The organism is Klebsiella pneumoniae complex sp. WS1778 (assembly GCF_049472055.1).
Classification (GTDB): Bacteria; Pseudomonadota; Gammaproteobacteria; order Enterobacterales; family Enterobacteriaceae; genus Klebsiella; species Klebsiella quasipneumoniae.
In genome coordinates this window covers 55482-286167 of sequence record NZ_JBKGTJ010000004.1, presented here as the reverse complement: position 1 = coordinate 286167, position 230686 = coordinate 55482, and the positions used below count along the sequence as shown (strand labels likewise).

Sequence of the window (230686 nt, the reverse complement as noted above, 5' to 3'; positions counted from 1 at the left end):
CCCTGGCGAACAGCGGGGAGATAACCCGCCTGTTTTTACTTACCCCGGGGGGCGGCCAGTGAAAAATCGGCAACGCGGCGTCGCGCTCCTGATGGTGCTGTTCATCCTCGCCCTGATGATGATCCTCGCCAGCGCCATGACCGAACGCACCTCGGTCATGTATCAACACACCGCCGTGACCCTCGATAATCTGCAGGCCAGATGGTACGCCCTGGCGGCGGAAAACATGGCCGCCGCGCTGCTGCAACGCGACGCGCTGGACTCGCCCAGTCAAACGAACCTGGCGCAAACCTGGGCGCAGGAGGGACGCCGCTTTACCCTCGACGATGGCGAAATCCTCGCCACGATCCGCGACGGGCACGCCTGCTTTAACCTCAATGCCATCAACCATCGCGCGGATGAGACCAGCGGCGAAACGCTCTACCCGACCGACGTCTTCGTCCGGCTGCTGGCGCTGCTCGGCGAATCACCGCTGCGCGCCAGCCAGATCGCCGCCGCCCTCGGCGACTGGACGGACAGCGACGGCCAGCCGCGACTGAACGGGGCGGAGGACGAGGTTTATATGGCACAAACCCCGGGCTATCTCGCCGCCAACCAGCCGATGCAGGACGTCAGCGAGCTGCGCCTGCTGGCCGGTATGGACGCCGCGCTCTATCAGCGCCTGCTCCCCTTCGTCTGCGTCCAGCCGGATGACGCGCTGCAGGTCAATGTCAACACCCTGCGGCCCTCACAGGCCGCCCTGCTGGTGGCCCTCTTTCCCGGCGATCTGACGCTGCAGGAGGCGCAACAGCTGTTGCACAACCGCCCGCGAACCGGATGGAGCAGCGTCGCCGCGTTTCTCGCGCAGCCTACGCTGCAGAAAACCGATACCACGCTCGCCCGCCCCTGGCTGACGGTGCGCAGCACACGCTTTATCGCCGCCTTCACCGTGGTGACCGGCAACCTTCGCTTTCAGCTGCACAGCGTCCTGCAACAGGAGGGGCGCGCCTTTACCGTCGTCCAGCGGCGATACGGACTTTCTATGGTGGTTGATGAATAAGTTTAACGCTTCCCCCCAGGCCATGCTGATCGTGCGCTTCGCCCCCGGGCAGGCGCCGCTGCACTGGCAACTCTTCGCCCCCGGCGATCCGCATCACGAAGCCCGCGGCCGGTGGCCGGCTGACGACGCCAGCCCTTTCCCGGCGCTGGCGGCGCATTACCCGGCCTGGGTGCTGATCCCGGCCAGCGACTGCGCGTTTCACCCCCTCAGCCTGCCGGCGGGCCTGCGTAAACCGCCGCTGCAGGTGGCCCCGTTCCTGTTGGAAGAGCAGCTGGCCGACGATGTGGAAGCCACCCATTTTGCCCTGCTCCACCGCCAGCAGGCCCAGTGCGAGATCGTCGCCGTGCAGCGGCAAAAAATGCGCGACTGGCTGGCGCGCTGCGAGTCGCTCTCCCTACGCCCCCTGGCGTTGACGCCCGATGTGCTGGCCCTGCCCTGGCAACCGCCGGCGTGGAGCGCGGTGCAGGTGGACGAGCAGTGGCTGATCCGCCACCAGCCATGGAGCGGCATGGCGGCGGAAAGCTCCTGGCTGGCGGAGCTGCTGCAGGGCGAGGCGGAAGAGCACGTCATCGACAGCTATTCGCCGCCGCCCGCGGCGCCGGGAGCGTGGCGCGCGCAGCCTGCGCAGACGCTGCTCTCCCTCGCCGCAAATCATCCGGCGGCGCAGAAGATCAGCCTGCTGCAGGGAGAGTTTGCCATCCGCCGTCGGCAGCCTGCGCAGGGGAGCTGGCGTCCGGCTCGGTATGCCGCGCTGGCCCTGGCGCTGCTGGCGGCGGTGAATAGCGTTCTGGATCATCGCGATCTGGCGCGCCAGGCCGAGGCGGCCCAGCAGGCCAGCCGGGCCTACTATCATCGCTGGTTTCCTACGGAGAAAAAGGTGATTAACCCGCGACTGCAGATGCAGCAGCATCTGCAACCCCTCGCCCGTCAGGCGCAGCATGCCCCCCTCGTCGACCGCCTCAGCGCGTTGCAGAACATCATCAGCGACACGCCGGGGATCCGCCTGCGGGCGCTGAGCTGGGATGCCGCGGCCAACCGTCTGCAACTGGATATCGCCGCGGCCTCTTCCCGGGCGCTGGAGCAGTTCACCCAGCGGGCGCAGCCGCGGTTTCGCGTCCGGCCAGGCGACATGACCACGAAACCGGATGGCATTGAAGGACAACTGACGCTGGAGGAAAACGATGGCTAATCTGTTTATCTGGTGGCGGCAGCGCACGCCGTCGGAGCAGCGCCTGCTGCTCGGACTCGCGGGGCTGCTGGTGGTGTGCGCCCTCTGGTACGGGCTGTGGCAGCCCTGGCGAGCCCGCGAGGCGCAGTGGCGGCAAATCCTGGTGAAAGAACAGGCCAGCCTGCGCTGGATGACGCAGCAGGGTCCGCGCCTGCAGCAGCTCAGCCAGCAGCCCGCGCCGGCGGCAAAAGAGGCGCTCACCGCGCTGGTGATGCGCGAGGCGGCGAGCCACGGGCTGGAAGTCGTTCGTCTGCAGCCACAGGGAAAACGTCTTCAGGTCACCCTTCAGCCCTGCGCCTTTCAGGCGCTGATGGACTGGCTGGACGCCCCGGCGATGCGCGGCGTCAACGCGGTCTCGCTATCCGTAACCGCACAGCCGTCGCGGCCGGGCTGGGTCACGGTCAACCATCTGCTGCTGGAGCGCGACGATGAAAGCTAACGGGTTCGCGGTTGGGCTACTGCTGGCGCTCTATCTGCTGTGGTTGACCGCCACCGCCCCGGCGCGCCTGTTAGTCCCGATGCTGCCGCCCGAGGTACAGGTGGCCAACCTCAGCGGCAGTATCTGGCGCGGCGCGGCGCAGTCAGTCTCCTGGCGCGGCGAACGGCTTGAGCGGCTGACGTGGTCGCTCACCCTGGCTGGCTGGCAGATCGCGCTCAGCGATCCCCGCGGCGTGGAGGGTCAGGCCCGGCTGTGGGGCATCCGCGATCTGCGCCTGCAGGAGGGACGGCTCACCGCCCCCGCCAGCCTGCTCGGTCGCTGGCTAACGCCGACCATGCCCGTCAGCGCCGAAGGAGAGGTCACTTTCAGCCTGGCCGAAGCGCACTTCAGCGAGGGGCGCTGTCAGCAAATCACCGCCGGACGCGCGCAGTGGCGTCAGGCCAGGCTGCACTCTCCGGTCGGTAGCCTGGAGTTAGCCCAGGTCAGTGGCACCTTAAGCTGTAAGACGACCGGCGCCGTGGCGCTGGCCATCCGCCAGGATTCTCATCAGCTGAGCCTCAGCGGCCAGGGAACCCTGTCGCCCGATGGCCGCTATCTGTTTCACGGTACGCTACAGCCCAGGCAGGGGATACCGCCCCTGCTGGCGCTGCTGGTCACCCGCCCGATGGCCAAAAACGACCCGGGCCCGACGCCGTGGCAGCTGCAGGGAAAATGGTGATTAAAGGAGCAAAAATGACGACATTAGCCGCATTATCGCTGCATTTCCCCCTTGTCTGGTATGGCTTTCTGCTGCTGTTCGGCCTGGCGCTGGGCAGCTTTTACAACGTGGTGATCTACCGTCTGCCGCGCATGCTGGCCCAGACCGCGGACGACGAGCCGCTAACCCTCAGCACGCCGGGCTCATCCTGTCCGCAGTGTCGCCAGCCGATCGCCTGGCGGGACAATATCCCGCTGCTCAGCTTCCTCTGGCTAGGCCGTCGCGCCCGCTGCTGTCAGGCGCGCATCTCGTGGAGCTATCCGCTGACCGAGCTGACCACCGGCCTGCTGTTTATCCTCGCGGGGGCGCTGCTCGCGCCGGGACTGGCACTGGCGGGCGGCCTGGTGCTGCTCTCCTTTCTACTGATACTGGCGCGGATTGATGCCCGGACCCAGCTGCTGCCCGATCGCCTGACCCTGCCCCTGCTGTGGGCCGGACTGCTGTTTAATCTTAACGAGGTGTACATTGCGCTGCCGGACGCGGTCGCCGGGACGATGGCTGGTTATCTGGCGCTGTGGTCGGTCTATTGGCTGTTCCGCCTGCTGACCGGCAAAGAGGCTCTGGGCTATGGCGATTTTAAGCTGCTGGCGGCGCTGGGCGCCTGGTGCGGCTGGCAGGCTCTGCCGCAGGTGCTGTTGTTCGCCTCGGCCAGCGGGCTGACGTGGACCCTGCTGCAGCGCCTGTGGACCCGGCAGTCGCTGCAGCAGCCGCTGGCCTTCGGCCCCTGGCTGGCGCTGGCGGGAGGGGGCGTTTTTCTCTGGCAGCAGATGGTCTAGCGTGAGTGGTTCGACTGGCCGGGCAGAATGCCGCCCGGCGCCTGGGGCTACGAATATTTTTTGCTGCGCCGGGTCGGGGCGGCGTTGGCCGGATCGTCCGGCCAGACGTGTTTCGGATAGCGTCCCTTCATCTCTTTCTGTACCTCACGGTAGCTCCCCTGCCAGAAGGCGCTGAGATCGCGCGTGATCTGCAACGGACGCTGAGCGGGCGACAGCAGCTCCAGCACCAGTGGCACTCGCCCCTCGGCGATAACCGGCGTCGTGGCCTCGCCGAACATCTCCTGCATACGCACCGCCAGCGCCGGCGGGTTCTCCGCATGGTAACGGATAGCCAGACGGCTGCCGGTCGGCACGGTATAGTGCGTCGGCAGCTCGCGATCCAGCTTCTGGCGCAGCGGCCACGGCAGCCAGTCCTGGAGCGCCTGCCGCAGATCCAGCGCCTTCAGCGCCCGCAGCGAGTGAACGCCGTTCATCTGCGGCAGCAGCCATGCCTCCAGCGAGGCCAGCAGCGAAGCGTCATCCACCGCGGGCCACGCCTCTTCCGGCAGCCATTGCGCCGCACACTGCAGCCGCAGCCGCAGCTGCTCGGCCTCTGGCGTCCAGTTGAGCACACCGAGGCCTTTCTCACGAATCCCGTTGAGCATCGCCTGATGCAGCTCCGCCTCAGAGGGCTTCGCCAGCGGCTGGGTCTTAATCACCAGCTGGCCCGTCACCGTCCGCCGCCAGGCTTTCAGCGTCCCCTGCGCTTCATCCCACTCCACCGTGTCGGAACGCTGCGCCAGCTCGGGACGGGCGGCGATCAGCTCGCCGATATCCACCGGCAGAGCCAGCAGCATGCGGGCATCCGGTGAGGCGCTGCCCTGCAGCAGCAGCGGAGCGATCAGCCACTCATGGCGGCCCAGCGCGTCGTCGGCGTCCAGCATCGCGCCCATACCGTTCGCCAGCTGATAGCGTCCCTCCTGACCGCGGCGGCGGGCGATGCGGTCGGCGAAGGCCGACGCCAGGAGCGCAGCCATTCGTCCCGCATCGGGCTGGCCGCTGCGGCAGGCCAGACGCTTCATCAGCTGCTGCGCGCGCTGCTGCCAGTTGGCCTGCTGACGGGAAAAGACGGCGCCCAAATCCACCAGCCCGCCGCGCGGCGGCTCCTCAAGGATCGCCGCCAGCCTGGCCGCCGTCGCCACTTCGTCATCGGTCTGCGCAGCGGCCAGCATCGCCGCCAGCCGGGGCTCGTTGCCGAGGGTGGCCATTTTGCGGCCAAACGCCGACAGCCGCTCGCCGTCCAGCGCCGAGAGCGCCTCCAGCAGGCGGCGCGCGGCAGCCAGGTTCACCGCCGGCGGCTGATCCAGCCAGGCCAGCGAGGCCGGATCGTGGCAACCCCACTGCAGCAGCTCCAGCAACAGCGCCGACAGATCGCTGTGCAGGATCTCCGGTTCGCTCTGCGCCGCCGCTCGTTCGGCCTGTTCTTTGCCGAGCAAATGCAGGCAGATCCCCGGGGAGAGACGACCGGCGCGTCCAGCGCGCTGGGTCATCGATGCCTGGCTGATGCGCTGCGTCACCAGCCGGGTCAGGCCGGTGCGCGGGTCAAAGCGGGCAACGCGCTCCTGGGCGGTGTCGACCACCAGGCGGATGCCCTCGATGGTTAAACTGGTCTCAGCAATGTTGGTGGCCAGCACCACTTTGCGCTTCCCGGCCGGCGCCGGGAGGATCGCTTTGCGCTGCTCGCTTAGGGGCAAAGCGCCATACAGCGGGCAGAGGATGACATCCTCCGCCACGCGCTCCGTCAGCTGTTCCTGAACGCGCTGGATCTCGCCGACGCCGGGCAGAAACAGCAGCATCGATCCCTGTTCATGCCGCAGGAGCTCCGCCGCCGCTATCGCCACCGCCTCATCAAAACGCTGGTGCGCGGAGAGCGGGCTGAAGCGACGCTCCACCGGATAAGCGCGCCCCTCCGAGACCACCACCGGCGCCTCAGGCAGCAGACGCTGCAGGCGATCGTTATCAAGGGTCGCCGACATGATGAGCAGTTTGAGATCGTCACGTAACCCCTGCTGGACATCAAGCAGCAGGGCCAGCGCCAGATCCGCCTGCAGGCTGCGCTCGTGAAACTCATCGAGGATCACCAGCCCCACGCCCGTCAGCTCGGGATCGCGCTGGATCATGCGCGTCAGGATCCCCTCCGTGACCACCTCCAGGCGGGTCTGTGGCCCGACGCAGGTTTCGGCACGCATGCGGTAACCCACGGTCTCCCCTGGCTTTTCGCCGAGCAGTTCAGCCAGCCGCTGCGCGACATTGCGCGCCGCCAGACGCCTAGGCTCCAGCAGGATAATGCGTCCCGCGATGTTACCCTCAGCGAGGATCTGCAGCGGCAGCCAGGTCGACTTCCCGGCGCCGGTCGGCGCGTTGAGCAAAACCTGCGGCGCATGCTGCAGGGCGGATAACAGTTCTGGGAGGACGGCGGCAACCGGCAATGAGGACACAAAAGGCTCCGGGGGTTAACATTCAGGGGCTCGCATTGTAGCATCCCCCTAATTCATTACCGAGTCTCTATCATGTCTGAGCCGAAAAGGCTGTTTTTTGCGATTGAACTGCCGCCTGCCGTCCGCAAACAGATTGTCCAGTGGCGGGCAACGCACTTCCCTGAGGATGCCGGCAGGCCCGTCGCGGCGGATAACCTTCATCTGACGCTGGCGTTTCTCGGCGAGGTGAGCGCGGAAAAACAGCGGGCGCTGTCTGCCCTCGCCGGCCGCCTCCAGCAGCCGGGCTTTACCCTGACGCTGGACGATGCCGGACAGTGGCTGCGTTCGCGGGTGGTCTGGCTCGGGACCCGTCAGCCACCGCGCGGCCTGCTGCAGCTTGCCAGTATGCTGCGCGCTCAGGCGGCGCGCAGCGGCTGCTATCAGAGTCCGCAGCCGTTTCATCCGCACATTACCCTGTGGCGCGATGCCCGTCAGGCGGTGCCGATCCCGCCGCCCGGCTTTCGCTGGACGTTTCCGGTGAACGAGTTCGTGCTCTATGAATCCAGCTTTAGCTACGGGCGCACGCGCTACACGGCGCTGGAACATTATCCGTTTGATAAGGAAAATTGATGCAGTTTGATCCGCCGTTGCAACCCGCCATTTTGCTTAAACGTTACAAACGTTTTCTTGCCGACGTGGTGACCCCCGATGGCCGCGAATTGACGCTCCACTGCCCAAATACCGGTGCCATGACCGGCTGCGCCGTCCCGGGCGACACCGTCTGGTATTCCACTTCTGACAATGCGAAGCGCAAATATGCCCATACCTGGGAATTAACTGAAACGCAGCAGGGCGCCGTTATTTGCGTCAACACGCTGCGCGCGAATACGCTGGCGAAAGAAGCAATTTCCGCCGGAATAATCCCTGAACTTTCAGGCTATAACCAGCTGAAAAGCGAAGTGAAATATGGCGCTGAGAATAGCCGTATCGATATTATGTTACAGGCAGATGATCGCCAAAACTGCTATATTGAAGTGAAATCGGTTACGTTGGCGGAGAAAGAATACGGTTATTTTCCTGATGCGGTGACTATGCGCGGACAGAAGCACCTGCGGGAGCTGATGGCCGTCGCGGCAAATGGCGACCGCGCGGTGATTTTATTTGCCGTCCTGCATTCGGCAATTGACCGTTTCTCTCCCGCGCATCATATTGATGCCAGATACGCACAGCTGTTAACAGAAGCCCGCGACAAGGGGGTGGAAATTCTCGCCTGGAAAGCGGAACTTTCTACGACGAGGATGACTCTGAATAAGCCGATCGCCGTGGTGTTAAACCCCGGTAAATAAGTGGCTAAATAGTGTTCGGGTCGCAAGCGCGAATACGCTTTTCTTCACAGGGTTGTCAAGTGTAACGTTTAGATAATTGCTATCCGGAAAAGCATCTGCTATTTATAGCGGCCTGATTTTCCCCCACATGGGGATCGATAGTGCGTGTTAAGGAGAAGCAACATGCAAGAAGGGCAAAACCGTAAAACATCGTCCCTGAGTATTCTCGCCATCGCTGGGGTGGAGCCGTACCAAGAGAAACCGGGCGAAGAGTATATGAACGAAGCCCAGCTGGCGCACTTCAAGCGTATTCTTGAAGCATGGCGTAATCAACTCAGGGATGAAGTGGATCGCACCGTATCGCACATGCAGGATGAAGCTGCTAACTTCCCGGACCCGGTAGACCGTGCCGCCCAGGAAGAAGAGTTCAGCCTGGAGCTGCGTAACCGCGACCGCGAACGTAAACTGATCAAAAAGATCGAGAAAACGCTGAAAAAAGTTGAAGACGAAGACTTCGGCTACTGCGAATCCTGCGGCGTGGAGATCGGCATTCGCCGTCTGGAAGCGCGTCCGACAGCGGATCTGTGCATTGACTGCAAAACCCTGGCGGAAATTCGCGAAAAACAGATGGCGGGCTAATCCCCTGCTGCCTCACTCTCTGGCGGGAGTCTCTCCCGCCTGGTTCTGTTGTCCGTACCATGACTGACTCACGCTATATAGGGCGCTTTGCTCCCTCCCCCTCCGGCGAACTCCACTTCGGCTCTCTGATCGCCGCGCTCGGCAGCTACCTGCAGGCCCGCGCGAACCAGGGTATCTGGCGCGTTCGTATTGAAGATATCGACCCGCCGCGCGAAGTCCCCGGGGCCGCCGACACCATCCTGCGCCAGCTCGACCACTACGGTCTGCACTGGGACGGCGAGGTGCTCTGGCAGTCGCAACGGCACGAAGCCTACCGCGAGGCGCTGGCCTGGCTGAGCGAGCAAGGGCTGAGCTACTACTGCACCTGCACCCGCGCGCGGATCCACGCCGTAGGCGGGATCTATGATGGTCACTGCCGCGACCTTGGGCTGGGGGCGGAAAACGCCGCGCTGCGTCTGCGCCAGACCCGTCCGGTTCTGCAGTTCACCGACCGCCTGCGCGGCACGCTGGTCGCCAACGAGCCGCTGGCGCGAGAAGATTTTATTATCCACCGTCGCGACGGACTGTTTGCCTACAACCTGGCGGTGGTGGTCGATGACCACTTTCAGGGGATCACCGAGATCGTCCGCGGCGCCGATCTGATTGAGCCGACGGTGCGGCAGATTTCGCTGTATCAGCATTTTGGCTGGCAGGCACCGGACTACCTCCATCTGCCGCTGGCCCTCAATGCCGACGGCAATAAGCTCTCTAAACAAAACCACGCGCCGGCGCTGCCGGAAGGCGATCCGCGCCCCGAAATCGTCCGGGCGCTCCGCTTTCTGAATCAGGAGATCGCCGGGGAGTGGCAGGCCCTGAGCATCGATGATTTACTCGCCCAGGCCGTCGCCAACTGGCAGCCGGCGAAAATCGAGCATTCTCAAATGGCTCCCGCTGAGCTATGATTAGCCGCTATTTTTACACTGTACAGTTGATCTGAAGTCCGTCTGACACTACGAGGTGCACCATTTTTACCCGAGTCGCTAATTTTTGCCGTAAGGTGCTAAGCCGTGAGGAGCGCGAGGCAGAAGCCGCCGTCGAACCAACGCCTATGACGGTGATCCCGCGTGAGCAGCATGCTATTTCCCGCAAAGATATCAGTGAAAACGCCCTCAAGGTCATGTACCGCCTCAACAAGGCGGGCTACGAGTCCTGGCTGGTCGGCGGCGGCGTCCGCGACCTGCTGCTTGGCAAAAAGCCAAAAGATTTTGACGTCACGACCAACGCCACGCCGGATCAGGTGCGTAAGCTGTTCCGCAACTGCCGTCTGGTCGGGCGCCGTTTCCGCCTCGCGCACGTCATGTTCGGGCCGGAAATTATTGAGGTCGCTACCTTCCGTGGCCATCACGAAGGGCACACTACCGATCGCGTCACCTCCCAGCGGGGCCAGAACGGCATGCTGCTGCGTGATAATATCTTCGGCTCGATCGAAGAGGACGCCCAGCGTCGCGACTTCACCATCAACAGCCTCTATTACAGCGTGGCGGACTTTACCGTTCGCGACTACGTCGGCGGCATGAAGGATCTGCAGGACGGCGTGATCCGCCTGATCGGCAATCCGGAAACCCGCTATCGCGAGGATCCGGTACGCATGCTGCGCGCGGTGCGCTTCGCCGCCAAGCTGGATATGACCATCAGTCCGGAAACGGCCGAACCGCTGCCGCGGCTGGCCGCCCTGCTCCACGACGTGCCGCCGGCGCGCCTGTTCGAAGAAGTGCTCAAGCTGCTGCAGGCCGGGCATGGCTATCAGACCTACCTGCTGCTGCGGGAATACAACCTGTTCCAGCCGCTGTTCCCGACCATCACCCGCTACTTTACCGAGCGCGGCGATAGCCCGATGGAGCGGATCATCAACCAGGTGCTGAAGAACACCGATACCCGCATTCGTAACGACATGCGCGTCAATCCGGCCTTCCTGTTCGCAGTGATGTTCTGGTATCCGCTGCTGGAGACGGCGCAGAAAATCGCCCAGGAGAGCGGTCTGGCATACTATGACGCCTTCGCCCTGGCGATGAACGACGTACTGGACGAAGCCTGCCGTACGCTGGCGATCCCTAAGCGCATCACCACCCTGATCCGCGATATCTGGCAGCTGCAGCTGCGCATGTCCCGTCGCCAGGGCAAACGCGCCTGGAAGCTGATGGAGCATCCGAAATTCCGCGCCGCCTACGATCTGCTGGAGCTACGCGCTGGCGCTGAAAACAACGGCGAACTGCAGCGTCTGACCAAATGGTGGGGCGAATTCCAGGTCGCCGCGCCGCCGGCGCAAAAAGATATGCTCAACGACCTCGGGGACGATCCGGCGCCGCGCCGTCGCCACCGCCGTCCGCGCAAGCGCGCGCCACGCCAGGGTAACGCATGACCCTGGCCTATATCGCCCTCGGCAGTAACCTCGCTTCGCCACTGGCGCAGGTGCAGGCGGCTATCCACGCCCTGGGCGAAATTCCGCACAGCCGCGTGGTGAACGTCTCTTCGTTCTACCGCACGCCGCCGCTGGGCCCGCAGGATCAGCCAGACTATCTCAACGCCGCCGTCGCGCTGGAAACCACGCTGTCCCCTGAGGCACTGCTCGATCACACCCAGCGCATTGAGCTGCAGCAGGGTCGGGTGCGCAAAGCCGAACGCTGGGGGCCGCGCACCCTCGATCTCGACATTATGCTGTTTGGCGATGCGGTCATTAACAGCGAGCGCCTGACCGTTCCGCACTACGATATGAGAAACCGCGGCTTTATGCTCTGGCCGCTGTTCGAGATCGCCCCGGACCTCCACTTTCCTGACGGCATGGCGCTGCGCGCCGTGCTGGATGATCTCGGCGCGGCAAAGCCCGCTATCTGGTAATTCCCTCTCCTTTTTTAGCATTTGCGGCGATCGTCGTAATCGGTTGCCCAAAATCATTGCCCCTCTGAATGCTGCTGTTAGAATGCCGGTTAATATGACTTTCATCATCAGGAAATGTTATGAAACCGACCACCATTGCCCTGCTGCAGAAATGCAAACAGGAAAAGAAGCGCTTTGCCACCATTACCGCCTACGACCATAGCTTCGCGAAGCTGTTCGCCGATGAAGGCATTAATGTGCTGCTGGTGGGCGACTCGCTGGGAATGACGGTGCAGGGTCACGACTCCACCCTGCCGGTCACCGTAGAAGATATCGCCTATCACACCCGCGCCGTCCGCCGCGGCGCGCCGAACAGCCTGCTGCTCGCCGACCTGCCGTTTATGGCCTACGCCACGCCGGAGCAGGCCTTCGAAAATGCCGCCGTCGTGATGCGCGCTGGCGCCAATATGGTCAAACTCGAAGGCGGCGCCTGGCTGGCCGAGACCGTGAAGATGCTGGCGGAACGCGCGGTGCCGGTTTGCGGCCATCTCGGCCTGACGCCGCAGTCGGTGAACGTCTTCGGTGGCTATAAAGTGCAGGGACGCGGCGATGCGGCGCAGACCCTGTTTGAAGACGCGTTAGCGCTGGAAGCGGCAGGCGCGCAACTGCTGGTGCTGGAGTGCGTCCCGGTCGCCCTGGCGAAACGCATCACCGAAGCCCTGACCATTCCGGTGATCGGCATCGGCGCGGGCAACGTCACCGATGGGCAGATCCTGGTGATGCATGACGCTTTCGGCATTACCGGCGGCCACATTCCGAAATTTGCCAAGAATTTCCTTGCCGAGGCGGGCGACATCCGCGCCGCGGTGCGGCAGTATATTGCCGAAGTTGAATCCGGGGTCTATCCGGGCGAAGAACACAGTTTCCATTAAGGAGTCTTGTTGTGCTGATTATAGAATCCGTGCTGCTGCTGCGTCAGCATATCCGCCGTCTGCGTCAGGAAGGCAAGCGTATCGCGCTGGTCCCGACGATGGGCAACCTGCATGATGGTCATATGAAGCTGGTTGATGAAGCCAAAGCCAGCGCGGACGTGGTGGTGGTCAGTATTTTCGTCAATCCGATGCAGTTTGACCGCGCCGATGACCTGGCGCGCTACCCGCGCACCCTACAGGATGATTGTGAAAAGCTGAACAAGCGTCATGTCGATTTTGTCTTCGCGCCGACGCCGGCGGAAGTCTACCCGCAGGGCACCGAAGGCCAGACCTACGTCGACGTCCCCGGCCTGTCCACCATGCTGGAAGGCGCCAGCCGCCCGGGCCATTTCCGCGGCGTATCGACCATCGTCAGTAAGCTGTTTAACCTGGTTCAGCCTGACGTCGCTTGCTTTGGCGAGAAAGACTTCCAGCAGCTGGCGCTGATCCGCAAGATGGTTGCCGACATGGGCTACGATATCGATATTATCGGCGTGCCGATCGTCCGCGCCAAGGATGGCCTGGCGCTAAGCTCGCGTAACGGCTACCTGACCGCCGACCAGCGCAAAATCGCTCCCGGCCTGTATAAAGTGCTGAGCGCGGTGGCGGAAAAACTGGCCGCCGGCGACCGTCAGCTCGACGAGATCATCGCTATCGCCGAACAGGAGCTGAACGAGAAAGGTTTCCGCGCCGACGACATTCAGATCCGCGATGCCGACACCCTGCTTGAACTGACCGACGCCAGCCAGCGCGCGGTCATCCTGATGGCCGCCTGGCTCGGTCAGGCCCGCCTGATCGACAACCAGATCGTCACGCTCGGTCAGTAGACAGCGGGTAAAAATCGGGCAATACTTGCCCGGGCTTTTCTCAGGGCGGACGTCGTGTCCGCTCTGCTACATTAAGGTTGAAGGGTAGAAGTTATGATGCGTAATATGCTGCAGGGCAAGCTCCACCGCGTAAAAGTGACGCAGGCTGACCTGCACTATGAAGGTTCCTGCGCCATTGACCAGGACTTCCTGGATGCGGCCGGTATTCTGGAGAATGAAACCATTCACCTCTGGAACGTCACCAACGGCAACCGTTTCTCCACCTACGCCATTGCCGCCGAGCGGGGCTCCAGAATCATCTCCGTTAACGGCGCCGCCGCGCACTGCGCCAGCGTCGGCGATATCCTGATCATCGCCAGCTTCGTCACCATGTCTGACGAAGAGGCGCGCCGCTGGCAGCCCAACATCGCCTACTTCGAAGGCGACAACGAAATGAAGCGCCAGGCAAAAGCGATTCCGGTGCAGGTCGCCTGATGACCACGGCGCTGCGCCGAAGTTTACCCCTGCGGCTGGTTACTGATCAGCCGCGACATCGTCTCCAGCGAATCCGTGCGTAAGATATATAACCGCTTTAGCAGAAACGGATTGTCCCCCGGCTTCACCTTCCCTCGCACCGTCGTCACCGCCATATGAAACCCGGCGTCATTCGCCGCCTGCACCGCCGTGGCGTTATACCCGCCGAAGGGATAGGAAAGGTAGAGCACATGTGGATTAAACTGGCTCAGCGCCCGGCGCGAGCGGGCAAAATCAAACAGAATATTATGGTAGTTGCGGCTGAATAAGATCGGCCGCCGGCTGGCGTCTACCCGGTGGAGAAAGTGGGTATGCGACTGAATGTCAAAGACATCCTGGATCTGCCGGAGCTCAGAAATGCTCATGAACTGCAGCGATTTCGGATCCCATTGCTGTGGATGACGCTTAATACGCGATGAAATAATAAAGGCGGTGGCGTGGAAGCCATACTGTTTCAGCACCGGATAGGCGTAGCGATTTACCGATTTCAAGCCGTCATCGAAGGTGATGGCGACTGCCCGCGCCGGAAGGTTGATTTTATTGCGCACGTAGCCTTCCAGCTGATAGAGGGTCAGCGTGGTATAACCCTGATCCCGCAGCCAGGTCATCTGGTTATTGAAGGCGCGTACCGAGGTGGTGGTCGAGGTATGGCGGAAACGGGTGTTCTCTTCGTCACGCAGAATATGGTGATAGGTCAGCACGGGGATCCCGTTATCCTCCTGCGCATCCAGACTGCTGACCCACGCCAGTCGGTCGCCAATGCGGATCTGAAACCAGGTCTGATTGAGCCGGTCCTTCAGCTTGCTGAGGATCGGATAGCGCAGATTATTGGCCAGCGTGCCGAACGGCGCGCTGCTCACTGAGGGAGCGTCATAGAGCGGCGTATCTTTCCAGGTGAGTAAATTCTGGTTACTCAGCGGCTTATTGAGATCCCCAAGACGGTCCTCCACCCGCTGCTTACCCTGCACTGGCTCCAGATGGCCCTTGTCAATAAACCCGGTGCCGAAGCCGAAGCGAAACTCATAGTAATCAGCCGCCGTCGGGACAACCGCGAGGATTTGCCCGGCACGCACATTGCCGACGCTGACCACATGGTTCCCCACCTGCGCCCAGATAACCGCGTCTTCGGTGGTTTGCATATAGCGCACAGGCTTGCCCTGCTGGCTAAGCAGACTGGCGGAGGCGCTGAGTGAGGTCAGTAAAAGAAGCAGAGTAAAAAATCGGGCAAGCATGCGCATCGAACCGGTAAACCATCAACGGCGGTTATTGTAACAAAAGCGGCATCTGTCCCGCTGCTTAATTTCCAAAGGTATCATGACGCAACCGGAACGGGGGGTTCTTCTGCTGCTGATGCCACAGGCTGCTTACCATCGGACCGCCCGCGCTGACGATAGCCTGGCGAAACGCCTCGCTGCTTAACGTATTCCGCAGCAGATACATTCGCTCAAGTAATGAATAGCTGACGCCGGAGATCACTTCGCAGTGGGTATGTTTGTGGCTCATCAGCGCCGCGGCCCGATAAGGCGACGCGCCGGTTCTGTCGGTAAGGAAAATGACCCCGTCCCCGGAGTCGGTGGCATGCAGCGCATCGCACATCATCCGGCTCAACATATTGCTGCTGAGATTGCGCCAGTAATTGACCGCCCGGCACTGGGCCAGTGGACCAAATTTTTGTTCAAGACGATCCAGCATCTCCTGCGCCAGCTCATCGTGGCAGGTAATGACCCAACCAAGCATGCTTCCCTCCTTAGCCAGCCAACAATGTAGCAAGGGGAAGATGGCGTATCGGTGATGGCGGTCAAAGATAAGCGGTTAGCGCTTCGCGTATTGGCGTCCGGAAGCGCTAACCGTGATGAGTATCAGCTACGCAGGCCGCGGCCGCGCTGGATTAACGACCAGCAGAGGAGATAGAAGGCGACGATGAAGACCACCAGCACCGCAAAGGTGGTCACCAGCGGCACATCGTTGATACCGAGGAAGCCGAAGCGGAAACCGCTGATCATGTAGACGATGGGGTTCAGATGCGACAGCCCCTGCCAGAACGGCGGCAGCAGGGTCAGCGAGTAGAACACCCCGCCGAGATAGGTCAGCGGCGTCAGCACAAAGGTCGGGATCAGGCTGATGTCATCGAAGGTCTTGGCAAACACCGCGTTCAGCAGCCCGGCCAGCGAGAACAGCACCGCGGTAAGGAGCAGCGTCAGGGCGACAAACAGCCAGGAGTGAACCTGGAACGGCACAAAGAACAGCGACACCGCGGTCACCAGGATGCCCACGCACAGCCCGCGCGCCACCCCGCCGCCCACATAGCCGGCGATAATCACGTGCGTCGGCACCGGTGCCACCAGCAGCTCCTCAATGTTGCGCTGAAACTTGGCGCTGAAGAACGACGAGGCGACGTTGGCGTAAGCGTTGGTGATCACCGCCATCATGATCAGGCCCGGCACGATAAACTGCATATAGGTAAAGCCATGCATCTCGCCGATGCGCGAGCCGATCAGGTTGCCGAAAATCACGAAGTACAGGGTCATGGTGATCACCGGCGGCACCAGCGTCTGCACCCAGATGCGCATAAAACGGTGGATCTCTTTGGTCCAGATGCTTTTCAGCGCGACCCAATAAAGCTGCATCATGCTGACTCTCCTTTTCGCTCATGCACCAGGGTGACAAACAGCTCTTCCAGACGGTTGGCTTTGTTACGCATACTCAGTACCTGCACCCCCTGGGCGCTCAGCTGCGCGAAGACGCTGTTAATCCCCTGCTCGCGCAGGACCTCCACTTCCAGCGTCGAGGTATCGACCAGCTGATACTGGTAGCCCTCGAGCTTCGGCACCGGGCTTTTTGGCGCGAGGTCGAGAATAAAGGTCTCTGACTTCAGCTTCGACAGCAGCGCTTTCATCGAGGTGTTTTCCACCAGCGTACCGTGCTGGATGATGCCGATGTTGCGGCACAGCATTTCGGCCTCTTCGAGATAGTGGGTGGTCAGAATAATGGTGGTTCCGCGATCGTTGAGATCCTTGAGGAAGCCCCACATCGAGCGGCGGAGTTCGATATCGACGCCGGCGGTCGGCTCGTCGAGGATCAGCAGCTTCGGCTCATGCATCAACGCGCGAGCGATCATCAGGCGGCGCTTCATCCCGCCGGAGAGCATCCGCGCGCGTTCGCTACGTTTTTCCCATAGATCGAGCTGTTTTAAGTACTTTTCGCTGCGGGCGATGGCTTCTTTACGCTCAACGCCGTAGTAGCCCGCCTGGTTAACGACGATCTGCTGCACGGTCTCGAACGGGTTAAAGTTAAACTCCTGCGGCACCAGGCCAAGCTGGCGCTTGGCGTTGACGACATCTTTCTCCAGATCGTAGCCAAAGACATTGACCTGACCGGAGGTTTTGTTCACCAGCGAGCTGATGATGCCGATCGTCGTGGATTTTCCCGCCCCGTTCGGGCCCAGCAGGGCATAGAAATCCCCCGCTTCAACCTGCAGGTCGATTCCCCGCAGTGCCTGAACCCCGCCGGGGTAGGTTTTTTTGAGCTGTTTTAATTCCAGAGCAATGGTCATTAAATATCTCTTCTCGTGTCATGACACGTCATTAACCCGCCTGACTGACGTTTGCGCTGTACTCGCGCGGCCAGCGCATCTGCAGCCTGAAGTATCACGGGTTAAGATGGTTTTAAAAAAGGTGAGCTTACCCTATATTAGCGCAACGCACTTACTTGGTTACAGGCCGATAACGTCCATGAATGATATAGATACACTCATCAGCAACAATGCACTATGGTCAAAAATGCTGGTGGAAGAGGACCCCGGCTTTTTTGAGAAACTGTCGCAAACGCAGAAACCGCGCTTCCTGTGGATTGGCTGTTCTGACAGCCGCGTTCCCGCTGAGCGACTCACCGGCCTGGAGCCAGGCGAACTGTTTGTGCATCGTAACGTGGCGAATCTGGTGATCCACACCGACCTCAACTGCCTGTCGGTGGTACAGTATGCCGTCGATGTCCTTGAAGTTGAGCACATCATTATCTGCGGCCACTACGGCTGCGGCGGCGTGCAGGCGGCGGTGGAGAACCCGGAGCTGGGGCTCATCGACAACTGGCTGCTGCATATCCGCGATATCTGGTTTAAACACAGCTCGCTGCTGGGGGAAATGCCGGAGGAGCGCCGTCTGGATACCCTTTGTGAACTGAACGTGATGGAGCAGGTATACAACCTGGGACATTCGACGATTATGCAATCGGCGTGGAAGCGCGGACAGAAAGTCACCATCCACGGCTGGGCATACGGTATTCACGACGGACTGCTGCGCGATCTGGATGTGACCGCCGTGAGCAGGGAAACCCTCGAACAGCGCTATCGCCACGGGATCTCCAACCTCAAGATCAAGCACATCAACCACAAATAGCCTTCAGACTTAGCCGCTCAGGCGCGAGCGGCGCGCGCCTGAGTGGAATATTCCCTTACTCGTCCAGCAGGGTGACTTTGCCGATATACGGCAGATGGCGGTAGCGCTGAGCGTAGTCGATACCGTAGCCCACCACGAACTCGTCCGGAATGGCGAAACCGACGAACTCAACCGGGACATTCACTTCACGGCGGCTTGGTTTATCCAGCAGCGTACAAATGGCCAGCGACTTCGGCTCGCGCAGGCTGAGGATCTCACGCACTTTAGACAGGGTATTGCCGGAGTCGATGATGTCTTCCACGATCAGTACGTCTTTACCACGGATGTCTTCGTCCAGATCTTTGAGGATTTTCACATCACGGGTGGTGGACATGCCGCTGCCGTAGCTCGAGGCGGTCATAAAATCGACTTCATGCGGCACCTGCACTTCACGGCACAGGTCGGCCATGAACATAAACGAGCCGCGCAGCAGCCCCACCAGCACCATTTCGCTGCCGCTGTCCTGATAATGTTCGTTGATTTGACGACCCAGTTCCGCGATGCGCGCTTTGATCTCGGATTCCGGGATCATCACTTCTACAGTATGTTTCATAAGACTAACCATTTGATTCTAAATATAAATCATCAAAGCCGCTGCTTTCGCCCCGACGATGACCGGCAAGCCATCCAGTATACCAGCAAAAAGAAATCTGCGGTGCAGGGATTAATAAAGCCATATTTGTGATTCCGATCACACTTGTTAAATCCTATAATTAATTGCAGTTAAAAAATTAACAAACACATGAGTAACTTTCTATGGCTGAAACAAAGTCTCAACAATCAAGGCTCCTGGTGACGCTGACTGCGCTATTTGCAGCGTTCTGCGGCCTCTATCTTTTAATCGGCGGAGCATGGCTGGTCGTGCTTGGCGGCTCCTGGTACTACCCCATCGCCGGTCTGGTGATGCTGGGCGTGACCGTGATGCTGCTGCGCGGCAAGCGCGCTGCGCTGTGGCTGTACGCCGCACTGCTGCTGGCGACCATGATCTGGGGCGTCTGGGAAGTCGGCTTCGACTTCTGGGCGCTGACGCCGCGTAGCGACATCCTCGTCTTCTTTGGTATCTGGCTGATCCTGCCTTTTGTCTGGCGTCGTCTGCCGGTGCCTTCCGCTGGCGCCGTAGGCGCGCTGGTCGTCGCCCTGCTGATCAGCGGCGGCATGCTGACCTGGGCTGGTTTTAACGACCCGCAGGAGATCAACGGCACCCTGAGCGCCGACGCCACCCCGGCCGCGCCGATCTCCAACGTTGCCGACGGCGACTGGCCGGCCTATGGCCGCAACCAGGAAGGTCAGCGCTTCTCCCCGCTGAAGCAGATTAACGCCGACAACGTGAAGAACCTGAAGGAAGCCTGGGTGTTCCGCACCGGCGACCTGAAACAGCCGAACGATCCGGGTGAAATCACTAACGAAGTGACACCGATTAAAGTCGGCGACACGCTCTTCCTGTGTACCGCCCATCAGCGCCTGTTCGCGCTTGACGCCGCCACCGGTAAAGAGAAATGGCATTTTGACCCGCAGCTGAACGCCGACCCGTCATTCCAGCACGTCACCTGCCGCGGTGTCTCGTATCACGAAGCGAAAGCGGATAACGCCCCTGCTGACGTCGTGGCCGACTGTCCGCGCCGCATTATCCTGCCGGTGAACGATGGTCGCCTGTTCGCAGTAAACGCCGACAACGGTAAGCTGTGCGAAACCTTTGCCAACAAAGGTATTCTCAACCTGCAGACCAACATGCCAGTGACCACGCCGGGCATGTATGAACCCACTTCCCCGCCGATTATCACCGATAAGACCATCGTAATTGCCGGCGCAGTCACCGATAACTTCTCTACCCGTGAGCCGTCAGGCGTGATCCGCGGTTTTGATGTGAATACCGGGAAACTGCTGTGGGCCTTCGATCCAGGCGCGAAAGATCCGAACGCCATCCCAAGCGATGAGCATCACTTCACGCTCAACTCACCGAACTCCTGGGCGCCTGCCGCCTACGACGCCAAACTGGATCTGGTCTATCTGCCGATGGGCGTGACCACTCCGGATATCTGGGGCGGCAACCGCACGCCGGAGCAAGAGCGCTATGCCAGCTCGATTGTCGCGCTGAACGCCACCACCGGTAAACTGGCCTGGAGCTACCAGACCGTCCACCACGACCTGTGGGATATGGACATGCCTTCTCAGCCGACGCTGGCTGACATTGAAGTCAATGGCAAAACCGTGCCGGTCATCTATGCTCCGGCGAAAACCGGCAACATCTTCGTGCTGGATCGTCGTAACGGCGAGCTGGTGGTCCCGGCCCCGGAAAAACCGGTCCCGCAGGGCGCCGCCAAAGGCGATTATGTGGCCAAAACCCAGCCCTTCTCCGATCTGAGCTTCCGTCCGAAGAAAGATCTGACCGGCGCGGACATGTGGGGCGCCACCATGTTCGACCAGCTGGTGTGCCGCGTGATTTTCCACCAGATGCGCTATGAAGGTATCTTTACCCCGCCGTCTGAGCAGGGCACCCTCGTCTTCCCGGGTAACCTGGGGATGTTTGAATGGGGCGGCATCTCCGTCGATCCGAACCGTCAGGTGGCTATCGCCAACCCAATGGCGCTGCCGTTCGTCTCTAAACTGATCCCACGCGGCCCGGGCAACCCAATGGAACCGCCGAAAGATGCGAAAGGCTCAGGCACCGAGTCCGGCGTGCAGCCGCAGTACGGAGTCCCTTACGGCGTCACCCTGAACCCGTTCCTGTCGCCGTTCGGCCTGCCGTGCAAACAGCCGGCATGGGGCTATATCTCCGCGCTGGATCTGAAAACCAACGAAGTGGTATGGAAAAAACGTATCGGTACTCCGCAGGATAGCCTGCCGTTCCCGATGCCGGTGAAACTGCCGTTCACCATGGGTATGCCGATGCTGGGTGGGCCGATCTCCACGGCGGGTAACGTCCTGTTCATCGGCGCGACCGCGGATAACTACCTGCGCGCGTACAATATGAGCAATGGTGAGAAACTGTGGGAAGCCCGTCTGCCAGCCGGCGGCCAGGCGACTCCGATGACTTACGAAGTGAATGGCAAACAGTATGTTGTCATCTCTGCCGGCGGTCACGGCTCGTTTGGTACAAAAATGGGCGATTATATCGTCGCCTATGCGCTCCCGGATGAGGCGAAATAAAACGCAAAACGGCAACGAAAGTTGCCGTTTTTTTTGTCTTTATCCCCTATTTCCACGCGCCAGGGCTATACCGCCCTAAACCGTGAATCCCAACATCATCCCGGTGTCTTCATGTTCCAGCAGGTGGCAGTGGGCCATATAGGCAAACTCCTTCGGCGCCGGATGATCAAACTTCACTAATACTTCACTCACGTCCCCTTCCACACGAACGGTGTCTTTCCAGCCGCTACGATGCGCCGCTGGCGGCTTGCCGTTTTCGCTAAGGATGCGGAACTGGGTGCCGTGAATGTGGAACGGATGTAGCATCATGTCGCCCTTGCCGGAGATGACCCAGCGTTCATACTCTCCTCTGGCGGCGGCAAACATCGGCACATTCATGTCGAAGGCTTTGCCGTTGATGCGGTTGGCGTTATGGAAATCAAACCCCTTAGCCGACGACATACCATGATTCATGCCGGACCCGTGGTTCATGTTGCTCATGTCGCCGTGGTGCATACTCCCCATGTCGCCCATCCCGCCGTGCCCCATCATGCCGTGATCCATTCCGGCCATCGCCTGATCGCCATATTTCTCCATCAGCGCCTGCATGCCCATCCTGTCAAGCATCGGATCCATCGACAGCTGGAGCTGACGCTGCGTCAGCCCCGTCAGGGACGGTAGCGCCGGCAGAGCGGCCAGGGTATCCAGCAGCTTACCGGAGGCAGGAATAACCAGCGGCTGGACGCGCAGTACCGGCTGTGGTTTATCGAAAGGCGCAATGGCCATGCCCATCTGGCTCACCGGCAGGGTCACCAGATCAAAAGGTTTACCGTCGCTGGTGTCCACCAGCACCTCAAAACGCTCCCCCATCAAGACCGGCAGTTCATTGACCTTCACCGGCTCCGCCAGCAGACCGCCGTCGCTGGCCACCACGTACAGCGGGCGCTTATCGCTGGTCGCAAAATTGAGGGAACGGGCATTACAGCCGTTCAGCAAGCGCAGACGTAGCCAGCCGCGCGGGGCGGCATGTTCAGGATAGAGAGCGCCATTGGTCAACAGCGTATCGCCAAACCAGCCGACGGCGGCGCTCATGATATCCAGCTGATAATCAATTTCGCCAGCGGCGGTAAACTTCTTGTCCTGTACGATAACCGGTACATCATCGATTCCCCACTGCTTCGGCAACAGCAGGCGTCCGCTCTCTTCATCCTCGATCAGCACCAGCCCCGCCAGCCCCATCGCCACCTGCCGACCGGTGGTCCCGTGCTGATGGGGGTGAAACCAGCAGGTGGCCGCCCGTTGCGTTGGCGTGAAGCTCACCGTCCGAGTGGAGCCCGGGGCGATAACCCCCTGCGGTCCCCCGTCGACCTCGCCCGGGACCTCCAGACCATGCCAGTGCAGCGTGGTCTCTTCTGCCAGCTGGTTAGTAATGTCCACCGTGATGGTCTTCCCCTGCGTCAGCTGCAGCGCGGGCCCCAGCAGCGAGCCGTTATACCCCCAGGTGGTGGCGTTCATCGCGCCAAACTGCGTTTTGCCCGCCTGGATGGTCAGCGCGATACGGTTGCGCGCATCGGCCGTCAACAGCGACGGTACCGGCAGGGCCGGGCGACTGGCTGCAAAGACCGCACGGCTCCAAAGCGGTAACGCGCTGGCCATGCTGACCGCGGCGGTCAGTTTGAGGAAGTCTCGACGTTGCATATTCACATCCTTTTATTCTGCGGGCGAATATTTGAGCTTAAACCCTACCGTAACGGGAAGGTCAAGCAGAAGAGTGAGAATAAAGATCGGCGCTGTGTAAAGAAGTATGCTAATTTGAAGCGTCGGTGATCTAACGGTAGAAAAAATGAAGACGCTTTTCAGAACAATGGTACTCGGCAGCCTGCTTACTCTCTCCGCCAACAGCTACGCGCTCAGCGAATCCGAAGCGGAAGACATGGCTGATTTAACCGCGGTTTTTGTGTTTCTGAAAAACGACTGTGGCTACCAGAACCTGCCCAACACGCAGATCCGGCGCGCCCTGGTGTTCTTTGCCCAACAGAACCAGTGGGACCTGAGCAACTACTACAGCTACAACATGAAAGCGCTTGGCGAAGACAGCTATCGCGATCTCAGCGGCATTAACCTTCCGACGGCGAAAAAATGTAAAGCGCTGGCCCGCGATTCACTTAGCCTGCTGGCTTACGTCAAATAATTTCCCGCGCGGGCGGCAACGCGCCGCGCTTTTCCCCTCCTCACCCGCCTCTAATATTTACCATTATTATTTTATATAAAATAAACCTTATATATATCGCAATACATAAATCCAATAAATAAATTAAACCCGCACTAACAGCCTTTCCAGAAAAAACAATAAAATATCCCTAATGATATATTGCAAAATAAAAAACAGCCTTTTAGAATCCGTTGAAAATATATCTACTTCATGGACTGAAATTGTGAATATCTCGCTGACTCTTCGTATTATTCCACTCGCCGCTATGTTATTAGCCGGCTGTAGCAATACCGCCTCTCGCCAGCAGGTAAAACCGCTCACCACTCCGCTAACGTCACAGCAGCAGGCAGAACAGGAGCGCGCGGCTAGCGAACAAGTGCGTATTGAATCCTGCCGACAGGCGCTGGACTCGCTAAAAGAGGTTAACCCACAGCAGGCAACCAAACTTAGCAATGACTTCAATGCCTTAGTGCGTGCGGCATCACAATACAACAGCGTGCGCGAGAAAGTGGCGGATCCCACCCGGCTTGGCATTGACTCCATGTATCAGTTTAAATCCATCAAACTATGCGCCGATATCCAGAAAACGCTGATCGATAGCCTGGTACAGCGGGGTGAAAGCAAACAGCCATGAACAGAGCCGCCACGCTGACCCTCAACGCGCCCCTGCTGATGCTCGTCGCGGCGCTGGCGCTTTCAACACCGTTCTTCGCCGGCGCCGCGCCGGCGTTTCTTGACTACGCCCAGCAGCAAACCCAGGCGCATGAAAAAAGCGATACTGCAACCGCAAAGCAAACGTCAGGCGGTCGTCAAAATGCGGATAATAAAAAAAAGACGCCTAATACCGCACAATTGCAAAAAAGAATCGCCAGCCAGCAGGCGACCATTGAGCAAAAAGATAAAACTATTCAGCAATTAAAAAAACAGCTTGCTAACACTCCGGCCACCGAAACCTCCATCGCGAATGAGCAAGCGGCATTAAATAACAAAATAAAAGAATTACAGGTCGCCTTAACCGCCGCCACCGCGAAAAATGAGGCGTTAATAAAAAAAGAAAGCACAGCCCAGAATTCTATTCTGCAGCAAAGTCAGGCCGCCGCGCTGCAGCAGATCCAACAATTAACGTCACAGCTTCAGCAAGCCGAAGCTGAAAATAAACGGCTCAGCGCCATCCTCACCGCTCTGAATACGGATAAACAGACGCTCGCTACCCGGTTGGCCGCGATGGAAAAAGCGCAGCAGGCCGCTCCTGACCACGCAAAAGCCCTCGCCGCCGACAAGCAGTCGTTAACCACCCGGCTGGCCGTGATGGAAAAAGAGAAGCAGACCGCTCTCGACCAGGTCAAAGCCCTTAACGCCGATAAACAGTCGCTGACAAACCGGCTCGCCGCGGCAGAGAAGACGCAGCAGACCGCCCTCGAGCAAGTCAAAGCCCTTAACGCCGATAAGCAGTCGCTGACAAACCGACTCGCCGCGGCAGAGAAGACGCAGCAGACCGCCCTCGACCAGGTCAAAGCCCTTAACGCCGATAAGCAGTCGCTGGCTAACCGGCTCGCCGCGGCAGAGAAGACGCAGCAGACCGCCCTCGACCAGGTTAAAGCCCTTAACGCCGATAAGCAGTCGCTGACAAACCGGCTCGCCGCGGCAGAGAAGACGCAGCAGACCACCCTCGACCAGGTTAAAACCCTTAACGCCGATAAGCAGTCGCTGGCTAACCGGCTCGCCGCGGCAGAGAAGACGCAGCAGACCGCTCTTGATCAGGTCAAAGCCCTTAATGCCGATAAGCAGTCGCTGGTTAACCGGCTCGCCGCGGCGGAAAAAGCGCCATCGAGCCGCGCCGATGCCGCCGTGGCGGCAAAAGATGAGCCCCCCGAGATGGCGGCCATAGTGGCGGCCTATCGCCTGCAGGCGGACAAAGATAACGCCCAGCTGCGGATGAAAGAGGATGAAATCCAGCTGCTGCGGACGCAGCTGACGGTCCCGCCGAGAAATACCACCGGCAAAACCGCCGCCAAACTCAGCGCGCCAGGTGAACAGCAGGCTTACGCCATCGGCGCCTCGATGGGTACAGAGGCGCTTAATGTCCTCACGACTCGTCGCACTCAGGGGGTTAACGTCGACGCCGACCTGGTGCTGCAGGGCATCGAGGATGCCTTCAGCGGCCAGCTTCGCCTCGGCGAACAGGAGCGTAACAAAGCGCTGTTTGACATTTCACAGCAGGTTTTCCAGAACCTGAATAAAATCGAGCAGAAAAACATCAGCGCCGGTCAGAAATACCAGCAGGCATTTGCGCGCAAAAAAGGTGTGGTCTTCAAAGAGGGCGTCTACAGCCGTATCGATTACCCGGGTAAAGGAAAAATTAGCGGCAACGATCTGGTGACCGTGGTGATCAAAGAGATGCTGACGGACGGAACGGTGATCAATGATATGGAGACGAAAGATCAGGCGCTTACCCAGAAACTGGATGCCTATCCCCCGGTATTTCGCGGGCCGCTGAAGCGCCTGCAGAACCACGGCTCCGTGACGCTGGTCGTCCCGCCCGACAAAGCCTATGGCAGTAAAGGGTTGCCACCGAAGATCCCCCCAGGCGCCACCATGGTCTATTCCGTGCGGATAGTGGATAGCCAACCCGCGCCGGCAAAATAGCCCTGTCTCCCCACCGCCCTCTCCGGGCGGTGCTGTTATTCCTGCCGCATTGCTGCAATAACCGCCGTGCATCCTCATCTATAGTTGTCTATGATGTTGCACTCGTTTTACGGGTGTAACAGATGTTAACGAAGGAGGAGCCTCACCGTGGCCGATAATCCACTGTGGCATGAAACGCTGCATGACCATTTTGGTCAGTACTTTAGCGTTGATAACGTGCTGTACCACGAAAAAACCGATCATCAGGATCTGATCATCTTTGACAACCGCGCCTTTGGCCGGGTAATGGCGCTGGATGGCGTCGTGCAGACCACCGAACGCGATGAGTTTATCTATCACGAAATGATGACCCACGTGCCGCTGTTGGCTCACGGCAACGCGAAGCATGTCCTGATCATCGGCGGCGGCGATGGCGCGATGCTGCGCGAAGTCTCTCGTCACCGCAGCATCGAAAGTATCACCATGGTGGAAATCGACGCCGGAGTGGTCTCATTCTGCCGCCAGTACCTGCCCAACCATAGCGCCGGCGCCTATGACGATCCGCGCTTTACGCTGGTGATTGATGATGGCGTCAATTTTGTTAACCAGACGACGCAAACGTTTGACGTGATCATTTCGGACTGTACCGATCCTATCGGCCCGGGGGAAAGCCTCTTCACCTCGGCTTTTTATGAAGGCTGCAAACGCTGCCTGAAGCCGGGAGGAATTTTCGTTGCACAGAACGGCGTCTGCTTCTTGCAGCAGGACGAAGCGGTGGGCAGTCATCGTAAGCTGAGCCACTATTTTCGCGACGTCAGCTTCTACCAGGCGGCGATTCCGACCTATTACGGCGGGATCATGACCTTTGCCTGGGCGAGCGACAACGAGGCGCTGCGCCATCTTTCCAGCGAAATCATTCAGGCGCGCTTTCACAAAGCCAACCTGACCTGCCGTTACTACAATCCGGCAATCCATACGGCGGCCTTCGCCTTACCACAATATCTGCATGATGCTCTGTCCGCACCGTGAAGCGAAATAAGGGGGTGAACTAAATTGAAAAAATTGAAGCTGCACGGCTTTAACAACCTGACCAAAAGCCTGAGTTTTTGTATCTACGATATCTGTTACGCCAAAACGGCAGAAGAGCGCGACGGCTACATCGCCTATATCGACGAACTCTATAACGCCAATCGCCTGACAGAGATCCTGACCGAAACCTGCTCTATTATTGGCGCTAATATCCTGAATATCGCCCGCCAGGATTATGAACCCCAGGGCGCCAGCGTGACCATTCTGGTTAGCGAAGAGCCCGTCGACCCGCGGCTTATCGACCAGACCGAACACCCCGGCCCGCTACCTGAAACCGTGGTCGCCCATCTCGATAAAAGCCATATCTGCGTGCATACCTATCCGGAGAGCCACCCGGAAGGCGGTCTGTGCACCTTCCGCGCCGATATCGAAGTCTCTACCTGCGGGGTTATTTCACCGCTCAAAGCGCTGAACTATCTGATCCACCAGCTGGAATCGGACATTGTAACCATTGACTACCGCGTGCGCGGCTTTACCCGCGACATCAATGGGATGAAGCATTTTATCGATCATGAAATCAACTCAATTCAGAACTTTATGTCTGACGATATGAAGTCGCTGTATGACATGGTCGACGTCAACGTTTATCAGGAAAATATCTTCCATACCAAAATGTTGCTTAAGGAGTTCGACCTTAAGCATTACATGTTCCATACCCGACCGGAAGAGTTGACCGCTGAAGAGCGCAAGGTCATTACCGACCTGCTGTGGAAAGAGATGCGCGAGATTTACTACGGCCGCAATATTCCTGCCGTGTAATGCCTCAAATGCCCGGCGGCGCTTGTGCTTGCCGGGCCTGGGTTCTGCGCCGGCTGGTAGCCGGGGCAAGGTACTCGTCGCGACCCGGGGATGTGCCCTGCGCACGCGACGCTTAGCAAGGCTACGCTTTTCCGCAGCCCGGCGCAAAATAAGTCATCAACGCTGCTGCATAAATTCACGATAGGCGGCAACTACCTGCAGGAAATCCTCAATGCCGCACAGAGAGAGGCTTTCTTCATCGTAGTAGCTCATCCCCTCCTCGATTTCGTCGCCGGAAAATTCCAGCTGATTGGCGCGGATCATCACCTCTTCGCCATCCAGCCACAGCGTATATTCATGTCCGGCACGCTGCCAGGAACGTTCACTGCCTTTCACGGTGCGCGCAGCCTGCTCCACTTCGTCAAGCAGAGCAAGATTGTCTTTCACCTCCTCGTTGAACCAGTGGCCAATCGCCTCGTGATCCATCGACATTCGCACCTTTACCACTCCGGTAATATCGCGCAGAAATTCGTAGTCCATCGTCTTTTCCTCTGCAAGGGCAATGCGTCACCGCTGCACTGTACCCATGGAGTAATTATCGCAGCAGACCGAAAGAAAAAAAGCGTAACAGGCAGGAGGTTTGGAAATAAAAATGCCCGGTGATGCAATGTTCACCGGGCATTGAGGAGTTTGTAGCCAAACGGTCAGCTGGGCTGACCGAATGGTTTTACACCGCGGTCTGGAAGATCACGCCGTCAGCTTTTTCAGTGTACTGATCCAGCTGGTTGAAGTTCAGATAGCGATAGGTATCTTCCGCTGTCTTATCCACCTGAGCCACGAAGGTCTGGTACTCTTCCGGCGTCGGCAGTTTACCGAGCAGAGAAGCTACCGCCGCCAGTTCGGCAGAGGCCAGATAGACGTTAGCGCCGGTACCTAAACGGTTCGGGAAGTTACGGGTAGAGGTGGAAACCACCGTCGCGCCGTCGGCCACGCGCGCCTGGTTACCCATACACAGGGAACAGCCAGGGATTTCGATACGCGCCCCGCTCTTACCAAATACGCTGTAGTAACCTTCTTCGGTCAGCTGCGCGGCGTCCATACGGGTTGGCGGCGCCACCCACAGGCGAGTCGGCAGTTGGCCTTTGTGGCTGTCCAGCAACTTACCGGCGGCACGGAAGTGGCCGATGTTGGTCATGCAGGAGCCGATGAACACTTCGTCGATCTTCTCGCCCTGCACATCAGACAGCAGGCGGGCATCGTCCGGATCGTTCGGCGCGCACAGGATCGGCTCTTTGATATCCGCCAAATCGATGTCGATTACTGCCGCGTATTCCGCGTCAGCATCGGCTTCCAGCAGCTGTGGATCCGCCAGCCATTTTTCCATACCCTGAATACGACGCTCCAGAGTGCGGCGATCGCCGTAGCCTTCGGCAATCATCCACTTCAGGAGGACGATGTTGGAGTTCAGATACTCAACGATCGGCTCTTTGTTCAGCTTGATGGTGCAACCTGCAGCAGAACGTTCAGCAGAGGCATCGGTCAACTCGAATGCCTGCTCCACTTTCAGATCCGGCAGGCCTTCAATCTCAAGGATGCGGCCAGAGAAGATGTTTTTCTTACCTTTCTTCTCAACGGTCAGCAGGCCCTGCTTGATGGCGTACAGCGGGATAGCGTGAACCAGGTCGCGCAGCGTGATCCCCGGCTGCATTTTACCTTTGAAACGCACCAGCACCGATTCCGGCATATCCAGCGGCATCACGCCGGTCGCGGCGGCGAAGGCCACCAGACCAGAGCCCGCCGGGAAGGAGATCCCGATGGGGAAACGGGTATGGGAGTCGCCGCCGGTACCCACGGTATCCGGCAGCAGCATGCGGTTCAGCCAGGAGTGGATAACGCCATCGCCCGGACGCAGTGAGACGCCGCCGCGGTTCATAATGAAGTCCGGCAGAGTATGGTGCGTGGTGACGTCAACCGGCTTCGGATAGGCTGCGGTGTGGCAGAAGGACTGCATCACCAGGTCAGCGGAGAAGCCCAGGCACGCCAGATCTTTCAGTTCATCACGGGTCATTGGACCGGTGGTGTCCTGAGAACCGACGGAGGTCATTTTCGGCTCGCAGTAGGCGCCCGGACGGATACCGGCAACGCCGCAGGCGCGGCCAACCATTTTCTGCGCCAGAGAGAAGCCGCGGGTGCTTTCCGCCACGTCTTTCGCCTGACGGAAGACATCGCTGTGCGGCAGACCCAGCGCTTCGCGCGCTTTGGTAGTCAAACCGCGACCAATGATCAGCGGGATACGGCCGCCGGCGCGCACTTCATCGATCAGCACATCGGTTTTCAGCTCGAAGCTGGCCAGCAGTTCGTTGGTTTCGTGGTTACGCACTTCGCCTTTGAACGGGTAAACGTCAATCACGTCGCCCATGTTCAGGTTTGACACATCCACTTCGATAGGCAGCGCGCCTGCATCTTCCATGGTGTTGAAGAAGATTGGCGCGATTTTGCCGCCCAGGCACAGGCCGCCGCCACGCTTGTTCGGCACGTTCGGGATATCGTCGCCCATAAACCACAGCACCGAGTTGGTGGCCGATTTACGTGAAGAGCCGGTCCCGACCACGTCGCCAACGTAGGCCAGCGGGTAGCCTTTCTGCTGCAGGGCTTCGATCTGTTTGATCGGGCCAACCACGCCCGGCTGATCCGGTTCAATGCCTTCGCGGGCGTTTTTCAGCATCGCCAGGGCGTGCAGCGGGATATCCGGACGCGACCAGGCATCCGGCGCCGGAGACAGGTCATCGGTGTTCGTTTCGCCAGTCACCTTGAAAACGGTAACGGTGATTTTTTCTGCCAGCTGCGGGCGGTTCAGGAACCACTCAGCGTCGGCCCAGGATTGCATGACCTGTTTTGCGTGCTCGTTACCTGCTTTCGCTTTCTCTTCCACGTCGTAGAAGTTATCGAACATCAGCAGAGTATGGGAGAGCGCTTTCGCGGCGATCGGCGCCAGTTTCGCGTCGTCCAGGGCATCGATCAGCGGGTGGATATTGTAACCGCCCTGCATGGTGCCCAGCAGTTCAACGGCTTTTTCAGGGGTAACCAGGGGGGAGGACGCTTCGCCTTTGGCGATCGCGGCAAGGAATCCAGCTTTAACATAGGCGGCTTCGTCAACGCCCGGCGGTACACGATTAATCAGCAGGTCTAACAGGAATTCTTCTTCGCCCGCAGGCGGGTTTTTCAGCAGTTCTACCAGCGCGGCCATTTGGGTTGCATCTAAGGGTTTGGCAACAATCCCCATGGCGGCACGCTCAGCTACGTGCTTACGGTATTCTTCTAGCACGACGGTTCTCCTCGCTTCTCATTGTCATAATGCGGCCTACACGTCTTCAATCAATCTGCTTCGGTATTGGCAGTTTGCCGCCTTGACGCATCTTGAAGGATTTAGTGGCTGGGCGATTTTCTTCACGCTCCTGTGAGACAGCAGTTTGTAGGGTAAATGCCCGATACCGCGTCGGCAGCATAGCAGGATTTTTGAAAGGTGTTAATCTGTTTACAAAAAAGCAACATTAAAATTTAGCTGAATCGTTAAGGGCAGGATATTGCAGGCTTTCTGTTCAAATCCCGCGACAAAAATTCCTTTCCACGTACAACGCCATGGGCCGATCCCAACAATCATCAATAAAAAGCCATACCGCTTACTTATACTCAGCAAACGCGCCGTTTTCGCCGATACTTTAGCGAGATGGGTAACTTTTTGGGTCAGGAGCTTCTATGTCACTGCCGTTCAAACCCCATATTATCGCCCTGCTCTGTAGCGCTGGTTTACTCGCGGCGGCGGGAACACTCTATGTGCAAAGCCGTACTCCAGAGACGGTCACTGAGCCGACGGCGCAGGCTGCGTCGGCCCCCACTCCAGCCACACAGCCAGTCGCCGCGCAGCCGGTAGCCACCACCTACACCCAGGCGCAGATTGATCAGTGGGTTGCCCCCATCGCGCTCTATCCGGACAGTCTGCTGTCGCAGGTGCTGATGGCCTCCACCTACCCGGACAACGTCATGCAGGCGGTGCAGTGGTCCCAGGATAATCCCTCCATGAAAGGGGATGCCGCCGTTCAGGCTGTTGCCAGCCAGCCGTGGGATCCCAGCGTTAAATCGCTTGTCGCTTTCCCGGCCCTGCTGGCGATGATGGGCGAGAATCCGCCCTGGGTGGAAAATCTGGGTAATGCGTTTTTGGCCCAGCCGCATGATGTGATGGACTCGGTGCAGCGTCTGCGTGCCATCGCCCAGCAGACAGGGACGCTGAAATCTACGCCGCAGCAAAAAGTGATTGTCGCCGCAGCGGCGCCTGCGCCGGCCTCCACCTCGAAAAGCAGCACGGTAACAACGTCAACGACCAGCGCGGCGGCGCCCGCACCGACGCAGGTCATAAAAATAGAACCGACCGATCCACAGGTGGTCTATGTTCCCAACTACAACCCCTCCACCGTCTATGGTACCTGGCCGAACAGCGCCTATCCTCCGGTCTATCTGCCGCCGCCTCCCGGGGAGCAGTTTACCGATAGCTTCGTCAAAGGCTTCGGTTACAGCCTGGGCGTGGCGACCACCTGGGCGCTGTTCAGCAGCATCGACTGGGATGATGATGATGACCACCACCATCACGATGACGACTACCACCGCGGCGATTACTCGCATAACGGCGATAACATCAATATCAATGTGAATAACTTTAACCGCATTACCGGACAAAACCTGCCGGGCGACCGCGTAAACTGGCAGCACAACCCCGCCTATCGCGGTCACGTGCCATACCCCGATAATACCGTCGCCCAGCGCTTTCATCAGGCCAACGTATCCGGCGGACTGAGCGCGACCCAGCATGCGCCGGTCGATCGTGAGGCGCAGCGCCAGGCGGCGATGACCCAGCTTCAGCAGCGCAGCGCGTCGACCGCCACGGCGGGCAACCTGGCGGCAAACACCGCCTCGCGCGATGCCCAGCGTCAGGCGGCCTCGGCGCAGTTGAAACAAGCCACCCAGCGCAGCAACTACCGCGGTTACGACAGCGAGCCGACATCGACCCAGCAGCGTCGAGACGCGGCGAAAGCGCAGTTGAAAAACCCGACGCCGCAGCAACAGCAGCGTAGGGAAACCATTAAGAGCCGCGAGCAGAATACTACACCGCAGCAGCAACAGCGCCGGCAGCAGCTCCAGTCTGCCACGCCAGCCCAGCGTCAGCAGACGGTCAGTCATCTGCGCGCCAGCGCCCTTAGCGGCAACGAAAGCCGCGCCCCCTCCTGGCAAGCGCAGCAAGAACGGGGACGGCAGAGTCGTCAGTTTTCCAGCGTAAACCGCGAGCAGCGCGACGGCGCCAGAGAGCGTCTTTCTGAACACCATGAACTACGCCGCCGCTGAGGATGAGCAGAATGAGAAACCCATTACCAATTGCCCTGTTCACGTTAATGCTGTCGCCGCTTGCCGCCTTCGCCCAGCAGCAGTATGCCACCCCCGAGCAGGCCGCAAACGCGCTGGCCGAGGCGATCGGCCAGCAAAATGATGCGGCGCTGAGTGAAGTGCTTGGCGATAACTGGCAGCATTTTTTACCCCCCGACGGGATCGACCCCACTGCCGTCGACCGCTTCCAGCGCGACTGGCAGGTGAAACATGTGATTGTGCAGCAGGGTGAAAAAGCCTGGCTCGACGTCGGTAGCGAAGCATGGCGGCTGCCAGTCCCCATCGTCAAAGCATCCCAGGGCTGGCGCTTTGATATGGCCGCTGGCGAAGAAGAGATCCTCACCCGCGCTATCGGCCGTAATGAACTATCGGCGATAGCCGCCATGCATGCCTACGTTGACGCCCAGCAGGATTACTATCAACTGAACCACCGCTGGGCGCAGAAAATCATCAGTAGCGAAGGCAAAAAAGATGGTCTGTACTGGCCCACCTCGCCGGGCGAAGCGCCAAGTCCGCTTGGGCCAGCCTTTAGCCCGACGGTTCCCGGCAGCGGCTACCATGGCTACCGCTTCCGCATTATCACCGGTAGAGATGAGCAGAGCGTCGCCTTGCTGGCGTGGCCTGTGGCGTGGGGGGAAACCGGCGTGATGAGCTTTATGATCGATCAGCACGATACGGTTTATCAGGCCAATCTCGGTGAAGAGAGCGCGGCAAAGGCCCAGGCGATAACGCGCTTTGCCCCCGACGCTGACGCCGGCTGGCAGGTGGTCAATCCATAAAAAAACGCCCGGTTACGTATACGCAACCGGGCGTTTTCATTCACTTAGCCCTGGTGGGGCATCAGCGACGGATCGCCGGCAAAGGCTGGTTTCGTACTGGACAATGCCGATTCGTCAGCGCTGATGCTGCCGGAATTCGCCGCCCATACTCCTTCACTGGTCTTGGTCACTTGCTGATGCTGAGCATTCAGATCCTGGCCCATCGCCGCAATATGGGTCGTTTCCGTACCACCGCTGTTATCCGCCCACGGAATCGTGGCGTCAGCCGCGCAGGCGACACCGGATAAGCACGCTGCTGCGACCAGCGCTGTGGTTAAAAAGCGTTTCATCACACACCTCATTGATATCGTTAACTACCTATAAGTTTACAGAGTGACTATTTACAAAGTATGTATGAGGTGTAGCGGTTTATGAATAGCGACATAGTTCTAAACATCAGGCATAAAAAAAGCGGCTCCGGGAGCCGCTTATGCTTTTTGCCTGAAAGAAAAAGTTACTTTTTCTTCGCTTTGGCGTTCGGCAGGTCGGTGATGCTGCCTTCGAATACTTCTGCCGCCAGGCCAACAGACTCGTGCAGAGTCGGGTGAGCGTGGATAGTCAGCGCGATGTCTTCAGCGTCACAGCCCATCTCGATAGCCAGGCCGATCTCACCCAGCAGCTCGCCGCCGTTGGTGCCGACAATCGCGCCGCCGATAACACGGTGGGTCTCTTTGTCGAAGATCAGTTTGGTCATGCCGTCTGCGCAGTCGGAAGCGATAGCACGGCCGGAAGCAGCCCACGGGAAGGTGGCGGTTTCGTAGCTGATGCCTTTCTCTTTCGCTTCTTTCTCGGTCAGACCCACCCATGCCACTTCTGGCTCGGTGTAGGCGATCGATGGGATCACTTTCGGATCGAAGTAGTGCTTCAGGCCGGAGATAACTTCTGCGGCAACGTGACCTTCGTGGACGCCTTTGTGCGCCAGCATCGGCTGACCGACGATATCGCCGATAGCAAAGATGTGCGGCACGTTGGTGCGCATTTGTTTGTCAACGCGGATGAAGCCACGATCGTCAACTTCCACGCCCGCTTTGCCTGCGTCGAGGTTTTTACCGTTCGGTACGCGGCCGATAGCCACCAGCACGGCGTCGTAACGCTGTGCTTCCGCCGGCGCTTTTTTGCCTTCCATGGAAACATAAATACCGTCTTCTTTTGCTTCAACGGCAGTCACTTTGGTTTCCAGCATCAGGTTGAATTTCTTGCTGATGCGTTTGGTGAAGACTTTCACCACATCTTTATCGGCAGCCGGGATGACCTGGTCGAACATTTCAACCACGTCGATCTCTGAACCCAGCGCATGGTATACGGTACCCATTTCCAGACCGATGATACCGCCGCCCATGACCAGCATGCGTTTCGGCACAGATTTCAGCTCCAGGGCGTCGGTGGAGTCCCATACGCGCGGATCTTCATGCGGAATAAATGGCAGTTGAATCGGACGGGAGCCCGCCGCGATGATGGCGTTGTCGAAGTTGATCACGGTTTTGCCGTTTTCGCCTTCCACTTCCAGGGTGTTAGCGCCGGTGAATTTACCCAGACCGTTAACCACCTTCACTTTACGCCCTTTGGCCATGCCAGCCAGACCACCGGTCAGCTGAGTGATGACTTTTTCTTTCCAGGTGCGGATCTTGTCAATGTCAGTTTTCGGTTCGCCGAAAACGATGCCGTGTTCGGCCAGCGCTTTCGCTTCTTCGATAACTTTTGCCACGTGCAGCAGCGCTTTAGAAGGGATACAACCCACGTTCAGGCACACCCCACCGAGGGTGCTGTAACGTTCTACGATGACGGTTTCCAGACCTAAATCAGCGCAACGGAAGGCTGCAGAGTAGCCTGCAGGACCTGCCCCAAGTACCACGACCTGAGTTTTGATTTCAGTACTCATCATGACCTCTGTAATTTATATCCGGCGGGTCTGACGCTATTATTTTTACGCCCAAGTCCACCGGGACGTTCTATCCGCGTGTATTTTACAAAATTGTTAACAATTTTTAAACAACAAACGGCAAACGATTTTGTCCTTTGTTGCTGATAATCCCAAACAGCCTGAGGTTATCAGAAAAAAGCCGGCCGTCAGGCCGGCTTTTTCAATTACATCACCAGGCGGCGAATGTCGCTCAGGGTGTTGTTGATGATGGTAATGAAGCGGGCACCATCAGCACCGTCGATGACGCGGTGGTCGAAGGACAGAGAGATCGGCAGCATCAGACGCGGCACGAACTCTTTACCATTCCATACCGGCTCCATCGCGGACTTAGACACGCCGAGGATGGCCACTTCCGGCGCATTAACAATCGGCGCGAAGTGGGTGGTACCCAGGCCGCCGATGCTGGAGATGGTGAAGCAACCGCCCTGCATTTCGCCCGCCGTCAGTTTGCCATCGCGCGCTTTCTTCGAGATGGTGGTCAGTTCACGAGACAGCTCGGTGATGCTCTTCTTGTTCACGTCTTTAAAGACCGGAACCACCAGACCGTTCGGGGTATCTACCGCCACACCGATGTTGATGTATTTCTTCAGCGTCAGACGCTGACCATCTTCGGAGAGCGAGCTGTTGAAGCGCGGCATCTGCTCAAGCGCAGCGGCCACGGCTTTCATGATGAAGACAACCGGGGTGAATTTCACGTCCAGTTTACGCTTCTCAGCTTCGGCGTTCTGCTGCTTACGGAACGCTTCCAGATCGGTGATATCGGTTTTATCGAAGTGCGTAACGTGCGGGATCATGACCCAGTTACGGCTCAGGTTGGCACCAGAAATTTTCTGGATACGGCCCAGCTCCACTTCTTCGATTTCGCCGAACTTGCTGAAGTCAACCTTCGGCCATGGCAGCATGCCCGGGATACCGCCGCCAGCGGCAGCCGCCGGTGCGGATTCAGCACGCTTAACAGCGTCTTTCACGTAAGCCTGAACGTCTTCGCGCAGGATACGACCTTTACGGCCGGTGCCTTTCACTTTCGCCAGGTTAACGCCGAACTCGCGCGCCAGGCGGCGAATCAGCGGAGTGGCGTGGACGTAAGCATCGTTTTCAGCGAATTCGGTTTTACCTTCCGCTTTCGCAGCCGGTGCCGCGGCAGGCTTAGCGGCCTGAGCCGGAGCTGCAGCCGGTGCCGGAGCAGCGGCCTGAGCCGGTGCGGCGGCAGGCGCAGCGCCTTCCACTTCGAAGACCATGATCAGGGAGCCGGTTTTGACTTTATCGCCGGTGCTGATTTTGATCTCTTTGACGGTGCCCGCGAACGGCGCCGGCACTTCCATAGACGCTTTGTCGCCTTCGACGGTGATAAGGGACTGCTCAGCAGCCACTTTATCGCCGACTTTTACCATCACTTCGGTCACTTCAACTTCGTCGCCGCCGATGTCCGGTACGTTAACGTCTTTCGCACCGCCAGCCGCAGCTGGAGCAGCCGCCGCCGGAGCAGCAGCCTGAGCAGGTGCGGCAGCAGGCGCAGCGCCCGCCACTTCGAAGATCATGATCAGGGAGCCGGTGGACACTTTATCGCCGGTGTTGATCTTGATCTCTTTCACGGTACCCGCGAACGGCGCCGGCACTTCCATCGAGGCTTTATCGCCTTCGACGGTGATCAGAGACTGCTCAGCCGCAACGGTATCGCCCACTTTCACCAGAATTTCAGTGACTTCAACTTCGTCACCGCCGATGTCCGGCACGTTCACTTCTTTCTCTGCCGCGGCAGCTGCTGGAGCAGCGGCGGCCGGAGCGGCTTCTTTCTTCTCTTCCTGCGCAGGTGCAGCGGCTGCTGCACCCTCGGCGGAATCGAAAATCATAATCAGTTTGCCAGTCTCGGTTTTATCGCCGACGGAGACTTTAATCTCTTTCACGACGCCAGCCTGCGGAGACGGGACTTCCATAGAGGCTTTATCGCCTTCTACGGTGATCAGCGACTGTTCAGCTTCAACTTTGTCGCCCACTTTGACCAGAATCTCGGTGATTTCAACTTCATCAGCCCCGATGTCCGGTACTTTGATTTCGATAGCCATTATTCTTTTACCTCTTACGCCAGACGCGGGTTAACTTTTTCTGCATCGATGTTGAATTTGGTAATTGCGTCCGCAACCACTTTCTTATCGATTTCACCACGTTTAGCCAGTTCGCCCAGCGCTGCAACGACCACATAGGAAGCATCGACTTCGAAGTGGTGACGCAGGTTTTCACGGCTGTCGGAACGACCGAAGCCATCGGTACCCAGTACGCGGTAATCGTCAGCCGGTACGTAGGTACGAACCTGCTCGGCGAACAGTTTCATATAGTCAGTGGATGCCACTGCCGGAGCGTCGTTCATCACCTGAGCGATGTACGGCACGCGCGGGGTTTCCAGCGGGTGCAGCATGTTCCAGCGTTCGCAATCCTGGCCATCACGCGCCAGTTCGGTGAAGGAGGTGACGCTGTACACGTCAGAGCCCACGCCGTAGTCTTTCGCCAGGATCTGCGCTGCTTCACGGACGTGACGCAGGATAGAACCGGAGCCCAGCAGCTGAACTTTACCTTTGCTACCTTCGATGGTTTCGAGTTTGTAGATACCTTTGCGGATACCTTCCTCGGCGCCTTCCGGCATGGCCGGCATGTGGTAGTTTTCGTTCAGGGTAGTGATGTAGTAGTAAACGTTCTCTTGTTTCTCACCGTACATACGCTCCAGGCCGTCATGCATGATGACCGCCACTTCGTAGGCGTAGGAGGGATCGTAAGAGATACAGTTCGGGATAGTCAGAGACTGAATATGGCTGTGGCCATCTTCGTGCTGCAGACCTTCGCCGTTCAGCGTCGTACGACCGGAAGTACCCCCGATCAGGAAGCCGCGAGCCTGCTGGTCGCCTGCCTGCCAGCACAGGTCGCCGATACGCTGGAACCCGAACATCGAGTAGTAGATGTAGAACGGGATCATCGGCAGGTTGTTGGTGCTGTAAGAGGTCGCCGCAGCCAGCCAGGATGCGCCTGCGCCCAGCTCGTTGATCCCTTCCTGCAGGATCTGACCTTTCTCGTCTTCTTTGTAGTATGCAACCTGCTCACGGTCCTGCGGGGTGTACTGCTGGCCGTTCGGGCTGTAGATACCGATCTGACGGAACAGACCTTCCATACCGAAAGTACGCGCTTCGTCGGCGATAATCGGCACGAGGCGGTCTTTGATGGATTTGTTCTTCAGCATCACGTTCAGGGCACGAACGAACGCGATAGTGGTAGAGATCTCTTTATTCTGCTCTTCCAGCAGCGGGCGGAAATCTTCCAGCGTCGGCAGCTCCAGCTTCTCAGTGAAGTTCGGCTGACGGCTCGGCAGATAGCCGTGCAGTTTCTGACGCTGAGCGTGCAGATAGGTGTGCTCTTCGGAACCTTCCGGGAAGGTGACGTACGGCAGTTTTTCCAGATCGGCATCGGCAACCGGCACGTTGAAACGATCGCGGACGTAGCGAACGCCGTCCATGTTCATTTTCTTAACCTGGTGAGCGATGTTCTTACCTTCAGCAGTGTCACCCATGCCGTAACCTTTGATGGTATGGGCGAGGATAACGGTCGCTTTGCCTTTGGTTTCCTGCGCTTTTTTCAGAGCAGCATAAACTTTCTTCGGATCGTGGCCACCGCGGTTCAGGGCCCAAATCTGCTCGTCAGTCCAGTCGGCAACCAGCGCAGCGGTCTCCGGATATTTACCGAAGAAGTGCTCGCGCACATAAGCGCCGTCTTTGGATTTGAAGGTCTGGTAATCGCCGTCAACGGTTTCTTCCATCAGCTGAATCAGCTTACCGCTGGTGTCTTTACGCAGCAGCTCATCCCAACGACCGCCCCAGATAACCTTGATAACGTTCCAGCCAGCGCCCGCGAAGATGCCTTCCAGTTCGTTAATGATTTTGCCGTTACCGGTGACCGGGCCGTCAAGACGCTGCAGGTTACAGTTGATAACGAACACCAGGTTGTCGAGCTTCTCACGGGTGGCGATGGTGATCGCGCCTTTAGATTCCGGCTCGTCCATCTCACCGTCGCCCAGGAACGCGTAAACGGTTTGTTTGGAGGTGTCTTTCAGACCACGGTGTTCCAGGTATTTCAGGAATTTAGCCTGATAAATCGCCCCGATTGGGCCCAGGCCCATAGAAACGGTCGGGAACTGCCAGAATTCCGGCATCAGTTTCGGGTGCGGATAAGAGGACAGACCTTTACCGTGAACTTCCTGACGGAAGTTGTTCATCTGCTCTTCAGTCAGACGACCTTCCAGGAACGCACGCGCATAAACGCCCGGAGAGATGTGACCCTGGAAGTACACCAGGTCGCCGCCATCCTGCTCATTGCGTGCGCGGAAGAAGTGGTTGAAGCACACTTCGTAGAAGGTTGCGGAAGACTGGAAAGAAGCCATGTGGCCGCCCAGTTCGAGATCTTTTTTCGATGCGCGCAGAACGGTCATGATGGCGTTCCAGCGGATCGCAGAACGGATACGACGTTCCAGATCCAGATTACCCGGATATTCCGGCTCATCTTCAACGGCAATAGTGTTGACGTAACCGCCGGTCGATGCGCCAGCAGCCACTTTCACCCCGCCTTTGCGGGCTTCAGAAAGGAGTTGGTCAATAAGATACTGAGCGCGCTCAACACCTTCTTCACGGATGACCGATTCGATCGCCTGTAGCCAGTCGCGAGTTTCGATCGGATCCACGTCATTTGGTAAACGTTCTGACATGGGGGGTATTCCTTATCTATCTAATCGTTGATTAATCTGGAACCTGTCCCATTGAACTCTTCGTTCTTCACCGTTGAACAACCAAAAATTCAATAAGACAGGTTCTGCGTTTAGTTGCCGCGCTCTAAAAATGGCGCTTAAGAACCGGAGTTCTCGTCCTTTCGTTGCTGTAAACGACGCAGCGAGCGTTCTCTACGACTCTGCTCACGGCTACGGTCCAGCAAAATTTCCTCAATGAACGCCAGGTGACGGTGCGACGCCTCACGCGCCTGCTCCGGCTCCCCGGCCATTATCGCCTCGAAAATGCGAGTGCGATGGTTGCTGACCAACGGGAGCATTTCCCGGCGGGCATACAGCAATTCAAAGTTCTGACGCACGTTTTGCGCCAGCATCGGCTCCATACACCTTAGCAGATGAAGCAAAACCACATTGTGTGCCGCCTCGGTGACGGCGATTTGGTACTGGACGACGGCGCCGGACTCAGCGTCCAGATCGCCCGACTGCTGAGCCCGCTCAATAGCCTGATGCAGCTCGCGGATACGGTCGCGATCTTCATCATTGCTGCGCAGCGCCGCGTAATAAGCCGCAATGCCTTCCAGCGCGTGACGGGTCTCAAGCAGATCGAATTGGGATTCAGGGTGATCGGACAGCAGCTCGACCAGCGGATCGCTGAAGCTCTGCCACAGGCGGCTCTGAACAAACGTTCCACCTCCCTGACGACGAAGCAACAGGCCCTTGGCTTCGAGGCGTTGAATCGCCTCACGCAGCGAGGGGCGGGAAACGTCGAACTGTTTAGCCAGTTCGCGTTCAGGCGGGAGTTTTTCACCGGGGCGCAAGGTCCCCTCAAGGATCAGAAACTCCAGCTGCTGCTCTATCACATCGGATAATTTTGGTTGGCGGATTTTGCTGTAGGCCATATTCCCTGTCTCTGCCATTAGCCCGGAGTCAATTGGTCTTACCAATTTAAAGTTCGTAGCGCTAAAGTAACAAAGTATTCACCTTCTGTCCATACAGGTTTTGATTGAAATCAGTAAACGACGGACATTTTAACAACCTTACAGAAATAACATTTCAGAAATGTAACCTTGCACAAATGTTACGTTTACTCATAAAGAGGTAGCATTAACTTAATGGAAACGAAAAATTACGCTATCTGAACCGATTCAACGACCCAATAAATGAATACAAAGACAATACAATTGAATAAATAATCACAAAGAAGCAATGCATCGGAATAATACAGAATGTGTCTATTGATGTCTTTTTAGACACATGGTCATCATCCCTTCATAAAGCAGGTGCATTCAAACGCGCTTACCACTATTCTCCCTGAGACGAAAGGCCTTTTTCTGAATTACCGCACCGCCTTCCGTAAACAAAACAATACAGAAACGGAAGTCGCTAAATACACAAACACAACAATATGTGCGCGCCATCACTCAGGTAAAAAGTGGGCCACTTCGCCCAAATTTTCGCTGGCTATGCTTTCTGGCAGGGACAGCAGTGAAGCAGCAACCTGACGGATGACGTACACAAAAAATAATCACACACGAGGTTTCATATGGAAGGTCAACAGCACGGCGATCGGCTGAAGCGCGGCCTGAAAAACCGCCACATCCAGCTCATCGCGCTGGGCGGGGCTATCGGCACCGGCCTGTTTCTGGGGAGCGCGTCCGTCATTCAGTCCGCCGGCCCGGGTATCATTCTTGGTTACGCGATTGCCGGTTTTATCGCCTTTCTGATCATGCGTCAGCTGGGCGAAATGGTGGTGGAAGAGCCGGTAGCCGGTTCGTTTAGCCACTTTGCTTATAAATACTGGGGCGGCTTTGCCGGCTTCGCCTCCGGCTGGAACTACTGGGTGCTGTATGTCCTGGTGGCCATGGCGGAACTCACTGCCGTCGGCAAATATATCCAGTTCTGGTGGCCGGAAATCCCAACCTGGGCCTCAGCGGCGGTCTTCTTCATCGCCATCAACGCCATTAACCTGACCAACGTGAAAGTGTTCGGGGAAATGGAGTTCTGGTTTGCCATTATCAAAGTGGTCGCCGTTGTGGCGATGATTTTGTTCGGCGGCTGGCTGCTGTTCAGCGGTAACGGCGGCCCGCAGGCGACAGTACGTAACCTCTGGGATCAAGGCGGGTTCCTGCCGCACGGCTTTACCGGACTGGTAATGATGATGGCGATCATCATGTTCTCCTTCGGCGGTCTGGAGCTGGTGGGTATCACCGCGGCGGAAGCGGATAACCCGGAGCAAAGCATCCCGAAAGCCACTAACCAGGTTATCTACCGTATCCTGATCTTCTATGTTGGCTCGCTGGCGGTCCTGCTCTCGCTGCTGCCGTGGACGCGTGTGACTGCGGACACCAGTCCGTTCGTCCTGATTTTCCATGAGCTTGGCGATACGCTGGTGGCAAACGCCCTCAACGTAGTGGTGCTGACGGCGGCCCTGTCGGTGTATAACAGCTGCGTCTACTGCAACAGCCGTATGCTGTTCGGTCTTGCCCAGCAGGGGAACGCACCGAAAGCGCTGCTCAGCGTCGACAAACGCGGCGTGCCGGTGAATACCATTCTCGTCTCCGCCGTGGTCACCGCCCTGTGTGTGCTGATCAACTACCTGGCGCCGGAATCCGCATTTGGCCTGCTGATGGCGCTGGTAGTCTCCGCCCTGGTGATCAACTGGGCGATGATCAGCCTCGCGCATATCAAATTCCGTCGCGCCAAACAGCAGCAGGGGGTCACCACTCGCTTCCCCGCCCTCTTCTACCCGCTGGGTAACTGGGTGTGCCTGCTGTTTATGGCCGCGGTGCTGGTAATTATGCTGATGACCCCGGGGATGGCGATTTCCGTTTGGCTGATCCCGGTATGGATCGCCGTGCTGGGCGTGGGCTATCTGTTTAAACAGAAAGCCGCCGCCACCATAAAAGCACAATAATACATCTCATCAATAATTCTCTTTGCTCTGCGCCCCCTCCCTGAATGACGGGCGCAGAGCATTGTTATCTGCTTCACACTTTCCCCTCCATAGCTTTTTTATCCATATCGTCAACGCGTTCCTGCAACGTAATTCTCTCGATAGCAGCCAATAATTCTCTCCATACTGCAACGGAGAGACCGCACATGGCAGACAATAGACTTTCAATAAAAGAAAAGATTGGTTATGGGATGGGGGATGCCGGATGCAATATCATCTTTGGCGCCATCATGCTGTTTGTTAACTATTTTTATACCGATATTTTCGGTCTGGCGCCGGCGCTGGTGGGCGTACTGCTGCTGTCGGTGCGCGTCATCGATGCGGTGACCGACCCGATCATGGGCGCCCTCGCCGACCGTACCCGCAGTAAATATGGCCGCTTTCGTCCATGGCTGCTGTGGATTGCTTTCCCCTACGCCCTGTTCAGCGTACTGATGTTCACCACTCCTGAGTGGACCTATAACAGCAAAGTCATCTATGCGTTTGTCACCTACTTTCTGCTGTCGATTACCTATACCGCGATTAACATCCCCTACTGCTCGCTGGGAACGGTGATGACTGCCGATCCGAAAGAGCGCGTTGCCTGCCAGTCTTATCGTTTCGTGATGGTGGGTATCGCCACGCTGTTGCTGTCATTGACGCTGCTGCCAATGGCCGACTGGTTCGGCGGCGCCGATAAAGCGAAGGGCTATCAGATGGCGATGACCGTGCTGGCCTTCATCGGCATGTGTATGTTCCTGTTCTGCTTCGCTACCGTGCGCGAACGCATCCACCCGGCGGTACAGACCAATGATGAACTGAAAAAAGATCTCAAAGACGTGTGGAAAAATGACCAGTGGGTACGCATCCTGCTGCTCACGCTGTGCAACGTCTGTCCGGGCTTTATCCGCATGGCCGCCACCATGTACTACGTCACCTGGGTAATGGGGCAAAGCACCCATTTTGCCACTCTGTTTATCAGCCTCGGCGTGGTCGGGATGATGATTGGCAGCATGCTGGCAAAAGTCCTCACCGACCGCTGGTGCAAACTGCAGGTCTTCTTCTGGACCAATATCGTGCTGGCGATCTTCTCCTGCGCCTTCTATTTCTTTAATCCGCACGCCACCACGCTGATTATGGTGCTCTACTTCCTGCTCAACATCCTGCATCAAATTCCCTCCCCGCTGCACTGGTCGCTGATGTCCGATGTTGACGACTACGGCGAGTGGAAAACCGGCAAGCGCATCACCGGCATTAGCTTCTCCGGCAATCTGTTCTTCCTCAAAGTCGGCCTGGCGGTCGCCGGGGCGATGGTCGGATTCCTGTTGTCATGGTACGGCTACGACGCTGGCGCCAAAGCGCAAAGCGCCTCCGCCCTCAACGGCATCGTGCTGTTGTTCTCGGTTATCCCCGGCGTCGGCTACCTGATCACCGCCGGCGTGGTGCGCCTGCTGAAAGTTGACCGCACCCTGATGCGCCAGATCCAGAGCGATTTAGAGAAGCGCCGCAGCAACTACAGCGAGCTGAATGAATACCAGGAACTGAAAACCAGTGAACACGTAAGGAAAGCCTGATGAATAACTGGCCCAACCCCTTTATTGAACAGCGCGCAGATCCCTTTATTCTGCGCCACCTTAATCACTACTACTTTATTGCCTCGGTGCCGGAATACGACCGGCTGGAGATCCGGCGCGCGGCGACCCTTGAAGGATTACGCGATGCGGAGCCGGTAGTGGTCTGGCGCGCACCGCAAAGCGGGCCGATGAGCCAGCTGATTTGGGCGCCGGAGCTACATGAGATAGACGGGAAGTGGTATATCTATTTTGCCGCCACCCATACCCACGATCTGGATGCGCAGGGCATGTTCCAGCATCGTATGTTCGTGATCGAGTGCGCCGACAACGATCCGCTGACCGGCCGCTGGCAGGAAAAAGGCCAGGTGATCACGCCTTTCGATACCTTCGCCCTCGATGCCACCACCTTTATCCATCAGGGCAAACGCTGGTACCTGTGGGCGCAAAAATCGCCGCATATCGAGGGCAACTCAAACCTGTATCTCGCTGAAATGGCCAACCCGTGGACGCTAAAAGGCGAGCCGGTCATGCTGAGCAAGCCGGAGTTCGACTGGGAGTGCCGGGGATTTAAGGTCAATGAAGGACCCGCGGTTCTGGTGCATGGCGATAAGCTGTTCATCAGCTATTCCGCCAGCGCCACCGACGAAAACTACTGCATGGGGTTGCTCTGGATTAACCGGCAGGCCGATCCGCTGCAGCCGGCAAACTGGCATAAAGCCCCGCAGCCGGTGTTCCGGACCAGCTATGAAAACCGCCAGTATGGCCCGGGCCATAATAGTTTTACCCAAACGCCGGCGGGGGAAGATGTGCTGGTCTACCACGCGCGGAATTACACCGAGATTGAAGGCGACCCGCTGTATGACCCCAATCGTCATACCCGGCTAAAACTCGTCAGCTGGAGAGAGGACGGCATGCCCGACTTCGGCATCCCGCCGGCGGATACGCTGTAGCGGTTCGGTATGCGGCCCGCTGGCGCGGGTTCTCCAGGCCGGGTCAGGCGAAACCGCCGCCCGGCAACATGCCAGGTACGGCGTCTGATATAGAACCCGGCGCCGCTGTTGCTTGCCGGGCCTGCGCAGTGTGGGTCTCCAGGCCGGATAAGCGCAACGCCATCCGGCAAATAACGCCCCAGATGTGAGAGTATCGTGGCAGATAGAGTACGAGCGCAGGCCGTTACACCAGGGTGCCGTAAATCGTCAGCAGCGCCATGATCACCACCACCACCAGCGAGGTTTTCTTGGCCATCGACACCGCGGCCTTCGGGGTCGCCACTTTATCCACGTGCGGTTCACGAGCCAGGGAATACTGCGCCAGGCGGGTCAATACCTGATACTGCGACGAATGGCGGTCGCCTAACGATGCAAACCACGCCGGGAGCGCTTTCTCTCCATGCCCCACCAGAGCATAGACAACCCCCACCAGACGCACCGGCAGCCAGTCCACAATATGCAGGATACCATCGATTCCGGACTGCAAACGATGATGCGGCGTCTGGTAGCGCGCCAGCCACGTCTGCCAGGCACGCAGGACGCTATAGGCGATAAGCGTCAGCGGCCCCCACGCCCCACCGACCACAAACCAGAAGAGTGGCGCCAGGTAGTAACGATAGTTAATCCATAGCAGCGCATTTTGCAGTTCGCTAAGGTACTCGCGCTCATCACAGCCCGGGGGGACGCCGTGTATCAACGTCAGCTCGCTGGCCATCGCATCGCAGGCGCGGCTGTCATTGCGCGACGCCGCTTTCAGATAGGCATGATAGTGCAGCCGAACCTTACCGGCGCCGATGCACAGCAGGCCTAGCAAAATCCAGAACACCAGCAGCGGTACGTTGAACAGCTGCCCCTGCAGCAAGCGCTGAATAATGTAGACCACCGCGACGGCGACCAGGGTCATCAGCAGCGTTCCCGGCAACGAGAAATGTTTTATCCGGCGGAACGCCACCTCCAGCCGATGATCAAGCTGCCAGTGTTCGCCCAGTTTAAACAGGCGTTCAGCGATAAGCACCAGCAGCGTAGTAAACAGCGTCATGAGGTCTCCTTTTCGGACGGCGCGCTGAGCAGCGCACGAAATTTTTTCCAGTCAAAGGCCGGTCCCGGGTCCGTCTTGCGAACGGGCGCGATATCGCTATGGCCCGTGATGTTTGCGGCGATGGCAGGATAAATCGTGATAAGCAGATCTGTCACCGCCGCCAGCTGCTGGTACTGCGCTTCGGTATACGCCAGGGTATCCGTGCCTTCCAGCTCTATGCCGATGGAAAAGTCATTGCAGCGTTCACGCCCCTGATAGCTGGAGACACCCGCATGCCATGCACGCTTATCGAAAGGCACATACTGCACGATTTCACCATCACGGCGAATCAGACAATGCGCCGAAACGCGCAGATGAGCGATCTCGGCAAAGAAAGGATGCGCGTGAGGATCCAGGGTGCCGGTGAACAGCGCGTCAATCCATGGACCACCAAATTCACCTGGCGGCAGGCTGATATTATGCACCACCAATAAGGAAGGGGCCTCTTCATCCGGACGGCAGTCATGGTGCGGCGAGGGAACCCGCCGCGCGCCGACCAGCCATCCCTCGTTCAACTGCATGCGGGATCTCCTTTCGCGAACTCATGCTTCCGGGCCACACGCCGGCCCAAAGGATGAAGTGTGTATGGTACTGAAACGTCGTTCAGGTTAGCATGTTTCCCACTTCTGAATCTTATCTATCTGGAGCTTTATCATGTCGCCTCGTCGTTACAACCCCGACCGCCGCCGTGACGTGCTGCTGGAACGTATTAATCTCGATATTACCGATGCTGTCGCACACTCCCTGCGGGAAGATTTGGGCGGCGAAGTCGACGCCAGCAACGATATTAGCGCACAATTATTGCCGCAGGATGCACGCTCCCATGCGGTGGTCATTACCCGCGAAGATGGCGTCTTCTGTGGTAAACGCTGGGTGGAAGAGGTCTTCATTCAGCTCGCCGGTGACGACGTGAATATCACCTGGCACGTCGCCGATGGCGATGCGGTCAAAGCCGATCAACCCCTGTTCGAGCTGGAAGGCCCATCGCGCATTCTGCTCACTGGCGAACGTACGGCGCTGAACTTTGTACAAACCCTCTCCGGCGTCGCCAGCGTTGTCCGCCGCTATGTCGACCTGCTGGCGGGCACCAAAACCCAACTCCTGGATACGCGCAAAACGCTGCCAGGGCTGCGTACCGCTTTGAAATACGCGGTTCTCTGCGGCGGCGGCGCCAACCACCGCCTGGGGCTGTTCGACGCTTTCCTGATTAAAGAAAACCACATCATCGCCTCCGGCTCGATCCGTCAGGCGGTGGAAAAGGCGTTCTGGCTGCATCCTGATGTGCCGGTGGAAGTGGAAGTGGAAACGCTGGATGAGCTGGAGCAGGCGTTAAAAGCCGGGGCCGATATCATTATGCTCGATAACTTCACCACCGACCTGATGCGCGAGGCGGTGAAAATCACCGCTGGCCAGGCGTCGCTCGAGGTCTCCGGCAACGTCACCTTTGACACCATCCGCGAATTTGCCGACACCGGGGTCGACTATATCTCCGTCGGGGCCCTGACCAAACATGTGCAGGCGCTCGACCTGTCGATGCGTTTTCGCTGAAGATTGGGCCTTCACGTTTCCGGCGTGAAGGCCTGAATTTGCGACCCGACTCGCAGCCGCTCTTGCTCACCATGCAATCCCGCTAAAAACCCTGGAACCCGGTTTCCCGGATCGTTTTCGTCTCCTCGCCTGTCCCCCTGAATCCCGTCACAGTGCTTCTGTCACAACAAGGAGCGACTTATGGATAAACAACGAGGTTTTACCCTGATTGAACTGATGGTGGTCATCGGCATCATCGCCATTCTCAGCGCCATCGGCATCCCGGCCTACCAGAACTACCTGCGTAAAGCCGCCCTCACCGATCTGCTGCAGACCTTTGTCCCCTACCGGACGGCAATTGAACTTTGCGCGCTCGATCATGGCGGCCTGACGACATGCGACGGCGGCAGCAATGGCATCCCCTCGCCAACCACCACGCGCTACCTCTCCGCCATGAGCGTGGCAAAAGGGGTCGTTACCCTCACCGGCCAGGAAAGTCTCAACGGACTGGGCGTCACCCTAACCCCGACCTGGGATAACGCCGAGGGCGTCACCGGCTGGCAGCGGGTCTGCACTATCACCGACAACAGCGCGCTTCAGCAGGCCTGCGAAGACGTCTTCCGCGTGAAGTGAGGGCGACAACATGAAAACAGAACAGCTGATCCCTCTCTGTCGTCGCCATCACGCCCTGCTGCTGCACAGCGATGAGCAGACGATATCCATTGCGGTGGTCGATACCCCGCCGACGGAGCTAATGGAGGCGCTACGTTTCGCGACGCAAAAACGGATCGATATTGAATGCTGGAGCCAGGAGCAGATGGATAAGCGCCTGCAAGTCCAGGAAAAGCAGGCGCTGCTGGCGCAAAATGCAGGGCCGGAAAACATCGCCGAACGGGTCAATCAGATCCTCGAGCAGGCCCTGCGTCAGCGGGCCTCCGATATTCATATCGAACCTACGGAAACACACTTACGGATCCGCCTGCGTGTCGATGGCGTGCTACACGCCCTGCCGCTGCTGGCGCCCGAGCTGGCCGCGCCGGTTATCGCACGACTCAAAGTGATGGCCAGTCTCGATATCGCCGAGCATCGTTTGCCGCAGGATGGTCAGTTCGCGCTGAACCTCGCCGGACGGCAGCTCTCCTTTCGCATCGCCACTCTGCCCTGCCGCTATGGCGAGAAAATTGTCCTGCGCCTTCTGCATCAGGTTGACCAGGCGCTGGATCTGGAGGCGCTCGGCCTCTCATCCTCTCAGCTGGCGGCCTTCCGCCAGGCGCTGAATCAGCCGCAGGGGCTGCTGCTGGTCACTGGCCCAACCGGAAGCGGGAAAACGGTAACCCTCTACAGCGCCCTGCAGGCGCGAAACCGGGAGCAAGTGAACATCTGTAGCGTCGAGGATCCTCTGGAGATCCCCATCGCCGGGATGAACCAGACGCAAATCAACCCGCGCGCCGGGCTGACCTTTCACAGCGTACTGCGCGCCCTGTTACGTCAGGACCCGGATATTGTGATGGTGGGTGAAATCCGCGATGCCGAAACCGCTGAAATCGCGCTGAAAGCCGCCCAAACGGGTCATCTGGTGCTCTCTACTCTGCACACCAATTCCACCAGCGAAACCCTTACCCGCCTGCAGCAAATGGGCATCGCCCGCTGGATGATCTCCTCTGCGCTCTCGCTGGTTATCGCCCAGCGTCTGGTCCGCAAGCTGTGCCCCCACTGCCGGCGCAATGCCGGCAGTGCCGCCGACCTGCCGCACAGTCTGTGGCCCCGCTCGCTGCCGCGCTGGCAGGCCGCGGGCTGCGAACACTGTTATCACGGGTATCACGGCAGGCTGGCGCTGTTCGAGGTCTTGCCTGTCACTCCGGGGCTACGTCAGGGGATAGTCCAGGGGCTCAACGCCATTGAGATCGAATCTCTGGCGCGAGCCGCGGGCATGATGACGCTCTTCGAAAGCGGATGTCAGGCTATCGAACAGGGCTTGACCAGCCTCGAAGAGGTGGTGCGGGTGCTGGGGATCCCCCATGGCGACTAAGCGTCTCTGGCGCTGGCGAGGCGTCGATGCGCAAGGCGCTCCTTGTCAGGGGATGCTATGGCAAGCCAGTCGTCCGGAGGTGCTGCATCACCTCCAGCAGCAGCGCATCCTGCCGCTGGCTATACGCCGCTGTACGGTGAAGCAAAGCCTGTGGCACCCGCGCTACAGCAGCGAAACAATCCGCCAGTTGGCAACCCTGCTACAGGCCGGGCTACCGTTGGCGGAAGGGTTATCGCTTCTGGCGCAGCAGCAACCGCATGGGCAGTGGCAGGCGCTGCTTGAGGCGCTGGGCCGCGAACTGGCCCAGGGCGTGACTTTCTCTGCCGCACTGGCGCAGTGGCCGCAGGCTTTTCCGCCACTGTATCTGGCGATGATTAGCACTGGCGAACTGACGGGCAAGCTCGATATTTGCTGCCAGCAGCTGGCCAACCAGCAGCAGGAGCAGCAGCGGCTCGCCGGCAAGGTCAAGAAGGCGCTGCGCTACCCGCTGATCGTGCTCACACTGGCGCTGCTGGTGGTGCTGGGGATGCTCTATTTTGTCCTTCCTGAATTCACTGCCATCTACCAGACGTTCAATACGCCGCTGCCGTTATTAACGCGAATGGTTATTGCGGCAGGGGACATGCTGAACCGCGGCTGGCCGTTACTGCTGGCCTTTCTGCTGAGCCCGCTGCTGCTCAACCAGCTGGTCCGGCAGCGCGCCGACTGGCTGCTGCGTCGCCAGCAACTGCTTAACGCGCTCCCTCTCATCGGCCCCCTGATCGGCGGCCAACAGCTGAGCCTGATATTCACCGTTCTGGCGTTAACCCAAAGTGCCGGTATCAGCTTTCTACAGGGGCTGCAAAGCGTTGAAGAGACCCTGTCGTGCCCGCTGTGGCGCCAGCGCCTGGCGCAGGCCCGCGCGCTGATCGTTCAGGGGGATCCGATCTGGCAGGCGTTAAGCCGCTGCGGCGGTTTTACACCGCTGTGTCTGCAGCTCATCCGCACGGGGGAAAGCGCGGGGGCACTGGATCAGATGCTGGAAAACCTGGCGCATCATCATCGTGAGCAGACCCATCAGCGAGCCGACAGTCTGGCTGCGCATCTGGAACCCCTGATGCTGGTGATAACCGGCTCGCTGGTCGGGCTCCTGGTGGTGGCGATGTATTTGCCCGTTTTTCATCTGGGCGATGCCATTGGCGGGGCGGGAGGATAAGCAACGCTGGCACCGCGCAGGCGCCAGCGCAGCCGGTTACAGACTATTGAATATCCGGTTCTCTTGTTCCTGAACGCGGATAAAGGTGGTGCGTTTGGTCAGCTCTTTCAGTCGCGAGGCGCCAACGTAAGTGCAGGCAGAGCGCAGGCCGCCGAGAATGTCGCGCGCGGTATTGTCCACCGGGCCACGCAGCGGCAGCTTAACGGTTTTCCCTTCCGCCGCGCGGTATTTCGCGACACCGCCCACATGGCGGGTCATCGCCGATTCGGAGCTCATACCGTAAAACAGCATGAATTTTTCACCGTTCTCTTCAACCACAGTACCGCCGCTCTCTTCGTGGCCCGCCAGCATACCGCCGAGCATCACGAAATCAGCGCCGCCGCCGAAGGCTTTCGCCACATCGCCCGGCATGGTGCAACCGCCATCGCTGATGATCTGGCCGCCAAGGCCATGTGCGGCATCAGCACACTCGATCACGGCGGAGAGCTGCGGGTAGCCGACCCCGGTTTTGACGCGGGTGGTGCAGACGGAGCCCGGGCCAATGCCAACTTTGACGATATCGGCGCCGGAGAGGATCAGCTCTTCACACATTTCACCGGTGACCACGTTCCCGGCAATAATGGTTTTTTGCGGCCAGGCTTCGCGCGCCTTCGCCACAAACTGGACGAAGTGTTCAGAGTAGCCATTGGCGACGTCAATGCACACAAAGTTCAATTGTGGGTTCTGAGAGAGGATCTGTTGCGTTTTATCAAAATCCGCATCGGAAGTACCGGTGGAAACCATCACATGCTTGAGAACGTCTGCGGATACGCTCTGGACAAACGCCTGCCATTCTTCCGCGGTGTAGTGCTTGTGTACTGCCGTCAGAATGCCAAAAGTGGCCAGCGCTTTCGCCATGCTGAAGGTGCCGACGGTGTCCATGTTAGCCGCAATAATCGGCACACCGGACCAGGTCAGGCCTGAATGTTTAAAGGTGAATTCACGTGCCAGCTCAACATCAGAACGGCTTTTGAGGGTAGAGCGTTTCGGGCGGATAAGAACGTCTTTGAAACCAAGCTTCAGATCTTCTTCAATACGCATGTGCGAATTCCTGGGGTTAATGGCATTAATGTGAGAGCACAACTCCAGTGACGTTATCATACGCACGAATCAGGCCCGCGCAAGACTGCGATTTTCACTTTTTTTACGCTACAATCGTATAAATTTACCTGGTGAATGGAGAAAAAAGCGCTTATATCTCCACCCGCCAGCGCATTATTTTTAACCATTTGATTTGCTTGATTAAAAGAAACAGAATAGCGGACGGCGCTCCCGGCTGGCACGGGGCCATCACGACAAGATCGCTCTCGCCTCTCCGGCATACTGCCCGTCCTCGCTGTCTGAATACCAAAAATACGAGCAATCCGTTTCAGGGTCAGAAGATATGGGGTACACAGTCGCGTTAACAGGCGGGATTGGCAGCGGTAAAAGTACGGTCGCCGACGCCTTCGCGCAGCTCGGGATTAAGGTTATCGATGCCGATGTTATCGCCCGCCAGGTGGTCGAACCCGGCACCCCGGCGCTCCAGGCCATTGCCGGCCACTTCGGGCCACAGATGATTGCCCCCGACGGCACGCTAAACCGCCGTCTGCTGCGGGAAAAAATTTTTGCTCAGGTGGAGGAAAAAGCCTGGCTCAACGCGCTGTTGCATCCGCTGATTCAGCAGGAAACGCGCCGCCAGATGCAGGCCGCCACCTCCCCTTATCTCCTCTGGGTCGTACCTTTGCTGGTCGAAAACCGCCTGTCCAGCCAGGCCGATCGCGTACTGGTCGTCGATGTGCCAAAAGAGACGCAAATCGAACGCACCATGCTGCGCGATAAGGTCAGCCGCGAACATGCTGAACATATTCTTGCCGCCCAGGCCACGCGCGAGCAGCGCCTGGCCGTCGCGGACGATGTTATTGAAAACACTGGCACTCCGGATGCAGTGGCATCGGATGTTGCCCGCCTGCACGAAAAGTACTTAACGCTGGCATTGCAGGCCGCCTCACAGGAAAACTCGTAATGCATACCCCCGTTCTGTTTGAACATCCTCTTAATGAGAAAATGCGCACCTGGCTGCGCATCGAATTTCTGATCCAGCAGATGGCTTTCCATCCGATGATTGCCAGCCATGCCGATGCGCTCCATTTTTTCCGTAACGCCGGCGATCTGCTGGATGTCCTGGAGCGCGGCGAGGTGCGTACCGATCTGGTCAAAGAGCTGGAGCGCCAGCAGCGTAAGCTCCAGTCCTGGGCAGAAGTGCCGGGAGTCGATCAGGAGCGCATTAACGCGCTGCGCCAGCAGCTCAAGCAGTCTTCCAGCACCCTGATGGCCGCGCCGCGCATTGGTCAGTTTCTGCGTGAAGATCGCCTGATTGCGCTAGTGCGCCAGCGCCTGAGTATCCCTGGCGGCTGCTGCAGCTTCGATTTACCGACCCTGCATATCTGGCTCCATATGCCGCAGGCGCATCGTGACGAGCAGGTGGCCAGCTGGCTTGCCAGCCTCGATCCATTGGTCCAGTCCCTGAGCCTGATCCTCGATCTGATTCGTAACTCCGGACAGTTTCGCAAACAGACCAGCCTCAATGGCTTTTATCAGGATAACGGCGAAGATGCCGATCTGCTGCGCCTGCGTCTCGATCTGGCCCACCAGCTTTATCCGCAGATCTCTGGCCATAAGAGCCGTTTCGCCATCCGCTTCCTGCCGCTGGACAGTGAGTATGGGATCGTGCCGGAGCGCTTTGATTTTGAACTGGCCTGCTGTTAAGGAGATAACATGTCAGAAGAGACTATCGTCAATTGTCCGACCTGCGGCAAAAACGTGGTATGGGGCGAACAAAGCCCCTATCGTCCATTTTGCAGCAAACGCTGCCAGCTGATCGATTTGGGAGAATGGGCAGCAGAGGAAAAGCGCATCCCCAGCGCGGGCGATCTCTCCGACAGCGATGACTGGAGCGAACAGGAGCCCTGATTTGACGGCACGCTAACCCAACGCCAGTTGGGTTAGCCTCCCAACCTGGGGTTCAGCCCTGGGCGATAAGTTTGCGGATAACCGGTTCATTCGCCGGGGGAAACGCTTCCGGATCCAGCGCCTGCCGCGTCATCCACTGTCCCGGCTGCCCCTCTTTACCCCAGGGCTCGCCTTCCCAGCTTTCCACGAGGAAAAACCACAGCGTAATGTGGCGATCGGGGAACTGATACTCCAGCTTATCAAATAGTGAAAAGGTAGTGGCCGTAATTCCCACCTCTTCCTGCAGCTCGCGGATCAACGCCTGCTCCGGCGTTTCATCAGATTCAATCTTCCCGCCCGGGAACTCCAGCTTATTCGCCATATGGGCATCCGCGGCGCGCTGGGTAATAAAGATGTCGCCTTCTGGATTGCGAATTATCCCTACGGCGATTTGCAGTTTTTTCATTGAATCAGCTCCATAAAAAAGGCGCAGAACTCTGCGCCTTTGTTTTTTTATCAGCCCTTAGCTCAGACGGCCATGGCACTGTTTGTATTTTTTACCGGAACCGCACGGGCACGGATCGTTACGCCCCACTTTACGTTCGCCGGTTTGTGCCGCCAGATCCTGTGCAGCGGCTTCATCATCGCTCTGATGGCTGAGCTGCTGCATCTGCGCCAGGCGCTCGGCCTCTTCACGACGTTGCTGCTCCATCGCCTCGACTTCTTCCGGCATCCGCACCTGCACTTTGCTCAGGGTGCTGATCACTTCATACTTCAGTGACTCCAGCATCGCGGCAAACATAGAGAACGATTCGCGCTTGTACTCCTGCTTCGGATCTTTCTGCGCATAGCCGCGCAGGTGGATACCCTGGCGCAGGTAGTCCATCGCCGCCAGATGTTCTTTCCACAGTGAATCCAGAGTCTGGAGCATCACGCCTTTCTCGAAGTGGCGCATCATTTCAGCGCCGACCACTTCTTCTTTACGCTGGTAGGTCTCTACCGCGCTCTGCAGAATACGTTCGCGCAGGGTCTCTTCATGCAGCTCCGGCTCTTTATCCAGCCACTCTTTGATTGGCAGGTCGAGGTCGAAGTCGTTTTTCAGACGCTCCTGCAGGCCTTCGATATCCCACATCTCCTCTAGCGACTGCGGCGGAATATGGGCATCGATAGTCGCCTTAAACACGTCTTCGCGGATGCTGTTGATGGTTTCGCTGACGTCAGACACGTCCAGCAGTTCGTTACGCTGGGTGTAAATTGCCCGGCGCTGGTCGTTGGCCACATCATCATATTCCAGCAACTGCTTACGAATATCGAAGTTACGGCTCTCGACTTTACGCTGCGCGTTGGCGATAGCCTTGGTGACCCACGGGTGCTCAATGGCTTCGCCGGGTTTCATCCCCAGTTTACGCATCATGCCGGAAACGCGATCGGAGGCGAAGATACGCATCAGGGCGTCTTCCATCGACAGGTAGAAGCGGGAAGAACCGGCATCCCCCTGACGACCGGCACGGCCGCGCAGCTGGTTATCGATACGGCGTGATTCATGACGCTCGGTACCGATAATGTGCAGGCCGCCTGCGGCCAGTACCGCATCGTGGCGCACCTGCCAGTCGGCTTTGATTTTTTCAATCTGCTCAGGCGTTGGATTTTCCAGCGCCGCGACTTCCGCCTGCCAGCTACCGCCGAGCATAATATCGGTACCACGACCCGCCATGTTGGTAGCGATGGTCACCGCGGAAGGATAGCCTGCCTGAGCGACGATATCCGCTTCGCTGGCATGGAACTTGGCGTTCAGAACGTTGTGCTTAATGCCGGCTTTGGTCAGCTCACGGGAAACCACTTCCGATTTTTCGATCGAGATTGTCCCCACCAACACCGGCTGACCGGCTGCGGTACGGGTTTTGATATCTTCGATAATCGCCTGAATTTTTTCCGCTTCGGTCATATAGACCAGATCCGCCATGTCTTTACGGATCATCGGACGGTTGGTCGGCACGACCACGGTATCCAGCTTATAGATAGAGCTGAATTCAAAGGCTTCAGTATCGGCGGTACCGGTCATCCCCGCCAGTTTCTCATACAGACGGAAATAGTTCTGGAAGGTGATAGAGGCCAGGGTCTGGTTCTCGTTCTGGATCTCCACGCCCTCTTTGGCCTCAACGGCCTGGTGCAGACCATCGGACCAGCGGCGGCCCTGCATTGTACGACCAGTGTGCTCATCGACGATGATAACTTCGCCATCTTTAACAATGTAGTCAACGTCGCGGGTGAACAGCGCATGGGCGCGCAGCGCGGCGGTGACGTGGTGCATCAGCATAATGTTGGTCGGGGAGTACAGGGACTCACCTTCATCCATAATGCCTTCCTGTACCAGCAGCTCTTCAATCAGCACCAGACCACGTTCGGTCAGGTTAACCTGACGCGCTTTTTCATCCACCGAGAAGTGGCCTTCGCCGGTGAAGGTGTCCGAATCTTCTTTTTCCTGACGGATCAGGTGCGGAATGATCTTGTTGACCTTACGGTACATTTCAGAGCTGTCTTCCGCCGGGCCGGAAATGATCAGCGGCGTACGCGCCTCATCGATCAGGATGGAGTCCACCTCATCCACCAGCGCATAGTGCAGTTTACGCTGAACGCGCTCTTCCGGGCTGAAGGCCATGTTGTCGCGCAGGTAGTCGAAGCCGTATTCGTTGTTGGTGCCATAGGTGATATCGGCAGCGTAGGCTTCACGCTTCGCCGGCGCCGGCAGGCCGGACATGTTGATGCCAACCGTCATGCCGAGGAATTCAAACAGCGGGCGGTTATTTTCGGCGTCACGCTGCGCCAGATAGTCGTTGACGGTCACCACGTGAACGCCTTTGCCGGTCAGCGCATTGAGGTAGGCCGGCAGGGTCGCGGTCAGGGTTTTACCTTCACCGGTACGCATCTCGGCGATGCAGCGATCGTTAAGCACCATACCGCCCAGCAGCTGGACGTCGAAGTGGCGCATGCCGAACACACGCTTACTGGCTTCGCGAACGACGGCGAACGCTTCAGGGATCAGGTTTTCCAGCACTTCGCCTTTTTCCAGGCGCGCGCGGAATTCAGCGGTTTTCGCTTTCAGCTCGTCATCAGAGAGTTTTTCCATCGCCGGTTCCATACCGTTGATGATATTGACGACTTTGCGCATACGACGCAGCGTACGGTCGTTACGGCTGCCGAAAACCTTAGTTAACATTTTAATAAGCATAATAAAATCTCAAACGCCCCGCGGTGCGGAGTCACAAAAAATAGGATGGTCCGTGGTTATTTTCAGCTGAGACGTTGAGGGCCTGCGCGGATCCCCGCTACCTGGCTTATCCAGGCGCTGACGCGGAAGGCAGAATATGAGGAAGGGATATACGCCGCCTGGCGGATCACTACCGGCGGCGTACTGTCCTGCGTCAGCAGCGCGCTGAGCGTGTCGAGCAGCGCCAGATGCTGCGCCTGCAGCGGAGACGCTTCTTCCGCCACCGGCAACGCCTGCGGCGCCATGGCGAAAGAGAGATGACGAATAACGGTGCGAATGGCATGCTGATGCCAGTAGTCGACGGTAAAGTTGGGCCGGCGATTCGTCTCCAGCAGCGCCAGCTGGGAGAAATTAACTTTACTCGGGTTGTGGTTGCTGGCGGTCGCCTTTGCTGGCGTCGCGGTCTCATGGCCGTTGCTAAGCGCAGGCAGGCCGAGGCTGGCCGCGACCATCCCCAACAGGAGATGCGGCCAAAAATACCGTCTGCCAAACTGTCGCCAGCGCGTCAGCAATCCACTCACGTTCATTACCTTTCTTTGGTATACCCGTCGTCGTTCAGGCTGTCTCTTTATTGACGTTTTTCGCAGGACAACCTGATGTCCACGGGGTAAAGCAACCCGGAGAAATAATTTTGCGCTCAAATACTAACATTAATAGCGCGCTGAGGCAGCATGAATGAAGGCCGTTGCCCGGGGAAAACGCTTAATAAAGCAGCGAACGCGCGCTAATTATTACCCAGCGATCGCAGTGAAAAATAACGGGAAGAGGCTATAAAAGAAAAACGACTGGTTCCCTGGTCGGAGAGAGTACCAGGTTACCAGTCGAATTTACTGAATGGTCAGGCTTACGCCAGAACCATCGACGGTGCGCGGAACGCCATTGGCAATTTTGCGTCGTCTTCGAAGGTCACATACTCCCAGGCTTCCTGTTTTGCCAGAACAGCCTGCAGCAGTTTGTTGTTCAACGCGTGACCCGATTTGTACGCCGTGAATGCGCCGATAATGTTGTGACCACACATAAACAGGTCACCGATCGCATCCAGCATTTTGTGGCGAACAAATTCGTCTTCAAAGCGCAGACCGTCTTCGTTCAGTACGCGATAATCGTCAACAACGATGGCACAATCGAAGCTGCCGCCCAGGCACAGGCCACGGGACTGCAGATATTCGATATCGCGCATGAAACCGAAGGTACGCGCACGGCTAATCTGACGCATGAACGCATCGGCCGAGAAGTTCAGCGTATAGCGCTGGGTGCTGGCATCAATCGCCGGATGGTTAAAATCGATGGTGAAGTCCAGCGAAAAACCATTGTACGGTTTGAATTCAGCCCATTTGTCGCCATCTTCGACGCGAACCGTCTCTTTGATACGTACAAATTTCTTGGCGCAGTTCAGTTCATCGATGCCGGCGTCCAGCAACAGATAAACGAACGGAGCCGCACTGCCGTCCATAATCGGGATTTCCGGTGCATCGACTTCAACAATAATGTTGTCGATACCCAGGCCAGCCAATGCGGCGTTCAGGTGTTCAACCGTAGAAATCCGCACGTCATGCTCATTAACCAGGCAAGTACAGAGCATGGTATCACGCACAGATTTGGCATCAGCCGGAAAATCTACCGGTGGATTCAAGTCGGTGCGACGATAGATGACCCCGGTATTTGCCGGCGCAGGGCGTAACGTCAGTGTGACTTTCTTGCCGGTATGCAAACCGACACCAGTCGCCTGAACGATACGTTTAAGAGTCCTTTGTTTGATCATCGTATAATCTCGCCAATTTACCTATCCAACCGAAGTGTACACCACTATCGGGAGGCCAGTTTAGCACAAAGAGCGCAGATACCCAACTTCCAGTCGATTCTTAATCGGCTTGCTTACGCAGGAAGGCTGGGATATCCAGATAATCCGGCTCTTTCGCGGTTTGCGGCGTATTGTCGTTCACCACTTTTGCCGCCGGCTTCTGCTCTTGCGTCAGCGGGGACATACCGTGCTGCTGGTAGCGATCCATCACCGGCTGCTGAACCTGTTTGTTGGTCACCAGGGTAATTTCCGGACGCTTGTCCATGCCGATACCGGTCGCCACTACGGTGACGCGCAGTTCGTCGTTCATATCCGGGTCCAGAGAGGTACCGATAACCACGGTGGCGTTATCCGAGGCAAATGCGCGGATGGTGTTACCCACGGTTTCGAACTCATCCAGACGCAGGTCGAAGCCCGCGGTGATGTTAACCAGCACGCCGCGCGCACCGGACAGGTCGATATCTTCCAGCAGCGGAGAAGAGATGGCCATTTCAGCCGCTTCTTCCGCACGGTCTTCACCGCTCGCCACGCCGGAGCCCATCATCGCGTAGCCCATTTCAGACATCACGGTACGGACGTCCGCGAAGTCAACGTTCATCAGACCCGGACGGGTGATCAGTTCAGCGATACCCTGCACCGCGCCTTTGAGGACGTCGTTTGCCGCGCCGAACGCGTCAAGCAGAGAAATACCGCGGCCAAGTACTTTCAGCAGCTTGTCGTTTGGGATGGTAATCAGTGAGTCAACGTGCTTGGACAGCTCGGTGATCCCCTGCTCAGCAAACGCCATGCGCTTCTTACCTTCAAAATTAAACGGCTTAGTGACCACCGCAACGGTGAGGATCCCCAGATCCTTAGCCACTTCGGCAACAACAGGCGCCGCGCCGGTACCGGTACCGCCGCCCATGCCTGCCGCGATGAACACCATGTCTGCGCCATCAAGGGCAGCACGCAGCGCTTCACGGTCTTCGTCCGCCGCATTACGGCCGACTTCCGGGTTCGCGCCAGCGCCCAGACCTTTGGTAATACCGCTACCGATCTGGATAGTCTGGCCAACAGCCGTTTTACGCAGCGCCTGCGCATCGGTGTTCACCGCGAAGAATTCAACACCCTCAATGCGCTCGCGCACCATGTGTTCAACGGCATTACCGCCGCCGCCACCGACGCCGATGACTTTAATCACCGCGTCGTTGGTCAGTTCCATAGGTTCAAACATAGTTTCTCTCCGTCTTGTGCCTGTCGCCTGAGAACGCTAATTGTCTGCGTTCTCTTAAAAAATTAAAACTCTTTTCGCAGCCAGCTGTTGAGTCGCTTAATCCACGAGCCCACCGACGCCGTCACGCGTTTTTCGACTTCCGCTTCACCACTCAGATGTGACTCTTTTCCGTAGTGCAGCAGCCCCACCGCCGTCGAATAATACGGCTCCTGGGCATAGTCCGTTAAACCGGTGATGTTCAGCGGCGCGCCAATGCGCACCTGGGTATGGAACACGCGCTGCGCACAGGCCGCCAGACCTTCAATTTGCGCCGCGCCGCCGGTTAACACAATCCCCGCCGCCAGATGGTGTTTCACCCCCTGCTGGCGGAGCTGTTCCTGCAGCTGCAGGATCTCTTCATTGACCAGATTAAGCAGTTCGGTATAGCGCGGTTCAATCACCTCAGCCAGCGTCTGACGTTGCAGGCTACGCGGCGGCCGTCCGCCTACGCTCGGTACTTCGACGTTTTCGTCTTTACCGACGATGGAACCCAATGCGCAACCGTGACGAACCTTGATGGCTTCGGCGTCGCTCGGCGGCGTCCCGAAGGCATAGGCGATATCGCTGGTCACCACGTTGCCCGCGTACGGGATTACTTTGGTGTGACGCAGCGCGCCGCCGGTATAGACGGCGATATCCATTGTACCACCGCCAATATCCACCACGCAGACGCCCAGCTCACGTTCGTCTTCTGTTAATACGGAATAACTGGCCGCTAAACCGGCGAAAATAAGTTGGTCAACTTTCAGACCACAACGTTCCACCGCTTTAACAATGTTTTTCGCCATATCGTTATGGCAGGTAATCAGATGCACCTTCGCCTGCATGCGCACGCCGGACAGCCCAACCGGGTTTTTAATCCCTTCCTGGTAGTCAATGGCGTATTCCTGCGGAATCACGTGCAGGACGCGATGCTCATCGCGGACGCGAACCGACTTCGCGGTATGGACCACGTTTTCGACGTCGTCCAGCGTCACTTCTTCTTCCGAAATCGGTACCATCCCGATTTCATTCTGACAGCTTATATGTTTACCCGAAAGAGCCAAATAAACTGATGAAATCTGGCAATCCGCCATCAGTTCGGCCTGGTCGATGGCGCGCTGTACGCATTTCACCACCGACTCGAGGTCGTTCACACCGCCTTTATCCATACCACGCGATGGGCAACTGCCCACGCCGATGATATTAATCATGCCGTCGGGCAGAACTTCCCCTACTAAAGCGGCCACCTTGGCGGTGCCAATCTCCAGTCCAACTACCAGTTTTCTGTCCGTCGCCTTGATCATTGTTGTTCTGCCTGTGCCTGATTCTGTTGTTGATTAGTTTCCTCTGCGGGAGCAGGTACCCAGCCCACTGCCGCACCCGAGTCATAACGCAAATCAACGTAGCTAATCCGTTTGCCGTCGGTCTGCGCCTGCTGCTGAAGAACCGGGTAGAGTTCCATAAAGCGCTGAAGCCGTTTCATGGTGTCGCCACGACCAAGGTTGAGCTTAATGTCATTATTAAGCGTCATCTGCCAGGAGCGACGGGCGGTCATCGCCGCCACTTTCAACGTGAATTTATCCTTTGCCAGCACCTGCCCCATGTCACGATACCCTTGCAGCACTTCGTTCTCGCTGCCTTCCGGGCCGTATAACATCGGTAAATTCTGTTTGCTGGTGCGATCCGCCGGCACGCTGAAGGCATTTCCCTCTGCATCCACCATATGTTGATCATTCCAGCGCGCAATCGGCACATATTCAACCAGATGAATCTTCAATTCATCGGGCCACTGCTTTCGGACGCTCGCCTGCTTAATCCACGGCAGACGTTCAATCTGACTCTGAATGATGTTCACGTCCTGAGTCATAAAGGTGCCCGGCGAACCCAACGCCAGGATCGCCTGGCGGATGTCATCATTGCGCGTATAGTGACGCTCGCCGGTCACCACCATCTTCGACAGCGGTAAACGCTGCGCGTCTTCCATCCAGCCAAGAACCATCCACCCGCTGACCAGCACGGTAAACAGCACCGCCAGCAGGAAAACGATCCCTGCCAGCCGCGTTCCATTACTCCGACGCGAAGAAGAAACGTCCTCTTCATGGTTCCGCGTATTCAGCGCAGCCTGCGACATATCACCCCGCCAGGTCCAGAATTCGTACAACAAGCTGGGAGAAGCTCATTCCTGCCTGACGCGCCGCCATCGGTACAAGGCTATGGCTGGTCATGCCCGGAGAAGTATTCGCTTCCAGCAGATAAAACTGGCCATCGCTGTCCAGCATGACGTCAATACGGCCCCAGCCTTTGCAACCCAGAACATTCCAGGCTTTAAGCACCAGGCTTTGAATGGCTGCCTCACGCGCTGGATCCTCCAATCCTGGGCAGAAATATTGCGTCTCATCAGAGAGATACTTCGCCTCATAATCATAGAAGGTTCCAGCCGTCTGGATACGTATTGACGGTAAAATTTCTTCACCGACGATGGCGACGGTAAATTCCGGCCCACTGAGCCATTTTTCGACTAAAACTTCATCATCATGCTGAAAAGCCAACGCCAGTGCACTTGCTAAATCACAGCTTTCGCTGACTTTCGACATCCCAACGCTGGAGCCTTCGCGGCTGGGCTTGATGATGAGCGGCAGACCCAGCGCCGCAATCTGCTGTTCGACATCAGCAGACAATCCGGCGCTAAACTGGGCGCGGGTCAGCGCCACCCACGGCGCGACCGGTAATCCGGCCCCCTGCCACAGCCATTTGCTGCGCAGTTTATCCATTGAAATCGCCGAAGCCATCACGCCGCTGCCGGTATAAGGCAGCTGGATCAGATCCAGCAGCCCCTGCAGCGTGCCATCTTCCCCGCCGCGGCCGTGGAGGGCAATAAACGCTTTCTTAAAGCCCAGCTTTTTCAACTGGGTAATATCGACATCGCGCGGGTCAACCGGATGGGCATCCACCCCGGCTTCACGCAGCCCGGCCAGCACCGCGGCGCCTGAATTCAGCGACACTTCACGTTCAGCGGAGGTTCCACCGAAAAGCACCGCGATTTTATCAGCCATGGCGCTCCTCCTCCGTTTTTTGCGGGATCAGTTTGATTTCAGCCAGGTGACGGGCGATTTTTCCAATGTTTCCGGCCCCCTGCACCAGCACTAAATCGTTGCCGGTCAGCACCGACGCCAGCATCGCCGCGGCCTGCGTCGGGTCGGACACCAGAATCGGGTCAACTTTACCGCGACCACGGATTGTACGGCACAGCGAGCGGCTGTCGGCACCCGGGATCGGCGCTTCGCCTGCCGGGTAGACATCGAGCATCAGCAGCGCATCGACCTGGGTCAGCACGTTGGCGAAATCATCGTACAGATCGCGAGTACGGGTATAACGGTGCGGCTGGAATACCATCACCAGATTTTTATCCGGCCAGCCGGCACGCGCCGCTTTGATAGTGGCGTCGACTTCCGTCGGGTGGTGGCCATAGTCATCGATCAGCATCGCGCTGCCCGCTTTGCCGTTGACTTCCGTCAGCGGATATTCGCCAAGGAAGTCGAAACGACGGCCGGTACCCTGGAAGCTTTCCAGCGCGCGCAGGATCGCCTGATCGTCAATCCCCTCTTCCGTCGCCACGGCGACCGCCGCCGCCGCGTTCAGCGCGTTATGGCGTCCCGGGGCATTGAGCGTCACCTGCAGCAGTTCTTTATCCTGACGCACCAGGCGGAAATGCCCCTGCGCTCCAACCTGACGGTAGTCTTCTACGCGGACGTCGGCGTCGTCGCTAAAACCGTAGGTGGTGATCTGCCGGCCGACGCGCGGCAGCAGTTCTCGGATCACCGGGTCATCCACACACATCACCGCGCGTCCGTAGAACGGCAGGTTGTGCAGGAAGTTAATAAAGGTCTGCTTCAGATTCTCGAAATCGCCATGGTAGGTGTCCATGTGGTCGGCTTCGATGTTGGTAACAATGGCCACCATCGGCTGCAGGTGCAGGAACGATGCATCGCTCTCATCCGCTTCCGCAATCAGGTAACGGCTATGGCCGAGGCGCGCATGGACGCCCGCCGCTTTCACCAACCCGCCGTTGACGAAAGTCGGGTCCAGCCCGGCTTCGGCGTAAATACTGGATACCATCGCGGTGGTGGTGGTTTTGCCATGGGTCCCGGCAATGGCGATCCCGTGACGGAAGCGCATCAGCTCCGCCAGCATTTCCGCACGACGGATCACCGGGATACGCGCCTCGTGCGCGGCGACGATTTCCGGGTTATCGGCGGAAATCGCGCTGGAAACTACGACCACGCTGGCATCGCGCACGTTTTCCGGGCGATGATTGAAATAAATAGTGGCGCCAAGCTGCGACAGCTGCTGGGTCACCGGATTCGGCGCCAGGTCGGAGCCGCTGATCTGATAACCTTCGTTAGCCAACACTTCGGCAATACCGCCCATACCGGCACCGCCGATGCCGACAAAGTGAATGTGCCGGACGCGACGCATCTCGGGCACTATGGAACGCAGTTTTGCCAAATCTTGTGTATTCATTCTTTACGCCATCAACTTCTGTATTCGGGCGGTGAAAATCACCGCAATTAGCGCGCCAAAGCTACGGCGCTGACCTCTTCTGCTACCCGCTCGGTAGCGTCCGGAATCGAAGCGCCACGCGCTCGTTCCGCCATATCCAGCAAGGTTTCCCGATCCCAGCTCGCCAGAGTAGAGGCTACCGCCTCAACCGTGAACGCCGGCTGTTCGAGAATTTTCGCCGCGCCGGCTTTCTCCAGCGGCAGCGCATTCCAGTACTGCTGACGATCTTTGTGCTGGAACGGTACAAACAGCGCCGGTAAGCCCGCAGCCGCGATTTCGCTAACCGTCAGGGCGCCGGAACGGCATACCACAACATCTGCCCAGGCATACGCCGCGGCCATATCATCAATAAATTCCGTCACTTTATGCTGCGGCTGCCCCGCGGCGGCATAGGCCTGCTGTACGGTTTGCTGGCCGCCTTTACCGCTCTGATGCCAGATGGTCACCGTATCGCCGAGCTTCGCCGCCACCTGCGGCATGGTCTGGTTCAGGACGCGCGCGCCCTGAGAGCCACCGACCACCAACACGCGAATCGGCCCCTGACGGCCCACCAGACGCTGCCCCGGCAGCGGCAGCGCCAGCACATCGGTGCGCACCGGATTCCCGACGACGTCCGCATGCGGAAAGGCGCCGGGAAACGCCTGCATCACTTTCTTCGCAATCTTCGCCAGCCATTTGTTGGTCAGGCCGGCAATGCCGTTTTGTTCGTGGAGGACCACCGGGATCCCCAGCGACCACGCCGCCAGGCCGCCAGGCCCGGACACATAGCCGCCCATACCCAGCACCACGTCCGGCTGGAAACGCTTCATGATCGCCCGCGCCTGACGCCAGGCGTTGAAGATCCGCACCGGCGCCAGCAGCTGTGCTTTAATCCCTTTGCCACGCAGGCCGGAGATACGGATAAAATCAATCTCGATGCCGTTTTTCGGCACTAAATCCGCTTCCATACGATCGGCGGTACCCAGCCAGCGAACCTGCCAGCCCTGGTCCATTAGATAGTGTGCGACCGCCAGTCCCGGGAACACATGCCCGCCGGTACCGCCCGCCATCACCATCAACCGCTTTTCCTGACCGCTCATCGAACACCCCGTGTAAACGCCTGGGCTTTTTCCAGACGCGTTTCATAATCAATTCGCAACAACAACATGATGGCCGTCGACATAATCAGCAGACTGGAACCACCATAACTGATCAGCGGCAGCGTCAAACCTTTCGTCGGCAGCATCCCCGCCGCCGCCCCGACGTTAACTAACGCCTGGAAGCTAAACCAGATACCAATCGCACAGGCGAGGAAGCCGGAGAAGCGATGATCGATCTCCAGCGCTTTTCGGCCAATCGACATGGCGCGGAAAGCGACGAAGAATACCATTAAAAGCGCCAGTACCACACCGATATAACCGAGTTCTTCGCCGATGATGGCGAAGATAAAGTCAGTGTGCGCTTCCGGCAAATACTCCAGTTTTTGCACCGAGTTGCCGAGTCCCTGCCCCCACATCTCGCCGCGGCCAAAGGCCATCAGCGACTGGGTCAGCTGATAGCCGCTGCCGAACGGGTCTTCCCACGGGTTCCAGAAGGAGGTCACGCGGCGAATACGGTACGGTTCGGCGAGGATCAACAGGACCACCGCCGAGATGCCCATGCCGATAATAGCGATGAACTGCCACAGCTTGGCGCCGGCGAGGAAAAGCATCGCCAGCGTGGTGACGAACAGCACCACCACCGTACCGAGGTCAGGCTGCGCCAGCAGCAGGATGGCCAGTACGAAAATCACGCCCATCGGTTTTAAGAAGCCGCGCAGGTTGTTGCGCACTTCGTCGGCTTTGCGCACCAGATAGTTGGCGATGTAGCAGAACAGCGACAGCTTGGTGAACTCCGCCGGCTGGATGCGCAGCGGACCGAGGGCGATCCAGCGCGATGCGCCGTTTACCGAGCTACCCACCACCAGCACGATCAGCAGCATGACGATCGAGGCAATCAGCATCGCGGTACTGTGGCGCTGCCAGAAATCCATCGGCAGGCGCAGCGTCACCAGCGCGAGGACAAAGGCCAGCACAATGTACAGGCCGTCACGTTTGGCGAAGAGGAAAGGATCGTTCGCCAGGCGCTGTCCCACCGGCATTGATGCCGAGGTCACCATAATAAAGCCGATCGCCGCCAGGCCGAAGGTCAGCCACAGCAGCATCCGGTCATACATCACCAGACTGTCGTTATCTTTTGGGCGCGAGCCCATCACCCAGCCTTTCAGCGCGGCGAACAGCCAGGCGAAGATAAACATCCCCGGCAGTCGCGGCAGTCTCAACCGAGGCAAGCTCAGCTGCGGCATTCTCAGGCGTGGGAGAGAGAAACGCATCAACCTAACTCCTTCGCCAGGCGGGCAAACATCTCGCCCCGTTGTTCAAAGTTCTTAAACTGATCCAGGCTGGCGCAGGCTGGCGACAGGAGAACCATATCGCCCGCCTTCACCAGGGGCGCTATCTGACGCATCGCCTGCTCCATGGTTTCAGTTTGTACCGCCACCTCAGGACGCAGCTCGGCGAGCTCGGCGCCGTCGCGACCAAAGCAGTACAGACGGATACGATCGCCGCCAAGGTAGCGCTTCAGCGGAGTGAAATCAGCGGACTTGCCGTCGCCGCCCAGCAGCAGATACAGCGTGCCATCAAGCTGCAGGCCGTTCAGCGCCGCCTCGGTACTGCCGACGTTGGTTGCCTTCGAGTCGTTAATCCAGCGCACGCCGTTGTGATCCAGCACCAGCTGGAAGCGATGCGCCAGGCCGGTAAAGGTGGTCAGCGCCTTCAGGCTGCTGGCACGCGGCAGACCCGCGGCATCGGCCAGCGCCAGCGCCGCCAGGGCGTTGCTGTAGTTATGCTGACCCGTGATAGACATCTCTTTCACATTGAGGACTTTCTCACCTTTTACGCGCAGCCAGGTCTCGCCCTGCTGACGGTTAAGGTGATAGTCACCGACGTCGATACCAAAGCTGATGCAGCGATCGTCCGCGCCGCGTACCGGCATGGTGAGCGCATCGTCCGCGTTGACCACGCAGGTCTTCGCATTCTCGTAAATCCGCAGCTTCGCCGCGCGATACTGCTGCAGCCCCAGCGGGTAGCGGTCCATATGGTCCTCAGTCACGTTGAGGATGGTTGCCGCCACCGCCTGCAGGCTGGAGGTGGTTTCCAGCTGGAAGCTGGAGAGCTCCAGGACATACAGCTCACGATCGGTATCCAGCAGCATCAGCGCCGGCAGGCCGATATTGCCGCCCACGCCGACGTTAATCCCGGCCGCTTTCGCCATCTCGCCCACCAGGGTGGTGACGGTGCTTTTGCCGTTCGAGCCGGTAATGGCGATGATCGGCGCCTGCGCTTCGCGGCAGAACAGTTCGATATCGCCAACGATCTCTACGCCAGCATCTGCCGCCGCACTCAACGAAGGATGGGCCAGCGCGATGCCAGGACTGGCGACAATCAGATCCGCCGCCAGCAGCCAGGTATCATTGAGGCCGCCGACATGGCATTCGACCGATTCAGGCAATTTATCCAGCCCAGGAGGCGCGACGCGGGTGTCCATCACGCGCGGGGTTACGCCGCGCGCCATGAAAAAGTCCACGCATGACAGGCCGGTCATGCCCAGCCCAATAATGACGACTTTTTTACCCTGATAATCTGCCATGATTAACGTACCTTCAGCGTCGCCAGGCCAATCAGCACCAGCATCAGCGAAATAATCCAGAAGCGCACGATAACGCGCGGCTCCGGCCAGCCTTTCAGTTCATAGTGGTGGTGGATCGGCGCCATGCGGAAGATACGCTGACCGCGCAGCTTAAAGGAGCCAACCTGCAGGATCACCGACAGGGTCTCCACCACGAAAACGCCGCCCATAATCACCAGCAGGAATTCCTGACGCAGCAGCACGGCGATAATGCCCAGCGCGCCGCCGAGCGCCAGCGAACCGACGTCGCCCATAAAGACCTGCGCCGGGTAGGTGTTAAACCACAGAAAGCCTAGCCCCGCGCCGACGATCGCCGTACAGACGATCACCAGTTCGCCGGCGTGGCGCAGATAAGGAATGTGCAGGTAGTTGGCGAAATTCATGTTACCGGTCGCCCACGCCACCAGCGCAAAACCCGCCGCGACGAAGACGGTGGGCATGATCGCCAGGCCGTCGAGACCGTCGGTCAGGTTAACCGCGTTGCCGGTGCCGACGATCACGAAGTAGGCCAGCAGGATATAGAACAGCCCCAGCTGCGGCATGACGTCTTTAAAGAACGGCACCACCAGCTCGGTCGCCGGGGTGTCTTTCCCCGCCAGATACAGGGCAAAGGCGACCCCAAGGGCAATCACCGACATCCAGAAGTACTTCCAGCGGGCGATCAGGCCTTTGGTGTCTTTGCGCACCACTTTACGGTAGTCATCAACGAAGCCGATGATGCCGTAGCCGATCAGCACCGTCAGCACACACCAGACGTACGGGTTGGACGGGTAAGCCCACAGCAGCACCGACACGGTGATCGCGGTGAGGATCATGATCCCCCCCATGGTCGGGGTACCGCGCTTACTGAAATGAGACTCCGGACCGTCGTTACGAACCACCTGGCCGAAGGAGAGTTTTTGCAGACGGGCGATCATGCGCGGGCCCATCCACAGAGAGATGAACAGCGCGGTCAGCAGGCTGACGATGGCGCGAAACGTCAGATACGAAAAGACGTTAAAGCCGGAATAATATTTGACCAAATGTTCGGCCAGCCATACTAACATGTCCCAGTCTCCTGTAATGCGCGTACTACCTCTTCCATGGCGGCACTACGTGAACCCTTCACTAAAATGGTCATTATCTTATGCTCAGCCAGCAGCTCGCGCAGGCGAGCCACCACGGCGGCTTTATCGTTAAAATGTTCGCCCACGCCGCTGGCGCGGCTGATATCCGCGCTCAAGGCGCCGACGCTGAGAACGCAATCCAGCCCTGCCGCTTTCGCCGCTTCGCCGACTTCACGGTGGCAAGCCGCGCTTTCCGCGCCAAGTTCGGCCATATCGCCGACCACCATCGTCTGGAAGCCGGGCATCTCTGACAGGACCTGCACCGCCGCGGTCATCGAACCGACGTTAGCGTTATAGGAGTCATCCAGCAGCAGCTGGCTCTCGGTCAGGCGGATCGGGAACAGACGTCCCGGAACGGCCTGCAGCTGCGCCAGACCGGCTTTCACCGCCGCCAGATCGGCGCCTACCGCCATCGCCAGCGAGGTCGCCGCCAGCGCGTTAGCGATGTTGTGGCGTCCCGGCAGCGGCAGCAGTACATCAACGTTACCGGTTGGAGTCTGCAGCGTAAATTCGGTGCCGTGGCTGGTGATCTGCACGTTAGTCGCAGTGAAATCGCTGTTGGCCGCATTCGGTGAGAAGCGCCACACTTTGCGATCGCCAATCACTGCCTGCCAGTTCAGCCAGTCGTTGTTGTCGGCATTGAGAATGGCGATGCCGTTTTCCGGCAGACCGGTATAGATTTCGCCCTTCGCCTTCGCCACGCCCGCCAGCGAGCCGAAACCTTCAAGGTGCGCGGCGGCAAGGTTGTTGACCAGAGCCGCTTCAGGACGCGTCAGGCTGACGGTCCAGGCGATTTCGCCCTGGTGGTTGGCGCCGAGCTCAATCACCGCGTACTGATGTTCTTTGGTCAGACGCAGCAGAGTCATCGGTACGCCGATATCGTTGTTCAGGTTGCCGGCGGTATACAGCGTGTTGCCGCACTGGCTGAGGATCGCCGCGGTCATCTCTTTGACCGAGGTTTTACCTGACGAGCCGGTTAGGGCGACGACGCGGGTCGGCACCTGCTGACGGACCCAGGCGGCTAACTCGCCGAAAGCCTGCCGGGTATCTTTCACGATCACCTGCGGGAGATCGCAGGCCAGCGGACGGCTCACCAGCAGCGCGCCGGCGCCTGCCGCTTTCGCCTGTTCGGCAAAATCATGGGCGTCGAAACGCTCGCCTTTTAGCGCCACAAACAGGCAGCCCGCTGTGACTTTACGGGTGTCGGTGGTCACCTCGTCGATAGCGATATCGCTACCCTGCCGTTCGCCATGGGCGATCGCGGCGAGCTGGCTTAACGTAAAGCGAATCATGCTACCGCTCCCAGCAGACGCGCAACGGTGACGCGGTCGGAATAATCCAGACGACGGTTACCGACGATCTGGTAATCTTCATGGCCTTTACCCGCCACCAGCACCACGTCGTTCTCCTGCGCCTGCATCACGGCGTTGGTCACCGCTTCCGCACGGCCTTCCATCACTTTTGCATGACCTGCATCGAGCATGCCGGCCAGAATATCGTTGATAATCGCCCGCGGTTCTTCGGTACGCGGGTTGTCGTCAGTGACGACCACGATATCGGCGAACTCTTCTGCAATCGCCCCCATCAGCGGACGCTTGCCTTTGTCACGGTCGCCGCCGCAGCCGAAGACGCACCACAGCTTGCCGCTGCAGTGCAGGCGCGCGGCCTGCAGTGCTTTTTCCAGTGCGTCAGGGGTATGGGCATAATCCACCACCACCGCCGGTTTACCGGGCGCGCTGAACACTTCCATACGGCCGCATACCGGCTGTAAACGCGCCGCAGTTTTCAGCAGATCGGCCAGCGGATAGCCCAGCGCCAGCAGCGTGGCCAGCGCCAACAGGAGGTTGCTAACGTTAAAGGCGCCCATCAGGCGGCTTTCGATTTCACCGTTGCCCCAGCTGGAGTCAAACTGGATGGTGGCACCGCTGTCGTGATAGTTAACCGCGGTGGCCTTCAGCCAGCGGCCGTGGCAGTTCGGATTGATATGATCTTCCATCGACACCGCCACCGCGTCCGGCAGCTTCGCCAGCCAGCGACGACCGACTTCATCGTCAGCGTTGACGATGGCCTGGCCGCAATGGTGGGTGGAGTACAGCAGCCATTTCGCCGCTTCGTAGTGCGCCATGTCGCCATGGTAGTCGAGGTGGTCGCGGCTCAGGTTGGTAAATACCGAGGCGGCAAACTGCAGGGCCGCCACGCGGTGCTGCACCAGCCCGTGGGAAGAGACTTCCATCGCGCCGAAGGTTGCCCCCTGCTCGACCAGACCGGAAAGCACGTGCTGAACATCGACCGCAGAACCGGTGGTGTTTTCGCTCGGCACCACTTTATCCAGCAGGCCGTTGCCGACGGTCCCCATCACCGCGCTGGTTTCGCCGAGCAGTTTCGCCCATTGCGCCAGAAGCTGGGTGGTGGTGGTTTTGCCGTTGGTACCGGTCACGCCCACCAGACGCAGCTGCTGCGACGGCTGATGATAAAAACGCCCGGCCAGCGCCGATAAGCGTTCGTTAAGCTGGCTCAGGTAGATAACCGGCACGCCGTGCATTTCACGGATCTCACCGTCTTTAGCTTCGCCCTGGGCTTCAGCAATAATGGCAGCCACACCTTGCGCTATCGCCTGCGGGATATAACGACGCCCGTCCGCCTGATGACCCTGTACCGCGATAAAGAGATCGCCGGAAGCAGCCACCCGGCTGTCCAGCGTCATCTCTCGCAGAATGCGCTCCGGTGCGTTTGGCACCCATGGAGCGAGAAGGTCGCGCAAATTACGATCTGCCACCTGTTCCCTCGCCTTGATTAATTACAAATTCACTTTTTTCGCCCGTTGCCAGCGCATCCGGCTCGATGTTCATGGTGCGCAATACACCGCCCATGATGGCACCGAACACCGGCGCGGAAACGGCGCCACCGTAGTATTTACCTGCCTGCGGGTCGTTGATCACCACCACCAGCGCAAAGCGCGGATGGCTGGCGGGCGCAACGCCTGCGGTGTAAGCAATATATTTGTTGATGTAGCGGCCATCCGGCCCCACTTTTTTCGCCGTACCGGTTTTAATCGCGATGCGATAGCCTTTGATCGCCGCCTTCACGCCGCCGCCGCCAGGCAGCGCCACGCTTTCCATCATATGAACGACGGTACGAACGAGTGATTCCGGAAAGACACGTTCGCCCGGAACCGGTGGATCAACTTTGGTAATCGACAGCGGGCGATAGATGCCGTAGCTGCCAATCGTTGCGTAGACTCGCGCTAACTGTAACGGGGTTACCATTAGCCCGTAGCCGAAAGAAAAGGTGGCCCTCTCTATGTCAGACCACCGTTGTTTTTGAGGATATAAGCCACTGCGTTCTCCGACCAACCCCAAATTGGTCGCCTTTCCAAGCCCAAAACGTGAGTAAGTATCTACTAACGCTGAGGACGGCATCGCTAACGCCAGCTTAGAAACACCGACGTTACTCGACTTCTGTAGTACCCCGGTCAGGGTCAATTCGCTGTAGCGCGCCACGTCTTTAATTTCGTGGCCGTTAATTCGATAAGGCACGGTATTGAGCACGGTATTTTCGTTGACGATACCGCGCTGCAGCGCCGTCATCACCACCATCGGCTTCACCGTCGAACCCGGTTCGAACACGTCGGTGATGGCGCGGTTACGCATGGTGTCTTTCGCCGTGCCGGCAAAGTTGTTTGGGTTGTAGGACGGGCTGTTGGCCATCGCCAGCACTTCGCCGGTGTTCACGTCCACTAACACCGCGCTGCCGGACTCGGCTTTGTTAAAGGCCACGGCGTTGTTCAGCTCACGATAGACGAGCGCCTGCAGACGCTCGTCGATGCTCAGCGCCAGGTTGTGCGCCGCCTGGCTGTCGGTGGAAGAGATGTCTTCAATTACCCGGCCATAGCGGTCTTTACGCACGATACGCTCGCCCGGCTGGCCGGTAAGCCATTTATCAAAGCTCTTTTCGACCCCTTCAATCCCCTGGCTGTCGACGTTGGTAAAGCCGATGAGGTGAGCGGTCACTTCCCCGGAAGGGTAGTAACGACGGGATTCTTCACGTAGATGAATGCCCGGCAGCTTCAGTTTTTTGATGTAGTCGGCCATGTCAGGGTTAACCTGACGCGCCAGATAGATGAAACGCATCCGCGGATTGGTATTGATGCGCGTCGCCAGCTGATCCAGCGGCATATTGAGGGCATCCGCCAGAGCCTTCCAGCGCGTATCCAGGGTTACCCCGCCGGCATCATGAAGTTCTTTTGGATCGGCCCAGATAGCCTTCACCGGCACGCTGACCGCAAGCGGACGACCGGAGCGGTCGGTAATCATCCCGCGCGCGGTGGATACTTCCTGTACGCGCAGAGAACGCATATCGCCCTGGCGCACCAGCATGTCCGGGCTGACTACCTGTAGCCAGGCAACCCGCCCCAGCAGAAAAGCCAGCGCCAGTAGAATACAGCCGCACAGCAACGCAAAACGCCAACTGATAAAGTTGGCCTGTTCTTCCTGACGTTTTGCTTTAGGCGTTTTTGGCGCTGCTTTCATCCGTCGCAATAATCCTTATTTCTGTACAACGATATTTTCTTGGGATGGATCGACGTGCTGCATCTGCAACTTCTCGGTCGCGATCCGCTCAACCCGACTGTGATCGCCGAGCGCGTTCTCTTCGAGGATCAGGTTGCGCCATTCAATGTCCAGGGCGTCGCGTTCCAGAACCAGTTGTTCACGCTGCGCGGTCAGCAGGCGCGTGTGGTGCGCGGTGGTGACCACGGTAATCGCCGTAATAATGATGCAAATGAACAGGCAGAGTGGCAGTTTCCCAAACCGCAGAAGGTCGTCCCCGATCACGCCAGGCAAAGCATGGCGCTCGTTGCTTCCAATCGACCCTTTAACCTTGCTTAAGGCCTCTGTCACTCTGCCGATCATGCGTTCGTCCTCTCTGCAATACGCAGCACTGAACTACGGGCGCGTGGATTCTCTGCCACCTCTTCTTCGCCCGGCATCAACTTGCCTAGTGCTCGTAACTCACGGCCGCCCAGTTTTTTGAGCTGCGATTCGGTCATCGGTATTCCCGCCGGAACCTGCGGACCGCGGCTTTGCTCGCGCATAAAGCGCTTTACAATGCGATCTTCCAGCGAATGAAAACTAATGATCGACAGCCGCCCGCCTGGGGCCAGCACGCTGAGCGAGCTTTTTAGCGCCTGCTCTATCTCCTCCAGTTCACTGTTTACCCAAATGCGCACCGCCTGGAAGGTACGGGTCGCGGGATGTTTGTGCTTATCTTTTACCGGCATAGCCGCGGCGATGACCTCCGCCAGCTCTTTGGTGCGAGTCATCGGTGCAATGCGATTACGTTCGACGATCGCGCGGGCGATCCGTTTGCCGAAACGCTCTTCGCCGAAGGTTTTAATCACCCAGGCGATATCCGCTTCTTCAGCGGTCTGCAACCATTCGGCCGCAGACTGACCGCGCGTCGGATCCATGCGCATATCCAGCGGTCCGTCGCGCATAAAGGAAAAACCGCGTTCCGCATCGTCAAGCTGTGGGGAAGAGACGCCGAGATCGAGCAGAATGCCGTCGATCTTACCGGTAAGATTGCGCTCGCCGACATAATCAGCAAGCTGTGAAAATGGACCATGTACGATGGAAAAGCGGGGATCATCGATGGTTTGCGCGACGGCAATCGCCTGTGGATCGCGATCGATTGCCAGCAAGCGTCCTTCCGCTCCCAGCCGGGAGAGGATCAGGCGCGAGTGACCGCCGCGACCAAAGGTACCATCAATATAGATACCGTCTGGACGAATATTGAGGCCGTTGACGGCTTCATCCAGAAGTACCGTAGTGTGTTTAAAATTTTCCATCATTTTTATAAAGACAAATCCTGCAGGCGCTCCGACAGTTCACCGGTCGCGGACTGCTCAGCGTCGATATCTTCCTTGACCCGTTGATACCAGGTCGTTTCGTCCCACAGTTCAAATTTATTAAACTGCCCGACCAGCATCACTTCTTTTGTCAGCCCGGCATGCTGCCGTAACACCGGCGCAATCAGCAAGCGACCGGCATTATCCATCTGACATTCGCTGGCATGACCCAGAAGCAAACGCTGTACGCGCCGCTCAACGGGATTCATGCTCGATAAACGCGACAATTTCTGCTCGATGACTTCCCATTCAGGCAATGGATAAAGCAGCAGGCACGGGTGATGAATGTCAATGGTGCATACCAATTGACCGGCAGCGTCCTCGATCAGCCCATCGCGATAGCGCGTTGGCACGGCCAGGCGGCCTTTGCTGTCGAGATTGACTAACGTTGCTCCACGGAACATGCCAGCCTCACCCCTTTTCGCCACTTTATCCCACAAATTCCCACCAGAAGGAGTTTACGGAGCGGAGGAAAAGCTTGTCAAGCCAGCACGAATGCCAACGGAGCTCAAAAACCCATTATTTACAGCCGACATTAGCCCTGATGAAAAAATCATCAACAGGCGAGGCAAATTAACGTTATGAATACGTGTAAGAAAATAACCAACAAACTCGTAACAGTTATAAACAACAAAATATCTTCGGCGGGAAAATATAAAGTGTCAGTTTGCGACGCGAGCGGCATTTTAGGCCATTATGCCGGCCGTTAACAGTACCTGTTGCTGCCTGAGGGGTGGACCAGGCGCGGGATAAGGCAGGGGAGAACGGTAGTGGCGAACAAAATGGGTGTTAATTCAGCAATTAACTTGGTGAATGTAACAAAATAATACAATTAAAGCCTGCACCATCATTTTTTGTGTCCTGTTTTGAGTCACAAAACGATTGCCAGGGAATAAAACAAAATAACGCGTAAAGAAGTTTAGGGATTTGTCTGAAATATATTCAGTTTTGCATTCTGGACGTCAGTTGCCTGATTTATCGCCAGCGGCCTGCTCTCTGGCAGGCCTGCCAGGAATAATCCTGGATGCTGACGATATTGCGCCCTTAACGGCGATTCAGGCTGCCGCGGCGATAAAGATTACGACGAATACGGCTGAGGCCTGGTTTCGGCTTGCGCGGTTCATCGAGGCTAGCGAGGACGATCTCGAGCACCCGCTCAGCAACATCGCGATGGCGCTGGGCCACGGCCAGTACCGGACACTGCAGGAAATCGAGCAGCTCATTATCGCCGAAGGTGGCGATCGCCAGCTCGGAAGGCAGTCTACCCTCACGGCGCAGCGTCACATCCATGACGCCCTGCAGCAGCGGGAAAGAGGTGGTAAACAGCGCCTGCGGCATCGGATGAGTTTCAAGCCATTTTTCAAATAGCTGGGCCGCCGCTTCTCGCTCATAGCTGTTGGCATAGAGATAATGCACCTCACGCGGATCGTCCTGCCAGGCTTTACGGAAGCCTTGCTCGCGCAGGAAGCTCACCGACAGTTCCGGCAGCGCGCCAAGATAAAGCACCGTTTCGCCTGGAAAAGTCCGCAGCTCGGCGGCGAGCATCTCGGCGTCATCCTGATCAGCGCCGACGACGCTGGTGAAGTGCTCGCGATCAAGGGCGCGGTCGAGGGCGACAATCGGAAACGGATCGTTAGCCCAGCGCTGGTAGAAAGGGTGCTCCGGCGGCAGCGAGGTGGAAACAATGATGGCGTCCACCTGGCGCTGTAGCAGATGCTCGATACAGCGCATTTCGTTATCGGGCTGATCCTCCGAGCAGGCAATCAGCAGCTGATAGCCGCGCTGGCGCGCCTGCCGCTCCAGATAATTTGCAATGCGGGTATAGCTGGTGTTTTCCAGATCCGGGATCACCAGACCGATAGAGCGTGTGCGTCCTGCACGCAGGCCAGCAGCGACCGCATTCGGATGATAGTTGTGCTCTCGCACGACAGCCATCACCTTTTCGACCGTCTTGTCGCTTACGCGGTACTGCTTCGCTTTGCCATTAATCACATAGCTCGCGGTGGTTCTTGAAACACCGGCCAGCCGGGCGATTTCATCCAGTTTCACAATTGCCCCTTGGGTAAGAAGTGCCAAACATAACCATTATTCAGGTATGGAACCCTTTTTATAACATCTAAACGCAGAATAGTTAGCGCAGCAACCGCTTTCGCTTACAGTTCCTACTGATTTCGCAAAAAAAAAGCCCGACAGTCGCTGCCGGGCTATTTTTGCATCAATTCCCGATCCTCAGCGCATGATTTTATCACCGCGAGACAGGCCGACCACGCCGGAGCGAGCCACTTCCACGATCCGAGCGACATCGCGCAGCGAGGCCAGGAAGGCGTCGAGCTTATCGCTGGTGCCGGCGAGCTGGACGGTATAGATAGAAGGCGTCACGTCGATAATCTGTCCACGAAAGATTTCGGTGTTGCGCTTCACTTCTTCACGGCCGTAACCGCTGGCCTGGACCTTCACCAGCATGATTTCACGTTCGACATGAGCCCCCTGCCCCAGTTCGCTGACCCGCAGGACATCCACCAGCTTGTGCAGTTGCTTTTCAATCTGCTCGATCGCTTTTTCATCGCCCACGGTCTGGATGGTCATCCTGGAGAGGGTCGGATCGTCTGTCGGCGCGACAGTCAGGCTTTCTATATTATAGCCGCGCTGGGAAAAGAGGCCGATAACGCGGGACAATGCGCCCGATTCGTTTTCCAGTAATACCGATAATATCCGGCGCATAATCAGGTCCTCTCCGTTTTGCTCAACCACATTTCATCCATGCCGCCGCCGCGGATCTGCATGGGGTACACATGCTCACTGCCGTCGACGGTGACATCGACAAACACCAGCCGGCGCTGTCGCACCTGCTCCAGGGCTTCAGCAAGCTTCGTCTCCAGCTCCTGTGGCTCACTGATGCGGATGCCAACGTGGCCATAGGCTTCAGCCAGACGCACAAAGTCCGGCAGCGACTCCATATAGGACTGCGAGTGGCGCCCGGAATAGAGCATATCCTGCCACTGCTTCACCATCCCCAGATAGCGGTTGTTGAGGTTAAGCACCAGGACCGGCAGTTCATATTGCAGCGCGGTGGAAAGTTCCTGAATATTCATCTGGATACTGCCGTCACCGGTCACGCAGACGACCATTTCGTCCGGCAGAGCCATTTTGACCCCCAGCGCTGCCGGTAGGCCAAAGCCCATGGTGCCGAGACCACCGGAGTTAATCCAGCGCCGCGGTTTGTCGAAGGGGTAATAAAGGGCGGCGAACATCTGGTGCTGACCCACATCGGAAGTGACATAGGCATCGCCCTGGGTCAGTCGCCAGATCGTTTCAATCACCGCCTGCGGTTTGATCTTATCGCTCTGGTCGTCGTAGCGCAGACAATGGCGGGCGCGCCACTGCTCAATCTGTAGCCACCAGTCGCGAATATCGTCCAGCGGCTGCTGCGCCTCTTCCTGTTCCAGCAGCTCCAGCATCTGTTCCAGCACCAGCCGGGCATCGCCGACGATCGGCACATCTGCCGGCACGGTTTTCGAGATTGAGGTCGGATCGATATCAATATGCAGCACAGTCGCGTTCGGACAGTATTTGGCCAGGTTATTGGTGGTCCGATCGTCAAAGCGAACGCCGACGGCAAAAATCACGTCTGAATGGTGCATGGTCATGTTGGCTTCATAGGTGCCGTGCATGCCCAGCATCCCCAACGCCTGCGAGTGCGTCGCCGGGAAAGCGCCCAGCCCCATCAGGGAGGAGGCCACCGGCAGCTTCAGCTTTTCCACCAGTTCGCGCAGCTGTGGTTCGCATTGCGCATTGATCGCCCCGCCGCCGACGTAGACGACCGGCTTGCTCGCCGCCACCAGGGTCTGCAGGGCGCGTTTAATCTGGCCTTTATGGCCGCTGGTCGTCGGGTTATACGAGCGCATGCTGACCGCGTCTGGCCAGACGTACGGCAGTTTCTTCGCCGGATTGAGTATATCCTTCGGCAGATCGACCACCACCGGCCCGGGGCGACCGCTGGCCGCTAACCAGAAGGCTTTCTTCAGCACGCCGGGAATATCTTCGGTCTGCTTCACCAGGAAACTGTGCTTCACCACCGGGCGGGAAATCCCCACCATGTCGCACTCCTGGAAGGCATCATAGCCGATAAGCGATGTCGCCACTTGCCCTGAGAGGATCACCAGCGGGATAGAGTCCATATAGGCCGTCGCGATACCGGTGATGGCGTTCGTCGCCCCAGGCCCTGAGGTCACCAGCACCACACCGACCTCCCCGGTCGCTCGCGCCAGACCATCCGCCATATGCACCGCCGCCTGCTCGTGGCGAACCAGCACATGATCGATACCGCCAAGGGTATGTAACGCATCATAGATATCGAGGACTGCGCCTCCGGGATAGCCGAATACTTGCTTGACGCCCTGATCGACAAGCGATTGGACGACCATCTCGGCTCCTGACAACATCTCCATGGTTTGCCTCCAGGCTTATTGTTTTACGACAGCGGAACTCAATTTCCGCGCGCTCGCACGATGCGAAGGGGTACCCCTCCGCACTGAGGTGAATGGACTGCATGCCACTACCATAACTGCTCGCCAGCAGGCAGGCAATTCGCCACGACAGGGGCTTTCTAAGTGGAATAAGAAGAAAAACAAGCGGAGAGAGGAAAATATGGTGGAATGCTTCAGAGATAAGAAAAGAGAATAGTAAATACTCGGAGAAAAGGCGCGATAGCAGGAATTGATCCATTTTTTGTTAACGGGCGGAGAGCAACCGAAAGGGTAAACAGCATAAAATTCTGCATTCTTGTAATTCAATCATATAAAAAAAGGAGCCGAAGCCCCTTTCATGATCATTGCCATCGGCTCAGCGCTGACAAATATCCACCAGCAGCTCTTCCATCCACTGATGGCCTTTATCGCGACCCGCCGCTTCGTGCCAGGAGAGATAGCAGGTCCGGCTATTCACCTTCAGCGGCAGAGGTAATATTTGCAGCGCTAACTTATCGGCAAACTCATTTGCCAACCAGCGCGGCGCAATGGCCACCATCTGTGTTTGTGACACCACGTTTAATACGCTGACCATCGCATTACCTTGATATGCGATGCGCGCTTGTTTATCGGCCGTGTCATACCACGGCAGACTGAATGAGGCATACCGATCAAGAGCCACCGCGGCATGCTCCTCGCGATAAATATCAGCCTCCATCACCGGTCCGGAGATACGCGGATGGTTGCGACTGGCCACCAGAACCATTTCATCTTTGAATAGCGGCACACAGGCAAACTCAGGGCGACGGAACTCTTCATAACCGATCACAAATTCCGTTTCCTGATAACGTAGCTGATGTTCCGTATTTTGATTAAGCGCTGATTTAAAGACTAAATGAATATTGGGCGCGATTTCAGCGACTTTATTAAATATCACCGACGTCAGGATGTTATCCAGCGGGCTACAGACGCACAGATTGAAAACACGCTCACTGCTCAGTGGTTCAAAACCGGAGCCTGGCAATTCGTTTTGCACCAGCTGCAGCGCCTGGCGCACTGAGCCAAAGAGCTGATAGGCCCGCGCCGTCGGCTGAATACCGCGGCCATAGCGCACAAACAGTTCATCATTAAACATCACTTTCAGACGTGAAACCGCGTTGCTCACCGCCGGTTGAGACATGCCGAGCGTATGGGCGGCACGGGTAATATTCTGTTCCTGCATAACCGCATCAAAAACGGTAAGCAGATTGAGATCAACCATCCGTAGTTGAGGTTTTACGACTTCCTGTCCGGGGGCTGATTTATATTCTGGACTTTCAATTAACATATCTAGTTCCGCCGTCACGATGAATTCCCTTTACTAAACCGCTATGATTAGCGGCGAAAATATCATTTATCATGCTAATGACATTTGCAAAATAGCAAAGGTGTATTTTAGGAATATATCAAGGCTATGAGTGGCAGTGTAAATCCGGTACCGCCGGAATAGGTGAACTGCTCAAACCATACTAGTTACTTAATGATGATGAGTTTAACCATAATTCAGAAAAATAAAAACAACACCAATGATTAACTGTAACTTAAGCAATAATAAAGCATTTTATTTTCTACCCCATAAAATTAACAACCATTTATCATTGAAAAAAGAGCCGCTAAGGGGTGGAGATATTCACACGAAAAATAAATATAATCTTTTCATTTAGATAGCGATTTTTTGCCGCCTCGCTCGCGGCGCATCGTGAGCGAAGCCTTTAATGCAAAGTACATTGTCAACTGAAACATATCCCAGTGCGCTCCCGCAGGGCCAAAAAAGGATCTTCGGCAAAAAAGGGCAAACATCAGCACAATTAGCTAATTCACGCCGTGGACCAAAAACGCTTTTTCCATGCCAGGGGTTGACTTTGAAACGGCTATCCAGTAACTCTAAAAGCATAACGATTTCATCTGGAGTTTGACGCAATGATTCGCACCACTCGCATCACCAGCCTACTACTACTAAACGCATGCCATTTGCGCGGTAGGCTGTTGGGCGACGTTCAGCGTTAAGTCATCTTCCAGCAAGACTATAAAACCCGCGCCTTGGCGCGGGTTTTTTTATGCTCGTCAACAAGGCGCCAGGACACAGACTAAGGATCCAAACCATGAGCCAGCAAGTCATTATTTTCGATACGACCTTACGTGATGGCGAACAAGCGTTACAGGCAAGCCTGAGTGTCAAAGAGAAGCTGCAGATCGCTCTGGCCCTCGAGCGCATGGGTGTTGACGTGATGGAAGTCGGTTTCCCGGTTTCTTCTCCGGGCGATTTTGAATCCGTGCAGACCATCGCGCGCACCATCAAAAACAGCCGCGTATGCGCTCTGGCGCGTTGCGTTGAGAAAGATATCGACGTGGCGGCGGAATCCTTAAAGGTGGCCGAAGCGTTCCGTATCCACACCTTCATCGCCACCTCGCCGATGCATATCGCCACCAAACTGCGCAGCACCCTGGATGAAGTCATTGAGCGAGCGGTTTATATGGTGAAGCGGGCGCGCAATTACACTAACGATGTCGAATTCTCCTGTGAAGACGCCGGCCGTACGCCAATAGCTGACCTGGCTCGCGTCGTGGAAGCAGCGATTAACGCTGGCGCCACCACCATAAATATTCCGGATACCGTCGGCTACACCATGCCGTTCGAGTACGCCAACATTATCAGCGGCCTGTATGAGCGCGTACCGAATATCGACAAAGCCATTATCTCCGTTCACACCCATGATGACCTGGGCATTGCCGTCGGCAACGCCCTCGCCGCGGTCCACGCCGGAGCTCGCCAGGTAGAAGGCGCGATGAACGGTATCGGCGAGCGCGCCGGCAACTGCGCGCTGGAAGAGGTCATCATGGCGATTAAAGTGCGCAAAGACATCATGAACGTGCACACCAATATCAACCACCATGAAATCTGGCGCACCAGCCAGACCGTCAGCCAGATCTGCAACATGCCGATCCCGGCGAACAAAGCCATCGTCGGCACCGGCGCCTTCGCCCACTCCTCCGGTATCCACCAGGACGGCGTGCTGAAGAACCGCGAAAACTACGAGATCATGACCCCGGAATCCATCGGTCTGAACCAGGTGCAGTTGAACCTGACCTCCCGTTCCGGCCGCGCGGCGGTGAAACACCGGATGGAAGAGATGGGCTACCAGGAGAGCGATTACAACCTGGATCATCTGTATGACGCGTTCCTGAAGCTGGCGGACAAAAAAGGACAGGTCTTCGATTACGATCTGGAAGCGCTGGCCTTTATCAACAAGCAGCAGGAAGAGCCAGAGCATTTCCGCCTGGATTACTTCAACGTTCAGTCCGGCTCCAGCGATATCGCCACCGCCTCGATCAAACTGGTCTGCGGGGATGAGATCAAAACTGAAGCCGCCAACGGCAACGGTCCGGTCGATGCTATCTACCAGGCGATTAACCGCGTCACCAATTACAACATTGAATTAGTGAAATATGGCTTAAGCGCGAAAGGCCACGGCAAAGACGCCCTGGGCCAGGTGGATATCGTCGTTGACTACAACGGCCGCCGTTTCCACGGCGTTGGTCTGGCAACGGATATCGTAGAGTCGTCAGCCAAAGCGATGGTTCATGTGCTGAACAACATCTGGCGCGCCGCCGAAGTCGAAAAAGAATTGCAACGCAAAGCTCAGAATAAAGAGAACAATAAGGAAACCGTGTAATGTCGAAGAATTACCATATTGCCGTTTTGCCGGGTGATGGCATTGGCCCGGAAGTGATGAACCAGGCGATGAAAGTACTGGAAGCCGTGCGCCAACGTTTTGCCATGCACATTACCACCAGCCAGTACGACGTCGGCGGCGCGGCCATCGACCGCCATGGAACTCCCCTGCCGCAGGCGACGGTCGCCGGATGCGAGCAGGCGGACGCGATCCTGTTCGGCTCCGTTGGCGGCCCGAAGTGGGAACACCTGCCGCCCGCAGAACAGCCAGAGCGCGGCGCCCTGCTGCCGCTGCGTAAACACTTTAAACTGTTCAGCAACCTGCGCCCGGCCAAACTGTATCAGGGGCTGGAAGAGTTCTGCCCGCTGCGCGCCGACATCGCCGCCAACGGCTTCGACATTCTCTGCGTTCGCGAACTGACCGGCGGCATCTACTTCGGCCAGCCGAAAGGCCGCGAAGGCAGCGGTCAGCATGAGAAAGCTTTTGATACCGAGGTGTATCACCGCTTTGAAATCGAACGTATCGCGCGCATCGCTTTTGAATCTGCCCGTAAACGTCGTCACAAAGTGACCTCCATCGATAAAGCCAACGTTCTGCAGTCCTCTATTCTGTGGCGCGAAATCGTCAGTGAGATCGGCAAAGAGTATCCGGACGTTGAGCTGGCGCATATGTATATCGATAACGCCACCATGCAGCTGATTAAAGATCCGTCTCAGTTCGACGTGCTGCTGTGCTCCAACCTGTTCGGCGACATCCTCTCCGACGAGTGCGCAATGATCACCGGCTCGATGGGTATGCTGCCGTCCGCCAGCCTTAACGAACAAGGTTTCGGCCTGTACGAGCCTGCAGGCGGCTCGGCGCCGGATATCGCTGGCAAAAATATCGCTAACCCGATCGCGCAGATCCTCTCCCTGGCGCTGCTGCTGCGCTATAGCCTTGACGCTAACGAGGCGGCGAGCGCAATTGAAAGCGCGATTAACCGCGCTCTGGAGGAAGGGATTCGTACCGGCGACTTAGCGCGCGGCACGGCGGCGGTCAGCACTGATGAAATGGGCGATATCATTGCCCGCTATGTCGCAGAAGGGGTGTAATCATGGCGAAGACGTTATACGAAAAATTGTTTGATGCGCACGTGGTGTATGAGGCGCAAAACGAAACCCCGCTGTTGTATATCGACCGCCATCTGGTGCATGAAGTTACCTCCCCGCAGGCCTTTGACGGCCTGCGCGCCCACGGCCGCCAGGTGCGCCAGCCGGGTAAAACCTTCGCCACCATGGATCACAACGTCTCGACGCAGACCAAAGACATTAACGCGTCCGGCGAGATGGCCCGCATTCAGATGCAGGAGCTGATTAAGAACTGTAAAGAGTTCGGCGTTGAGCTGTACGACCTGAATCACCCGTACCAGGGCATCGTTCACGTAATGGGCCCGGAACAAGGGGTGACCTTGCCGGGGATGACCATTGTATGCGGCGACTCCCATACCGCCACCCACGGCGCGTTCGGCGCGCTGGCCTTCGGCATCGGCACTTCCGAAGTGGAACATGTGCTGGCGACCCAGACCCTGAAACAGGGTCGTGCGAAAACCATGAAAATCGAAGTGCAAGGCAAAGCGGCGCCGGGCATCACCGCCAAAGATATCGTGTTGGCGATCATTGGTAAAACCGGCAGCGCCGGCGGCACCGGCCACGTGGTGGAATTCTGCGGCGAAGCGATCCGCGATCTGAGCATGGAAGGTCGCATGACCCTGTGCAACATGGCGATCGAGATGGGCGCCAAAGCGGGCCTGGTCGCGCCGGATGAAACCACCTTCAATTACGTACGCGGCCGTCTGCACGCGCCGAAAGGCAAAGATTTTGACGATGCGGTGGCGTACTGGAAAACCCTGAAAACCGACGACGGCGCCACATTTGACACCGTGGTGACGCTGCAGGCGGCTGAGATTGCTCCGCAGGTGACCTGGGGCACCAACCCAGGCCAGGTGATTTCGGTCACCGATAATATCCCCGATCCTGCGTCATTCAGCGACCCGGTGGAACGCGCCAGCGCTGAGAAAGCGCTGGCCTATATGGGACTGAAATCCGGCATCCCGCTGACGGAAGTGGCTATCGATAAAGTGTTCATCGGCTCCTGTACCAACTCGCGTATCGAAGATTTGCGCGCCGCGGCGGAAATCGCCAAAGGGCGTAAAGTGGCGCCGGGCGTCCAGGCGTTGGTGGTACCTGGTTCCGGTCCGGTGAAAGCGCAAGCGGAAGCGGAAGGCCTGGATAAGATCTTTATCGAAGCCGGCTTTGAGTGGCGCTTACCGGGCTGCTCGATGTGTCTGGCGATGAACAACGACCGCCTGAACCCGGGCGAGCGCTGCGCCTCCACCAGCAACCGTAATTTTGAAGGCCGTCAGGGCCGCGGCGGACGCACGCACCTGGTGAGCCCGGCAATGGCCGCGGCGGCGGCTGTGACCGGTCATTTCGCCGATATCCGTAATCTGAAGTAAGGAGACCATCATGGCAGAGAAATTTACCCAACATACCGGCCTGGTGGTTCCGCTGGATGCTGCAAACGTCGATACCGACGCGATCATTCCCAAGCAGTTTCTGCAGAAAGTGACCCGCACCGGCTTTGGCGCGCACCTGTTCAACGACTGGCGCTTCCTCGATGATAAAGGTCAACAGCCGAACCCGGAGTTCGTGCTGAACTTTCCTGAGTACAAAGGCGCCTCTATCCTGCTGGCGCGGGAAAACTTCGGCTGCGGCTCCTCCCGCGAGCATGCGCCGTGGGCGCTGACCGATTACGGTTTTAAAGTCGTTATCGCCCCAAGCTTTGCCGATATTTTCTACGGCAACAGCTTCAACAACCAGCTGCTGCCGGTGACGCTGAGCGATGAGCAGGTCGACGAGCTGTTCAGACTGGTGCAGGCCAACCCGGGCATTACGTTTGAAGTGGACCTGGAAGCGCAGGTGGTGAAAGCGGGAGATAAAACCTACAGCTTTAAGATCGACGATTTCCGTCGCCACTGCATGCTTAATGGCCTGGATAGCATCGGCCTGACGCTGCAACATGAAGCGGCGATTTCCGACTATGAGCACAAGCTGCCGGCGTTTATGAATTAAGCTTCGCGCCCGGTCATTTGGCCGGGCTTTTTAATTTACTGCAGCAGAAAATTGAGATCTCACGCACAAAAAACAATATTAATTCTTCGAACGTCAGCCCTTGACGTTGGCCTGCCCCACGCGATAAAGACGAATGATTTCGCTTTCTTCCCCCTGACCTGCGCGGTTTATGTATTAACCCTTCACTGCAAGTAAAAATAAGGTATGAGTGTTTAATATAAAAATATAACAATGTGAAAGAAGCGTTAATCTCATAGAGAACCCCTATAGCTCACAGCAAAAAAAAGCATTATTTTTCAATTTTTCCCCTCGCTATCTTTTTCCACAGAGAAATATTAACTAAGGACACGCCCGGGCCCCCGCATAGCGGCCTCCCGGCCTCCTGTGGAGAGAAGAGATGAGCCACTATCCGCACCTTTTCAGTCCGTTGACCATCAACGGCATGACGCTAAAAAACCGCATTATTATGCCCCCGATGGGCACCAATATGGCTACGCTCAATGGCGAGGTCTCGCAGGAACAGCTGGAATACTACGAACTGCGGGCCAAAGGCGGCACCGGTCTTATCACCATCGAAAATATCTGTATTGATTTCCCTTTCGCTTCCAACGGCACCACCCAGCTGCGCATCGATAACGATCAATATATCCCGCGGCTGTTTAAATTAACCGAGACCCTGCATAAACACGGCGCCTGCGTATCCATTCAGTTAAATCACGCTGGCGCTTCCGCTTATGCCTACCGCCTCGAGGGTCAGACACCGCTCTCCTCCTCGACGACGCCCTCGAAAAAGCACGGTAATATTCCGCGGCCAATGACCCATGAGGAAATTTATCACGCGGTGGAAAAATTCGGGGACGCCGCAGAGCGCGTTCGTCGCGCGGGTTTTGACTGCGTCGAAATTCATGCCGGCCACTCCTATTTAATTAGCCAGTTTTTATCGCCGTTATTTAACAAACGCACCGATGAATTTGGCGGCAGCGTCGAAAACCGCTCTCGAATATTAGGTCTGATTGTCGATAAAGTTCGCGCCTGCGTCGGGCCACGTTTTCCGGTCAGCCTGCGCATCAGCGCCGACGACTTCCTCAAAGGCGGCAATACCCTCGAAGATTCCTTGCGCATCCTTGAGCTCTGTCAGGAGAAGGTCGATATCATCAACGTCTCGGCGGCGCAGAACGACAACCTGAATCTGCAAATCGACCAGATGTCGCTGGAGGATGGCTGGAAGCGTTACCTCTCCCGCGCGGTGCGCGATAAATTCCATAAGCCCACGGTCATCGCCGGCAATATCCGTACCCCGCAGGTGGCCGAGGATATCCTCGCCAGCGGCGATGCCGATCTCATTGCCATTGGTCGCGGTCTGATTGCCGAGCCGGAGTGGGTGCAGAAGGTGCAAAGCGGTAAAGAGCGCGTGATGCGCAAATGCATCTCCTGCAACATCGGCTGCGCCGACCATCGCATCGCCCGCTCGCGTCCGCTGCGCTGTTCAATTAACCCGAACATCATTCACGGCGATGCCTACAAAACGCGGCGCGTTAATCGCGAAACGAACGTGGTCGTCATCGGCGCCGGCACTGCCGGGATGGAGGCCGCCTGCACCGCGGCGGAAGTCGGCTGCCACACCTGGCTGCTGGAGGCGAAAAATCACGTCGGCGGTCTCGCCAGCGATATCGCCCGTCTGCCGGAGAAAAAACGCATCGCGGATTTCCCGCAGTTTATGAAAAACCGCATCGCCGCGCTGGACAACCTGATGCTGCAGGTCGGCAAACGGGCAGACGTGGCCTCGGTTTCCGCCCTGCGTCCACATCTGATCGTCAATGCCACCGGCTCAACCCCCCTGCTGCCGCCCATTGCTGGACTGCGGGAGAATATTGACGCCGCGGAAGGCAAAGTCTTCTCCATTACCGGCATGATCGACAATCTGGCGAAATTTACCCATGTCGAGGGCAAACGCATCGCCGTTGTCGGCGCGGGCGCCGTTGGCCTCGACGTCATCGAATACTTTACCGCTCGCGGCGCGCAGGCGGTCTTAATCGAAATGCAGGACGCCGCCGGTCGCGATCTCGACATCATTACCAAGAATGCCATGTTGACCATGCTCGACGAGCACCAGGTCGAACAGCACATGAATACGCAACTGATGGCGGTGGCTGCCGACCATTTCCAGGTGAAAAATACACAGCACACCTTCGATATCCCCTTCGACTACGGCTTTGTCTGTCTGGGGATGCGCGCCAACCGGACGGGTCTCGACGAGATCGAACGCTGGGCCAATGCCAATAACGTCAAAATCATGAATATCGGCGACAGCGTGATAGCGCGACGCATTATCGACGGCATCCGCGAAGGCCGCAACGTGCTGGACACCCTCGAAGACATGGGTGCGCTGGGCAGCCGCGAAGCACAACGAATTCCCTTTCTAACTTATTGAGGATTTTTGTCATGGCAGAACGTATTACTGGACACACTGAGCTGATTGGTCTGATCGCCACCCCGATTCGCCACAGCATGTCGCCCACCATGCACAACGAGGCTTTCGCCCATCTCGGGCTGGACTACGTCTACCTGGCTTTTGAAGTCGGTAATCAGGAGCTGAAAGACGTTGTGCAGGGCTTCCGGGCTTTGAAGCTGCGCGGCTTTAATGTCTCTATGCCGAACAAAACCGAGATTTGCCAGTATCTCGATAAGCTGTCGCCGGCGGCGCAGCTGGTCGGGGCGGTGAATACCGTGGTCAATGACGACGGCGTCCTGACCGGGCATATCACCGACGGCACCGGCTATATGCGCGCCCTTAGCGAAGCGGGTATCGATATCATTGGCAAGAAGATGACCGTGCTCGGTGCCGGCGGTGCGGCGACCGCACTCTGCGTCCAGGCGGCACTGGATGGCGTGAAGGCGATCTCCATCTTCAACCGTCGCGATAAATTCTTCGCCAACGCCGAAGAAACGGTCGCCAAGATCCGCAACAACACGCGCTGTGAGATCCATCTGTTCGATCTTGACGATCATGACAAACTGCGTGCCGAAATCGATAGCAGCGTGATCCTGACCAATGCCACCGGGGTCGGCATGAAGCCGTTCGAAGGCCAGATGCTGCTGCCGGACGACAGCTTTCTGCGTCCGGATCTGATCGTCTCCGACGTCGTATACAACCCGCGCAAAACCCACCTGCTGGAAGTGGCTGAGAAAAAAGGCTGCCGCACGCTAAACGGCCTCGGGATGATGCTGTGGCAAGGCGCGCGCGCGTTCGAAATCTGGACGGGTAAACAGATGCCGGTTGATTACATCAAAAGCATCCTGTTCTAAGGGGCAAGCGATGAAAAATAAATACATCCCTACCGCGGCAGGGCTGTACCTCAACTACCTGATTCATGGCATGGGGGTGCTGCTGATCACCCTCAACATGGCTCATCTTCAGGAGCAGTGGGGAACAGATAAAGCCGGCGTATCGATCGTTATCTCCTCGTTAGGTATTGGTAAGTTAGCGACCATCGTGACCGGCTTTCTGTCGGATCGCTTTGGTCGTAAGCCCTTTATCTATCTGGGGATCCTCAGCTATCTGATCTTTTTTATCGGCATTCTGCTGACCAAAAATATCTATCTGGCCTATGTCTTCGGCATTATGGCGGGCCTGGCGAACAGCTTCCTCGACTCCGGCACCTATCCGGCGCTGATGGAATCTTTCCCGCACTCCGCCAGCCGGGCCAACGTGCTGATCAAAGCCTTCGTTTCCGCCGGGCAGTTCCTGCTGCCGTTCATTATCAGCTTCCTGATCTGGGCGAATCTATGGTTCGGCTGGTCGTTCGTGATTGCGGCGGCGCTCTTTGTACTGAGCGGGATTTACCTGCTTAAAATGCCATTCCCTGACAGCCAGGCAGCGAAAAAAGAGGAATCTCCTGAGCCACAGGCGGAAACGTTCGCCCGTCCGCAGGCCAACAAACTGGATATGATGATCTTCACGCTGTACGGCTATATCGGCATGGCGACGTTCTATCTGGTCAGCCAGTGGCTGGCGCAGTACGGCCAGTTCGTGGTCGGGCTGCCCTATGCCTCGGCGATTAAGCTGCTCAGCATCTATACCGTTGGGTCGTTGGTCTGCGTCTTCGTGACTGCTGCCTTCGTCAAAGAGGTGTTCAGCTCTGCCGTCGCCATGATCATCTATACTGGCCTGTCGATGGTCTCGCTGCTGCTGGTGTGCCTGTTCCCGACGCCGATGATGGTTACCGGCTTCGCCTTTGTCATCGGCTTTGCCGCCGCGGGCGGAGTGCTACAGCTGGGAGCGACGATCATGGCGATGAGCTTCCCGAACGGGAAAGGCAAGGCAACCGGGATCTTCTACACCGCCGGCAGTATCGCCAGCTTCACGATCCCGCTGATCACCGCCAAACTTTCGCAGATCAGTATTGCCAGCATTATGTGGTTTGATTTTGCGATCGCCGTGATCGGCTTTGTGATCGCCCTGTACATCGGCTATCGTCAACTGCAGGCTCGGGCGGCGCAAAAAGTATCACGCACCGCAGTCACCGCCTGAGGTTCAACGCGAATAATAATGGATGCCTACATGACAAATGCAGTTACCGTAAAGAACATCACCTTCCAGGAAGGGGAAACCTTAATTTGTGTACCGCTGATCGGCAAAACGCTGGATGAAATACTGGGTAACGCCCACGGCCTGGTCGACGCCGGCGCCGATATCATCGAATGGCGCGTTGATCACTTTACGCAGGTCAGAGAGATGGCCCAGGTGATGGCCGCGCTGGCGGAAATCCGTGGTGCGCTGAAAGCCCTGCCGTTGCTGTTCACCTTCCGCAGCAAGAAAGAAGGCGGCGAGACCGAGCTCAGCGACGATGCCTACTTCGCGCTCAACCGCGAAGCGGCGCGCAGTGGACTGGTTGATGTCATCGATGTCGAGCTGTTCAATGATGAAGCGCAGATCCGCGCGCTGGTTGACGATGCGCATGCCGCGGGCGTCAAAGTGATCATGAGTAACCATGATTTTCATAAAACCCCCGCCCAGGAAGATATCATCTATCGCCTGCGCCGCATGCAGGATCTGGGTGCCGATCTGCCGAAGATCGCGGTGATGCCGCAATCGCCGCAGGACGTTCTGACCCTGCTCGCCGCCACGCTGACCATGAAAGAGAAGTATGCCACCCGCCCGCTGATCACCATGTCGATGGGAAAATCAGGCGGCGTCAGCCGGGTGACCGGGCGTCTTTTTGGCTCAGCCATGACCTTCGGTACCGTGGGTCAAGCTTCCGCGCCGGGACAGATAGCCATCAATAAGCTGCGTGAAGTGATGGATATTCTCTCCTGATAACCCCTTAGCCCGGAGGACCACTCCGGGCTATTCGCTAACAGATCTTCTGGCTGTCGTGGATGACCACATTTTTAAACGACTGCAGCGCCGGGGAAAGTCCCCGGTCTTTCATGGTCGCCAGATAGATATAGCGCGGAGGGAGGGTGTTTTTAATCTTCAGGATATGGACGTTGTAATGGGAGAGCGCCGAGATCCGCGGCATGATCGCGATCCCGTAGTCAATGCTGACCAGCCCGGCCATCGCGGTATCCTCTTCCACGTAGCAGGCAATCTCCGGCACCAGCTTTTGCTGCATAAATACATTATCGATAAACGGACGTAAGCCGCTATTTTCTGAAAAATAGATATAGGGATAATGAATCGTCTCCACGAGGTCGACTTCATGTTCATACAGACGGGCCAGCGGATGATCCCTGGCGGTCACCACCACCAGCTCCTGCTGAATAACCGGAATAAAATCGATATCGGGCTCATCGGCAATATAAGAGCAGATCGCCAGATCGACTTTTCCCGCTTTCAGCTCCTGCAACAGCGTCAGCGAGGTCCCTTGAGTAAAAGAAAAAGTCACATTGTGAAACTCAGGTGAAAGAGAATATTTATTAATTAACTGCGGAACAACATATTCGCCCATCGTGTAAATAAAGGCGATACGAATGTTTTCTTTATTTTCAGCGCCGTTTTTTTGCAAAACTGTGCGGCCATTTTCCAGTGAGGCCAGGGCATCTTCGACATACGGCAGAAAACGCTTGCCGTTTTGCGTAATTTTAACGTTCCGTCCCTGTCTGGCGAACAGTGCGACCCCTAACTCCTTCTCCAGCTCTGATATCGCATGGCTTAGCGAAGGCTGGGTGATGCACAGACTGGAGGCCGCTTCGGTATAATGTTCAGTTTCAGACAGACGTTTAAAATAATAAAGTTGCTTTAGGTTCATTATTTTTGCCCGTATAATATAAGAATAAATCCACTGATGCTAATATACCATGCAAGCCACCAATAATGTGCATGAGCGGGTAAATATCGGCGGTGTATCAAATATTATTTTCTGAAGCGTATGAATGTGCCACAAAGCGTTGCCATTCATAGATACTACCTATAGTTCCCGGAGATATTTTTGCATATACAAATATATGCAAAAATATTTTAAACTTTAAAGGAACTCGCTATGAGTATGTCAAACTCTCAGGAAGTCCTCACTTCCTCATCAGGGACGAAAAAAAGAAGCCGCGTTCGGATAGTTATTTTACTGCTGTTGTCCGTCGGAACGATGATCAATTATCTCGACCGCACCATCCTCGGTATCGTTGCCCCACAGTTAACCCAGGAAATTCATATCGATCCGGCGATGATGGGCATCATTTTCTCCGCCTTTGCCTGGACCTATGCCCTGGCGCAGATCCCCGGCGGCATGTTTTTAGACCGCTTCGGCAACAAACTGACCTATGCCCTGTCAATTTTCTTCTGGTCGCTGTTTACCCTGCTGCAAAGTTTCACCCTCGGGCTTAAATCTCTGCTGCTTCTGCGCCTGGGACTTGGCGTCAGTGAAGCGCCCTGCTTCCCGGCCAACAGCCGCATCGTCAGCACCTGGTTCCCGCAGCATGAGCGCGCACGGGCGACGGCAACATATACGGTTGGTGAATATATAGGACTGGCGGCCTTCTCACCGCTGTTATTTTTAATCCTCGAACATCACGGCTGGAGAACGCTTTTTTTCCTCACCGGAGGATTAGGTATTTTATTTACTTTGGTGTGGTGGCGTTTTTATCACGAACCCCATGAATCGCGCACGGCTAATCAAGCGGAGCTGGATTATATCGGCGCAAACGGTATTAACAATAAAATCCAGAACGTTCCATTTAACTGGCGTGACGCCAGGCGCCTGCTGGGCTGTCGCCAGATCCTCGGCGCCAGTCTGGGTCAGTTTGCGGGCAACACCACGCTGGTGTTTTTCCTGACGTGGTTTCCCAGCTATCTGGCCAACGAGCGCCATCTTCCCTGGCTGCACGTTGGCTTCTTCGCCACCTGGCCGTTTCTCGCCGCCGCCATCGGCATCCTCTTCGGCGGCTGGATCTCGGACCGACTGCTGAAGCGAACCGGCTCCGTCAATATCAGTCGGAAGTTACCAATAATTTCCGGATTATTACTCTCCAGCTGTATTATTGCGGCGAACTGGGTGAGCGCCAACAGCACCGTTATTATTATTATGTCAGTGGCATTTTTTGGTCAGGGAATGGTTGGTCTGGGCTGGACGTTAATTTCTGATATTGCCCCGGAAAATATGGCAGGCCTGACCGGCGGGATATTTAATTTCTGCGCTAATATGGCGTCGATTATAGCCCCACTGATAATTGGCGTGATTATCTCCGCAACGGGTAACTTCTTTTACGCACTGATCTACGTCGGCCTGACGGCGCTGATCGGCGTGATTGCCTACATTTTTATCATCGGCGACATCAAGCGAATCGAACTGAAGTAAAGACGGCGGCCCCGGCGAATTGCACGCCGGGGCGAAGAGGACGGTCAGATATCTTTCACCTTGCTGGTTAAAAACAGCGTCACCAGCGAAATCGCGGCGATCGTCCAGTAGACGCTGGCGTGGCCATAGCTCTGCGACAGCGCCCCCTGCATCACGCCGGCGAGGATCACGCCAGTGGAAATACTGTTGGTAAACAGGGTGGTCGCCGCCCCCGCGCGTCCCGGCATTAAATCCTGGAACCACAGCATGCCGATCCCGGCGATTATGCCGATAAAAATGGCGTTGAACAGCTGCAGGGCCAGCAGCGCCGTTCGGGCATGAAACAGGATCAGCCCCAGATAAAACAGCACACCGGCCGCCACCGCCGCTACCATCATTTTACGTTTACCAAAGCGCTTCACGTAGTAGCCGGCGAGGATCATCGCCGGAATCTCCAGGCCGGCGGCGGTGCCCATCAGGATCCCGGCCAGACTGTCGGGAAGCCCGAGATCGCTGCTGATCCACAGCGGCATATCAATGATATACATGGTGTTGCAGGTCCACATCAGGGTGGAGGCGATAAACAGCATCCGCACATTCTTGTCCTGCCAGCCGCCGGCCTGCGCCAGCGCCTCCGCCTCTTCCGAGGGCTGTTCCACGCGCGGAACCGAGGGCAGTTTGACCGCAATCAGCGCCAGGCTGATCGCAAAGATGCCCGCCGCAATAGAGAACATGGTGGTAAAGCCATAGTTGAGCGCCAGCATAAAGGCCAGCGGCGGGCCAATCACCCACGCCAGAGACAGCTGGGCACGCATGACCGAGCTGAACATCACCACTTCCCGCGCCGAGCTGTCGGCATATTCCCGCGCCAGGGCAAAGAGCTGAGGCATGGCGGCGTTAGCGATGGATGCCAGCATCACCCCACAGGTGATCAGCGTCAGATAGTGGCGGTTGAAGGCAAACAGCAGCGCATTGCCTACCGCCATCAGACAGCAGAACATAATTAACCGCCGCCGGTCGCCGCGGCTATCGGAGCGCTTGGCCAGCGCCAGGCTCACCAGGATCCCGGCTATCGCATTCACGGTGTAGAACAGGCCCACCCAGAACGGCTGCGCCCCCACTTCGCGGCTGAGAAACAAACTCAACGTCGGCGCCTGCAATGCGCCCGCCACGCCCATCATAAAAGCAACCAGCATAAAGGCGGCATAGACGCCGTTTAGCCGTCGTCCCATCGTCATCAACCACAGCATGAAATGTCCTTAACACACGCGAAGTAAACGAAAAAAGCCAGCAGAGGCTTTCTGCTGGCGGGTGATTCTATACTCTGTGGATTTCACGTTGCAGGACAAACGGTTAACCGTTTTGCGCAGCGCTTACGCTGGCTCCGAAAGGGTGAGTCCCGTAGGGGCGATTCACGCGGCCAGAACATAGGCTCTGGGAGCATCGACAGCGATAGACCCGGGCAAGCGCGCGCACCTGCAGCTTGAAAAACGACGAGTATAACACCAATACTCAGTCACACATGATGTCTGCAAGTCAATGATCAGAGGTCTTTGACGTCACTCCCCACTGCATCAGTTCGCCCAGGATTTCCTGCTGTCGTCCTGCCATCAGGCGGGCCAGCCAGGACGCTTCCTGCGTCGCAGAAAAGTAGCGCTGGTAGAACGATTTTGCGGTAGACCTCATCATATTCACCTCCTCGCTTCATCGGGATTCATTATTGGCTTAATATGGGGAGTAATAAATTGCTGAGTTTTGCGCAGGAGTTCCCCTTTTATGTCTTCCGGCCGTCTGCAACAACAGTTCATCCGTCTATGGCAGTGCTGCGACGGCAAGTCGCAGGAGACCACCCTCAACGAGCTGGCGGAAATGCTGAGCTGCTCGCGCCGCCACATGCGCACCTTGCTCAATATGATGGAGTCCCGCGGCTGGCTGACCTGGGAGGCGGAGGCTGGCCGCGGAAAACGCTCGCGGCTGACCTTTCTCTATACCGGGCTCGCCCTGCAGCAGCAGCGTGCCGAAGATCTGCTTGAACAGGATCGCATCGATCAGCTGGTGCAGCTGGTCGGCGATAAAGCCGCCGTCCGTCAGATGCTGGTCTCGCATCTCGGGCGCAGCTTCCGCCAGGGGCGGCACATCCTGCGCGTGCTCTACTACCGGCCGATGAAGAATTTACTGCCCGGCAGCGCGCTGCGACGTTCGGAAACCCATATCGCCCGGCAAATATTCAGCGCGCTGACGCGGGTAAATGAGGAAAATGGGGAACTGGAAGCTGATATTGCCCACCACTGGCAGCAGTTGACGCCCACCCACTGGCGCTTTTTCCTCCGGCCAGGCATCCATTTTCACCATGGCCGTGAGCTGGAGATGAGCGATGTGATCGCTTCTCTGCAGCGCAGCAATGCCCTGCCGCTCTATTCGCATATCGAACGCATCGAGTCGCCCACCGCCTGGACCCTGGATATTCATCTGCGCCAGCCCGACCGCTGGCTGCCCTGGCTGCTGGGCCAGGTGCCAGCGATGGTGCTGCCGCAGGAGTGGCAGACCATGAACCACTTTTCTTCGATGCCGGTCGGCACCGGCCCGTATGCCGTGGTGCGTAACAATCAGAACCAGCTCAAGATCCACGCCTTTGAGGACTATTTTGGCTACCGGGCGCTGATCGATGAGGTGAACGTCTGGGTGCTACCGGAAATTAGCGAAGAGCCCAACGGCGGCCTGACGCTGCAGGGCAATACCGAAAGCGAAAAGGCGGTGGAGAGTCGTCTGGAAGAGGGGTGCTACTACCTGCTGTTTGACTCGCGAAGCCCGCTGGGCGCCAACGAGGCGGTGCGCCGCTGGTTAAGCTATTTGTTCCAGCCCGCGAACCTGCTCTACCACGCGGGCGAACACTACCAGGGCAACTGGTTTCCCGCCTACGGCCTGCTGCCGCGCTGGCATCACGCCAGCAATCACGCCAGCGACAAGCCGGCGGGGCTGGAGACGGTCACCCTCACCTATTACCGCGATCACGTCGAACACCGGGTGATCGGCGGGATCATGCGCGACCTGCTGGCCGCGCATCAGGTGAAGCTGGAGATCCAGGAGCTGGAGTACGATGCCTGGCATCGCGGCGAGGTAGTCAGCGATATCTGGCTCAACAGCGTTAACTTCACCTTGCCGATCGAATTCTCGCTATTCGCCTATCTGTACGAAGTCCCGCTGATTCAGCGCTGCATCCCCATCGACTGGCAGGAAGACGCCAGCCGCTGGCGCGCGGGAGAGTTTAATCCGGCCACCTGGAGTCAGCGTCTGCTGGCCAGCCAGCATATCGTGCCGCTGATCCATCACTGGCTGATGATTCAGGGCCAGCGCAGTATGCGCGGCGTGCGGATGAACACCCTCGGCTGGTTCGATTTTAAATCCGCATGGTTTGCGCCGCCGGAGCCGTAAGCCTTTCCGTCATCTGACAAAATCATTACACTAAGGCCGTTCTCAACGGGGTGCTAATAAACATACGCAATATCATTCAAGTTGCATCAAGGCAGCAAGCGGGTGAATCCCCTGGAGCATAGATAACTATGTGACTGGGGTGAACGCGCGAAGCTAACGCAGATGCGGCTTGAAGGATGAAGCGTATGGGCTGAGAAAATACCCGTCGAACCTGATCCGGATAACGCCGGCGAAGGGATTTGAGGCTCACTCAAAATCCTTTGCCCCCCCTTTTTTCTGAGGTGCAAAGTGTTGAAAAAATTACTCCCGCTGCTGGCGCTGGTCGCCATGCCCGCTCTGGCGAAGCCTGTCCTCACTGTCTATACCTATGACTCCTTCTCTGCCGACTGGGGCCCCGGCCCGGCGGTCAAAAAAGCGTTTGAAGCGGACTGCGGCTGCGAGCTGAAGTTCGTCGCGCTGGAAGATGGCGTTTCGCTACTGAATCGCCTGCGCATGGAAGGCAAAAACAGCAAGGCCGACGTCGTGCTTGGCCTTGATAACAACCTGCTGGAAGCCGCGGCGCAGAGTAAACTGTTTGCCAAAAGCAACGTACCCGCCAGCGCGGTCAGCGTGCCGGGCGGCTGGGATAACGACACCTTTGTCCCCTACGATTACGGCTATTTCGCCTTCGTCTATGACAAAAACAAACTGGCCAACCCGCCGAAGAGCCTGAAAGAGCTGGTCGAGAGCCCGCAAAAATGGCGGGTCATCTATGAAGATCCGCGCACCAGTACCCCGGGGCTGGGGCTGCTGCTGTGGATGCAAAAGGTCTATGGCGATAAAGCGCCCGAGGCCTGGCAGAAGCTGGCGGCGAAAACCGTTACCGTCACCAAGGGCTGGAGCGAAGCCTACGGTCTGTTCCTGAAAGGGGAAAGCGACCTGGTCTTGAGCTACACCACCTCGCCGGCCTACCACATGATTGAAGAGAAGAAAGACCACTATGCGGCGGCGAACTTCGCCGAAGGCCACTATCTGCAGGTCGAAGTTGCCGCCCGCACCGCCGCCAGCAAGCAGCCGGAACTGGCGGAAAAATTCCTCAAATTCATGGTCTCGCCTGGCTTCCAGAACGCCATCCCCACCGGCAACTGGATGTATCCGGTGACCCAGGTCGCGCTGCCGGCCGGTTTTGCAAGCCTGGTAAAACCGCAGACCACGCTGACGTTTACCCCGCAGCAGGTCGCCAGCGAGCGTCAGACCTGGATTAGCGCATGGCAACGCGCCGTCAGCCGCTAAACCTGAGCGGGCTGCTGCCGGGCCTGTTCGCCGCTACGCTGCTCTGCGCCGTCGCGCTGGCGGCGTTTCTGGCGCTGTGGTTCAGCGCCCCCGGCGCGGGCTGGCGGACGGTCTTCAGCGATAGCTACCTCTGGCATGTGGTGCGCTTCTCCTTCTGGCAGGCGTCGCTGTCAGCGCTGCTCTCGGTGGGGCCGGCTATCTTTCTCGCCCGCGCGCTTTATCGGCGTCGCTTCCCCGGCCGCACGTTGCTGCTGCGTCTGTGCGCGATGACCCTGATCCTGCCGGTGCTGGTGGCGGTGTTCGGCATCCTCAGCGTCTATGGCCGCCAGGGCTGGCTGGCCTCGCTGTTTCACACTTTTGGCTGGCAGTGGGATTTCTCACCTTACGGCCTGCAGGGCATCCTGTTGGCGCACGTCTTTTTCAATATGCCGATGGCCACCCGCCTGCTGCTGCAGGCGCTGGAGAACATTCCCGGCGAGCAGCGGCAAATTGCCGCCCAGCTTGGCATGCGCGGCTATGCCTTCTTCCGCCTCGTCGAATGGCCATGGATGCGCCGGCACATTCCCGCCGTCGCCGCGCTGATTTTTATGCTCTGCTTTGCCAGCTTCGCCACCGTGCTGTCACTGGGCGGCGGCCCGAAGGCCACCACGATTGAGCTGGCTATCTACCAGGCGCTGAGCTTTGACTACGATCCGGCGCGAGCGGCAATGCTGGCGTTGATTCAGATGCTCTGCTGCCTCGGGCTGGTGCTGCTCAGCCAGCGCCTCAGTAAAGCGGTGGCTATCGGCGTCAGCCATGTCCGCGGCTGGCGTGACCCTGACGATCGCCTGCATAGCCGGCTGAGCGATGGGTTGCTGATCGGCGCCGCCCTGCTGCTGCTGCTGCCGCCGCTGCTGGCGGTCATCGTCGACGGGGTCAACCGCAATATGCTGGACGTGCTGGCGCAGCCCGCCCTCTGGCAGGCATTAACGACTTCCCTGCGCATCGCCATCGCCGCCGGGCTGTTGAGCGTGACCCTGACAATGATGCTGCTATGGAGCAGTCGAGAGCTGCGCGCCCGCCAGCGGCCGCTGGCCGGGCAGGCGATGGAGCTGAGCGGCATGCTGATCCTTGCCATGCCGGGCATCGTGCTGGCTACCGGCTTCTTTCTGCTGCTCAATAACAGCATCGGCCTGCCGGAGTCCGCCGACGGCATCGTCATCTTTACCAACGCTCTGATGGCGATCCCCTACGCGCTTAAAGTGCTGGAAAACCCGATGCGCGACATTGCCGTCCGCTACAATATGCTGTGCCAGTCGCTGGGGATCGAAGGCCTGACGCGACTGCGGGTCATCGAACTTCGCGCGCTCCGGCGCCCCCTAGCCCAGGCGTTAGCCTTCGCCTGCGTGCTGTCGATTGGCGACTTCGGCGTGGTGGCGCTGTTCGGCAACGAGGCGTTCCGCACCCTGCCTTTCTATCTCTACCAGCAGATAGGCGCCTACCGCAGCCAGGACGGCGCCGTCACCGCTCTGCTTCTGCTGCTGCTCTGTTTCTTACTATTTACGCTGATTGAAAAACTTCCGGGGCGTGATGCTAAAACTCAATGATGTGACCTGGCTGTACCAGCATCTGCCGATGCGCTTTACTCTCGACGTCGCGCGCGGCGAGCGCATCGCGGTGCTCGGCCCCAGCGGCGCCGGAAAGAGCACCCTGCTGAATCTGATCGCCGGTTTTCTGCCGCCCGCCAGCGGCAGCCTGCAGATTAACGGCGAGACGCATCACGCGACGCCGCCGGCGCAGCGTCCGGTCTCGATGCTGTTCCAGGAGAATAACCTGTTTAACCATCTGACCATTCGGCAGAATATCAGCCTCGGGATCCACCCTGGCCTGAAACTGAGCCGCGAACAGCAGCATAAAGTCACGGCGATTGCCGCCCAGATGGGAATTGATGCCCTGCTTGACCGCCTGCCGGGAGCGCTCTCCGGCGGTCAACGGCAGCGCGCGGCGCTGGCCCGCTGTCTGGTGCGCCAGCAGCCGGTGCTGCTGCTGGATGAACCCTTCTCGGCGCTCGACCCGGCGCTGCGTCAGGAGATGCTGGCGCTGGTGGCGGATGTCTGTGAACAGCAGCAGCTCACCCTGCTGATGGTTTCGCACAGCGTGGAAGATGCCGCGCGCATCGCGCCGCGCTCGATTGTGGTCGCCGAAGGGCGCATTGTCTGGGATGGCGCTACCGCCGAGCTGTTAAGCGGCCGCAGCAGCGCCTCGCATCTGATGGGGATCAGCGCGCGATAACCTTGTGCAGGATCGCCAGATAGACCGGCATCAGCGGATGGCGGAAGACAAATGTTAACGCCGTTGCCGCCAGCGCGACCATACACGGCGCCAGCCACAGCAGACGCCCGCGCGGCAGCCAGCGGGACAGCCGATCGCCAGACGTTTTCGCGCTCCGCCACAGCCGCCAGCACAGCCACCCCGCCAGCCAGGCCAGCAGCGCCGCCCCCAGCAGCAGCCATTGAAAGCTGGCGCTGTTTTCATCGGCCGGAATATCAATCGCCGCGCCGGCGAGAATCCCCGGCAGGAAATAGAGCGGCGGCCAGAGCAGGCAGCCGATAATATTCGGGAGCACGAATTTGGCCACCGGCAGGTCGAGCATCCCGGCAACCATCGGCACCAGCGGACGCGTCGGCCCGACAAAGCGGCCAATCAGGATGGTGATCATGCTGTGCTGGTGCAGCGCATGCTCGGTTTTTTCCAGCAGGGCGCGGTTTTTCTTCATGAACGACCAGCGGTGCAGCGGCTTTTTAAAGCGCCAGCCGAGCCAGAATGAGATCCAGTCTCCCAGCAGACAGCCCACGATCCCCGCCAGCCACGCCTGCCAGAAATTAACCTCACCGCCGCCAATCAGCGCCCCAAGGCCGGCCATCATCACCGTTCCGGGTAAAATAAGCCCCACCAGCGCCAGCGACTCGAGAAAGGCCACCAGCATCACGGCTAACAACGAGTAGACCGTGGATTGGGTAATAAAGTGTTCGAGCAATGCTTGCATAATGTACCCGGTTAAAAAACGAAGCCCGGATTCTCCGAAGCCATCGCGCCGTCGTCAAGCCAACAATTGTCTTAATAGTTTACTGGCTGTGACATTTAAGCGGGTCATCATTTCACTTTCTTTACTTTTTATTCACATCCCGCGCGGAATTCGCTCGGGCTGGCGCCGGTGCATTTTTTGAATACGCGGGAAAAATAAAGCTGATCTTCAAAGCCGACGTTGCGCCCGACGGTGGCGATCGGCATCCGCGTGGTGCTCAGCAACAGTTTGGCCTGGCTGATGCGCTGATCTTCACGCCAGCCGAGCACGCTGATCCCTAACTGCTGGCGGAACAGGTGCGACAGACGCGAGGGCGACAGGCAGACGTGCTGGGCGACGCTGGCGATATCAAAATGGCTGTCCGCCAGATGGTCGCTGATGTACTGGCAGGCGTCGCGCACCCGGTTATCCAGCGGCGGATGCAGCGATTCGTTGATCGCCTCCATCCGCCGCAGCAGGAGCTGTTCCAGCAGATTAATCGCCAGCAGTTCGGAATAGCGCCCCGCCCCCTGTCCGGCATCGACTATCTGGCCGAACAGCTCGCCAAAGCGCGCCTGCCACTGCTCGTCCGGACGGAAAAAGCCGGTCTGGGCGAAGATGGTCGGCCAGTTGAGCCACTCGTGCCAGTAGGCGCGCGGGCGGAAGTAGACCCACTGGTGATACCACTCGCTGGCGTCGGGATGGCGGCCGTAGTGATGGATCTCCCCCGGCGGGAACAGCAGCATATCGCCCGGCCGGCAGACAAACTGCTCGCCGTGGTTGTTGATCACCCCCTCGCCGCGGATCGTCAGGTTGAGGATATAACCTTTCATACCCAGCGGGCGGTCGATAAAAAAATCCAGGTATCCCTGCGCCTCAATCGGCGTCAGACCGGTGACCAGATGAGCGTTAAAAGAGTAGCCCGGCAGCAGCGGATCGTTTTGCGTTTCGGCCATACGCGTGGTTCTCCCCGAAGGTATTAGTGACACCAATTGTCCATATTCATCATTTTATCGCTCTCGGCCCTGTCACGACTGCGACGGCAGTGGGAATTTCGCTAAAAAGCCGCACAGCAAGCGAAAAAAGCGCCAGCGGCGTGCATTCCACCGTGATATGCCGGGTAACAAAAGTGTCTATAAATACGGCAGGAAAGTCCACATCGAATATTTGCACGGCGTCACACTTTGCGAGGTGACAGCAAAATAATCCATAAGATTAGCGAATCCGGCCTGACGGATTTTGCCGGGGATATCTACTGTTGCTGCATGAATGATTTCTGCATGGAGTAACAAGATGGCAATTGCGATTGGCCTCGACTTTGGTAGTGACTCAGTCCGCGCCCTGGCGGTGGAATGCGCCTCCGGCGCAGAACTGGCGGCAAGCGTGGAGTGGTATCCGCGCTGGCGGGAAGGACAGTATTGCGATGGCGCTAACAACCGGTTCCGCCACCACCCGCGAGATTACATCGAGACCATGGAAGCGGCGCTGAAAAGCGTACTTGCCTCCCTGAGCGCCGAACAGCGCGCCGACGTCGTGGGCATTGGCGTCGACAGCACCGGCTCAACCCCGGCTCCCGTTGATGCCGAGGGCAACGTGCTGGCGCTGCGCGAAGAATTCGCTGACAACCCTAACGCCATGTTTGTCCTGTGGAAGGATCACACCGCAGTCGAGGAAGCCGAGGCGATCACCCGCCTGTGCCACCAGCCGGGCAAAGAGGATTACTCGCGCTATATTGGCGGGATCTACTCCAGCGAATGGTTCTGGGCCAAAATCCTCCACGTCACCCGGGAAGATAGCGCCGTCGCCCAGGCAGCCGCCTCGTGGGTGGAGCTTTGCGACTGGGTACCCGCCCTGCTCTCCGGCACCACCCGTCCGCAGGATCTGCGCCGCGGCCGCTGCAGCGCCGGGCATAAATCCCTGTGGCATGAGAGCTGGGGCGGTCTGCCGCCGGCCAGCTTCTTCGATGAGCTTGATCCCATCATTAACCAGCATCTGGCCTGGCCGCTGTTCACCGATACCTGGACGGCCGATGTGCCGGTCGGCACGCTGAGCGCAGAGTGGGCCCAGCGCCTGGGCCTGTCGCAGACCGTGGCCATCTCCGGCGGCGCCTTCGACTGCCATATGGGCGCCGTGGGCGCCGGCGCGCAGCCTAACGCGCTGGTGAAAGTCATCGGCACCTCCACCTGCGACATTCTGATTGCCGATAAAGAGAGCGTCGGCGACCGCACGGTCAAAGGCATCTGCGGCCAGGTCGACGGCAGCGTGGTCCCGCACTTTATCGGTATGGAGGCAGGCCAGTCCGCCTTCGGCGATATTTACGCCTGGTTTGGTCGCATTCTCGGCTGGCCGCTGGAGCAGCTAGCCCAGCAGCAGCCAGCGTTGCGGGAGCAAATCAAAGCCAGCCAAAAACAGTTACTGCCGGCGCTCACCGAAGCCTGGGCCAACAATCCATCGCTGGAGCATCTGCCGGTGGTGCTTGACTGGTTCAACGGCCGCCGCACGCCGAATGCCAACCAGCGCCTGAAAGGGGTGATCACCGACCTTAACCTGGCCACCGACGCGCCGGCGCTGTTCGGCGGTCTGATCGCCGCCACCGCCTTCGGCGCCCGCGCCATTATGGAGTGCTTCACCGAGCAGGGTATCCCGGTTAACAACGTCATGGCGCTTGGCGGTATCGCGCGGAAAAACCAGGTCATCATGCAGGCCTGCTGCGACGTGCTGAACCGTCCGCTGCAGATTGTCGCCTCCGATCAGTGCTGCGCGCTGGGGGCGGCTATCTTCGCCGCCGTCGCCGCCGGCGTCTATGAGGATATTCCAGCCGCCCAGCAGCGGATGGCAAGCCAGGTGGAAACCACCCTGCAGCCGCGCCCGGCGCAGGCACAGCGTTTCGAACAACTCTATCAGCGCTACCAACAGTGGTCGGTCAGCGCCGAACAACACTATCTCCCTTCGGCTGCAAAGGCGGAAAAAGCCCCGCAATCTCAGGCAGCGCTCACCCATTAAGGATACGAAAATGACGATTTTTGATAACTATGAAATATGGTTCGTTATTGGCAGCCAACATCTGTACGGCCCGGAAGCCCTGCGCCAGGTGACGAAGCATGCCGAACATGTGGTGAACAGCCTGAATGCGGAAGCCAAACTGCCGTGCAAACTGGTCCTTAAGCCGCTGGGCACCACCCCGGACGAGATCACTCACATCTGCCGCGACGCTAACTACGATGACAAATGCGCCGGGTTAGTGGTCTGGCTGCACACCTTCTCGCCGGCAAAAATGTGGATCAACGGCCTGACCATTCTCAACAAGCCGCTGCTACAGTTCCATACGCAGTACAATGCCGCGCTGCCCTGGGACAGCATCGATATGGACTTTATGAACCTGAACCAGACCGCGCATGGCGGCCGCGAGTTCGGCTTCATCGGCGCCCGTATGCGCCAGCAGCACAGAGTGGTGACCGGCCACTGGCAGGATAAAGAGGCCCACCAGCGCATCGGTGGCTGGATGCGCCAGGCGGTCTCCAGACAGGATACTCGCCATCTGAAAGTGTGCCGTTTCGGCGATAACATGCGCGAAGTGGCGGTGACCGACGGCGATAAAGTCGCGGCGCAGATCAAGTTTGGCTTCTCGGTGAACACCTGGGCGGTCGGCGATCTGGTGCAAGTGGTCAACAGCGTCAGCGACGGCGATATCAGCGCCCTGGTCGATGAATACGAGAGCAGCTATCGTCTGACCCCGGCGGCGCAGGTTCACGGCGACAAGCGTCAAAACGTGCTGGACGCCGCGCGCATTGAGCTGGGGATGAAACGCTTCCTCGAACAGGGCGGTTTCCACGCCTTTACCACCACCTTTGAAGATCTCCACGGCCTGAAACAGCTCCCGGGGCTCGCCGTACAGCGCCTGATGCAGCAGGGCTACGGCTTTGCCGGCGAGGGCGACTGGAAAACCGCCGCTCTGCTTCGCATCATGAAGGTGATGTCAACTGGTCTGCAGGGCGGCACCTCCTTTATGGAGGATTACACCTACCACTTCGACAACGGCAACGATCTGGTGCTCGGCTCGCACATGCTGGAAGTGTGCCCGACGATCGCCACCGCCGAGAAACCGATCCTCGACGTCCAGCCGCTGGGCATCGGCGGCAAAGCGGATCCGGCGCGCCTGATCTTCAATACTCAGACCGGACCGGCGATTGTCGCCAGCCTGATCGACCTGGGAGACCGCTTCCGTCTTCTGGTCAATACCATCGAAACCGTCCCGACCCCGCACGACCTGCCGAAGCTGCCGGTGGCCAACGCCCTGTGGAAAGCGCAGCCGGATCTGCGTACCGCTTCGGAAGCCTGGATCATCGCCGGCGGCGCGCACCATACCGTCTTCAGCCATGCGCTGAACCTCGACGATATGCGCCAGTTCGCCGAGCTGAATGATATCGAGCTGACGGTCATCGACAACGACACCCGTCTGCCGGCCTTCAAAGACGCGCTGCGCTGGAATGAAGTCTATTACGGTTCAAAACGCTAAGAGGTCGCCCCCTCACCCTCCCCTCTCCCCGCCGGGGAGAGGGTACCGGCCTGGCGCGATGCCGCCTTTCTCCCTCTCCCGCCAGGAGAGGGTCGGGGTGAGGGATACCCGGCTCGCCTGCTATTCGGAGCACACTATGTTAGAAGATCTTAAACGCCAGGTGCTGGAAGCCAATTTAGCGCTGCCGCAGCATAATCTGGTGACCTTAACCTGGGGCAACGTCAGCGCCGTCGACCGCGACCAGGGCGTTCTGGTTATCAAACCCTCCGGCGTGGATTACCGCGTGATGACCGCCGACGATATGGTGGTGGTCAGTCTGGAGAGCGGCGAAGTGGTGGAGGGTAAGAAGAAACCCTCGTCGGATACCCCGACCCATCGCCTGCTGTATCAGGCCTTCCCGACGCTGGGCGGCATTGTGCATACCCATTCGCGCCACGCCACCATCTGGGCGCAGGCCGGTCAAGCTATTCCGGCGACCGGCACCACCCACGCCGACTATTTCTATGGTCCGGTGCCCTGCACCCGGCTGATGACCGATGCGGAGATCAACGGCGAATACGAATGGGAAACCGGCAAGGTGATTGTCGAAACCTTCCGCCAGCGCGAGATCGACCCGGCGCAGATGCCCGGCGTGCTGGTGCATTCCCACGGCCCGTTCGCGTGGGGTAAAAACGCCGAAGACGCGGTGCATAACGCCATCGTGCTGGAAGAGATCGCCTATATGGGCATCTTCTGCCGCCAGCTGGCGCCGCAGCTGCCGGATATGCAGCAGACGCTGCTGGATAAACACTATCTGCGTAAGCATGGGGCCAAAGCCTACTACGGCCAATAATCACCCTGCTCGCGCTGCGTTTAGCAGGGCTACGGCTCTGCACCGTCTGGCAGACCGGATAAGGCGCAAGCCGAAATCCGGGGCCACCTCAGCGCCGAATACCTGTATAAAATCCCAGCACCCATTGAGAAACCAGGCTATAATCAGGCCTGGTTTTTTATCATCGAGAGCACCCGTGACCCAGCCACGAGCAGGTTTTCTACTCACCCGTCACTGGCGGGACACTCCGCAAGGCACCGAGCTTTCCTTCTGGCTGGCCACCGACGACGGCCCGCTGCAGGTCACGCTGCCGCCGCAGGAGTCCGTCGCCTTTATCCCCGAAGCGCAGCGGGCGCAGGCTGAGCGACTGTTGCAGGGTGAGAAAGGCTTCCGCTTCGCCCCGCTGGCCCTGAAAGATTTCCATCGCCAGCCGGTTGTCGGCCTCTACTGCCGCGCCCATCGTCAACTGATGCGTCTGGAGAAGATGCTCCGCGACAGCGGCGTCACCCTCTATGAGGGCGATATCCGTCCGCCGGAGCGCTACCTGATGGAGCGCTTTATTACCGCCCCGGTGTGGGTGGAAGGCGAAACGCGCGGCCCACAGCTGGTTAACGCGCGCATGAAACCCAATCCTGACTATCGCCCGCCGCTGAAATGGGTGTCGCTGGATATCGAAACCAGCCGCCACGGCGAGCTGTACTGCATCGGCCTGCAAGGCTGCGGTCAGCGGGTGGTCTACATGCTGGGCCCCGAACCGGAAACGCCGCCAGACGTCGATTTCGATCTGGTCTACGTCGTCAGTCGCCCCCTGCTGCTGGAAAAGCTCAACGCCTGGTTTGCCGATCACGACCCCGACGTGCTGATCGGCTGGAACGTGGTGCAGTTCGATCTGCGCGTCCTGCAAAAGCATGCCGAACGCTACCGCATCCCGCTAAGGCTCGGCCGCGGCAACAGCGAGCTGGAGTGGCGCGAGCACGGTTTTAAGAACGGCGTCTTCTTCGCCCAGGCCCACGGCCGGCTGATTATTGACGGCATCGACGCGCTGAAATCGGCGTTCTGGAATTTCTCCTCCTTTTCGCTGGAGGCAGTGGCCCGCGAGCTGCTGGGCGAAGGCAAAGCCATCGACAACCCATGGGATCGGATGGACGAGATCGATCGCCGCTTCCATGAAGATAAACCGGCGCTGGCCATCTATAACCTACAGGACTGCGAGCTGGTGACGCGGATCTTCCACAAAACGGAGATCATGCCATTTCTGCTCGAGCGGGCGACGGTCAACGGCCTGCCCGCCGATCGCCACGGCGGCTCGGTCGCCGCCTTCAGCCACCTCTATTTTCCGCGCATGCACCGCCTGGGCTACGTGGCGCCGAACCTCGGCGACGTGCCGCCCCAGGCGAGCCCCGGCGGCTATGTGATGGACTCCCGCCCCGGCCTGTATGACTCGGTGCTGGTGCTGGACTACAAGAGCCTGTATCCGTCGATCATTCGCACCTTTTTAATCGATCCGGTCGGCCTGGTGGAGGGCCTGGCGCAGCCCGATGACCAGCACAGCATTGAGGGCTTCCTCGGCGCCCGCTTCTCGCGAGACAAGCACTGCCTGCCGGGGATTGTCAGCCAGATCTGGCACGGCCGCGATGAAGCCAAGCGCCAGCACAATAAGCCGCTCTCCCAGGCGCTGAAGATCATCATGAACGCTTTTTACGGCGTGCTGGGCACCAGCGCCTGCCGCTTCTTCGACCCACGTCTCGCCTCGTCGATCACCATGCGCGGCCACGCGATCATGCGTCAGACTAAAGCGTTAATTGAAGCCAATGGTTATGACGTCATCTACGGCGATACCGACTCCACCTTCGTCTGGCTTAAGCGCCCGCACAGCGAAGCGCAGGCGGCGGAGATCGGCCGGACGCTGGTGAACGACGTCAACGCCTGGTGGGCGCAGGAGCTTGGCAAAAGCCAGCTAACCAGCGCCCTGGAGCTGGAATACGAAACCCACTTCTGCCGCTTTTTGATGCCGACGATCCGCGGCGCCGATACCGGCAGCAAGAAGCGTTACGCCGGAATGATTCAGGAGGGCGACGGCCAGCGCATGGTTTTCAAGGGTCTGGAAACAGTGCGCACCGACTGGACGCCGCTGGCCCAGCAGTTTCAGCAGGAGCTGTACCTGCGCATCTTCCGCAACCAGCCCTATCAGGATTATGTGCGGGAGACTATCGCCAGGCTGATGAACGGCGAGCTCGATGAGCAGCTGGTTTATCGCAAACGCCTGCGTCGGCCGCTGGCGGAGTATCAGCGCAACGTGCCGCCGCATGTGCGCGCCGCGAGGCTTGCCGATGAGCACAACCTGAAGCGGGGTCGGGCGCAGCAGTATCAGCAACGCGGCACCATCAAATACGTCTGGACCACCGGCGGTCCGGAACCGGTGGATTATCAGCAGTCGCCACTCGATTACGACCACTATTTGTCAAAGCAGCTGCAGCCGGTAGCGGAAGGGATCCTGCCCTTCGTCAACGACGACTTTGCTACAATAGTGACAGGACAGCTGGGGCTATTTTGATTTTTTCTCACCCATTCCGCGGGCGCAGAAGCCTGAAAATGAACCGTGAGGAGGACGTGACGAACGTTCTGCCATCCAGTAATATAGCGCCCTTTCCATTCCTGGCCCCAATTTTGACGCATCTCCGGTTGTACATGGAGATGATCAACTATTGCCTGCAATTAAAGAACTAAAGAGCCGAACATATATGCCTTTTACACTTGGTCAACGCTGGATTAGCGACACAGAGAGCGAACTAGGATTAGGGACGGTGGTAGCGCTGGATGCGCGCATGGTCACTCTCCTTTTCCCCGCCATCGGCGAAAACCGTCTGTACTCACGCAACGATTCCCCGATCACTCGCGTGATGTTTAACCCGGGCGACACCATTACCAGCCACGAAGGCTGGCAGCTCCACGTTGACAAAGTGCATGAAGAGAACGGGCTGCTGTCCTACACCGGCACCCGCCTCGATACCCAGGAAGCGAACGTCACCCTGCGTGAAGTGCTGCTCGACAGCAAACTGGTGTTCAGCAAGCCGCAGGACCGTCTGTTCGCCGGCCAAATCGACCGCATGGACCGCTTTGCCCTGCGCTACCGCGCGCGCAAGTTCCAGAGCGAGCAGTACCGCATGCCGTGGAGCGGCCTGCGCGGCCAGCGCACCAGCCTGATCCCGCATCAGCTGAACATCGCCCACGACGTGGGCCGTCGTCACGCGCCACGCGTCCTGCTGGCCGATGAAGTGGGCTTAGGTAAAACCATCGAAGCCGGGATGATCCTGCACCAGCAGCTGCTCTCCGGCGCCGCCGAGCGCGTACTGATCGTGGTCCCGGAAACCCTTCAGCACCAGTGGCTGGTGGAGATGCTGCGCCGCTTCAACCTGCGCTTCTCGCTGTTTGACGACGAGCGCTACGCCGAAGCGCAGCATGACGCCTACAACCCGTTCGAAACCGAACAGCTGGTGATCTGCTCTTTAGACTTCGTGCGCCGCAGCAAGCAGCGCCTGGAGCACCTGTGCGACGCCGAGTGGGACCTGATGGTGGTCGATGAAGCGCACCACCTGGTGTGGAGCGAAGAGGCGCCGAGCCGCGAATATCAAGCCATTGAACAGCTGGCCGAGCGCGTGCCGGGCATTCTGCTGCTGACCGCGACGCCGGAACAGCTGGGGATGGAGAGCCACTTTGCGCGCCTGCGCCTGCTGGATCCGAACCGCTTCCACGATTTCGCGCAGTTTGTCGAAGAACAGCAGAACTACCGTCCGGTGGCCGACGCTGTCGCTCTGCTGCTGGCGGGCAACAAGCTGAGCGATAGCGAACTCAATACCCTCGGCGATCTAATCGGCGAGCAGGATATCGAGCCGCTGCTGCAGGCCGCCAACAGCGATCGCGAAGACGCTCAGGCCGCGCGCCAGGAGCTGGTCTCGATGCTGATGGACCGCCACGGCACCAGCCGCGTGCTGTTCCGTAACACCCGTAACGGCGTCAAAGGTTTCCCGAAACGCGAGCTGCACACCATTCGCCTGCCGCTGCCGACCCAGTACCAGACCGCCATCAAAGTATCCGGCATCATGGGCGCCCGCAAAACCGCGGAAGAGCGCGCGCGCGACATGCTCTACCCGGAGCAGATCTATCAGGAATTTGAAGGCGATACCGGCACCTGGTGGAACTTTGACCCGCGCGTCGAGTGGCTGATGGGCTACCTGACCAGCCATCGCTCGCAGAAGGTACTGGTGATTTGCGCCAAAGCCGCCACCGCGCTCCAGCTGGAGCAGGTGCTGCGCGAGCGCGAAGGTATCCGCGCCGCCGTGTTCCATGAAGGGATGTCGATTATCGAACGCGACCGCGCCGCGGCGTGGTTTGCTGAAGAAGACACCGGCGCCCAGGTGCTGCTGTGCTCCGAGATCGGCTCCGAAGGACGCAACTTCCAGTTCGCCAGCAACCTGGTGATGTTCGATCTGCCGTTTAACCCGGATCTGCTGGAGCAGCGTATCGGCCGTCTCGACCGTATCGGCCAGGCGCACGATATCCAGATCCACGTCCCGTACCTGGAAAAGACCGCGCAGTCGGTGCTGGTGCGCTGGTATCACGAAGGCCTCGACGCCTTTGAACATACCTGCCCGACCGGACGGACCGTCTACGACAGCGTCCATAACGAGCTGATCAACTACCTTGCGGCGCCGGAATCCACCGACGGCTTTGACGATCTGATCAAATCCTGCCGCCAGCAGCATGACGCTCTGAAAGCGCAGCTGGAGCAGGGCCGCGACCGTCTGCTGGAGATCCACTCCAACGGCGGCGAGAAAGCCCAGGCCCTGGCGGAGAGCATCGAAGAGCAGGATGACGACACCAGCCTGATCGCCTTCTCGATGAACCTGTTCGATATCGTCGGCATCAACCAGGACGACCGCGGGGAAAACCTGATCGTCCTCACCCCTTCCGACCATATGCTGGTGCCGGATTTCCCGGGCCTGCCGGAGGACGGTTGCACCATCACCTTCGAGCGTGACGTGGCGCTGTCCCGTGAAGACGCGCAGTTCATCACCTGGGAACACCCGCTGATCCGCAACGGCCTCGACCTGATCCTCTCCGGCGATACCGGCAGCAGTACTATTTCCCTGCTGAAGAACAAGGCGCTGCCGGTCGGCACTCTGCTGCTGGAGCTGATCTACGTGGTCGAAGCGCAGGCGCCGAAGCAGCTGCAGCTCAACCGCTTCCTGCCGGCGACCCCGGTTCGCATGCTGCTGGATAAAAACGGCAACAACCTCGCCGGCCAGGTGGAGTTTGAAAGCTTCAACCGCCAGCTGAGCGCGGTCAATCGCCACACCGGCAGCAAGCTGGTCAACGCGGTGCAGCAGGACGTTCATGCCATTCTGCAGCAGGGCGAAGCGCAGATCGCCAAGGCGGCGCAGGGGCTGATCGACGCGGCGCGTAGTGAAGCCGACGATAAGCTGACGGCGGAGCTCTCCCGTCTGGAAGCGCTGAAGGCGGTCAACCCGAACATCCGTGACGACGAACTGGCGGCGATTGAAAGCAACCGCCAGCAGGTGCTGGAGGCGCTGGGACAGGCCGGATGGCGTCTGGACGCGCTGCGTCTGATCGTCGTCACTCACCAGTAACGGAACGCGAAATGGCGATGGAAAACTACAATCCGCCGCAGGATCCCTGGCTGGTGATCCTGTATCAGGATGAGCACATCATGGTGGTCAACAAGCCGAGCGGCTTGTTGTCCGTGCCGGGTCGTCTTGATGAGCATAAAGACAGCGTGATGACGCGCATTCAGCGCGACTTCCCGCAGGCCGAATCGGTGCATCGCCTTGATATGGCCACCAGCGGCGTGATTGTGGTGGCGCTGAATAAGGCGGCCGAGCGCGAACTGAAGCGCCAGTTCCGCGAGCGCGAGCCGAAGAAGCAGTACATCGCCCGCGTCTGGGGCCATCCGCAGCCGGCGGAGGGCCTGGTGGATTTACCGCTGATTTGCGACTGGCCGAACCGGCCAAAGCAGAAGGTGTGTTATGAAACCGGCAAAGCGGCGCAGACCGAGTATGAGGTGCTGGAGTACGCGGAAGATAATACCGCCCGCGTGCGCCTGAAGCCAATTACCGGACGGTCACACCAGCTGCGCGTGCATATGCTGGCGCTGGGACATCCGATCCTTGGCGACCGCTTTTACGCCACGCCGGAGGCGCTGGCGATGGCCCCGCGCCTGCTGCTTCACGCCGAGACGCTCACCATCACCCACCCCGCCTACGGCAACGCGATGACCTTCCGCGCGCCGCTCGACTTTTAGGACCTCCCCGGCAGCGCTCTGCTGCCGGGGAATGCTAACCCGTTAATCGCGGGCAAACCACGCGTCAATCATCTGCTCAACGCGGGCAACGACGAGATCGGTGTCGTGACGACGGCTACGCGCGCAGGCGTGCGCCGGCTCATCGCACAGCAGGCAGCGGCGCTGCGACTCGCCCAGCGACTGGCGTCCCACCTGCCCGCTCTGCGGACAGATCACATCGATATCCCACAAGCGTCCCAGCGGATGGCTCTGCTCCAGCGTACTGCACATCGCTTTGATTTCGCTGGCCGGATGCGCCACGCACCACAGCGCTTCAGGCCCGGTCGGCAGCCACAGCACCTGACGATCCAGCGTTTGCCAGCGGTGCTTCCAAAGCAGCTGATCGCAGGCCTGGAGGGCTACGCCCATCATGTTGCGATAGCGAATGCTGTCCTTCACCGCCCCGGGGGTTACCAGGGTCAGGGAAATAACAGGCTGCTGATAATGGGCCAACCAGTCGGCCTGGCGGGCTGCACGCTGCTCTTTCGCCGCCAGCAATGCGTCGATGCTGACGCCCGCCTGGGCGGGAGTATCCACTGACATTAATTCCTCTCCTACATATGATAAATGCGACAGCGCCTGGACTGTCATAATGATGGTTGCGATAGCCGATCGCGCGCTGATTGTAACGCTAAATGCGGAGCATTTAGGATACAGAACGCAGATATTTTCGGCGTTCTGTAGCGGAAAATAGCAGTTTTATCGCTGAGCGTAGCGTTATATCACGCCAGATAGTGGCTGAGGAACAGCAACCCCAGAGAGACATTTATCGCCCCGCCAATCCGGGTAGCGATCTGCGCGAACGGCATCAGGCTCATGCGGTTACCAGCGGTCAGGATCGCCACATCGCCGGTGCCGCCCTGCCCGCTCTGGCAACAGGAGACAATCGCCACATCGATCGGGTGCATCCCTATCTTTTTTCCGACCAGGAAACCGGTCGCCACCAGCGCGGAGACGGTGCTGACGATCACCAGCAGATTGGTGAAGGTGAAGGCGTTCACCAGCTCCTGCCACGGGGTGATCGCCACACCAACGGCAAAGAGGATCGGGTAGGTGACCGCGGTGCGGAAGAATTTATACACCATCTGCGATCCCTCCTGCAGGCGCGGAGACACCACATTAGCCAGCTTTAACAGCACCGCGAGAAACAGCATGCCCACCGGCGCCGGCAGACCAATCAGTTTGTGGCCGAGCATCCCCATCATATACAGCAGTACCGCCAGCAGCGCGCCGGAGGCCAGCGTCCCGACGTCGGTTTTACCGCTCATGCCTTCACTCTCGCCGAGGCTGCGGGTTTCATGGCTGCGGTTCGGCATCAGTTGCCCTTCGCCGGTCAGATGCGGGAAGCGCTTGCCGAGCTGGTTGAGGCAGCCGGAGATGACGATCGCCGTCAGGCTGCCGAGCATCACCATCGGCAACACCCGGCCCAGGGCCACCCCCTGCTCCATATGCATCAGCGCGGCATAGCCCATCGACAGCGGGATCGCCCCTTCCCCCACGCCGCCGGCCATGATCGGCAGCACGATAAAGAAGAACACCTGAAACGGCTCCATGCCCAGCAGCGTGCCAACGCCGATGCCCACCAGCATGCCGACCACCTCGCCGCACAGCATTGGGAAGAAGATCTTCAGGAAGCCCTGAATCAAGGTGGTGCGGTTCATACTCATGATGCTGCCGACGATAATGCAGCAGATATAGAGATAGAGGATGTTGGTGGATTTATAGAATTTGGTGGTGGATTCCACGACCACGTCTGGCAGCAGGCCGTAATGGACCAGCGCGGAAGGAATAAAAGTGGCGCAGATCGCCGCCGCGCCGAGTTTCCCCAGCACCGGCAGGCGTTTACCAAACTCGCCGCAGGCGAAGCCAAAGAAAGCCAGAGTGGCCACCATCACCACGATATCGCTCGGCAGTTTACCGCCAAGGCAATCGAGGGCAATCAGCCCCCCGGCCAGCAAAAACAGCGGCAGCGGGACGATCCCTACCTTCCAGTTATCCATGATGTGCCACCAGCGCTGCCTGAGCGTGGCTTTCGGCGTATTGATCGGTTCAAGGGTTGCAGAGAATGCATTGTCTGTCGTGCTCATAAATTCAGCCCTGTCGTTATTATTCATTTTCAGCGTAAAGGGACAGCGGCGTCGTTAATGTGAAGCTCCCCGAATTAAAAAAGAAGTTTTAATGGTCACTATGGTTTTTATGGTTTCTATTCGCGGATCCGCGCAGGGGTGATATATCTCTGATTTATTATCGTGGTTTTTATGGTTTTTATTTCCCATCACGCCTTATATCCACCGCAACTGCTGGCGGCAGCCCGCGCCTGCGCCACTGATCACAACTTTCCTTTAACATTTACGTCACGTGACAGAAAAATGATAGAGTGCCGGTATGGTGAATACGTCGTCCGGGACCTATGAAATTATCTTTTCAATATAAGCTGTTTATTTCGCTGGTCGCTTTTTTCTCAGTCCTCTTTATCGCGCTGGGTATTTATTATTACTTTGATGCCAGCCGCCAGCTTTATCAGGAAATGAGCGCCCGGGCCAAAATTCAGGCCGAAGAGATAGCCCTGATGCCAAATTTACGTCAGCAGGTCAGCCGGCATGACCCACAGGCGATTCAGGCGTTTATGCAGCAAATCGCCGCCCATAGTGACGCCAGCTTTATCGTCATCGGCGACCGCCAGGGGGTGCATCTGTTTCATTCGGTCCATCCGGAGTGGGTCGGCACGCGGCTGGTTGGCGGCGACAACCAGGCGGTACTGGAGGGAAAATCCATTACCACCATTCGCAAAGGCGGACTTGGGGTCTCGCTGCGCAGCAAAACGCCGATCGTCGATGACGAGGGACGGGTGATCGGCATTGTCTCCGTCGGCTACCTCACCAGCTATCTCGACAGCATTACCCTGACCAAAGTGATCAATATTTTTATCGCCGCCGTTCTGCTGCTCATCGCCCTGTTTATCTTCTCCTGGTACTTTACCCGCAGCATCAAAAAGCAGATTTTTTCGCTCGAGCCGCGGGAGATAGGCCTGCTGGTGCGACAGCAAAAGGCGATGATGGAGTCGATCTTTGAGGGGGTGATCGTCATCGATCGCCTGCGGCGCATTGAGGTGATAAACCATGCCGCCCGCAGCCTGCTGGGACTCAGCCAGCCCGCCAGTCAGCTGCGCGGTCAGTCGATTGACAGCGTGATTTCCCCGCAGCCCTTTTTCGCCAGCGGCGACATGCTTGAGCGCGACACCCACGATGAGCTGTGCCGCTTCAACCAGTTGACCGTGCTCGCCAGTCGGGTGCGCATTATGCTGGAGAATACCCTGCAGGGCTGGGTGATCACATTCCGTGACCGCAATGAAATCAATGCCCTCACCGCCCAGCTGAGCCAGGTGAAGCGCTATGTCGACAATCTACGCATCATGCGCCACGAGCAGCTCAACCGGATGACTACCCTCTCCGGCCTGCTGCATATGGGCCATTATGACGAAGCGATCCGCTATATTCAGGCCCAGTCGGAACATGCTCAGGAGCTATTGGACTTTATCTCCTCACACTTCCACTCGCCGACGCTATGCGGTCTGCTGCTCGGCAAAGCCACCCGCGCCCGCGAAAAAGGCGTGGCGCTGAGCTTCGACCCGGCCTGCCGCATCGACCGTCCCCTGCCGTCGCTGATGGAATCCGAGCTGATCTCCATCATCGGCAACCTGCTGGATAACGCCATCGAAGCCACGCAGCGCGCCGAGCTTCCGCATGAGCCGGTGGAAGTCCTGATCCAGCTCAACGCCCGGGAGCTGATTATCGAAGTGGCCGACCGCGGCGTCGGCATCCGCCCCGATATCCGCGAGCGCATTTTTGAACGCGGCGTCACCACCAAAACCCGTGGCGATCACGGCATTGGTCTGTATCTTATTGAACATTATGTCACTCAGGCGGGCGGCACCATCGAAGTCGCCGATAATGCGCCGCGGGGAACGATCTTCACCCTGTTTATCCCGGCCGACGCACCTGCCCGTCCGCACCCGGAGGCCCACGATGCATCATGACCTGGTCGATGTGCTAATCATTGAAGATGAGAGCGAGCTGGCGCGCCTGCACGCCGAGCTTGTGCAGAAACACCCGCGCCTGCGGCTGGCGGGCATGGCGGCCTCCCTCGCCCAGGCCCGCCAGTTGCTCCACGCCACCCCGCCGCAGCTGGTACTGCTGGATAACTATTTGCCGGACGGCAAAGGGGTGACGCTGATGACCGATCCGGCGCTGGCGACCAGCCAATGCTCGGTGATCTTTATCACCGCCGCCAGCGATATGGAAACCTGCAGCCAGGCTATCCGCAACGGCGCCTTCGACTATATTCTTAAGCCGGTATCATGGAAGCGGCTGAGTCAGTCGCTGGAGCGTTTTATCCAGTTCTACGATCAGCAGCGGGAGTGGAAAATCGTCGATCAGCAGAACGTCGATTCCCTCTATCAACTGCAGGCGAAGAACTATCGCGTAGATAGTGGCAGCAAGGGGATTGAAGAGAAGACGCTGGCGCTGGTGCAGGGTCTGTTTAGCGGCCGGGAAGCGCACTGCTTTTCCGTTGATGAGGTGGTCAGCGCCGCCGGACTCAGCAAAACCACCGCCCGCCGCTATCTTGAACACGGCGTTGAGACCGGGTTTCTGGAGGTGGAGATGCTGTATGGAAAAATCGGCCATCCGCGGCGGCTGTATCGCCGCGCACAGGCCAAACGCTAACCCCTCTCGCCGGGCGAGGGGCTGAAAAACTCAGAAGCCGCGCTGTTCTTTGATCAGCTCCCAGGCCTTCTGGATCTCCTGGGCTTTCTGTTTGGCCATCTCCATCATCTCCGGCGGCAGCCCTTTCGCCACCAGCTTGTCCGGATGGTGCTCGTTCATCAGCTTACGATAGGCGCGCTTCACCGTCGCCGCGTCGTCAGTCGGTTTCACCCCCAGCACGTTGCAGGCGTCCTCCAGCGTTGGCCCGCGCTGCGCCTGCTGCCAGCCGGCGTTGCCGCCGTGCTGACCATAAGATTGCTGCTGCGAACCGCCGCCAAACTGGGCGCCGCCCTGCATCATTCGCAGGAATTGATCGAACTGGGCGCGAGAGATGCCAAGCTCATCGGCGATGACGAACAGCACTTCACGTTCGTTAGGGTGCAGTTCGCCGTCAGCGAACGCCGCCTGCAGCTGAATTTCCAGAAACATCCGAATCAGATCGAAGCGGCCAAAGCAGACGCTGCGCAGCTGGCGCATCTTCTCGCGCAGCGGATAATTGTCGGCTTTGCCGTCGCGAAACGCCTGCTGCGCCGCGGTACGCGAAGCGCCGTGCAGATTCATGCGATCCATCAGCACATTGGCGACGTGAATATCCGCCTCGGTAACGCGACCCTTGGATTTGGTCAGATGCCCCATCACTTCAAAGGTGGTGGAAAAGAAGAGCGACTGACGCTCCTGCTGATTGGCGAAGAGATTCAACCGGCGGCTGCGCGCCCGGTCAAACATATGGCCGACCAGGAAGCCGAGCACCACGCCCCAGAACCCACCGCCCATCAGCAAAGCTACTGCCACGCCAATCACTTTACCCAAATACTGCATAGACTCCCCAACTGTTTGTCGCCGTTAAGCACGAATATGACCGCACGTTACCCGGCACTCGCGCCTCGGTCAATTGTGGGACATAGCCTATAATTTGCTTTATCATACTCGTCATTCAACAGGGTGCCTAACGCTCGGGCTCGAAACGGGCAGGATTAACACTAGCGTGATAAAGTTGAGTAAGTTAGGCTCTGACCGTTTGCAAGCCGCTGCCACAAGATGATGGAACAATAAATACAACGTATGAAAAAACGTATTCCCAGCCTCCTGGCTACGATGATTGCCAGCGCCTTGTATAGCCAACAAGGCCTCGCTGCCGATCTCGCAACGCAATGTATGCTTGGCGTGCCAAGCTTTGATCGTCCGCTCGTGGAAGGGCGGCCTGGCGATCTGCCGGTGACGATTAACGCCGATCGTGCGAAGGGCAATTACCCGGACAACGCCGTCTTTACCGGCAACGTCGATATCAACCAGGGGAATAGCCGCCTCCGCGCCGACGAAGTTCAGCTGCATCAGCAGCAGGCCGCGGGCCAGGCGCAGCCGGTGCGCACGGTGGACGCGCTGGGCAACGTGCATTACGACGATAACCAGGTGATCCTCAAAGGACCAAAAGCCTGGTCGAATCTGAATACCAAAGATACCAACGTCTGGCAGGGCGATTATCAGATGGTCGGACGCCAGGGACGCGGTACTGCTGACCTGATGAAACAGCGCGGTGAAAACCGCTATACCATTCTGGAAAACGGCAGCTTTACCTCCTGTCTGCCGGGCTCCGACACCTGGAGCGTCGTGGGCAGCGAAGTTATCCACGATCGCGAAGAGCAGGTCGCCGAGATCTGGAACGCTCGCTTCAAGCTTGGCTCCGTGCCGATTTTCTACAGCCCCTACCTGCAGCTGCCGGTGGGCGATAAGCGTCGTTCAGGCTTCCTGATCCCGAACGCGAAATACAGCACCAAAAACGGCGTGGAATTCTCCCTGCCGTACTACTGGAACATCGCGCCAAACTTCGATGCCACCATCACCCCGCACTATATGAACAAGCGCGGCGGCGTGATGTGGGAAAACGAATTCCGCTACCTGACCCAGCTCGGCAGCGGCTTAACGGAGTTCGACTACCTGCCGTCGGATAAAGTCTACGAAGATGACCACTCCAGCGACAGCAACAGCCGCCGCTGGCTGTTCTACTGGAACCACTCCGGGGTTATCGATCAAGTGTGGCGTCTGAACGCTGACTACACCAAGGTCAGCGATCCTGACTACTTCAACGATTTCAGCTCGAAGTATGGTTCCAGTACCGACGGCTATGCGACGCAGAAATTCAGCGCCGGGTATGTCAATCAGAACTTTGACGCCACGCTCTCAACCAAGCAGTTCCAGGTCTTCGATCGAGAGTCGAGCAACTCCTACTCGGCTGAGCCGCAGCTCGACATTAACTACTACCAGAACGATGTCGGTCCGTTCGATACCCATCTGTACGGCCAGGTCGCCCATTTTGTTAACTCGAATAACAACATGCCGGAAGCGACCCGCGTTCACTTCGAGCCGACGATCAACCTGCCGCTGTCGAACGGCTGGGGCAGTCTGAATACCGAAGCCAAGCTGCTGGCGACCCACTACCAGCAGAGCAACCTCGATAAGTACAACGCCGCCAACGGCACGGACTACAAAGAGTCCGTTAGCCGTGTGATGCCGCAGTTTAAAGTCGACGGCAAAATGGTCTTCGAGCGCGACCTTCAGGAGGGATTCACCCAAACGCTGGAACCACGCATGCAGTATCTGTATGTGCCGTACCGCGATCAGAGTGAAATCGGCAGCTATGACTCCACGCTGTTGCAGTCAGACTACTCCGGCCTGTTCCGCGACCGTACCTATAGCGGTCTCGACCGCATCGCGTCGGCCAATCAGGTCACTACCGGTATCACCTCGCGCGTGTACGACGCCGCCGCGGTGGAACGTTTTAATATTTCCGTTGGTCAAATCTACTATTTCACCGAGTCACGCACCGGTGATGACAACATCAACTGGGAGAACAACGACACCACGGGTTCACTGGTATGGGCCGGCGACACCTACTGGCGCATTGCCGATAACTGGGGTCTGCGCGGCGGGATCCAGTACGATACGCGTCTGGATAACGTCGCAACCGGTAACGGCACCATTGAATACCGTCGCGATGAAAACCGCTTAGTCCAGCTTAACTATCGTTACGCCAGCCCGGAATATATTCAGGCCACACTGCCGTCATATTCCACCGCGGCGCAATATAAAGAAGGTATCTCGCAGGTGGGGATGACCGCCAGCTGGCCGATCGTCGATCGCTGGTCCGTGGTCGGTGCCTACTACTACGATACCAATACCCGGAAAGCAGCAAACCAGATGTTGGGTGTCCAGTATAACTCCTGCTGCTACGCCATCCGTCTTGGCTACGAACGCAAAGTCAACGGCTGGGATAGCAACAACAACGGCGGCGAGAGCAAATACGACAACACCTTCGGAATCAATATCGAATTGCGCGGTCTGAGCTCTAACTACGGCCTCGGCACCCAGCAGATGCTGCGTTCGAACATTTTACCGTACCAGAGCTCCCTGTGATGCGGCTGGTTTACAACATCATCCGCATTTGCGGTTAATCGAAATGGAAAAAGTATGAAGAACTGGAAAACGCTGCTTCTCGGTATCGCCATGATCGCGAATACCAGTTTCGCTGCCCCCCAGGTGGTCGATAAAGTAGCGGCCGTCGTCAATAATGGCGTCGTGCTGGAAAGCGACGTCGATGGTTTGATGCAATCGGTTAAGCTCAATGCTGGTCAGGCTGGCCAACAGCTGCCGGATGACGCGACCCTGCGCCATCAGATCCTCGAAAGACTGATCATGGACCAGATCGTGTTACAGATGGGGCAGAAGATGGGCGTGAAGGTCTCTGACGACCAGCTCGATCAGGCCATCGCCAACATCGCTAAACAAAACAACATGACCATGGATCAGATGCGCAGCCGTCTGGCCTATGAAGGCATCAACTACAACACCTACCGTAACCAGATCCGTAAAGAGATGCTGATTTCGGAAGTGCGTAACAATGAAGTGCGTCGTCGCATCACCGTGCTGCCGCAGGAAGTGGAAGCGCTGGCCAAACAGATCGGCGACCAGAACGACGCCAGCACCGAGCTCAACCTGAGCCACATCCTGATCCCGCTGCCGGAGAACCCGACCTCCGATCAAGTCGCCGCGGCCCAGGAGCAAGCGAATGCTATCGTTGAGCAAGCGCGCAACGGCGCCAACTTCGGTAAACTGGCGATCACCTACTCCGCCGACCAGCAGGCGCTGAAGGGCGGCCAGATGGGCTGGGGTCGTATCCAGGAGCTGCCGGGCATTTTCGCTCAGGCGTTAAGCACCGCGAAGAAAGGGGATATCGTCGGTCCGATCCGTTCCGGCGTCGGCTTCCACATTCTGAAAGTGAACGATCTGCGCGGCGGGACCCAGAACATCTCCGTCACTGAAGTGCATGCCCGTCATATTCTGCTGAAGCCATCGCCAATCATGAACGATGCGCAGGCTCAGGCGAAGCTGGAGCAAATTGCCGCCGACATTAAGAGCGGGAAAACCACCTTCGCTAAAGCGGCGAAAGCGTATTCTGAAGATCCGGGCTCGGCGAACCAGGGCGGTGATTTAGGCTGGGCCACGCCGGATATCTTCGACCCGGCGTTCCGCGATGCGCTGATGCGTCTGAACAAAGGGCAGACCAGCGGACCGGTGCACTCCTCCTTCGGCTGGCACCTGATCGAACTGCTGGATAGCCGTCAGGTCGACAGAACCGACGCCGCGCAGAAAGATCGTGCTTACCGTATGCTGATGAACCGCAAATTCTCTGAAGAAGCGGCAACCTGGATGCAGGAACAGCGCGCCAGTGCGTATGTTAAAATTCTGAGCAACTAATATCGATGCCTGAAACCCATAAAGTTGTTATCACTCCCGGCGAACCCGCCGGGATTGGCCCTGACCTGGTCGTGCAGCTTGCCCAGCGCGACTGGCCAGTTGAGCTGGTGATCTGCGCCGACGGCGCCCTGTTAACTGACCGAGCCCAAAGGCTCGGTCTTCCTTTATCTCTCCTGCCATACGATCCTGCGCAACCGCCCGTTCCGCAGCGTGCCGGTACGTTGACGCTGCTTAACGTCCCGCTGAGCGTCCCGGCGGAGCCCGGCGTGCTGAACGTACAGAACGGCGCCTACGTGGTCGAGACGCTGGCGCGCGCCTGCGACGGCTGCCTGAGCGGCGAATTCGCGGCGTTAGTGACCGGCCCGGTGCACAAAGGCAACATCAACGACGCCGGCATCGCCTTCACCGGTCATACCGAGTTCTTCGAAGAGCGCGCGCAGGCCAGCAAAGTGGTGATGATGCTGGCGACCGAGGAGCTGCGGGTGGCGCTGGTGACGACCCATCTGCCGTTGAAAGCCATCAGCGAGGCGATAACGCCCGACCTGCTGCGCGAGATCATCACGATTCTCGATCACGACCTGCGCACGAAATTTGGTATTGCCCAGCCGCACGTGCTGGTTTGCGGGCTTAACCCGCATGCTGGCGAAGGCGGTCATATGGGAACGGAAGAGATAGACACCATCATTCCGGTGCTGGAAGAGATGCGCGGGAAGGGGATGAACCTCAGCGGTCCGCTGCCAGCTGACACCCTTTTCCAGCCCAAATACCTTGACCATGCCGATGCGGTACTCGCGATGTACCACGATCAGGGCCTGCCCGTGCTAAAATACCAGGGCTTTGGCCGCGGCGTGAACATTACGCTCGGTTTACCTTTTATTCGTACCTCCGTCGACCACGGCACCGCACTGGAATTAGCGGGCCAGGGAACAGCGGACGTCGGCAGTTTTATCACGGCGCTTAATCTCGCCATCAAAATGATTGTTAATACCCAATGAATAATCGAGTCCATCAGGGCCATTTAGCCCGTAAACGCTTCGGGCAGAACTTCCTCAACGATCAGTTTGTGATCGACAGCATCGTCTCGGCGATTAATCCGCAGAAAGGCCAGGCGATGGTTGAAATCGGCCCCGGTCTCGCCGCGCTGACCGAGCCGGTCGGCGAACGCCTTGACCAGTTGACCGTCATTGAGCTGGACCGCGATCTGGCGGCACGCCTGCAGACGCATCCGTTCCTCGGGCCGAAGCTGACCATCTATCAGCAGGATGCGATGACCATGAACTTCGGCGAACTGGCGGAGAAAATGGGTCAGCCGCTGCGCGTCTTCGGCAACCTGCCGTACAATATTTCGACCCCGCTGATGTTCCATCTGTTCAGCTATACTGATGCCATTGCCGATATGCACTTTATGCTGCAGAAGGAAGTGGTGAATCGTCTGGTTGCCGGACCGAACAGTAAGGCGTATGGTCGGTTAAGCGTGATGGCGCAATATTATTGCCAGGTGATCCCGGTACTCGAAGTGCCGCCGAGCGCGTTCACCCCGCCGCCTAAGGTCGATTCCGCGGTGGTCCGTCTGGTGCCGCACAGCACGATGCCGTATCCGGTCAAAGAGATCCGGGTACTGAGCCGCATCACCACCGAAGCGTTCAACCAGCGCCGCAAGACCATCCGCAACAGTCTCGGCAACCTGTTTAGTGTGGAAGTGCTGACCGAGCTGGGCATTGACCCGGCCATGCGTGCAGAAAATATTTCCGTGGCGCAGTACTGCCAGATGGCCAACTGGCTGTCTGACAATCTGCCATCGAAGGAGAGCTAACCATGATCAATTCGCCTCGTGTTTGCGTCCAGGTGCAAAGCGTCTATATCGAATCGCAATCTTCTCCGGAAGAAGAGCGCTACGTCTTCGCTTATACCGTCACCATTCGCAATCTGGGGCGGAGTCAGGTTCAGCTGCTTGGCCGCTACTGGCTCATCACTAACGGCCACGGTCGTGAGACTGAAGTTCAGGGTGAAGGGGTGGTCGGCGAGCAACCGCATATTCCCGCCGGCGGTGAATATCAATATACCAGCGGCGCGGTCATTGAAACGCCGCTGGGAACCATGCAGGGTCATTATGAGATGATCGATATCGACGGCGCGCCGTTCCGTATCGAGATCCCTGTTTTCCGTCTCGCAGTTCCAACGCTCATTCATTAAAACAATGTCAACATACCTTATTGGCGACGTTCACGGTTGCTACGATGAACTGATCGCATTATTAGCGCAGGTTGAATTCGACCCGCGGAGCGATACGCTGTGGCTGACCGGCGATCTGGTAGCCCGTGGCCCGGGGTCGCTGGAGGTTCTGCGCTATGTCAAATCTCTGGGCGACAGCGTGCGACTGGTGCTGGGCAATCACGATTTACACTTGCTGGCGGTCTTCGCCGGCATCAGCCGCAACAAGCCGAAGGATCGTCTGAAATCACTGCTGGAAGCGCCGGATGCCGATGAGCTGCTTAACTGGCTGCGTCGTCAGCCGCTGCTCCAGGTGGACGAAGAGAAAAAGCTGGTGATGGCCCACGCCGGCATCACGCCGCAGTGGGATCTGGAGACCGCCCAGCAGTGCGCGCGCGATGTTGAAGCGGTGCTCTCCAGCGACTCCTACCCTTTCTTCCTTGATGCCATGTACGGCGACATGCCGAATCACTGGAGCAACGAGCTGAGCGGCCTGGCGCGCCTGCGCTTTATCTCTAACGCTTTTACCCGCATGCGCTACTGCTTCCCGAACGGCCAGCTGGATATGTACTCGAAAGAAGCGCCCGAGGACGCCCCGGCGCCGCTGAAGCCGTGGTTTGCCATTCCTGGTCCGGTCAGCAGTGCCTACAGCATTGCCTTTGGCCACTGGGCGTCGCTGGAGGGACGCGGTACGCCGGAGGGCATTTACGCGCTGGATACCGGCTGCTGCTGGGGCGGTGAACTCACCTGCCTGCGCTGGGAGGATAAGCAGTACTTTACCCAGCCGTCGAACCGGCAGAAAAGCCTCGACGAAGGCGAAGCCGTCGCGTCCTGAGTTTTCCCGGATGGCGGCGCGTTGCGCCTTATCCGGGCTACATTTCCTTGCGATTTGTCGCCCTAGCAGCGCTCCCGAAAGACGAAGCCCGCGACGGGAAACATGGCGCAGAAAAAATAGTAGCAGCGTCATCCACGCTGAATTCACGGCAAAGAAAACCCCGGTCACGCCAGACGCGACCGGGGTTTTTTCATTGCTATCCTTCCCGCTTAACGGCGTTCGAGGATCTCAAAGCAGTAGCTGTGGGAGTTCTGCGCGTCGGCGTCATGAAACTCGCTGAACACCGATTCCCACTGGTCCGGATCGTAATCCGGGAAATGGGTATCGCCTTCCACTTCCGCATCGATATGGGTCAGATAGAGCTTCTGCGCCTTTGGCAGGAACTGCTCATACACCCGACCGCCGCCAATCACCATGATCTCTTCCACATCGCCGCAGGCGGCAATCGCTTCGTCAACGGAGGAGACCCACTGCACGCGATCGTCGCTGCCTGGCTTGCTGCTGATCACGATATTTTTACGCCCCGGCAACGGGCGCCCAATGGATTCCCAGGTCAGACGCCCCATCACTACCGGCTTATTTAATGTGTTGCGTTTGAACCAGGCGAGATCGGCAGGCAGGTTCCATGGCATGGCGTTTTCCATACCAATGACGCGATCTACCGCTAACGCCGCAATCAGACTGATCATTCATTCATTCCTGAGTACAAAAAATTGTCGCCACTATACGGAAAGCGTACAACTTCGTCGACTGGCCGGAGGGTAAAGAATAAGAAAATTTTCTGATTTGCTGGCAAGCCCACGTTCACACCGTGGGCCGCCAGAACAGGATCCAAACGAAAACAGAATGTTACTGATTAGCGTCAGGCGGAGGGCTTATTTTCCGGCTCATCGGCGATATCGCCGGTGTGCCTGCCCTCTTCCGTCCCCTGCCAACCGTGACGCTGCACCAGCGACAGATGATGACGATCTTCGTTGATGATGCCGGTCAGCATATCGCTGGTCCGCTTGAAGACCGCCACCCGCGACGCCGCGTCGTTTTCCGCCATCGCCACCATCTCTTCGACCATCTGCAGGTTGAAACGACGGAACAAATCGGCCCGCTCGCGCGCTTCATACGCGCCTAGCCCCAGCGCCTCCAGCGTCATTCGGCCGGATTTCAGCGCCGCCTCGAAGGTTTCACGCTCCGGGGCATCAACGCCAGCCTGACGCAGCTGGATATAGTGATCGACATCGCGGGCGCGGGAGATAATCTGCAGATGCGGAAAATGCTCTTTTACCCTCGCCACCAGCTCCAGGCTGACATGCGGATCGTCAATGGCATTGATCAGTACCTCCGCCTTTTCGGCGCCGGCCGACTCCAGCAGATCGACCCGGGTGGCATCGCCGTAGAAGACCTTCATATCAAATTTGCGCAGGGTATCGACATGGTCCGGGTCGTGATCGAGGATCACCATCTTCACCCCGCTGGAGAGCAGGAGTCGCCCGGCGATCTGCCCGAAGCGGCCAAAGCCGGCGACAATCACCCGCGGCTGCTCTTCATCAATCTCGTCCGCATCCCGCGCCTGGCCGCTGGACGATTTCTCCAGACGGGTCAACAGCACCAGCAGAATGGGGGTTGCCGCCATCGACAGCGCCACCGCCAGGGTCAGCGCCTTTGCCCATTCGCCGTCCAGCACCTCCGCCATCCGCGCGGCGCCAAAGACCACAAACGCGAATTCACTCCCCTGCCCCAGCAGCACCGCAAACCAACGGCGCTGAGCGCGAGGCACGCCAAGCGGCCTGGCGATAAGCCACAGCATCAGCATTTTTATCGCCAGGAAACCCACCAGCAAAATCACGATACGCAGCGGATGGGTGACCAGGGTGCCGAAATCAATCGACATCCCGACGCCAATAAAAAACAGCCCCAGCAGCAGGCCTTTAAACGGCTCAATATCGCTTTCCAGCGCATGGCGATACTCGGAGCTGGCCAGCAACACCCCGGCGAGAAACGCCCCCATCGCCATCGACAGCCCCACCTCCTCCAGCAACAGCCCAAAGCCGAAGACCAGGAACAGGGCCACGGCGCTGAATACTTCGCGCAGACCGGAACGGGCGACAAAGCGCAGCAGCGGACGGGTCAGATAGCGCCCCAGCACCACCACCAGCGCCAGCGCCGCGGCCACCTTCAGCGCGGAAAGGGCAAAAGCCATCAGCGAAGTGGCGCCGCCGCTGGCCGCCAGCAGCGGGATCATCGCCACCAGCGGGATCGCCGCGATATCCTGGAACAGCAGCACCGCGAAGGCGCTGCGCCCCATCTGCGATACCGTCAGATTGCGCTCATTCATCGCCTGCATGGCGATCGCGGTTGAGGAGAGCGCCAGGGTCATACCGATCAGCTCGGCCACCTGCCAACGCAACCCCAGCAGCATGCAGAAGAGGCCGATCAATACCCCACAGGCCACCATCTGCAGCGCACCGCCGCCAAACACCGAAGCGCGCAGCTTCCACAGACGCTGCGGATCCAGCTCCAGACCAATGACGAACAGCATCAGCACCACGCCAATCTCGGCAAAGTGCAGAATCGCCTCGGCGTCGGTCACCAGCCGCAGCCCCCACGGCCCAATAATACAGCCGGCGATGAGATAGCCCAGCACCGACCCAAGCCCAAGGCGGACGGCGATGGGCACAATCAGCGCCGCGGCGCCCAGGTAAATCAGCGCCTGTATCAGCGTATGGCTATCCATTTTGATGTGCCTCCTGCCAGTCGATTAAGCGTTGACGATAATGGCGGGCCTGCGCCTGCAGCGTTTCGTCATCGCAGATAAAGGTGCAGTGCATGGCGAACGGCGGCAGCCATTTCATCCCGCAGTAGAGCGCCGTGGCCTGCAGCGGCTGCGCCAGCACCGGGAAACCGGGAAACGAACCGATATCAAAGTGGCTTTCACCGCCGCCGGTGGTCACCGCCCACATCAGCGATTTACCGCGCAGCGCAATACCGTTATGGCCATAGGCCCAGCCGTGCGACAGCACTTTGTCCATCCACAGCTTCAGCAGCGGCGGCACGCTATACCACTGCATCGGGTGCTGCCAGATAACCAGATCGGCACGGGCGAGCGCCGCCTGCTCGGCGGCGACATCGATATTAAAGTCGGGATAGAGTTGATAGAGGGAGCGTATCTCTACGCCTTCAAGCGTCCCTGCTTGTTCAAGCATTCGCTTATTCGCATGCGAATGCTGCGGATAAGGATGCGCATAAATTATCAGAATCATTGATTGGCCTGCGTTAGCTCTTGTCGTAATCAGCAAGAGTGTAGACAGTTAAATGAACCGCTTACAATGATAACTGTGATTTATGTCGCGGTGGTGGACACAACGCGCGCCTGAATGGCAAACGTCAGGCCTTAATTATCCAGCTCATCCATAGATTTCACCTGATCGCGGTTAATCTGCTCCACGCGTCCGGTTTCGGCATTTTTGTAAGAGACCAGACCGGTATCATCATCCACCTGCGGTTTACCGCTGGTGACAATGGTCTTGCCGTCGGTGGTTTTGATCGACTGATTCGATGAGCAGCCGGCCACGAACATGATTGCCGTCGCTGCCAGTGCGGATGCCACCAGAATATTGTTCCGCATTGTATCCTCCTGTCTTTTCATCAATAGGTATCGTTATGGTGCTAACTATAGTTAGCCTGACCCGACAGGGGGTTAAAAGCAGAACTCTCTGAAGATGGCCGCGGCCAAAAAAAATGGGCTGACGAAGTCGTCAGCCCAAGTGTGTTGCTATCCGGCCAGGCCGGAGCGCTTATTTGGTGATTTGCGCGTGCATTTCCTGAACCGAAATCACCTTGTCGGTGGCGTCAGCGTTCAGCGCCATCGCGGTGGCAAAGCCGCCGTTCAGGGTGGTGTCATAGTGCACCTTGTACTGCAGCGCGCTGCGGCGAATCAGCTTGGAGTCTTCAATCGCCTGACGACCTGCGGTGGTGTTGATGATGTAGGTATATTCGCCATTCTTGATGCGGTCCTGAATGTGCGGACGACCTTCATGCACCTTGTTCACCAGACGCGGGTTGATGCCCGCTTCGCCCAGCACAATCGCCGTGCCGTGAGTCGCATCCAGCTCGAAGCCAAACTTCAGCAGCTTCGCTGCCAGGTCGACCACTCGCTCTTTGTCGCCTTCGCGGACGGAGAGCAGCGCGCGACCTTGTTTCTTCATGGTCGAGTTGCTGCCCAGCTGCGCTTTGGCGAACGCTTCGGCAAAGGTACGGCCAACGCCCATCACTTCCCCGGTGGAACGCATTTCTGGCCCTAACAGCGGGTCAACGCCCGGGAATTTGTTGAACGGCAGGACCACCTCTTTCACCGAGTAGTACGGCGGGATGATCTCTTTGGTCACGCCCTGCTGCGCCAGCGTCTTACCGGCCATCACGCGCGCCGCCACTTTCGCCAGCGGTACGCCGGTGGCTTTGGAGACGAACGGCACGGTGCGCGCCGCACGCGGGTTGACTTCAATCAGATAGACTTCGTTATCTTTCACCGCGAACTGGACGTTCATCAGACCGCGAACCTGCAGCTCGAAGGCCAGCTTCTGCACCTGCTCGCGCATCACATCCTGAATCTCTTTGCTCAGGGTATAGGCTGGCAGGGAACAGGCGGAGTCGCCGGAGTGGACGCCTGCCTGTTCGATATGCTCCATGATGCCGCCAATCAGCACCATTTCGCCATCGCAGATGGCATCGACATCCACTTCAATCGCGTCGTCGAGGAAGCGGTCCAGCAGCACTGGCGCGTCGTTGGAGACGCTGACCGCAGTCTGGAAGTAGCGGCGCAGATCCTGCTCGTCATAGACGATCTCCATCGCCCGACCGCCGAGCACGTAAGACGGACGCACCACCAGCGGGTAGCCAATCTCTTTCGCTTTCTCTACCGCCTGCTCAATGGCGGTAACGGTGGCGTTCGCCGGCTGCTTCAGCTTCAGACGGTCAACCGCGTGCTGGAAGCGCTCACGGTCTTCCGCCCGGTCGATAGCGTCCGGGCTGGTACCGATAACCGGTACGCCTGCGGCTTCCAGGGCGCGCGCCAGCTTCAGCGGAGTCTGCCCGCCGTACTGCACGATAACGCCTTTTGGCTTCTCGATGCGCACGATTTCCAGCACGTCTTCCAGGGTGACCGGCTCGAAGTACAGACGGTCGGAAGTGTCGTAGTCGGTAGAGACGGTTTCCGGGTTACAGTTGACCATGATGGTCTCGTAACCGTCTTCGCGCAGCGCCAGCGAGGCGTGTACGCAGCAGTAGTCAAATTCGATACCCTGACCGATACGGTTCGGGCCGCCGCCGAGGACCATGATTTTATCGCGGTCAACGGACGGGTTGGACTCGCACTCTTCTTCATAGGTGGAGTACATGTAGGCGGTATCGGTGGCGAATTCCGCGGCGCAGGTGTCCACGCGCTTGTAGACCGGGTGCAGGTCATACTGGTCGCGCAGTTTACGGATTTCCGCTTCCCGCACGCCCGCCAGCTTCGCCAGACGCGCATCGGCAAAGCCTTTACGTTTCAGGGTGCGCAGGAAGTCAGCGTCGAGGCCGTTGATGCCCACTTCCGCCACTTTCTCTTCCAGACGGACCAGCTCTTCAATCTGCACCAGGAACCAGCGGTCGATGTTGGTCAGGTTGAAGACGCCGTCAACCGAGAGGCCCGCGCGGAACGCGTCGGCGATGTACCAGATACGCTCAGCGCCGGCGTCTTTCAGCTCGCGGCGGATTTTGGTCAGCGCTTCCGGATCGTCGAGGCTCACTTTCGGGTCGAAGCCGGTGGCGCCCACTTCCAGACCGCGCAGCGCTTTCTGCAAGGATTCCTGCTGGGTACGGCCAATCGCCATCACTTCGCCGACGGACTTCATCTGGGTGGTCAGACGGTCATTGGCGCCGGCGAATTTTTCGAAGTTAAAGCGTGGGATTTTAGTGACCACGTAGTCGATGGACGGCTCGAAGGAAGCCGGGGTACGGCCGCCGGTGATGTCGTTCATCAGCTCGTCGAGGGTGTAACCTACTGCAAGCTTGGCTGCCACTTTGGCAATCGGGAAACCGGTGGCTTTGGAGGCCAGCGCCGAGGAGCGGGAAACGCGCGGGTTCATTTCAATAACGATCAGGCGACCGTTTTTCGGGTTGACCGCGAACTGAACGTTAGAGCCGCCGGTTTCGACGCCGATTTCACGCAGCACCGCCATCGAGGCGTTACGCATGATTTGGTATTCTTTGTCGGTCAGGGTCTGCGCCGGCGCAACGGTGATGGAGTCACCGGTGTGGATCCCCATGGCGTCGAAGTTTTCGATAGAGCAGACGATGATGCAGTTGTCGTTCTTATCGCGCACCACTTCCATCTCATACTCTTTCCAGCCGATCAGCGATTCATCAATCAGCAGCTCGTTGGTAGGAGAGAGATCCAGGCCGCGGGTACAAATCTCTTCAAACTCTTCGCGGTTATAGGCGATGCCGCCGCCGGTGCCACCCATGGTGAACGACGGACGGATGATGCACGGATAGCCGACGTCAGCCGCTACCGCCAGCGCCTCTTCCATCGTATGGGCGATACCTGAACGCGCGGTGTCGAGACCGATTTTTTTCATCGCGATATCGAATCGGCGACGGTCTTCGGCCTTGTCAATCGCATCGGCGGTGGCGCCAATCATGGTCACACCGAATTCAGCCAGCACTCCCTGACGCTCCAGCTCCAGCGCGCAGTTCAGCGCCGTCTGGCCGCCCATGGTCGGCAGCACCGCGTCCGGGCGCTCTTTTTCGATGATTTTGCGCACCACTTCCCAGTGAATCGGCTCGATGTAGGTGGCATCGGCCATTTCCGGGTCGGTCATGATGGTCGCTGGGTTAGAGTTCACCAGGATAACGCGGTAGCCCTCTTCGCGCAGGGCTTTACAGGCCTGGGCGCCGGAGTAGTCAAACTCGCACGCCTGACCGATAACAATCGGGCCCGCGCCCAGAATCAGGATACTTTTTATGTCTGTACGTTTTGGCATGGCTCTTTTACTCCTGATTATTTCGCGGACTGACGGTATTGCTCAATTAACTCGATAAAGTGGTCGAACAGCGGCGCGGCATCGTGCGGCCCCGGGCTCGCTTCAGGGTGCCCCTGGAAGCTGAACGCCGGCTTGTCGGTGCGATGGATCCCCTGCAGGGTGCCGTCGAACAGCGACTTGTGGGTCACGCGCAGGTTGGCTGGCAGCGTCGCCTCATCCACGGCGAAGCCGTGGTTCTGGGCGGTGATCATCACCACGTTGTTATCAATATCTTTCACCGGGTGGTTGCCGCCGTGGTGGCCGAACTTCATCTTAATGGTCTTGGCGCCGCTCGCCAGCGCCAGCAGCTGATGGCCGAGGCAGATGCCAAACACCGGAATATCGGTCTCGAGGAATTTTTCAATCGCCTCGATAGCGTAATCACACGGCGCCGGGTCGCCTGGGCCGTTGGAGAGGAAAATGCCGTCCGGATTGAGCGCCAGCACATCCGCCGCCGACGTCTTCGCCGGCACCACCGTCAGGCGGCAGCCGCGGTCAACCAGCATGCGCAGGATGTTGCGTTTCGCGCCGAAGTCATACGCCACGACGTGGAACGGCAGCTCGCTTTCCGCTTTCGCTTCCGGCAGGTCGCCCGCCAGGGTCCAGCTGCCTTGCGTCCAGCTGTAGGTTTCTGCGGTGGTCACTTCCTTCGCCAGGTCCATGCCGTTCAGGCCCGGGAACGCTTTCGCTTTTTCCAGCGCCAGCTGGGCATCCGGGCTGTCGCCCGCGATGATGCAGCCATTCTGCGCCCCTTTCTCACGCAGCAGACGCGTCAGCTTGCGGGTATCGATATCGGCAATCGCCACGATGTTATGGCGCTTCAGATAGGAAGAGAGGTCTTCGGTACTGCGGAAGTTGCTGGCAATCAGCGGCAGGTCGCGAATAACCAGACCCTGAGCATGTACCTGAGAAGATTCTTCATCGGCGGCGTTGGTGCCGACATTACCAATATGAGGATAAGTAAGAGTGACGATTTGGCGGGAATAGGAAGGATCAGTGAGGATTTCTTGATAACCGGTCATTGAAGTATTGAAAACGACTTCCCCAACCGCCGTGCCGGTTGCCCCGATGGCCCGACCGTGAAACTGGGTTCCGTCTTCCAGAACCAATAGCGCTGACTTAATCAAAACATCCTCCAGAGAATATCCACTCACTTTATTTGCATATTAATTCATAAACACGATCTGAATCAATGCAAATCTGTTGCCCGCAGATTTTTGGCAAACGGCGGCATTCTGGAGAGATGTCGGATAAAAGTCAACTTAAAGCGGAGATTTTTAATGTCATTTTACGCCACTGGCGCATAACACGTGATTTTAACGCCAAAAAGATCAACAAACCTGGCTGAGAAAACGCTTGCGGACGGCGAAGAGTGTAAAATCTGGTGCTGGACGGCAAAAAAGTGGACCAGATGGTCAAAATTTACATTTCATTCACTTAAAAACCGAAGAACATCCTAACTTATAGCCCATTCAGAAAAATAACAACCTAAAGCGGCCAAAATAAAAAAGGGCAACAAAATATTGCCCCTTGCATCAATAACTTATTGATAGCAATAACCACATCACGATGGGTAATAATCGTTATAAACTATTCAGATCAAGCACGTCACGCATATCAAAAAGTCCACTTTTCTTGCCCTTCAGCCACAATGCAGAGCGAACCGCGCCATTAGCAAAGGTCATTCGATTGGAGGCTTTATGGGTGATCTCGATACGTTCGCCAATATCAGCAAACATCGCCGTATGCTCCCCGACGATATCCCCCGCGCGGACGGTGGCGAAGCCAATGGTGCCCGGGACGCGTTCGCCAGTGTGGCCTTCACGGCTGTAGACCGCGCAGTCCTTGAGATCTTTGTTCAACGCTCCGGCGATCGCTTCGCCCATCGCCAGCGCGGTGCCTGACGGCGCATCCACTTTATGCCGATGGTGCGCTTCGATAATTTCGATGTCGGTGTAGTCGCCCATCACCTTCGCCGCCTTCTCCAGCAGCTTTAACAGGACATTGACGCCGACGCTAAAGTTCGCAGCGAAGACAATGGCAATCTCCTGCGCAGCATCGCGAATCGCCTGCTTGCCGGCGTCGTCAAAACCGGTGGTGCCGATGACCATCCCTTTGCCGTGGTCGCGGCAAAACGCCAGATGGTTCAGCGTGCCTTCCGGGCGGGTAAAATCGATCAACACGTCGAAATCATCTTTTACCGCCGTCAGGCTGCTTTGCACCGTGACGCCCGCTTTGCCGGCACCCGCCAGCTCGCCGGCGTCGCTGCCCACCAGGCTGGACCCTTCGCGCTCCAGCGCCGCGCCCAGCGCCACTCCATCCATCTGCAGCGCAGCCTGAATTAACTGGCGTCCCATCCGGCCGCCCGCGCCGGCGATGGCCACGCGGATTTGTGCATCATGCATAGCTATTCTCTTTTGTTAACATTACGTAAATTGTTTTCAGAGTAACCAGCCCGTCAGCGGGCCGCTACTCAAAAACGCCGATAATTAGAAATTTATGACAAACGGCGGACGATATCAGTAAAAACTATACGATTGTACTGAAATGCGTGCTTTGCGGGTGCAGGCGCTCTCTCTGAGGCAATATATCGACGTTTTCGTCATCTGTCGGTATTAAGAAATAAGATGCACTAAAGCTGGCATACTCGACCGACCAGCATTGAAATGCTATGGAAACATTATACTTCTGGTAGAGCAGAAAGCCTTACGCCAGGGTGTAGCTGACCACCAGCTGCCCCTTCTTCATCTTAATCTGACTAATGACAATGTCGCCCAGCTCCGCCAGACGGGCGACGTGGGTGCCACCGCAGGGATAGGCGGGCAGTTCGCCAAACCCCACCATGCGCAAACCTTCAGCGAAGGTCACCTGACGCGGGAGGTCCTGCGCCTGCCATGCCTTTACTAGCGCCAGTAGCGCACTGGCGTCCGGCAGCGCGGCGCTATTCCTGCTGGCAAAGGTTATCCGCCCTTCGCCGGGCCAGTGGTGCGCTTTCACCGGTTGCCAGCCAAGCTGTTCGCCCGCCAGGCCAAGCAGGTGGCCGGCAGAATGCAGACGAGCATGCAGCTGTCTCGCGGAGGCATCAATTTTTATCTCCACTTCACCGAGGGGAAGCAGTTGCGACAGAATATGCAGCACCCTGTCGCCGCGCACAACCACCGTCTCAACGGCCTGTCCGGCAATCCAGCCGCAATCTGCCGGTTGACCGCCCCCTTGCGGGTGAAACAGCGTCCGATCCAGTTCGATGGCGTAACGGCCATCCGCTTCTGCAGTGCAGGCGATGATCTGGGCGCGCCCGTCGGTAGCATCGCTGGTGTAATAAACCCGTTCAGTCATAGTGATTCTCCTCTCTGTTCGCCCAGTATATTATTAATACCGACAGCGATAATCCCATCATTCGCCAATGCACTCTTGCTCCAGGAGCACAAATGAATCTGAACCTCCTGCCCGACCTTGCCCTCTTCGTACAGATCGTCGACCAGGGCAGCTTCTCCGCCGTCGCCCGCCAGAGCGGCATTACCCCTTCCGCGGTTAGCCGTAGCGTGTCGCGGCTGGAGCGAGAGATGGGCTGCAAACTGCTGCAGCGTACCACTCGCAAGCTGCGTCTGAGCGATGCCGGGGAAACGGTTTACCAGCATGCCCAGCAGATGCTGGAAGCGGCGCGACAGGCGATGGATTCCGCCGGCAGTCGCCAAACGGTCGCCCAGGGAAAGCTGACGCTCAGCGTACCGAAAGCCATCGGCCGCTTTGTGATCCATCCGCTGATGATGGCGTTTTTTCACCGTTACCCGCAGGTTGACGTCTGCCTGCGGCTGGAAGATCGCCCTCTGGATTTTATCGATGACGGTATCGATCTGGCGCTACGCATCACCGATACCCCCTCGCCCGGCCTGCATGGCAAACCGCTGATGCCGGTCACGCACGTTATCTGCGCCACTGAAGCCTATTTACAGCGCCACGGTATGCCGAACACGCCGCAGGAACTGCGGGCGCACAGCTGCATCAGCCTTGGCGAAACGCCCGCCGACGCGCGCTGGAAGTTCCGTCGGGAAGGGAAAATCGAAACGGTGCAAACATACGGGCGGTACGCCGCCAACCATACCGCCGTGCGCCTCGACGCGGTTAAGCAGCATCTGGGGATCGGCAGCCTGCCGCTGTTCACCGCCCGCGAGGCGCTGGCGAATGGCGACATTGTGCAGGTGCTGCCCGAGTGGGAATTTATCAGCAGCTATTCCGGCGATCTGTGGCTGCTGTGGGCGGGAGATAAGCATATGCCCGCCAGAATGCGGGCGATGATTGATTATCTCAGCGAGACGGTGCCGGCGCTGAACGCAGGCAGCACAGAGCCAGCGAAATAACCGCAAACCACGGAATGATAACCCCCAGCACGAACCAGATCCCGGAGCGGCCGATGTCATGCATCCGCCGGCAGCCAACTGCCAGCAGGGGGATCGCCATCAACAGCAGACACAGCGCCGCAAAGGGAATGACCACAAAGCTGAGGATGCCGTAGCGAGGGTCTACGCGGGTTGCCAGACACCAGACGGCCAGCGGCGCGCTGGCGATCAGTAGATTGATAAGAAAAAACGCCCAGAACTGCTGTCGGCTGGCCCGGCCGCTAAAATTAAAGGTCTCTTTCCAGCCGCTCAAATACGCCTGTCCATAGGTCATTGCTTCTCTCCTTGAAGATTGGGTGGGTATTACGGCGCCAGGGCAATCACCTCCGCCGCCCAGCGCTGAAACCCTTCCACGTCGATATCCAGCGCCACCTGGGCGTTCGCCGGCTGACCCAGTCGTCCTTCAATATCCACCACCGTGGTGCCGGCGGTCCAGGTGCCCTGCGTCTCCACCGCCACAAAACATGGCTGCAGAGTGAACAGTTCCGGGCGGGCCAGCCATGCGATAGCGCAGAGATCGTGCATTCGCAGACCACTGCTCATGCTGCCGCTGCGATAGTGGCTAAACAGCGCATGGAGCATTTTACCGGTCTGGTTCAACGTCGGCAGGGTTGCCAGATAATCCGCCGTCAACAGCGCCCGATTGGTGACGTCCAGCCCGCACATCACAATCTCCAGCCCGCTGTGGAAGACTTTCGCGGCGGCTTCCGGGTCGATGGCAATATTGAATTCGGCATTCGGCGTAAAGTTGCCGCGGCCCGCCGAGCCGCCCATGATCACCAGCCGGCGAATGTTGAATACGCATTCCGGATACTGGGTCAGCAGCAGCGCAATATTGGTCAGCGGGCCAATCGCCACCAGAGTGATCGGCTCGGCAGCGTGCATAAGCGCATCACGGATCGCCTGGAAGGCCGGCTTCGCCAGCGGCTGACGTTGATGCTCAACAAAGTCATACCCTTCCATACCGGATTCGCCATGCACCGAAGCGGCATCGCGCAGGGGACGCACCAGCGGCATCGAAGCGCCCTGCGCCAGCGGCACATCGGCATGCCAGAAGTGCAGCAGCTGCAGCGCGTTACGGGTCGTCTTCTCCACCGAGACATTGCCCGCCACGGTGGTCATTAGCTGCAGATCCAGCTCGGGAGCGAACAGCGCCGCAGCAATGGCGGCAGCATCGTCGATGCCCGGGTCAGTATCAAGAATGATCGGTAAGCGCATGGTTTCCCCCTAAAAAAAATGCCAGACGTTAAGTCTGGCATCTTCTCATATTGCAGGCGGAAAGAACTTACTCTACTTCACGGACATCCACACGCAGCTCTTTCGGCACTTCAAAAACGATATTCTCTTCTCGGCCTTCCAGCGGCACCGCTTCGCCACCGCCCAGCTCCTGCAGGCGGGTGATGACGTTCTGCACCAGAATATCCGGCGCCGATGCGCCCGCCGTCACGCCGACGCAGGCCGCATCCTTGACCCAGGCTTCCTGAATATCGGAGGCATCGTCAATCAGGTAGGCTGCCTTACCCATCCGCTGCGCCAGTTCGGCGAGGCGGTTAGAGTTGGAGGAGTTTTTCGAACCGACCACCAGCACCACGTCAGCCTGCTCCGCCAGCGCGCGCACCGCTTCCTGACGGTTAGTGGTGGCATAGCAAATGTCGTCTTTGCGCGGGCCGACGATTTTCGGGAAACGCGCGCGCAGCGCGTCAATCACATCAGAGGTATCGTCCACCGAGAGGGTGGTCTGGGTCATAAACGACAGCCGGGCGTCGTTTTTGACTTCCAGCTTGAGAACGTCTTCCGGCGACTCGACCAGGTACATGCCCCCTTGCGGGTTATTGTACTGCCCCATAGTGCCTTCGACTTCCGGGTGTCCGGCATGGCCGATCAGAATCGACTCTTCGCCACGGCGGCTGGCGCGGGCGACTTCCATATGCACTTTCGTCACCAGCGGACAGGTGGCGTCGAACACCGTCAGGTCGCGGCTCTTCGCTTCATTCCGTACCGCCTGCGATACGCCGTGAGCGGAGAAAATCAGGATCGCGCCGTCCGGTACTTCGCTGATCTGTTCGATAAATATGGCGCCGCGCTTGCGCAGGCTATCCACCACATAGCGGTTATGCACCACTTCATGACGAACATAGATCGGCGCGCCATACAGCGTCAGCGCGTTTTCTACAATGCTGATAGCGCGGTCAACGCCAGCGCAAAAGCCGCGCGGGTTAGCCAACAGGATCTGCATGTTAATCCTCCAGCGCCGGATCGATCTCCAGCACTTCAATATCAAAATGAACGGTGCGCCCGGCCAGCGGATGGTTGAAGTCGACGGTGATGGAATCGCCGTTCACTTCGCGGATCACGCCAGGCATTTCGCTGCCATCCATTGCGGTAAAGAGCATAATCGCGCCGATCTCCGGCTCGCCGGCGTCGATAAACTCGCGGCGAGAGAAATACTGAATCAGGTCCGGGCTCGGGACGCCAAAAGCGGCGTCAGGCTCCAGCGAAAAGGCCTTTTTCTCGCCCTCTTTCAGACCAAGAAGCTGTTGCTCCAGCCCTTCAGACAGGGAGGTGTCGCCGAGGCGAAACAGCGCCGGTTTGCCATTGTTACGGGTGGACTCGGCGGTGGATCCATCGTCCAGCTTCAGCGTGAAGTGAACGAGAACCGCGCTGTTGCTCTGTACGGATTTAGACATGCAAATTGCTCGCTTGTTTTAGGTCACCTGTTGCCCGGAGGCGCTACGCTTACCGGGCGACGGGAGACCACACATTCTGTAGGCCGGGCAGGCGTGGCGCCACCCGGCATTAACATTTACACCTGCTCTTTTGCGGTCGGTTTCGGCAAGAAGCCTTCCAGCACAATCATCGCCGCGCCGATGCAGATAGCGCTATCGGCGAGGTTGAAAGTGGCGAAGTGCCAGTCGCCGACGTAGAAGTCGATCATATCGACCACAAAGCCGTGCCACAGGCGATCGAACAAGTTGCCCAGCGCGCCGCCGATAATCAGGGCGTAGGCAATATTGTTCAGCTTTTGCGTCGCCTTCGAACGGTACATCAGCACCGTCAGCACCACGCAAATGCCGATTGCGATCCCGGAAAAGAACCAGCGCTGCCAGCCGCCGCTGTCGGCGAGGAAGCTAAAGGCCGCGCCATAGTTGCGGGCATAATGCAGATTAAGCGACGGGAACAGCGGAACCGTCTCCCCCAGAGCGAAGTTCTGGAGGATCAGGAATTTGCTGCCCAGATCGATAATCAGCACGGCTACGACCACCCACAGCCAGCGTAGCCCCGTTGAACAGATCGATTTACTCATCAGGCGAATTTACGTTGCTCGCCGTCACCGGCGACGTTGCTCACACAGCGTCCGCAGATTTCCGCGTGTTCCGCCACCTTGCCGATATCGGTGGTGTAATGCCAGCAGCGCGGGCATTTCTCACCTTCAGCTTTACTCAATGCGACTTTCAGCCCTTTGAGCAGTTCGCTCTGCTGCGCATCAGCAGATGCGCTCGCATAGTCTGCGACGTTCGCCCCGGAGGTCAACAGGACAAATCGCAATTCATCCCCCAGCGCGTTGAGCTTAGCGGCCAGGTCGGCATCAGCATACAGCGTCACCGCAGCTTCCAGCGAACCACCGACTTTCTTATCCGCACGCGCCTGCTCGATCACTTTGTTGACTTCGCCACGGACTTTCAGCAGCTCATCCCAGAAGCCGTCATTCATCGCTTCGTCGTCGGCCAGGCCGAAGAGCCCCTGATACCATTCGCCGGTAAAGACGTATTTCTCACGCTCGCCCGGCAGGTAACCCCAGATTTCGTCCGCAGTGAAGGACATGATCGGCGCCATCCAGCGCACCAGCGCTTCCACGATGTGGAACAGCGCGGTCTGGCAGCTGCGACGCGCCACGCTGTCCGCCTTAGCGGTGTACTGGCGGTCTTTGATGATGTCGAGGTAGAACGAGCCCATCTCAATGGAGCAGAAGCGCATCAGGCGCTGCACCACTTCGTGGAAGTCGTAGGATTCGTAGGCTTTCAGGATATCTTCCTGTGCCGCCTGCGCGCAGCCGACCGCCCAGCGATCCAGCACCACCATCTCTTCCGGTTTGACCATGTCTTTTGCCGGATCGAAACCGTTCAGGTTCGCCAGCAGGAAGCGCGCGGTGTTACGGATACGACGATAGCTGTCCGCGGCGCGTTTGAGGATCTCGTCAGAGACCGCCATTTCGCCGGTGTAGTCGGTGGAAGCCACCCACAGGCGCAGGATATCGGCGCCCAGCTTGTTCATCACGTCCTGCGGGCTAACGGTGTTGCCGATAGACTTGGACATTTTGCGCCCCTGACCATCGACGGTGAAGCCGTGGGTCAGTACCTGACGATAGGGCGCTTTGCCTTTCATCGCTGTGGAAATCATCAGCGAGGACATGAACCAGCCGCGATGCTGGTCGGAGCCTTCCAGATACATATCGGCGGCGTGACCGGCGAATTCCGGACGCACGTCAACCACGGAAGAGTGGGTCGATCCGGAGTCAAACCAGACGTCAAGGGTATCCGGCACTTTCTCGTAGCTGTCAGCGTCATCGCCAAGGATGTCGCGGGAATCGAGATCCCACCACGCCTGGATGCCGTCGACTTCAACACGCTTCGCGACTTCTTCCATCAGCTCAAGGGTACGCGGGTGCAGTTCGTGGGTTTCTTTATGCACGAACAGCGACATCGGCACGCCCCAGGTACGCTGACGGGAGATACACCAGTCAGGACGGTTGGCGACCATCGATTCGATACGCGCCTGGCCCCAGTCCGGGATCCACTGCACGCCTTTGATCTCTTTCAGCGACTGCGCGCGCAGGCCTTTCTGATCCATGCTCACGAACCACTGCGGGGTGGCGCGGAAGATGATCGGCGACTTGTGGCGCCAGCAGCACGGATAGCTGTGCTGCATTTTTTCCACATGCAACAGCGCGCCGCGCTCACGCAGCATCTCAACGATGATATCGTTGGCTTTGAAGACGTTGATACCGTCCAGGGACGGATAGGTGCCTGGCAGATAAGCTCCGTCCGGGCCAACCGGGTTAGCGATTTCCAGACCGTATTTCTGGCTGATCGTGTAGTCGTCCGGACCGTGGCCGCCGGCGGTATGCACCGCGCCGGTACCGGCATCCAGCGTCACGTGGTCGCCAAGGATCGCCGGCACGTCGAAATCCAGGAACGGATGCTGGAAACGCATCAGTTCAAGCTCGGCGCCGTTCACCGCCGCCAGGATGGTGTAATCGGCCGCGCCAACGCGCTTCATCACGCTCTCGACCAGGTCTTTCGCCAGGATCAGCGCCTGACCGTCAACCTGCACCAGCGCATAGTCGAACTCCGGCGACAGGGAGATAGCGCGGTTAGCCGGCAGGGTCCACGGAGTGGTGGTCCAGATAACCAGCGACACCGGGCCGTTGACGTCGGCGACGCCGAATTTCGCCAGCACCGCGGCTTTATCTACCGCGTGGAACGCCACGTCGATGGATGGGGAAGTCTTGTCGTAATACTCCACTTCCGCTTCCGCCAGCGCGGAACGGCAGTCTACGCACCAGTGCACCGGCTTGGCGCCTTTATGCAGATGGCCGTTGCCGATGATTTTGCCCAGCGCGCGAATGATATTGGCTTCGGTTTTGAAGTCCATGGTCAGGTACGGATGCGACCAGTCGCCCAGCACGCCGAGGCGGATAAAGTCTTTACGCTGGCCGTCGATCTGCTCGGCGGCATATTCGCGGCACTTGGCGCGGAATTCTGCTGCGGTGAACTTCTCGCCCGGCTTGCCGTATTCCTGCTCTACTTTCAGCTCGATCGGCAGACCGTGGCAGTCCCAGCCCGGAACGTAAGGCGAGTCATAGCCCGTCAGTCCTTTGGACTTAACGATAATGTCTTTCAGAATCTTGTTTACCGAGTGACCAATATGAATGCTGCCATTCGCATAAGGAGGGCCATCATGCAGAATGAAGGTTTTTTTGCCTTTTTTGGCTGCACGAATGATGCCGTACAGGTCATCATCGGTCCAACGCGCCAGCATTCCCGGTTCGCGTTTGGCGAGGTCGCCACGCATAGGGAACCCTGTTTCCGGCAAATTCAGGGTCGATTTATAGTCACTCATCAGATTCTCGGTTCCGTATTTCGGTTTGATAAACACCAGTGGCTCAGGCCTGGCTGGTCAGCCCAAATAATTCGCGGGCCGTTAACTCATCACGTGCGATTTGCGCCTTCAGCTCGTCCAGCGACGCAAACCGCTGCTCATTACGTATCTTTTTACGCAGTACTACATTGATATGGCGACCGTAGAGGTCCATTACAACGTCCAACAAATGCACTTCGAGCTGCTGACGCACGCCCGCTACCGTTGGACGGGTGCCAATATTGGCGACACCGGCGATCGGTTTGTCGCCCAGACCTGTCACTTCTACCGCATAGACCCCTTTAACCGGGGAAACCTGACGACGCAGCGGTAAGTTCGCCGTCGGAAAACCTATGGTACGGCCCAGTTCGTCGCCATGCACGACGCGTCCGGAAATGCTAAACGGATGGCCGAGCAGCGTCTCCGCAAGAAGAAGATCGTCATCGGCCAGCGCCTGACGCACCGCCGTGCTGCTGATCCGCACCCCGCCTTCGCAGAAGGTTTGGGTGCTGGTGACGTCGAAGCCGTATTCCGCCCCCGCCTTTTGTAATAACAAGAAATCCCCCTGGCGACCAGCGCCAAAGCGGAAATCGTCACCGACGGCAAGGAACTGCACGCCCAGGCGGCGCACCAGCAGTTCACTGATAAAATCCTGCGCCGTCAGCGCGGCGAACCGGCGGTCGAAGCGAACGCACAGCACATAGTCGACCCCGCTTTCAGCCAGATAGCTCAGCTTTTCACGCAGGCGGGTCAACCGCGCCGGGGCTTTATCGGCGGCAAAAAGCTCGAGCGGCTGGGGTTCGAAAATCATCACCACCACCGGTAAACCGCGCTGGCGGCCCTCTTCGCGCAATCGCTGCAGCAGCGCCTGATGCCCACGATGCACGCCGTCAAAATTGCCAATGGTCAGCACGCACCCGTGCGGGGCCTGACTGAGATTATGTATGCCGCGTATCAGCTTCATGTCTGGCTCAAAACAGTGAAAATCGTCCGAGTATACCTTGTACAACTGTCAACGTTAACCAGCGATTGCTCCTCGGCAACGAAAGTTCTCAGGAATTCATTCACTCAGCGCGGGTAAGCGGGAAAACCGCCCGCCCCCGGCGATTTTTATGGTGGAAAAGCTGTATTCGCCTGCAACAAGCTGGTAGAATCTTGCGCCATCACTACGTAATGAAGCGCTGTGGTGTTAAACGGCGCTTATTTGCACAAATCCATTGACAAAAGAAGGCTAAACGGGCATATTCCTCGGCCTTTGAATTGTCCATATAGAACACATTTGGGAGTTGGACCTTGGCTAATATCAAATCAGCTAAGAAGCGCGCCGTTCAGTCTGAAAAGGCTCGCAAGCACAACGCTAGCCGTCGCTCTATGATGCGTACTTTCATCAAGAAAGTATACGCAGCTATCGAAGCTGGCGACAAAGCTGCTGCACAAAAAGCATTTAACGAAATGCAACCGATCGTGGACCGTCAGGCTGCTAAAGGTCTGATCCACAAAAACAAAGCTGCGCGTCATAAGGCTAACCTGACCGCTCAGATCAACAAACTGGCTTAATCGCTGCTTGTTGTCGCTTTGTGAAAAAACCCGCGAAAGCGGGTTTTTTTATGCCTGTCATCTTCCCCGCCCTGGCGCGACCTGAGCCACGCCAGCCACGCTTTCCGGCTATCTGGGTTCAGTAAACAGCGACGAATAATCGCGATTGCAGATGCGCTGTACCGCCGGATGCTGAATCATCCGTTCGGCGAAAATAGCGTGATACTCCTCCATCACGCTATCCATGCGGCCAATTTCGACAATCGATTCATCATGATAGAAATCATGCGCGTAGAGCGTCGGCGCGACAAATATCGCATTATGCGCAGCGCCAAAGGCTTTCATGAGCGCCGCGTCGTCAAACTCGCCGAGAATCTCCACCTTCAGACCCTGCACATTAATCCAGTTCAGCAGCTTACGTCCCAGCATCGATCGTCGGCCGGGGATTAGCAGCCGTCGCTCTTCGAGACAAGCCGGGAACGGCTTCGTCGGCGCCGGGTTCATACACCAGAAGCTGACGCTACACTCGCCAATCTTCACCGAAAACAGCCCTTCCTGCTGCGTCGAGTCGATCGGGCAGTCAGAGATAATCATATCGAGCTTATGCTGGCTCAACTGCTCCAGCAGCAGCTCATGGGTGGATTCAAAACAGCGCAGATGAATCTGCTCGCTTTCGACAACGGCGGCATCCAGCACGCCGCTGACCAGCCGCTTCGAGAGCGCATCGGCCACGCCGACGTCAAACAGCAGATTAGACTCTTTGCGATAGTTGACGATGTCGAGCATCTCCTGGCTCAGGGTAAACATCCGGTCGGCATAGCGGAAGACCAACTCCCCGAGCTCGCTCGGCTCCAGCCCTCTTCCCTTGCGCTTGAATAATTTACCCTGCAGACGCTCCTCCAGCGCTTTGATCTGCCCGGTAATGGTCTGCGGCGTCAGAAACAGCGCCTCCGCCGCGCCCACGACAGACCCTTCTTTATAGACGTGCCAGAAGTAGTACAGATGGTTGTAGTTGATATGTGACATGCTTCTCTCCCTGATAATGTCCTGGAGGGCCGGAGAGGCCCTCCGCAGAAAGGTTATACCGCGAGGCGAGTATCCGTCGCGCGCTGACGCAGTATGAGGTATCCGGTGACGGCCGATAACACTGAGCCGATCAAGATGCCAAGCTTGGCCCAGTTGATCAACGCGGGATCCACGTTGCCAAAGGCGAGACTGGCGATAAAAATCGACATCGTAAAGCCAATCCCGCACAGGATACCCACCGCCATAATCTGCCCGCAGGTGGTCCCCTCCGGCAGCGAGGCCCACTTCAGCTTCAGGGCCAGCCAGCAGAACAGGCTGATCCCCAGCGGCTTACCGATAAACAGGCCGGCCATGATGCCCAGAGGCAGCAGCGACGTCAGTCCATCAAGTGTGACCCCCTGCAACGAGACACCCGCGTTGGCAAAGGCAAACAGCGGTAGGATCATAAACGCGACCCACGGGTGCAGGACATGCTCAAGCGCTTTGGCCGGGGATTTACCCTGCTTTTCCTGTAACGGAATCATAAAGCCGACGATGACCCCGGCAAGCGTCGCGTGAACGCCGGACTTCAGCACCGCCGTCCACAGTACCGCGCCGACCAGAATATAGATCCCAGTGCGCCGCACGCCGCTCAGATTCAGGGCCACCAGCACCGCAATCGCCGCCGCCGCCACGCCCAACGAGAGCATTGACAGGTCGTGGGTATAAAACAGCGCGATAATCACGATAGCCCCCAGGTCATCAATGATCGCCAGCGCCATCAGGAAAATCTTTAGCGCCGTCGGGACGCGGCTGCCTAACAGCGCCAGCACGCCAAGGGCAAAGGCAATATCCGTCGCTGCCGGGATCGCCCATCCCTCTCTGGCGACAGGATCCTGAGCGTTAAAGGCCAGATAGACCAGCGCCGGGACGATCATCCCGCCGAGCGCGGCAATCACCGGAAAGACCGCCTGACGACGACTCGCCAGCGAGCCCTGAATCAGCTCGCGTTTGACCTCGAGGCCAATCAGCAAGAAGAACACCGCCATCAGGGCATCATTGATCCAGAGCAGCATATTCTTGTTGATCTCCAGCGCCCCCACCCGCAGCTGTACAGGCGTATCAAGGAAGGAGTGATACAGACCGCTGGTCACGCTGGTATTGGCCATGACCATCGCCAGCACCGCGGCGATGATTAAGACAATGCCGCCGGAAGCATCGCTACTGAAGAATCGTTGCAGATGTTTCACTTTTACTTTCATCCTGTTGGTGAATAACTCGATAAAAGCATAATACACAAACTGATAACTCGAAAAAATCAGATTTAAGTTGAGTAAACATTCGATTTTTACGAATCAAAGAGGAGCGATAAGACAAAAAAAGCCCGGGCAGCAAAGGCCCGGGCCAGGAGTCAGCGAAAGCGGAATTAGCGGGTCAAATCGTCGAAGAACTTCTTCACACCGTCGAAGAAGCTTTTCGAACGCGGGCTGTTGTTTTCCCCGGTCGGGCCGCCGAAGCTTTCCTGCAGCTCTTTCAGCAGCTGCTTCTGCTTCTCGTTCAGCCCCACCGGCGTCTCCACCACCACCCGGCACAGCAGATCGCCCTGCGCGCCGCCGCGAACGGATTTCACGCCTTTGCCGCGCATGCGGAACAGTTTGCCGGTCTGGGTTTCGCCCGGAATCTTGAGATTGACACGGCCGTCGAGCGTCGGGACCTCAATCTCGCCGCCCAGCGCAGCCATGGTGAAGTTGATCGGCACTTCGCAGTACAGGTTGTTGCCTTCACGCTCAAAGATAGCGTGCTGCTTCACCTGGACCTGAACGTACAGATCGCCTGCCGGTGCGCCATGCTCGCCGGCTTCACCTTCACCCGCCAGACGGATCCGGTCTCCGGTATCCACGCCCGCCGGGATTTTAACCGACAGGGTTTTGGTCTTCTCAACGCGGCCGTGACCATGACATTTATTGCACGGATCTTTAATCAGCGTACCGCGTCCCTGACAGTGCGGACAGGTCTGCTGTACCGCAAAGAAGCCCTGACGCATCTGTACCTGGCCTGCGCCATGACAGGTCGGACAGGTTTGCGGTTTGCTGCCTGCTTTGGCGCCGCTGCCGTGGCAGACGTCGCACTCTTCCAGCGTCGGAATACGGATCTCTTTGGTGACGCCACGTACCGCTTCTTCCAGCGTCAGCTCCATGTTGTAACGGAGATCGGCGCCGCGCGCCGCGCGCTGCCGGCCACGTCCGCCGCCAAAGATATCGCCGAAAACATCGCCAAAGATATCGCTGAAGTCCGCACCGCCGCCAAAACCGCCGCCGCCGCCCATGCCGCCCTGCTCAAAGGCCGCGTGGCCGTACTGATCGTAGGCCGCACGCTTCTGGGCATCAGTCAGGATTTCATACGCTTCTTTGATTTCTTTAAATTTGGCTTCGGCCTCTTTATCACCCTGGTTGCGGTCCGGGTGATACTTCATGGCCAGGCGCTTATAAGCCTTTTTGATTTCACGCTCTTCCGCTGTTTTGGAGACGCCTAAAATCTCGTAGTAATCTTGCTTTGCCATCGGTGTTTTTCAGCCCCTTAACATGCGTGCACGGGCGGAGAGGAAACCTCTTCGCCCGTGCCAGTGTTTTACCCGTTCAAAGGGCGATTATTTTTTATCTTTCACTTCTTCGAACTCAGCGTCGACAACATCGTCGTCTTTCGCGTTGCTCGCCTGAGCGTCAGCGGAACCCGCCTGCTGCTGAGCATGCTGCTGCTGGGCGATTTCCATCAGCTTCTGGGAAGCCTGCGCCAGCGCCTGCATTTTCGCTTCGATGTCCGCTTTGTCTTCACCTTTCAGCGAAGTTTCCAGCGCGGTCAGCGCAGACTCAATGGCAGTTTTGTCGTCAGCCGGCAGTTTATCGCCTGCTTCTTCAACCTGCTTGCGAGTGCTGTGCAGCAGATGGTCGCCCTGGTTGCGGGTCTGTACCAGCTCTTCGAACTTACGGTCAGATTCGGCGTTAGCTTCCGCTTCGCGAACCATTTTCTGAATTTCTTCTTCATTCAGACCGGAAGAGGCTTTGATGGTGATCTTCTGCTCTTTACCGCTGTTTTTGTCTTTCGCGGAGACGTGCAGGATACCGTCAGCATCGATGTCAAAGGTCACTTCGATCTGCGGCATGCCGCGCGGCGCCGGGTTGATACCATCCAGGTTAAACTGACCCAGAGATTTGTTATCAGACGCGCGTTTACGCTCACCCTGCAGCACATGGATGGTGACCGCAGACTGGTTGTCTTCAGCGGTAGAGAACACCTGGCTGTGCTTGGTCGGGATGGTGGTGTTTTTGCTGATCAGCGCAGTCATCACGCCGCCCATGGTTTCGATACCCAGCGACAGCGGGGTCACGTCGAGCAGCAGAACGTCTTTCACATCACCAGTCAGTACACCGCCCTGAACGGCAGCACCGATCGCCACGGCTTCATCCGGGTTAACGTCTTTACGCGGTTCTTTACCAAAGAACTCGGCCACTTTCTTCTGCACCATCGGCATACGAGTCTGACCACCAACGAGGATCACGTCGTTGATATCGGAAACGGACAGACCGGCATCCTGCAGGGCTACTTTCAGCGGCTCGATGGAACGGTTAACCAGGTCTTCTACCAGGCTTTCCAGTTTCGCGCGAGTCACTTTGATGTTCATGTGTTTCGGACCGGTCGCGTCTGCAGTGATGTACGGCAGGTTAACGTCGGTCTGCTGAGCAGAAGACAGTTCAATCTTCGCTTTCTCAGCGGCTTCTTTCAGACGCTGCATCGCCAGCGGGTCGTTGCGCAGGTCAATGCCCTGATCTTTCTTAAATTCATCAACGAGGTAGTTGATCAGACGGGTATCGAAGTCTTCGCCGCCCAGGTGGGTGTCACCGTTGGTCGCCAGTACTTCGAAGGTTTTTTCGCCATCCACTTCGTCGATTTCGATAATAGAGATATCGAAAGTACCACCACCGAGGTCGTAAACCGCGATAGTACGGTTGCCCACTTCTTTATCCAGACCGTACGCCAGCGCGGCCGCGGTCGGTTCGTTGATGATACGTTTGACTTCCAGACCGGCGATACGGCCAGCATCTTTGGTGGCCTGACGCTGCGCATCGTTGAAGTAAGCCGGTACGGTGATAACCGCTTCAGTTACCGGTTCACCCAGGTAATCTTCAGCCGTTTTCTTCATTTTTTTCAGCACTTCAGCAGAGATCTGCGGCGGTGCCGTTTTGGTGCCTTTCACATCCAGCCATGCGTCGCCATTGTCTGCGGCAACAATTTTGTATGGCATGATAGAAACGTCACGCTGAACTTCTTCGTCCTGGAAGCGGCGGCCAATCAGGCGTTTAATCGCAAACAGGGTGTTTTGCGGGTTTGTCACTGCCTGACGTTTAGCCGGCTGACCAACCAGAGTTTCACCATCCTGGGTATAGGCAATGATAGAAGGCGTGGTGCGATCGCCTTCGGCGTTCTCCAGCACGCGTGCAGTAGTGCCATCCATAATCGCTACACAAGAGTTGGTAGTACCCAGGTCGATACCAATAATTTTACCCATCTAAACGTCTCCACTAAAAATTCGATCAACATGTGGTTGTGAACCTGTAATAAGGGCGAAACCTGCGGTTTCAACTGCTCAGACATCATTTTTTTTCAGGTTCTTCACTGCGGTTGACTACAAGATGGGGTCGCCCACTCCGGCATCAAGGGGCAAGTAGAAAAATTTTTTGCCGGGGACCAGCCGACGCCCTCGCCCCCTGTCGCCGATGGCTCAGCAAACGATGTTGCCGGGCGGCAAAAAAGATGGCGAAACATCCATATAAATAACGAATAAAATAACCAAATATATTCATAATATCATTGACATAAAACGCAATACTTGTGCGCTAAAAGCCCCGTTTTCGCAGTGATAAGATCCCCGCCCTCGCACTTTACTTATTCAGGGGACAGATTAATGAAATCACTATTCCGGCTTTCAGCGGGGCTTATCCTTAGCGTGTCAGTTATCACCTCGGCGGCCGCCAACGACCATAAGATCCTCGGCGTGATCGCCATGCCGCGCAATGAGACCAACGAACTGACGCTGAAGCTCCCCGTCTGCCGGGTGGTCAAACGTATTCAGCTCAGCGCCGAGCGCGGCGATATACAGCTCTCCGGAGCAACCGTCTACTTTAAGGCCAGCCACGGCGCCAGCCACACGCTGAACGTGCCCGCCGGGATCAAAGAGGGCAACACCACCGGCTGGATCACCCTCAACAGCGATAACGACAACAAGCGCTGTGTGAAAAAAATCGCCTTCTCCGGCCAGACGGTCAACTCCTCAGATATGGCCTCACTGAAAATTATCGGCGACGACTAACGTCGTCCCCTGCCCGAGAGAAAACGTTATGCGTATTAATTATCTGGATGATGACGATCTCGCCTTTCTGCCTGAGTGCAGCGAGGCGCATCTGGAAGCGTTTACCCGTATTCTGACCCACGGGGAAAATGGCAAACCCCGTCTCTCCAGTACGCTGCTGCGCAACGAAACCTTTCTGTCTATGGAGGGCCACCCGGAGCGCTATCGCCGCAACTGGCAGTTGATCGCCGGCGAGCTACAGCATTTCGGCGGCGACAGCATCGCCAATACGCTGCGCCGCGATGGCAAATTTTATCGCGCCATCCTGCTGGATGTGTGTAAGAGGCTGAAGGCAAAGGTCGATAAACAGATGACGACGCCGCAGATCGAGCAACAGTTGTTGACGCATTTTCTGCAGCACAGCTGGAATAAGCTGGATGCGGCACAAAAAACGCAGTTTCTCGCCGCGGTGGAGTGCCGGAGTCTTGAGCTGGAAAGCCTGCTGCCCCATCTGTTGAGACGCCGCAAGCTGAGTGAAGGCGTTGCCCTGCTACTGGATGAGCGGTTAACCGCCATCCTGCGCACGCACGCCGCCGTGAGCGTCATCGGTCATGGCCTGGTACGCGGCGCCGGGCTGGGGGGGCCGCTTGGCGCCGCGCTGAACAGCGTGAAAGCGGTGAGCGGCAGCGCTTATCGGGTCACCATCCCCGCAGTCCTGCAAATTGCCTGTTTACGACAAATGCTCCACTCGTCGTCGGGCGCAACTGAAATTGGTGAAAAATACCCCGCCAGATCATAGACAGCCTTTACGCGCCTCATTATTATGCCGCGCCCCGCCGCCAAGTCGCGGGGTAATGCTTCCCTTTTAATGATAATTTTGAGGAATTATGGGCAACACTAAGTTGGCTAATCCGGCACCGCTGGGCCTTATGGGCTTCGGCATGACCACTATTCTGCTTAACCTGGCGAATAGCGGCCTCTTCGCATTCGATGTAGCTATCCTGGCGATGGGCATTTTTTACGGCGGCATTGCGCAAATTTTTGCCGGCCTGCTGGAATACAAAAAAGGCAACACCTTTGGCTTGACCGCTTTTACCTCCTACGGCAGCTTCTGGCTGACGCTGGTTGCTATCCTTCTGATGCCGAAAATGGGCCTGGCTGATGCGCCGAACGCGCACTTCCTCGGCATGTATCTCGGCCTGTGGGGTATTTTTACGTTGTTCATGTTCTTCGGCACGCTGAAAGCCGCACGTATGCTGCAGTTCGTGTTCCTGAGCCTGACGGTGCTGTTCGCGCTGCTGGCGATTGGGCATCTGGTAGATAACGAAGGCATCGTGAAAGTAGCCGGCTGGATCGGCCTGATCTGCGGCGCCAGCGCCATTTACCTGGCGATGGGCGAAGTGCTGAACGAGCAGTTCGGCCGCACCGTGTTGCCGATCGGCGAACCGCGTTAATCTTCCGCCGCCGCCCTGTGACAGGGCGGCGGCTGGTCATCATCGGTAAACCCTGCTTAGCGCTGCAGCTCCCCTTCCGGCAACCTCGCCGCCGTCAGCCCCTGACGCAGCCAGATACCTAATCCCAAGCCCATCAGCGACAAGGCCAGCACATACCAGGCCGGGGCCATCGGCGACACCCCCATCAGCATCGTGACGGCAATCGGCGTCAGGCCGCCAAAAATCGCGTACGACAGATTGTAGGAAAAGGAAATGCCGGTGAAGCGCACTTCCGCCGGGAAGGCCCGCACCATGACATAAGGCACCGCCCCCACCACGCCCACGCAGAGTCCCACCGTACCGTACAGCAGAAACAGCCGCTGCGGGCTGGCGCCGGACAGGTGATAAAATGCCCAGCTGGCAACCGCCAGCAGCAGGCTACCGACGATAAAGGTGCGGCTGGCGCCGAAGCGGTCCGCCGCCAGCCCGGCGAGCAGACAGCCGATGCACAACATAATCGTGGCAATGCTGTTGGCCTGCAGGGTCATCGCCGGGGCGAAGCCATAGTGTTTCTGTAGCCAGACCGGCGACATCAGGATCACCACCACCACGCCTGCCGACAGCAGCCAGGTCAGCAGCATAGAGACCGCCACCGCCTTCTGGTGCTTGAGGACGACCGCCTTTACCGGCAGTTCCTGCGCCAGCGCTTTGCGCTGCTGCATCTCAAGAAAAATCGGCGTCTCCTGCAGCCAGCGGCGCAGATACATCGCCACCAGGCCAAATACGCCCCCCAGCAGGAAGGGGATCCGCCAGCCGCCGTCGTGGATCCCCTGCGGCGTCAGGCTGGTGTTGATAAGCGTCGCCACCACCGATCCCAGCAGGATGCCTACGGTCAGGCCGGCCGTCAGCGTGCCGCAGGCGATACCAATGCGTTTTTCCGGAACATGCTCGGCGACAAACACCCAGGCGCCAGGCACCTCGCCGCCGATCGCCGCCCCCTGCAGAATACGCATCAGCAGCAACAGCAGCGGCGCGACGATACCCACCGAGCTGTAGGTCGGCAGCAGACCAATCGCCAGGGTCGGCACCGCCATCAGCAGAATGCTGAGGGTAAACATTTTTTTACGCCCTACCAGATCGCCAAAGTGGGCCATGATGATCCCCCCCAGCGGACGCGCCAGGTAACCGGCGGCGAAAATGCCAAAGGTCTGTACCTGGCGCAGCCATTCCGGAATATCCGCGGGGAAGAAGAGCTCGCCGACGACGGCGGCGAAGAAAACGAAGATGATAAAGTCATAAAACTCCAGCGCGCCGCCAAGGGCGGCCAGCGTTAGCGTTTTATAATCCTGGCGGTTGAGCGGTCGGTTTGCATATGACATAACGCGATTTCATCCTGAGGTGTGCAGCGTATTTTATAGTGTGTAAAGTAAACAGCACTATATCGTAAATAAAACGGCACACCATCAGCGATGCAGGTTATGTCACAAATGCATCAAATTCAGGATAAAGTTTCGCGTCTGGCGCTTTTTGGACGAAATGCTTCTACCACACGGCCATCGGTTTCCACATAAGGCCCCTCCAGCAACTGTACACAATAAGGTACACTTGCGAAAATACCGTGCACCAGCACGTTGCCGTCAGCATCTTTCACCCCTTCCAGGGTCTCCTGAATCGCTTTCGGTTGTCCTGGTAGATTGAGGATCAGCGCCTGCTTGCGGATCACCCCGACCTGCCGGGAAAGGATCGCCGTCGGCACAAAGTGTAGGCTAACCTGGCGCATTTGCTCGCCGAAGCCCGGCATCTCGCGATCGGCAATCGCCAGCGTGGCGTCGGGCGTCACATCGCGACGCGCAGGGCCGGTTCCGCCGGTGGTCAGCACCAGGTGGCACCCCATCTCGTCAACCAGTTCGCACAGCGTTTGCTCAATAATGACCTGCTCATCCGGAATCAGGCGAGTCTGCAGTTCAAAAGGGGTAGTGAGGGCACGCGCCAGCCACTCTTCCAGTGCCGGGATGCCTTTGTCCTGATAGACGCCGCTGGAGGCGCGATCGGAAATGGAAACTAAGCCGATTCGTAAGGTATTCATGGTTATTCCGTTCAAACTGTAGCGTTAAACGAAATGATACACTGCTGCTGGCGGGACAGACAGTGTAATGTGGCCGACGGGCGTCGGCCACCTGCGGGATTACAGCAGTTCGCCGATCATTTTTTCCAGTTTTTCCTGGTCGATCGCAAACTTACGGATACCTTCCGCCAGTTTGTCTACCGCCATCGGATCCTGGTTATGCTGCCACAGGAACTCAGATTCGGTAATACGCTCCGGACGCGCTTTCACTTCACCGGTATACACCAGTTTACGCTCAACGGCGCCTTCGCTCTCGGACAGCTCTTTCAGCAGCGCCGGGGCGATGGTCAGGCGGTCACAGCCAGCCAGTTCGAGAATTTCACCAACGTTACGGAAGCTGGCGCCCATCACTACGGTTTCATAACCGTGCTGCTTGTAGTACTCGTAGATTTCGCTGACGGAAACCACGCCCGGATCTTCTGCCGGCGCGTACTCTTTCTTATCGGTGTTGGCTTTGTACCAGTCGAGGATACGACCAACGAACGGCGAAATCAGGAAGACGCCCGCTTCGGCGCAAGCACGAGCCTGAGCGAAGGAGAACAGCAGGGTCAGGTTGCAGTTGATGCCTTCTTTTTCCAGCTGCTCAGCGGCGCGAATGCCCTGCCAGGTGGAAGCCAGCTTGATCAAAATACGATCGTTGCTGATGCCCGCGTCGTTATACAGCTTGATGATGCGCTTGGCTTTGGCGATAGACGCTTCGGTATCGTAGGAGAGACGTGCATCCACTTCGGTGGAGATACGGCCCGGGATCAGTTTCAGAATTTCGAGACCGATGTTCACCGCCAGCTTGTCGGAAGCATCAAGGATCTGCTGTGCGCGATCGCTGCTCTGGCTACGAGCCCAGGCCACAGCGTCGTCAATCAGCTTACGGTACTCAGGGATCTGAGCCGCGCCGAGGATCAGGGAAGGGTTGGTGGTGGCATCCTGAGGCTGATACAGCTTCATTGCCGCAATATCTCCGGTGTCAGCGACGACAGTGGTGTACTGACGCAGAGAAGTTAATTTATCCGTCATGATATATTTCTCTTAAACAGCAGTTAAGGGGATGTAACCGGTCTGCCCAGATGATAACACGCTGCCGGGTCAGCGCAACCGCCGACGAGAGAAGAGCGCAGAGTGTGATAAACTATGCAGATTAATTTGCTGAAAGCGCAAGGATTGTCACTTAATTGGTAACGCTTACACTGGCGTTCCGGCATGGACAAGAGGATGTTTAATGCCTGATTTTCTCTCATTTATCAATGAAATACTCTGGGGCTCAGTGATGATTTATCTGCTACTGGGTGCAGGGATCTGGTTTAGCTGGCAAACCCGGGGTATTCAGTTCCGTTACGTGCGCAAATTTAGCCGCAGTCTGAAAAAAAGCCTGCACCCGCAGCCGGGCGGTTTAACCTCTTTTCAGGCGTTATGTACCAGTCTTGCCGCCCGGGTTGGCAGCGGTAATCTTGCCGGCGTCACGCTGGCCATTGCCGCCGGCGGACCAGGAGCGGTATTCTGGATGTGGGTCTCCGCCCTGCTCGGCATGGCCAGCAGCTTCGCCGAATGTTCCCTTGCCCAGTTGTATAAAGAACGCGATAGCCGCGGCCAGTTCCGCGGCGGCCCGGCCTGGTATATGGCGCGCGGGCTCGGCATGCGCTGGATGGGCGTCCTGTTTTCGATCCTCCTGCTGCTGGCCTATGGTTTTATCTTCAATACCGTGCAGGCCAACTCCGTGGCTCATGCCCTGCGCTATGCGTTCGATCTGCCGGCGGCGGTCAGCGGCGGCGTGCTGGCCGTTGTCGTTCTGCTGGCCATCCTCCGCGGTTTACGCGGCGTGGCGCGCCTGATGCAGTGGATAGTGCCCATCATGGCGCTGCTATGGATCGCCACCAGCCTGCTTATCGGCCTGTGGCATATCACCGCCCTGCCGACGATTTTCGCCACCATCTTTCGCTGCGCCTTCGGCTGGCAGGAAGCCGCCGCCGGCGCGGTGGGCTACACCATCAGCCAGGCGCTGACCAGCGGCTTTCAGCGCGGCATGTTCTCCAATGAAGCAGGGATGGGCTCTTCGCCTAACGCCGCCGCAGCCGCCGCCTCATGGCCGCCGCACCCGGCGGCGCAGGGTATCGTGCAGATGATAGGCGTGTTTATCGATACCATCGTGATCTGTACCGCCAGCGCGATTATCGTCATGCTGGCGCCGCGGCCCGACAATGAGTATACGCTCAATGGTATTCAGGACTTGCAACACGCGATGAGCGTGCTGGTCGGCGGCTGGGGAGCGGATTTTATCGCCCTCATCGTGCTGCTGTTCGCTTTTAGCTCTATCGTGGCCAATTACGTGTATGCGGAAAATAATCTGATCTTTCTGCATCTGGATAAGCCGCGCTATATCTGGGGGCTGAGAATACTCACCGTCCTGATGGTGCTGCTGGGGACCCTGGTTAGCCTGCCGGTCGTCTGGCAGAGCGCGGATATCATTATGGCGCTGATGGCGATGACCAACCTGACGGCCATCCTGCTGCTCTCCCCGACGGTGCGAATTATCGCCAGTGATTATCTGCGTCAGCGCCAGCTGGGCATCCAGCCCACTTTTGATGCGTCGCGCTATCCCGAGATTCACCAGCAGCTGGCCCCGGGCGCGTGGAATGAACTGCCGCGCGAATAGCGTGGCAATCGCAGCTATACGATCCCACCATTCACTTTTTTTGTTAAAATTCGTCGAAAATACCTGCAAGGACTGGATATGCTGATTCTGATTTCACCTGCTAAAACGCTCGATTATCAAAGCCCGCTGGCAACGACTCGCTATACCCAGCCCGAACTCCTCGAGTATTCTCAAGAGCTTATTAGCATCGCCCGTCAGCTGACCGCGCCGCAAATCGGCAAGCTGATGAGCATCAGCGACAAGCTGGCGGATCTGAACGCCACCCGTTTCCACGACTGGCACCCTGACTTCACGCCGCAAAACGCCCGCCAGGCGATCCTCGCCTTTAAGGGCGATGTCTACACCGGCCTGCAGGCAGAGACGCTCACTGAGGACGACTTTGACTTCGCCCAGCGACACCTGCGCATGCTCTCCGGCCTGTATGGCGTGCTGCGCCCGCTGGACCTGATGCAGCCCTACCGCCTGGAGATGGGGATCCGTCTGGAAAACCCGCGCGGTAAAGATCTGTACCAGTTCTGGGGCGATACCATTACCGAGAAGCTGAATCAGGCGCTGCAGGCTCAGGGCGACGATATCGTCATCAACCTGGCTTCCGATGAGTATTTTAAATCGGTGAAAACGCAAAAATTGCAGGGCCAGCTGATCAAGCCGGTCTTCCTCGATGAGAAGAACGGCAAATTCAAAGTGATCAGCTTCTATGCCAAGAAAGCCCGTGGCCTGATGAGCCGCTACATTATTGAAAATCGCTTAACCCAGCCGGAGCAGCTGAAATTCTTTAATAGCGAAGGCTATTTCTTTGATGCGGAGGCTTCGGAGAAAGGCGAACTGGTGTTTAAACGCCACGAGCAGTAAGTAAGCGTCCCCCTGCGGCGTTCGACGCGACAGGGGGACGGTAAGGATTTAGCCCATCATCAGCTTACGCAGCGCGGCGAAATCCGCCGGCAGGTTGTGAGACAGCAGCGGCAGGTCGGCGCGGTCGGCCAGCTCTTTCGGCAGCGGCAGGGTCTCCTGCAAGATCTCCTCCACGCTCTCTTTGAACTTCGCCGGATGCGCAGTACCGAGGAACAGACCGTACTCTCCCGGCTGCAGCTGATCGCGCAGCGCGCGCCAGGCAATCGCCGCGTGCGGCTCAGAGATGTAGCCGATGGCCTTCAGCTCACGCATTGCCGCTTTGGTGGTCTCATCATCGACCGCGGCATAGCCCAGCTCGCTGAGACGCCAGATTTTACGGCGGAACAGCTCTTCGACACGCGGCCAGTTGTTCGGCTGGCTGACGTCCATGGCGTTGGACAGCGTCGCCTGGGTGGCTTTTGGCGCCCACTCGCCGCCCTGCAGATAGCGCGGAACAGTGTCGTTGGCGTTGGTGGCAGCGATAAAGCGTTTGATCGGCAGACCCAGCGACTTCGCCAGCAGACCGGCGGTCAGATCGCCGAAGTTGCCGCTCGGCACAGAAATCACCAGCTGATTGCGGGCTTCCTGCGGCAGCTGCGCCGCCGCTTCGAAGTAGTAGCAGATCTGCGCCAGCAGGCGGCTGATGTTAATGGAGTTAGCCGAGTTCAGCCCCAGCGTCGCCTTCAGTTCTTCATCGTCAAACGCCTGCTTCACCAGCGCCTGGCAGGCGTCGAAGTCGCCGTCAATCGCCACGGTTTCAATGTTGCCGCCGAGAGTACAGAACAGCTTCTCCTGCAGCGGGCTGATCTTGCCGCGCGGATAGAGGATCACCACCTTAACGTTCGGCAGACCATAGAAAGCATGCGCCACCGCCGCCCCGGTATCGCCAGAGGTCGCCGTGAGGATGGTGACCGGCTTGTCGCCCGCAATGTGGGTCAGCATCTGCGCCATAAAGCGGCCGCCGAAATCCTTGAACGCCAGCGTGGGGCCATGGAACAGTTCCAGACAGCCGACATCCTCCTGAACCTTGCTCACCGGCGCCGGAAACGCAAACGCCGCGCGGACCCGCTGTTGCAGGACATCCTGCGGGATCTCATCGCCGATAAAGGCGGATAAAATTTTGGCGCTGCGGGTGACAAAGTCCTGCGCCAGCATATCGTCGATTTCAGTCAGGCTGAATTCCGGCAGATCGTGCGGAAAGAACAGGCCCTGATGCTTGCCAAGTCCCTGGGTAACGGCCTGCGCAAAGCTGACCTGCTCATTGTGATCTTTTAAGTTATACAGTTTCATTGGTTATCCCACTACGCGTGCGCCCGCCGTATCCAGCCGGCAAATATGAACAAAGCCTTCCTGATTCTGTAGATAGTGCGCGCCAAGCCAGTCGGCGACGCGCTGTGCGGTGTCCGGCTTATCGCACAACGCGAATAGCGTTGGGCCAGAGCCGGAGATGCCGCAAGCCTGGGCGCCCATCTCCATGGCCGCCTGACGCGCTTCGCTAAAGCCCGGCAGCAGTTTGGTTCGGTACGGTTCGGCAATCACATCTTTCATCAATTTTGCCGCCAGCTGCGGCTGGCGGGTGTAGCAGGCATGAATAAAGCCCGCGAGGTGGCGACCATGGGCGATACAATCCTGACGGCGGTACTGCGCCGGCAGAATCGCCCGCGCTTCGGCGGTGGAGACTTTAATCCCCGGATAGGCCAGCACCCACAGCCACTCATCAAACCCGGGCACCTGCTGGCTGATAATCCCGTTCTCTTCGATCATCAACTGCATGCCGCCAAGATAGCACGGCGCCACGTTGTCGTAGTGAATGCTGCCGGAGATACGCCCTTCCATCTCCCCCATCAGCGCCAGCATGCGCGTCTCGTTCAGCGGCTTACCGCAAAACTCGTTCATCGCCACCAGCGCGGCGACCACCGAGCAGGCGCTGGAACCCAGCCCGGAACCAATCGGCATGTTTTTTTCCAGCGTCATCACCACCGGCACCGTCTTACCGATCTCCCGGCAAAAGCTTTCCCAGCACTGGTAAACAATGTTCTCCTGCGGCGCCGTCGGCAGTTTGCTGGCGAAGCGTCCCAGATTCTGCAGGCTAAATTGCTCCGCCGCTTCGACAGTGACATTGTCGCCAAGCAGCGTGCCATCGACCGGCGTGACCGCCGCGCCCAACACATCAAACCCGACGCTCATATTGGCACTGGAAGCCGGGGCATATACTTTGACCATCTTAAACTCCTAACTTCCAGGAAAGGGTGCGCAGCAGGTCGGCGAATACGCCGGCCGCCGTGACGTCGTTCCCGGCACCATAGCCGCGCAGCACCAGCGGCAATGGCTGATAATAGTGGCTGTAAAAGGCCAGCGCGTTCTCGCCATTTTTGACTTTGTACAGCGGATCGTTGCCGTCAACGGCGGCAATTTTCACCCGGCAGGTACCATCCTCTTCGATGTTACCGACATAGCGCAAGACTTTACCTTCATCGCGCGCCTTAGCGATCCGCGAAGCGAACTCATCATCCAGCGACGGCAGGCGGGCCATAAAGGTCTCGACATCACCGCTGGCGTCGAAGTCCGCCGGCAGCGCCGACTCGACGATAATGTCCGACAGCTCCAGTTCACGCCCGGTCTCACGGGCCAGAATCAGCAGCTTACGCGCGACGTCCACCCCGGATAAATCGTCGCGCGGATCCGGCTCGGTATACCCCATCTCACGGGCCATTGCCGTCGCCGCCGAGAAACTCACCCCCTCATCCAGCTTGCCGAAGATAAACGACAGGGAGCCGGAAAGGATCCCGGAGAAATGGCGCAGTTCATCGCCGGCGTTGAGCAGGTTCTGCAGGTTCTCAATCACCGGCAGGCCAGCGCCAACGTTCGTGTCATAGAGGAACTTGCGGCGCGAGCTGCTCGCCGCGTGGCGCAGCTGATGATAGTAATCCAGTGAAGAGGTATTGGCCTTTTTATTCGGCGTGACCACATGGAAACCTTCGCGCAGGAAGTCGGCGTACTGATCGGCGACCGCCTGGCTGGAGGTACAGTCGACGATCACCGGATTCAGCAGGTGGTACTCTTTTACCAGGCGGATCAGGCGACCAAGATTAAAGGGTTCTTTCGCCTCCGCCAGCGCTTCACTCCAGTTTTCCAGATTCAGACCATGCACGCTGGTCAGCAGCGCCTGAGAGTTGGCCACGCCGCAAACGCGCAGATCGATATGTTTGCTCTTCAGCCAACCCTGCTGGCGTTTGATCTGCTCCAGCAGCGCGCCGCCGACGCCGCCGACGCCGATGACGAACACTTCGATCACCTGATCGGTGTTGAATAGCATCTGATGGGTCACGCGCACGCCGGTGGTAGCATCGTCATTGCTAACCACCACCGAAATGGAGCGCTCGGAGGAGCCCTGAGCAATCGCCACGATATTGATATTGGCGCGAGCCAGCGCGGCAAAAAACTTTGCCGAGATACCGCGCAGGGTGCGCATCCCGTCGCCCACCACCGAGATAATAGCCAGACGCTCCATAATGGCCAGCGGCTCCAGCAGTCCCTCTTTCAGCTCGAGGTAAAACTCATCTTCCATCGCCCGTTTGGCTCGCGCGCAGTCGCTCTGCGGCACGCAGAAACTGATGCTGTACTCGGAGGAGGATTGGGTGATCAGCACTACCGAGATGCCGGCGCGGGACATGGTGGCGAAGACGCGGGCGGCCATGCCGACCATGCCTTTCATCCCCGGCCCGGAAACGTTGAACATCGCCATGTTGTTGAGGTTAGAGATGCCTTTAACCGGCAGATCGTCCTCGTCGCGGCTGGCGCCGATGAGCGTTCCCGGCGCCTGCGGGTTGCCAGTATTTTTAATCAGACATGGGATTTGGAATTGGGCGATAGGGGCGATGGTGCGCGGGTGCAGCACTTTCGCGCCAAAATAGGAGAGCTCCATCGCCTCCTGATAAGACATCGATTTCAGCAGACGCGCATCCGGCACCTGGCGCGGGTCGCAAGTGTACACTCCGTCGACATCGGTCCAGATTTCGCAGCAATCGGCGCGCAGGCAGGCGGCCAGCACCGCAGCCGAATAGTCGGAGCCGTTGCGCCCCAGCACCACCAGCTCCCCCTTCTCATTGCCAGCGGTAAACCCGGCCATCAGGATCATATGGTCTGCCGGGATCTGGCTGGCGGCGATGCGGCGGGTGGATTCGGCGATATCGACCGTGGACTCCATGTAGTGACCAACGGCAAGCAGTTTTTCCACCGGGTTAATGACACTGACTTTATGACCACGGGCTTCCAGCAGACCCGCCATGATGGCGATGGAGAGCTTTTCGCCTCGGCAGATCAGCGCGGCATTGACGCTATCCGGGCACTGACCCAGCAGGCTAATACCGTGCAGGACATGCTTAATCTGAGCAAACTCCTGCTCAACAAAGGCTTTCAACTGGGCGAGCGGGAAAGCGGGCTGGGCGTCGGCAAGGCCCTGAAGAAGTTCGGCAAAAATGCGTTCAGCGTCGGCAATATTGGGGAGGGCATCCTGGCCGCCAATGGTCTTTTCAATCATCGCTACCAGATGGTTAGTGATCTTCGCCGGGGCAGACAGGACGGTCGCTACCTGCCCCTGCCTGGCATTACTCTCCAGAATATCGGCAACCCGCAGAAACCGTTCCGCATTTGCCACTGATGTACCGCCGAACTTCAACACTCGCATGGTTCTTACCCCTTGATCTCTTGTCAAAAAAAAAGCCCGCACTGTTCAGGTGCGGGCTTTTTTCTGTGTTTCCTGTACGCGTCAGCCCGCACCGTTACCTGTGGTAATGGTGGTGGTGATAATGGTGGTAATCATGCCGATGCGATTCATGGATGTTGTGTACTCTGTATTTTTATCTGTCTGTGTGTCCTGCCTATATTGGTTAAAGTATCTGCCGTCTTAAGTCAATGAATTTCTCAATTAACCCCATTTCAGCCGGCTTACGTATTGCGCCACCCCGACAAGAAAAAACACCCAGATTGGCGGAACACCTGCCGCAAAAACAGTATATGCAACCATAAATAAAAAATATGACAGAACTTTATTCTGGTAGGTTTTTTTCAATATCATGCAGCAAACGATGCAACATTGCCGTGTCTCGCTGCTGCAGCAGACCCAATCGTTGCGACAGCCAGTCGGCCAGTTTGGCATCGTCCTCCACGCCCAGACGCGAAAGCAAGGCCATGGTGCGGAGGCGCAACGCCTGCAGCTGATGATGGTCTGCCGCGGCAGCGGCGGGAGCCGATTGTTGCATAAGCGATGCTAATTGATAGCAGTAAACCATCACCGACTGACCGAGGTTCAGCGACGGATAATCCGCGACCATCGGCACGCCGGTCAGCACATCGGCCAGGGCCAGCTCCTCATTGGTCAATCCGGCGTCTTCACGGCCAAATACCAGCGCGGTATGGGTCATCCAGTTCGCCTTCTCCTCCAGCAGCGGCAACAACTGCTGCGGCGTGGCGTAATAGTGAAACCGCGCGCGACTGCGGGCGGTGGTGGCGACGGTAAAATCGACGTCGTGCAGCGCCTCAGCAAGGGTGGAATAGGTGGTGATGCCATCGAGGATGTCGCCTGAGCCGTGCGCCACCCAGCGTGCCGCCGGCGCCAGATGGGCTTCACTGTCCACGATCCGCAGATCGCGAAATCCCATGGTTTTCATCGCCCTGGCGGCGGCACCGACGTTCTCGGCCCGGGCAGGACCGACCAAAATAATCGTTAAACGCATTGCGGTTTCATTCTCTCTCTCAGGCGTTGTCTGAGGCGCGGAGCCCCCCATTTTACGCGGTGAAAATTTACAAATTTGCAACAAAAATCACTAAAATTGCGTTTTCTTACCCATAAAAAAATCTAAACTGTTCTCAGGAGGCCATGACAAGGAGTATGTTAACAGAACCCATTTATCCATATGATGGGCAATGAAATTTCATCTGACGCATCGTTCCAGACATTGGATTCACTGTATTTATTAATTTATCCACGCAACTAGTTGAGCCGGGTAAAGATTGTGACTATAAAGAGCATGGCGATGCAATGATTTCACAAGACTGTTAACGTGCTACAATTGAACTTGATATATGTCAACGAAGCGTAGTTTTATTGGGTGTTCGGCCTCTCTTAGCCTGTTATGTTGCTGTTAAAATGGTTAGGATGTCAGCCGTTTTTGACACCGTCGGGTCCAGAGGGAAAGTACCCACGACCAAGCTAATGATGTTGTTGACGTTGATGGAAAGTGCATCAAGAACGCAATTACGTACTTTAGTCATGTTACGCCGCGCATGTTAATTTGCGACATGCACCAGGCAGGTCAGGGACTTTGGTACTTCCTGTTTCGATTTAGTTGGCAATTTAGGTAGCAAACATGCAGACCCCGCACATTCTTATCGTTGAAGACGAGTTGGTAACACGCAACACGTTAAAAAGTATTTTCGAAGCAGAAGGTTACGATGTATTCGAAGCGACCGATGGCGCGGAAATGCATCAGATCCTGTCTGAAAATGATATCAACCTGGTGATCATGGATATCAACCTGCCGGGTAAAAATGGTCTTCTGCTGGCGCGCGAGCTGCGCGAGCAGGCCGACGTCGCGCTGATGTTCTTGACCGGCCGCGACAACGAAGTGGATAAGATCCTTGGCCTCGAAATCGGCGCTGACGACTATATCACTAAACCGTTTAACCCGCGTGAACTGACTATCCGCGCGCGCAACCTGCTCTCCCGTACCATGAACCTCGGTACCGTGAGCGAAGAGCGTCGCAGCGTGGAAAGCTACAAGTTCAACGGCTGGGAACTCGATATCAACAGCCGTTCCCTGGTTAGCCCGAACGGCGAACAGTACAAGCTGCCGCGCAGTGAATTCCGCGCGATGCTGCACTTCTGCGAAAACCCGGGCAAAATTCAGTCTCGTGCCGAGCTGCTGAAGAAAATGACCGGTCGCGAGCTGAAGCCGCATGACCGTACCGTTGACGTGACCATTCGTCGGATTCGTAAACACTTCGAATCCACTCCGGATACTCCGGAAATCATCGCTACCATTCACGGTGAAGGTTACCGTTTCTGTGGCGATCTGCAGGAATAATGCGAGTTATTCCGCAGCTATGATGTGAAAACGGCGCCCGAGGGCGCCGTTTTTTTATGCCGTCACTCTTTCCACAGGCGCAGTTTGTCGTCATCAGCAGACGGCGGCGGAGGCGCACTGCCTTTCGGTAACGATAACGCATACCAGTCCAGTCGCCGGGTCAAAAACATCAGAATGCTCAGCGCCAGCGCCAGCACACCGGTCCCCAACAGCAGCGCGCTGTCCTCGGAGTGCAGCAGAAACCACATCACCCCATCCAGCAGCAACAGCGCGGCGACAAACAGCAGGCTGTTGCGCCATCCCCTGAGCACCGCCTGGAGGTAGATCCCATTCATCACCGCGCCGCACAGACTGGCGGCCAGCCAGGCGGCGGTAAAGCCAATGTGCTCCGAAAGCGCCAGCAGCACCAGGTAAAACAGCACCAGCGATAAGCCCACCAGCAAATATTGCATCGGATGCAGGGGTCGATGGGTCAGGCTCTCGAAAGCGAAAAACGCCATAAACGTCAGCCCGATTAACAGGATGGCATATTTTGTCGCCCGATCGGTTAGCTGGTACTGGTCGGCAAGCGACATGACATCGGCACTGAACGCCGGTAAGCGCGACCACGGGATCTCCATATCATCCTTGAAATAGCTGCCCATATCATTGGCGAACCAGCTGCTTTGCCAGTGGGCGCGATAGCCGGCAGCATTCACTTCGCGTTTCGTTGGCAGGAAGCTGCCGAGAAAGCCGGGATGCGGCCAGTTACTGGTCAGCTGCAGCTCGCTGTTGCGCCCGAGCGGCGCCAGTGAAAATGCGCCCGTCCCGTTCAGATCGAGCGAAAAAGCAATCTCAAGCGGTTTGTTGTCCTCCGCTAGCGCAGGCATCGGCATATGGATGCCCGCCCCATCGCCGCTGATCCCCAGCCCCGGCTCCACGCTTAATACGTTACCATTGACCTCCGGGGCATGGATGGCGCCAATGCCGCGGGCATCGCCAACGCTCACCACCAGCCGCGGCAGGCCCAGGGTGATATGCGTTTTTCGCAGCGACGCCAGACGCAGCGGATCGAAGGTGGCCTTAATCTGCAGGGCGTTATGCCATACCTGCCCGCTGTAGATGCCCACCCTTCTCGACTCCACGGTCTGTTTGCCGGTGACCGCCAGCGACTCCGGCAGCCAGTAGTACACCCAGCTACGCTGATAGGCGACCTCTTTTTGGTTCTCCCTGCGGGTCAGCGTCTCGGTTACCGGAATAGCGATCAGCGGCCCGGCGAGTTTTTGCGAACCGCTGGTGCTCTGCTCAATGGCGTCCACTACCTCGCTGCGATAATCAGCCCGCTCATTGATGAGCTCCCTGACCATCATTAAAGGTAGAGATAACAGCACAATACAACCTATTAGCGTGGTGATTTTCCAGAATAACGGTGATTTCAACATAGCTTTCTCCCTATCGTGATGGCCTCACCATAGGGCGGCTGTGTGGGGAGAATTTGAAGCTATGTGAAGGGACGGTGAAGTCTCAGCGTAGCGACCACGCCGCCTTCAGGGCGATTGTGCAGACGGATATCGCCATGATGCAGGCGCGCCACTTCACGAACGAAGGCCAGCCCAAGGCCGCTGCTCTTGTGGCCGTCTTCACGCGGCAGCGAGTAGAACCGATCAAAGATCCGCGTCAGGGCATACTCCGGAATACCGCATCCGTTATCCGTTACGCTCAGTTGCACCTCTGCATTCCGTTTCTCTACTGCCAGGGCGATCTCGCCCCCCTGGGGGGTAAAATCAATCGCGTTGTCGAGCAGATTACCCAGCGCCTGGGCCAGCAGTTCGCCATCGCCATTGACCAGCATCCCACTCGCCTGCCAGCGCAGAGTAATGGCTTTCGCCGCCAGGGCGATGTCGCGCTCCTCCGCCAGGCGTTGGTATAGCGCATCTATCGACACCGGCTGTAGCTTTATCTCCAGCCGGCTTTCCAGTCGCGCCTGCTGGAGTAACCGCTCCACCAGCAGCTGCATGCGGGTGTTCTGCGCAAGGATATTCTCAGTAAACCGCGCCGCCACCGCAGGCGGCGGCCCTTCGCGCAGAATCTCCGCCGCACCGCGAATAGCCGCCAGCGGACTTTTCAGCTCGTGCGTCAGGTCATAGACATAGTTTTCGATGGCGTTTTTGCCTTCGAGCTTCACCCGCATGCTCTCCAGCGCCTGGGCCAGCTTACGCAGTTCGCTGCTGCCGACCTCCGGCAACGGCAGCGGGCGGTCAGCGGTCACGGAGTCCGCATAGCGCACCAGCTTACCGATAGAGAAATTGATCCACCAGACGACGCCGCAGCCGATCAACAGCGCAATGCCCAGCAGGGCACCGCCGGCCCAGAGGATCCGCCGCTCGCTGCGCTTAATGACCGGCGTCATCGCCAGATTGGGTTTACCGACGCTCAGCACGCCGATAATCCGCCCCTGATCCATCACCGGCGCGGCGATATACATCACCGAGCTGGCTTCATCATGCGGATCGCTGCGCGAACTGCGCGCGCCGTACTGCCCGCGCAGGGTGAGCCAGACGTCGTTCCAGCGTGAATAGTCCTGCCCTGTCGCCTCTCCACTGGAGTCAAACACGACCTTGCCCCGGGCATCGGTCAGATAGACGCGGTACTCATTACGCACCTTTTTAATTCCGCCAATGTTGGCGTTTAGCCGCTGCTGGTGGAGCTGTTGAAAGGCCTGCGCCAGCCTGCCCTGCTGCGGGTTTGCCGCCAGCAGGTCCTCACGCGCCAGCGCCGCCAGCAGGGTGGCGGTATCGTTGAGGGTCCCCTCCGTCGCCCGGCGCACGCCCGGCTTCACTTCCTGGACAAAGATCGACAGTACAAACCAAGCGGCGATCGCGACGATAAGAAAATAGCCCAGCAGCAGGCGCATGCCGATGCGCATCAGCAGCGCCCCAGGCTGTAACCCATCCCGCGATGGGTATTGATTGGCGACAAATCAGGATTCACGGCCCGCAGTTTAGCGCGCAGGGTTTTGATGTGGGTGTCGACGGTGCGGTCGAGGCTTTCCCAGGCATCGCTCCATACCCGCTCCATCAGCTGCTGACGGGAGAAAACGCGACCGGGCGCGTGAAGCAAAGTTTTCAACAGCAGAAATTCATAGCGCGTCAGGTTCAGGGGCTGGCCGAACCAGCTTATCGACGCCGCCTGCTCGTCAAGCACAAACTCGCCGACGCGAACTACCGACGAAGGCGCGGCAAATTTTTGCAGCCGTCGCAGCACGCTGCGCACCCGCGCGCAAACTTCGCGCGGCGAAAACGGCTTGGCGATGTAATCGTCAGCGCCGATTTCCAGCCCCAGCAGCTTATCGACCTCATCGCTCCGCGCCGTGAGAAACAGCACCGGTAGCGCCGGATAACGTGTCAGCAGGCGCCGACAGAGCTCGAAGCCGCTGATATCCGGCAAGCCAACGTCGAGGATGGCGACATCGGGCGCCTGATGCGCCGCCGCCTCCAGCGCGGGCAACCCGCGGTCGAAGACGGTGACCTGGAAGCCCTCCTGCTGGAGCATATAAACCAGGGTATCGGCGATACTCTGTTCATCCTCAACTAACCAAATCCATGGCTGCTGCATGCGCGCTCCCGTTTATTTATTCCAGGGCATAATCGGCACGGCGCTGATGGCGTTCTTCGGCGAACCATCAACTACTTTATCCGAATAGGTCAGGTAGACCAGCGCATTGCGTTTCGCATCATAGAAGCGAACGACCTGTAGCTTTTTAAATACTAACGAGGTGCGCTTCTGGAACACCACGTCGCCCTGGCTTTTGCCATTTTTGATTTTGTCCGTCAGCTCAATCGGCCCGACCTGCTGGCAGGAGATGGCCGCGTCGGAGGTATCCTCCGCCAGACCCAGCCCGCCTTTGATCCCGCCGGTCTTCGCCCGGCTGATATAGCAGGTCACGTTCTGGACATCCGGATCGTCAAAGGCTTCGACGACAATTTTGTGATCCGGTCCTAACCATTTGAAGACCGTATCCACGGAACCAATCTGCTCCGCCTGAGCAATCTGACAGCCGGCCAGCAACAGCAGGCCCATCGCAAACTTCTTGTATTTCATATTGTTACCATTATTAAAAAATATAGCTAAGTGATTATCACGGACTTAGCAGAAAAGGTTTATAGATCACAGCTTTACAAAATTATCGTTCAGATCCACTGACCTACCGCATTTAAAAGCAAAAAAAACACTGAATGCTAAAACATCAAAAAATGCTATTATCCGCTACTTTAATATCAGGCACCTGTGTTTAAGGATGGGGACATTTTATGGATCAAGCAGGGATTATTCGCGATCTCCTTAGCTGGCTGGAAGGTCACCTGGATCAGCCGCTTTCTCTGGACAATGTGGCGGCGAAGGCAGGTTATTCCAAGTGGCATCTGCAGCGAATGTTTAAGGATGTCACCGGCCACGCTATCGGTGCCTATATTCGCGCGCGCCGGTTGTCGAAATCAGCTGTCGCATTACGCCTTACCGCCCGTCCAATCCTTGATATTGCGCTGCAGTACCGTTTCGACTCCCAGCAGACCTTCACCCGGGCGTTCAAGAAGCAATTCTCGCTGACGCCGGCTCTCTACCGCCGCTCGCCGGACTGGAGCTCGTTCGGTATGCGTCCGCCGCTACGTCTTGGCGAGTTTACCCTGCCGAAACATGAATTTGTCGCCCTACCCACGACTCAACTGCTCGGTGTGACTCAGAGCTATACCTGTAAGCTGGAGGAAATCTCCGACTTCCGCAACCAGATGCGGGTCCAGTTCTGGCGAGATTTCCTCGGCAACTCGCCGTCGATCCCCCCGGTGCTCTACGGGCTGCATGAACCGCGTCCGAGCCTGGAGAAAGACGATGAGCAGGAAGTGTTCTATACCACCGCGCTGACGCCGGAGATGGCTAACGGCCACCTGCAGAACGCCCATCCGGTGACGCTGGAGGGCGGCGAGTATGTCATGTTTACGTATGAAGGGCTGGGTACCGGCCTGCAGGAATTCATCCTGACGGTCTACGGCACCTGCATGCCGATGCTGAACCTGACGCGCCGCAAGGGGCTGGATATTGAACGCTTCTATCCTGAAGATGAAAGCCGGGATCAGGCCACGCCGATTCAGTTACGCTGCGAGTATCTGATCCCGATCCGCCGTTAACGCTGCAGCTCGTCCATCGCGGGGGCGTCAAGATGCGAGACGTCGCCCGCCGTTTCCACCACCCAGCCGGAAGCCAGCCACGGGCTTTGCTGATAATCGACGCGCGAGATCGAGCAGTTGCGCAGGCGCAGACGACGCTCTGCGTATGCCGGCAGCCCTAAAATCGTACTCACCAGGCAGCCCAGCGCGATACCATGACTCACCAGCAGCGGTCGACTACCGGCCGGTAATTCCAGACAGGCGGCCAGCGCCGCATGCATACGTTCGCTAAGCTCCTGCATCGATTCGCCCTGCGGAATGCGACCATCCGGCGTGCCGTTGACCAACTGGCGGCGCCAGCCCTCTTCTTCTTCGCTGAGCGAGTCAATATGGCGCTTCTCCAGCACTCCCATATCCAGCTCGCGCAGGCGCGCATCAGCGATCACGCTGCAGCCGCAGGCTTCGGCAATAATCTCTGCTGTGCGACGGGTTCGTCCCAGATCGCTGGTAATGATGTGGGTGATCCCCAGCGTTCTGGCGCGCTCGCCAACCTGCCAGGCCTGGCGCTCACCGTGTGCGGTCAGCGGGCTGTCGGACTGACCCTGAATACGTCGCTCGGCGTTCCACTGCGTTTCACCGTGGCGAACAAGGTATACCTGTAACATGCTTTTTTTCCGTTCTGAACTCGTTATCGACCGCTTGCGGGCATTACCGACTGCCCTGGGGGTGATTTAGAGTATACTGCGATGACGTTAGTTTATTCTGAGTTGTTTTGATTATGCACCATGTTGTCTCAGCGACCACTAATCCCGCCAAAATTCAGGCAATTCTGCAGGCTTTTGACGAGATTTTCGGCGAAGGATCCTGCCACATTGAGTCCGTCTCCGTCGAGAGCGGCGTGCCGGAACAGCCCTTCGGCAGCGAGGAAACGCGCGCTGGCGCACGAAATCGCGTCGCCAATGCGCGCCTTGCCCAGCCCCATGCCGATTTCTGGGTCGCCATCGAAGCCGGAATTGACGATGACAGTACCTTTAGCTGGGTGGTCATCGAAAGCGCCAGCCAGCGCGGAGAAGCGCGCTCAGCCACGCTGCCGTTGCCTGACGTTATTCTTGAGCAGGTTCGCGCTGGCGAAGCCCTCGGGCCGGTCATGTCGCAGTATACCGGCATCGATCAGATTGGTCGTAAAGAGGGAGCGATTGGGGTTTTCACCGGCGGCAAATTAACCCGCAGCAGCGTTTACCATCAGGCGGTCGTGCTGGCGTTAAGCCCGTTCCACAACGCTATTTATCGCTAGCCAACAGCGTCTGCTCCAGCCACTGGCGCAGCTCAACCGGCGCCGACTTCAGGCTGTTGGACCCGCGGGTAATGGTCGCAATGCCGGCACCGAGCTCATTTTTCAGCTCGCGCTGGCTCATCTCACCGCGCAGCAGCTCTTCGATAATGCGCACCCGAGTCCCCAGCGCTTCACGCTCATCAGGGGTCAGCATGAGCTGCAGCAACGGTAGATGCAGATCCTGCGCATAGGCCTGCTGTAGCAGCGCCACAAAGCGCAGCCACTCCTGATGACGTTGTTCGGCAACGGCCGCGGAATAGGGAGATTGTTGGGTCATATCGCGCCACCATATTGAGACGGGCAGCTTACGCTGCCCGTCGAATGTACTCTTCAACGAGTACAAAGCATAACATACTTCCCGGCGATCAGTAACGCTGCCGCCACTCCGCATCGCTGAAGAGCTTATCCTGCTGACCCATAAAGTAGCGATAGTAGGCGTCATAGGAGAGGACATTCTTCACGTAGCCGCGTGTTTCCGAGAACGGAATACTCTCGACAAACGCCACGGCGTCGATCCGTCCGGCGCTGTTCCCCTGCCAGGTGCGTACCCGACCCGGCCCGGCGTTATAGGCCGCCGAGGCGTAGATGCGGTTATTACCGAACTGCTGGTAAACGTACTGCAGATAGCTGGTGCCGATGTTGATGTTGGTTTCCGGATCCAACAGCTGCGACGGGCCGCTGTAGCCGGGAATGCTGAACATGCTGACGGTATGCGTCGCGGTGCCCGGCATAATCTGCATCAGCCCGCTGGCGCCGACCGGCGAGCGCACTTTCGGGTTCCAGGCGCTCTCCTGGCGGGCAATCGCCATCGCGTAGCTCTGCGGAATATCTTTACCGCTGATATAGCGGGCAAACAGATCGTTATAGGCCAGCGGGAAGCGCTCCTCCAGCTGATCCCACAGTTTGCCGGCGATCGTCGCCTGTACGCTCAGATCCCACCAGTGTTGATCAAAAGCGTAACGCGCCAGCTGCGCCTGCTGGGATTTACTACGGCTGGTGACCAGGTTCGCCCATTCAGTGCGCGCGGTGTTATCCATATTCCAGTACATCAGCTCGCGCACCCGGGCCATCTCCGGACCGGAGGCCAGCGCCGGATCGAGCGTGCCAATCGCTTTATCAATGCGGAAGGTATACTCCTCGCCGAGACGCTGCGCAGCGACCATCGGGTAGAAACCCCGCTGCTGCATCAACGACCGGAGGATCGCCTGCGCCTCCTCGTCCCTGCCGCGCTCCAGCAACAGATCCGCCTGCCAGTAGCGCCATTCGTCTTTCTCTTTCGCCTCCATCGGCAGGCGCGCCAGCCAGGTATTCAGACCATGGCGATCGCCCGTCCCCAGCGCCATCCGTACCCGCCGCTCCACCAGCGGCGTGGACTGCGAGCGCATAATCGCATCGTCGCGCCAGATGGCCTGCTCTTCGGTCACATCGTTCCCCATCAGGCGCCAGGCGACAATATCGCGTAGCTCCTGGGTCTGATCCTCATTGAGCTGCTGGGCCTGCACCAGCGAAGGGATCATCAAACGGGCATTTTCCACATCCTGACGGGCGACGCTGGCGAAAGCGACGGCGGCCATCTGGCGGGTAAAGTCCGTCGCCCCGGTGGTGCGGGCAAAGGTCAGAACGCTGTTAGGATCGTTAGCCAGGGCGACCACGGCGCTGGCGATGCTCTGGTAGTTGGCAGGCATCTGCTGGGCCAGCGATTTCACCAACCCAATATTGCCGGCCTTCATCGCCAGGCGGATCCGTTCGAGATAGGCCAGCGGATCCTGTTGGCCGGAGTCGCGCCAGGCGCTGAACAGCGGTTCACAGGCGCCGGGCTGGTTCTTGCCCGTCAGCCAGAGCGCTTTCGCTCCGCTCCAGGCCTCCTGCGACTGACCCACGCTCAGTTTGGCGTAGTAGTAGTTGCACTGCGCCTCGGTGCTGGTCGGCTTATCGGGGCTAAACGCCAGCAAGCCGCGCCAGTCGCTGCGCCGGGCCAGTTCATTCACGAAACGCGAACGTAATGAACGCGCCGGGGGCAGCGTCGGGTTGGCGTCAATAAAGTTTTTCACCACCAGCGCCGGCTGGTTCATCAGATCGTCGGTAATCTGCCGGTACTGCAAATAGGGATACAGGGGATAGGTGCTTAACGTGGGCATCAGCTGGTCAACCACATCCATCTGCCGGTTATCCCACGCCTGCTTAATTTGTGCGTAGCGGCTGCGCTGTTCATCCAGTGAATCCGCATGCGCCAGCTGACTCAACGCCAACAGACCAACGCTGGCAGCCAAAAGATGCCACGCCATTTTTTTGGCTTTTTCCACAAGCTCTTCCTCTTTCAGGTGCATTTTCGCAGCATCGTGCCGCTTAAAAGCCCCTGCCGGTTCGGCAGGCGGCTTTACTTATGCTAATCAGACAACGCTAAACGCGCCATGTCCTGAACATTTTTTTACGCTTCTGTGAATCCTGTCGCCTCGCTGGGATTAGCGCGCGAAAAAGGCTACACTTCGGCTTTGAACTATCTATCAAAATAGAAAGAGGCGAAGTCCAACGTGGCTCAATTCGTTTATACCATGCATCGTGTCGGCAAAGTGGTTCCGCCGAAACGTCATATTTTGAAAAATATCTCCCTCAGCTTTTTCCCTGGCGCGAAAATCGGTGTGCTCGGTCTGAACGGCGCCGGTAAATCTACCCTGCTGCGCATCATGGCCGGTATCGACACCGAGATCGAAGGTGAAGCGCGTCCGCAGCCCGGCATTAAAATTGGCTACCTGCCGCAGGAGCCGCAGCTCAACCCGGAGCACACCGTGCGCGAGTCCGTGGAAGAAGCGGTCGCCGAAGTGGTTAACGCGCTGAAGGGTCTGGACGAAGTCTATGCTAAATACGCCGAGCCGGATGCGGACTTCGATAAGCTTGCCGCACAGCAAGGCAAGTTCGAAGAGATTATCCAGGCGCACGACGGCCACAACCTGAACGTGCAGCTGGAGCGCGCGGCCGACGCCCTGCGCCTGCCGGACTGGGATGCGAAAATCGCTAATCTTTCCGGTGGTGAACGCCGCCGCGTCGCGCTGTGCCGCCTGCTGCTGGAAAAACCGGATATGCTGCTGCTCGACGAACCGACTAACCACCTCGACGCCGAGTCCGTCGCCTGGCTGGAACGCTTCCTGCACGACTTCGAAGGCACCGTGGTGGCGATTACCCACGACCGTTACTTCCTCGATAACGTCGCCGGCTGGATCCTCGAACTTGACCGCGGCGAAGGTATTCCGTGGGAAGGCAACTACTCCTCCTGGCTGGAGCAGAAAGATCAGCGTCTGGCGCAGGAAGCTTCTCAGGAAGCCGCACGCCGCAAATCCATCGAGAAAGAGCTCGAGTGGGTACGCCAGGGCGCGAAAGGCCGTCAGTCTAAGGGCAAAGCCCGTCTGGCGCGCTTTGAAGAGCTTAACAACGTTGAATACCAGAAACGTAACGAGACCAACGAACTGTTCATTCCGCCAGGCCCGCGTCTGGGCGATAAAGTTCTGGAAGTCAGCCATCTGCGCAAATCCTACGGCGACCGCGTGCTGATCGACGATCTGAGCTTCTCGGTACCGAAAGGCGCTATCGTCGGCATCATCGGTCCGAACGGCGCGGGTAAATCCACCCTCTTCCGCATGATGTCTGGCCAGGAACAGCCAGATTCCGGCACCATCACCCTGGGTGAAACCGTTAAGCTGGCTTCCGTCGATCAGTTCCGCGACGCGATGGACAACAGCAAAACCGTGTGGGAAGAAGTGTCCGGCGGCCTGGATATCATGAAGATCGGCAACACCGAAATGCCGAGCCGCGCCTACGTGGGCCGCTTTAACTTCAAAGGCGTCGACCAGGGTAAACGCGTTGGCGAGCTGTCCGGCGGTGAACGCGGTCGTCTGCACCTGGCGAAGCTGCTGCAGGTCGGCGGTAACGTCCTGCTGCTCGATGAACCGACCAACGACCTGGATATCGAAACCCTGCGCGCGCTGGAAAACGCCCTGCTGGAGTTCCCGGGCTGCGCGATGGTTATCTCGCACGACCGCTGGTTCCTTGACCGTATTGCCACCCACATTCTGGATTACCAGGATGAAGGTAAGGTGGAGTTCTTCGAAGGTAACTTTACCGAGTATGAAGAGTACAAGAAACGCACTCTCGGCGCCGACGCGCTGGAGCCCAAGCGAATCAAGTACAAACGTATCTCAAAATAAAATGCAAAAAGGCAACGCAAGTTGCCTTTTTTAATGTTTGTTCCCTCTCCCTGTGGGAGAGGGCCGGGGTGAGGGCAAGGTAAAAGTAAAAAGGCAACGCAAGTTGCCTTTTTTAGGGTTTGCTCCCTCTCCCACCGGGAGAGGGCCGGGGTGAGGGCAAGGTAAAAGTAAAAAGGCAACGCAAGTTGCCTTTTTTAGGGTTTGCTCCCTCTCCCACCGGGAGAGGGCCGGGGTGAGGGCAACAGCCCGCAGAGGATCTACCCCTGCTCCCCCATCAGCTGCTTCACCAGCTCGACGCAGCGCAGGAAGCGCGTATCGTAGTCCGACTCCTTCACATGGACGAACTCGATCTCGTTCTCTTTCAGCAGCGACACCAGCAGCGACTGAAACTCTTTACGATCCACCGAACTCCCAAGACTGCGTAACCCATCAGCCACCCACGGGGTGTTGTTCTCCAGCAGGATCACCAGGTCAAAGCGGTATTCATCAATCAGCGCCTGCACGAACGGGTGCTCACGCCCCTCGTACTTCAGACAGAACGCCTGAGTGCTGACGAAGTCGGTATCGATAAATGCCACCTTGTTGGCATATTTCACTGCGAAATCAATATACTGGGCATGCCCGAGGGCAATTTTATCGTAATCAGAATACTGGAGCGCCATCTCATCGCCGCCGAGATGCGAAAAGACATAATCCCGGCCATATTCCCAGGCGCTGGTAGTATTGAAGATATTGGCGAGCTTATTGACCAGCGTTGATTTACCGCTCGACTCGCCGCCGAGGATCGCCACCGTCCGCACAAAGAACGGTTTCACTTCCGTCGGAATATATTCCCAGTAGCGGAACGGGTTCTCGCGGATCTGGCCGCCGCTAATATTCATAAAGGTCCGCTTAGGATCGATAAGCACCGTCTCGATCCCCAGATGCTCAAGGTACTGCGGCGCATCGGCCTCTTCCGAGGTATAGATCCGGTTCGGCTCGATCCCTTTTTCGCTCATAAAAGCGCGGATCCCATGACTCCACACATCCCAGCCGTGCGGATAGGGCTCCATCCCCTCTTCATTGAACGCATGGATGCGAATATTCTTCTGATATTTAAAGGTCTGTAGCAGCCAGCGCAGGCGGTCAGGCACCGTTGGCTGCTGCGACATGGCGCTCTCTTCAAACAGCTCGCGGTCGCGAGTATCGTCGTAGCCCATGATGATATGCAGCTCATCGACCTGGCTACAGGCGCGTTGAATCAAATAGATGTGCCCGGTATGCAGCGGGTAAAACTTACCAAACACCACGCCGACGCTTTTCTGTCGGCGGGGAAACTCCAGCCCGAGGAAGCGATGCAGCGCTTCAAGCTTCTGCGCGCTCGGGCTTTTGATTTTGGCGTTCAACAGCTGGCTGAGATACCCCTTGGTCATCCCGCTGGCTTCCGCCACCTGCTGCAGGGTACAGCCTTTCTGCTTTATGGCGCTTTTTAAATAGTCAAATGACGACATCGCTAATCTCCTTTTAACTTATTATAAGTCGTCAAAAACGCTTAGCGCGTCTGAAAGCTTTTTCACACCAAAGATTTGCATGCCTTCCGGCACTTTTTTCGGCACATTGGCCGCCGGGACGATGGCGCGGCGGAAGCCATGCTTCGCTGCTTCGGAGATACGCTCCTGACCGCTCGGCACCGGGCGAATTTCGCCGGCCAGCCCCACTTCGCCAAAGACCACCAGGTCCTGAGGCAGCGGGCGATCGCGCAGGCTGGAGACCATCGCCAGCAGTAGCGCCAGATCGGCGCTGGTTTCCGTGACCTTCACCCCGCCGACCACGTTGACGAAAACGTCCTGATCGGCCATCTGCAGGCCGCCGTGGCGATGCAGCACCGCCAGCAGGATCGCCAGACGGTTCTGTTCCAGCCCCACCGCCACGCGGCGCGGGTTGGACATCATCGAGTGATCCACCAGCGCCTGGATCTCCACCAGCAGCGGGCGGGTCCCTTCCCAGACCACCATCACCGAGCTGCCGGAGGTGATTTCATCTCCCCGGCTGAGGAAGATAGCGGACGGGTTGCTCACTTCGCGCAGCCCCTGCTCGGTCATGGCGAAAACGCCCAGCTCATTCACCGCGCCAAAGCGGTTTTTGTGGCTGCGCAGAGTGCGGAAGCGGGAGTCGGCATCGCCGTCCAGCAGCACCGAGCAGTCAATACAGTGCTCCAGCACCTTCGGGCCGGCCAGCGAACCGTCTTTGGTGACGTGGCCGACCATAACGATCGCCACGCCGCGAGTTTTGGCAAAGCGCGTCAGATAGGCCGCCGTTTCACGTACCTGGGCGACGCTGCCCGGCGACGACTGAACGTCGGCCATATGCATCACCTGGATTGAGTCGATCACCATCAGCTGCGGTTTTTCTTCATCGGCAATCTGACAGATCTGCTCAATGCTGGTTTCCGAGAGCATGTTCAGGTTCGCCGTCGGCAGCCCAAGGCGATGGGCGCGCATCGCCACCTGCTGAAGGGACTCCTCCCCGGTGACGTACAGCGTTTTCATCCCTTCCGCCAGCTTGCACAAAGTCTGCAGCAGCAGGGTCGATTTCCCCGCGCCGGGGTTGCCGCCAATCAGGATCGCGCTGCCCGGCACCACGCCGCCGCCGAGTACGCGATCGAACTCTTTAAACCCGGTGGAGAAACGCGGCAGCGCTTCCAGGCTGATGTCTGACAGCTTCTGCACCTTCGAGACGCCGGCGTTACCGGCGTAGCCTGACAAACGCTCGTTTCTCGCCACCTGCGGCGACGCGGCGATGCGCATCTCGGTGATGGTATTCCAGGCATGGCAGGCGCTGCATTGCCCCTGCCACCGCGGATAATCCGCACCACATTCATTACAGACAAATGCGCGTTTTGGAGCTTTCGCCACGTTTACCTCTTACTTTTGGTTCATGCTGCCCGAGAGAATACAGAATACCCCCATCAGGTCAGCGTGGCGGATAGTCACTTCCGCCTGTTCATTCACTTTAGGCTTCGCATGATACGCGATGCCAAGCCCGGCAGCTTTAATCATCGGCAGGTCGTTGGCGCCATCGCCGATGGCCACGGTCTGCGCCGTTGGGATCTCATACTTTTCCGCCAGCTTGCGCAGCGTATTGGCTTTGTATTTGGCATCGACGATATCGCCGAGTACGTTGCCGGTAAGCTTACCGTCGCGGATCTCCAGTTCGTTGGCGAACACCGCGTCGAGATGCAGTTTGTCGCGCAGATACTCCGCAAAGAAGGTAAAGCCGCCGGAGGCGATCGCCACCTTCCAGCCCAGCGTTTCCAGCTTGAGCACCAGCTGCGCCAGGCCAGGCATCAGCGGTAGCGCGTCGCGAACCTGCAGCAGAATGTTGGCATCGGCGTCTTTTAGCGTCGCCACGCGCTGGCGCAGGCTGGCGGTGAAGTCCAGCTCGCCACGCATCGCCCGCTCGGTCACTTCCGACACCAGCTCGCCGGTGCCGGCCAGTTTCGCGATCTCATCGATGCATTCAATTTGGATCGCCGTGGAGTCCATATCCATCACCAGCAGCCCTGGGGTGCGCAGATGGGGGATTTTACCCAATGGCGCGACGTCCAGCCCCGCCTCATGCGCCAGTCGCGTCGCACGCGGGGTAAGCGAGCCCGCCAGGCGGATCACCTGGTAATCCTCGACCACCCAGGAGGCGACGATCACTAACGCGGCGCCCAGCTCGCGCTGCCACGCCGTCAGACGGCGTTTATCCAGCCCACGTCCGTACAGCAGCCAACCGCTGCGCCCGGCGTGATAATCCAGCGGCATGACCTCGTCACCGCTCAGGGAAAGCGGCAACCCAGGCCACAGGGAAACGTCTTCAGGCAGGTCGCACCAGGTCAAACTGTTAGGCATTACGGCTCCACATCTCTTCATTCAGGCGAGGAAAATAACGCATGAGGCTACCTTGTAACCAGCGCTTCTGGCAACATTAAGCTGCAAATTTTCAAAGGTGGAATATGGTTCGCGCAAAACTGAAATTCCGGCTGCATCGTGCGGTCATTGTCCTTATCTGTCTCGCCCTGCTCGTCGCGCTGATGCAGGGCGCCTCGTGGTTCAGTCAGAACAGTCAGAAACAACGCAATCCGCAGCTGGAAGAGCTGGCCCGCACGCTGGCGCAGCAGGTGGTGCTGAATCTCGCGCCGCTGATGCGCAGCGAGACGCCGGACGAGAAGCGCATCCATCAGCTGTTGACGCAGCTCACCCACAACAGCCGCGTACTTGACGCCGGGGTATATGACGAACAGGGCGACCTGGTGGCGCGCTCTGGCGAAAGCGTCGAGGTTCGCGACCGGCTGGCGCTGGATGGTAAGAAAGCCGGCGGCTACTTCAACCAGCAGATTGTCGAACCGGTGCCGGGAAAAAATGGCCCGCTGGGCTATCTGCGCCTGACCCTCGATACCCATACTCTGGCGACCGAGGCGAAGCAGGTGGATAATACCACCAATATCTTACGCCTGATGCTGTTGCTGTCCCTGGCCATCGGCGTGGTACTGACCCGCACGCTGCTGCAGGGCAAACGCACCCGCTGGCAGCAATCGCCCTTCCTGCTCACCGCCAACAAGCCGGTTGAGGATGAAGACGATGAAAAGAAAGGAAATCTATAATGTCCACACTGCGCCTCCTGCTTTCTGACTCTTACGACCCGTGGTTCAACCTGGCGGTCGAGGAGTGCATTTTCCGCCAGATGCCCGCCACCCAGCGGGTGCTGTTCCTGTGGCGCAATGCCGATACCGTGGTCATCGGCCGCGCGCAGAACCCGTGGAAGGAGTGTAATACCCGCCGAATGGAAGAAGATCATGTGCGGCTGGCCCGTCGCAGCAGCGGCGGCGGCGCGGTGTTCCACGACCTCGGCAATACCTGCTTTACCTTTATGGCTGGCAAACCGGAGTACGACAAAACCGTCTCCACCGCTATTGTGCTGGCGGCGCTCAATTCACTCGGCGTAACCGCCGAAGCCTCCGGGCGCAACGATCTGGTGGTCAAAACCGACAGCGGCGACCGCAAAGTCTCCGGCTCCGCCTATCGTGAAACCATGGACCGCGGTTTTCACCACGGCACCCTGCTGCTCAACGCCGATTTAAGCCGTCTTGCCAACTACCTCAACCCGGACCAGAAAAAGCTGCAGGCTAAAGGCATTACCTCGGTGCACGGGCGAGTGGCGAATCTGGTTGAGCTACTGCCGGGCATTACCCATCAGCAAGTTTGCGAGGCGATCCAGGAGGCGTTCTTCAGCCATTACGGCGAACGGGTAGACGCCGAGGTGATCTCCCCGGACAACACGCCGGACCTGCCGAACTTTGCCGACACTTTCGCTCGCCAGAGCAGCTGGGAGTGGAACTTCGGCCAGGCGCCCGCCTTTTCCCACCTGCTGGACGAGCGCTTCCCCTGGGGCGGCGTCGAGCTGCATTTTGACGTTGAGAAAGGACATATCACCCGCGCGCAGGCCTTTACCGATAGCCTGAATCCGGCGCCGCTGGAGGCGCTGGCGGCACGCTTAGTCGGCTGTCAGTATCGGGCTGAGGTTTTGCAGCAGCAGTGTGAGGCGCTGGTCGGCGATTTCCCGGAGCAAGAAGCGGAACTGAAAGAGCTGTCGGCATGGATTGCCGGCGCAGTGCGCTGATAAAAAAAGCCGGATGGCGGCTACGCCTTATCCGGCCTACAGATTTGACTCAAGCCCGGTAAACAAAGCGCTACCGGGCTATACCACGCTTACTCCTGGTCGCCCAGCAGTACCGATTCCAGCGCGATTTTAATCATGTCGTTGAACGTGGTCTGACGCTCCGCGGCAGTGGTCTGCTCGTGGGTACGAATATGGTCAGACACGGTGCAGATGGTCAGCGCTTTCGCCCCGAACTCCGCCGCCACGCCGTAGATACCCGCCGCTTCCATTTCCACGCCCAGGATGCCGTATTTTTCCATCACGTCGAACATGGACGGGTCCGGGGTATAGAACAGGTCTGCGGAGAAGATGTTGCCGACGCGCGCGTCAACGCCCAACGCTTTCGCCGCGTCTACCGCGTTACGCACCATGCCGAAATCGGCAATCGCCGCGAAGTCATGGTCTTTAAAACGCAGACGGTTCACTTTGGAGTCGGTGCAAGCGCCCATGCCGATCACCACGTCGCGCAGTTTGACGTCTTCGCGCACTGCGCCGCAGGAGCCAACGCGGATGATTTTCTTAACGCCGAAATCGGTGATCAGCTCTTTGGTGTAGATAGAGCAGGACGGGATACCCATCCCGTGGCCCATTACGGAGATTTTGCGGCCTTTATAGGTGCCGGTGAAGCCCAGCATGCCGCGCACGTTATTCACTTCACGCACGTCTTCGAGGAAGGTTTCGGCAATGTGCTTGGCGCGCAGCGGGTCGCCCGGCATCAAAACTACGTCAGCGAAATCGCCCATTTCTGCGTTAATGTGAGGAGTTGCCATCTTCAGTTCCTTTTATATTGTTGTTTTTGCCGGGTGGCGGCTACGCCTTACCCGGCCTACAAAATAGTAGGCCCGGATCGCTGTGCGCCACCGGGCAATGACCTCAGAACATGGCTTTGCCATATTCCATGTCAGACGTACCAAAGTATTTCGCGATAGTCTGGCCGATATCCGCGAAGGTTTCACGGTGACCGAGCGAACCTGGTTTCACTTTCGGGCCGTACACCAGCACCGGAATATGCTCGCGGGTGTGGTCGGTACCGGTCCAGGTCGGGTCGCAGCCGTGGTCGGCGGTGAGGATCAGAATGTCGTCTTCCCCTACCAGCTCCATCAGCTCCGGCAGACGACGGTCGAACAGTTCCAGACCCGCCGCGTAGCCGGCGACATCGCGACGGTGGCCCCAGGAGGAGTCAAAGTCGACGAAGTTGGTGAAGACGATAGTCTCGTCGCCAGCTTCCTTCATCTCTTTAATGGTTGCGTCGAACAGCGCGTCCAGCCCGGTGGCTTTCACTTTTTTGGTGATGCCGCAGTTGGCGTAGATATCCGCTATCTTACCGACAGACACCACGTGGCCGTTCTTCTCGTCAACCAGCTTCTGCAGCACGGTCGGCGCCGGCGGTTCGACCGCCAGATCGTGACGGTTGCCAGTACGCTGGAAGTTGCCGGCTTTATCGCCGATAAACGGACGGGCGATGACGCGGCCAATGTTGTAGCCGCCTTCGGTCAGCTCTTCACGAGCGATTTCGCACAGCTCATACAGTTTGTCGAGGCCAAAGGTCTCTTCATGACAGGCGATCTGGAATACGGAGTCAGCGGAGGTATAGAAAATCGGTTTCCCGGTTTTCATATGCTCTTCGCCGAGCTGATCGAGGATCACCGTCCCCGAAGAGTGGCAATTGCCGAGGTAGCCCGGCAGGTTGGCGCGTTTCACCAGCTTATCCAGCAGCTCCTGCGGGAAGCTGTTTTCGTGATCGCTGAAGTAGCCCCAGTCAAACAGTACCGGCACGCCAGCGATTTCCCAGTGGCCGGACGGCGTATCTTTACCAGAAGAGAGTTCATGCGCCCAGGCATAGGCGCCAATCACTTCGGCATTGCCATCCATTCCGGCGGCAATTTTACCGGTGGAGCCTTCATGCGCTTTCACCAGCCCCAGACGGGTCAGGTTCGGTAAATTCAGCGGGCCTTTGCGGCCGTGGTCAGCTTCGCCTTTGGCGCAGGCTTCCGCAATGTGGCCCAGCGTATCGGCGCCGACGTCGCCAAAGCGGTCTGCGTCTTCCGTTGCGCCAATCCCAAAGGAGTCCAGCACCATGATAAATGCACGTTTCATCTTGTTCTCCATACATCTTGCGCTGCAAAAAAGCGATCAGATCAGTATATCGCTATTCAGTGATACGGCGATAGACTGTCGGTGTAATTTCCGGAGCTTTATCGTCCAGTTTAATGGCCGCTTTGACCGCTTTCGCGGCCTCCTGCCAGCTGTTCTCGTCTTTGGCATGGATCACCGCCAGCGGACGCTGTCCGTCCACGCGGTCACCCAGACGCGCCATCTCGGTAAAGCCAACGCTATAGTCAATGGTGTCTGATGCCTGACGGCGGCCGCCGCCCATAGAAACCACTGCCATGCCCAGCGCGCGAGTGTCCATCGCGCTGATAAAACCTTCGGTATCAGCATAGACTGCTTTGCTCAGCATCGCCGTCGGCAGATAATGATCATAATTCTCGACAAAGTCGCTCGGTCCTTTCTGCGCCGCGACCATGCGACCAAAGACTTCCGCTGCTTTACCGTTATCCAGCACCGCCTGCAGTTTCGCCCGGGCTTCGGCGTCATCTTTCGCCAGATTGCCGGAAATCAGCATCTCCACACACAGCGCCATCGTCACGTCGAACAGGCGTGGGTTGCGGTATTCGCCGGTCAGGAACTGAACCGCTTCGCGAACTTCAACGGCGTTCCCGGCGCTGGAGGCCAGCACCTGGTTCATATCGGTCAGCAGCGCGGTGGTGCGCACGCCGGCGCCGTTGGCGACCCCGACGATCGCTTCCGCCAGCGCGGCGGAAAGCTCATAAGTCGGCATAAACGCGCCGCTGCCGACTTTAACGTCCATCACCAGCGCATCCAGCCCTTCCGCCAGCTTTTTGGCTAGGATCGAGGCGGTGATCAGCGGGATGGAGTCCACCGTCGCGGTAATATCGCGGGTGGCATAGAAACGTTTGTCCGCCGGAGCGAGGGAGCTGGTCTGCCCGATAATCGCCACGCCGACGTCTTTAATAATCTCGCGGAAGCGGTTGTCGTCCGGGAAGATATCGAAGCCCGGGATCGCTTCCAGTTTATCCAGGGTACCGCCGGTATGGCCGAGGCCGCGGCCGGAAATCATCGGCACATAGCCGCCGCAGGCGGCCACCATCGGCCCCAGCATCAGCGAAGTGACATCCCCGACGCCGCCGGTGGAGTGTTTATCGACGATGGGGCCGTTAAGGTTGAGGCTTTTCCAGTCCAGAACGGTACCGGAATCCCGCATCGCCATGGTCAGCGAAACGCGCTCCGGCATAGACATATCATGGAAGAAGATGGTCATCGCCAGCGCGGCGATCTGCCCTTCTGAGATAGTATTGTCGCGGATGCCGTTGATGAAAAAGCGGATCTCTTCATCGCTTAATGCCTGACCATCACGTTTTTTACGAATAATTTCTTGTGCGAGAAACACGGTAACCCCCATGAGGAATCGGGTGAATGGTGGCGGGTGGCGCTACGCTTACCCGCCCTACGATCCTGTAGGCCGGATAAGTGAAGCCTCATCCGGCAATGTCTGACAATCAGTAGCTGCTGGTGCTCTTGCCGTCGCCGTGACCCAGGGCTTTCAACAGGCTGGCCAGCAGGCTGGAGGCGCCAAAGCGGTAGTGACGAGCATCGGCCCAGTCGGCGCCAAACAGCTCATCGGCGATCGCCAGGAACTGCTGCGCATCTTCCGCGCTGCGCACGCCGCCCGCCGGTTTGAAGCCAACGGTTTTCTCAACGCCCATATCACGAATGACTTCCATCATGATGCGCGCGCTTTCTGGCGTGGCATTCACCGGCACTTTACCGGTCGAGGTTTTGATGAAATCGGCCCCGGCTTTGATAGAGATTTCAGACGCTTTACGGATCAGCGCTTCTTCTTTCAGCTCACCGGTTTCGATGATCACTTTCAGCAGCACGTTGGCCGCCGCGCAGGCCTCTTTACAGGCTTTCACCAGCTCGAAGCCGACCTGTTCGTTACCGGCAATCAGCGCGCGGTACGGGAAAACCACGTCCACTTCATCAGCACCGTAAGCGATCGCCGCGCGGGTTTCCGCCAGAGCAATGTCGATATCGTCATTACCGTGCGGGAAGTTGGTGACCGTGGCGATGCGGATATCCGGCGTTCCCTGCTCGTTCAGCGTCTTACGGGCAATCGGGATGAAGCGCGGATAGATACAGACCGCCGCGGTGTTACCCACCGGGGTTTTCGCCTGATGACACAGGGCAATCACCTTCTCATTGGTGTCGTCGTCGTTCAGGGTGGTCAGGTCCATCAGTTTTAACGCGCGCAGGCTGCTTGCTTTTAAATCAGTCATTTCATACTCCGCCGGCGCAGTGCCGGTTCAATAGTTTGTTCACCTTGCGAGTCTGTTACTATTGTAACATTCACTCGCTGTTACACTTCGACATTCATCACAGTTAATGAAAACTACTTACTAATTTGCATTACTGTAATGTGATTTTAATCACGAAAAATCGGTGCATACCGCGACAATTATCATCACGCCCCTCTTAAGCATAATCAAAACTCTGCAACCAATGGGGATGTGACAATTCTAACACATAATAACAGCGCCACTCGACAACGTGGCGCACATTTTGTCCGCACTGCCGGTGATAAAATGATTATCATTTGAAATGTAAATGGTTTTTCTGAAAACCAGAAATGATGGAATTTTCACAAACTCAATAAAACCAGCGACGCGACGGCCGCTGGTTCAGGTAACAGGTTTAGAGGGCGAGGAAAACCCCGGCGATGGTGGCGCTCATCAGGTTAGACAGCGTCCCCGCCGCCACCGCACGCAGCCCAAGCTGGGCGATATCCTGACGCCGGTTGGGTGCCATCCCCCCGAGGCCGCCAATCAGGATGGCGATCGATGACAGATTGGCGAATCCGCATAGCGCGAAAGAGATAATGGCTTTGGTGTGATCTGAAATGACCTGCAGCCCGGCCGCCGCCACCTCAGCGTCCGCCTTCAGATACTCGCCAAAGTTCATATAGGCCACGAACTCGTTAATGATCAGCTTCTGGCCGATAAACGACCCCGCTACCGTCGCTTCGTGCCACGGCACGCCGATCACCCACGCCAGCGGTGAGAAGACCCAGCCGAGGATCATCTGCAGCGACAGCTCCGGATGGTTAAACCAGCCGCCGACGCCGGACAGAATGCCGTTCAGCAGAGCGATCAGCGCAATAAACGCCAGCAGCATTGCGCCGACGTTGAGCGCCAGCTGCATACCAGACGCGGCGCCGGAGGCGGCGGCGTCCAGCACGTTGGCCGGTTTATCCGCATCCGCGCTCTGGCGGTCATGAGCTGGGTTATCGTCCGGTTTCTCCGTTTCCGGTACGATAATTTTGGCAAACAGCAGTCCACCCGGCGCCGCCATAAACGACGCGGCAATCAGGTACTCCAGCGGAACGCCCATCTGCGCATAGCCCGCCAGCACGGAACCCGCCACCGAGGCCAGGCCGCCGCACATGACCGCAAACAGCTCCGAGCGGGTCATGGTGGCGATATAAGGACGCACCACCAGCGGCGCTTCGGTCTGACCAACGAAGATGTTCGCCGTGGCCGACAGCGACTCGGTACGCGAGGTCTTCAGAACCGCCCGCAGCGCGCCGCCGAGAATGCGAATGACCAGCTGCATAATGCCCAGGTAGTAAAGCACGGCAATCAGCGACGAGAAGAAAACGATCACCGGCAGCACGCGCAGGGCAAAGACGAAGCCGCCGCCGCCAAATACCTCGAACATTTTATCGGAAACCAGCCCGCCGAAGATGAAACTAATCCCTTCATTGCCGTAGGCAATAACGCTGGCGACGCCGTTCGACATCGCTAACAGCGCCGAGCGCCCGGCCGGTACATACAATATTAACGCGCCGATACCCACCTGGATTATCCAGGCGCCGAGCACGGTACGCAGGTTAATGGCTTTTCGATTATTGGAGAGCAGCACAGCAATGGCCAACAGCGCCACCATGCCGATAAGTCCCATGAGGATTTGCATACAGATTCCCTGTGTTTTGATAGTCCAGCACTAACGGCGTGATTATATCGGCCCGAAACTATCCTGCCCGCCTGGCTTCACACATTTTAAGCAAATCAATGATATGGATGGACAATTATGAGAATTCGATCACCATACAGTGGCTGAGGGTAAGGAAAACAAGGCGAGTGTGTTGCGCATTATCCCTTCGGCTATAGCTGCCGGAGGCTCAGGGCGCAGTTCGCACAGGGCCTCAAATACCCGCGCAGCTTGCTCCGGGCGATTGGGCAGTCCCTGAAAGCCATTGAGCGGCATATCCGGGGCATCGGTCTCCAGCAGCAGGGCTGAAAGCGGCAGACGCGCCATCACCTCGCGGGTTTTGCTGGCGCGGGGATAGGTAATGGTGCCGCCAACGCCGATCTTATAGCCAAGCTGCACAAAGCGCTCGGCCTGCTGCAGACTGCCGGCGAAGCCATGTACCACCCCAGTACGCGGCAGGGCATGTTTTTTCAGCAGCATCGCCAGCTTATCGTGGGTGCGTCGGGAGTGGAGAATCACCGGCAGATCGTAACGCTTCGCCAGACGCAGCTGCGCTTCCAGCAGCGCCTGCTGACGATCGAACTGCGGCTCGTCGCGATAGAGATCGAGACCAATCTCCCCCACCGCCACCAGTTTTGGCGGGCGCTGCGCCAGCGACGCCTCCAGTTGCGCCAGCCCCTCATCGGTATGCTGCTCAATGACAATCGGATGCAGGCCCAGCGCGGCATACAGCGCCTCGTGCTGCGCCGCCAGCGCCAGCACGCGGCTAAAACGCTCAGCGGAGATGGCCGGAACGATAATTCGTCCGACGCCGGCCTGCGCCGCACGCGCCAGGCTGGCGACCTCATCTTCCGCGAAGGGGGGAAAATCGAAGTGGCAGTGGGTATCGATAAAACGGTGCGTCACGCCAGATCCTCATGATTAAAGCTTGCGTCATTGGCCTGCGGCGCAGCGATGATGGTCGCCTGCGGCGCTTCATTGGCCACCGGCACCGGCGGCACCACCACCGGCGAGGGCCGGGCAACACGCGGCGCGTGGCGCAACAGCGGCGGCCGGTCAGCCAGCAGTTTACCCACGGTGGCCAGGAAATAACGGCCGCACTGGCGTCCGGTTTTGTAGTCCTCCAGCAGCGCCGGCAGTCGGCTGCCAAGCGCCATGCTGCGCAGCGGCCGCTGGGGATAGATTTCGAAGATCCGCAGCTTACCGGGCGGTTTCTCGATGAACTGCTGGATGGCGCGATAGGTGGTTTCGTGGTGATGCACCAGATTGACCAGCGGCTGCAGGCTGCTCTCCCCCAGCCAGCGCTCCATCCGCTTAAACCACTCCGGGGTATAAAACATCTGCGAGGGGACGGTGCGGATCACCACGATGGTCTGAGCGCCGCGGCGGGCCGCCTCCTGAACCGGGATCGCATCGCTGACGCCGCCGTCAAGGTAGCTGACGCCGTCAAGCAATACGCCGCTGCGATAAAATCCAGGGATGGCGCTGGAGGCGCGGATCAGATCCAGCCAGGTTTGCGGCGTTGGTGAAAAATAGCTGGCGGAGTAATCGTCGCCGCGACAGGCGCACATCCACAGCTCTTTTCCCTGCGCGAACTGCGTTTCAGCATAGTTCATGGCCAGCGGCATCTGCTGCGAGGTGGCCTCGACCAGCCAGTCGAGATCGATAAGGTTGCCGCCGCGCACAAAGCGCATCGGATCGAAAAACTGGCGTGAGGTGGTGTAGCGGGTGATGACTTTGCGGGCATAGCCTTGCTGATTACACATGTAGGCGGAGAGGTTTTGCGCCCCCGCGGAAGTCCCCAGCATCAGGTCAAAGGGGTTAAATCCGGCGCGCATGAATTCGTCCAGAACCCCGGCGGTGAAAATCCCTCGCTGTCCCCCGCCTTCACACACCAGCGCCAGCTTGCCTGGTCGGAAGGGTTTAACCGCCAGCGGGGCGATATTGCCCAGCGTGACGGGAATGCGTTGCCCCACCCTGCTTTCCTGTTCGATTGGTCTTCTCCTGACAAGGTAACGCAATTTGCCCGCCGCTTAAACCGCGAAAGCCAGTCCGCAGGACTGGCTTTGTGTAAGACGACGTGTCAGTAAAAATGCTCAGGCTTCAGCATCGCCCGCATCGCGGGCCACCTAAGGACGTCTGCGTCCAGTAAACAGGCTCACCAGGAACAAGATAATCCCGACGACAAAGACGATTTTCGCGGCGCCAGCGGCAGTACCCGCCAGACCACCGAAGCCCAGGGCCGCAGCAATTAATGCAATGACCAGAAAAATAATTCCCCATCGAAACATACTTTTCTCCTTACCATAATGGACGGTGAACAGCGGTTTGCGCACCCTTTCTGTCTAGCTCATCGCTCAGTGGATGCTGCTATTCGTTCGGCAACCTTGGCCAGACAACACTTTTGTTAATAACTCGATTTACTTCACGCTAAGATCGTTGCGGACGCTTTTCACACCGGAGACCGCTTTCGCAATCTCTGCGGCGCGCTCAGCCTGCGCAGCGGAAGCCACCGTACCGGTCAGATGCACGGCGCCGGCGTTAGTTTCTACTTTCACATTGCGCGAAGGGACAATGTCATCCGCCAGCAGCTTGGCTTTCACTTCGCTGGTAATAGCGGTATCCCCGGCATAGCCTTTCAGCGTCGCCGTCTCGCTCGACGATTTGTGCTGCACCGTCAGTTTGTCGTTAACCTGAGAGACGCCTTCGACCGCTTTTGCCACGCTCAGCGCCTGACTTTTCTGTTCAGCACTGGTGACGTCGCCGCTGAGGGTGACCACTTTGTTTTCCGTTTTCACCGAAATATCGCCGGAGTTAATATCCTTATGGTCGATCAGCGCCGCCTTTACCCGCGCGGTAATGGTGCTGTCGTCCATAAAATCGCCGACTTTATTAATCGAATTGTCTACCGCCTCTCCCGCATTGCTGGCAGCTGACTTCGCACTGTCTACCGTTGTTTTTTCCGTCTCTGCCGAGGCGTTCAACGCGGCTAAGCCTAAGAAGAGCGCCAGCAACATATTGGCATTCTTTAGTCTGGTCATCGTGATGTCCTCGTTTTTTCACCAGCGCTGGCGTCTTATCGCAGTGAATTACGCCAGCATTTTTAAAAACACGAATTAAATATAGTAGACAGGCGAAGGGGTTGCGGAGGATATGGATAAAAAACAGACGAATTAGCGGCGTTTTAAGAACTTTCCAGAAGGAAGGAAGCGCGGGCAGAAGAAGAAAAAAGCGCGGCCTGCGCCGCGCTTCGTCAGGGATTAGTGCTCGCGCGTTTTGCGGAACACCACGTCAGGATAACGCTCCTGCGTCAGGTTCAGGTTGACCATCGTCGGAGCGATGTAGGTCAGGTTATCGCCGCCATCCAGTGCCAGCTGAACTTCGTTTTTGCGCTTGAACTCTTCGAATTTCTTCACGTCAGTGGATTCAACCCAGCGCGCGGTGGCCACGTTGACCGATTCGTAAATCGCTTCCACGTTGTATTCGCTTTTCAGGCGCGCCACGACGACGTCAAACTGCAGCACCCCCACGGCGCCGACGATCAGATCGTTATTGGCGATCGGACGGAAGACCTGCACCGCGCCCTCTTCAGAGAGCTGAACCAGCCCTTTCAGCAGCTGTTTCTGCTTCAGCGGATCCTTCAGGCGAATACGACGGAACAGTTCCGGTGCGAAGTTCGGAATACCGGTGAACTTCATCATCTCGCCCTGGGTGAAGGTATCGCCAATCTGAATGGTGCCGTGGTTATGCAGGCCGATAATATCCCCAGGATAGGCTTCCTCGACGTGTGAACGGTCGCCGGCCATAAAGGTCAGCGCGTCGGAGATCACCACGTCTTTACCGATGCGCACCTGACGCAGCTTCATGCCTTTCTCATATTTACCGGACACCACGCGCATGAAAGCCACGCGGTCGCGGTGTTTCGGGTCCATATTGGCCTGAATTTTAAACACGAAGCCAGTGAACTTCTCTTCCGTGGCGTTGACTTCACGGGTGTCGGTGTTACGCGGCATCGGCGCCGGCGCCCACTCCACCAGGCCATCCAGCATATGGTCAACGCCGAAGTTACCTAATGCGGTCCCGAAGAACACTGGGGTGATTTCCCCGGCCAGGAACAGATCTTTATCGAACTCGTTCGACGCGCCCTGCACCAGCTCCAGCTCGTCACGCAGCTGCTGCGCGAGATCTTCCCCCACCGCCGCGTCAAGATCCGGGTTGTTGAGCCCCTTCACGATGCGCACTTCCTGGATGGTATGGCCTTTACCGGTCTGATACAGGTAGGTTTCATCTTTGTAGAGATGATAGACGCCCTTGAACAACTTACCGCAGCCGATAGGCCAGGTAATCGGCGCGCAGCCAATTTTCAGCTCGTTCTCGACTTCATCCAGCAGCTCCATCGGATCGCGGATATCACGGTCGAGTTTGTTCATAAAAGTGAGGATCGGCGTATCGCGCAGACGGGTGACTTCCATCAGCTTACGGGTCCGATCTTCGACGCCTTTTGCCGCGTCAATCACCATCAGGCAGCAGTCCACCGCCGTCAGGGTACGGTAGGTATCTTCGGAGAAGTCTTCGTGCCCCGGGGTATCCAGCAGGTTCACCAGACAGTCATGATACGGGAACTGCATTACCGAGGTGGTGATCGAGATACCACGCTGCTTTTCCATCTCCATCCAGTCGGATTTCGCGTGCTGGCTGGAGCCACGGCCTTTTACGGTACCGGCGGTCTGAATCGCCTGTCCGAACAGCAGCACCTTTTCGGTGATGGTGGTCTTACCGGCATCCGGGTGAGAGATAATGGCAAAAGTGCGGCGTTTGGCCACCTCTTGCAGATAAGGAGACAACGTCATAATTAATCTTCTAAGTAAACGCGGCCATGGGCCACGCATGTGGAATACGAAAAATTGCGGCTATTTTACCCATCAACGGGGGGGAGGCAATCAGTGTTTACACAGGAGCTGCTCCAGTTCGCTTAACGAGGTCACCGTCCAGTCCGGCTCGAGGTCCGCCGGCAGCTCGCGCTGATGCGCATTGAGCCAGCAGGTCGCCAGTCCGGCGTTCACGCCGCCGCGAATATCCGACTCGGCGGTATCGCCGACCATCAGCACCCGCGAGCGCGGTGGGTTACCCGCCTTCGCCAGCGCGTAATCGAAAATGCGCGCGTCCGGTTTAGCGACGCCCACTTCTTCAGAAATAATTAGCAAATCAAAGTGATCGCGTAAACCGGTCCGCTCCAGACGAGTCTGCTGCAGCGAGGTAAAGCCGTTGGTGATGATGCCCATTTTGACCTTGCCCTGCAGCGCGTTGAGCAGAGAGACCGCACCCGGCAGCGGCGCACAGATTTCCGCCATCGCATTCATAAACGCGTCGTTGAGCTCCCCCGGCGGCACATTCAAACGTTGCGCCCAGTTGTCAAAACGCTGGTGCTGCAGCTGCAGCGAGGTGATGGCGCCGTTTTGGTAATCCACCCATAGCGGCTTATTCACGGCCTGATAGTCCTGAAAATCTTCGGCGGTAAAGGTCACGCTGTAGTCGAGAAACATCCGCTGTAAGCCGCTGAAAGAATCAAACGTAAACAGCGTTTCATCGGCATCAAAGAAAATCCAGTCCCATTTCATCGTATCACCTTGTCTTACATACTGATTGGCAGAGCCATAACAATGGCGTCTTCGCGCCCGTCGGCCGTCGGGTAGTAGTTGCGGCGAATCGTCGCTTCATTGAAGCCTAAGCTTTCATACAGCGCGAGGGCGGCAACGTTGGAGGCGCGCACCTCCAGCCATAGCGTGACGACGCCGAGCTTTTCGACTTCATCAATGACATGTTCCAGCAGCGCTCGCCCCAGGCCACGGCGCTGGTAAGCGGGATCGACAGCGATATTGAACAGCGTCGCCTCATCCAGCACCACTTGCGTAATGGCGAAAGCCGCCATTTCGCCATCCACCGACAGCTGATAGTTGCGATAGCGTTCCCCCTGGTTACTGGCCAGGGTCTGTTCGCTCCACGGGAAAGCGTGGGCGCGGGTTTCGATTTGCCAGGCTCGGGTTAAATCAGCCGTGCTGAGGGTAGAAATCGTGTTCATGTGCGCAGATTTGTTGCCAGAGCGCCCTGCGAGCCGGCGCGCTGGTCTGGAGTTCATCAAAAGCGGGGGTGGACACCTGGGCGCCCGCCAGCGGCAGCGACGCCTCTGTGCCCAACCGCCAGCTGTTACAGCGGCTGTCCTGCGGCAGCATCGCCACCCGCTCCGGGGTCAGCTGCAGGACCTGATCTGGCGTTACGGCCAGCGCGCGCAATACGTCGCCAATCAGCGGCTCTGTCAGCGACGGCGGGGTTTCCGCCACCATCACCAAACGAATATGTTCAGGAAGCGAGATAGCGATTTCGCCCTGTAACGCCCCCGGTCGGCGCAGCGACCACTGGGTAATGCCCAGCTGCTGTAGTTGCCAGTCTCGTCGGGATGTCATAGCGAAACACTCCTGTTAAACAAGCGCGCAATATAGCAAATCCGTCGTATCTGCGCCAACAAACTACTATAATCGGCGCCAGTCTTAATGAAGGAGTGTTTCATGTCCGCTTTTACCCCGGCAAGTGAAGTCTTGCTGCGCCACAGTGATGATTTCGAGTCCGCCCGCGTTCTGTTTGCCGGTGACCTGCAGGATGACCTGCCTGCGCGTCTGGATACCGCGGCCAGCCGCGCCCACACCCAGCAGTTCCACCACTGGCAGGTCCTCAGCCGCCAGATGGGTGACACCGTCCGTTTTAGCTTAGTGGCTGAGGCGGCTGACGTCGCCGAGTGCGACACCCTGATCTACTACTGGCCAAAGAACAAACCAGAGGCGCAGTTCCAGCTGATGAACCTGCTCTCTCTGCTGCCGGTGGGAAGCGACATTTTCGTCGTCGGTGAAAACCGCAGCGGCGTCCGCAGCGCGGAGCAGATGCTGGCTGAATACGCGCCATTAAACAAAGTGGATAGCGCTCGCCGCTGTGGCCTCTATCATGGCCGTCTGGAAAAGCAGCCCGCCTTCGACGCCGAAGCTTTCTGGGGCGAATACACACTGGATAATCTGACGATTAAAACCCTACCGGGCGTCTTCAGCCGCGACGGTCTGGACGTCGGCAGCCAGCTGCTGCTCTCCACCCTCGAGCCGCATACCAAAGGGAAAGTGCTGGACGTCGGCTGCGGCGCGGGTGTGCTGGCCGCCGCGCTGGCCAGCCATTCGCCGAAAGTGCGCCTCACCCTGTGCGACGTCAGCGCCCCGGCGGTTGAAGCCAGCCGCGCGACGCTTGCCGCCAACGGCCTGGCTGGCGATGTGTTTGCCAGCAACGTCTTCTCCGAGGTCAATGGTCGCTTCGACATGATCATCTCCAACCCGCCATTCCATGACGGCCTGCAGACCAGCCTCGAAGCCGCCCAGGCGCTGATCCGCGGCGCGGTTCGCCATCTCAACAGCGGCGGCGAGCTGCGCATTGTCGCCAACGCCTTCCTGCCGTATCCGCAGGTGCTGGATGAGACGTTCGGCTTCCATGAGGTGATCGCCCAGACCGGACGTTTTAAGGTCTATCGCACCATCATGACCCGTCAGGCGAAAAAATAATCGTCTTTTCACGCCGGCGGCCCGCTCCTGGTGCCGCTGGCGCTTCCCGCGGGCAAATCCGCCCATTTTTGCAGCAATCGATACAACCTGCATAATTAACTATTGACGTGTCGCCGAAAACCACTAGAATGCGCCTCCGTGGTAACGATACTTTCATAGTGTCGATGGTATGCGAAGGTGGCGGAATTGGTAGACGCGCTAGCTTCAGGTGTTAGTGTCCTTACGGACGTGGGGGTTCAAGTCCCCCCCCTCGCACCATAATCCACGAAGATATTGCTCGCACTGGGCGAAGGTGGCGGAATTGGTAGACGCGCTAGCTTCAGGTGTTAGTGTCCTTACGGACGTGGGGGTTCAAGTCCCCCCCCTCGCACCAACGAGGCAATATCCAAAGAAAGAATACTGTGCGAAGGTGGCGGAATTGGTAGACGCGCTAGCTTCAGGTGTTAGTGTCCTTACGGACGTGGGGGTTCAAGTCCCCCCCCTCGCACCAATATTCTTCCCTCTCCCGACGTTATCCTCTCAGCTTGATATCCACCATCATCAGCATTATCCCACCAATCAATGCAACGCACGATGGCAGCAGGATAAAATGGCGCAGTTGACGATGCCATATCATCACCGCGGACATCAGCATGCCCACCGCGACCAGCGTCCGCCATACGTCAGCCGACACCCCGGCATACCCGAGAGCGACAATCAGCGCGCCGGGAACGACGACTGCCCAACCGCTTCCTAATGCTCGCAGCAGCATGGTTTTACCTCTCACAACGATAATGATAACCAATATCATATGATAATTTTTATCATTTGTCATTTGCAAAGTGCTCTGTGCCTTATTCTTTACGTTCGCGGTAATGACATACATTCATGAAGGTGATAAATTAAGCGGATTATCGATATATATTAAATATTTTTCTTATTTTGCAAATAACCTTTTTTTGCACATTGTTATCAGACTCTTCATTTTTGGCTTTCATCATTTTGAAATTTAACGACTAATAATGATTCTTCCGATATGACTGCACAAACCTGGCGAGCACATTACGCACAAAAATATCAATATTCCTTACGGCTTTTTTTACTGCTTAATTTCATTTCTTCCTCTCTGTCGCTGGTCACCCCCCTATTTACGGTAGTTCGTTTCACGCTGCCCTGCGCCCTGATCGTGGCCTGCAGCGGGTTGCTGCTGCTCTGGCACTGGAAATGGCCGCAATCGAAAATAAATATTTCCGCTATCTCGTTGTTATTTGGCATGCTATGGGCATGGCACGTAGTGACAAAGGCGATGCTATTGACACCGCCGCATTTTAACTATCTGGTGATCGCCCTATTAAGCATTCTGTTTATCGGCACCATCGCTTTTTCCAATAATATCACTGCCTTTACCCTCCACTCTTTACCGACTTTCCTTGCCTGCCTGATAATGGCGGAGGGAGAACAATGGTTGCGCATGACTTACTGTTTTATGCTGCCTATTGCCGGTATTACCCTGCAAAATATTATCCAGAAGCGCAGCGATGCCTTTACACAAGGATTGATGGATAAACTGATGCAGGAACGCAACACCCTCAACGATCTCAGTATGCTGGATCCCCTGACCGGTTTGTATAATCGCCGCGGACTGCAGAATCGCCTCGATACCCTGCTGGCGCTGGACGGCGATAACCACTTCGTGCTGCTCCTCGATATCGATCATTTCAAAGCCTATAACGATCACTACGGTCATATGATGGGCGATCAGGCGCTCATTCGCGTCTCTGCTGCCATTCGTAACGCCGTACGCTCGCGCGATATTGTCGCCCGCTTTGGTGGAGAGGAGTTTATGGTGCTGCTGACCAATAGCAGCGAAGAAACGGCCTGGCAGGCTGCCGAACGAATTCGACAGCGGGTCTATGACCTGAAAATCCCGCATATGTTTAATGAGAGCGTCGCCACCAACGTGACCATCAGTATTGGTCTGACGCCGCTCATTGATGACAATATTGAGCAAGCGCTGGCGCGAGCCGATGGCGCACTCTATGAAGCTAAAAATAAAGGCCGCAACATTATTTTGGCCAGTTAACCCGCGCGCGCTGCGGCATCGTGGCGCCGACAAAATTCTTGCCATGCCGCCTGCAAACAACTAATATCAGGAATCATTATCATTTAGATTTGTATCTGGAAATCGAATGGCCTGGCGTTCCCTTCCTCTCAGCGATGAACTTATCTGGCGGGCCCCTTTGCCGACGGCTGAGCGCGCCCTGGCGGAGAGTATTCGGGAAAAAATCGCCACCCTGCGCCCCCATCTGCTCGATTTCCTGCGCCTGGATGAATCCGCTCCCGGTCACGCGTTGACGCTCGCCGAGTGGTCGCAACCCACCGCCTTACGCTCCCTGTTGGCCACTTATTCCGATCATATCTATCGTCATCAGCCAACGCTGACACGGGAACAGAAACCTCTGCTCTCGCTCTGGGCGCAATGGTATATCGGTCTGCTGGTGCCGCCGCTGATGCTGGCGTTGCTCAATGAACCACAGGGTCTCAGCCTGGCGCCGGAACATTTCCACGTCGAATTTCACGAAAGCGGCCGGGCGGCCTGTTTCTGGATTGATGTCCATAGTGATGCCGGCATCGAGAGACTGTCACCGCTGTCGCGGATGGATGCCCTGGTGACGCGCACCCTGCAGCCGGTTATTGAGGCGCTGGAAGCGACGGGCGAAATCAATGGCAAGCTTATCTGGAGCAATACAGGCTATCTGATTAACTGGTATCTTGGGGAAATGCGCGCGCTGCTGGGGGATGAGCAGCTTGCCGCCCTGCGCCAGCACTGTTTCTTTGAAAAACAACTCGCCGATGGTCAGGATAACCCACTATGGCGAACGGTCGTGCTGCGTGAAGGGCAGTTAGTCCGACGCACCTGCTGTCAGCGCTATCGCCTGCCGGACGTCCAACAGTGCGGCGACTGCACGTTAAAATAACGCCCTGTTCCCAATAAGCTACGGGCAGCCTGTGGCCGCCCGGTCACTATTTATGCGGTCTGCTGACTCTCCTGTTCCGCCCGTTCGGCCTCTTCCGCTTCCTGAGCAAGCAGCTGTTTCTCATACACCTTAAAGAACGGGAAGTAGATAATCGCCGACACGCAGGCCAGAACGATGACCAGAATTGCCGCCCGGAAATCCCAGCCCAGCGCCCAGGCACCGCCAATCGGCGCCGGCGCCGTCCACGGCACCACGGAGATGACGCGGCCGATCAGATCCAGCTTCATTGCCGCCCAGGCCAGCACCGCATTCACCATCGGCGCCAGCAGGAACGGAATAAAGAACACCGGATTCATGACAATAGGCGTCCCAAAGATGACCGGCTCGTTAATGTTAAACAGGCTTGGCACCACGCTCAAACGACCAATGGAGCGCAAATGCGCTGAACGACTGCGCAGATAGCAGAACACCAGCCCCATGGTGGCACCAGAACCTCCGACCACGATAAAGAAGGTCCAGAACGCCTCCATAAAGATATGCGGCAGAGGTGCGCCCTGGGCCAGCGCCTGCTGGTTCATACCGAGGTTGGTCAGCCAGAACATCTGCAGCATCCCGGAAACGATCGCCGCACCGTGGATCCCGGCAAACCACAGCAGGTGGCCGATGAGAACCGCCAACAGGATCGCCGGCAGGGAATCGGCCGCCGAAACCAGCGGTTTGAAAATCGCCATAATGGCCTGCGGGATCAGCATGTCAAAATGGTGTTGAATAAACAGGCTCAGCGGATAGAGCGTTAGCACAACCACCAGCACCGGGATCAACAGATCAAAGGAATTTTTGATCATCGGAGGGACCTGATCCGGCAGACGGATACCGATGTTATGTGCCTTGAGAAAACGCATCATCTCCACACAGTAGATCGCCACCAGAATGGCGGTAAAGATCCCTGTTCCGCCGAGGCTATCCACCGGCAGCGTGCCATTCGTCTTCGGCGCGGCAATCAGTAAAAAGGCCATGATCGACAGCATCGCGCACATAAAGGGATCGAGCTGATTGGATTTCTCGTAGTGCTTACCGAGGTTGTAAGAGATTGCCGCGCAGATGTAGATCGACATGATCCCCATTGTCATATCAAAGGGGGTCAGAATGCGCCCCTCGAACTCTTTTGCCAGATCCAGCCAGGCGCGGGCGAAACCCCAGGTGGTATCCGGGGAAAAAGGAGGATAAGCAAACACCAGCAGAAACGATCCGACGATCATAAACGGCATCGCGGAGATAAAACCGTCACGGATAGCCATGACGTGACGCTGCGATGAGATCCGCCCTGCTATGGGGCTTATGTAATTTTCTACAAAGCGAAATATCAAATTAAACGCAGCATGGTTAGCAGACATAGTAGCCCTCCTGACAGGCTATTGATACTGGCCCAACAACGATTACCCTGCCGTTACGATGACCGCTTTTTGATGCAGCAGGCCGCGGGTGGATCACCGGCTATACTGCTCATAACACAACGATTCATACACGGCTCTTTTGTTATAAATAAAAGGAGAAGTGACTGTTCCAGTATTCATCTCAATGCAGATAACCGCAACCGGTTACAGTAACCGGTTACGGTGAATGTGAAGGAGATCGACAAAATAGAAAGAATCTGGATTGTCCGCGCCGATATTTACACTCCGCCAGGCTTGTGACAGATTTAACCAGGCTTAAATCAGGAGAATCCAATGAGTCTGCAGTCTGTACGGCAGTTCTTTGCCGAACACGCCCCCGATATCGAAATTATTGAGTTAAACCAGAGTACCGCCACCGTGGCGCTCGCCGCTGCCGCGCACAACGTTGAGCCGGGACAAATAGCCAAAACGCTGTCGCTCAAGATCAAAGATAAAATTGTACTGATCGTCGCCAGGGGCGATGCGCGGCTGGATAATAAAAAGCTAAAAGAAACCTTTGGCGCAAAAGCGCGTATGTTGAGCAGCGATGAGGTGGTGACCTGGACCGGCCATCCGGTCGGCGGCGTGTGCCCGTTTGGTCTGGAAAATCCGCTGGACGTCTTCTGTGACGTCTCGCTCAGGCACTATCAGGAGGTACTACCCGCAGCGGGGGCTATTCACAGCGCCGTTCGCATCGAACCAGAACGAATGGCGCAGCTCACCGACGCAACATGGGTAGACGTATGCATATAGCCGCGTTATGCCACCTGTTTAACGGCGCTGGTCGGGCCGTTTATCGGTAAATGCAGCAAGATATCCGCCGCGTTTAATAAACCAATGTCAGAGCGAACTCCGAGCTTGGTCATGGCGTTGAACTTATGCGCGCGGATGGTTTTAATGTTCCGGTTCAGCTGCACCGCAATTTCCGAAAGCGAATATCCCCACGACATATACCGAAGAATAGCGTGCTCCGTCGGACTTAGCGGATCGTTGCATGCCTCTCTGCCGCAAAAATGCTCTTTGCCGGCGAGGGAATGATTATCCAGCAGCTGTAATAAATGCTCCTGCAACCCGCGTCGCGGCGCAGATTTATTTAATATACCGTGCAGGCAGGACGGCATTAAATGGCCGATCAGGCGCATTTCGCTTTCATTATTAGCCAGAATAATCGTTTGGACTTCCGGTCGGATCCTCGCCATCTCGTGAAGAAAAAGCAGGCTCTCGGCTCTGGACGAACGACTCCCTGAAAGTGAAAAGATCATTGCTGACCATGGGAACGACGCTTCCACCGCCCTGAGCAAATTGATATTTTTAAAAAAATGAATGCGGTATTGGCTGTTATCTTCACGGCTAAAGATATAGCGCCAGGCCATTTCCGTCATCACACATTTTTCTACGATGGCGACATGACGGGTTGTGCTATTTTTTTCCATTCCATTTGCTCCCCGTAAGCTGAATTGATATTCAGCTCTTGCATTCCCTGCGCGCTGTTGATCCAGGCATACATTTCAGCGTTGCTGCGTAGCGATAAGCGACGCATTGCGCTATTTTTCTGCGCGCTGATCGTCTTATTGCTCTTTTTCAACAGCGCGGCGATCTGGTTAATTCCCCATCCCTTCGCCAGAAGGCGCAGAACTTTTCGCTCTGACAGGGTCAGCATCGCCGCAGAGTGGTAGCTTGCGAAATCGCTGTCCTCATTCCCGGTAAACAGCGTACGGCTAATCTGCTCAGCTGCACGGCTACCGGCACAAATCACCTCAATCAGCCGGTTTACCGGCTCGCTCTCGGAGATGAGCGAGCTTTCGGGACGAATTAATAGCTCAACGGCTAATGGATAGAGGCTGTCGCTGACCATAAAAACCCAGTGAATATCACGATACTGGGTCATGAGGGAGTAATAACGCTCGCAGACGGCCCGGGGTTGCGAAATCTCGCCGGAGATATCCGCGACAACCAGCACCGCCCGCCGCAGTTGTAAAAGGGTGAGCTCATCATGAGAGCGACAAAAACTGAGTTCGTAATCCGGGAGGTTCTCATTGAAGATCACCTTTAACCCTGACTGCATGACGGGGATTTTACTAATAACGACGCCAAACTTACCTTGTCCTGGTAACATAACACCTCCGCTTCCTGTCGAAGTTCCTTCGCTTGCCCGTAAACGTTCGGCGAGTGACTCGATCGCCATACCATTTACTGGATGAATATTAAAAACATATTCATGGCCCGCGTACACGATATACTGAATGACCGAACCATGGTCATACCGTGTAAATATTATTCCTGTGTATACTTGCGATGAATATTAGCACAGACGCCTCTGCGCTAATAAATTAGAAAAGATAAAACTATTATTTAGCAAAAATAATTTCAGGCTTGAAAATTATGAAGCATTCTCTTTAATTGCTTCTCTAAATGCTTTAGGCGACATACCACTGTAGCGGCGGAAAAAGCGAGAAAAATAGGCGGCGTCGCTAAAACCCAAATAATCAGACAGTTGCGTTACCGTCATGCGAGTGTACTGCAGGTTACGCCGCGCCTCAAGCATCAGTCGCTGATGCAGTACCCCGAGAGCGCTACAGCCATAGAACTCGCGACATAAATAGTTTAAATGCGTGACCGACAGCCCAATCAACTTCGCATACTCCGCCAGCGGGAGATGCTGCCGGTAGTGGCTCTCAATAAGCCGGGAAAAATGACGCATCATACTGCGCTTTCGCTCCGCTTTGTCTTCCGCGGGCGGTGCGGGGCGGCACTGCCGGTTCAGCCAGACCAGCAGCGTTCCCAGCAGCGAATAAAGCATCATTTCCCGTGCGTCATGATCGGCACTGTACTCCTCGCGAAGCGCTGAAAACAGCGTATGCATACGCCCCCGGGAACGCCCCACCGGCAGACACTGCGCTACGCTAAGCACATCCAGCGGCCGGCCGAACTGATTTTCAAAGCGGCTCAGCAGCGGCAGCGCCAGGGAGAGCACAAATCCGTGCGTCCCGGGTGAAAAATGAAAGCCATGAATGCAGAGGGCGGGCACCACCTGGATGCAGGATTCCGTCATCACCGCGGTGGTGCCTTCAATTTCGATCTCCGCCCGACCTTTGTGCAGATAGAGGAGCTGGACCATTTCGGCGTGCTGGTGGACGCGAATATGCCACTGATACAGGCTGCTGCGCTGCAAAATCGATTCGCAGTGCAGCAGGTCCGGCGTCGGCCAGCCGCGCTCCTCGCCATAGAGCTTAAATACCGGAACAGTTTGGACGGGCGACATAGTTACTCCTGTTCAGTCAGACGACGCGCTCCATGGGCAGGCCCACGTAGTTTTCCGCGATGGTGGTCAGCCCAGCGCGCGAGCCCAGATAGTAGCGGCGATCGGCCGCCTGCATTTTGGCGTCGAATTCGTTCTGCTGCGGGAAATCGTGCAGCAGGCGGGTCATGAACCAGCTAAAGCGTTCCCCTTTCCAGACCCGATCCAGCGCCAGTCGCGAATAGGTCGCGAGCAGATCGCTCCGGCCATGATGGTAGTATTCGCGAAGGATCCGCCACAGATAGTTCACGTCCGATGCCGCCAGGTTCAACCCTTTAGCGCCGGTCGGCGGTACGATATGCGCGGCATCCCCCACCAGAAACAATCGCCCATATTGCATCGGCTCTACGACGAAGCTGCGCAAGGGAGCGATGCTTTTCTCAAGTGAGTGACCAGTCACTAACTTTGATGACAGATCCGCCGGCAATCGGCATTTCAACTCCTGCCAGAAGCGTTCGTCCGACCAGTCTTCCACTTTATCGCTCAGCGGAACCTGCAGATAGTAGCGGCTGCGAGTAAGTGAGCGCTGACTACATAAAACGAATCCCCGCTGATGATGCGCATAGATCAGCTCCGGATTGACCGGCGGCGTATCCGCCAGCAGGCCTAACCAGCCGAACGGCCAGACGCTCTCGTAAGTTTTGAGGATGTCAGCGGGAATACTTTGCCGCGACACGCCATGGAACCCGTCGCAACCGGCGATAAAGTCACACTCCAGGCGGCAGAATTCACCTTCGCTAAGATAGGTGATCGTCGGCCGGTCGCTTTTCGCGTCATGGATAGTCACTTCGCTCACGCCGTACACGATCGGCGCGTCGCTGGCGGCCCGGGCAGCCATCAGGTCGCGGGTCACTTCAGTCTGGCCGTAAACCATCACGCTCTTGCCGTCGGTCAGCTCGCTCAGTGAGACGGGCACCCGCTGGCCGTCAAAGAGAAACTCCACCCCATGATGCACCAGGCCTTCGACGTCCATTCGCTGCGCCACGCCCGCTTCGCGAAGCAGATCGACGGTACCGCTTTCCAGAATTCCCGCGCGGATGCGCCCCAGCACATACTGCGGCGTTTGACGCTCAAGAATGACCGTGTGGATGCCGGCGTTGTGCAGGAGCTGCCCCAGCAGCAGCCCGGAAGGGCCAGCGCCAATAATCGCGACCTGTGTTTTCATAGGATTGTCTCACTTTTGCAGGGTTAATTATTTGTATATTTTTTGTTTAATAAAAGTGCTTTCCTGCATTTTTGATAAGTCAGACGGGAAAAAGAAGGGATGAATGGCGACAAAAATTGCACTTTTCACCAAACTGGCAAAAGTGTGGGACGCTTCAAATTCTGCCCCTCCGGCGGGCGGGAAATTTTTGCACATTATTTGATCCCACCCCCCTCAGCCGCCCAGGCGCTTCAGGTTAAAGTATCGGCAGATACCAGGCGTCGCGGACAGCAGAGGAAATATGCAGGTTGATCGGGCACAGCAGCGGGCAATCACACGATTATGCATCCAGTGTGGTCTTTTTTTGTTACAGCACGGCGCCGAAAGCGCGTTGGTGGAAGAGCTTTCAACGCGTCTCGGGCTGGCGCTGGGGATGGACAGCGTCGAAAGCGCCATCTCCTCCAACGCTATCGTCCTGACCACCATTAAGAATGGCGAATGTCTTACCTCCACGCGTAAAAATGTCGACCGCGGCATTAATATGCATGTGGTGACGGAAGTGCAGCATATCGTGATCCTCGCCGAGCATAAGCTGCTGGATTATCGCGACGTCGAGAAGCGCTTCGCGCAGATTAGGCCCCTGCGCTATCCCCGCTGGTTGCTGGTGATCATGGTGGGCCTCTCCTGCGCTTGTTTCTGTAAACTGAATAACGGCGGCTGGGATGGAGCGCTGGTCAGCTTCTGCGCCAGCACGGTGGCCATGTACATTCGCCAGGTGCTGACCCACCGTTCCATGCATCCGCAGATCAACTTCTGCATCACCGCCTTTGTGGCCACCACGATCTCCGGGCTGCTGCTGCGCCTCCCTACCTTTGCCAGCACCCCGACCATCGCCATGGCCGCCAGCGTCCTGCTGCTGGTCCCGGGCTTTCCGCTGATCAACGCCGTCGCCGATATGTTTAAAGGGCATATTAATACCGGCCTCGCCCGCTGGGCGATCGCCAGCCTGTTAACCCTTGCCACCTGCATTGGCGTAGTGATGGCAATGACCGTATGGGGGCTGCGGGGATGGGCATAATTTCGTTTATTTTCGCGCTGGCGGAAGACATGCTGCTGGCGGCGATCCCTGCCGTCGGGTTTGCGATGGTCTTTAATGTCCCGCAGCGCGCCCTGCGCTGGTGCGCGCTGCTGGGGGCCATCGGCCACGGTTCGCGCATGGTCATGATGAGCGCCGGTTTTAACATTGAATGGGCCACGTTTCTCGCCGCCCTGCTGGTGGGTTGCATCGGCATCCAGTGGTCGCGCTGGTATCTGGCGCATCCGAAGATTTTTACCGTTGCCGCCGTGATCCCGATGTTTCCCGGTATTTCCGCTTACACTGCGATGATCTCCGCGGTAAAAATCAGTCATTTTGGCTATTCTGAAGAGATGATGATTTTGCTGCTGAGCAATTTTTTAAAGGCCTCTTCAATCGTGGGCGCCCTCTCCATCGGCCTGTCGATACCCGGTCTGTGGCTGTATCGTAAGCGCCCTCGCGTCTAACCCCGGCGTCGCGGTAAAGCCGCGACGCTCCTTCCGCGACGGGCTCTGTGCTACTATGTGCAGATCACCCCACTCTTTGCAGTTCAGAGTTGAGATAGAGTTATGTCTTCGCGAATTTTAACCTCCCATTTTAGCGGCCTGGAAGAGTTCCTCCAGCAGCACGCGGCGCTGCTGGCGAAATCGACTGACGGCACTGTCGCCGTTTTTGCCAACAACGCCCCGGCGTTCTATGCGCTGACCCCAGACCGGCTGGCGCAGCTGCTGGAACTGGAAGCCAGGCTGGCGCGCCCCGGCAGCGACATCGCGCTTGACCCGCAGTTTTTCGACGAGCCCGCGGCGGCGCCCGTTGCGGTGCCGATGGGCAAATTTGCCATGTATGCGGCCTGGCAGCCGGACGCCGACTTTCAGCGTCTGGCCGCGCTGTGGGGCATCGCCCTGAGCCAGCCGGTCACCCCGGAAGAGCTGGCCGCTTTCGTCGCTTACTGGCAGGCGGAAGGTAAAGTGTTTCACCACGTGCAGTGGCAGCAGAAACTGGCTCGCAGCGTGCAAATCAGCCGCGCCAGCAACGGCGGGCAGCCGAAGCGCGATGTGAACAGCGTGAGCGAACCCGACAGTCATATTCCGCGAGGTTTCCGAGGATGAGCATGAAAAACGTTGGCGATCTGATGAAGCGCCTGCAGAAAATGATGCCGGCTCATATCGAACCGGCGTTTAAAACCGGCGAAGAGCTGCTGGCCTGGCAAAAAGAGCAAGGCAAGCTGCGTTCCGAAGCGCTGGAGCGGGAGAACCGCGCGATGAAAATGCAGCGCACCTTTAACCGCTCGGGGATCCGCCCCCTGCATCAGAACTGCTCCTTTGATAACTATCGCGTCGAGTGCGAGGGGCAGATGAACGCCCTCGCCCGGGCGCGTCAGTACGTGGAGGAGTTTGATGGCAATATCGCCAGCTTTATCTTCTCCGGCAAACCGGGCACCGGTAAAAACCACCTCGCGGCTGCTATCTGCAACGAACTGCTGCTGCGCGGGAAATCGGTCTTAATTATCACCGTGGCTGATATTATGTCAGCCATGAAAGATACCTTCGGCAATCGGGAGACGAGCGAAGAGCAATTACTGAGCGATCTCAGCAAGGTCGATCTTCTGGTGATTGATGAAATTGGTATGCAGACGGAGTCTCGCTATGAAAAGGTCATTATCAATCAGATAGTTGACCGCCGCTCTTCCTCCAAACGGCCTACCGGTATGCTAACCAACAGTAATATGGAAGAGATGAATAAGCTGCTCGGCGAACGGGTGATGGACCGTATGCGCCTGGGCAACAGCCTGTGGGTTATCTTCAACTGGGAAAGTTACCGGCACCGCGTCACCGGCAAGGAGTATTAAGAGATTTCCGGACAACGGCGGCGTTATACTAAAGTGATTCTTCAGTCACGCTTATGAGTCCGTCTATGAAATCGTTAAAAAATGGCTTACTTGCCGCGCTTACCCTCAGCGCATTTACCCTCTCCGGGGCCCACGCTGCCTCCTGGCAGGATTCTCTCAACAGCGCCGCCAGCCAGCTCAGCGGCGGCAGCACCCAGGCTGGCAGCGGCGGCATGTCCGTCTCCTCGCTAACCAGCCTGCTCAGTGGCAGCAGCCAGTCGCTGACCGCCAGCAGCATGAATAATGCGGCCGGGATCTTGTCATATTGCGCGCAACAGAAGCTGGCCTCCGTGACCAGCGCCGATAACGTCAAAAACCAGGTGCTGGATAAACTAGGACTCAGCACGCCGGAAAAACAGAAACAAGACACCAACTATCTCGATGGCCTGCAGGGGTTGCTCAACAGTAATAACGGCCAGCAGCTGGACCTGAATACGCTTGGCAACAGCTCGCTGGCGAAACAGGTGAAAACCAAAGCCTGCGATCTGGTCTTAAAACAGGGCGTTAACTTCCTCTCCTGATACGTACTGCTAATGCCGCGTTTGTCGCCTTCGCGACGGCAGCGCGGCCTGAAACGGCTTTTTTCTCCTTTTTCTCCTTGCGCTTCCCCGCCACGCCGGCTGCGACGCCGATCAAAAAAAGCAACTTCTAAACCAATTCTGAATAACTGCACACTTTCATGACGCTAGAATTGCAGCAAGATGGCGCTGCAATTACAGTGTGGCTTGAAAAGTAATCTGTTCTGCCAGCCGATAACTGGCGTTAATGAGGATGAGCTGTGTCAGAGTTGTTATCCATCGCCTTATTTTTAGCTTCGGTGGCGCTTTATGCCTGGAAAGCGGGTCGTAACACCTGGTGGTTTGCCGCCACGCTCACGGTGTTAGGCCTGTTCGTGGTACTGAATATCACCCTCTACGCCAGCGACTACTTTACCGGCGACGGCATCAACGACGCGGTACTCTACACTCTGACCAACAGCCTGACCGGCGCCGGGATCGGCAAGTACATTCTGCCGGGCGTCGGCGTGGCCGTCGCGCTGGTTGCCGTTTTTGGCGCCCTGGGGTGGGTGCTGCGCCGCCGTCGGCATCATCCTCATCACGTCGGCTACAGCCTGGCGGCGCTGCTGCTGGCGCTGGCCTCGGTCGACGCCAGCCCGGCCTTCCATCAAATCAGCGAGCTGGTGAAATCGCAATCACGGGAAGGAGACCCGGACTTTGCCGCGTACTACAAAGAACCGTCGAAGCGTATCGACAATCCGCAGCTGAATCTGGTCTATATCTATGGCGAAAGCCTTGAGCGCACCTATTTTGATAACGATGCGTTCCCCAACCTCACCCCTGAGCTTGGCAGAATTAAAGATGAGGGCATTGATTTCAGCAATACCATGCAGCTGCCGGGGACCGATTACACCATCGCCGGCATGGTCGCGTCACAGTGCGGCATTCCGCTGTTTGCGCCGTTTGAAGGCAACGCTTCGGCCTCCGTATCCAGCTTCTTTCCGCAGAATATCTGCCTTGGCGATATCCTGAAAAACTCCGGTTACGAAAACTATTTTGTGCAGGGAGCTAACCTGCGCTTTGCCGGCAAAGACGTGTTTCTCAAGTCCCACGGCTTCGATCACCTGTTCGGGGCGGAAGAGCTCAAAACCACGGTAGCGGATCCCGCCTACCGCAACGACTGGGGCTTCTATGACGACACGGTACTTGAGGAGACGTGGAAAAAATTCGAAGAGCTGTCGCAGTCCGGAAAACGCTTTTCGCTGTTCGCCCTGACGGTGGACACCCACCATCCCGACGGCTTTATTTCGCGCACCTGCGAGCGTAAACGCTATGACGTGGACGGCAAGAAAAACCTCTCCTTCAGCGCCGTTAGCTGCAGCCAGGAACATATCGCCGCGCTAATCGAGAAGATCAAAGCCTCTCCCTATTTCAAAAACACGGTCATCGTGGTCTCTTCCGACCACCTGGCCATGAAGAACAGCGCCTGGGATTACCTCAACAAGCACGATCGCAGCAATTTATTCTTTGTCCTGCGCGGCGATCGGCCGCAGCAGGAGACCCTGGCAGTGAAACGCAACACCATGGATAACGGTGCGACGGTGCTGGATATTCTCGGTGGCGATAACTATATCGGCCTCGGGCGCAGCAGCCTCTCTGGCCAGTCGCTCTCCGGTATTTTCATCAATATGAAAGAGAAGATCCTGGCCTGGAAACCCGACGTGATCCGCCTGTGGAACTTCCCGAAAGAGATTAAAAACTTCACCATAGACTCGCAGAAGAACATGATCGCCTTCTCCGGCAGCCATTTCCGTCTGCCGCTGCTGCTCCGGGTGTCGGACCAGCGCGTTGAACCGCTGCCGGAGAGCGAATACTCGGCGCCGCTGCGCTTCCAGCTGGCCGATTTCGCACCGCGGGATAATTTCGTGTGGGTCGATCGCTGCTATAAAATGGGCCAGCTGTGGTCTCCTGAGCTGGCGCTCTCCACCGACTGGTGCGTCTCACAGGGCCAGCTCGGGGGTGAGCAGAAGGTTCAGCACGTTGATAAGCCACAGTGGAAAGGCAAGACCGCCTTCAGGGACACCCTTATCGATATGGAGCGCTATAAGGGCAACGTCGATACGCTGAAAGTTGTCGACAACGATATTCGCTATAAAGCCGACAGCTTCGTGTTTAACGTTGCCGGCGCGCCGGAAGAGGTGAAACAATTTAGCGGCATTTCGCGCCCCGAGTCCTGGGGTCGGTGGTCCAATGCCCAGCTGGGCAGCGACGTGAAGATTGAATATAAAGAGCCGCTGCCGGAGAAATTTGATCTGGTGATCACCGCCAAAGCCTACGGTCCCAATGCCAATAAGCCGATCCCGGTGCGGGTTGGTCAAAGTGAGCAAGTGCTTACTCTGGTCAATGATGTGACCACCACGACGCTGCATTTCGACAACCCGACGCGCAGCAACACGCTGACCATCACTCCGCCGAACCCGCAGTCCACCAACGAGGGCAATATCCTCGGCCACTCCCCGCGTCAGCTGGGGATCGGTATGGTGGAGATCAAAGTGGTCAAAAGCGAAGGTTAAAGCCACCTTGCCCGGCGGGTTTTGGCGCCGGGCAACGGTTTGGGTGGCGGGGTGTTAGCAATACAGCGGCTTGAGCTCGTCAGCCGACAGTCCGGTAATCTTCTGTACCGTCTCTTTGTCGAGGCCATTCTGTAACATGCTGCCGGCAATGCGCAGCGCCTCACGCCGGCTCCCTTCCTGTCGGCCCTCATGCCGACCTTCCTGTCGACCTTCCTGCTTAAGCTTTTGCGCGATAGACATCAATGTCTCCTCATACTGTGGCAGACGGCGGGCCAGCCGGCGGAGAAACACGCCCGGCTCGGCCGTGTTACCGTACTGCAGCATATAGTGAAACAGCATTCTCAACTGCCGGGGGCTAGTGTATCCCAGCATCACCACGGCCGCCAACGACTCCGTTATGTCGCTGAGATCGCGCTGGCGAATATGCTTTTGCATCAGCTCCAGCAGGGCGACCCGCCGATGCTGCACGATTTCATCGTCCGGCATGACCGTGACGTCGATCAATGGAAACTGACTGCCGTACAGCCTCTTCGCCAGCTGCGGGTCGGCAAATTCATCCAGCCAGTTGAGGGAAAAAGGATACGGACTGGTTGCGCCGTGATAAAACAGCATCGGCACCACCAGCGGCAGCGTTTTGTGCCCGGCGTCGAGGTGTCGCTGCATCGCGGCAATCGCATAGCGCATCAGACGAAAAGCCATATGGTTGTCCGGCGAGCTCTGATGCTCTATCACCACGTAAATATATCCCGCCCCGCAGGTGGTTCGCACCGACCACAGCACGTCCGAATACCAGGCGCGCAGATCCTCATCGATAAAACTCGCCGATTGCAGCCTCAGGGTAGCGAAATCGCACCGCTGGCGGATCGCTTCGGGAAGATAGAGCATGAGGAAATCATTCGCCGTCTCCGGGTGGCGAAGAAATCGTTTAAACACCGCATCGTGCGGCGTGGCGGTTATTCGTTTTTTCATGGCCATCCGCTTGCCTGAAAGAGAAGGAAAGCCGGACTCTACCACCGGTTTTTACCCGGTTGGTTTTGGCGATGATTTTCTGGGAAGCGCCTCGGAGAATAGCGGAGCGGCCAGTCTGACTGGCCGCCATGGGCAAGATTTAGTAATCAAACTGCCGGTAATAACGGCGGATATTCAGGTCGTGGCCGGTATGGTGCTCAAAGTGGGCCGCCAGCCGGTCCACCAGCAGAGTGGACACCACGCACGGCGCCATAATCCAGCGGAACGCATCATCAATGCCGTTCAGCGGATAGTCCCGTGGGTCGATCACCACCAGATGGTCAGTTATCTTTTCGGCAAAGCGTTCGACGCGCTCGTCCAGCGCCCGGCATTTCCCCTCGCCCTTCACCAGAAACAGCGGGACCTCTTTTTCCAGCAGCTCCAGGGTACCGTGGAAAAATTCAGCCGAGCTTACCGACTTCGTCCGCTTCCACTGCATCTCTTCGAGAATACACATCGAGAACAGGTAGACCTCACCCCACATTTCCGCGCCGCCAATCCACATCATATAGTCGCTGTCATGGTATTGCGCGGCAATGCTGTCCGCCTGAGGATCGAACTGGCGCTTGGCCTCTAGCAGATTTTCCGGCAGCAATTCCAGCTGGCTGGCAAAACGCGCATATTCAGCAAACTCACCATGTCGATAAATGACGCGGAAGAATAACCAGTACAGCAGCATATATTCATATTCCACGCCGTTCTTGTGGCACATCGGAATATGCCAGCTGGCGGCGGCAGCCAATGGCGAATCGGCATGACGGGTAATGGCTACCACGCGTATCCCCTGCGCCTTGCACCATTCGGCAATGGCCACCGACTCTTTGGTATCGCCGGATTTAGAGAGCGTGACGACAACCGCCTCTTTATTTAATTTTTTATGCCCGCGATGGATTAATTCCGCCGCCTGCTCAAGATAAACCGGCACGCTGGTTAATTCTTTGGCAAACTCATTAATAGCCATCATCGGGGCCAGGGAACCGCCAACCGAGGCAAAAAATAATGCGCTGCAGCCGCTGTCATAAATAGCGTCGGCCACGGTTTCAGCCTGTTTACGTGCAGCGATGATCTCGCGAGCACTGGTCAGGTACTCGTCCTGATTAAAACCCAACATAGTTTTCTCCTGAATAATCAGATTTTACTTTTTAATACGCGGTCAAAATCGTCGAAAATACGTATCGCCAGATCGATGCCTTTCAGTCCGGCGGTATGCCAGGCGAGCATTTGCACTGGGACAATCAGCAGCAGCGGCGCCAGGTGATGCTCGCACGGGCAGTTTAGCGCCAGCGTTTGTTCATCCTCTTCGTCGCCCAGCGTCAGGGTAAAGGCCCGGGCAATGGACGGCGCCATATAGTCGCGCAGCGCCCGGGTTCGCGCGTCCGGCGAGTCCTCCAAAAACAGCATCACATGGCGGGCATTGGCCTCCAGATAGGGGCCGTGCATATAGGCTTCCAGCTCAAAGCCGCTGGAAGGCACGCGCACCGTCTCGGTAAATTTGGTTTCGAACTCTTTCGCCACGCCAACCAGCGCGCCATAGCCGGTGGCGACAAAGCGCTCGCCGCGCCGCAGCGTTTCGCTATGCCGGTCGATAAAGCGCGAAGTGCGGGCGATGACCTCCGGGATCGCCGCCGCCAGCCGCTGCAATTCGGCAAGATAGTGCTGCTCCTCGGTCTCGCTGGCCTTCCCCTGGCTACGGGCAATCATCAGCGCCATTAGCAGCAGATTGAGCACCGTCGCGCTAAAACCGCGGGTGACAAACCCTACGCTCTCGATCCCGGTATTGATATCCAGCACGCCATCGCAGGCGCGCCCGGTCGGGCTTTGCGGGTCGGAGGTCAGGGCAAACACCGGCAGTCCTGAGGCCTGTACCTTACGCATTGCCTCCAGCGTCGAGGCGCTTTTTCCGCTTTGTGAAATCGCCACCACCAGATCGGTATGCGGGTCGATAGCTTCGTAATGGGTAAAGTTGTACGGCTCTTTAATGTCAACCAGCACGCCGAAGCGTTGTTCAAAGAAATAGCGCGCGCACAGCGCGGCGTTCAGCGACGATCCGGTCGCCAGCAGCAAAATTCGGCGTACCGGGTGCTGGCGGGCAAAGGTCTCAATCGCCGCCAGCTTGTGCCGGTAGTCGCGCAGGATCTGCGCCAGACAGGCCGGCTCTTCGCTGATATAGGTCATCATTGTTGGTTGCATAGCTCACTCCCGTTAAAACAATCCGATCCACGAACCCAGAATGCCCACCACCGCCATTCCGCCGATAATAGAGAGCGGTTTAACCTTCCGCCCAAGCAGCCAGTAGACGATGCCGAAACTCACCAGCGGCAGCATGCAGGGCAGAATGTCGTTGATGATGTCCTGCACCTGGGTTTTGGCCTCCCCGGCCCCGAAGGAGACAGGGATGGTGATATCGATCATTGAGGCGGTCATCGCCCCGACCACCATCAGGCCGATAATCGATGCCCCGTAGGTCAGGCTCTCCATCATTCCGCTCTTCTGGATCCGCTGCAGGACGCCGGTGCCCAGCACGTAGCCCCAGCGGGTAAAGCACCAGCGCGCCAGAATGTGCGGCACGTTAAATACCAGCAGAAACAGGATTGGCCCGAGAATATTGCCTTTTAGCGCCAGGCTGGTGCCGATACCGGTGGCGATCAGGCGCAGCGTCCCCCAGAAAAAGGAATCTCCCAGCCCGGCCAGCGGCCCCATCAGCGAAGCTTTGACGTTATCAATCGCATTGGCATCCATATTTTTCTGCTGGCTGTTTTTCTCCTCCATCGCCGTCGTGATCCCTAGCAGCAGGGTGACGATATGCGGCGTGGTATTGAAGAACACCAGATGGCGTTTCAACGCCCCGGCCAGCTCCTCTTTGCACGGATAGAGCTTCTTCAGCACCGGGATCAGCGCGTAAACAAAGGCGAGATTCATCTGTCGCTCATAGTTCCACGAGAACTCCATCTGGAAGGAGCGCCAGAACACCCGGCGTAAATCACGCGGCGTAATTCGCGTTTCTTCCTGCTCCTGCGGCTGCAGGGTCTCTTCAGAAATCATCTTCGTCGTCATCGCTGACTCCTTGTTCTGTCGTCGTACGAGGTGAATTCAACGCGGTGACGTTAACCATCACCACCGCCACGATGGCGCCGAGAATGGCGATACCGGTCACCGGGATTTTCAAATAAGCCATTAGCACAAAGCCGAGGAAAAAGTACGGCGCCACTTTCTTGTTAATCAGCAACCTGGCGAGCATCGCGAAGCCGAGAGCCGGAATGATCCCGGTGGCCACGCTGAGTCCGTGTTTGATAAATTCCGGGATCGCATCGAGCAGAGATTTCACCGCGTTGCTGCCCACCAGGAATGAGACGGTCACCACCGTGGCAAGCATCAGCGACAGGCCGAATCCGGCGATCAAATGCATCCGCTCAATGCCGCGCGTATCCGCCCGTTCCGCATAGCCGTCCGCTTTCTGGCTGAGCAACGGAATGAACATCCCCAGATAAACGTTTTTCAGGATCAGGGTCAGGGTGGCGATAGGCAGGCCGAGCAACAGCGCCGTTTCCGTGCCCGCGCCGGAGGTGATGGCGAACGCCACGCCGAGAATACCGCCGGTCACCACGTCGGGCGGGATCGAGGCGCCAACGGAGAACGAGCCGATAAACGCCAGCTCCAGCGTCGCGCCCATGATGACGCCGGTCTGCACATCCCCCAGCACCAGGCCGGTCAGCAGCCCGGTGACGATAGGCCGGGAAATCAGCGACGTCCCTAAGGCATATTCCGATTGCGCGATAAACGCCACCAGACCCAGTAAGAGAGCCTCTACCATAATCTGTCCTCCGGAATTACACGCATTCCGTAAAAAGCTGTTTGCGATCGTTCGGGACCTGGCGAATTTCCACCTCGACGCCTTTGCCCACCAGTTGTTGCAACTGCTCTATTTCCTCCGGCAGTAAATTAATCGCCTTAGAAATATTTTTACTGCCCTCTTTGGCCTTAATCCCACCGAGATTAATACTTTTTATTTCCTCAACGGCGCTGGCAATACGCCAGGCGTCATTGACCGATTCCACAACAATAAATAAATTATATTTATCGGTAACCCCACTTGTTATCGCTTCAATAGAATCATTTATATTTTTAATCACCAGCTTTACCGAGGGTGGTTTAGCAAGCTTAATGGTGGTTTTCCGCAGTTCATCCTCAGGGACACTGTCGTTGGCGATTAAAATACAATCGGCGCCGACATATTGGGTCCAGGAAAAAGCGACCTGGCCGTGAAGTAATCGATGGTCAACCCTTAATAACGTAATCATCATGCATCCTCATTTCAGAAGTCTTTATCCATAGTCATCGCCCCGGCAATACTCTGATTGCAGTACTGAATGCTCTCTTTGGCGTTGATTAATGCTTCAGAAATTAATTTTTCGGTATTCTCTTCCGCTGCAGAAATAAGCAGGTCAATAATTAACGGTAGATTTAACCCGGACAATAAATGGAAGTGCGGGCGCGATAAAAAACGCACAAACTCATTATTGACGCTACCGGCGAAAATATCCGTAATCACTATCAGCTCATCCTGCGCCGGGAAACGCGCCAGCAGCGCCTCCACCTGCTGCGTCAGATCGACCTCCTCTTCTACATAGGCGCACAGAGTATGAATATCCGGCTGTTTACCGAGGATCAGCTCCACAGAGTTCAACAAACCGTTAGCAAAGGTGCCGTGGCTGGCAAAAATATAGTGTCGTTTCATCCTTACCTCGAAAGCGCATTCCACTGCTTTCTTAATTGCAACCGACGTGCCAGAAACAGTGGCGCGTCGGCTTACGTAAGGACAAAAGGGAGAGAGGCGTTAAAACTCTTGATCTTCCTGAATAAATTCCGTTTCACGCGTCAGGATGTCGTGAATGTAATAGAGCTCGACAACGGGAATTTTGACACTATATCCGCTCTCTATGACACTAAAGGCCTCGCGCAGCGTAGCCAGCTCGCGCTCCGGACACTGCCTTCCCGAATAATGGGTTGGGGAAGCGTGGCGGATTAACCGCTCTATCAGACAGCTGATATGCACATACAGCGCCACCTTACGTTCATTGGGCACCTCGTACCCGGCCAGATGCTCATAGCGCAGCAAAAACTGCTCAACCTGGTTGATCACCTTCGCGGTATCCAGGATCGTCACCGACTCGATCACCCGCCGCAGCGAGAAGTTTTTCAGGATCAGGTTGTTGATCTCGCTGACCTGCTCCGCTGTCGCCAGTTCGCCGAAGATACGCATCAGCGGGCGACTTCCTTCGCCGGAAATCAGCGAATCCAGCGAGATCCACGGGAGATCGGCAAGATGCGGATCGAGGGTGCCGACGATCGCCAGCACTTCGTAGCGGCTGAGCATCGGCTCCCGTCGCGCAGGATCGGCAAGGGTCTCCACATCGCAGGCCACAATATCAACGCCCAGCGCTTCAGGGATGCTGGCTTTTAACAGCGCCGACAGGTTCGCCGCCGCGCCCAGGCCGGTGGCGCAGGTGGTCAAAATCGCCCGCGGTTTATCGGTCTGCGGGTAATAAAGCTGGTGCTCAACCGCCAGATCATCGCCGATCTCGCGGACGATATCTTCCAGCATATCGCCGTGCAAAATCCGCTCCCCGACGTACATCGCCATGCCGGTGGAGACATTGTTAATAATCGCCACCGGCGTGTTCAGACGACGATTAAAATGGCTGTGAATAGCGTTCAGGGATCCCATATCGACCAAAATGATCAGCCCTGACGCCAGCGCGTGGCGCTCAATGTAGGCCATCACCTGATTAGCGATAGCCTCCGGCGTCACGTCGAGCGGCATGTCGAATGACTCAAACAGCGGGCTTTTCAGCAAGCGGTTCGCCACGCTGGCGATGCTGCTGGCGGTGGCGTAACCGTGAGCGAGAATAATCGCCCGGGTCACCTGCTGCTGGCTAATAGCGCCATTTTTCTGGAACCACAGCACCAGCAACAGCAGGTCAATACGTTGGGGCTCAATATCCAGCTTCAGCGCCAGCGCGTCGAGGATCGCTTCGCAAAAGCGATACAGCAGCGGGAATTTGTTTGCCAGAAAATCCGCCAGCAGACGGATTTTCTCATTGCTCATTGTGGACGGCGCCTGACGGGATCGATGGATCAGGTAGTGGCTCAGGGCGTAAAGACAGTTACCGTTAAACTGGATATTGAAGCGTTTTTCCAGGCGATAATACTCCTCCCGCACCTGATGGGCGATCAGCAGCAACATCTGCGAGCTACTGGCATCCTGGTTATCAAAGATCAGCTGATCGAAGAGGGTTTCAATCTCCTCCCCCATGCTTCTTTGCGCCTCTTCCCAGACCGTTTTTTTATTCAGCACCGCTTCGTGCAGCGCCAGAATCCGACACTGAACGTCATAGATCAGCCCCTGAATCGGGTCGCGCGCCCGCAGCAGCCAGACCAGGCTGGTCTGCGGCTCGATTAGCAGCGGCTCCTGCTGGCCCATCGCTTCACTGAGCGCCGGCGTCGCCGCCATGATCGTTTCCGGCAGATCGTGCAGCGTCACGGTCAGCATCTCGCTGCCCGGAGACCGGGCCCAGGCTGATGCCACGGCGTACTTCACCACATTCTTCAGTTCGCCGACGTTGCCCCGATAAACGTACTGCGTCAGGACCTGCAAAAGCCGCGGCGTTAGCTGCAGCCGGGCGGCCAGCGTCCGGGCCTCCTGCCAGAAAAACTGCAGCGTTAGCGCCTCCTTCTCCTCGCGGCTGCGGTGTTGAAGATCGGGCAAGCTGACCAGGATCGGAATACGACGAAGAAAGGTGGTCAGAAAAGTGCTGTGAATCTCTTCGGTGGTGGCAAACACCAGCCGCAGCGAAATCGGCAGGCCTTGAGCGGTCTCCCCCACCCGGTAGATCTCCTTGCGATCCAGCCAGGTGAACAGCTTCTCCTGCCCCTGAGCATCCAGGCGGTGGACCTCGTCGAGAAACAGCATCCCGCCGTTTGCCGCCTCGAACGCCCCGGCTTTATCGCTCTGCGCGCCGGTAAACGCGCCTTTGACGTAGCCGAACAGGTTGGCGGCCAGCAGCTCCGGATTACTGGCATACTGCGCGCAGTTGAAGCTCACGAAGGGCGCATCGGGCGCCAGCAGGCCCTGGGCGATCGCGAACTCGTGCATCAGCTCCGCCATATAGCTTTTACCGGTCCCGCTGTCGCCGGTGATCAGCAGCGGTAGCCCGCCGTTGGGATAAAACAGCGCGGTTTTCATCTGCTCAATCGGTTTACGCAGGCTGCCGTCATGGCCGGTCAGCAACGAAAAATGGTCCGCCTGTTCCGGCTGGCGGTCACTCTCCGCGAGCAGGTCCGCCATGCTGGCGTACTCGCTGCGGGAAAGGGGGAAGAACTGCTGGCAGAAGGCTTTTTTATGCAGAAAATAGACCGGCCGGGTGTTGATCTTCACCAGCACGTCCTGGGCGACCAGCTGATTGAGATAATGGCTGGCGGTATTTCTTTGCATCGCGAAACGCTGAGCCAGCCAGCTGGCGGTGAACACTTCGCTCAGGTTATCCGGATCGAAAAAATCGGTCTGATTTTGCAAAAAAGCCAACAGTTCCGTTTTACGCATTACATCCCCCTCGTCGCCATTACGAAGAGATATGATGCGGCAAAAGAGAGGCTTATCGGCGCCCCGTGCTGTTTTTTGCGGCCCAGCGCACACTCCCGCTTAAGCGAACTTCGCTGCGGTCAACTCCATCGTCATTTCATACTGCTGCAGCGATAGCGGTGAATATCCCGCCGCGGCAAACAGCGGCGTAAAGGTTTCCGGGACCGTCACCGAAGTGCCGATACCCGGGAACTGCTGCGCCAGCGCCATCAGCAGCGCCCGTGCCAGCCCCTGGCGACGGGCGGCGGGTTCAACCCATAAAAACTGCAGTACAGGCCGTGAACCCGAGGTGCCCAGTACCGCGAAGGCGCGCTGTTCCAGCGTCACGACGCGGCATGGCAGGGTGGCGAAGGTAAGCGGATCCATCAGCCAGGGGAGCTGACTGTTACTCTCCTCAACGGCGCGTCTAAGCAGCGCCAGGGTGGGATAAGGCTGTAACACGCCTGGCGCCGCAGCCTGAGGCTCTGCGCTCAGGTAGCCGCAGAGCCCATAGCGCCGCGTAAAGCCTAACGACTGATACAGCGCGACGGCCACATGGTTATCGCGGATCACCTCCAGGGAAACCGCCTCGATCTCCTGCTGCTGCAGAAGCATCAGCAGCTCCTGCATCAATTTCCGTGCAAGACCTTTGCCGCGCCAGGCCGGACGCAGGGCAAAGGCCGCCAGGCGAGCCATATTCCCCCGACGCGCGACGATCGCGATCGCCGCCGGTTCATCTCCGGCCAGCCAGACGCGGGAATCGATCAGGCTCATCCCCTCGGCGCTAAAGCGCTGAACAAATCCCTCCACCGACTGGGTCACCGGTACCAGATAGTCTGCAAAACAGGCGTTAAGAATATCCGTTAACTGCACGCTGCTGAACTGCGTGGCGGGAACGGCGGTCAGCTCCATACTTTTCTCCCGAAGGCTGCTATGCTGAGGTGATGAAAACTAACACTATAACTGCCGGCGCCGGATTACGCCTGACCGAGGAGAGTGATATCGCCCTTCTGCCGGCCATTGAACGTTCCGCCGCCCAGGCATTTCGCCAGATCCCCTCTCTCGCCTGGCTGGCGGACAGTGAGGTGATTAGCGTTGCGCGTCATCATGATTATCTGGAAACCGAGCATAGCCTGCTGGCGGAAGCCGCCGGGCAGCCGATTGGCTTTATTCTGACCGAACCGCTCGACGATGCCTTATTTATCGTCGAAGTCGCCGTCCACCAGGCCTGGCAGCATCAGGGCATCGGGCGGATGCTGCTGGAGCAGGTTATCGACGGCGCCCGGCAAATGGCTTACCCGGCGGTGACCCTCACCACCTTCCGCGACGTGCCGTGGAATGCGCCGTTTTATACCCGTCTGGGATTCGCCATGCTCGATGAACTGACCCTGCCCGCCGGGCTGGCGGCGAAAAGAGAACAGGAGACCCGGCACGGCCTGCCGCCGGAGACGCGCTGCGCCATGCGCCTGGCGCTCTGATGTTCGGCCCCGCCGCGCTCTGCGCTTTGCTACGGCCGCAAGGCGCAAATCTCATCATATAAGGCGCGGCTGATAGCCACTCCCTGCCGCTCACTCTGCTGGCGACAGGCGAACCGCCGCTCGCCCGGTAACCGTGCCCCTTGCTCCTGCATCCCGCTGAACAGGGTTTCGGCGCGCGCCAGCTGCTCTTGTGCCTGCTCGCCGAGAAAGCGCTGCGGATCCAGCGCCAGAATCAGCTCTCCGCCGTAGGGTAAACCGCCCGCGCCGTTATCCCACGCCAGCGATTCGGCGCTGGTCATATCGCCGATAAGCGGCCCGGCCAGCAGCTCAACCATTGCCGCCAGCGCCGAGCCCTTATGGCCGCCGAAGGTTAACATCGCGCCGTTCAGCACCTCTGTGGCATCGGTGGTCGGCTGCCCCTGGCTGTCGATTCCCCACCCTTCCGGTAGCGCTTTGCCGGCGCGCTGATGCAACTGGATCTCGCCGCGCGCCGCGGCGCTGGTCGCCATATCAACAATAAACGGCGGCTTGTCCCGCCGCGGCCAGCCAAAGGCGATAGGGTTGGTGCCGAACAGCGGACGGGTGCCGCCCGCCGGGGCGACCCAGGCGTGGCTTGGCGTACAGGCTAGCCCCACCAGCCCTGCCTCGGTCAACGGCTCAATATCGGCAAACAGCGCGGAAAAATGGACGCAGCGGTTAATCGCCAGCGCCGCAATGCCGCTGTGCCGCGCTTTCTCCAGCAGCAGCGGCAACGCGCGCTCGTAGGCCAGCAGCGAAAAGGCGCCCCCTGCATCCGCCCGCACAATCGCCGGCGCCTGGTCGTGGATCTGCGGCTCGGCATCAGGCGATACCTTACCTTTACGTAAGGTATCGACAATGCCCAACAGCCGCCACAGGCCGTGGGAAGCGCAGCCGTCGCGCTCCCCGGCAGCCACGTTACGGGCGATAGCCGCCGCGTGGTCGGCGCTGAATCCATTGGCGCTGAGCACCGCCAGCGCCAGGTCATAAGCTTCTGGTAACGATAGAGTTACCGACTCCATACTGTTCTCCTTTACTCTTCTTCGTCTCCGCTAAAATTAGCCTGCGGCAGACAGCTGTGCGCGCCCCAGTAATAAATCCCCAGCGACATTGCCGCCACCAGCACCGTATCCCAGGGGTGACCAATAACATTAAGCCCGCCGAAGCTGCCCAGCCAGGAAAAGAGGATAATCAACGCATAAAAAGCGATCAGCCACAGCGAAGACTTCACCTGCTGCGCCAGGCTCACGGTATGTTCCGGCACCTTGCCTTTGCACATCACGTACACCACAAACATCACGATCTGCAGCCCCAGCAGCCACGAGAGCGTATTCCAGCCGGACCAGTAGACGATCAGCGCCGAGACCATAAACGATACCGGGCCGATGATGGCGAAGGCGCGCACGCGGAACGGCCTCGGCAGATCCGGGGCGTTGCGGCGCAGCCCGGCGGCGGTCACCGGGGCGATGGCGTAGCTCAGCACCAGGGCAGCCGACACCACGCTAATTAACTGTTCCCATGAGGGGAATGGCAGCGTCCAGAAAATCGACAGCCCGAAGGTCAGCCACAGCGCCGGGCGCGGAATACCGGACGCTTTATCGATATGGGTAAAGGCTTTAAAAAAGGTGCCCGCCTTCGCCCAGCCGTAGATCACCCGCGGCGTCGCGTTCATGTAGATATTGCCGGTGCCGCTCGGGGAGATGATCGCATCGCTAATGACCATAAAGGCCAGCCAGCCCATGCCGAGGGTAATGGCGATATCGCGATACGGCAGCGAGAACTGTTTGCTCACCTCGGCCCAACCGCCGGTCAGCATCTCGGTGGGGATACTGCCAAGGAACGCCAGCTGCAGCAGCACGTAGATAATCGTTGACAGCACCACTGATAAAATCAACGCAATAGGGATAGTCCGCTGCGGCTTTTGCACTTCGCTGGCCACCGAGATAATCGGCGTCAGTCCCAGATAGGCGAAGATAATTCCTCCGGCGCTGATCGCCGCTTCCACCCCGGACATACCGAACGGCGCAATGCCCTGCGCGTGCAGGTTCTCCGGTTTAAAGAAGGCGAACAGCGTCACCACCACCAGCAGCGGCACCAGAAACTTGAGCACGCTGATGAAGTTGTTCGAGCGGGCGAAGGTCTTGACGCTGTAGTAATTCAGCGCAAAGAAGAAACAGAGCAGCAGGAACTGCACTACCCACCCCAGCAGCGTCGGCGAGCTGGAGCCCGGCTGGGTCAGCACCGGAAACCAGGCCGCGGCGTATTGCCGGGCGGCGACGATTTCTATCGAGATCAGGCTGGAGAAGGCAATCAGGGTGATGAACCCCAGCAGATAGCCCATCAGCTCGCCGTGGGAAAAGACCGGGTAGCGGATAATGCCGCCGGCGCGCGGCAGCGCCGCCCCCAGCTCACAGTAGACAATCCCCAGCAGCAGTACCGCAAAGCCGCCGATCACCCACGACGCGATCCCGGCCGGACCGGCAATGGATGCGACGTGGCTGGCGGCGAATAACCATCCCGAGCCGAAAATCGCGCCCAGGCCGATAAAGGTGAGGTCGGTCAGGGTCAGCTGTTTTTTAAACTTACCCGACTCAGCAACGCGGGTTTGACTGTTATGCGTAGTGTGAATGGTCATGGTGATGCCCTTGCGTCAATGAGAGGAGGAAATCGCTTCCCGGGTCCACTGGCCGTTGACCAGGCGCAGCAGGTTCAAAGGGTTCGCATCCTGCAGCGCCGGCGGTAACAGGGCGGCCGGCGCATTCTGCAGGCAGACCGGGCGCAGAAAACGCTCAATCGCCCGGCTGCCGACCGACGTTCCGCGCGCATCGGTCGTCGCCGGCCACGGGCCGCCGTGGACCATCGCATCGCACACTTCCACGCCGGTGGGATAACCATTAAACAGCACCCGTCCGGCCTTCTCGCACAGCAGCGGCAGCAGGTTCGCCGCCAGCGGGCCGTCGTCCGCTTCCGCGTGCAGCGTCGCGGTGAGCTGTCCCTGCAGCGCTTTCACCACCGCCTGTAGCTGGACCGCGTCGTCCACTTCCACCAGCAACGATAGCGGGCCGAAAACTTCGGTCTGCAGCAGCGTATCCTGCGCCAGCAGATCTTCGACCTGAGCCTGCCACAGCTGGGTTTGCGCCTGCCCGGCGCCGGCGGCGAGGCCGCTCGCCAGCCTCTCGATACGCGGGTGCGCCGCCAGGGCCGCCACGCCCTGGCGGTAGTGCTGGAGGGTCGGCGCATTGAGCAACACCTGCGGCGCAGAGCCCGCTACCGCCGTGCACAGCGCCGACTTAAAGCGTTCCAGCCCGGCGCCGCGCAGCGCCAGAATCAGCCCCGGACAGGTACAGAACTGGCCGCCGCCGAGGGTGAATGACGCCACCAGCTCGTTCGCCAGCGCCTCGGCCCGCGTCTGCAGCGCCTGCGGTAGAATAATCAGCGGGTTAATCGCCGACATTTCAGCAAACAGCGGGATTGGCTGCGAACGCTGCTGCGCCAGTTGATACAGCGCCTTACCGCCGGCCAGTGAGCCGGTAAAGCCAACGGCCTGAATCGCCGGATGGCGGACTAATTCGGCGCCGATATCAGTCCCGAAAATCATATTGAAGACGCCGCCGGGTAACCCGCATCGCGCGACCGCCCGGACGATCGCTTCAGCGGTCAGCTCGGCGGTGGCCATATGGCCCGGATGGGCCTTCACCACCACCGGGCAGCCCGCCGCCAGCGCCGAGGCGGTATCGCCGCCAGCGGTGGAAAAGGCCAACGGAAAGTTGCTGGCGCCAAACACCGCCACCGGCCCTAACGCCTGCTGATACTGGCGCAGGTCCGGGCGCGGCAGCGGTTGACGGTCGGCTAAGGCGGTATCAATACGGGCGGCGAAGGTATCCCCGCGCAGGATCACGCCAGCAAACATCCGCAGCTGGCCGCTAGTGCGCGCCCGCTCGCCCTGCAGCCGCGCCAGCGGCAGCGCGGTCTCCTGTTCGGCGAGTGCAAAAAACGCTTCCCCCAGCGCGTCCAGCTCATCGGCAATGGCGCAGAGAAAGCGCGCCCGCTGCTGCGGCGTGGTTTGTGAATAAACGGCAAACGCCTGCTGTGCCGCCTCCGCGGCCTGGGCGGCCTCCTCGCGTGAAGCCGGATAAAAGCGATGGCCGGTGGCTTCCCCATCCACCGCCCGCAGGCTCAATAGCGTCGCCTCGCCGCTGGCAACGCGGCGGCCGGCAATAAACTGCCGTCCCGCCATGGTCTGAGATGCATTCATACTGACTCCTGGGTTCAGAGGCCGACGTCCGGCAGGGCTGGACGAGTCGCCAGCGCCTGTTCCACGATCGCCACCACCTGCTGGCGCGTTTCCCCTTCCAGCGCCAGACGCGGCGGACGGGTCACGGCGCTGCCGCGTCCGAGTAGCTCTTCGCACAGCTTGATGCACTGCACCAGATCCGGACGCGCATCGAGATGCAGCAGCGGCATGAACCAGCGGTACAGCGCCATCGCCTCTTCGTAACGCTGTTGGCGGGCGAGACGGAATAACGTTTCCCCTTCGCGCGGGAAGGCGTTGGACATTCCGGAGATCCACCCTTCCGCGCCGACGGCGATACTTTCCACCACCACGTCATCCAGCCCGGCAAACAGCACGAAGCGATCGCCAACGGTGTTACGCAGGTCGATAAAGCGGCGGGTATCGCCGGAGGAGTCTTTAAAGCAGACGATGTTGTCGCAATCGGTCAGGGTGGCGAGAATGTCCGGCGTCACGTCGTTTTTGTATATCGGCGGGTTGTTGTAGACCATGATCGGCAGGTCGGTGGCGGTGGCCACGCTGCGGAAGTGGGCGGCGGTTTCATGCGGTTTTGAGGAGTAGACCAGCGCCGGCATCACCATGATCCCGTCGACGCCGACGCGCTCCGCCTCTTTCGCCATCTTCTGGGCAAAGGCGGTGGTGAACTCGGCCACCCCGGCGATCACCGGAATTTTGCCGCCGGCGGCATCTTTCGCCACTTCGATAATCTGCAATTTTTCATCAGTGCTCAGGGAGGTGTTCTCCCCGACGCTGCCGCACACCACCAGCCCGGAAACGCCATCTTTGACCAGGTTTTTCATCACCGCGTGGGTGGCGTCTAAATCGAGGGAGTAATCGCTACGAAACTGCGTGCTAACCGCCGGGAATACGCCGCTCCAGTGAATCGCTTTATTGCTCATGCTCGGTTCCTTGTCGTCATTTTGTTAAGTCGAGGTGAATGATTGGTGAATATTCACTGACAGATTGACGCGTCGCGGAACCGGCGGCTTGTCGGTTTTCCCTTAATCCGATGACGAAATTAGCACAGTCGACAAAAGTGTGAGCCAGCCGTTATCCCTGCAGCGTCAGGCGAAAATCGCGCGGCGTCGAGCCGGTCATCGCTTTGAACTGGCGGCTGAAGGCGCTGTGATCGGTATAGCCGCACTGCAAGGCGATATCGGTAATCGGCGTATCGCCGGCCAGCAGTTCGGTGGCTTTTTCCAGACGCACTTTGTGGATCATCTGCCGCGGGGTGAGATGAAAGATCCGCTTGCAGTAGCGCTCGATCTGCGCAATCGACATCCCGCTTAGGGCGGTCAACTCTTCCATGGCGATCGGCCGGTGATAGTGGCGGCGGATATGATCGTCGACGATCGCCAGCCGCTGCCACGCCGGATGGCGGGCGTGGGCCTCCTGCAGATCGTGAGAGATCCCGGCCATGCCGATCACCTGACCGCGGACATCGCGCAGCGCCAGCTTCTGCGTCAGGCACCAGCCTCGTTCCCGGCCATTGTAGAGATGCATTTCCAGCTGGTCGCGCAAGGTCACGCCCTCCCGTAATACCCGAAGATCCTGTTCGGTGTACCCCTGCCCCAGCGTGGAAGGAAAGACGTCGGCGGAGGTTTTCCCCAGCAGCGAGGAGACGGTTTTGAAACCGCAGCGGCGGGCCAGCGTCAGGTTCGCCAGCAGATAACGCGCCTCGCGGTCTTTGATAAAAAAGACCACGTTGGGGATGGCATTGAGCAGGGGGGCGATCAGCGCCAGGGCATTGAGCAGCGCCGGCATATTCTCCGGCCGCTGGCGCGCCAGCCCTTCGCAGATCTGGCTCAGCTCATCGACCGCCAGCTCCGGTTGATTAACAGCGCGCGGCGGCGCCGCTTCAGAAACACCGATCATAGGGCTTCCTCATGGTAAGTGACCGAAGGATATTTATTCACTTCCTGTTAACACCTCAAGCGGTAACCGCCGGTTTTGCGATCCTGGATCCGCTTTACGCCTTCCCCTGGTTTATCCACTGGCGCAATCGCCACTTTCGGTTTACCACGCCATTAACCAAATGATTAATAAGAAATAACTATGCAACGTATGCACATCACCCCGGCACGATTATGCCGATTTCGTCATTATCTCTGCCGAAAGCGCTCAAGCCGCCCGCCCCGGGTTGCGCCAGCATGATGAAACATGTTGTTAACTTTCGGAGAGCAGAATGACCGCGCCACGCCCCCCTATTACGCTGAGAGCCATTGATTCACACACCGGCGGCGAACCCACCCGCCTGATCGTTGACGGCTTCCCCGACCTCGGCGGCGGCAGCATGGCGCAGCGCCGCGACCGTTTCGCCCGTGACTTCGATCGCTGGCGTCAGGCGGTGATTCTCGAACCGCGCGGCAACGATGTGCTGGTCGGCGCGCTGCTGTGCCAGCCGGTCTCGGCGGCGGCCACCGCTGGCGTCATTTTCTTCAACAACGCCGGTTTTCTGAATATGTGCGGCCACGGCACCATCGGGCTTATCGCCTCGCTGGCGTGGCTTGGCCGTATCCAGCCAGGCGTACATCTGATTGAAACCCCGGTCGGCGACGTAAGCGCCACGTTACACGACGATGGCAGCGTATCGGTGCAAAACGTCCCGGCCCGCCGCTGGAAAAAGCAGGTCCGCGTGGAGACCGCGCTCGGCCCCGTCGTCGGCGATATTGCCTGGGGCGGCAACTGGTTTTTCCTGATCAACGATCACCCGTTCGCCATTACCCCGGAGCACATCCCACAGCTCACCGACTACGCCTGGGCGGTGCGTGAGGGGCTGGAAGCCGCGGGGATCCGCGGCGACGACGGCGGCGTTATCGATCATATCGAGCTGTTCGCCGATGACGATGCCGCCGACAGCCGCAGCTTCGTACTCTGTCCGGGAAAGGCCTGGGATCGTTCGCCGTGCGGCACCGGCACCAGCGCCAAGCTGGCCTGCCTGGCGCAGGATGGCAAGCTGCAGCCGGGAGCGATCTGGCGCCAGGCCAGCATCATCGGCAGCCAGTTTACCGCCAGCTACCAGCGCGCCGCCGCGGGCATCATCCCCACGATCCGCGGCGAAGCCTGGGTGTGCGGCGATAATCAGTTGATCCTCAACCCGGACGATCCCTTTTGCTGGGGGATCGCCCCGTGAAGTCGTGCGATGTCATCGTGATCGGCGCCGGGATCATCGGCGCCGCTTGCGCGTGGCAGCTGGCGAAGCGGGGGCAGAGCGTGACGCTTATCGACGACGGTCAGCCCGGCGCGACAGCGGCCGGTATGGGCCATCTGGTGTGCATGGATGACGACCCCGCCGAACTGGCGCTGTCGGCGTGGTCGCTGGCGCGCTGGCGCGCCATCACGCCGCGGATGCCCGACGCTTGCGCCTGGCGCGGCTGCGGCACGCTGTGGCTGGCGGATAGCGAAGAAGAGATGGCCGTCGGGGGCGAAAAACAGCGGCGGCTGGCAGGCTATCAGGTCCACAGCGAGCTGCAGACCCCGCAGCAGATCGCCGGGCGCGAACCGCTGCTGCGCAGCGGGCTGGCCGGCGGGCTATGGGTGCCCGGCGATGGTATCGTCTACGCGCCGAACGTCGCCCGCTGGCTGGTGGCCGATGCCGGAGACCATCTCACCTGCCTGCGCGACAGCGCGCAGGCGATTACCGAACCACAGGTACAGCTCGCCAGCGGCAAACGGCTACAGGCGCGGGCCATCGTGGTGGCCTGCGGACTTGAAGCCAACGCGCTGTTAGCAGAAAACTGGCTGCGGCCGAAAAAAGGCCAACTGGCGATAACCGATCGCTACGGGCCGCGGGTGCATCACCAGCTGGTTGAACTGGGTTACGGCGCCAGCGCCC

Annotated in this window: 209 protein-coding genes, 3 tRNA genes, 1 pseudogene and 1 other annotated feature (2 of these 214 only partly in view); of the genes and pseudogenes, 92 read left to right on the top strand and 121 right to left on the bottom strand. The window is 58.0% G+C overall.

Annotation, left to right across the window (positions count from 1 at the left end; translation table 11 throughout):
- The 6 genes in view from gspJ to ACLEXF_RS19680 are tightly spaced (at most 14 nt apart) and all read left to right on the top strand, a layout consistent with a single transcriptional unit that may run on beyond the window.
- On the top strand, positions 1 to 62 hold the 3' portion of the coding sequence (gspJ, locus tag ACLEXF_RS19705) for a type II secretion system minor pseudopilin GspJ (protein WP_048323018.1). The gene continues 535 nt to the left of window position 1, outside the view; only the last 62 of its 597 coding nucleotides appear in the window; the start codon falls outside the window, past its left edge; it ends in the stop codon at positions 60 to 62.
- The gene (gene gspK, locus ACLEXF_RS19700) at positions 59 to 1039 is read left to right on the top strand and encodes a type II secretion system minor pseudopilin GspK (RefSeq protein ID WP_077268679.1); all 981 of its coding nucleotides are present in this window, start codon (positions 59 to 61) and stop codon (positions 1037 to 1039) included. The genes gspJ and gspK overlap by 4 nt, the downstream gene beginning before the upstream one ends.
- Positions 1032 to 2228, top strand: coding sequence for a type II secretion system protein GspL (gspL, locus tag ACLEXF_RS19695; protein WP_064187719.1), 1197 nt, complete (start codon positions 1032 to 1034; stop codon positions 2226 to 2228). The genes gspK and gspL overlap by 8 nt, the downstream gene beginning before the upstream one ends.
- Complete coding sequence (locus ACLEXF_RS19690; RefSeq protein WP_043521988.1) at positions 2221 to 2706, top strand: type II secretion system protein M; 486 nt, start codon at positions 2221 to 2223, stop codon at positions 2704 to 2706. The genes gspL and ACLEXF_RS19690 overlap by 8 nt, the downstream gene beginning before the upstream one ends.
- Complete coding sequence (locus ACLEXF_RS19685; protein WP_004204408.1) at positions 2696 to 3424, top strand: type II secretion system protein N; 729 nt, start codon at positions 2696 to 2698, stop codon at positions 3422 to 3424. Before ACLEXF_RS19690 ends, ACLEXF_RS19685 begins: the two co-directional genes overlap by 11 nt.
- A gap of 14 nt (positions 3425 to 3438) precedes the next feature.
- The gene (locus tag ACLEXF_RS19680) at positions 3439 to 4239 is read left to right on the top strand and encodes a prepilin peptidase (protein WP_108450680.1); all 801 of its coding nucleotides are present in this window, start codon (positions 3439 to 3441) and stop codon (positions 4237 to 4239) included.
- A 47-nt stretch (positions 4240 to 4286) separates the two neighbouring features.
- On the opposite strand, the gene hrpB is transcribed toward ACLEXF_RS19680, so the two are convergent.
- Positions 4287 to 6716 (bottom strand): ATP-dependent helicase HrpB, encoded by a 2430-nt coding sequence (gene hrpB, locus ACLEXF_RS19675; RefSeq protein ID WP_032455567.1) that lies wholly within the window; start codon positions 6714 to 6716, stop codon positions 4287 to 4289.
- Positions 6717 to 6788: 72 nt separating this feature from the next.
- On the opposite strand from hrpB, the gene thpR reads away from it, so the two are divergent.
- The 9 genes from thpR to panD all read left to right on the top strand — a co-directional run bounded on the left by thpR (position 6789) and on the right by panD (position 13784).
- The gene (thpR, locus tag ACLEXF_RS19670; protein WP_108450681.1) at positions 6789 to 7325 is read left to right on the top strand and encodes an RNA 2',3'-cyclic phosphodiesterase; all 537 of its coding nucleotides are present in this window, start codon (positions 6789 to 6791) and stop codon (positions 7323 to 7325) included.
- Entirely contained in the window at positions 7325 to 8041 is a 717-nt protein-coding gene (gene sfsA / locus ACLEXF_RS19665; RefSeq protein ID WP_004204404.1) for a DNA/RNA nuclease SfsA, read from the top strand. Before thpR ends, sfsA begins: the two co-directional genes overlap by 1 nt.
- Positions 8042 to 8203: 162 nt before the next feature.
- Positions 8204 to 8659, top strand: coding sequence for an RNA polymerase-binding protein DksA (dksA, locus tag ACLEXF_RS19660; protein ID WP_002888845.1), 456 nt, complete (start codon positions 8204 to 8206; stop codon positions 8657 to 8659).
- Positions 8660 to 8718: 59 nt separating this feature from the next.
- On the top strand, positions 8719 to 9600 hold the full coding sequence (gene gluQRS, locus ACLEXF_RS19655) for a tRNA glutamyl-Q(34) synthetase GluQRS (protein ID WP_004204403.1): 882 nt from the start codon (positions 8719 to 8721) through the stop codon (positions 9598 to 9600).
- 62 nt (positions 9601 to 9662) lie between these two features.
- Positions 9663 to 11057: a polynucleotide adenylyltransferase PcnB gene (gene pcnB, locus ACLEXF_RS19650; RefSeq protein ID WP_071592560.1), complete on the top strand. Its 1395-nt coding sequence runs from the start codon at positions 9663 to 9665 to the stop codon at positions 11055 to 11057.
- Complete coding sequence (gene folK / locus ACLEXF_RS19645; protein WP_023319748.1) at positions 11054 to 11533, top strand: 2-amino-4-hydroxy-6-hydroxymethyldihydropteridine diphosphokinase; 480 nt, start codon at positions 11054 to 11056, stop codon at positions 11531 to 11533. The genes pcnB and folK overlap by 4 nt, the downstream gene beginning before the upstream one ends.
- Before the next feature lie 119 nt (positions 11534 to 11652).
- Positions 11653 to 12444, top strand: coding sequence for a 3-methyl-2-oxobutanoate hydroxymethyltransferase (panB, locus tag ACLEXF_RS19640; protein ID WP_004204400.1), 792 nt, complete (start codon positions 11653 to 11655; stop codon positions 12442 to 12444).
- Between the two features lie 11 nt (positions 12445 to 12455).
- On the top strand, positions 12456 to 13310 hold the full coding sequence (gene panC, locus ACLEXF_RS19635) for a pantoate--beta-alanine ligase (RefSeq protein WP_004204399.1): 855 nt from the start codon (positions 12456 to 12458) through the stop codon (positions 13308 to 13310).
- Between the two features lie 93 nt (positions 13311 to 13403).
- Positions 13404 to 13784, top strand: a complete 381-nt coding sequence (panD, locus tag ACLEXF_RS19630) for an aspartate 1-decarboxylase (protein WP_004204397.1) — start codon at positions 13404 to 13406, stop codon at positions 13782 to 13784.
- Between the two features lie 23 nt (positions 13785 to 13807).
- On the opposite strand, the gene ACLEXF_RS19625 is transcribed toward panD, so the two are convergent.
- The 4 genes from ACLEXF_RS19625 to ACLEXF_RS19610 all read right to left on the bottom strand — a co-directional run bounded on the left by ACLEXF_RS19625 (position 13808) and on the right by ACLEXF_RS19610 (position 17376).
- A complete protein-coding gene (locus tag ACLEXF_RS19625) occupies positions 13808 to 15061 on the bottom strand; it encodes a polysaccharide deacetylase family protein (RefSeq protein WP_017901163.1) in 1254 nt (417 codons plus the stop codon).
- A gap of 58 nt (positions 15062 to 15119) precedes the next feature.
- On the bottom strand, positions 15120 to 15560 hold the full coding sequence (locus ACLEXF_RS19620; protein WP_407259924.1) for a PTS sugar transporter subunit IIA: 441 nt from the start codon (positions 15558 to 15560) through the stop codon (positions 15120 to 15122).
- A gap of 122 nt (positions 15561 to 15682) precedes the next feature.
- Positions 15683 to 16453 carry an ABC transporter permease gene (locus ACLEXF_RS19615; RefSeq protein WP_004204389.1) on the bottom strand — a complete coding sequence of 257 codons (771 nt, stop codon included), beginning with the start codon at positions 16451 to 16453 and terminating at the stop codon, positions 15683 to 15685.
- The gene (locus tag ACLEXF_RS19610) at positions 16450 to 17376 is read right to left on the bottom strand and encodes an ABC transporter ATP-binding protein (RefSeq protein ID WP_004204387.1); all 927 of its coding nucleotides are present in this window, start codon (positions 17374 to 17376) and stop codon (positions 16450 to 16452) included. The genes ACLEXF_RS19615 and ACLEXF_RS19610 overlap by 4 nt, the downstream gene beginning before the upstream one ends.
- A gap of 178 nt (positions 17377 to 17554) precedes the next feature.
- Here ACLEXF_RS19610 and can point away from each other — a divergent pair, with 178 nt between their 5' ends.
- Positions 17555 to 18217 (top strand): carbonate dehydratase, encoded by a 663-nt coding sequence (can, locus tag ACLEXF_RS19605; RefSeq protein WP_004204385.1) that lies wholly within the window; start codon positions 17555 to 17557, stop codon positions 18215 to 18217.
- 55 nt (positions 18218 to 18272) lie between these two features.
- Here the strand turns inward: can and hpt are convergent, their stop codons facing one another.
- Positions 18273 to 18809, bottom strand: a complete 537-nt coding sequence (gene hpt / locus ACLEXF_RS19600; RefSeq protein ID WP_004204384.1) for a hypoxanthine phosphoribosyltransferase — start codon at positions 18807 to 18809, stop codon at positions 18273 to 18275.
- Positions 18810 to 18813: 4 nt separating this feature from the next.
- On the bottom strand, positions 18814 to 18933 hold the full coding sequence (locus ACLEXF_RS19595) for a hypothetical protein (RefSeq protein WP_032426021.1): 120 nt from the start codon (positions 18931 to 18933) through the stop codon (positions 18814 to 18816).
- Between the two features lie 79 nt (positions 18934 to 19012).
- On the opposite strand from ACLEXF_RS19595, the gene ACLEXF_RS19590 reads away from it, so the two are divergent.
- Positions 19013 to 21403 (top strand): glucose/quinate/shikimate family membrane-bound PQQ-dependent dehydrogenase, encoded by a 2391-nt coding sequence (locus tag ACLEXF_RS19590; RefSeq protein WP_023319745.1) that lies wholly within the window; start codon positions 19013 to 19015, stop codon positions 21401 to 21403.
- A 75-nt stretch (positions 21404 to 21478) separates the two neighbouring features.
- Here the strand turns inward: ACLEXF_RS19590 and cueO are convergent, their stop codons facing one another.
- A complete protein-coding gene (cueO, locus tag ACLEXF_RS19585) occupies positions 21479 to 23080 on the bottom strand; it encodes a multicopper oxidase CueO (protein ID WP_064183572.1) in 1602 nt (533 codons plus the stop codon).
- Positions 23081 to 23225: 145 nt separating this feature from the next.
- Here cueO and ACLEXF_RS19580 point away from each other — a divergent pair, with 145 nt between their 5' ends.
- From ACLEXF_RS19580 to speD, 5 genes are all read left to right on the top strand, one after another.
- Complete coding sequence (locus tag ACLEXF_RS19580; RefSeq protein WP_423265806.1) at positions 23226 to 23573, top strand: YacC family pilotin-like protein; 348 nt, start codon at positions 23226 to 23228, stop codon at positions 23571 to 23573.
- Positions 23574 to 23817: 244 nt separating this feature from the next.
- Positions 23818 to 24228, top strand: coding sequence for a hypothetical protein (locus tag ACLEXF_RS19575; protein WP_407259925.1), 411 nt, complete (start codon positions 23818 to 23820; stop codon positions 24226 to 24228).
- Between the two features lie 674 nt (positions 24229 to 24902).
- Positions 24903 to 26240 (top strand): FKBP-type peptidyl-prolyl cis-trans isomerase N-terminal domain-containing protein, encoded by a 1338-nt coding sequence (locus ACLEXF_RS19570; RefSeq protein WP_370510478.1) that lies wholly within the window; start codon positions 24903 to 24905, stop codon positions 26238 to 26240.
- Between the two features lie 147 nt (positions 26241 to 26387).
- Positions 26388 to 27248, top strand: a complete 861-nt coding sequence (gene speE / locus ACLEXF_RS19565) for a polyamine aminopropyltransferase (protein WP_032455562.1) — start codon at positions 26388 to 26390, stop codon at positions 27246 to 27248.
- 24 nt (positions 27249 to 27272) lie between these two features.
- A complete protein-coding gene (gene speD / locus ACLEXF_RS19560; RefSeq protein WP_023319740.1) occupies positions 27273 to 28067 on the top strand; it encodes an adenosylmethionine decarboxylase in 795 nt (264 codons plus the stop codon).
- 156 nt (positions 28068 to 28223) lie between these two features.
- On the opposite strand, the gene yacL is transcribed toward speD, so the two are convergent.
- Both yacL and acnB read right to left on the bottom strand, forming a co-directional pair.
- Positions 28224 to 28586 carry a protein YacL gene (gene yacL / locus ACLEXF_RS19555; RefSeq protein WP_023319739.1) on the bottom strand — a complete coding sequence of 121 codons (363 nt, stop codon included), beginning with the start codon at positions 28584 to 28586 and terminating at the stop codon, positions 28224 to 28226.
- Between the two features lie 187 nt (positions 28587 to 28773).
- Positions 28774 to 31371 (bottom strand): bifunctional aconitate hydratase 2/2-methylisocitrate dehydratase, encoded by a 2598-nt coding sequence (acnB, locus tag ACLEXF_RS19550; RefSeq protein WP_017901168.1) that lies wholly within the window; start codon positions 31369 to 31371, stop codon positions 28774 to 28776.
- Positions 31372 to 31802: 431 nt separating this feature from the next.
- Between acnB and ACLEXF_RS19545 the strand changes: the two genes are divergently transcribed.
- Complete coding sequence (locus ACLEXF_RS19545; RefSeq protein ID WP_208692607.1) at positions 31803 to 33440, top strand: DUF3300 domain-containing protein; 1638 nt, start codon at positions 31803 to 31805, stop codon at positions 33438 to 33440.
- 11 nt (positions 33441 to 33451) lie between these two features.
- Positions 33452 to 34258 carry a DUF2950 family protein gene (locus tag ACLEXF_RS19540; protein WP_080936181.1) on the top strand — a complete coding sequence of 269 codons (807 nt, stop codon included), beginning with the start codon at positions 33452 to 33454 and terminating at the stop codon, positions 34256 to 34258.
- A gap of 44 nt (positions 34259 to 34302) precedes the next feature.
- Here the strand turns inward: ACLEXF_RS19540 and ACLEXF_RS19535 are convergent, their stop codons facing one another.
- From ACLEXF_RS19535 to pdhR, 5 genes are all read right to left on the bottom strand, one after another.
- Complete coding sequence (locus ACLEXF_RS19535) at positions 34303 to 34587, bottom strand: hypothetical protein (RefSeq protein ID WP_004204367.1); 285 nt, start codon at positions 34585 to 34587, stop codon at positions 34303 to 34305.
- A gap of 164 nt (positions 34588 to 34751) precedes the next feature.
- On the bottom strand, positions 34752 to 36176 hold the full coding sequence (lpdA, locus tag ACLEXF_RS19530; RefSeq protein WP_002888731.1) for a dihydrolipoyl dehydrogenase: 1425 nt from the start codon (positions 36174 to 36176) through the stop codon (positions 34752 to 34754).
- 206 nt (positions 36177 to 36382) lie between these two features.
- Complete coding sequence (gene aceF / locus ACLEXF_RS19525) at positions 36383 to 38281, bottom strand: pyruvate dehydrogenase complex dihydrolipoyllysine-residue acetyltransferase (RefSeq protein WP_023319734.1); 1899 nt, start codon at positions 38279 to 38281, stop codon at positions 36383 to 36385.
- Between the two features lie 14 nt (positions 38282 to 38295).
- A complete protein-coding gene (gene aceE, locus ACLEXF_RS19520; protein ID WP_004204365.1) occupies positions 38296 to 40959 on the bottom strand; it encodes a pyruvate dehydrogenase (acetyl-transferring), homodimeric type in 2664 nt (887 codons plus the stop codon).
- 137 nt (positions 40960 to 41096) lie between these two features.
- Entirely contained in the window at positions 41097 to 41876 is a 780-nt protein-coding gene (gene pdhR / locus ACLEXF_RS19515) for a pyruvate dehydrogenase complex transcriptional repressor PdhR (RefSeq protein ID WP_002888699.1), read from the bottom strand.
- A gap of 644 nt (positions 41877 to 42520) precedes the next feature.
- Here pdhR and aroP point away from each other — a divergent pair.
- From aroP to ACLEXF_RS19500, 3 genes are all read left to right on the top strand, one after another.
- Positions 42521 to 43891, top strand: coding sequence for an aromatic amino acid transporter AroP (gene aroP, locus ACLEXF_RS19510; RefSeq protein WP_017901172.1), 1371 nt, complete (start codon positions 42521 to 42523; stop codon positions 43889 to 43891).
- 185 nt (positions 43892 to 44076) lie between these two features.
- Positions 44077 to 45483 carry a glycoside-pentoside-hexuronide (GPH):cation symporter gene (locus ACLEXF_RS19505; RefSeq protein WP_017901173.1) on the top strand — a complete coding sequence of 469 codons (1407 nt, stop codon included), beginning with the start codon at positions 44077 to 44079 and terminating at the stop codon, positions 45481 to 45483.
- Positions 45483 to 46433: a glycoside hydrolase family 43 protein gene (locus ACLEXF_RS19500; RefSeq protein WP_407259927.1), complete on the top strand. Its 951-nt coding sequence runs from the start codon at positions 45483 to 45485 to the stop codon at positions 46431 to 46433. Before ACLEXF_RS19505 ends, ACLEXF_RS19500 begins: the two co-directional genes overlap by 1 nt.
- A gap of 223 nt (positions 46434 to 46656) precedes the next feature.
- Here ACLEXF_RS19500 and ampE read toward each other — a convergent pair whose 3' ends face one another.
- Positions 46657 to 47511, bottom strand: a complete 855-nt coding sequence (gene ampE / locus ACLEXF_RS19495) for a beta-lactamase regulator AmpE (protein ID WP_004204361.1) — start codon at positions 47509 to 47511, stop codon at positions 46657 to 46659.
- Entirely contained in the window at positions 47508 to 48071 is a 564-nt protein-coding gene (ampD, locus tag ACLEXF_RS19490) for a 1,6-anhydro-N-acetylmuramyl-L-alanine amidase AmpD (RefSeq protein ID WP_069734364.1), read from the bottom strand. Before ampD ends, ampE begins: the two co-directional genes overlap by 4 nt.
- Before the next feature lie 133 nt (positions 48072 to 48204).
- On the opposite strand from ampD, the gene nadC reads away from it, so the two are divergent.
- The 4 genes from nadC to hofC all read left to right on the top strand — a co-directional run bounded on the left by nadC (position 48205) and on the right by hofC (position 52301).
- Complete coding sequence (gene nadC, locus ACLEXF_RS19485; protein WP_004204359.1) at positions 48205 to 49098, top strand: carboxylating nicotinate-nucleotide diphosphorylase; 894 nt, start codon at positions 48205 to 48207, stop codon at positions 49096 to 49098.
- Positions 49099 to 49278: 180 nt separating this feature from the next.
- Positions 49279 to 49710 carry a prepilin peptidase-dependent pilin gene (gene ppdD, locus ACLEXF_RS19480; RefSeq protein ID WP_004204358.1) on the top strand — a complete coding sequence of 144 codons (432 nt, stop codon included), beginning with the start codon at positions 49279 to 49281 and terminating at the stop codon, positions 49708 to 49710.
- A 10-nt stretch (positions 49711 to 49720) separates the two neighbouring features.
- Positions 49721 to 51106 (top strand): type II secretion system protein GspE, encoded by a 1386-nt coding sequence (gspE, locus tag ACLEXF_RS19475; RefSeq protein ID WP_017901178.1) that lies wholly within the window; start codon positions 49721 to 49723, stop codon positions 51104 to 51106.
- A complete protein-coding gene (gene hofC, locus ACLEXF_RS19470) occupies positions 51096 to 52301 on the top strand; it encodes a protein transport protein HofC (protein WP_043522211.1) in 1206 nt (401 codons plus the stop codon). The genes gspE and hofC overlap by 11 nt, the downstream gene beginning before the upstream one ends.
- A gap of 36 nt (positions 52302 to 52337) precedes the next feature.
- Here the strand turns inward: hofC and ACLEXF_RS19465 are convergent, their stop codons facing one another.
- Positions 52338 to 53381, bottom strand: coding sequence for a GMP reductase (locus ACLEXF_RS19465; RefSeq protein ID WP_043522213.1), 1044 nt, complete (start codon positions 53379 to 53381; stop codon positions 52338 to 52340).
- A 343-nt stretch (positions 53382 to 53724) separates the two neighbouring features.
- Between ACLEXF_RS19465 and coaE the strand changes: the two genes are divergently transcribed.
- Genes coaE through yacG form a run of 3 tightly spaced genes read left to right on the top strand, consistent with a single transcriptional unit; the run spans position 53725 to position 55292 of the window.
- Positions 53725 to 54345: a dephospho-CoA kinase gene (coaE, locus tag ACLEXF_RS19460; protein ID WP_017901181.1), complete on the top strand. Its 621-nt coding sequence runs from the start codon at positions 53725 to 53727 to the stop codon at positions 54343 to 54345.
- Positions 54345 to 55088 carry a cell division protein ZapD gene (gene zapD / locus ACLEXF_RS19455; RefSeq protein ID WP_017901182.1) on the top strand — a complete coding sequence of 248 codons (744 nt, stop codon included), beginning with the start codon at positions 54345 to 54347 and terminating at the stop codon, positions 55086 to 55088. The genes coaE and zapD overlap by 1 nt, the downstream gene beginning before the upstream one ends.
- 9 nt (positions 55089 to 55097) lie before the next feature.
- Positions 55098 to 55292, top strand: coding sequence for a DNA gyrase inhibitor YacG (gene yacG, locus ACLEXF_RS19450; RefSeq protein ID WP_043522217.1), 195 nt, complete (start codon positions 55098 to 55100; stop codon positions 55290 to 55292).
- Positions 55293 to 55344: 52 nt separating this feature from the next.
- Here yacG and mutT read toward each other — a convergent pair whose 3' ends face one another.
- The 23 genes from mutT to leuO form a co-directional block, all read right to left on the bottom strand.
- A complete protein-coding gene (gene mutT / locus ACLEXF_RS19445) occupies positions 55345 to 55737 on the bottom strand; it encodes an 8-oxo-dGTP diphosphatase MutT (RefSeq protein ID WP_017901183.1) in 393 nt (130 codons plus the stop codon).
- Between the two features lie 57 nt (positions 55738 to 55794).
- Entirely contained in the window at positions 55795 to 58500 is a 2706-nt protein-coding gene (gene secA, locus ACLEXF_RS19440; protein WP_004204346.1) for a preprotein translocase subunit SecA, read from the bottom strand.
- Between the two features lie 62 nt (positions 58501 to 58562).
- A complete protein-coding gene (secM, locus tag ACLEXF_RS19435; protein ID WP_196531321.1) occupies positions 58563 to 59060 on the bottom strand; it encodes a secA translation cis-regulator SecM in 498 nt (165 codons plus the stop codon).
- Positions 59061 to 59383: 323 nt separating this feature from the next.
- A complete protein-coding gene (gene lpxC, locus ACLEXF_RS19430) occupies positions 59384 to 60301 on the bottom strand; it encodes a UDP-3-O-acyl-N-acetylglucosamine deacetylase (RefSeq protein ID WP_002888632.1) in 918 nt (305 codons plus the stop codon).
- Between the two features lie 100 nt (positions 60302 to 60401).
- Positions 60402 to 61553 carry a cell division protein FtsZ gene (ftsZ, locus tag ACLEXF_RS19425; RefSeq protein WP_002888628.1) on the bottom strand — a complete coding sequence of 384 codons (1152 nt, stop codon included), beginning with the start codon at positions 61551 to 61553 and terminating at the stop codon, positions 60402 to 60404.
- A gap of 62 nt (positions 61554 to 61615) precedes the next feature.
- Complete coding sequence (ftsA, locus tag ACLEXF_RS19420) at positions 61616 to 62878, bottom strand: cell division protein FtsA (RefSeq protein ID WP_004204343.1); 1263 nt, start codon at positions 62876 to 62878, stop codon at positions 61616 to 61618.
- On the bottom strand, positions 62875 to 63705 hold the full coding sequence (ftsQ, locus tag ACLEXF_RS19415; protein WP_407259928.1) for a cell division protein FtsQ: 831 nt from the start codon (positions 63703 to 63705) through the stop codon (positions 62875 to 62877). Before ftsQ ends, ftsA begins: the two co-directional genes overlap by 4 nt.
- Position 63706: 1 nt before the next feature.
- Positions 63707 to 64627, bottom strand: coding sequence for a D-alanine--D-alanine ligase (locus ACLEXF_RS19410; RefSeq protein ID WP_043522234.1), 921 nt, complete (start codon positions 64625 to 64627; stop codon positions 63707 to 63709).
- Positions 64620 to 66095 carry a UDP-N-acetylmuramate--L-alanine ligase gene (gene murC / locus ACLEXF_RS19405; protein ID WP_017901185.1) on the bottom strand — a complete coding sequence of 492 codons (1476 nt, stop codon included), beginning with the start codon at positions 66093 to 66095 and terminating at the stop codon, positions 64620 to 64622. Before murC ends, ACLEXF_RS19410 begins: the two co-directional genes overlap by 8 nt.
- A 47-nt stretch (positions 66096 to 66142) precedes the next feature.
- A complete protein-coding gene (murG, locus tag ACLEXF_RS19400) occupies positions 66143 to 67213 on the bottom strand; it encodes an undecaprenyldiphospho-muramoylpentapeptide beta-N-acetylglucosaminyltransferase (RefSeq protein ID WP_017901186.1) in 1071 nt (356 codons plus the stop codon).
- On the bottom strand, positions 67210 to 68484 hold the full coding sequence (gene ftsW / locus ACLEXF_RS19395) for a cell division protein FtsW (RefSeq protein ID WP_004204337.1): 1275 nt from the start codon (positions 68482 to 68484) through the stop codon (positions 67210 to 67212). The genes murG and ftsW overlap by 4 nt, the downstream gene beginning before the upstream one ends.
- Entirely contained in the window at positions 68484 to 69800 is a 1317-nt protein-coding gene (murD, locus tag ACLEXF_RS19390; protein WP_004204336.1) for a UDP-N-acetylmuramoyl-L-alanine--D-glutamate ligase, read from the bottom strand. The genes ftsW and murD overlap by 1 nt, the downstream gene beginning before the upstream one ends.
- Positions 69801 to 69802: 2 nt before the next feature.
- Positions 69803 to 70885, bottom strand: coding sequence for a phospho-N-acetylmuramoyl-pentapeptide-transferase (gene mraY, locus ACLEXF_RS19385; protein ID WP_004204335.1), 1083 nt, complete (start codon positions 70883 to 70885; stop codon positions 69803 to 69805).
- Entirely contained in the window at positions 70879 to 72237 is a 1359-nt protein-coding gene (gene murF, locus ACLEXF_RS19380) for a UDP-N-acetylmuramoyl-tripeptide--D-alanyl-D-alanine ligase (RefSeq protein ID WP_043522244.1), read from the bottom strand. The genes mraY and murF overlap by 7 nt, the downstream gene beginning before the upstream one ends.
- On the bottom strand, positions 72234 to 73721 hold the full coding sequence (murE, locus tag ACLEXF_RS19375) for a UDP-N-acetylmuramoyl-L-alanyl-D-glutamate--2,6-diaminopimelate ligase (protein WP_017901188.1): 1488 nt from the start codon (positions 73719 to 73721) through the stop codon (positions 72234 to 72236). Before murE ends, murF begins: the two co-directional genes overlap by 4 nt.
- Complete coding sequence (locus ACLEXF_RS19370; protein ID WP_004204330.1) at positions 73708 to 75474, bottom strand: peptidoglycan glycosyltransferase FtsI; 1767 nt, start codon at positions 75472 to 75474, stop codon at positions 73708 to 73710. The genes murE and ACLEXF_RS19370 overlap by 14 nt, the downstream gene beginning before the upstream one ends.
- A gap of 15 nt (positions 75475 to 75489) precedes the next feature.
- Entirely contained in the window at positions 75490 to 75855 is a 366-nt protein-coding gene (gene ftsL / locus ACLEXF_RS19365) for a cell division protein FtsL (protein WP_002888550.1), read from the bottom strand.
- Positions 75852 to 76793, bottom strand: coding sequence for a 16S rRNA (cytosine(1402)-N(4))-methyltransferase RsmH (gene rsmH, locus ACLEXF_RS19360; RefSeq protein ID WP_017901189.1), 942 nt, complete (start codon positions 76791 to 76793; stop codon positions 75852 to 75854). Before rsmH ends, ftsL begins: the two co-directional genes overlap by 4 nt.
- 2 nt (positions 76794 to 76795) lie before the next feature.
- Entirely contained in the window at positions 76796 to 77254 is a 459-nt protein-coding gene (gene mraZ, locus ACLEXF_RS19355; protein WP_004204327.1) for a division/cell wall cluster transcriptional repressor MraZ, read from the bottom strand.
- A gap of 640 nt (positions 77255 to 77894) precedes the next feature.
- Positions 77895 to 78899, bottom strand: coding sequence for a catabolite repressor/activator (cra, locus tag ACLEXF_RS19350; protein WP_407259929.1), 1005 nt, complete (start codon positions 78897 to 78899; stop codon positions 77895 to 77897).
- A gap of 180 nt (positions 78900 to 79079) precedes the next feature.
- Positions 79080 to 79571, bottom strand: coding sequence for an acetolactate synthase small subunit (gene ilvN, locus ACLEXF_RS19345; protein WP_002888536.1), 492 nt, complete (start codon positions 79569 to 79571; stop codon positions 79080 to 79082).
- 2 nt (positions 79572 to 79573) lie between these two features.
- Complete coding sequence (gene ilvI / locus ACLEXF_RS19340; RefSeq protein WP_017901190.1) at positions 79574 to 81298, bottom strand: acetolactate synthase 3 large subunit; 1725 nt, start codon at positions 81296 to 81298, stop codon at positions 79574 to 79576.
- Between the two features lie 394 nt (positions 81299 to 81692).
- Complete coding sequence (gene leuO, locus ACLEXF_RS19335) at positions 81693 to 82661, bottom strand: transcriptional regulator LeuO (protein ID WP_072140386.1); 969 nt, start codon at positions 82659 to 82661, stop codon at positions 81693 to 81695.
- Positions 82662 to 83275: 614 nt separating this feature from the next.
- On the opposite strand from leuO, the gene leuL reads away from it, so the two are divergent.
- The 9 genes from leuL to aroD all read left to right on the top strand — a co-directional run bounded on the left by leuL (position 83276) and on the right by aroD (position 93456).
- Positions 83276 to 83362, top strand: coding sequence for a leu operon leader peptide (gene leuL, locus ACLEXF_RS19330; RefSeq protein WP_017901192.1), 87 nt, complete (start codon positions 83276 to 83278; stop codon positions 83360 to 83362).
- A 95-nt stretch (positions 83363 to 83457) separates the two neighbouring features.
- Positions 83458 to 85029, top strand: coding sequence for a 2-isopropylmalate synthase (leuA, locus tag ACLEXF_RS19325; RefSeq protein ID WP_004204323.1), 1572 nt, complete (start codon positions 83458 to 83460; stop codon positions 85027 to 85029).
- Positions 85029 to 86120 carry a 3-isopropylmalate dehydrogenase gene (gene leuB, locus ACLEXF_RS19320; protein WP_064187710.1) on the top strand — a complete coding sequence of 364 codons (1092 nt, stop codon included), beginning with the start codon at positions 85029 to 85031 and terminating at the stop codon, positions 86118 to 86120. Before leuA ends, leuB begins: the two co-directional genes overlap by 1 nt.
- Before the next feature lie 2 nt (positions 86121 to 86122).
- On the top strand, positions 86123 to 87523 hold the full coding sequence (gene leuC / locus ACLEXF_RS19315) for a 3-isopropylmalate dehydratase large subunit (RefSeq protein ID WP_004177417.1): 1401 nt from the start codon (positions 86123 to 86125) through the stop codon (positions 87521 to 87523).
- Positions 87524 to 87533: 10 nt separating this feature from the next.
- Positions 87534 to 88139: a 3-isopropylmalate dehydratase small subunit gene (leuD, locus tag ACLEXF_RS19310; RefSeq protein WP_004204321.1), complete on the top strand. Its 606-nt coding sequence runs from the start codon at positions 87534 to 87536 to the stop codon at positions 88137 to 88139.
- 397 nt (positions 88140 to 88536) lie between these two features.
- A complete protein-coding gene (locus ACLEXF_RS19305; protein WP_407259930.1) occupies positions 88537 to 90570 on the top strand; it encodes an FAD-dependent oxidoreductase in 2034 nt (677 codons plus the stop codon).
- Positions 90571 to 90581: 11 nt separating this feature from the next.
- Positions 90582 to 91445: a shikimate dehydrogenase gene (locus tag ACLEXF_RS19300; protein WP_017901194.1), complete on the top strand. Its 864-nt coding sequence runs from the start codon at positions 90582 to 90584 to the stop codon at positions 91443 to 91445.
- A 10-nt stretch (positions 91446 to 91455) separates the two neighbouring features.
- Positions 91456 to 92670 carry an MFS transporter gene (locus ACLEXF_RS19295; RefSeq protein ID WP_004204317.1) on the top strand — a complete coding sequence of 405 codons (1215 nt, stop codon included), beginning with the start codon at positions 91456 to 91458 and terminating at the stop codon, positions 92668 to 92670.
- Positions 92671 to 92700: 30 nt separating this feature from the next.
- Positions 92701 to 93456 carry a type I 3-dehydroquinate dehydratase gene (aroD, locus tag ACLEXF_RS19290; RefSeq protein WP_004204316.1) on the top strand — a complete coding sequence of 252 codons (756 nt, stop codon included), beginning with the start codon at positions 92701 to 92703 and terminating at the stop codon, positions 93454 to 93456.
- Positions 93457 to 93493: 37 nt separating this feature from the next.
- Here aroD and ACLEXF_RS19285 read toward each other — a convergent pair whose 3' ends face one another.
- Positions 93494 to 94390 (bottom strand): LysR family transcriptional regulator, encoded by an 897-nt coding sequence (locus tag ACLEXF_RS19285; protein WP_004204315.1) that lies wholly within the window; start codon positions 94388 to 94390, stop codon positions 93494 to 93496.
- A 231-nt stretch (positions 94391 to 94621) separates the two neighbouring features.
- Between ACLEXF_RS19285 and ACLEXF_RS19280 the strand changes: the two genes are divergently transcribed.
- Positions 94622 to 95932: an MFS transporter gene (locus ACLEXF_RS19280; RefSeq protein ID WP_004204313.1), complete on the top strand. Its 1311-nt coding sequence runs from the start codon at positions 94622 to 94624 to the stop codon at positions 95930 to 95932.
- Positions 95933 to 95976: 44 nt separating this feature from the next.
- Here the strand turns inward: ACLEXF_RS19280 and ACLEXF_RS19275 are convergent, their stop codons facing one another.
- The gene (locus ACLEXF_RS19275) at positions 95977 to 97161 is read right to left on the bottom strand and encodes a sugar efflux transporter (RefSeq protein WP_004204311.1); all 1185 of its coding nucleotides are present in this window, start codon (positions 97159 to 97161) and stop codon (positions 95977 to 95979) included.
- Between the two features lie 286 nt (positions 97162 to 97447).
- Positions 97448 to 97600, bottom strand: a complete 153-nt coding sequence (sgrT, locus tag ACLEXF_RS19270; RefSeq protein WP_004204309.1) for a glucose uptake inhibitor SgrT — start codon at positions 97598 to 97600, stop codon at positions 97448 to 97450.
- 87 nt (positions 97601 to 97687) lie between these two features.
- Here sgrT and sgrR point away from each other — a divergent pair, with 87 nt between their 5' ends.
- The 4 genes from sgrR to thiQ all read left to right on the top strand — a co-directional run bounded on the left by sgrR (position 97688) and on the right by thiQ (position 102886).
- Entirely contained in the window at positions 97688 to 99343 is a 1656-nt protein-coding gene (sgrR, locus tag ACLEXF_RS19265) for an HTH-type transcriptional regulator SgrR (protein WP_017901197.1), read from the top strand.
- A 288-nt stretch (positions 99344 to 99631) separates the two neighbouring features.
- Positions 99632 to 100615, top strand: a complete 984-nt coding sequence (gene thiB, locus ACLEXF_RS19260) for a thiamine ABC transporter substrate binding subunit (protein WP_004204306.1) — start codon at positions 99632 to 99634, stop codon at positions 100613 to 100615.
- Complete coding sequence (gene thiP / locus ACLEXF_RS19255; RefSeq protein WP_004204304.1) at positions 100591 to 102201, top strand: thiamine/thiamine pyrophosphate ABC transporter permease ThiP; 1611 nt, start codon at positions 100591 to 100593, stop codon at positions 102199 to 102201. Before thiB ends, thiP begins: the two co-directional genes overlap by 25 nt.
- Positions 102185 to 102886 (top strand): thiamine ABC transporter ATP-binding protein ThiQ, encoded by a 702-nt coding sequence (gene thiQ / locus ACLEXF_RS19250; RefSeq protein ID WP_017901198.1) that lies wholly within the window; start codon positions 102185 to 102187, stop codon positions 102884 to 102886. Before thiP ends, thiQ begins: the two co-directional genes overlap by 17 nt.
- Here the strand turns inward: thiQ and ACLEXF_RS19245 are convergent.
- On the bottom strand, positions 102873 to 103640 hold the full coding sequence (locus ACLEXF_RS19245) for a DedA family protein (protein WP_004204302.1): 768 nt from the start codon (positions 103638 to 103640) through the stop codon (positions 102873 to 102875). The two genes, thiQ and ACLEXF_RS19245, sit on opposite strands and share 14 nt — an antisense overlap.
- Positions 103641 to 103768: 128 nt before the next feature.
- On the bottom strand, positions 103769 to 104614 hold the full coding sequence (gene araC, locus ACLEXF_RS19240) for an arabinose operon transcriptional regulator AraC (protein ID WP_004204301.1): 846 nt from the start codon (positions 104612 to 104614) through the stop codon (positions 103769 to 103771).
- Between the two features lie 337 nt (positions 104615 to 104951).
- Between araC and araB the strand changes: the two genes are divergently transcribed.
- From araB to rluA, 6 genes are all read left to right on the top strand, one after another.
- Positions 104952 to 106661: a ribulokinase gene (gene araB, locus ACLEXF_RS19235; protein ID WP_087771765.1), complete on the top strand. Its 1710-nt coding sequence runs from the start codon at positions 104952 to 104954 to the stop codon at positions 106659 to 106661.
- 10 nt (positions 106662 to 106671) lie between these two features.
- Positions 106672 to 108174, top strand: coding sequence for an L-arabinose isomerase (gene araA, locus ACLEXF_RS19230; RefSeq protein WP_182948264.1), 1503 nt, complete (start codon positions 106672 to 106674; stop codon positions 108172 to 108174).
- Between the two features lie 136 nt (positions 108175 to 108310).
- On the top strand, positions 108311 to 109006 hold the full coding sequence (araD, locus tag ACLEXF_RS19225) for an L-ribulose-5-phosphate 4-epimerase (RefSeq protein WP_017901201.1): 696 nt from the start codon (positions 108311 to 108313) through the stop codon (positions 109004 to 109006).
- Between the two features lie 175 nt (positions 109007 to 109181).
- Positions 109182 to 111539, top strand: a complete 2358-nt coding sequence (polB, locus tag ACLEXF_RS19220; protein WP_017901202.1) for a DNA polymerase II — start codon at positions 109182 to 109184, stop codon at positions 111537 to 111539.
- A 187-nt stretch (positions 111540 to 111726) separates the two neighbouring features.
- On the top strand, positions 111727 to 114633 hold the full coding sequence (gene rapA / locus ACLEXF_RS19215) for an RNA polymerase-associated protein RapA (RefSeq protein ID WP_004204289.1): 2907 nt from the start codon (positions 111727 to 111729) through the stop codon (positions 114631 to 114633).
- An 11-nt stretch (positions 114634 to 114644) separates the two neighbouring features.
- Positions 114645 to 115304 carry a bifunctional tRNA pseudouridine(32) synthase/23S rRNA pseudouridine(746) synthase RluA gene (rluA, locus tag ACLEXF_RS19210; RefSeq protein WP_004204288.1) on the top strand — a complete coding sequence of 220 codons (660 nt, stop codon included), beginning with the start codon at positions 114645 to 114647 and terminating at the stop codon, positions 115302 to 115304.
- A 42-nt stretch (positions 115305 to 115346) separates the two neighbouring features.
- Here the strand turns inward: rluA and citX are convergent, their stop codons facing one another.
- A complete protein-coding gene (gene citX, locus ACLEXF_RS19205) occupies positions 115347 to 115886 on the bottom strand; it encodes a citrate lyase holo-[acyl-carrier protein] synthase (protein WP_004204286.1) in 540 nt (179 codons plus the stop codon).
- A 179-nt stretch (positions 115887 to 116065) separates the two neighbouring features.
- The gene (locus ACLEXF_RS19200; RefSeq protein WP_004204284.1) at positions 116066 to 117430 is read right to left on the bottom strand and encodes a 2-hydroxycarboxylate transporter family protein; all 1365 of its coding nucleotides are present in this window, start codon (positions 117428 to 117430) and stop codon (positions 116066 to 116068) included.
- Between the two features lie 323 nt (positions 117431 to 117753).
- Here ACLEXF_RS19200 and ACLEXF_RS19195 point away from each other — a divergent pair, with 323 nt between their 5' ends.
- Positions 117754 to 119379, top strand: a complete 1626-nt coding sequence (locus tag ACLEXF_RS19195; RefSeq protein ID WP_226548882.1) for an ATP-binding protein — start codon at positions 117754 to 117756, stop codon at positions 119377 to 119379.
- Entirely contained in the window at positions 119369 to 120067 is a 699-nt protein-coding gene (locus ACLEXF_RS19190) for a response regulator (RefSeq protein ID WP_004204282.1), read from the top strand. Before ACLEXF_RS19195 ends, ACLEXF_RS19190 begins: the two co-directional genes overlap by 11 nt.
- Before the next feature lie 30 nt (positions 120068 to 120097).
- Here the strand turns inward: ACLEXF_RS19190 and djlA are convergent, their stop codons facing one another.
- Complete coding sequence (gene djlA / locus ACLEXF_RS19185) at positions 120098 to 120925, bottom strand: co-chaperone DjlA (protein WP_008807470.1); 828 nt, start codon at positions 120923 to 120925, stop codon at positions 120098 to 120100.
- 243 nt (positions 120926 to 121168) lie between these two features.
- On the opposite strand from djlA, the gene lptD reads away from it, so the two are divergent.
- Genes lptD through apaH form a run of 6 tightly spaced genes read left to right on the top strand, consistent with a single transcriptional unit; the run spans position 121169 to position 127904 of the window.
- Entirely contained in the window at positions 121169 to 123517 is a 2349-nt protein-coding gene (lptD, locus tag ACLEXF_RS19180; protein ID WP_407259931.1) for an LPS assembly protein LptD, read from the top strand.
- A gap of 54 nt (positions 123518 to 123571) precedes the next feature.
- On the top strand, positions 123572 to 124858 hold the full coding sequence (gene surA, locus ACLEXF_RS19175; RefSeq protein ID WP_004204278.1) for a peptidylprolyl isomerase SurA: 1287 nt from the start codon (positions 123572 to 123574) through the stop codon (positions 124856 to 124858).
- Between the two features lie 5 nt (positions 124859 to 124863).
- Positions 124864 to 125853, top strand: a complete 990-nt coding sequence (pdxA, locus tag ACLEXF_RS19170) for a 4-hydroxythreonine-4-phosphate dehydrogenase PdxA (RefSeq protein ID WP_048294146.1) — start codon at positions 124864 to 124866, stop codon at positions 125851 to 125853.
- Complete coding sequence (gene rsmA, locus ACLEXF_RS19165; protein ID WP_004204275.1) at positions 125850 to 126671, top strand: 16S rRNA (adenine(1518)-N(6)/adenine(1519)-N(6))-dimethyltransferase RsmA; 822 nt, start codon at positions 125850 to 125852, stop codon at positions 126669 to 126671. The genes pdxA and rsmA overlap by 4 nt, the downstream gene beginning before the upstream one ends.
- A gap of 2 nt (positions 126672 to 126673) precedes the next feature.
- Entirely contained in the window at positions 126674 to 127051 is a 378-nt protein-coding gene (apaG, locus tag ACLEXF_RS19160) for a Co2+/Mg2+ efflux protein ApaG (RefSeq protein WP_004204274.1), read from the top strand.
- A 4-nt stretch (positions 127052 to 127055) separates the two neighbouring features.
- On the top strand, positions 127056 to 127904 hold the full coding sequence (gene apaH / locus ACLEXF_RS19155; protein WP_004204272.1) for a bis(5'-nucleosyl)-tetraphosphatase (symmetrical) ApaH: 849 nt from the start codon (positions 127056 to 127058) through the stop codon (positions 127902 to 127904).
- A gap of 209 nt (positions 127905 to 128113) precedes the next feature.
- Here apaH and folA read toward each other — a convergent pair whose 3' ends face one another.
- From folA to ACLEXF_RS19115, 8 genes are all read right to left on the bottom strand, one after another.
- Entirely contained in the window at positions 128114 to 128593 is a 480-nt protein-coding gene (gene folA / locus ACLEXF_RS19150; RefSeq protein ID WP_004204271.1) for a type 3 dihydrofolate reductase, read from the bottom strand.
- Between the two features lie 173 nt (positions 128594 to 128766).
- Positions 128767 to 130632: a glutathione-regulated potassium-efflux system protein KefC gene (gene kefC, locus ACLEXF_RS19145; protein WP_004204270.1), complete on the bottom strand. Its 1866-nt coding sequence runs from the start codon at positions 130630 to 130632 to the stop codon at positions 128767 to 128769.
- Positions 130625 to 131158: a glutathione-regulated potassium-efflux system oxidoreductase KefF gene (gene kefF / locus ACLEXF_RS19140; protein ID WP_004204269.1), complete on the bottom strand. Its 534-nt coding sequence runs from the start codon at positions 131156 to 131158 to the stop codon at positions 130625 to 130627. Before kefF ends, kefC begins: the two co-directional genes overlap by 8 nt.
- A gap of 131 nt (positions 131159 to 131289) precedes the next feature.
- Positions 131290 to 131523, bottom strand: coding sequence for a YgdI/YgdR family lipoprotein (locus ACLEXF_RS19135; RefSeq protein WP_002888059.1), 234 nt, complete (start codon positions 131521 to 131523; stop codon positions 131290 to 131292).
- A gap of 169 nt (positions 131524 to 131692) precedes the next feature.
- Positions 131693 to 134917 carry a carbamoyl-phosphate synthase large subunit gene (carB, locus tag ACLEXF_RS19130; protein WP_004204267.1) on the bottom strand — a complete coding sequence of 1075 codons (3225 nt, stop codon included), beginning with the start codon at positions 134915 to 134917 and terminating at the stop codon, positions 131693 to 131695.
- A 17-nt stretch (positions 134918 to 134934) separates the two neighbouring features.
- A complete protein-coding gene (gene carA / locus ACLEXF_RS19125; RefSeq protein WP_004212571.1) occupies positions 134935 to 136083 on the bottom strand; it encodes a glutamine-hydrolyzing carbamoyl-phosphate synthase small subunit in 1149 nt (382 codons plus the stop codon).
- Between the two features lie 456 nt (positions 136084 to 136539).
- Positions 136540 to 137361 carry a 4-hydroxy-tetrahydrodipicolinate reductase gene (dapB, locus tag ACLEXF_RS19120; protein ID WP_407259932.1) on the bottom strand — a complete coding sequence of 274 codons (822 nt, stop codon included), beginning with the start codon at positions 137359 to 137361 and terminating at the stop codon, positions 136540 to 136542.
- Between the two features lie 301 nt (positions 137362 to 137662).
- Complete coding sequence (locus ACLEXF_RS19115) at positions 137663 to 138292, bottom strand: alanyl-tRNA editing protein (protein WP_231829145.1); 630 nt, start codon at positions 138290 to 138292, stop codon at positions 137663 to 137665.
- 92 nt (positions 138293 to 138384) lie between these two features.
- Between ACLEXF_RS19115 and ACLEXF_RS19110 the strand changes: the two genes are divergently transcribed.
- Complete coding sequence (locus ACLEXF_RS19110; protein WP_407259933.1) at positions 138385 to 139314, top strand: LysR family transcriptional regulator; 930 nt, start codon at positions 138385 to 138387, stop codon at positions 139312 to 139314.
- Here the strand turns inward: ACLEXF_RS19110 and ACLEXF_RS19105 are convergent.
- From ACLEXF_RS19105 to ACLEXF_RS19070, 8 genes and pseudogenes are all read right to left on the bottom strand, one after another.
- Positions 139262 to 139627: a DUF805 domain-containing protein gene (locus tag ACLEXF_RS19105; protein ID WP_407259934.1), complete on the bottom strand. Its 366-nt coding sequence runs from the start codon at positions 139625 to 139627 to the stop codon at positions 139262 to 139264. The two genes, ACLEXF_RS19110 and ACLEXF_RS19105, sit on opposite strands and share 53 nt — an antisense overlap.
- Before the next feature lie 29 nt (positions 139628 to 139656).
- Positions 139657 to 140571 carry a ribonucleoside hydrolase RihC gene (rihC, locus tag ACLEXF_RS19100; protein WP_004204242.1) on the bottom strand — a complete coding sequence of 305 codons (915 nt, stop codon included), beginning with the start codon at positions 140569 to 140571 and terminating at the stop codon, positions 139657 to 139659.
- A 67-nt stretch (positions 140572 to 140638) separates the two neighbouring features.
- A complete protein-coding gene (gene ispH / locus ACLEXF_RS19095; protein ID WP_002887979.1) occupies positions 140639 to 141589 on the bottom strand; it encodes a 4-hydroxy-3-methylbut-2-enyl diphosphate reductase in 951 nt (316 codons plus the stop codon).
- Between the two features lies 1 nt (position 141590).
- On the bottom strand, positions 141591 to 142040 hold the full coding sequence (fkpB, locus tag ACLEXF_RS19090) for an FKBP-type peptidyl-prolyl cis-trans isomerase (protein ID WP_023291927.1): 450 nt from the start codon (positions 142038 to 142040) through the stop codon (positions 141591 to 141593).
- A gap of 116 nt (positions 142041 to 142156) precedes the next feature.
- Positions 142157 to 142657, bottom strand: a complete 501-nt coding sequence (gene lspA / locus ACLEXF_RS19085; protein ID WP_017901219.1) for a signal peptidase II — start codon at positions 142655 to 142657, stop codon at positions 142157 to 142159.
- Complete coding sequence (gene ileS, locus ACLEXF_RS19080) at positions 142657 to 145473, bottom strand: isoleucine--tRNA ligase (protein ID WP_004204238.1); 2817 nt, start codon at positions 145471 to 145473, stop codon at positions 142657 to 142659. The genes lspA and ileS overlap by 1 nt, the downstream gene beginning before the upstream one ends.
- 43 nt (positions 145474 to 145516) lie before the next feature.
- Positions 145517 to 146455: a bifunctional riboflavin kinase/FAD synthetase gene (gene ribF, locus ACLEXF_RS19075; protein WP_004204236.1), complete on the bottom strand. Its 939-nt coding sequence runs from the start codon at positions 146453 to 146455 to the stop codon at positions 145517 to 145519.
- Between the two features lie 7 nt (positions 146456 to 146462).
- Positions 146463 to 146668 (bottom strand): annotated as a pseudogene (locus ACLEXF_RS19070) (DUF2575 domain-containing protein); the annotation flags it as partial.
- A gap of 116 nt (positions 146669 to 146784) precedes the next feature.
- On the opposite strand from ACLEXF_RS19070, the gene rpsT reads away from it, so the two are divergent.
- A complete protein-coding gene (gene rpsT, locus ACLEXF_RS19065; protein ID WP_002887965.1) occupies positions 146785 to 147048 on the top strand; it encodes a 30S ribosomal protein S20 in 264 nt (87 codons plus the stop codon).
- A 108-nt stretch (positions 147049 to 147156) separates the two neighbouring features.
- Here the strand turns inward: rpsT and nhaR are convergent, their stop codons facing one another.
- From nhaR to dnaK, 4 genes are all read right to left on the bottom strand, one after another.
- Positions 147157 to 148053: a transcriptional activator NhaR gene (gene nhaR / locus ACLEXF_RS19060; protein WP_002887961.1), complete on the bottom strand. Its 897-nt coding sequence runs from the start codon at positions 148051 to 148053 to the stop codon at positions 147157 to 147159.
- 53 nt (positions 148054 to 148106) lie between these two features.
- The gene (nhaA, locus tag ACLEXF_RS19055) at positions 148107 to 149282 is read right to left on the bottom strand and encodes a Na+/H+ antiporter NhaA (RefSeq protein WP_017901221.1); all 1176 of its coding nucleotides are present in this window, start codon (positions 149280 to 149282) and stop codon (positions 148107 to 148109) included.
- A gap of 176 nt (positions 149283 to 149458) precedes the next feature.
- Positions 149459 to 150592 carry a molecular chaperone DnaJ gene (dnaJ, locus tag ACLEXF_RS19050; protein ID WP_002887955.1) on the bottom strand — a complete coding sequence of 378 codons (1134 nt, stop codon included), beginning with the start codon at positions 150590 to 150592 and terminating at the stop codon, positions 149459 to 149461.
- Between the two features lie 87 nt (positions 150593 to 150679).
- Positions 150680 to 152596: a molecular chaperone DnaK gene (dnaK, locus tag ACLEXF_RS19045; RefSeq protein WP_004204234.1), complete on the bottom strand. Its 1917-nt coding sequence runs from the start codon at positions 152594 to 152596 to the stop codon at positions 150680 to 150682.
- Positions 152597 to 152992: 396 nt separating this feature from the next.
- Here dnaK and ACLEXF_RS19040 point away from each other — a divergent pair, with 396 nt between their 5' ends.
- The 3 genes from ACLEXF_RS19040 to satP all read left to right on the top strand — a co-directional run bounded on the left by ACLEXF_RS19040 (position 152993) and on the right by satP (position 154830).
- Positions 152993 to 153397: a DUF2541 family protein gene (locus ACLEXF_RS19040; protein WP_017901222.1), complete on the top strand. Its 405-nt coding sequence runs from the start codon at positions 152993 to 152995 to the stop codon at positions 153395 to 153397.
- 28 nt (positions 153398 to 153425) lie between these two features.
- On the top strand, positions 153426 to 154175 hold the full coding sequence (gene msyB, locus ACLEXF_RS19035; RefSeq protein WP_407259935.1) for an acidic protein MsyB: 750 nt from the start codon (positions 153426 to 153428) through the stop codon (positions 154173 to 154175).
- Positions 154176 to 154263: 88 nt separating this feature from the next.
- Positions 154264 to 154830 carry an acetate uptake transporter gene (satP, locus tag ACLEXF_RS19030; protein ID WP_004204231.1) on the top strand — a complete coding sequence of 189 codons (567 nt, stop codon included), beginning with the start codon at positions 154264 to 154266 and terminating at the stop codon, positions 154828 to 154830.
- A 56-nt stretch (positions 154831 to 154886) separates the two neighbouring features.
- Here the strand turns inward: satP and ACLEXF_RS19025 are convergent, their stop codons facing one another.
- The 3 genes from ACLEXF_RS19025 to tal all read right to left on the bottom strand — a co-directional run bounded on the left by ACLEXF_RS19025 (position 154887) and on the right by tal (position 157948).
- Positions 154887 to 156188 carry an MFS transporter gene (locus tag ACLEXF_RS19025; protein WP_004204230.1) on the bottom strand — a complete coding sequence of 434 codons (1302 nt, stop codon included), beginning with the start codon at positions 156186 to 156188 and terminating at the stop codon, positions 154887 to 154889.
- Between the two features lie 119 nt (positions 156189 to 156307).
- Positions 156308 to 156895: a molybdopterin adenylyltransferase gene (gene mog, locus ACLEXF_RS19020; protein WP_004204229.1), complete on the bottom strand. Its 588-nt coding sequence runs from the start codon at positions 156893 to 156895 to the stop codon at positions 156308 to 156310.
- A gap of 99 nt (positions 156896 to 156994) precedes the next feature.
- The gene (gene tal / locus ACLEXF_RS19015) at positions 156995 to 157948 is read right to left on the bottom strand and encodes a transaldolase (RefSeq protein ID WP_004204228.1); all 954 of its coding nucleotides are present in this window, start codon (positions 157946 to 157948) and stop codon (positions 156995 to 156997) included.
- 202 nt (positions 157949 to 158150) lie between these two features.
- On the opposite strand from tal, the gene ACLEXF_RS19010 reads away from it, so the two are divergent.
- The gene (locus tag ACLEXF_RS19010) at positions 158151 to 159581 is read left to right on the top strand and encodes an alanine/glycine:cation symporter family protein (RefSeq protein ID WP_004204227.1); all 1431 of its coding nucleotides are present in this window, start codon (positions 158151 to 158153) and stop codon (positions 159579 to 159581) included.
- A gap of 78 nt (positions 159582 to 159659) precedes the next feature.
- Positions 159660 to 160433, top strand: coding sequence for a peroxide stress protein YaaA (yaaA, locus tag ACLEXF_RS19005; protein WP_101839067.1), 774 nt, complete (start codon positions 159660 to 159662; stop codon positions 160431 to 160433).
- A 48-nt stretch (positions 160434 to 160481) separates the two neighbouring features.
- Here yaaA and thrC read toward each other — a convergent pair whose 3' ends face one another.
- The 6 genes from thrC to yjjY form a co-directional block, all read right to left on the bottom strand.
- The gene (gene thrC, locus ACLEXF_RS19000) at positions 160482 to 161762 is read right to left on the bottom strand and encodes a threonine synthase (protein ID WP_002887863.1); all 1281 of its coding nucleotides are present in this window, start codon (positions 161760 to 161762) and stop codon (positions 160482 to 160484) included.
- Between the two features lie 3 nt (positions 161763 to 161765).
- On the bottom strand, positions 161766 to 162695 hold the full coding sequence (gene thrB, locus ACLEXF_RS18995; protein ID WP_243811812.1) for a homoserine kinase: 930 nt from the start codon (positions 162693 to 162695) through the stop codon (positions 161766 to 161768).
- A 1-nt stretch (position 162696) separates the two neighbouring features.
- Positions 162697 to 165159 carry a bifunctional aspartate kinase/homoserine dehydrogenase I gene (gene thrA, locus ACLEXF_RS18990; protein ID WP_009309175.1) on the bottom strand — a complete coding sequence of 821 codons (2463 nt, stop codon included), beginning with the start codon at positions 165157 to 165159 and terminating at the stop codon, positions 162697 to 162699.
- A gap of 25 nt (positions 165160 to 165184) precedes the next feature.
- Positions 165185 to 165302 (bottom strand) — a sequence feature (Thr leader region).
- Positions 165241 to 165309 carry a thr operon leader peptide gene (thrL, locus tag ACLEXF_RS18985; RefSeq protein ID WP_004222578.1) on the bottom strand — a complete coding sequence of 23 codons (69 nt, stop codon included), beginning with the start codon at positions 165307 to 165309 and terminating at the stop codon, positions 165241 to 165243. Its footprint overlaps the feature before it by 62 nt.
- A 211-nt stretch (positions 165310 to 165520) precedes the next feature.
- Entirely contained in the window at positions 165521 to 166207 is a 687-nt protein-coding gene (locus tag ACLEXF_RS18980) for a tRNA/rRNA methyltransferase (RefSeq protein ID WP_004204223.1), read from the bottom strand.
- A gap of 397 nt (positions 166208 to 166604) precedes the next feature.
- Complete coding sequence (gene yjjY / locus ACLEXF_RS18975; protein WP_004146984.1) at positions 166605 to 166745, bottom strand: protein YjjY; 141 nt, start codon at positions 166743 to 166745, stop codon at positions 166605 to 166607.
- 95 nt (positions 166746 to 166840) lie between these two features.
- Here yjjY and arcA point away from each other — a divergent pair, with 95 nt between their 5' ends.
- Positions 166841 to 167557: a two-component system response regulator ArcA gene (gene arcA, locus ACLEXF_RS18970; protein ID WP_002887843.1), complete on the top strand. Its 717-nt coding sequence runs from the start codon at positions 166841 to 166843 to the stop codon at positions 167555 to 167557.
- A gap of 62 nt (positions 167558 to 167619) precedes the next feature.
- Here the strand turns inward: arcA and creD are convergent, their stop codons facing one another.
- The 4 genes from creD to creA are packed head-to-tail and all read right to left on the bottom strand — an operon-like array spanning position 167620 to position 171637.
- On the bottom strand, positions 167620 to 168978 hold the full coding sequence (gene creD, locus ACLEXF_RS18965; RefSeq protein WP_049093448.1) for a cell envelope integrity protein CreD: 1359 nt from the start codon (positions 168976 to 168978) through the stop codon (positions 167620 to 167622).
- A 59-nt stretch (positions 168979 to 169037) separates the two neighbouring features.
- Positions 169038 to 170462 carry a two-component system sensor histidine kinase CreC gene (gene creC / locus ACLEXF_RS18960; protein WP_146412464.1) on the bottom strand — a complete coding sequence of 475 codons (1425 nt, stop codon included), beginning with the start codon at positions 170460 to 170462 and terminating at the stop codon, positions 169038 to 169040.
- Complete coding sequence (creB, locus tag ACLEXF_RS18955) at positions 170462 to 171151, bottom strand: two-component system response regulator CreB (protein WP_064795073.1); 690 nt, start codon at positions 171149 to 171151, stop codon at positions 170462 to 170464. The genes creC and creB overlap by 1 nt, the downstream gene beginning before the upstream one ends.
- A 12-nt stretch (positions 171152 to 171163) precedes the next feature.
- Entirely contained in the window at positions 171164 to 171637 is a 474-nt protein-coding gene (gene creA / locus ACLEXF_RS18950) for a protein CreA (RefSeq protein ID WP_004204218.1), read from the bottom strand.
- Positions 171638 to 171846: 209 nt separating this feature from the next.
- Between creA and robA the strand changes: the two genes are divergently transcribed.
- The gene (robA, locus tag ACLEXF_RS18945) at positions 171847 to 172716 is read left to right on the top strand and encodes an MDR efflux pump AcrAB transcriptional activator RobA (RefSeq protein WP_004204217.1); all 870 of its coding nucleotides are present in this window, start codon (positions 171847 to 171849) and stop codon (positions 172714 to 172716) included.
- Here robA and gpmB read toward each other — a convergent pair.
- On the bottom strand, positions 172713 to 173360 hold the full coding sequence (gene gpmB / locus ACLEXF_RS18940) for a 2,3-diphosphoglycerate-dependent phosphoglycerate mutase GpmB (protein WP_004204216.1): 648 nt from the start codon (positions 173358 to 173360) through the stop codon (positions 172713 to 172715). The genes robA and gpmB overlap by 4 nt on opposite strands.
- Before the next feature lie 113 nt (positions 173361 to 173473).
- On the opposite strand from gpmB, the gene yjjX reads away from it, so the two are divergent.
- Positions 173474 to 173989, top strand: coding sequence for an inosine/xanthosine triphosphatase (gene yjjX / locus ACLEXF_RS18935; protein WP_004204215.1), 516 nt, complete (start codon positions 173474 to 173476; stop codon positions 173987 to 173989).
- On the opposite strand, the gene trpR is transcribed toward yjjX, so the two are convergent.
- A complete protein-coding gene (trpR, locus tag ACLEXF_RS18930; RefSeq protein ID WP_004204213.1) occupies positions 173976 to 174305 on the bottom strand; it encodes a trp operon repressor in 330 nt (109 codons plus the stop codon). The two genes, yjjX and trpR, sit on opposite strands and share 14 nt — an antisense overlap.
- A gap of 88 nt (positions 174306 to 174393) precedes the next feature.
- Positions 174394 to 176331, bottom strand: coding sequence for a murein transglycosylase (gene sltY, locus ACLEXF_RS18925; RefSeq protein ID WP_004204212.1), 1938 nt, complete (start codon positions 176329 to 176331; stop codon positions 174394 to 174396).
- A 228-nt stretch (positions 176332 to 176559) separates the two neighbouring features.
- Between sltY and ettA the strand changes: the two genes are divergently transcribed.
- Positions 176560 to 178227 carry an energy-dependent translational throttle protein EttA gene (gene ettA / locus ACLEXF_RS18920; protein WP_004204211.1) on the top strand — a complete coding sequence of 556 codons (1668 nt, stop codon included), beginning with the start codon at positions 176560 to 176562 and terminating at the stop codon, positions 178225 to 178227.
- 257 nt (positions 178228 to 178484) lie between these two features.
- Here ettA and nadR read toward each other — a convergent pair whose 3' ends face one another.
- From nadR to serB, 3 genes are read right to left on the bottom strand one after another with little or no spacing between them, the layout of a single operon-like run.
- Complete coding sequence (gene nadR, locus ACLEXF_RS18915) at positions 178485 to 179717, bottom strand: multifunctional transcriptional regulator/nicotinamide-nucleotide adenylyltransferase/ribosylnicotinamide kinase NadR (RefSeq protein WP_004886547.1); 1233 nt, start codon at positions 179715 to 179717, stop codon at positions 178485 to 178487.
- Positions 179718 to 179738: 21 nt separating this feature from the next.
- Entirely contained in the window at positions 179739 to 181121 is a 1383-nt protein-coding gene (gene radA, locus ACLEXF_RS18910) for a DNA repair protein RadA (protein ID WP_002887800.1), read from the bottom strand.
- A 9-nt stretch (positions 181122 to 181130) separates the two neighbouring features.
- On the bottom strand, positions 181131 to 182102 hold the full coding sequence (gene serB, locus ACLEXF_RS18905) for a phosphoserine phosphatase (protein WP_004886545.1): 972 nt from the start codon (positions 182100 to 182102) through the stop codon (positions 181131 to 181133).
- A gap of 104 nt (positions 182103 to 182206) precedes the next feature.
- On the opposite strand from serB, the gene ACLEXF_RS18900 reads away from it, so the two are divergent.
- Together ACLEXF_RS18900 and lplA are read left to right on the top strand one after the other, a co-directional pair.
- Positions 182207 to 182854, top strand: coding sequence for a YtjB family periplasmic protein (locus ACLEXF_RS18900; RefSeq protein ID WP_017901229.1), 648 nt, complete (start codon positions 182207 to 182209; stop codon positions 182852 to 182854).
- Positions 182854 to 183870: a lipoate--protein ligase LplA gene (gene lplA, locus ACLEXF_RS18895; protein WP_423265805.1), complete on the top strand. Its 1017-nt coding sequence runs from the start codon at positions 182854 to 182856 to the stop codon at positions 183868 to 183870. The genes ACLEXF_RS18900 and lplA overlap by 1 nt, the downstream gene beginning before the upstream one ends.
- An 89-nt stretch (positions 183871 to 183959) precedes the next feature.
- Here lplA and deoD read toward each other — a convergent pair whose 3' ends face one another.
- The 13 genes from deoD to ACLEXF_RS18830 form a co-directional block, all read right to left on the bottom strand.
- Positions 183960 to 184679, bottom strand: coding sequence for a purine-nucleoside phosphorylase (deoD, locus tag ACLEXF_RS18890; RefSeq protein WP_004886539.1), 720 nt, complete (start codon positions 184677 to 184679; stop codon positions 183960 to 183962).
- Positions 184680 to 184782: 103 nt separating this feature from the next.
- Positions 184783 to 186006 (bottom strand): phosphopentomutase, encoded by a 1224-nt coding sequence (gene deoB, locus ACLEXF_RS18885; protein ID WP_004886536.1) that lies wholly within the window; start codon positions 186004 to 186006, stop codon positions 184783 to 184785.
- 52 nt (positions 186007 to 186058) lie between these two features.
- On the bottom strand, positions 186059 to 187381 hold the full coding sequence (gene deoA / locus ACLEXF_RS18880; RefSeq protein WP_004886532.1) for a thymidine phosphorylase: 1323 nt from the start codon (positions 187379 to 187381) through the stop codon (positions 186059 to 186061).
- Positions 187382 to 187490: 109 nt separating this feature from the next.
- On the bottom strand, positions 187491 to 188270 hold the full coding sequence (deoC, locus tag ACLEXF_RS18875) for a deoxyribose-phosphate aldolase (protein WP_017901231.1): 780 nt from the start codon (positions 188268 to 188270) through the stop codon (positions 187491 to 187493).
- 415 nt (positions 188271 to 188685) lie between these two features.
- Positions 188686 to 189963 (bottom strand): NupC/NupG family nucleoside CNT transporter, encoded by a 1278-nt coding sequence (locus ACLEXF_RS18870; RefSeq protein WP_017901232.1) that lies wholly within the window; start codon positions 189961 to 189963, stop codon positions 188686 to 188688.
- Positions 189964 to 190092: 129 nt separating this feature from the next.
- The gene (locus tag ACLEXF_RS18865) at positions 190093 to 190887 is read right to left on the bottom strand and encodes a metal-dependent hydrolase (RefSeq protein ID WP_017901233.1); all 795 of its coding nucleotides are present in this window, start codon (positions 190885 to 190887) and stop codon (positions 190093 to 190095) included.
- Positions 190884 to 191957 (bottom strand): patatin-like phospholipase family protein, encoded by a 1074-nt coding sequence (locus ACLEXF_RS18860; RefSeq protein WP_004886521.1) that lies wholly within the window; start codon positions 191955 to 191957, stop codon positions 190884 to 190886. Before ACLEXF_RS18860 ends, ACLEXF_RS18865 begins: the two co-directional genes overlap by 4 nt.
- Positions 191958 to 192110: 153 nt before the next feature.
- Positions 192111 to 192272 carry a DUF1328 domain-containing protein gene (locus ACLEXF_RS18855; RefSeq protein ID WP_002887716.1) on the bottom strand — a complete coding sequence of 54 codons (162 nt, stop codon included), beginning with the start codon at positions 192270 to 192272 and terminating at the stop codon, positions 192111 to 192113.
- Between the two features lie 129 nt (positions 192273 to 192401).
- Complete coding sequence (gene osmY, locus ACLEXF_RS18850; RefSeq protein WP_017901234.1) at positions 192402 to 193022, bottom strand: molecular chaperone OsmY; 621 nt, start codon at positions 193020 to 193022, stop codon at positions 192402 to 192404.
- A 219-nt stretch (positions 193023 to 193241) separates the two neighbouring features.
- Positions 193242 to 194831: a peptide chain release factor 3 gene (gene prfC, locus ACLEXF_RS18845; RefSeq protein WP_004886513.1), complete on the bottom strand. Its 1590-nt coding sequence runs from the start codon at positions 194829 to 194831 to the stop codon at positions 193242 to 193244.
- 90 nt (positions 194832 to 194921) lie between these two features.
- Positions 194922 to 195599, bottom strand: coding sequence for a pyrimidine 5'-nucleotidase (gene yjjG, locus ACLEXF_RS18840; protein WP_004886511.1), 678 nt, complete (start codon positions 195597 to 195599; stop codon positions 194922 to 194924).
- Positions 195600 to 195613: 14 nt separating this feature from the next.
- A complete protein-coding gene (rimI, locus tag ACLEXF_RS18835) occupies positions 195614 to 196060 on the bottom strand; it encodes a ribosomal protein S18-alanine N-acetyltransferase (RefSeq protein ID WP_004886508.1) in 447 nt (148 codons plus the stop codon).
- Entirely contained in the window at positions 196029 to 196442 is a 414-nt protein-coding gene (locus tag ACLEXF_RS18830; protein ID WP_004886506.1) for a DNA polymerase III subunit psi, read from the bottom strand. The genes rimI and ACLEXF_RS18830 overlap by 32 nt, the downstream gene beginning before the upstream one ends.
- Positions 196443 to 196544: 102 nt before the next feature.
- On the opposite strand from ACLEXF_RS18830, the gene rsmC reads away from it, so the two are divergent.
- The 4 genes from rsmC (at position 196545) to ACLEXF_RS18810 (ending at position 198063) form a co-directional block, all read left to right on the top strand.
- On the top strand, positions 196545 to 197573 hold the full coding sequence (rsmC, locus tag ACLEXF_RS18825; RefSeq protein ID WP_032455519.1) for a 16S rRNA (guanine(1207)-N(2))-methyltransferase RsmC: 1029 nt from the start codon (positions 196545 to 196547) through the stop codon (positions 197571 to 197573).
- A gap of 171 nt (positions 197574 to 197744) precedes the next feature.
- A tRNA-Leu gene (locus ACLEXF_RS18820) sits at positions 197745 to 197831 on the top strand.
- A 28-nt stretch (positions 197832 to 197859) separates the two neighbouring features.
- Positions 197860 to 197946 (top strand) — tRNA-Leu (locus ACLEXF_RS18815).
- Between the two features lie 30 nt (positions 197947 to 197976).
- Positions 197977 to 198063 (top strand) — tRNA-Leu (locus ACLEXF_RS18810).
- 21 nt (positions 198064 to 198084) lie between these two features.
- Here ACLEXF_RS18810 and ACLEXF_RS18805 read toward each other — a convergent pair.
- A complete protein-coding gene (locus tag ACLEXF_RS18805; protein ID WP_004886500.1) occupies positions 198085 to 198324 on the bottom strand; it encodes a DUF1435 domain-containing protein in 240 nt (79 codons plus the stop codon).
- A gap of 70 nt (positions 198325 to 198394) precedes the next feature.
- Between ACLEXF_RS18805 and ACLEXF_RS18800 the strand changes: the two genes are divergently transcribed.
- The 3 genes from ACLEXF_RS18800 to fhuF all read left to right on the top strand — a co-directional run bounded on the left by ACLEXF_RS18800 (position 198395) and on the right by fhuF (position 200530).
- Complete coding sequence (locus ACLEXF_RS18800) at positions 198395 to 198565, top strand: hypothetical protein (protein WP_072096669.1); 171 nt, start codon at positions 198395 to 198397, stop codon at positions 198563 to 198565.
- A gap of 23 nt (positions 198566 to 198588) precedes the next feature.
- The gene (locus ACLEXF_RS18795) at positions 198589 to 199635 is read left to right on the top strand and encodes a GGDEF domain-containing protein (RefSeq protein ID WP_004886496.1); all 1047 of its coding nucleotides are present in this window, start codon (positions 198589 to 198591) and stop codon (positions 199633 to 199635) included.
- Positions 199636 to 199741: 106 nt separating this feature from the next.
- The gene (fhuF, locus tag ACLEXF_RS18790) at positions 199742 to 200530 is read left to right on the top strand and encodes a siderophore-iron reductase FhuF (RefSeq protein WP_023319688.1); all 789 of its coding nucleotides are present in this window, start codon (positions 199742 to 199744) and stop codon (positions 200528 to 200530) included.
- A gap of 50 nt (positions 200531 to 200580) precedes the next feature.
- Here the strand turns inward: fhuF and ACLEXF_RS18785 are convergent, their stop codons facing one another.
- The gene (locus ACLEXF_RS18785; protein WP_002887650.1) at positions 200581 to 201924 is read right to left on the bottom strand and encodes a PTS cellobiose transporter subunit IIC; all 1344 of its coding nucleotides are present in this window, start codon (positions 201922 to 201924) and stop codon (positions 200581 to 200583) included.
- A gap of 333 nt (positions 201925 to 202257) precedes the next feature.
- On the opposite strand from ACLEXF_RS18785, the gene ACLEXF_RS18780 reads away from it, so the two are divergent.
- Positions 202258 to 202716: a YbaK/EbsC family protein gene (locus ACLEXF_RS18780; protein WP_004886490.1), complete on the top strand. Its 459-nt coding sequence runs from the start codon at positions 202258 to 202260 to the stop codon at positions 202714 to 202716.
- Between the two features lie 5 nt (positions 202717 to 202721).
- On the opposite strand, the gene bglJ is transcribed toward ACLEXF_RS18780, so the two are convergent.
- The 4 genes from bglJ to pobA all read right to left on the bottom strand — a co-directional run bounded on the left by bglJ (position 202722) and on the right by pobA (position 206426).
- Positions 202722 to 203396, bottom strand: a complete 675-nt coding sequence (gene bglJ / locus ACLEXF_RS18775) for a DNA-binding transcriptional activator BglJ (RefSeq protein WP_023319687.1) — start codon at positions 203394 to 203396, stop codon at positions 202722 to 202724.
- On the bottom strand, positions 203357 to 204079 hold the full coding sequence (locus ACLEXF_RS18770; RefSeq protein WP_049004604.1) for a helix-turn-helix transcriptional regulator: 723 nt from the start codon (positions 204077 to 204079) through the stop codon (positions 203357 to 203359). Before ACLEXF_RS18770 ends, bglJ begins: the two co-directional genes overlap by 40 nt.
- Before the next feature lie 264 nt (positions 204080 to 204343).
- Positions 204344 to 205225: a helix-turn-helix domain-containing protein gene (locus ACLEXF_RS18765; RefSeq protein ID WP_023319686.1), complete on the bottom strand. Its 882-nt coding sequence runs from the start codon at positions 205223 to 205225 to the stop codon at positions 204344 to 204346.
- Positions 205226 to 205241: 16 nt separating this feature from the next.
- Entirely contained in the window at positions 205242 to 206426 is a 1185-nt protein-coding gene (gene pobA, locus ACLEXF_RS18760; protein WP_032455518.1) for a 4-hydroxybenzoate 3-monooxygenase, read from the bottom strand.
- Between the two features lie 280 nt (positions 206427 to 206706).
- Here pobA and ACLEXF_RS18755 point away from each other — a divergent pair, with 280 nt between their 5' ends.
- The 6 genes from ACLEXF_RS18755 to opgB all read left to right on the top strand — a co-directional run bounded on the left by ACLEXF_RS18755 (position 206707) and on the right by opgB (position 212438).
- On the top strand, positions 206707 to 207483 hold the full coding sequence (locus ACLEXF_RS18755) for a threonine/serine ThrE exporter family protein (RefSeq protein ID WP_017899102.1): 777 nt from the start codon (positions 206707 to 206709) through the stop codon (positions 207481 to 207483).
- The gene (locus tag ACLEXF_RS18750) at positions 207474 to 207947 is read left to right on the top strand and encodes a threonine/serine exporter (protein WP_004886472.1); all 474 of its coding nucleotides are present in this window, start codon (positions 207474 to 207476) and stop codon (positions 207945 to 207947) included. Before ACLEXF_RS18755 ends, ACLEXF_RS18750 begins: the two co-directional genes overlap by 10 nt.
- 102 nt (positions 207948 to 208049) lie before the next feature.
- Positions 208050 to 208589 carry a primosomal protein DnaT gene (dnaT, locus tag ACLEXF_RS18745; protein ID WP_017899103.1) on the top strand — a complete coding sequence of 180 codons (540 nt, stop codon included), beginning with the start codon at positions 208050 to 208052 and terminating at the stop codon, positions 208587 to 208589.
- 2 nt (positions 208590 to 208591) lie between these two features.
- Positions 208592 to 209329 carry a DNA replication protein DnaC gene (dnaC, locus tag ACLEXF_RS18740; protein ID WP_025999144.1) on the top strand — a complete coding sequence of 246 codons (738 nt, stop codon included), beginning with the start codon at positions 208592 to 208594 and terminating at the stop codon, positions 209327 to 209329.
- A 65-nt stretch (positions 209330 to 209394) separates the two neighbouring features.
- Entirely contained in the window at positions 209395 to 209889 is a 495-nt protein-coding gene (locus tag ACLEXF_RS18735; protein WP_004886462.1) for a DUF2501 domain-containing protein, read from the top strand.
- A 257-nt stretch (positions 209890 to 210146) separates the two neighbouring features.
- On the top strand, positions 210147 to 212438 hold the full coding sequence (gene opgB, locus ACLEXF_RS18730; RefSeq protein WP_423265804.1) for a phosphatidylglycerol--membrane-oligosaccharide glycerophosphotransferase: 2292 nt from the start codon (positions 210147 to 210149) through the stop codon (positions 212436 to 212438).
- A 54-nt stretch (positions 212439 to 212492) separates the two neighbouring features.
- Here opgB and ACLEXF_RS18725 read toward each other — a convergent pair whose 3' ends face one another.
- From ACLEXF_RS18725 to ACLEXF_RS18685, 9 genes are all read right to left on the bottom strand, one after another.
- Entirely contained in the window at positions 212493 to 213413 is a 921-nt protein-coding gene (locus tag ACLEXF_RS18725) for an Rpn family recombination-promoting nuclease/putative transposase (RefSeq protein ID WP_407259938.1), read from the bottom strand.
- A 133-nt stretch (positions 213414 to 213546) separates the two neighbouring features.
- The gene (locus ACLEXF_RS18720) at positions 213547 to 214557 is read right to left on the bottom strand and encodes an SIS domain-containing protein (protein ID WP_004886453.1); all 1011 of its coding nucleotides are present in this window, start codon (positions 214555 to 214557) and stop codon (positions 213547 to 213549) included.
- A gap of 17 nt (positions 214558 to 214574) precedes the next feature.
- A complete protein-coding gene (locus tag ACLEXF_RS18715; protein ID WP_136084700.1) occupies positions 214575 to 215636 on the bottom strand; it encodes an SIS domain-containing protein in 1062 nt (353 codons plus the stop codon).
- 12 nt (positions 215637 to 215648) lie between these two features.
- On the bottom strand, positions 215649 to 216500 hold the full coding sequence (locus ACLEXF_RS18710) for a PTS system mannose/fructose/sorbose family transporter subunit IID (protein WP_101839061.1): 852 nt from the start codon (positions 216498 to 216500) through the stop codon (positions 215649 to 215651).
- Positions 216478 to 217257 (bottom strand): PTS mannose/fructose/sorbose/N-acetylgalactosamine transporter subunit IIC, encoded by a 780-nt coding sequence (locus ACLEXF_RS18705; RefSeq protein ID WP_049004609.1) that lies wholly within the window; start codon positions 217255 to 217257, stop codon positions 216478 to 216480. Before ACLEXF_RS18705 ends, ACLEXF_RS18710 begins: the two co-directional genes overlap by 23 nt.
- 16 nt (positions 217258 to 217273) lie before the next feature.
- On the bottom strand, positions 217274 to 217744 hold the full coding sequence (locus ACLEXF_RS18700; protein ID WP_004886443.1) for a PTS sugar transporter subunit IIB: 471 nt from the start codon (positions 217742 to 217744) through the stop codon (positions 217274 to 217276).
- Between the two features lie 14 nt (positions 217745 to 217758).
- Positions 217759 to 218181: a PTS sugar transporter subunit IIA gene (locus ACLEXF_RS18695; RefSeq protein WP_004886440.1), complete on the bottom strand. Its 423-nt coding sequence runs from the start codon at positions 218179 to 218181 to the stop codon at positions 217759 to 217761.
- Positions 218182 to 218280: 99 nt separating this feature from the next.
- Positions 218281 to 221046, bottom strand: a complete 2766-nt coding sequence (locus ACLEXF_RS18690; RefSeq protein ID WP_282861908.1) for a sigma 54-interacting transcriptional regulator — start codon at positions 221044 to 221046, stop codon at positions 218281 to 218283.
- 99 nt (positions 221047 to 221145) lie between these two features.
- On the bottom strand, positions 221146 to 221976 hold the full coding sequence (locus ACLEXF_RS18685; RefSeq protein WP_004886436.1) for a GNAT family N-acetyltransferase: 831 nt from the start codon (positions 221974 to 221976) through the stop codon (positions 221146 to 221148).
- Positions 221977 to 222008: 32 nt separating this feature from the next.
- Here ACLEXF_RS18685 and ACLEXF_RS18680 point away from each other — a divergent pair, with 32 nt between their 5' ends.
- Positions 222009 to 222542, top strand: a complete 534-nt coding sequence (locus tag ACLEXF_RS18680) for a GNAT family N-acetyltransferase (protein WP_282861909.1) — start codon at positions 222009 to 222011, stop codon at positions 222540 to 222542.
- A gap of 29 nt (positions 222543 to 222571) precedes the next feature.
- Here the strand turns inward: ACLEXF_RS18680 and ACLEXF_RS18675 are convergent, their stop codons facing one another.
- From ACLEXF_RS18675 to ACLEXF_RS18655, 5 genes are all read right to left on the bottom strand, one after another.
- Positions 222572 to 223582 (bottom strand): Ldh family oxidoreductase, encoded by a 1011-nt coding sequence (locus ACLEXF_RS18675; RefSeq protein ID WP_101839059.1) that lies wholly within the window; start codon positions 223580 to 223582, stop codon positions 222572 to 222574.
- Between the two features lie 11 nt (positions 223583 to 223593).
- A complete protein-coding gene (locus ACLEXF_RS18670; RefSeq protein WP_240708822.1) occupies positions 223594 to 225195 on the bottom strand; it encodes an APC family permease in 1602 nt (533 codons plus the stop codon).
- Between the two features lie 15 nt (positions 225196 to 225210).
- A complete protein-coding gene (locus ACLEXF_RS18665; RefSeq protein WP_407259939.1) occupies positions 225211 to 226815 on the bottom strand; it encodes an aldehyde dehydrogenase (NADP(+)) in 1605 nt (534 codons plus the stop codon).
- A gap of 14 nt (positions 226816 to 226829) precedes the next feature.
- Positions 226830 to 227750, bottom strand: coding sequence for a dihydrodipicolinate synthase family protein (locus ACLEXF_RS18660; protein ID WP_004204197.1), 921 nt, complete (start codon positions 227748 to 227750; stop codon positions 226830 to 226832).
- Positions 227751 to 227901: 151 nt separating this feature from the next.
- On the bottom strand, positions 227902 to 228726 hold the full coding sequence (locus ACLEXF_RS18655) for an AraC family transcriptional regulator (protein ID WP_017899117.1): 825 nt from the start codon (positions 228724 to 228726) through the stop codon (positions 227902 to 227904).
- Positions 228727 to 229036: 310 nt separating this feature from the next.
- Here ACLEXF_RS18655 and ACLEXF_RS18650 point away from each other — a divergent pair, with 310 nt between their 5' ends.
- Both ACLEXF_RS18650 and ACLEXF_RS18645 read left to right on the top strand, forming a co-directional pair.
- The gene (locus ACLEXF_RS18650) at positions 229037 to 229984 is read left to right on the top strand and encodes a 4-hydroxyproline epimerase (RefSeq protein WP_064183598.1); all 948 of its coding nucleotides are present in this window, start codon (positions 229037 to 229039) and stop codon (positions 229982 to 229984) included.
- On the top strand, positions 229981 to 230686 hold the 5' portion of the coding sequence (locus tag ACLEXF_RS18645) for an NAD(P)/FAD-dependent oxidoreductase (protein ID WP_109938266.1). The gene runs 404 nt beyond the window's last position; 706 of the gene's 1110 nt are visible here — the first part of the coding sequence; the start codon lies at positions 229981 to 229983; its stop codon lies beyond the right edge, outside the window. The genes ACLEXF_RS18650 and ACLEXF_RS18645 overlap by 4 nt, the downstream gene beginning before the upstream one ends.

Coding starts and splice junctions, on each gene's coding strand:
- ACLEXF_RS18780 (WP_004886490.1), top strand. CDS start 202,258: ATGAGTCTGCAGTCTGTACGGCAGTTCTTTGCCGAACACGCCCCCGAT.
- leuL (WP_017901192.1), top strand. CDS start 83,276: ATGATTCGCACCACTCGCATCACCAGCCTACTACTACTAAACGCATGC.
- ileS (WP_004204238.1), bottom strand. CDS start 145,473: ATGAGTGACTATAAATCGACCCTGAATTTGCCGGAAACAGGGTTCCCT.
- ACLEXF_RS19410 (WP_043522234.1), bottom strand. CDS start 64,627: ATGGCTGATAAAATCGCGGTGCTTTTCGGTGGAACCTCCGCTGAACGT.
- ampE (WP_004204361.1), bottom strand. CDS start 47,511: ATGACGCTGTTTACTACGCTGCTGGTGCTTATCGCTGAACGCCTGTTT.
- rihC (WP_004204242.1), bottom strand. CDS start 140,571: ATGCGCTTACCGATCATTCTTGATACTGACCCGGGCATCGACGATGCT.
- ACLEXF_RS18665 (WP_407259939.1), bottom strand. CDS start 226,815: ATGAATGCATCTCAGACCATGGCGGGACGGCAGTTTATTGCCGGCCGC.
- creD (WP_049093448.1), bottom strand. CDS start 168,978: ATGTTGAAATCACCGTTATTCTGGAAAATCACCACGCTAATAGGTTGT.
- nhaR (WP_002887961.1), bottom strand. CDS start 148,053: ATGTCACATATCAACTACAACCATCTGTACTACTTCTGGCACGTCTAT.
- ispH (WP_002887979.1), bottom strand. CDS start 141,589: ATGCAGATCCTGTTGGCTAACCCGCGCGGCTTTTGCGCTGGCGTTGAC.
- ACLEXF_RS19200 (WP_004204284.1), bottom strand. CDS start 117,430: ATGAGCACGACAGACAATGCATTCTCTGCAACCCTTGAACCGATCAAT.
- ACLEXF_RS19610 (WP_004204387.1), bottom strand. CDS start 17,376: ATGACCATTGCTCTGGAATTAAAACAGCTCAAAAAAACCTACCCCGGC.
- panB (WP_004204400.1), top strand. CDS start 11,653: ATGAAACCGACCACCATTGCCCTGCTGCAGAAATGCAAACAGGAAAAG.
- can (WP_004204385.1), top strand. CDS start 17,555: ATGAATGATATAGATACACTCATCAGCAACAATGCACTATGGTCAAAA.
- ACLEXF_RS19570 (WP_370510478.1), top strand. CDS start 24,903: ATGGAAAAAGAGAAGCAGACCGCTCTCGACCAGGTCAAAGCCCTTAAC.
- ACLEXF_RS18785 (WP_002887650.1), bottom strand. CDS start 201,924: ATGTCTGCTAACCATGCTGCGTTTAATTTGATATTTCGCTTTGTAGAA.
- bglJ (WP_023319687.1), bottom strand. CDS start 203,396: ATGGAAAAAAATAGCACAACCCGTCATGTCGCCATCGTAGAAAAATGT.
- ACLEXF_RS19595 (WP_032426021.1), bottom strand. CDS start 18,933: ATGGCTTTATTAATCCCTGCACCGCAGATTTCTTTTTGCTGGTATACT.
- ACLEXF_RS18725 (WP_407259938.1), bottom strand. CDS start 213,413: ATGGCCATGAAAAAACGAATAACCGCCACGCCGCACGATGCGGTGTTT.
- thiQ (WP_017901198.1), top strand. CDS start 102,185: ATGCTAAAACTCAATGATGTGACCTGGCTGTACCAGCATCTGCCGATG.
- ACLEXF_RS19615 (WP_004204389.1), bottom strand. CDS start 16,453: ATGATGCAGCTTTATTGGGTCGCGCTGAAAAGCATCTGGACCAAAGAG.
- ftsZ (WP_002888628.1), bottom strand. CDS start 61,553: ATGTTTGAACCTATGGAACTGACCAACGACGCGGTGATTAAAGTCATC.
- mraY (WP_004204335.1), bottom strand. CDS start 70,885: ATGTTAGTATGGCTGGCCGAACATTTGGTCAAATATTATTCCGGCTTT.
- ACLEXF_RS19245 (WP_004204302.1), bottom strand. CDS start 103,640: ATGCAAGCATTGCTCGAACACTTTATTACCCAATCCACGGTCTACTCG.
- dnaC (WP_025999144.1), top strand. CDS start 208,592: ATGAAAAACGTTGGCGATCTGATGAAGCGCCTGCAGAAAATGATGCCG.
- hofC (WP_043522211.1), top strand. CDS start 51,096: ATGGCGACTAAGCGTCTCTGGCGCTGGCGAGGCGTCGATGCGCAAGGC.
- ACLEXF_RS19115 (WP_231829145.1), bottom strand. CDS start 138,292: ATGACTGAACGGGTTTATTACACCAGCGATGCTACCGACGGGCGCGCC.
- hpt (WP_004204384.1), bottom strand. CDS start 18,809: ATGAAACATACTGTAGAAGTGATGATCCCGGAATCCGAGATCAAAGCG.
- ACLEXF_RS18735 (WP_004886462.1), top strand. CDS start 209,395: ATGAAATCGTTAAAAAATGGCTTACTTGCCGCGCTTACCCTCAGCGCA.
- creA (WP_004204218.1), bottom strand. CDS start 171,637: ATGAAATACAAGAAGTTTGCGATGGGCCTGCTGTTGCTGGCCGGCTGT.
- ACLEXF_RS18690 (WP_282861908.1), bottom strand. CDS start 221,046: ATGCGTAAAACGGAACTGTTGGCTTTTTTGCAAAATCAGACCGATTTT.
- ribF (WP_004204236.1), bottom strand. CDS start 146,455: ATGAAGCTGATACGCGGCATACATAATCTCAGTCAGGCCCCGCACGGG.
- ACLEXF_RS19285 (WP_004204315.1), bottom strand. CDS start 94,390: ATGAACCTAAAGCAACTTTATTATTTTAAACGTCTGTCTGAAACTGAA.
- lspA (WP_017901219.1), bottom strand. CDS start 142,657: ATGAGTAAATCGATCTGTTCAACGGGGCTACGCTGGCTGTGGGTGGTC.
- rsmH (WP_017901189.1), bottom strand. CDS start 76,793: ATGATGGAAAATTTTAAACACACTACGGTACTTCTGGATGAAGCCGTC.
- ACLEXF_RS19680 (WP_108450680.1), top strand. CDS start 3,439: ATGACGACATTAGCCGCATTATCGCTGCATTTCCCCCTTGTCTGGTAT.
- ACLEXF_RS18670 (WP_240708822.1), bottom strand. CDS start 225,195: ATGACCATTCACACTACGCATAACAGTCAAACCCGCGTTGCTGAGTCG.
- ftsQ (WP_407259928.1), bottom strand. CDS start 63,705: ATGTCGCAGGCTGCGCTGAATACGCGGAACCATGAAGAGGACGTTTCT.
- lpxC (WP_002888632.1), bottom strand. CDS start 60,301: ATGATCAAACAAAGGACTCTTAAACGTATCGTTCAGGCGACTGGTGTC.
- rapA (WP_004204289.1), top strand. CDS start 111,727: ATGCCTTTTACACTTGGTCAACGCTGGATTAGCGACACAGAGAGCGAA.
- ACLEXF_RS19105 (WP_407259934.1), bottom strand. CDS start 139,627: ATGACCTATGGACAGGCGTATTTGAGCGGCTGGAAAGAGACCTTTAAT.
- serB (WP_004886545.1), bottom strand. CDS start 182,102: ATGCCTAACAGTTTGACCTGGTGCGACCTGCCTGAAGACGTTTCCCTG.
- citX (WP_004204286.1), bottom strand. CDS start 115,886: ATGTCAGTGGATACTCCCGCCCAGGCGGGCGTCAGCATCGACGCATTG.
- leuC (WP_004177417.1), top strand. CDS start 86,123: ATGGCGAAGACGTTATACGAAAAATTGTTTGATGCGCACGTGGTGTAT.
- folA (WP_004204271.1), bottom strand. CDS start 128,593: ATGATCAGTCTGATTGCGGCGTTAGCGGTAGATCGCGTCATTGGTATG.
- robA (WP_004204217.1), top strand. CDS start 171,847: ATGGATCAAGCAGGGATTATTCGCGATCTCCTTAGCTGGCTGGAAGGT.
- ACLEXF_RS19590 (WP_023319745.1), top strand. CDS start 19,013: ATGGCTGAAACAAAGTCTCAACAATCAAGGCTCCTGGTGACGCTGACT.
- ilvI (WP_017901190.1), bottom strand. CDS start 81,298: ATGGAGATGTTGTCAGGAGCCGAGATGGTCGTCCAATCGCTTGTCGAT.
- ACLEXF_RS18980 (WP_004204223.1), bottom strand. CDS start 166,207: ATGCGTTTAACGATTATTTTGGTCGGTCCTGCCCGGGCCGAGAACGTC.
- coaE (WP_017901181.1), top strand. CDS start 53,725: ATGGGGTACACAGTCGCGTTAACAGGCGGGATTGGCAGCGGTAAAAGT.
- creB (WP_064795073.1), bottom strand. CDS start 171,151: ATGCAGCAGCCATGGATTTGGTTAGTTGAGGATGAACAGAGTATCGCC.
- araC (WP_004204301.1), bottom strand. CDS start 104,614: ATGGCCGAAACGCAAAACGATCCGCTGCTGCCGGGCTACTCTTTTAAC.
- ACLEXF_RS19190 (WP_004204282.1), top strand. CDS start 119,369: ATGCATCATGACCTGGTCGATGTGCTAATCATTGAAGATGAGAGCGAG.
- ppdD (WP_004204358.1), top strand. CDS start 49,279: ATGGATAAACAACGAGGTTTTACCCTGATTGAACTGATGGTGGTCATC.
- ACLEXF_RS19275 (WP_004204311.1), bottom strand. CDS start 97,161: ATGCTGTGGTTGATGACGATGGGACGACGGCTAAACGGCGTCTATGCC.
- thpR (WP_108450681.1), top strand. CDS start 6,789: ATGTCTGAGCCGAAAAGGCTGTTTTTTGCGATTGAACTGCCGCCTGCC.
- ilvN (WP_002888536.1), bottom strand. CDS start 79,571: ATGCGCCGGATATTATCGGTATTACTGGAAAACGAATCGGGCGCATTG.
- dnaT (WP_017899103.1), top strand. CDS start 208,050: ATGTCTTCGCGAATTTTAACCTCCCATTTTAGCGGCCTGGAAGAGTTC.
- murC (WP_017901185.1), bottom strand. CDS start 66,095: ATGAATACACAAGATTTGGCAAAACTGCGTTCCATAGTGCCCGAGATG.
- apaH (WP_004204272.1), top strand. CDS start 127,056: ATGTCAACATACCTTATTGGCGACGTTCACGGTTGCTACGATGAACTG.
- ACLEXF_RS19620 (WP_407259924.1), bottom strand. CDS start 15,560: ATGCTTGGTTGGGTCATTACCTGCCACGATGAGCTGGCGCAGGAGATG.
- ACLEXF_RS19685 (WP_004204408.1), top strand. CDS start 2,696: ATGAAAGCTAACGGGTTCGCGGTTGGGCTACTGCTGGCGCTCTATCTG.
- ACLEXF_RS18650 (WP_064183598.1), top strand. CDS start 229,037: ATGACCGCGCCACGCCCCCCTATTACGCTGAGAGCCATTGATTCACAC.
- ACLEXF_RS18750 (WP_004886472.1), top strand. CDS start 207,474: ATGGGCATAATTTCGTTTATTTTCGCGCTGGCGGAAGACATGCTGCTG.
- murG (WP_017901186.1), bottom strand. CDS start 67,213: ATGAGCGGTCAGGAAAAGCGGTTGATGGTGATGGCGGGCGGTACCGGC.
- sgrR (WP_017901197.1), top strand. CDS start 97,688: ATGTCTTCCGGCCGTCTGCAACAACAGTTCATCCGTCTATGGCAGTGC.
- murD (WP_004204336.1), bottom strand. CDS start 69,800: ATGGCAGATTATCAGGGTAAAAAAGTCGTCATTATTGGGCTGGGCATG.
- ACLEXF_RS19465 (WP_043522213.1), bottom strand. CDS start 53,381: ATGCGTATTGAAGAAGATCTGAAGCTTGGTTTCAAAGACGTTCTTATC.
- ftsL (WP_002888550.1), bottom strand. CDS start 75,855: ATGATCGGCAGAGTGACAGAGGCCTTAAGCAAGGTTAAAGGGTCGATT.
- ACLEXF_RS19580 (WP_423265806.1), top strand. CDS start 23,226: ATGAAGACGCTTTTCAGAACAATGGTACTCGGCAGCCTGCTTACTCTC.
- dksA (WP_002888845.1), top strand. CDS start 8,204: ATGCAAGAAGGGCAAAACCGTAAAACATCGTCCCTGAGTATTCTCGCC.
- ACLEXF_RS19010 (WP_004204227.1), top strand. CDS start 158,151: ATGCCTGATTTTCTCTCATTTATCAATGAAATACTCTGGGGCTCAGTG.
- thrA (WP_009309175.1), bottom strand. CDS start 165,159: ATGCGAGTGTTGAAGTTCGGCGGTACATCAGTGGCAAATGCGGAACGG.
- ACLEXF_RS19690 (WP_043521988.1), top strand. CDS start 2,221: ATGGCTAATCTGTTTATCTGGTGGCGGCAGCGCACGCCGTCGGAGCAG.
- rimI (WP_004886508.1), bottom strand. CDS start 196,060: ATGAACACGATTTCTACCCTCAGCACGGCTGATTTAACCCGAGCCTGG.
- araD (WP_017901201.1), top strand. CDS start 108,311: ATGTTAGAAGATCTTAAACGCCAGGTGCTGGAAGCCAATTTAGCGCTG.
- ACLEXF_RS19195 (WP_226548882.1), top strand. CDS start 117,754: ATGAAATTATCTTTTCAATATAAGCTGTTTATTTCGCTGGTCGCTTTT.
- ACLEXF_RS18830 (WP_004886506.1), bottom strand. CDS start 196,442: ATGACATCCCGACGAGACTGGCAACTACAGCAGCTGGGCATTACCCAG.
- sgrT (WP_004204309.1), bottom strand. CDS start 97,600: ATGATGAGGTCTACCGCAAAATCGTTCTACCAGCGCTACTTTTCTGCG.
- ACLEXF_RS19540 (WP_080936181.1), top strand. CDS start 33,452: ATGAGAAACCCATTACCAATTGCCCTGTTCACGTTAATGCTGTCGCCG.
- rluA (WP_004204288.1), top strand. CDS start 114,645: ATGGCGATGGAAAACTACAATCCGCCGCAGGATCCCTGGCTGGTGATC.
- satP (WP_004204231.1), top strand. CDS start 154,264: ATGGGCAACACTAAGTTGGCTAATCCGGCACCGCTGGGCCTTATGGGC.
- ACLEXF_RS18695 (WP_004886440.1), bottom strand. CDS start 218,181: ATGAAACGACACTATATTTTTGCCAGCCACGGCACCTTTGCTAACGGT.
- ACLEXF_RS18685 (WP_004886436.1), bottom strand. CDS start 221,976: ATGGAGCTGACCGCCGTTCCCGCCACGCAGTTCAGCAGCGTGCAGTTA.
- deoD (WP_004886539.1), bottom strand. CDS start 184,679: ATGGCAACTCCTCACATTAACGCAGAAATGGGCGATTTCGCTGACGTA.
- trpR (WP_004204213.1), bottom strand. CDS start 174,305: ATGACCCAACAATCTCCCTATTCCGCGGCCGTTGCCGAACAACGTCAT.
- zapD (WP_017901182.1), top strand. CDS start 54,345: ATGCATACCCCCGTTCTGTTTGAACATCCTCTTAATGAGAAAATGCGC.
- ftsW (WP_004204337.1), bottom strand. CDS start 68,484: ATGCGTTTCTCTCTCCCACGCCTGAGAATGCCGCAGCTGAGCTTGCCT.
- gspE (WP_017901178.1), top strand. CDS start 49,721: ATGAAAACAGAACAGCTGATCCCTCTCTGTCGTCGCCATCACGCCCTG.
- ACLEXF_RS18680 (WP_282861909.1), top strand. CDS start 222,009: ATGAAAACTAACACTATAACTGCCGGCGCCGGATTACGCCTGACCGAG.
- pdhR (WP_002888699.1), bottom strand. CDS start 41,876: ATGGCCTACAGCAAAATCCGCCAACCAAAATTATCCGATGTGATAGAG.
- nadR (WP_004886547.1), bottom strand. CDS start 179,717: ATGTCGTCATTTGACTATTTAAAAAGCGCCATAAAGCAGAAAGGCTGT.
- ACLEXF_RS18900 (WP_017901229.1), top strand. CDS start 182,207: ATGGTTCGCGCAAAACTGAAATTCCGGCTGCATCGTGCGGTCATTGTC.
- mog (WP_004204229.1), bottom strand. CDS start 156,895: ATGAATACCTTACGAATCGGCTTAGTTTCCATTTCCGATCGCGCCTCC.
- araB (WP_087771765.1), top strand. CDS start 104,952: ATGGCAATTGCGATTGGCCTCGACTTTGGTAGTGACTCAGTCCGCGCC.
- ampD (WP_069734364.1), bottom strand. CDS start 48,071: ATGCAGTTGAACGAGGGATGGCTGGTCGGCGCGCGGCGGGTTCCCTCG.
- aroD (WP_004204316.1), top strand. CDS start 92,701: ATGACAAATGCAGTTACCGTAAAGAACATCACCTTCCAGGAAGGGGAA.
- carB (WP_004204267.1), bottom strand. CDS start 134,917: ATGCCAAAACGTACAGACATAAAAAGTATCCTGATTCTGGGCGCGGGC.
- leuB (WP_064187710.1), top strand. CDS start 85,029: ATGTCGAAGAATTACCATATTGCCGTTTTGCCGGGTGATGGCATTGGC.
- murF (WP_043522244.1), bottom strand. CDS start 72,237: ATGATTCGCTTTACGTTAAGCCAGCTCGCCGCGATCGCCCATGGCGAA.
- lplA (WP_423265805.1), top strand. CDS start 182,854: ATGTCCACACTGCGCCTCCTGCTTTCTGACTCTTACGACCCGTGGTTC.
- yjjG (WP_004886511.1), bottom strand. CDS start 195,599: ATGAAATGGGACTGGATTTTCTTTGATGCCGATGAAACGCTGTTTACG.
- ACLEXF_RS18795 (WP_004886496.1), top strand. CDS start 198,589: ATGACTGCACAAACCTGGCGAGCACATTACGCACAAAAATATCAATAT.
- pobA (WP_032455518.1), bottom strand. CDS start 206,426: ATGAAAACACAGGTCGCGATTATTGGCGCTGGCCCTTCCGGGCTGCTG.
- ACLEXF_RS18765 (WP_023319686.1), bottom strand. CDS start 205,225: ATGTCGCCCGTCCAAACTGTTCCGGTATTTAAGCTCTATGGCGAGGAG.
- gluQRS (WP_004204403.1), top strand. CDS start 8,719: ATGACTGACTCACGCTATATAGGGCGCTTTGCTCCCTCCCCCTCCGGC.
- ACLEXF_RS19025 (WP_004204230.1), bottom strand. CDS start 156,188: ATGTCATATGCAAACCGACCGCTCAACCGCCAGGATTATAAAACGCTA.
- deoB (WP_004886536.1), bottom strand. CDS start 186,006: ATGAAACGTGCATTTATCATGGTGCTGGACTCCTTTGGGATTGGCGCA.
- dnaJ (WP_002887955.1), bottom strand. CDS start 150,592: ATGGCAAAGCAAGATTACTACGAGATTTTAGGCGTCTCCAAAACAGCG.
- djlA (WP_008807470.1), bottom strand. CDS start 120,925: ATGCAGTATTTGGGTAAAGTGATTGGCGTGGCAGTAGCTTTGCTGATG.
- gpmB (WP_004204216.1), bottom strand. CDS start 173,360: ATGTTACAGGTATACCTTGTTCGCCACGGTGAAACGCAGTGGAACGCC.
- tal (WP_004204228.1), bottom strand. CDS start 157,948: ATGACGGATAAATTAACTTCTCTGCGTCAGTACACCACTGTCGTCGCT.
- ACLEXF_RS18655 (WP_017899117.1), bottom strand. CDS start 228,726: ATGATCGGTGTTTCTGAAGCGGCGCCGCCGCGCGCTGTTAATCAACCG.
- yjjX (WP_004204215.1), top strand. CDS start 173,474: ATGCACCATGTTGTCTCAGCGACCACTAATCCCGCCAAAATTCAGGCA.
- folK (WP_023319748.1), top strand. CDS start 11,054: ATGACCCTGGCCTATATCGCCCTCGGCAGTAACCTCGCTTCGCCACTG.
- yacL (WP_023319739.1), bottom strand. CDS start 28,586: ATGGACTACGAATTTCTGCGCGATATTACCGGAGTGGTAAAGGTGCGA.
- thrB (WP_243811812.1), bottom strand. CDS start 162,695: ATGGTCAAAGTATATGCCCCGGCTTCCAGTGCCAATATGAGCGTCGGG.
- pdxA (WP_048294146.1), top strand. CDS start 124,864: ATGCCTGAAACCCATAAAGTTGTTATCACTCCCGGCGAACCCGCCGGG.
- deoC (WP_017901231.1), bottom strand. CDS start 188,270: ATGACTGATTTAAAAGCAAGCAGCCTGCGCGCGTTAAAACTGATGGAC.
- ACLEXF_RS18770 (WP_049004604.1), bottom strand. CDS start 204,079: ATGTTACCAGGACAAGGTAAGTTTGGCGTCGTTATTAGTAAAATCCCC.
- creC (WP_146412464.1), bottom strand. CDS start 170,462: ATGCGCATCGGCATGCGCCTGCTGCTGGGCTATTTTCTTATCGTCGCG.
- ACLEXF_RS18870 (WP_017901232.1), bottom strand. CDS start 189,963: ATGCAAATCCTCATGGGACTTATCGGCATGGTGGCGCTGTTGGCCATT.
- ACLEXF_RS19135 (WP_002888059.1), bottom strand. CDS start 131,523: ATGCGGAACAATATTCTGGTGGCATCCGCACTGGCAGCGACGGCAATC.
- cueO (WP_064183572.1), bottom strand. CDS start 23,080: ATGCAACGTCGAGACTTCCTCAAACTGACCGCCGCGGTCAGCATGGCC.
- ACLEXF_RS18675 (WP_101839059.1), bottom strand. CDS start 223,582: ATGGAGTCGGTAACTCTATCGTTACCAGAAGCTTATGACCTGGCGCTG.
- lptD (WP_407259931.1), top strand. CDS start 121,169: ATGAAAAAACGTATTCCCAGCCTCCTGGCTACGATGATTGCCAGCGCC.
- secA (WP_004204346.1), bottom strand. CDS start 58,500: ATGCTTATTAAAATGTTAACTAAGGTTTTCGGCAGCCGTAACGACCGT.
- thiP (WP_004204304.1), top strand. CDS start 100,591: ATGGCAACGCGCCGTCAGCCGCTAAACCTGAGCGGGCTGCTGCCGGGC.
- fkpB (WP_023291927.1), bottom strand. CDS start 142,040: ATGTCTAAATCCGTACAGAGCAACAGCGCGGTTCTCGTTCACTTCACG.
- rsmA (WP_004204275.1), top strand. CDS start 125,850: ATGAATAATCGAGTCCATCAGGGCCATTTAGCCCGTAAACGCTTCGGG.
- ACLEXF_RS19305 (WP_407259930.1), top strand. CDS start 88,537: ATGAGCCACTATCCGCACCTTTTCAGTCCGTTGACCATCAACGGCATG.
- thrC (WP_002887863.1), bottom strand. CDS start 161,762: ATGAAACTGTATAACTTAAAAGATCACAATGAGCAGGTCAGCTTTGCG.
- ACLEXF_RS19110 (WP_407259933.1), top strand. CDS start 138,385: ATGAATCTGAACCTCCTGCCCGACCTTGCCCTCTTCGTACAGATCGTC.
- ACLEXF_RS19500 (WP_407259927.1), top strand. CDS start 45,483: ATGAATAACTGGCCCAACCCCTTTATTGAACAGCGCGCAGATCCCTTT.
- kefC (WP_004204270.1), bottom strand. CDS start 130,632: ATGGATAGCCATACGCTGATACAGGCGCTGATTTACCTGGGCGCCGCG.
- ACLEXF_RS18720 (WP_004886453.1), bottom strand. CDS start 214,557: ATGTTGGGTTTTAATCAGGACGAGTACCTGACCAGTGCTCGCGAGATC.
- yaaA (WP_101839067.1), top strand. CDS start 159,660: ATGCTGATTCTGATTTCACCTGCTAAAACGCTCGATTATCAAAGCCCG.
- rsmC (WP_032455519.1), top strand. CDS start 196,545: ATGTCCGCTTTTACCCCGGCAAGTGAAGTCTTGCTGCGCCACAGTGAT.
- dnaK (WP_004204234.1), bottom strand. CDS start 152,596: ATGGGTAAAATTATTGGTATCGACCTGGGTACTACCAACTCTTGTGTA.
- gspL (WP_064187719.1), top strand. CDS start 1,032: ATGAATAAGTTTAACGCTTCCCCCCAGGCCATGCTGATCGTGCGCTTC.
- yjjY (WP_004146984.1), bottom strand. CDS start 166,745: ATGACTAAAGTACGTAATTGCGTTCTTGATGCACTTTCCATCAACGTC.
- aroP (WP_017901172.1), top strand. CDS start 42,521: ATGGAAGGTCAACAGCACGGCGATCGGCTGAAGCGCGGCCTGAAAAAC.
- dapB (WP_407259932.1), bottom strand. CDS start 137,361: ATGCATGATGCACAAATCCGCGTGGCCATCGCCGGCGCGGGCGGCCGG.
- prfC (WP_004886513.1), bottom strand. CDS start 194,831: ATGACGTTGTCTCCTTATCTGCAAGAGGTGGCCAAACGCCGCACTTTT.
- fhuF (WP_023319688.1), top strand. CDS start 199,742: ATGGCCTGGCGTTCCCTTCCTCTCAGCGATGAACTTATCTGGCGGGCC.
- ACLEXF_RS19370 (WP_004204330.1), bottom strand. CDS start 75,474: ATGAAAGCAGCGCCAAAAACGCCTAAAGCAAAACGTCAGGAAGAACAG.
- aceF (WP_023319734.1), bottom strand. CDS start 38,281: ATGGCTATCGAAATCAAAGTACCGGACATCGGGGCTGATGAAGTTGAA.
- ACLEXF_RS19295 (WP_004204317.1), top strand. CDS start 91,456: ATGAAAAATAAATACATCCCTACCGCGGCAGGGCTGTACCTCAACTAC.
- panD (WP_004204397.1), top strand. CDS start 13,404: ATGATGCGTAATATGCTGCAGGGCAAGCTCCACCGCGTAAAAGTGACG.
- ACLEXF_RS19625 (WP_017901163.1), bottom strand. CDS start 15,061: ATGCGCATGCTTGCCCGATTTTTTACTCTGCTTCTTTTACTGACCTCA.
- arcA (WP_002887843.1), top strand. CDS start 166,841: ATGCAGACCCCGCACATTCTTATCGTTGAAGACGAGTTGGTAACACGC.
- kefF (WP_004204269.1), bottom strand. CDS start 131,158: ATGATTCTGATAATTTATGCGCATCCTTATCCGCAGCATTCGCATGCG.
- araA (WP_182948264.1), top strand. CDS start 106,672: ATGACGATTTTTGATAACTATGAAATATGGTTCGTTATTGGCAGCCAA.
- ACLEXF_RS18715 (WP_136084700.1), bottom strand. CDS start 215,636: ATGCAACCAACAATGATGACCTATATCAGCGAAGAGCCGGCCTGTCTG.
- msyB (WP_407259935.1), top strand. CDS start 153,426: ATGCGTATTAATTATCTGGATGATGACGATCTCGCCTTTCTGCCTGAG.
- mraZ (WP_004204327.1), bottom strand. CDS start 77,254: ATGTTCCGTGGAGCAACGTTAGTCAATCTCGACAGCAAAGGCCGCCTG.
- leuA (WP_004204323.1), top strand. CDS start 83,458: ATGAGCCAGCAAGTCATTATTTTCGATACGACCTTACGTGATGGCGAA.
- ACLEXF_RS19280 (WP_004204313.1), top strand. CDS start 94,622: ATGAGTATGTCAAACTCTCAGGAAGTCCTCACTTCCTCATCAGGGACG.
- ACLEXF_RS18855 (WP_002887716.1), bottom strand. CDS start 192,272: ATGTTTCGATGGGGAATTATTTTTCTGGTCATTGCATTAATTGCTGCG.
- ACLEXF_RS19505 (WP_017901173.1), top strand. CDS start 44,077: ATGGCAGACAATAGACTTTCAATAAAAGAAAAGATTGGTTATGGGATG.
- aceE (WP_004204365.1), bottom strand. CDS start 40,959: ATGTCAGAACGTTTACCAAATGACGTGGATCCGATCGAAACTCGCGAC.
- ACLEXF_RS18710 (WP_101839061.1), bottom strand. CDS start 216,500: ATGACGACGAAGATGATTTCTGAAGAGACCCTGCAGCCGCAGGAGCAG.
- apaG (WP_004204274.1), top strand. CDS start 126,674: ATGATCAATTCGCCTCGTGTTTGCGTCCAGGTGCAAAGCGTCTATATC.
- ACLEXF_RS19535 (WP_004204367.1), bottom strand. CDS start 34,587: ATGAAACGCTTTTTAACCACAGCGCTGGTCGCAGCAGCGTGCTTATCC.
- yacG (WP_043522217.1), top strand. CDS start 55,098: ATGTCAGAAGAGACTATCGTCAATTGTCCGACCTGCGGCAAAAACGTG.
- mutT (WP_017901183.1), bottom strand. CDS start 55,737: ATGAAAAAACTGCAAATCGCCGTAGGGATAATTCGCAATCCAGAAGGC.
- ACLEXF_RS18705 (WP_049004609.1), bottom strand. CDS start 217,257: ATGGTAGAGGCTCTCTTACTGGGTCTGGTGGCGTTTATCGCGCAATCG.
- sfsA (WP_004204404.1), top strand. CDS start 7,325: ATGCAGTTTGATCCGCCGTTGCAACCCGCCATTTTGCTTAAACGTTAC.
- lpdA (WP_002888731.1), bottom strand. CDS start 36,176: ATGAGTACTGAAATCAAAACTCAGGTCGTGGTACTTGGGGCAGGTCCT.
- ACLEXF_RS18755 (WP_017899102.1), top strand. CDS start 206,707: ATGCAGGTTGATCGGGCACAGCAGCGGGCAATCACACGATTATGCATC.
- ACLEXF_RS18660 (WP_004204197.1), bottom strand. CDS start 227,750: ATGAGCAATAAAGCGATTCACTGGAGCGGCGTATTCCCGGCGGTTAGC.
- surA (WP_004204278.1), top strand. CDS start 123,572: ATGAAGAACTGGAAAACGCTGCTTCTCGGTATCGCCATGATCGCGAAT.
- ACLEXF_RS19545 (WP_208692607.1), top strand. CDS start 31,803: ATGTCACTGCCGTTCAAACCCCATATTATCGCCCTGCTCTGTAGCGCT.
- ACLEXF_RS19040 (WP_017901222.1), top strand. CDS start 152,993: ATGAAATCACTATTCCGGCTTTCAGCGGGGCTTATCCTTAGCGTGTCA.
- ftsA (WP_004204343.1), bottom strand. CDS start 62,878: ATGATCAAGGCGACGGACAGAAAACTGGTAGTTGGACTGGAGATTGGC.
- nadC (WP_004204359.1), top strand. CDS start 48,205: ATGTCGCCTCGTCGTTACAACCCCGACCGCCGCCGTGACGTGCTGCTG.
- ACLEXF_RS18805 (WP_004886500.1), bottom strand. CDS start 198,324: ATGCTGCTGCGAGCATTAGGAAGCGGTTGGGCAGTCGTCGTTCCCGGC.
- leuD (WP_004204321.1), top strand. CDS start 87,534: ATGGCAGAGAAATTTACCCAACATACCGGCCTGGTGGTTCCGCTGGAT.
- osmY (WP_017901234.1), bottom strand. CDS start 193,022: ATGACCAGACTAAAGAATGCCAATATGTTGCTGGCGCTCTTCTTAGGC.
- ACLEXF_RS19300 (WP_017901194.1), top strand. CDS start 90,582: ATGGCAGAACGTATTACTGGACACACTGAGCTGATTGGTCTGATCGCC.
- ACLEXF_RS18700 (WP_004886443.1), bottom strand. CDS start 217,744: ATGATTACGTTATTAAGGGTTGACCATCGATTACTTCACGGCCAGGTC.